The 226,544-nt window shown below is 64.9% G+C and carries 213 protein-coding genes, 3 tRNA genes and 3 pseudogenes (2 of these 219 running past the window's edge); 110 read left to right on the top strand and 109 right to left on the bottom strand.

Going from position 1 to position 226,544, the window contains the following annotated elements; genetic code table 11:
* On the top strand, positions 1 to 254 hold the final stretch of the coding sequence (locus AC0KWY_RS18585) for a DUF47 domain-containing protein (protein ID WP_474026966.1). Its footprint begins 394 nt before the window's first position; 254 of the gene's 648 nt are visible here — the last part of the coding sequence; its start codon lies off the left edge, out of view; its stop codon occupies positions 252 to 254.
* Positions 255 to 257: 3 nt separating this feature from the next.
* On the opposite strand, the gene AC0KWY_RS18580 is transcribed toward AC0KWY_RS18585, so the two are convergent.
* From AC0KWY_RS18580 to AC0KWY_RS18555, 6 genes are read right to left on the bottom strand one after another with little or no spacing between them, the layout of a single operon-like run.
* Positions 258 to 473 (bottom strand): RNA-binding S4 domain-containing protein, encoded by a 216-nt coding sequence (locus AC0KWY_RS18580; RefSeq protein WP_474026965.1) that lies wholly within the window; start codon positions 471 to 473, stop codon positions 258 to 260.
* Positions 470 to 1,120 carry a LutC/YkgG family protein gene (locus tag AC0KWY_RS18575; RefSeq protein ID WP_474026964.1) on the bottom strand — a complete coding sequence of 217 codons (651 nt, stop codon included), beginning with the start codon at positions 1,118 to 1,120 and terminating at the stop codon, positions 470 to 472. Before AC0KWY_RS18575 ends, AC0KWY_RS18580 begins: the two co-directional genes overlap by 4 nt.
* Positions 1,117 to 2,073 carry a D-2-hydroxyacid dehydrogenase gene (locus AC0KWY_RS18570; protein WP_474026963.1) on the bottom strand — a complete coding sequence of 319 codons (957 nt, stop codon included), beginning with the start codon at positions 2,071 to 2,073 and terminating at the stop codon, positions 1,117 to 1,119. Before AC0KWY_RS18570 ends, AC0KWY_RS18575 begins: the two co-directional genes overlap by 4 nt.
* Positions 2,073 to 2,768 (bottom strand): aldehyde dehydrogenase family protein, encoded by a 696-nt coding sequence (locus AC0KWY_RS18565; RefSeq protein ID WP_474026962.1) that lies wholly within the window; start codon positions 2,766 to 2,768, stop codon positions 2,073 to 2,075. The genes AC0KWY_RS18570 and AC0KWY_RS18565 overlap by 1 nt, the downstream gene beginning before the upstream one ends.
* A gap of 2 nt (positions 2,769 to 2,770) precedes the next feature.
* Complete coding sequence (locus AC0KWY_RS18560; RefSeq protein WP_474026961.1) at positions 2,771 to 4,243, bottom strand: lactate utilization protein B; 1,473 nt, start codon at positions 4,241 to 4,243, stop codon at positions 2,771 to 2,773.
* Positions 4,240 to 4,971, bottom strand: a complete 732-nt coding sequence (locus AC0KWY_RS18555; protein ID WP_474026960.1) for a (Fe-S)-binding protein — start codon at positions 4,969 to 4,971, stop codon at positions 4,240 to 4,242. The genes AC0KWY_RS18560 and AC0KWY_RS18555 overlap by 4 nt, the downstream gene beginning before the upstream one ends.
* A gap of 130 nt (positions 4,972 to 5,101) precedes the next feature.
* On the opposite strand from AC0KWY_RS18555, the gene AC0KWY_RS18550 reads away from it, so the two are divergent.
* Positions 5,102 to 5,830 carry an IclR family transcriptional regulator gene (locus AC0KWY_RS18550; RefSeq protein WP_474029754.1) on the top strand — a complete coding sequence of 243 codons (729 nt, stop codon included), beginning with the start codon at positions 5,102 to 5,104 and terminating at the stop codon, positions 5,828 to 5,830.
* 44 nt (positions 5,831 to 5,874) lie between these two features.
* Here the strand turns inward: AC0KWY_RS18550 and pbpG are convergent, their stop codons facing one another.
* Positions 5,875 to 6,804: a D-alanyl-D-alanine endopeptidase gene (gene pbpG / locus AC0KWY_RS18545; RefSeq protein ID WP_474026959.1), complete on the bottom strand. Its 930-nt coding sequence runs from the start codon at positions 6,802 to 6,804 to the stop codon at positions 5,875 to 5,877.
* A 102-nt stretch (positions 6,805 to 6,906) separates the two neighbouring features.
* The gene (locus AC0KWY_RS18540; RefSeq protein ID WP_474026958.1) at positions 6,907 to 9,186 is read right to left on the bottom strand and encodes an NADP-dependent malic enzyme; all 2,280 of its coding nucleotides are present in this window, start codon (positions 9,184 to 9,186) and stop codon (positions 6,907 to 6,909) included.
* Positions 9,187 to 9,430: 244 nt separating this feature from the next.
* On the opposite strand from AC0KWY_RS18540, the gene AC0KWY_RS18535 reads away from it, so the two are divergent.
* Both AC0KWY_RS18535 and AC0KWY_RS18530 read left to right on the top strand, forming a co-directional pair.
* Complete coding sequence (locus tag AC0KWY_RS18535) at positions 9,431 to 11,275, top strand: phosphoenolpyruvate carboxykinase (GTP) (protein ID WP_474026957.1); 1,845 nt, start codon at positions 9,431 to 9,433, stop codon at positions 11,273 to 11,275.
* Between the two features lie 182 nt (positions 11,276 to 11,457).
* Positions 11,458 to 12,618: a pyridoxal phosphate-dependent aminotransferase gene (locus AC0KWY_RS18530; protein WP_474026956.1), complete on the top strand. Its 1,161-nt coding sequence runs from the start codon at positions 11,458 to 11,460 to the stop codon at positions 12,616 to 12,618.
* Here AC0KWY_RS18530 and ampD read toward each other — a convergent pair.
* From ampD to AC0KWY_RS18495, 7 genes are all read right to left on the bottom strand, one after another.
* Complete coding sequence (gene ampD, locus AC0KWY_RS18525) at positions 12,595 to 13,161, bottom strand: 1,6-anhydro-N-acetylmuramyl-L-alanine amidase AmpD (RefSeq protein ID WP_474026955.1); 567 nt, start codon at positions 13,159 to 13,161, stop codon at positions 12,595 to 12,597. The two genes, AC0KWY_RS18530 and ampD, sit on opposite strands and share 24 nt — an antisense overlap.
* Positions 13,158 to 14,510: a sigma-54-dependent transcriptional regulator gene (locus AC0KWY_RS18520; RefSeq protein ID WP_474026954.1), complete on the bottom strand. Its 1,353-nt coding sequence runs from the start codon at positions 14,508 to 14,510 to the stop codon at positions 13,158 to 13,160. The genes ampD and AC0KWY_RS18520 overlap by 4 nt, the downstream gene beginning before the upstream one ends.
* Positions 14,468 to 16,075: a two-component system sensor histidine kinase NtrB gene (locus AC0KWY_RS18515; protein ID WP_474026953.1), complete on the bottom strand. Its 1,608-nt coding sequence runs from the start codon at positions 16,073 to 16,075 to the stop codon at positions 14,468 to 14,470. The genes AC0KWY_RS18520 and AC0KWY_RS18515 overlap by 43 nt, the downstream gene beginning before the upstream one ends.
* Position 16,076: 1 nt before the next feature.
* Positions 16,077 to 16,304, bottom strand: coding sequence for a PP0621 family protein (locus AC0KWY_RS18510; RefSeq protein ID WP_474026951.1), 228 nt, complete (start codon positions 16,302 to 16,304; stop codon positions 16,077 to 16,079).
* A 1-nt stretch (position 16,305) separates the two neighbouring features.
* A complete protein-coding gene (locus tag AC0KWY_RS18505) occupies positions 16,306 to 16,944 on the bottom strand; it encodes a nucleotide-binding protein (RefSeq protein ID WP_474026950.1) in 639 nt (212 codons plus the stop codon).
* Positions 16,941 to 18,269: a TAXI family TRAP transporter solute-binding subunit gene (locus AC0KWY_RS18500; protein ID WP_474026949.1), complete on the bottom strand. Its 1,329-nt coding sequence runs from the start codon at positions 18,267 to 18,269 to the stop codon at positions 16,941 to 16,943. Before AC0KWY_RS18500 ends, AC0KWY_RS18505 begins: the two co-directional genes overlap by 4 nt.
* Positions 18,270 to 18,358: 89 nt before the next feature.
* The gene (locus tag AC0KWY_RS18495; protein WP_474026948.1) at positions 18,359 to 20,497 is read right to left on the bottom strand and encodes a UvrD-helicase domain-containing protein; all 2,139 of its coding nucleotides are present in this window, start codon (positions 20,495 to 20,497) and stop codon (positions 18,359 to 18,361) included.
* A 243-nt stretch (positions 20,498 to 20,740) separates the two neighbouring features.
* On the opposite strand from AC0KWY_RS18495, the gene AC0KWY_RS18490 reads away from it, so the two are divergent.
* The 8 genes from AC0KWY_RS18490 (at position 20,741) to AC0KWY_RS18455 (ending at position 31,674) form a co-directional block, all read left to right on the top strand.
* Positions 20,741 to 21,091: a hypothetical protein gene (locus tag AC0KWY_RS18490; protein WP_474026947.1), complete on the top strand. Its 351-nt coding sequence runs from the start codon at positions 20,741 to 20,743 to the stop codon at positions 21,089 to 21,091.
* A gap of 173 nt (positions 21,092 to 21,264) precedes the next feature.
* Positions 21,265 to 23,874, top strand: coding sequence for a leucine--tRNA ligase (gene leuS / locus AC0KWY_RS18485; RefSeq protein WP_474026946.1), 2,610 nt, complete (start codon positions 21,265 to 21,267; stop codon positions 23,872 to 23,874).
* Between the two features lie 10 nt (positions 23,875 to 23,884).
* Complete coding sequence (locus AC0KWY_RS18480) at positions 23,885 to 24,403, top strand: LPS-assembly lipoprotein LptE (RefSeq protein WP_474026945.1); 519 nt, start codon at positions 23,885 to 23,887, stop codon at positions 24,401 to 24,403.
* Positions 24,403 to 25,434 carry a DNA polymerase III subunit delta gene (gene holA / locus AC0KWY_RS18475; protein WP_474026944.1) on the top strand — a complete coding sequence of 344 codons (1,032 nt, stop codon included), beginning with the start codon at positions 24,403 to 24,405 and terminating at the stop codon, positions 25,432 to 25,434. Before AC0KWY_RS18480 ends, holA begins: the two co-directional genes overlap by 1 nt.
* A gap of 34 nt (positions 25,435 to 25,468) precedes the next feature.
* Complete coding sequence (locus tag AC0KWY_RS18470) at positions 25,469 to 27,637, top strand: TonB-dependent receptor plug domain-containing protein (protein WP_474026943.1); 2,169 nt, start codon at positions 25,469 to 25,471, stop codon at positions 27,635 to 27,637.
* Positions 27,638 to 27,644: 7 nt separating this feature from the next.
* Entirely contained in the window at positions 27,645 to 28,178 is a 534-nt protein-coding gene (locus AC0KWY_RS18465) for a YfiR family protein (RefSeq protein ID WP_474026942.1), read from the top strand.
* On the top strand, positions 28,175 to 30,772 hold the full coding sequence (locus tag AC0KWY_RS18460; protein WP_474026941.1) for an ATP-binding protein: 2,598 nt from the start codon (positions 28,175 to 28,177) through the stop codon (positions 30,770 to 30,772). Before AC0KWY_RS18465 ends, AC0KWY_RS18460 begins: the two co-directional genes overlap by 4 nt.
* Positions 30,769 to 31,674 carry a diguanylate cyclase gene (locus tag AC0KWY_RS18455; protein WP_474026940.1) on the top strand — a complete coding sequence of 302 codons (906 nt, stop codon included), beginning with the start codon at positions 30,769 to 30,771 and terminating at the stop codon, positions 31,672 to 31,674. The genes AC0KWY_RS18460 and AC0KWY_RS18455 overlap by 4 nt, the downstream gene beginning before the upstream one ends.
* A gap of 12 nt (positions 31,675 to 31,686) precedes the next feature.
* Here the strand turns inward: AC0KWY_RS18455 and AC0KWY_RS18450 are convergent, their stop codons facing one another.
* Positions 31,687 to 31,926, bottom strand: coding sequence for a hypothetical protein (locus tag AC0KWY_RS18450; protein WP_474026939.1), 240 nt, complete (start codon positions 31,924 to 31,926; stop codon positions 31,687 to 31,689).
* 113 nt (positions 31,927 to 32,039) lie between these two features.
* Here AC0KWY_RS18450 and AC0KWY_RS18445 point away from each other — a divergent pair, with 113 nt between their 5' ends.
* Genes AC0KWY_RS18445 through AC0KWY_RS18435 form a run of 3 tightly spaced genes read left to right on the top strand, consistent with a single transcriptional unit; the run spans position 32,040 to position 34,954 of the window.
* The gene (locus AC0KWY_RS18445) at positions 32,040 to 33,296 is read left to right on the top strand and encodes a glutamate-5-semialdehyde dehydrogenase (protein ID WP_474026938.1); all 1,257 of its coding nucleotides are present in this window, start codon (positions 32,040 to 32,042) and stop codon (positions 33,294 to 33,296) included.
* Positions 33,297 to 33,326: 30 nt separating this feature from the next.
* Positions 33,327 to 33,791 (top strand): bacteriohemerythrin, encoded by a 465-nt coding sequence (locus AC0KWY_RS18440; RefSeq protein ID WP_474026937.1) that lies wholly within the window; start codon positions 33,327 to 33,329, stop codon positions 33,789 to 33,791.
* A complete protein-coding gene (locus AC0KWY_RS18435; RefSeq protein ID WP_474026936.1) occupies positions 33,788 to 34,954 on the top strand; it encodes an acyl-CoA dehydrogenase in 1,167 nt (388 codons plus the stop codon). The genes AC0KWY_RS18440 and AC0KWY_RS18435 overlap by 4 nt, the downstream gene beginning before the upstream one ends.
* Before the next feature lie 9 nt (positions 34,955 to 34,963).
* Here AC0KWY_RS18435 and AC0KWY_RS18430 read toward each other — a convergent pair whose 3' ends face one another.
* The 3 genes from AC0KWY_RS18430 to AC0KWY_RS18420 form a co-directional block, all read right to left on the bottom strand.
* Entirely contained in the window at positions 34,964 to 35,716 is a 753-nt protein-coding gene (locus tag AC0KWY_RS18430; RefSeq protein ID WP_474029753.1) for an amino acid ABC transporter ATP-binding protein, read from the bottom strand.
* Positions 35,717 to 35,726: 10 nt separating this feature from the next.
* On the bottom strand, positions 35,727 to 36,380 hold the full coding sequence (locus AC0KWY_RS18425; protein ID WP_474026935.1) for an amino acid ABC transporter permease: 654 nt from the start codon (positions 36,378 to 36,380) through the stop codon (positions 35,727 to 35,729).
* 82 nt (positions 36,381 to 36,462) lie between these two features.
* Positions 36,463 to 37,257 carry an amino acid ABC transporter substrate-binding protein gene (locus tag AC0KWY_RS18420; protein WP_474026934.1) on the bottom strand — a complete coding sequence of 265 codons (795 nt, stop codon included), beginning with the start codon at positions 37,255 to 37,257 and terminating at the stop codon, positions 36,463 to 36,465.
* A 131-nt stretch (positions 37,258 to 37,388) separates the two neighbouring features.
* Here AC0KWY_RS18420 and AC0KWY_RS18415 point away from each other — a divergent pair, with 131 nt between their 5' ends.
* The 5 genes from AC0KWY_RS18415 to AC0KWY_RS18395 all read left to right on the top strand — a co-directional run bounded on the left by AC0KWY_RS18415 (position 37,389) and on the right by AC0KWY_RS18395 (position 42,915).
* Entirely contained in the window at positions 37,389 to 37,865 is a 477-nt protein-coding gene (locus tag AC0KWY_RS18415) for a methylated-DNA--[protein]-cysteine S-methyltransferase (protein WP_474026933.1), read from the top strand.
* Positions 37,840 to 38,760 carry a site-specific tyrosine recombinase XerD gene (xerD, locus tag AC0KWY_RS18410; protein ID WP_474026932.1) on the top strand — a complete coding sequence of 307 codons (921 nt, stop codon included), beginning with the start codon at positions 37,840 to 37,842 and terminating at the stop codon, positions 38,758 to 38,760. The genes AC0KWY_RS18415 and xerD overlap by 26 nt, the downstream gene beginning before the upstream one ends.
* A 19-nt stretch (positions 38,761 to 38,779) precedes the next feature.
* Positions 38,780 to 39,583: an SIMPL domain-containing protein gene (locus AC0KWY_RS18405; RefSeq protein WP_474026931.1), complete on the top strand. Its 804-nt coding sequence runs from the start codon at positions 38,780 to 38,782 to the stop codon at positions 39,581 to 39,583.
* Between the two features lie 81 nt (positions 39,584 to 39,664).
* Positions 39,665 to 40,573 (top strand): phosphate/phosphite/phosphonate ABC transporter substrate-binding protein, encoded by a 909-nt coding sequence (locus AC0KWY_RS18400; protein ID WP_474026930.1) that lies wholly within the window; start codon positions 39,665 to 39,667, stop codon positions 40,571 to 40,573.
* On the top strand, positions 40,570 to 42,915 hold the full coding sequence (locus tag AC0KWY_RS18395; RefSeq protein WP_474026929.1) for an ATP-binding protein: 2,346 nt from the start codon (positions 40,570 to 40,572) through the stop codon (positions 42,913 to 42,915). Before AC0KWY_RS18400 ends, AC0KWY_RS18395 begins: the two co-directional genes overlap by 4 nt.
* On the opposite strand, the gene AC0KWY_RS18390 is transcribed toward AC0KWY_RS18395, so the two are convergent.
* Complete coding sequence (locus tag AC0KWY_RS18390; protein WP_474026928.1) at positions 42,906 to 43,244, bottom strand: FlxA-like family protein; 339 nt, start codon at positions 43,242 to 43,244, stop codon at positions 42,906 to 42,908. The genes AC0KWY_RS18395 and AC0KWY_RS18390 overlap by 10 nt on opposite strands.
* Before the next feature lie 142 nt (positions 43,245 to 43,386).
* On the opposite strand from AC0KWY_RS18390, the gene ybaK reads away from it, so the two are divergent.
* From ybaK to AC0KWY_RS18375, 3 genes are all read left to right on the top strand, one after another.
* Positions 43,387 to 43,878 (top strand): Cys-tRNA(Pro) deacylase, encoded by a 492-nt coding sequence (gene ybaK / locus AC0KWY_RS18385; RefSeq protein ID WP_474026927.1) that lies wholly within the window; start codon positions 43,387 to 43,389, stop codon positions 43,876 to 43,878.
* Positions 43,879 to 43,970: 92 nt separating this feature from the next.
* Positions 43,971 to 44,846 carry a ZIP family metal transporter gene (locus AC0KWY_RS18380; protein WP_474026926.1) on the top strand — a complete coding sequence of 292 codons (876 nt, stop codon included), beginning with the start codon at positions 43,971 to 43,973 and terminating at the stop codon, positions 44,844 to 44,846.
* Positions 44,847 to 44,919: 73 nt separating this feature from the next.
* A complete protein-coding gene (locus AC0KWY_RS18375) occupies positions 44,920 to 45,192 on the top strand; it encodes a hypothetical protein (RefSeq protein WP_474026925.1) in 273 nt (90 codons plus the stop codon).
* Here AC0KWY_RS18375 and AC0KWY_RS18370 read toward each other — a convergent pair.
* A complete protein-coding gene (locus AC0KWY_RS18370; RefSeq protein WP_474026924.1) occupies positions 45,189 to 45,539 on the bottom strand; it encodes a dihydroneopterin aldolase in 351 nt (116 codons plus the stop codon). The genes AC0KWY_RS18375 and AC0KWY_RS18370 overlap by 4 nt on opposite strands.
* 67 nt (positions 45,540 to 45,606) lie before the next feature.
* Between AC0KWY_RS18370 and plsY the strand changes: the two genes are divergently transcribed.
* The 3 genes from plsY (at position 45,607) to AC0KWY_RS18355 (ending at position 47,272) form a co-directional block, all read left to right on the top strand.
* On the top strand, positions 45,607 to 46,203 hold the full coding sequence (plsY, locus tag AC0KWY_RS18365; RefSeq protein ID WP_474026923.1) for a glycerol-3-phosphate 1-O-acyltransferase PlsY: 597 nt from the start codon (positions 45,607 to 45,609) through the stop codon (positions 46,201 to 46,203).
* Positions 46,204 to 46,481: 278 nt separating this feature from the next.
* Positions 46,482 to 46,982 carry a thiol peroxidase gene (gene tpx, locus AC0KWY_RS18360; RefSeq protein ID WP_474026922.1) on the top strand — a complete coding sequence of 167 codons (501 nt, stop codon included), beginning with the start codon at positions 46,482 to 46,484 and terminating at the stop codon, positions 46,980 to 46,982.
* 8 nt (positions 46,983 to 46,990) lie between these two features.
* Positions 46,991 to 47,272, top strand: a complete 282-nt coding sequence (locus AC0KWY_RS18355; RefSeq protein WP_474026921.1) for an AraC family ligand binding domain-containing protein — start codon at positions 46,991 to 46,993, stop codon at positions 47,270 to 47,272.
* Positions 47,273 to 47,437: 165 nt separating this feature from the next.
* On the opposite strand, the gene tsaD is transcribed toward AC0KWY_RS18355, so the two are convergent.
* On the bottom strand, positions 47,438 to 48,460 hold the full coding sequence (gene tsaD, locus AC0KWY_RS18350) for a tRNA (adenosine(37)-N6)-threonylcarbamoyltransferase complex transferase subunit TsaD (RefSeq protein ID WP_474026920.1): 1,023 nt from the start codon (positions 48,458 to 48,460) through the stop codon (positions 47,438 to 47,440).
* A gap of 138 nt (positions 48,461 to 48,598) precedes the next feature.
* On the opposite strand from tsaD, the gene rpsU reads away from it, so the two are divergent.
* The 8 genes and pseudogenes from rpsU (at position 48,599) to AC0KWY_RS18310 (ending at position 56,660) form a co-directional block, all read left to right on the top strand.
* Entirely contained in the window at positions 48,599 to 48,811 is a 213-nt protein-coding gene (rpsU, locus tag AC0KWY_RS18345; RefSeq protein ID WP_474026919.1) for a 30S ribosomal protein S21, read from the top strand.
* A gap of 83 nt (positions 48,812 to 48,894) precedes the next feature.
* Entirely contained in the window at positions 48,895 to 49,341 is a 447-nt protein-coding gene (locus tag AC0KWY_RS18340) for a GatB/YqeY domain-containing protein (protein ID WP_474026918.1), read from the top strand.
* A gap of 10 nt (positions 49,342 to 49,351) precedes the next feature.
* Positions 49,352 to 51,085: a DNA primase gene (gene dnaG, locus AC0KWY_RS18335; protein WP_474026917.1), complete on the top strand. Its 1,734-nt coding sequence runs from the start codon at positions 49,352 to 49,354 to the stop codon at positions 51,083 to 51,085.
* Positions 51,086 to 51,131: 46 nt separating this feature from the next.
* Positions 51,132 to 53,109 (top strand): annotated as a pseudogene (gene rpoD / locus AC0KWY_RS18330) (RNA polymerase sigma factor RpoD).
* Between the two features lie 7 nt (positions 53,110 to 53,116).
* Positions 53,117 to 53,193, top strand: a tRNA-Ile gene (locus tag AC0KWY_RS18325).
* 58 nt (positions 53,194 to 53,251) lie between these two features.
* Positions 53,252 to 54,139, top strand: coding sequence for a lysophospholipid acyltransferase family protein (locus AC0KWY_RS18320; RefSeq protein ID WP_474026916.1), 888 nt, complete (start codon positions 53,252 to 53,254; stop codon positions 54,137 to 54,139).
* 17 nt (positions 54,140 to 54,156) lie between these two features.
* A complete protein-coding gene (locus tag AC0KWY_RS18315; protein WP_474026915.1) occupies positions 54,157 to 54,819 on the top strand; it encodes a lipopolysaccharide kinase InaA family protein in 663 nt (220 codons plus the stop codon).
* 80 nt (positions 54,820 to 54,899) lie between these two features.
* Positions 54,900 to 56,660, top strand: a complete 1,761-nt coding sequence (locus AC0KWY_RS18310; RefSeq protein WP_474026914.1) for a carbamoyltransferase family protein — start codon at positions 54,900 to 54,902, stop codon at positions 56,658 to 56,660.
* Positions 56,661 to 56,785: 125 nt separating this feature from the next.
* On the opposite strand, the gene AC0KWY_RS18305 is transcribed toward AC0KWY_RS18310, so the two are convergent.
* From AC0KWY_RS18305 to AC0KWY_RS18290, 4 genes are read right to left on the bottom strand one after another with little or no spacing between them, the layout of a single operon-like run.
* Positions 56,786 to 57,766, bottom strand: a complete 981-nt coding sequence (locus AC0KWY_RS18305) for a glycosyltransferase family 4 protein (protein ID WP_474026913.1) — start codon at positions 57,764 to 57,766, stop codon at positions 56,786 to 56,788.
* Between the two features lie 5 nt (positions 57,767 to 57,771).
* Entirely contained in the window at positions 57,772 to 58,740 is a 969-nt protein-coding gene (locus AC0KWY_RS18300) for a class I SAM-dependent methyltransferase (protein ID WP_474026912.1), read from the bottom strand.
* Between the two features lie 30 nt (positions 58,741 to 58,770).
* Entirely contained in the window at positions 58,771 to 60,954 is a 2,184-nt protein-coding gene (locus AC0KWY_RS18295; protein WP_474026911.1) for a hypothetical protein, read from the bottom strand.
* Positions 60,955 to 60,962: 8 nt separating this feature from the next.
* Positions 60,963 to 61,523 (bottom strand): BUD32 family EKC/KEOPS complex subunit, encoded by a 561-nt coding sequence (locus AC0KWY_RS18290; protein ID WP_474026910.1) that lies wholly within the window; start codon positions 61,521 to 61,523, stop codon positions 60,963 to 60,965.
* 153 nt (positions 61,524 to 61,676) lie between these two features.
* Between AC0KWY_RS18290 and msbA the strand changes: the two genes are divergently transcribed.
* A complete protein-coding gene (msbA, locus tag AC0KWY_RS18285; RefSeq protein ID WP_474026909.1) occupies positions 61,677 to 63,464 on the top strand; it encodes a lipid A export permease/ATP-binding protein MsbA in 1,788 nt (595 codons plus the stop codon).
* Here msbA and AC0KWY_RS18280 read toward each other — a convergent pair.
* Genes AC0KWY_RS18280 through AC0KWY_RS18270 form a run of 3 tightly spaced genes read right to left on the bottom strand, consistent with a single transcriptional unit; the run spans position 63,461 to position 66,806 of the window.
* Positions 63,461 to 64,876, bottom strand: coding sequence for a lipopolysaccharide kinase InaA family protein (locus tag AC0KWY_RS18280; RefSeq protein WP_474026907.1), 1,416 nt, complete (start codon positions 64,874 to 64,876; stop codon positions 63,461 to 63,463). The genes msbA and AC0KWY_RS18280 overlap by 4 nt on opposite strands.
* Positions 64,876 to 65,700: a glycosyltransferase family 2 protein gene (locus AC0KWY_RS18275; protein ID WP_474026906.1), complete on the bottom strand. Its 825-nt coding sequence runs from the start codon at positions 65,698 to 65,700 to the stop codon at positions 64,876 to 64,878. The genes AC0KWY_RS18280 and AC0KWY_RS18275 overlap by 1 nt, the downstream gene beginning before the upstream one ends.
* The gene (locus AC0KWY_RS18270; protein WP_474026905.1) at positions 65,697 to 66,806 is read right to left on the bottom strand and encodes an SGNH/GDSL hydrolase family protein; all 1,110 of its coding nucleotides are present in this window, start codon (positions 66,804 to 66,806) and stop codon (positions 65,697 to 65,699) included. Before AC0KWY_RS18270 ends, AC0KWY_RS18275 begins: the two co-directional genes overlap by 4 nt.
* 105 nt (positions 66,807 to 66,911) lie before the next feature.
* Here AC0KWY_RS18270 and AC0KWY_RS18265 point away from each other — a divergent pair, with 105 nt between their 5' ends.
* The 3 genes from AC0KWY_RS18265 to AC0KWY_RS18255 are packed head-to-tail and all read left to right on the top strand — an operon-like array spanning position 66,912 to position 69,339.
* Complete coding sequence (locus AC0KWY_RS18265) at positions 66,912 to 68,750, top strand: carbamoyltransferase family protein (RefSeq protein ID WP_474026904.1); 1,839 nt, start codon at positions 66,912 to 66,914, stop codon at positions 68,748 to 68,750.
* 20 nt (positions 68,751 to 68,770) lie between these two features.
* Positions 68,771 to 69,178: an SxtJ family membrane protein gene (locus tag AC0KWY_RS18260; RefSeq protein ID WP_474026903.1), complete on the top strand. Its 408-nt coding sequence runs from the start codon at positions 68,771 to 68,773 to the stop codon at positions 69,176 to 69,178.
* Between the two features lie 8 nt (positions 69,179 to 69,186).
* Entirely contained in the window at positions 69,187 to 69,339 is a 153-nt protein-coding gene (locus tag AC0KWY_RS18255) for a DUF5989 family protein (RefSeq protein WP_416694825.1), read from the top strand.
* Between the two features lies 1 nt (position 69,340).
* Here the strand turns inward: AC0KWY_RS18255 and AC0KWY_RS18250 are convergent, their stop codons facing one another.
* From AC0KWY_RS18250 to AC0KWY_RS18225, 6 genes are all read right to left on the bottom strand, one after another.
* Positions 69,341 to 70,108 (bottom strand): lipopolysaccharide kinase InaA family protein, encoded by a 768-nt coding sequence (locus AC0KWY_RS18250; protein WP_474026902.1) that lies wholly within the window; start codon positions 70,106 to 70,108, stop codon positions 69,341 to 69,343.
* Complete coding sequence (gene rfaP, locus AC0KWY_RS18245; protein ID WP_474026901.1) at positions 70,105 to 70,929, bottom strand: lipopolysaccharide core heptose(I) kinase RfaP; 825 nt, start codon at positions 70,927 to 70,929, stop codon at positions 70,105 to 70,107. Before rfaP ends, AC0KWY_RS18250 begins: the two co-directional genes overlap by 4 nt.
* Positions 70,914 to 72,047, bottom strand: a complete 1,134-nt coding sequence (locus tag AC0KWY_RS18240; RefSeq protein ID WP_474026900.1) for a glycosyltransferase family 4 protein — start codon at positions 72,045 to 72,047, stop codon at positions 70,914 to 70,916. Before AC0KWY_RS18240 ends, rfaP begins: the two co-directional genes overlap by 16 nt.
* Positions 72,048 to 72,117: 70 nt before the next feature.
* Positions 72,118 to 73,314 carry a cyclic nucleotide-binding domain-containing protein gene (locus AC0KWY_RS18235; RefSeq protein WP_474026899.1) on the bottom strand — a complete coding sequence of 399 codons (1,197 nt, stop codon included), beginning with the start codon at positions 73,312 to 73,314 and terminating at the stop codon, positions 72,118 to 72,120.
* Between the two features lie 226 nt (positions 73,315 to 73,540).
* Positions 73,541 to 74,140 (bottom strand): adenylyl-sulfate kinase, encoded by a 600-nt coding sequence (cysC, locus tag AC0KWY_RS18230; RefSeq protein ID WP_474026898.1) that lies wholly within the window; start codon positions 74,138 to 74,140, stop codon positions 73,541 to 73,543.
* Positions 74,141 to 74,315: 175 nt separating this feature from the next.
* Positions 74,316 to 74,392, bottom strand: a tRNA-Met gene (locus AC0KWY_RS18225).
* 121 nt (positions 74,393 to 74,513) lie between these two features.
* On the opposite strand from AC0KWY_RS18225, the gene miaB reads away from it, so the two are divergent.
* Genes miaB through lnt form a run of 6 tightly spaced genes read left to right on the top strand, consistent with a single transcriptional unit; the run spans position 74,514 to position 80,610 of the window.
* A complete protein-coding gene (miaB, locus tag AC0KWY_RS18220; protein ID WP_474026897.1) occupies positions 74,514 to 75,851 on the top strand; it encodes a tRNA (N6-isopentenyl adenosine(37)-C2)-methylthiotransferase MiaB in 1,338 nt (445 codons plus the stop codon).
* Between the two features lie 13 nt (positions 75,852 to 75,864).
* Entirely contained in the window at positions 75,865 to 76,914 is a 1,050-nt protein-coding gene (locus AC0KWY_RS18215; RefSeq protein ID WP_474026896.1) for a peptidoglycan-binding protein, read from the top strand.
* 35 nt (positions 76,915 to 76,949) lie between these two features.
* On the top strand, positions 76,950 to 77,891 hold the full coding sequence (locus AC0KWY_RS18210; RefSeq protein WP_474029752.1) for a PhoH family protein: 942 nt from the start codon (positions 76,950 to 76,952) through the stop codon (positions 77,889 to 77,891).
* Positions 77,866 to 78,312 (top strand): rRNA maturation RNase YbeY, encoded by a 447-nt coding sequence (gene ybeY / locus AC0KWY_RS18205; RefSeq protein ID WP_474026895.1) that lies wholly within the window; start codon positions 77,866 to 77,868, stop codon positions 78,310 to 78,312. Before AC0KWY_RS18210 ends, ybeY begins: the two co-directional genes overlap by 26 nt.
* A gap of 5 nt (positions 78,313 to 78,317) precedes the next feature.
* Positions 78,318 to 79,166, top strand: coding sequence for an HlyC/CorC family transporter (locus AC0KWY_RS18200; protein ID WP_474026894.1), 849 nt, complete (start codon positions 78,318 to 78,320; stop codon positions 79,164 to 79,166).
* Positions 79,153 to 80,610: an apolipoprotein N-acyltransferase gene (gene lnt, locus AC0KWY_RS18195; RefSeq protein WP_474026893.1), complete on the top strand. Its 1,458-nt coding sequence runs from the start codon at positions 79,153 to 79,155 to the stop codon at positions 80,608 to 80,610. Before AC0KWY_RS18200 ends, lnt begins: the two co-directional genes overlap by 14 nt.
* A 4-nt stretch (positions 80,611 to 80,614) precedes the next feature.
* Here lnt and AC0KWY_RS18190 read toward each other — a convergent pair whose 3' ends face one another.
* A complete protein-coding gene (locus AC0KWY_RS18190; RefSeq protein WP_474026892.1) occupies positions 80,615 to 82,138 on the bottom strand; it encodes a YiiX/YebB-like N1pC/P60 family cysteine hydrolase in 1,524 nt (507 codons plus the stop codon).
* A gap of 61 nt (positions 82,139 to 82,199) precedes the next feature.
* Positions 82,200 to 82,901: a transglycosylase SLT domain-containing protein gene (locus tag AC0KWY_RS18185; RefSeq protein ID WP_474026891.1), complete on the bottom strand. Its 702-nt coding sequence runs from the start codon at positions 82,899 to 82,901 to the stop codon at positions 82,200 to 82,202.
* 372 nt (positions 82,902 to 83,273) lie between these two features.
* Between AC0KWY_RS18185 and glyQ the strand changes: the two genes are divergently transcribed.
* The 6 genes from glyQ to gloA are packed head-to-tail and all read left to right on the top strand — an operon-like array spanning position 83,274 to position 88,745.
* Positions 83,274 to 84,230, top strand: coding sequence for a glycine--tRNA ligase subunit alpha (glyQ, locus tag AC0KWY_RS18180; protein WP_474026890.1), 957 nt, complete (start codon positions 83,274 to 83,276; stop codon positions 84,228 to 84,230).
* Position 84,231: 1 nt separating this feature from the next.
* On the top strand, positions 84,232 to 86,340 hold the full coding sequence (glyS, locus tag AC0KWY_RS18175) for a glycine--tRNA ligase subunit beta (protein WP_474026889.1): 2,109 nt from the start codon (positions 84,232 to 84,234) through the stop codon (positions 86,338 to 86,340).
* 6 nt (positions 86,341 to 86,346) lie between these two features.
* Complete coding sequence (gene gmhB / locus AC0KWY_RS18170) at positions 86,347 to 86,907, top strand: D-glycero-beta-D-manno-heptose 1,7-bisphosphate 7-phosphatase (protein WP_474026888.1); 561 nt, start codon at positions 86,347 to 86,349, stop codon at positions 86,905 to 86,907.
* The gene (locus tag AC0KWY_RS18165) at positions 86,904 to 87,653 is read left to right on the top strand and encodes a lysophospholipid acyltransferase family protein (protein ID WP_474026887.1); all 750 of its coding nucleotides are present in this window, start codon (positions 86,904 to 86,906) and stop codon (positions 87,651 to 87,653) included. The genes gmhB and AC0KWY_RS18165 overlap by 4 nt, the downstream gene beginning before the upstream one ends.
* Positions 87,634 to 88,350 (top strand): M48 family metallopeptidase, encoded by a 717-nt coding sequence (locus tag AC0KWY_RS18160; RefSeq protein WP_474026886.1) that lies wholly within the window; start codon positions 87,634 to 87,636, stop codon positions 88,348 to 88,350. The genes AC0KWY_RS18165 and AC0KWY_RS18160 overlap by 20 nt, the downstream gene beginning before the upstream one ends.
* Before the next feature lie 11 nt (positions 88,351 to 88,361).
* Positions 88,362 to 88,745, top strand: a complete 384-nt coding sequence (gloA, locus tag AC0KWY_RS18155) for a lactoylglutathione lyase (RefSeq protein WP_474026885.1) — start codon at positions 88,362 to 88,364, stop codon at positions 88,743 to 88,745.
* Between the two features lie 3 nt (positions 88,746 to 88,748).
* Here gloA and AC0KWY_RS18150 read toward each other — a convergent pair whose 3' ends face one another.
* Positions 88,749 to 89,873: a glycosyltransferase family 4 protein gene (locus AC0KWY_RS18150; protein WP_474026884.1), complete on the bottom strand. Its 1,125-nt coding sequence runs from the start codon at positions 89,871 to 89,873 to the stop codon at positions 88,749 to 88,751.
* Between the two features lie 181 nt (positions 89,874 to 90,054).
* Between AC0KWY_RS18150 and AC0KWY_RS18145 the strand changes: the two genes are divergently transcribed.
* Together AC0KWY_RS18145 and AC0KWY_RS18140 are read left to right on the top strand one after the other, a co-directional pair.
* Complete coding sequence (locus AC0KWY_RS18145; protein ID WP_474026883.1) at positions 90,055 to 90,501, top strand: MaoC family dehydratase; 447 nt, start codon at positions 90,055 to 90,057, stop codon at positions 90,499 to 90,501.
* Positions 90,502 to 90,609: 108 nt separating this feature from the next.
* Entirely contained in the window at positions 90,610 to 90,984 is a 375-nt protein-coding gene (locus tag AC0KWY_RS18140) for a Crp/Fnr family transcriptional regulator (RefSeq protein WP_474026882.1), read from the top strand.
* A gap of 4 nt (positions 90,985 to 90,988) precedes the next feature.
* Here AC0KWY_RS18140 and AC0KWY_RS18135 read toward each other — a convergent pair whose 3' ends face one another.
* Together AC0KWY_RS18135 and AC0KWY_RS18130 are read right to left on the bottom strand one after the other, a co-directional pair.
* Complete coding sequence (locus AC0KWY_RS18135; protein WP_474026881.1) at positions 90,989 to 92,170, bottom strand: glycosyltransferase; 1,182 nt, start codon at positions 92,168 to 92,170, stop codon at positions 90,989 to 90,991.
* A gap of 1 nt (position 92,171) precedes the next feature.
* Complete coding sequence (locus AC0KWY_RS18130; protein ID WP_474026880.1) at positions 92,172 to 92,987, bottom strand: UDP-2,3-diacylglucosamine diphosphatase; 816 nt, start codon at positions 92,985 to 92,987, stop codon at positions 92,172 to 92,174.
* Positions 92,988 to 93,064: 77 nt separating this feature from the next.
* On the opposite strand from AC0KWY_RS18130, the gene AC0KWY_RS18125 reads away from it, so the two are divergent.
* Complete coding sequence (locus AC0KWY_RS18125; protein WP_474026879.1) at positions 93,065 to 93,310, top strand: hypothetical protein; 246 nt, start codon at positions 93,065 to 93,067, stop codon at positions 93,308 to 93,310.
* A gap of 71 nt (positions 93,311 to 93,381) precedes the next feature.
* On the top strand, positions 93,382 to 94,581 hold the full coding sequence (gene purT / locus AC0KWY_RS18120; RefSeq protein WP_474026878.1) for a formate-dependent phosphoribosylglycinamide formyltransferase: 1,200 nt from the start codon (positions 93,382 to 93,384) through the stop codon (positions 94,579 to 94,581).
* Here the strand turns inward: purT and AC0KWY_RS18115 are convergent.
* The 5 genes from AC0KWY_RS18115 to AC0KWY_RS18095 all read right to left on the bottom strand — a co-directional run bounded on the left by AC0KWY_RS18115 (position 94,571) and on the right by AC0KWY_RS18095 (position 102,542).
* Complete coding sequence (locus tag AC0KWY_RS18115; protein WP_474026877.1) at positions 94,571 to 97,675, bottom strand: DEAD/DEAH box helicase; 3,105 nt, start codon at positions 97,673 to 97,675, stop codon at positions 94,571 to 94,573. The two genes, purT and AC0KWY_RS18115, sit on opposite strands and share 11 nt — an antisense overlap.
* Before the next feature lie 4 nt (positions 97,676 to 97,679).
* On the bottom strand, positions 97,680 to 98,813 hold the full coding sequence (locus tag AC0KWY_RS18110) for a toxic anion resistance protein (protein WP_474026876.1): 1,134 nt from the start codon (positions 98,811 to 98,813) through the stop codon (positions 97,680 to 97,682).
* Between the two features lie 275 nt (positions 98,814 to 99,088).
* Entirely contained in the window at positions 99,089 to 99,280 is a 192-nt protein-coding gene (ccoS, locus tag AC0KWY_RS18105) for a cbb3-type cytochrome oxidase assembly protein CcoS (protein ID WP_474029751.1), read from the bottom strand.
* Positions 99,280 to 101,718, bottom strand: a complete 2,439-nt coding sequence (locus AC0KWY_RS18100; RefSeq protein WP_474026875.1) for a heavy metal translocating P-type ATPase — start codon at positions 101,716 to 101,718, stop codon at positions 99,280 to 99,282. Before AC0KWY_RS18100 ends, ccoS begins: the two co-directional genes overlap by 1 nt.
* 56 nt (positions 101,719 to 101,774) lie before the next feature.
* Positions 101,775 to 102,542 (bottom strand): 3-hydroxyacyl-CoA dehydrogenase, encoded by a 768-nt coding sequence (locus AC0KWY_RS18095; protein WP_474026874.1) that lies wholly within the window; start codon positions 102,540 to 102,542, stop codon positions 101,775 to 101,777.
* A 156-nt stretch (positions 102,543 to 102,698) separates the two neighbouring features.
* Here AC0KWY_RS18095 and AC0KWY_RS18090 point away from each other — a divergent pair, with 156 nt between their 5' ends.
* Positions 102,699 to 103,697, top strand: a complete 999-nt coding sequence (locus AC0KWY_RS18090; RefSeq protein WP_474026873.1) for a diguanylate cyclase domain-containing protein — start codon at positions 102,699 to 102,701, stop codon at positions 103,695 to 103,697.
* Here AC0KWY_RS18090 and AC0KWY_RS18085 read toward each other — a convergent pair.
* The 3 genes from AC0KWY_RS18085 to AC0KWY_RS18075 form a co-directional block, all read right to left on the bottom strand.
* Positions 103,690 to 104,589 (bottom strand): S8 family serine peptidase, encoded by a 900-nt coding sequence (locus AC0KWY_RS18085; RefSeq protein WP_474026872.1) that lies wholly within the window; start codon positions 104,587 to 104,589, stop codon positions 103,690 to 103,692. The genes AC0KWY_RS18090 and AC0KWY_RS18085 overlap by 8 nt on opposite strands.
* The gene (locus tag AC0KWY_RS18080) at positions 104,589 to 105,164 is read right to left on the bottom strand and encodes a hypothetical protein (protein ID WP_474026871.1); all 576 of its coding nucleotides are present in this window, start codon (positions 105,162 to 105,164) and stop codon (positions 104,589 to 104,591) included. The genes AC0KWY_RS18085 and AC0KWY_RS18080 overlap by 1 nt, the downstream gene beginning before the upstream one ends.
* Before the next feature lie 411 nt (positions 105,165 to 105,575).
* Positions 105,576 to 105,651, bottom strand: a tRNA-Thr gene (locus tag AC0KWY_RS18075).
* A gap of 230 nt (positions 105,652 to 105,881) precedes the next feature.
* On the opposite strand from AC0KWY_RS18075, the gene murJ reads away from it, so the two are divergent.
* The 11 genes and pseudogenes from murJ to AC0KWY_RS18020 all read left to right on the top strand — a co-directional run bounded on the left by murJ (position 105,882) and on the right by AC0KWY_RS18020 (position 117,111).
* Positions 105,882 to 107,432 (top strand): murein biosynthesis integral membrane protein MurJ, encoded by a 1,551-nt coding sequence (gene murJ, locus AC0KWY_RS18070; protein WP_474026870.1) that lies wholly within the window; start codon positions 105,882 to 105,884, stop codon positions 107,430 to 107,432.
* 14 nt (positions 107,433 to 107,446) lie between these two features.
* Positions 107,447 to 108,076 carry a YbhB/YbcL family Raf kinase inhibitor-like protein gene (locus AC0KWY_RS18065; protein ID WP_474026868.1) on the top strand — a complete coding sequence of 210 codons (630 nt, stop codon included), beginning with the start codon at positions 107,447 to 107,449 and terminating at the stop codon, positions 108,074 to 108,076.
* Between the two features lie 12 nt (positions 108,077 to 108,088).
* A complete protein-coding gene (locus AC0KWY_RS18060) occupies positions 108,089 to 108,751 on the top strand; it encodes a transglutaminase-like cysteine peptidase (RefSeq protein WP_474026867.1) in 663 nt (220 codons plus the stop codon).
* Positions 108,752 to 108,759: 8 nt separating this feature from the next.
* Positions 108,760 to 110,682: a bifunctional diguanylate cyclase/phosphodiesterase gene (locus AC0KWY_RS18055; protein WP_474026866.1), complete on the top strand. Its 1,923-nt coding sequence runs from the start codon at positions 108,760 to 108,762 to the stop codon at positions 110,680 to 110,682.
* A gap of 11 nt (positions 110,683 to 110,693) precedes the next feature.
* On the top strand, positions 110,694 to 111,368 hold the full coding sequence (locus AC0KWY_RS18050) for an ABC transporter ATP-binding protein (RefSeq protein WP_474026865.1): 675 nt from the start codon (positions 110,694 to 110,696) through the stop codon (positions 111,366 to 111,368).
* A complete protein-coding gene (locus AC0KWY_RS18045) occupies positions 111,365 to 112,582 on the top strand; it encodes an ABC transporter permease (RefSeq protein ID WP_474026864.1) in 1,218 nt (405 codons plus the stop codon). The genes AC0KWY_RS18050 and AC0KWY_RS18045 overlap by 4 nt, the downstream gene beginning before the upstream one ends.
* Complete coding sequence (locus tag AC0KWY_RS18040) at positions 112,575 to 113,375, top strand: outer membrane lipoprotein-sorting protein (RefSeq protein WP_474026863.1); 801 nt, start codon at positions 112,575 to 112,577, stop codon at positions 113,373 to 113,375. Before AC0KWY_RS18045 ends, AC0KWY_RS18040 begins: the two co-directional genes overlap by 8 nt.
* Entirely contained in the window at positions 113,369 to 114,598 is a 1,230-nt protein-coding gene (locus AC0KWY_RS18035) for a hypothetical protein (protein ID WP_474026862.1), read from the top strand. The genes AC0KWY_RS18040 and AC0KWY_RS18035 overlap by 7 nt, the downstream gene beginning before the upstream one ends.
* Before the next feature lie 29 nt (positions 114,599 to 114,627).
* The gene (locus AC0KWY_RS18030; RefSeq protein ID WP_474026861.1) at positions 114,628 to 116,091 is read left to right on the top strand and encodes a CYTH and CHAD domain-containing protein; all 1,464 of its coding nucleotides are present in this window, start codon (positions 114,628 to 114,630) and stop codon (positions 116,089 to 116,091) included.
* 218 nt (positions 116,092 to 116,309) lie between these two features.
* Positions 116,310 to 116,409, top strand: a pseudogene (locus tag AC0KWY_RS18025) (prepilin-type N-terminal cleavage/methylation domain-containing protein); the annotation flags it as partial.
* A gap of 360 nt (positions 116,410 to 116,769) precedes the next feature.
* Positions 116,770 to 117,111: a prepilin-type N-terminal cleavage/methylation domain-containing protein gene (locus tag AC0KWY_RS18020; protein ID WP_474026860.1), complete on the top strand. Its 342-nt coding sequence runs from the start codon at positions 116,770 to 116,772 to the stop codon at positions 117,109 to 117,111.
* Positions 117,112 to 117,168: 57 nt separating this feature from the next.
* Here AC0KWY_RS18020 and AC0KWY_RS18015 read toward each other — a convergent pair whose 3' ends face one another.
* A complete protein-coding gene (locus AC0KWY_RS18015; protein ID WP_474026859.1) occupies positions 117,169 to 118,314 on the bottom strand; it encodes a glycosyltransferase family 4 protein in 1,146 nt (381 codons plus the stop codon).
* Between the two features lie 24 nt (positions 118,315 to 118,338).
* On the bottom strand, positions 118,339 to 119,052 hold the full coding sequence (locus tag AC0KWY_RS18010; RefSeq protein WP_474026858.1) for a class I SAM-dependent methyltransferase: 714 nt from the start codon (positions 119,050 to 119,052) through the stop codon (positions 118,339 to 118,341).
* A gap of 19 nt (positions 119,053 to 119,071) precedes the next feature.
* On the opposite strand from AC0KWY_RS18010, the gene AC0KWY_RS18005 reads away from it, so the two are divergent.
* Positions 119,072 to 119,455, top strand: coding sequence for a GtrA family protein (locus tag AC0KWY_RS18005; RefSeq protein WP_474026857.1), 384 nt, complete (start codon positions 119,072 to 119,074; stop codon positions 119,453 to 119,455).
* Between the two features lie 2 nt (positions 119,456 to 119,457).
* On the opposite strand, the gene AC0KWY_RS18000 is transcribed toward AC0KWY_RS18005, so the two are convergent.
* From AC0KWY_RS18000 to AC0KWY_RS17950, 11 genes are all read right to left on the bottom strand, one after another.
* Complete coding sequence (locus tag AC0KWY_RS18000; protein ID WP_474026856.1) at positions 119,458 to 120,036, bottom strand: class I SAM-dependent methyltransferase; 579 nt, start codon at positions 120,034 to 120,036, stop codon at positions 119,458 to 119,460.
* Positions 120,033 to 120,920: a hypothetical protein gene (locus AC0KWY_RS17995; protein WP_474026855.1), complete on the bottom strand. Its 888-nt coding sequence runs from the start codon at positions 120,918 to 120,920 to the stop codon at positions 120,033 to 120,035. The genes AC0KWY_RS18000 and AC0KWY_RS17995 overlap by 4 nt, the downstream gene beginning before the upstream one ends.
* Entirely contained in the window at positions 120,908 to 121,909 is a 1,002-nt protein-coding gene (locus tag AC0KWY_RS17990) for a hypothetical protein (protein WP_474026854.1), read from the bottom strand. The genes AC0KWY_RS17995 and AC0KWY_RS17990 overlap by 13 nt, the downstream gene beginning before the upstream one ends.
* Entirely contained in the window at positions 121,899 to 123,077 is a 1,179-nt protein-coding gene (locus tag AC0KWY_RS17985; RefSeq protein ID WP_474026853.1) for a glycosyltransferase family 2 protein, read from the bottom strand. Before AC0KWY_RS17985 ends, AC0KWY_RS17990 begins: the two co-directional genes overlap by 11 nt.
* A 285-nt stretch (positions 123,078 to 123,362) precedes the next feature.
* Positions 123,363 to 124,046 (bottom strand): FHA domain-containing protein, encoded by a 684-nt coding sequence (locus AC0KWY_RS17980; RefSeq protein WP_474026852.1) that lies wholly within the window; start codon positions 124,044 to 124,046, stop codon positions 123,363 to 123,365.
* A 14-nt stretch (positions 124,047 to 124,060) separates the two neighbouring features.
* Entirely contained in the window at positions 124,061 to 124,894 is an 834-nt protein-coding gene (locus AC0KWY_RS17975; RefSeq protein ID WP_474026851.1) for a Stp1/IreP family PP2C-type Ser/Thr phosphatase, read from the bottom strand.
* Between the two features lie 68 nt (positions 124,895 to 124,962).
* On the bottom strand, positions 124,963 to 125,919 hold the full coding sequence (locus tag AC0KWY_RS17970; protein ID WP_474026850.1) for an ornithine cyclodeaminase family protein: 957 nt from the start codon (positions 125,917 to 125,919) through the stop codon (positions 124,963 to 124,965).
* A gap of 76 nt (positions 125,920 to 125,995) precedes the next feature.
* Entirely contained in the window at positions 125,996 to 126,889 is an 894-nt protein-coding gene (gene sucD, locus AC0KWY_RS17965; RefSeq protein ID WP_205201932.1) for a succinate--CoA ligase subunit alpha, read from the bottom strand.
* 11 nt (positions 126,890 to 126,900) lie between these two features.
* Positions 126,901 to 128,061 carry an ADP-forming succinate--CoA ligase subunit beta gene (sucC, locus tag AC0KWY_RS17960; RefSeq protein WP_474026849.1) on the bottom strand — a complete coding sequence of 387 codons (1,161 nt, stop codon included), beginning with the start codon at positions 128,059 to 128,061 and terminating at the stop codon, positions 126,901 to 126,903.
* 134 nt (positions 128,062 to 128,195) lie between these two features.
* Positions 128,196 to 129,542, bottom strand: coding sequence for an MATE family efflux transporter (locus tag AC0KWY_RS17955; RefSeq protein ID WP_474026848.1), 1,347 nt, complete (start codon positions 129,540 to 129,542; stop codon positions 128,196 to 128,198).
* A gap of 10 nt (positions 129,543 to 129,552) precedes the next feature.
* Complete coding sequence (locus AC0KWY_RS17950; protein WP_474026847.1) at positions 129,553 to 130,218, bottom strand: fumarylacetoacetate hydrolase family protein; 666 nt, start codon at positions 130,216 to 130,218, stop codon at positions 129,553 to 129,555.
* Between the two features lie 112 nt (positions 130,219 to 130,330).
* On the opposite strand from AC0KWY_RS17950, the gene AC0KWY_RS17945 reads away from it, so the two are divergent.
* Positions 130,331 to 131,254 carry a type IV pilus assembly protein FimV gene (locus AC0KWY_RS17945; protein ID WP_474026846.1) on the top strand — a complete coding sequence of 308 codons (924 nt, stop codon included), beginning with the start codon at positions 130,331 to 130,333 and terminating at the stop codon, positions 131,252 to 131,254.
* Here AC0KWY_RS17945 and AC0KWY_RS17940 read toward each other — a convergent pair.
* Positions 131,229 to 131,975 carry a Nif3-like dinuclear metal center hexameric protein gene (locus tag AC0KWY_RS17940; protein WP_474026845.1) on the bottom strand — a complete coding sequence of 249 codons (747 nt, stop codon included), beginning with the start codon at positions 131,973 to 131,975 and terminating at the stop codon, positions 131,229 to 131,231. The genes AC0KWY_RS17945 and AC0KWY_RS17940 overlap by 26 nt on opposite strands.
* Before the next feature lie 14 nt (positions 131,976 to 131,989).
* On the opposite strand from AC0KWY_RS17940, the gene AC0KWY_RS17935 reads away from it, so the two are divergent.
* The gene (locus AC0KWY_RS17935; protein WP_474026843.1) at positions 131,990 to 133,141 is read left to right on the top strand and encodes a Do family serine endopeptidase; all 1,152 of its coding nucleotides are present in this window, start codon (positions 131,990 to 131,992) and stop codon (positions 133,139 to 133,141) included.
* A 5-nt stretch (positions 133,142 to 133,146) separates the two neighbouring features.
* Positions 133,147 to 133,947 (top strand): class II glutamine amidotransferase, encoded by an 801-nt coding sequence (locus tag AC0KWY_RS17930; protein WP_474026842.1) that lies wholly within the window; start codon positions 133,147 to 133,149, stop codon positions 133,945 to 133,947.
* A gap of 3 nt (positions 133,948 to 133,950) precedes the next feature.
* Here the strand turns inward: AC0KWY_RS17930 and tatC are convergent, their stop codons facing one another.
* The 10 genes from tatC to hisB are packed head-to-tail and all read right to left on the bottom strand — an operon-like array spanning position 133,951 to position 139,284.
* A complete protein-coding gene (tatC, locus tag AC0KWY_RS17925) occupies positions 133,951 to 134,781 on the bottom strand; it encodes a twin-arginine translocase subunit TatC (protein ID WP_474026841.1) in 831 nt (276 codons plus the stop codon).
* On the bottom strand, positions 134,778 to 135,152 hold the full coding sequence (gene tatB, locus AC0KWY_RS17920; RefSeq protein WP_474026840.1) for a Sec-independent protein translocase protein TatB: 375 nt from the start codon (positions 135,150 to 135,152) through the stop codon (positions 134,778 to 134,780). Before tatB ends, tatC begins: the two co-directional genes overlap by 4 nt.
* 53 nt (positions 135,153 to 135,205) lie before the next feature.
* On the bottom strand, positions 135,206 to 135,436 hold the full coding sequence (tatA, locus tag AC0KWY_RS17915; RefSeq protein WP_474026839.1) for a Sec-independent protein translocase subunit TatA: 231 nt from the start codon (positions 135,434 to 135,436) through the stop codon (positions 135,206 to 135,208).
* A gap of 9 nt (positions 135,437 to 135,445) precedes the next feature.
* A complete protein-coding gene (locus AC0KWY_RS17910) occupies positions 135,446 to 135,796 on the bottom strand; it encodes a histidine triad nucleotide-binding protein (protein ID WP_474026838.1) in 351 nt (116 codons plus the stop codon).
* On the bottom strand, positions 135,793 to 136,122 hold the full coding sequence (locus AC0KWY_RS17905) for a phosphoribosyl-ATP diphosphatase (protein ID WP_298398612.1): 330 nt from the start codon (positions 136,120 to 136,122) through the stop codon (positions 135,793 to 135,795). The genes AC0KWY_RS17910 and AC0KWY_RS17905 overlap by 4 nt, the downstream gene beginning before the upstream one ends.
* Positions 136,119 to 136,517 carry a phosphoribosyl-AMP cyclohydrolase gene (gene hisI, locus AC0KWY_RS17900; RefSeq protein ID WP_474026837.1) on the bottom strand — a complete coding sequence of 133 codons (399 nt, stop codon included), beginning with the start codon at positions 136,515 to 136,517 and terminating at the stop codon, positions 136,119 to 136,121. The genes AC0KWY_RS17905 and hisI overlap by 4 nt, the downstream gene beginning before the upstream one ends.
* A complete protein-coding gene (gene hisF / locus AC0KWY_RS17895; RefSeq protein WP_474026836.1) occupies positions 136,517 to 137,275 on the bottom strand; it encodes an imidazole glycerol phosphate synthase subunit HisF in 759 nt (252 codons plus the stop codon). The genes hisI and hisF overlap by 1 nt, the downstream gene beginning before the upstream one ends.
* Entirely contained in the window at positions 137,275 to 138,015 is a 741-nt protein-coding gene (hisA, locus tag AC0KWY_RS17890) for a 1-(5-phosphoribosyl)-5-[(5-phosphoribosylamino)methylideneamino]imidazole-4-carboxamide isomerase (protein WP_474026835.1), read from the bottom strand. Before hisA ends, hisF begins: the two co-directional genes overlap by 1 nt.
* A gap of 40 nt (positions 138,016 to 138,055) precedes the next feature.
* On the bottom strand, positions 138,056 to 138,697 hold the full coding sequence (hisH, locus tag AC0KWY_RS17885) for an imidazole glycerol phosphate synthase subunit HisH (RefSeq protein WP_474026834.1): 642 nt from the start codon (positions 138,695 to 138,697) through the stop codon (positions 138,056 to 138,058).
* A complete protein-coding gene (gene hisB / locus AC0KWY_RS17880) occupies positions 138,697 to 139,284 on the bottom strand; it encodes an imidazoleglycerol-phosphate dehydratase HisB (protein WP_474026833.1) in 588 nt (195 codons plus the stop codon). Before hisB ends, hisH begins: the two co-directional genes overlap by 1 nt.
* Before the next feature lie 77 nt (positions 139,285 to 139,361).
* Between hisB and hisC the strand changes: the two genes are divergently transcribed.
* Complete coding sequence (gene hisC, locus AC0KWY_RS17875; protein WP_474026832.1) at positions 139,362 to 140,438, top strand: histidinol-phosphate transaminase; 1,077 nt, start codon at positions 139,362 to 139,364, stop codon at positions 140,436 to 140,438.
* Here the strand turns inward: hisC and AC0KWY_RS17870 are convergent.
* The 19 genes and pseudogenes from AC0KWY_RS17870 to AC0KWY_RS17780 all read right to left on the bottom strand — a co-directional run bounded on the left by AC0KWY_RS17870 (position 140,400) and on the right by AC0KWY_RS17780 (position 154,566).
* On the bottom strand, positions 140,400 to 141,296 hold the full coding sequence (locus AC0KWY_RS17870; RefSeq protein ID WP_474026831.1) for an HDOD domain-containing protein: 897 nt from the start codon (positions 141,294 to 141,296) through the stop codon (positions 140,400 to 140,402). The two genes, hisC and AC0KWY_RS17870, sit on opposite strands and share 39 nt — an antisense overlap.
* Positions 141,297 to 141,333: 37 nt before the next feature.
* Positions 141,334 to 141,852, bottom strand: a complete 519-nt coding sequence (locus tag AC0KWY_RS17865) for a chromate transporter (RefSeq protein ID WP_474026830.1) — start codon at positions 141,850 to 141,852, stop codon at positions 141,334 to 141,336.
* A complete protein-coding gene (locus AC0KWY_RS17860) occupies positions 141,849 to 142,358 on the bottom strand; it encodes a chromate transporter (protein ID WP_474026829.1) in 510 nt (169 codons plus the stop codon). The genes AC0KWY_RS17865 and AC0KWY_RS17860 overlap by 4 nt, the downstream gene beginning before the upstream one ends.
* A 72-nt stretch (positions 142,359 to 142,430) precedes the next feature.
* Complete coding sequence (gene hisD, locus AC0KWY_RS17855) at positions 142,431 to 143,735, bottom strand: histidinol dehydrogenase (protein WP_474026828.1); 1,305 nt, start codon at positions 143,733 to 143,735, stop codon at positions 142,431 to 142,433.
* Positions 143,736 to 144,380, bottom strand: a complete 645-nt coding sequence (gene hisG / locus AC0KWY_RS17850) for an ATP phosphoribosyltransferase (protein WP_474026827.1) — start codon at positions 144,378 to 144,380, stop codon at positions 143,736 to 143,738.
* Positions 144,381 to 144,470: 90 nt separating this feature from the next.
* Complete coding sequence (locus AC0KWY_RS17845; protein ID WP_474026826.1) at positions 144,471 to 145,754, bottom strand: TRAP transporter large permease; 1,284 nt, start codon at positions 145,752 to 145,754, stop codon at positions 144,471 to 144,473.
* A complete protein-coding gene (locus AC0KWY_RS17840) occupies positions 145,751 to 146,233 on the bottom strand; it encodes a TRAP transporter small permease (RefSeq protein WP_474026825.1) in 483 nt (160 codons plus the stop codon). The genes AC0KWY_RS17845 and AC0KWY_RS17840 overlap by 4 nt, the downstream gene beginning before the upstream one ends.
* 57 nt (positions 146,234 to 146,290) lie before the next feature.
* A complete protein-coding gene (locus tag AC0KWY_RS17835; protein ID WP_474026824.1) occupies positions 146,291 to 147,313 on the bottom strand; it encodes a DctP family TRAP transporter solute-binding subunit in 1,023 nt (340 codons plus the stop codon).
* Between the two features lie 124 nt (positions 147,314 to 147,437).
* Positions 147,438 to 147,644 carry a cold-shock protein gene (locus tag AC0KWY_RS17830; RefSeq protein ID WP_474026823.1) on the bottom strand — a complete coding sequence of 69 codons (207 nt, stop codon included), beginning with the start codon at positions 147,642 to 147,644 and terminating at the stop codon, positions 147,438 to 147,440.
* Between the two features lie 211 nt (positions 147,645 to 147,855).
* The gene (murA, locus tag AC0KWY_RS17825; RefSeq protein ID WP_474026822.1) at positions 147,856 to 149,112 is read right to left on the bottom strand and encodes a UDP-N-acetylglucosamine 1-carboxyvinyltransferase; all 1,257 of its coding nucleotides are present in this window, start codon (positions 149,110 to 149,112) and stop codon (positions 147,856 to 147,858) included.
* Positions 149,105 to 149,347: a BolA family protein gene (locus AC0KWY_RS17820; protein WP_474026820.1), complete on the bottom strand. Its 243-nt coding sequence runs from the start codon at positions 149,345 to 149,347 to the stop codon at positions 149,105 to 149,107. The genes murA and AC0KWY_RS17820 overlap by 8 nt, the downstream gene beginning before the upstream one ends.
* A 6-nt stretch (positions 149,348 to 149,353) precedes the next feature.
* Positions 149,354 to 150,124: an ABC transporter permease gene (locus AC0KWY_RS17815; protein WP_474026819.1), complete on the bottom strand. Its 771-nt coding sequence runs from the start codon at positions 150,122 to 150,124 to the stop codon at positions 149,354 to 149,356.
* A gap of 29 nt (positions 150,125 to 150,153) precedes the next feature.
* Positions 150,154 to 150,840 (bottom strand): annotated as a pseudogene (locus tag AC0KWY_RS17810) (ABC transporter ATP-binding protein); the annotation flags it as partial.
* Between the two features lie 11 nt (positions 150,841 to 150,851).
* The gene (locus AC0KWY_RS17805; RefSeq protein ID WP_474026818.1) at positions 150,852 to 151,130 is read right to left on the bottom strand and encodes an STAS domain-containing protein; all 279 of its coding nucleotides are present in this window, start codon (positions 151,128 to 151,130) and stop codon (positions 150,852 to 150,854) included.
* Complete coding sequence (locus AC0KWY_RS17800) at positions 151,127 to 151,756, bottom strand: MlaC/ttg2D family ABC transporter substrate-binding protein (protein ID WP_474029750.1); 630 nt, start codon at positions 151,754 to 151,756, stop codon at positions 151,127 to 151,129. Before AC0KWY_RS17800 ends, AC0KWY_RS17805 begins: the two co-directional genes overlap by 4 nt.
* 24 nt (positions 151,757 to 151,780) lie before the next feature.
* On the bottom strand, positions 151,781 to 152,503 hold the full coding sequence (locus tag AC0KWY_RS17795) for an MlaA family lipoprotein (protein WP_474026817.1): 723 nt from the start codon (positions 152,501 to 152,503) through the stop codon (positions 151,781 to 151,783).
* On the bottom strand, positions 152,500 to 152,970 hold the full coding sequence (gene mlaD, locus AC0KWY_RS17790; RefSeq protein WP_416695220.1) for an outer membrane lipid asymmetry maintenance protein MlaD: 471 nt from the start codon (positions 152,968 to 152,970) through the stop codon (positions 152,500 to 152,502). Before mlaD ends, AC0KWY_RS17795 begins: the two co-directional genes overlap by 4 nt.
* The gene (gene mlaE, locus AC0KWY_RS17785; protein ID WP_474026816.1) at positions 152,967 to 153,761 is read right to left on the bottom strand and encodes a lipid asymmetry maintenance ABC transporter permease subunit MlaE; all 795 of its coding nucleotides are present in this window, start codon (positions 153,759 to 153,761) and stop codon (positions 152,967 to 152,969) included. Before mlaE ends, mlaD begins: the two co-directional genes overlap by 4 nt.
* Positions 153,745 to 154,566, bottom strand: a complete 822-nt coding sequence (locus AC0KWY_RS17780) for an ABC transporter ATP-binding protein (RefSeq protein WP_474026815.1) — start codon at positions 154,564 to 154,566, stop codon at positions 153,745 to 153,747. Before AC0KWY_RS17780 ends, mlaE begins: the two co-directional genes overlap by 17 nt.
* A gap of 156 nt (positions 154,567 to 154,722) precedes the next feature.
* Here AC0KWY_RS17780 and AC0KWY_RS17775 point away from each other — a divergent pair, with 156 nt between their 5' ends.
* From AC0KWY_RS17775 to AC0KWY_RS17730, 10 genes are read left to right on the top strand one after another with little or no spacing between them, the layout of a single operon-like run.
* Positions 154,723 to 156,291: a type II and III secretion system protein gene (locus tag AC0KWY_RS17775; protein ID WP_474026814.1), complete on the top strand. Its 1,569-nt coding sequence runs from the start codon at positions 154,723 to 154,725 to the stop codon at positions 156,289 to 156,291.
* A complete protein-coding gene (locus AC0KWY_RS17770; RefSeq protein WP_474026813.1) occupies positions 156,288 to 156,728 on the top strand; it encodes a tetratricopeptide repeat protein in 441 nt (146 codons plus the stop codon). The genes AC0KWY_RS17775 and AC0KWY_RS17770 overlap by 4 nt, the downstream gene beginning before the upstream one ends.
* Positions 156,725 to 158,344: a GspE/PulE family protein gene (locus tag AC0KWY_RS17765; RefSeq protein WP_474026812.1), complete on the top strand. Its 1,620-nt coding sequence runs from the start codon at positions 156,725 to 156,727 to the stop codon at positions 158,342 to 158,344. Before AC0KWY_RS17770 ends, AC0KWY_RS17765 begins: the two co-directional genes overlap by 4 nt.
* On the top strand, positions 158,341 to 159,537 hold the full coding sequence (locus AC0KWY_RS17760; RefSeq protein WP_474026811.1) for a type II secretion system F family protein: 1,197 nt from the start codon (positions 158,341 to 158,343) through the stop codon (positions 159,535 to 159,537). Before AC0KWY_RS17765 ends, AC0KWY_RS17760 begins: the two co-directional genes overlap by 4 nt.
* Positions 159,534 to 160,865: a hypothetical protein gene (locus tag AC0KWY_RS17755; protein WP_474026810.1), complete on the top strand. Its 1,332-nt coding sequence runs from the start codon at positions 159,534 to 159,536 to the stop codon at positions 160,863 to 160,865. Before AC0KWY_RS17760 ends, AC0KWY_RS17755 begins: the two co-directional genes overlap by 4 nt.
* Positions 160,862 to 161,365 carry a hypothetical protein gene (locus AC0KWY_RS17750; protein WP_474026809.1) on the top strand — a complete coding sequence of 168 codons (504 nt, stop codon included), beginning with the start codon at positions 160,862 to 160,864 and terminating at the stop codon, positions 161,363 to 161,365. Before AC0KWY_RS17755 ends, AC0KWY_RS17750 begins: the two co-directional genes overlap by 4 nt.
* Positions 161,362 to 161,673, top strand: coding sequence for a hypothetical protein (locus AC0KWY_RS17745; RefSeq protein ID WP_474026808.1), 312 nt, complete (start codon positions 161,362 to 161,364; stop codon positions 161,671 to 161,673). Before AC0KWY_RS17750 ends, AC0KWY_RS17745 begins: the two co-directional genes overlap by 4 nt.
* The gene (locus AC0KWY_RS17740) at positions 161,670 to 163,583 is read left to right on the top strand and encodes a hypothetical protein (protein ID WP_474026807.1); all 1,914 of its coding nucleotides are present in this window, start codon (positions 161,670 to 161,672) and stop codon (positions 163,581 to 163,583) included. Before AC0KWY_RS17745 ends, AC0KWY_RS17740 begins: the two co-directional genes overlap by 4 nt.
* Positions 163,564 to 164,253, top strand: coding sequence for a prepilin-type N-terminal cleavage/methylation domain-containing protein (locus AC0KWY_RS17735; RefSeq protein ID WP_474026806.1), 690 nt, complete (start codon positions 163,564 to 163,566; stop codon positions 164,251 to 164,253). The genes AC0KWY_RS17740 and AC0KWY_RS17735 overlap by 20 nt, the downstream gene beginning before the upstream one ends.
* 29 nt (positions 164,254 to 164,282) lie before the next feature.
* Positions 164,283 to 164,915 (top strand): type II secretion system protein, encoded by a 633-nt coding sequence (locus AC0KWY_RS17730; protein WP_474026805.1) that lies wholly within the window; start codon positions 164,283 to 164,285, stop codon positions 164,913 to 164,915.
* A 21-nt stretch (positions 164,916 to 164,936) separates the two neighbouring features.
* On the opposite strand, the gene AC0KWY_RS17725 is transcribed toward AC0KWY_RS17730, so the two are convergent.
* A complete protein-coding gene (locus tag AC0KWY_RS17725) occupies positions 164,937 to 166,721 on the bottom strand; it encodes a GGDEF domain-containing protein (protein WP_474026804.1) in 1,785 nt (594 codons plus the stop codon).
* 175 nt (positions 166,722 to 166,896) lie between these two features.
* On the opposite strand from AC0KWY_RS17725, the gene AC0KWY_RS17720 reads away from it, so the two are divergent.
* Positions 166,897 to 167,034, top strand: a complete 138-nt coding sequence (locus AC0KWY_RS17720; protein WP_474026802.1) for a hypothetical protein — start codon at positions 166,897 to 166,899, stop codon at positions 167,032 to 167,034.
* 46 nt (positions 167,035 to 167,080) lie between these two features.
* Here the strand turns inward: AC0KWY_RS17720 and AC0KWY_RS17715 are convergent, their stop codons facing one another.
* The 4 genes from AC0KWY_RS17715 to AC0KWY_RS17700 are packed head-to-tail and all read right to left on the bottom strand — an operon-like array spanning position 167,081 to position 170,943.
* The gene (locus AC0KWY_RS17715) at positions 167,081 to 167,353 is read right to left on the bottom strand and encodes an oxidative damage protection protein (protein ID WP_474026801.1); all 273 of its coding nucleotides are present in this window, start codon (positions 167,351 to 167,353) and stop codon (positions 167,081 to 167,083) included.
* 30 nt (positions 167,354 to 167,383) lie between these two features.
* Positions 167,384 to 168,703 (bottom strand): amino-acid N-acetyltransferase, encoded by a 1,320-nt coding sequence (argA, locus tag AC0KWY_RS17710; RefSeq protein ID WP_474026800.1) that lies wholly within the window; start codon positions 168,701 to 168,703, stop codon positions 167,384 to 167,386.
* Positions 168,700 to 170,202 (bottom strand): polyphosphate:AMP phosphotransferase, encoded by a 1,503-nt coding sequence (gene pap, locus AC0KWY_RS17705; RefSeq protein WP_474026799.1) that lies wholly within the window; start codon positions 170,200 to 170,202, stop codon positions 168,700 to 168,702. The genes argA and pap overlap by 4 nt, the downstream gene beginning before the upstream one ends.
* 3 nt (positions 170,203 to 170,205) lie before the next feature.
* Entirely contained in the window at positions 170,206 to 170,943 is a 738-nt protein-coding gene (locus AC0KWY_RS17700) for a 16S rRNA (uracil(1498)-N(3))-methyltransferase (protein WP_474026798.1), read from the bottom strand.
* A 217-nt stretch (positions 170,944 to 171,160) separates the two neighbouring features.
* On the opposite strand from AC0KWY_RS17700, the gene AC0KWY_RS17695 reads away from it, so the two are divergent.
* From AC0KWY_RS17695 to AC0KWY_RS17685, 3 genes are all read left to right on the top strand, one after another.
* Positions 171,161 to 173,641: an EAL domain-containing protein gene (locus AC0KWY_RS17695; RefSeq protein ID WP_474026797.1), complete on the top strand. Its 2,481-nt coding sequence runs from the start codon at positions 171,161 to 171,163 to the stop codon at positions 173,639 to 173,641.
* 33 nt (positions 173,642 to 173,674) lie between these two features.
* Positions 173,675 to 174,688, top strand: a complete 1,014-nt coding sequence (locus tag AC0KWY_RS17690; protein WP_474026796.1) for a class 1 fructose-bisphosphatase — start codon at positions 173,675 to 173,677, stop codon at positions 174,686 to 174,688.
* 144 nt (positions 174,689 to 174,832) lie between these two features.
* The gene (locus tag AC0KWY_RS17685) at positions 174,833 to 175,972 is read left to right on the top strand and encodes a TRAP transporter substrate-binding protein (protein ID WP_474026795.1); all 1,140 of its coding nucleotides are present in this window, start codon (positions 174,833 to 174,835) and stop codon (positions 175,970 to 175,972) included.
* Between the two features lie 122 nt (positions 175,973 to 176,094).
* Here AC0KWY_RS17685 and AC0KWY_RS17680 read toward each other — a convergent pair whose 3' ends face one another.
* Positions 176,095 to 177,885, bottom strand: coding sequence for a TRAP transporter large permease (locus AC0KWY_RS17680; protein WP_474026794.1), 1,791 nt, complete (start codon positions 177,883 to 177,885; stop codon positions 176,095 to 176,097).
* Positions 177,882 to 178,484 carry a TRAP transporter small permease subunit gene (locus AC0KWY_RS17675; RefSeq protein ID WP_474026793.1) on the bottom strand — a complete coding sequence of 201 codons (603 nt, stop codon included), beginning with the start codon at positions 178,482 to 178,484 and terminating at the stop codon, positions 177,882 to 177,884. Before AC0KWY_RS17675 ends, AC0KWY_RS17680 begins: the two co-directional genes overlap by 4 nt.
* Before the next feature lie 200 nt (positions 178,485 to 178,684).
* On the opposite strand from AC0KWY_RS17675, the gene tkt (AC0KWY_RS17670) reads away from it, so the two are divergent.
* The 8 genes from tkt (AC0KWY_RS17670) to fba (AC0KWY_RS17635) all read left to right on the top strand — a co-directional run bounded on the left by tkt (AC0KWY_RS17670) (position 178,685) and on the right by fba (AC0KWY_RS17635) (position 189,723).
* The gene (gene tkt / locus AC0KWY_RS17670; RefSeq protein WP_474026792.1) at positions 178,685 to 180,688 is read left to right on the top strand and encodes a transketolase; all 2,004 of its coding nucleotides are present in this window, start codon (positions 178,685 to 178,687) and stop codon (positions 180,686 to 180,688) included.
* 35 nt (positions 180,689 to 180,723) lie between these two features.
* Positions 180,724 to 181,752, top strand: coding sequence for a type I glyceraldehyde-3-phosphate dehydrogenase (gap, locus tag AC0KWY_RS17665; RefSeq protein WP_474026791.1), 1,029 nt, complete (start codon positions 180,724 to 180,726; stop codon positions 181,750 to 181,752).
* Positions 181,753 to 181,956: 204 nt separating this feature from the next.
* Positions 181,957 to 183,585, top strand: coding sequence for a methyl-accepting chemotaxis protein (locus AC0KWY_RS17660; RefSeq protein ID WP_474026790.1), 1,629 nt, complete (start codon positions 181,957 to 181,959; stop codon positions 183,583 to 183,585).
* Between the two features lie 180 nt (positions 183,586 to 183,765).
* Complete coding sequence (locus AC0KWY_RS17655) at positions 183,766 to 184,830, top strand: type I glyceraldehyde-3-phosphate dehydrogenase (RefSeq protein WP_474026789.1); 1,065 nt, start codon at positions 183,766 to 183,768, stop codon at positions 184,828 to 184,830.
* A 16-nt stretch (positions 184,831 to 184,846) separates the two neighbouring features.
* On the top strand, positions 184,847 to 186,031 hold the full coding sequence (locus AC0KWY_RS17650; RefSeq protein WP_474026788.1) for a phosphoglycerate kinase: 1,185 nt from the start codon (positions 184,847 to 184,849) through the stop codon (positions 186,029 to 186,031).
* 5 nt (positions 186,032 to 186,036) lie between these two features.
* Positions 186,037 to 187,128: a diguanylate cyclase gene (locus AC0KWY_RS17645; protein WP_474026787.1), complete on the top strand. Its 1,092-nt coding sequence runs from the start codon at positions 186,037 to 186,039 to the stop codon at positions 187,126 to 187,128.
* Positions 187,129 to 187,173: 45 nt separating this feature from the next.
* Entirely contained in the window at positions 187,174 to 188,613 is a 1,440-nt protein-coding gene (gene pyk / locus AC0KWY_RS17640) for a pyruvate kinase (protein WP_474026786.1), read from the top strand.
* Positions 188,614 to 188,658: 45 nt separating this feature from the next.
* The gene (gene fba / locus AC0KWY_RS17635; RefSeq protein WP_474026785.1) at positions 188,659 to 189,723 is read left to right on the top strand and encodes a class II fructose-bisphosphate aldolase; all 1,065 of its coding nucleotides are present in this window, start codon (positions 188,659 to 188,661) and stop codon (positions 189,721 to 189,723) included.
* A gap of 529 nt (positions 189,724 to 190,252) precedes the next feature.
* Here fba (AC0KWY_RS17635) and AC0KWY_RS17630 read toward each other — a convergent pair.
* On the bottom strand, positions 190,253 to 190,504 hold the full coding sequence (locus tag AC0KWY_RS17630; RefSeq protein ID WP_474026784.1) for a hypothetical protein: 252 nt from the start codon (positions 190,502 to 190,504) through the stop codon (positions 190,253 to 190,255).
* 117 nt (positions 190,505 to 190,621) lie between these two features.
* On the opposite strand from AC0KWY_RS17630, the gene AC0KWY_RS17625 reads away from it, so the two are divergent.
* Both AC0KWY_RS17625 and AC0KWY_RS17620 read left to right on the top strand, forming a co-directional pair.
* On the top strand, positions 190,622 to 190,984 hold the full coding sequence (locus AC0KWY_RS17625) for a hypothetical protein (protein ID WP_474026783.1): 363 nt from the start codon (positions 190,622 to 190,624) through the stop codon (positions 190,982 to 190,984).
* A 720-nt stretch (positions 190,985 to 191,704) separates the two neighbouring features.
* Complete coding sequence (locus tag AC0KWY_RS17620; protein WP_474026782.1) at positions 191,705 to 192,019, top strand: hypothetical protein; 315 nt, start codon at positions 191,705 to 191,707, stop codon at positions 192,017 to 192,019.
* Between the two features lie 399 nt (positions 192,020 to 192,418).
* Here AC0KWY_RS17620 and AC0KWY_RS17615 read toward each other — a convergent pair whose 3' ends face one another.
* Positions 192,419 to 193,312, bottom strand: coding sequence for an IS110 family RNA-guided transposase (locus AC0KWY_RS17615; protein WP_474026781.1), 894 nt, complete (start codon positions 193,310 to 193,312; stop codon positions 192,419 to 192,421).
* A 127-nt stretch (positions 193,313 to 193,439) separates the two neighbouring features.
* Here AC0KWY_RS17615 and AC0KWY_RS17610 point away from each other — a divergent pair, with 127 nt between their 5' ends.
* The 5 genes from AC0KWY_RS17610 (at position 193,440) to AC0KWY_RS17590 (ending at position 196,774) form a co-directional block, all read left to right on the top strand.
* Positions 193,440 to 194,084: a hypothetical protein gene (locus tag AC0KWY_RS17610; RefSeq protein WP_474026780.1), complete on the top strand. Its 645-nt coding sequence runs from the start codon at positions 193,440 to 193,442 to the stop codon at positions 194,082 to 194,084.
* Between the two features lie 84 nt (positions 194,085 to 194,168).
* Positions 194,169 to 194,564 carry a hypothetical protein gene (locus tag AC0KWY_RS17605; protein WP_474026779.1) on the top strand — a complete coding sequence of 132 codons (396 nt, stop codon included), beginning with the start codon at positions 194,169 to 194,171 and terminating at the stop codon, positions 194,562 to 194,564.
* A gap of 559 nt (positions 194,565 to 195,123) precedes the next feature.
* Positions 195,124 to 195,510 carry a DUF6896 domain-containing protein gene (locus AC0KWY_RS17600; protein WP_474026778.1) on the top strand — a complete coding sequence of 129 codons (387 nt, stop codon included), beginning with the start codon at positions 195,124 to 195,126 and terminating at the stop codon, positions 195,508 to 195,510.
* Between the two features lie 119 nt (positions 195,511 to 195,629).
* Entirely contained in the window at positions 195,630 to 196,073 is a 444-nt protein-coding gene (locus tag AC0KWY_RS17595) for a hypothetical protein (protein ID WP_474026777.1), read from the top strand.
* Positions 196,070 to 196,774 (top strand): hypothetical protein, encoded by a 705-nt coding sequence (locus tag AC0KWY_RS17590; protein ID WP_474026776.1) that lies wholly within the window; start codon positions 196,070 to 196,072, stop codon positions 196,772 to 196,774. Before AC0KWY_RS17595 ends, AC0KWY_RS17590 begins: the two co-directional genes overlap by 4 nt.
* 111 nt (positions 196,775 to 196,885) lie before the next feature.
* Here the strand turns inward: AC0KWY_RS17590 and AC0KWY_RS17585 are convergent, their stop codons facing one another.
* From AC0KWY_RS17585 to AC0KWY_RS17550, 8 genes are all read right to left on the bottom strand, one after another.
* Positions 196,886 to 197,548, bottom strand: coding sequence for a phosphoglycolate phosphatase (locus AC0KWY_RS17585; RefSeq protein WP_474026775.1), 663 nt, complete (start codon positions 197,546 to 197,548; stop codon positions 196,886 to 196,888).
* Complete coding sequence (gene rpe / locus AC0KWY_RS17580; RefSeq protein WP_474026774.1) at positions 197,545 to 198,249, bottom strand: ribulose-phosphate 3-epimerase; 705 nt, start codon at positions 198,247 to 198,249, stop codon at positions 197,545 to 197,547. Before rpe ends, AC0KWY_RS17585 begins: the two co-directional genes overlap by 4 nt.
* Positions 198,250 to 198,336: 87 nt before the next feature.
* The gene (gene fba / locus AC0KWY_RS17575) at positions 198,337 to 199,374 is read right to left on the bottom strand and encodes a class II fructose-bisphosphate aldolase (RefSeq protein ID WP_474026773.1); all 1,038 of its coding nucleotides are present in this window, start codon (positions 199,372 to 199,374) and stop codon (positions 198,337 to 198,339) included.
* Positions 199,365 to 200,582: a phosphoglycerate kinase gene (locus tag AC0KWY_RS17570; RefSeq protein ID WP_474026772.1), complete on the bottom strand. Its 1,218-nt coding sequence runs from the start codon at positions 200,580 to 200,582 to the stop codon at positions 199,365 to 199,367. The genes fba (AC0KWY_RS17575) and AC0KWY_RS17570 overlap by 10 nt, the downstream gene beginning before the upstream one ends.
* A gap of 10 nt (positions 200,583 to 200,592) precedes the next feature.
* Positions 200,593 to 201,597, bottom strand: coding sequence for a type I glyceraldehyde-3-phosphate dehydrogenase (gene gap / locus AC0KWY_RS17565; protein ID WP_474026771.1), 1,005 nt, complete (start codon positions 201,595 to 201,597; stop codon positions 200,593 to 200,595).
* Between the two features lie 46 nt (positions 201,598 to 201,643).
* Positions 201,644 to 203,677: a transketolase gene (gene tkt, locus AC0KWY_RS17560; protein ID WP_474026770.1), complete on the bottom strand. Its 2,034-nt coding sequence runs from the start codon at positions 203,675 to 203,677 to the stop codon at positions 201,644 to 201,646.
* A gap of 32 nt (positions 203,678 to 203,709) precedes the next feature.
* On the bottom strand, positions 203,710 to 204,582 hold the full coding sequence (locus tag AC0KWY_RS17555) for a phosphoribulokinase (protein ID WP_474026768.1): 873 nt from the start codon (positions 204,580 to 204,582) through the stop codon (positions 203,710 to 203,712).
* A gap of 33 nt (positions 204,583 to 204,615) precedes the next feature.
* Complete coding sequence (locus AC0KWY_RS17550) at positions 204,616 to 205,677, bottom strand: class 1 fructose-bisphosphatase (RefSeq protein ID WP_474026766.1); 1,062 nt, start codon at positions 205,675 to 205,677, stop codon at positions 204,616 to 204,618.
* A 178-nt stretch (positions 205,678 to 205,855) separates the two neighbouring features.
* On the opposite strand from AC0KWY_RS17550, the gene AC0KWY_RS17545 reads away from it, so the two are divergent.
* The 6 genes from AC0KWY_RS17545 (at position 205,856) to AC0KWY_RS17520 (ending at position 213,127) form a co-directional block, all read left to right on the top strand.
* The gene (locus AC0KWY_RS17545) at positions 205,856 to 206,563 is read left to right on the top strand and encodes an HAD family hydrolase (RefSeq protein ID WP_474026764.1); all 708 of its coding nucleotides are present in this window, start codon (positions 205,856 to 205,858) and stop codon (positions 206,561 to 206,563) included.
* A 332-nt stretch (positions 206,564 to 206,895) separates the two neighbouring features.
* The gene (locus tag AC0KWY_RS17540; protein WP_474026762.1) at positions 206,896 to 208,275 is read left to right on the top strand and encodes a ribulose-bisphosphate carboxylase; all 1,380 of its coding nucleotides are present in this window, start codon (positions 206,896 to 206,898) and stop codon (positions 208,273 to 208,275) included.
* A gap of 59 nt (positions 208,276 to 208,334) precedes the next feature.
* Positions 208,335 to 209,138: an AAA family ATPase gene (locus AC0KWY_RS17535; protein WP_474026761.1), complete on the top strand. Its 804-nt coding sequence runs from the start codon at positions 208,335 to 208,337 to the stop codon at positions 209,136 to 209,138.
* 5 nt (positions 209,139 to 209,143) lie between these two features.
* Positions 209,144 to 211,435, top strand: coding sequence for a nitric oxide reductase activation protein NorD (locus AC0KWY_RS17530; protein WP_474026759.1), 2,292 nt, complete (start codon positions 209,144 to 209,146; stop codon positions 211,433 to 211,435).
* Positions 211,436 to 211,501: 66 nt separating this feature from the next.
* A complete protein-coding gene (locus AC0KWY_RS17525; RefSeq protein WP_474026758.1) occupies positions 211,502 to 212,455 on the top strand; it encodes a LysR substrate-binding domain-containing protein in 954 nt (317 codons plus the stop codon).
* A 75-nt stretch (positions 212,456 to 212,530) separates the two neighbouring features.
* Positions 212,531 to 213,127: a TlpA family protein disulfide reductase gene (locus tag AC0KWY_RS17520; protein ID WP_474026756.1), complete on the top strand. Its 597-nt coding sequence runs from the start codon at positions 212,531 to 212,533 to the stop codon at positions 213,125 to 213,127.
* 10 nt (positions 213,128 to 213,137) lie between these two features.
* Here the strand turns inward: AC0KWY_RS17520 and AC0KWY_RS17515 are convergent, their stop codons facing one another.
* Positions 213,138 to 214,433 carry an NAD(P)-binding domain-containing protein gene (locus AC0KWY_RS17515; RefSeq protein ID WP_474026754.1) on the bottom strand — a complete coding sequence of 432 codons (1,296 nt, stop codon included), beginning with the start codon at positions 214,431 to 214,433 and terminating at the stop codon, positions 213,138 to 213,140.
* A 126-nt stretch (positions 214,434 to 214,559) separates the two neighbouring features.
* Here AC0KWY_RS17515 and AC0KWY_RS17510 point away from each other — a divergent pair, with 126 nt between their 5' ends.
* The 4 genes from AC0KWY_RS17510 to AC0KWY_RS17495 all read left to right on the top strand — a co-directional run.
* Positions 214,560 to 215,459 (top strand): hypothetical protein, encoded by a 900-nt coding sequence (locus tag AC0KWY_RS17510; RefSeq protein WP_474026753.1) that lies wholly within the window; start codon positions 214,560 to 214,562, stop codon positions 215,457 to 215,459.
* Positions 215,434 to 217,263: a cytochrome c3 family protein gene (locus AC0KWY_RS17505; RefSeq protein WP_474026751.1), complete on the top strand. Its 1,830-nt coding sequence runs from the start codon at positions 215,434 to 215,436 to the stop codon at positions 217,261 to 217,263. Before AC0KWY_RS17510 ends, AC0KWY_RS17505 begins: the two co-directional genes overlap by 26 nt.
* 105 nt (positions 217,264 to 217,368) lie before the next feature.
* Positions 217,369 to 224,505 (top strand): cytochrome c3 family protein, encoded by a 7,137-nt coding sequence (locus tag AC0KWY_RS17500; protein WP_474026750.1) that lies wholly within the window; start codon positions 217,369 to 217,371, stop codon positions 224,503 to 224,505.
* 65 nt (positions 224,506 to 224,570) lie between these two features.
* Positions 224,571 to 226,544 carry the 5' portion of a tetratricopeptide repeat protein gene (locus AC0KWY_RS17495; RefSeq protein ID WP_474026748.1) on the top strand. It continues 339 nt past the right edge of the window, so the window shows 1,974 of its 2,313 coding nt (coding positions 1–1,974); its start codon is at positions 224,571 to 224,573; its stop codon lies beyond the right edge, outside the window.

Raw genomic sequence — 226,544 nt, 5'->3', positions numbered from 1 at the left:
CCGACGCCCTGCTCCAGGGCTTCACCCGGCTGGCCAAGGAGCCGGCACTGGCGGCCGACGATGCCGACCTCGCGCGCAAGGCCGAGCGCCGCGTCGAGAAGGCCTACCGGCGGGCGATCGCCGACCTCTTCCAGGGCGACGACTACATCCACATGTTCAAGCGCCGGGAAATCTACCGCCACCTCTCCAACGCCGCCGACCGCATGGCGCACTGCGCCAACACGCTGCACGACATCGTCGTCAAGATGTGCTGAGCGCTACTCGCCGGTGACGAGAACCGTCTGACCGGCGAAATCGACCTGCTGCCCGGGCCGGATCTTGGCCCGCTTGCGGGTATCGACGACGCCATCGACGCGAACCTGCCCATCGGCGATCGCCGCATGCGCGGCGCCGCCCGATTCGCAAAGACCGGTCGCCTTGAGCAACTGGTCGAGCTGGATGTGCTCGCCGCGGACGGCAAAATTGACACTCATGATTCTTCCTCGATGATGATCAGGTGCACCCGGCACGGCCCGTGGGCGCCGAGGACGATGGTTTGTTCGATGTCGCCGGTGCGCGACGGCCCGGAAACGAAGTTGGCCGCCCGCGGCAACTGCCCGCGCTCGCGGCGCAGCAGCGGGAAGGCATCTTCCATCGTCGCCACCACCCGTGCCGCCGGCACCAGCGCGATGTGGGTTTCCGGCAGCAGGCTGACCGACGCCGGCGTTGCCGGGCCGGACAGCAACAGCAAGGTGCCGGTTTCGGCGATGGCGCAGAAGCAGCCGGTGATGCCGACTGGATCGGCATCCAGCGCGCTGCCGCTGTGGCAGGCAATGCCGGCGGCGGCCCAGTCGAGGCCGGCGACGTCGAGCGCGGTCACCGCCCGCGCCGGCAGATTCTGTACCGCCAGGTAGGCGGCAACGCGCGCCGGCACCGCAGCATAGTCAACAACCCGCTCGACCGTGCTCGCCAAACTGCCCGCCTTGTCGCAAAAGCGCGCCACCAGGTCGCCGCGCAGCGTCGGCTGCGGCCCCGGCGACGCCGCCTGCAGGTAGGCCAGGGCGGCAGCGCGGCGCGCGCCGGCATCGCCTTTGGCAAGCCCGGCGCGGACGCGGGCGAGGATCTCGTCGCGCGCGCTCATGTCACGACATTCCTTGGCGCGCCGGCGACGAAGGCTTCGAGGTTATCCACCAACTGGTCGGCCAACATCTGCATCGCCGGCCGGCTCGACCACGCGACATGCGGCGTCAGCAGGAAATTGGGTTGCGCCAGCAAGGCCGGATCGAGCAGTGGCTGATCGTCCGGCGGCGGCTCGACGCTCAGCACGTCGAAGCCGGCGCCGGCGATCCAGCCTTCGCGCAGGGCGCGGAGCAGCGCCGCCTCGTCGACGATGCCGCCGCGCGCCGTGTTGATCAGCAGCGCCGAGGGTTTCATCGCCCGCAGTTCGGCCTCGCCGATCAGGTGGCGGGTGGCGTCGCTGAGCGGGCAATGCAGGCTGATCGCGTCGGCCGCCGCCAGTACCTCGGCGAAAGCGGTGTAGCCGGGGCGCACCCTGGCGGCATCCTTGCGTTCGGCACGCAGCACGCGCATGCCGAAGGCTTCGCCGAGGCGGACGACACCGTTGCCAAGGCTGCCGGCGCCGATGACGCCGAGCGTCGCGCCGTGCAGGTCGCGGATCGGGTGGTCGAACAGGCAGAACTGCTCGGCGGCCTGCCAGGCGCCGGCCTGGATTGTCGCGCGCCAGGCGAAGAGGTTGCGCGACAGCGCCAGCAGCAGCGCGAAGACATGCTCGGGCACGGTATGTTGGGCGTAGCCGCGGATGTTGCTGACGACGATGCCGCGCCGCCGACAGGCGTCGAGGTGGACGATGTTGGTGCCGGTGGCGGCAACCGCGATCATCCGCAGCTCGGGCAGCGCGTCGATCACGGCAGCCGGCAGCGGCACCTTGTTGACGATGGCGATGCTGGCGCCGCGCAGGCGTTCGACGACCTGCTGCGGTGCGGTCTGCGGGTAGTCGATCCAGTCGTGGGCGAAGGCCGGCCGGCGGAAGTCGGCGACCACCGATGCCCGGTCGAGATGGACGATGCGCTGCATCAAAGCGCGCTGACGAAAGGCGTGCCGTGCGTCGCCGCCAGCTCGCCAACCTTGGCGCCAAGCGCAGCGTCACCGCTGTAGATCAGGCAATCGACGCCGGCCGCGCACAGGCCTTCGATCGCCGGCCCGTCACCATGCACCAGGTTGAGCACCCCGGCCGGCCAGTCGCTGCGCGTTGCCAGTTCGCACAGGGCAAAGGCAGCCGCCGGCGCTTGCGGGCTCGGTTTGACGACCAGCGTCGCTCCCGCCAGCAAGGCGGGCGCCGCTGCTGCCGCCAGGCCCGCCAGCGGCTGGCCGGCGGCGACGACCAGCGCGGCGACGCCGGTTTCGCCAACGCTAGCCTCACGCAACGCGGCAACCGCCGCCGCCACTTCGGTCGCTGCCTGCGCTTCCGGAACGGCGCTCTCCTGCACCAGCAGCTTGGCGAAATGACCGGCGTACTTGTCCAGGCCGTCGGCGAGGCGAGTCAGGCATTCCTGGCGCCCGGCCAGGCCGAGCCCCGCCCAGGCGGCTTGCGCGTCGCGCGCCGCCGCCACCGCCTCGGCCGCTTCCTCGGCGCCGCACATCGGCACCCGGTGACGGGCCTGCCCGGTCGCCGGATTGACCACGTCGAAGAAGCTGTCGCCCACCGTCAGGTAAGGGCGGCCGTTGATCCAGAGGGGAATGGCCATCGAGCCTTCGGGTACGAATTCCATTGTCAGTCTCGCTTTCTTGCTGCGTATTGTTCGAAAAAGGTCTTGCCGCCAGCCGCCACCGGCAGATCGCGCGCCCTCGTCCAGCCGGGGGCGAAACCGAAGATGCGAATGCGCCCCGCGCCGTCGGCCAGCCAGTTCAGGTAGCGGGCGGCGATCCGGGTCAGCGCCCGGTACAGCGCCGGCCGGCCGGCGACCCAGGCCCAGGCGCGTAGCCCCAGGCGTTCGCCCCAGGGGCGCAGGCCGCGCCGCCACTGTTCCTGGCGCAGGCCGTGCATCAGCTCGGGCAGCGGAATGCGCACCGGACAGACGCTCGAACACTGGCGACAGCCGGTCGACGCGTGCGGCAAGTCGAGCGCGTTCTCGATGCCGGTGTAGAGCGGCGTCAGCACCGAGCCCATCGGCCCGGGATAGACCCAGCCGTAGGCGTGGCCGCCGAGTGAGAAATAGACCGGGCAGTGGTTCATGCAGGCGCCGCAGCGGATGCAGCGCAGGATGTCCTGGTAATGCGAACCGACGACATCGGCGCGGCCATTGTCGACCAGGATGAAGACGGTCTTGGTCGGCCCTTCGCTTTCGTCGTCGGCGCGCGTGCCGGTCAGCAGCGAGACGTAGTTGGAGATCGTCTGGCCGGTCGCCGAACGCGGCAGCAGGCGCATCAGCGTGGCGAAATCCTGCAGCGTCGGCACCACCTTCTCGATGCCGGTGATCACCACATGGACGCGCGGCAGCGTCGTCACCATGCGGCCGTTGCCTTCGTTGGTGACCAAGGCCGCAGTACCGGTCTCGGCGATCAGGAAATTGGCGCCGGAGATGCCCATGTCGGCCGACAGGAAGTGCTGGCGCAGCACGCCACGCGCCTCCTTGGCCAGCGCCGGGATGTCGGCGGAAGTCCGCGCTTCGAGCGGCCGTCCGTGCTTCTCGGCGAACAGCGCCTCGACTTCCTGCAAGGTCTTGTGCACCGCCGGCGCGATGATGTGCGACGGCGCCTCGCCGGCAAGCTGGATGATGTATTCGCCGAGGTCGGTCTCGACCGGCTCGATGCCGGCGGCGGCGAGCGCGTCGTTGAGCTGCGCCTCTTCGGACAGCATCGACTTCGACTTGGTGACCTTCTTCACATCGTAGCGACGGGCGACGTCGATCACCAGATCGCAGATTTCGCTGCCGTCGCGCGCCCACAATACTTCGGCACCGCGCGCGCGGGCGTTTTCCTCGAAGATTTCCAGCCACACGTCGAGGTCGTTCAGCGCCCGGTCGCGGATGCCGGCACAGGCCTCGCGCAAGGCTTCGAATTCGAGGCCGTCGTCGGGCAGCGCCGCCATGGCCTTGGCGCGCTTGCCGGAAAACAGCGGCTTGGCCTTCTGCAGCGCTTGCTGCAGCACCGGATTGCGCACCTTGTCGGCGGCGCGGGCGGTGAAATGCATCGCCTGCGAGTGCGTGGCGTTGGCCTGGGTCCGGGTGTTCGGCTGAGCGCTCACGGCTCGCCCTCGCCGGCCAGAACTTCGGCCAGGTGCAGCACCCGCGTCGTCTGGTCGCCGCGTCGGCGCAGCCGACCCTCGATGTTGAGCAGGCAGCCGAGATCGCCGCCGACCACCGCATCGGCGCCGGCAGCGGCAATCGACTCGCACTTGCGGTCGACGATGCGCGCCGAGACGTCGGCGTAGTTCTCGGCGAAGGCGCCGCCAAAACCGCAGCATTCCTCGCAGTCGGCCATTTCCTTCAGGCTCAGCCCGCGCACGCGGCCGAGCAGGGCGCGCGGCTGCGCCTTGATGCCGAGACCGCGCAGGCCCTTGCAGGAATCGTGATAGGTGACGCTGCCGGCGAACTCGCCGGGCGGCTGACAGGTCTCGCCGAGGCCGGCCAGGAAGACGCTGAGCTCTTCGGTGCGCCCGGCCAATTCGCGGGCGCGTGGTCCCCAGACGGCATCGTCAACGAACAACTTGGGATACACCGACTTGATCTGCTCGGCGCAGGAACCCGAAGGCACGACGACGACATCGTAACTTTCCAGCTCGGCAATCGCCTTGCGTGCCAGCTCCATCGCCAGCGGCCGGTTGCCGGCACTCCAGGCGGGTTGGCCGCAGCAGGTCTGGGCCGGCGGCACGACGACGTCGTTGCCGGTTGCTTCAAGCAGGCGCAAGGCAGCAAAGCCCACCGCCGGACGCATCAGGTCCACCAGGCAGGTAACGTATAAGGCGATCCGCATGTTAATATTGCGCCGCACCACAAGGCAAAGTGGCCAATGCTACTCAAACCCCGCGAATAAAGGAATCCAGTTGTCAGAAGTTGCCGACGGCGCCACCCGGACGCCTGGTTCGATCCAGGTCATCGAGCGCATGATGTCCTTGCTCGACGCGCTCGCCGAAGCCCCGGACGCCGCCAGTCTGAAACACCTGGCCGCTGTCACCGAACTGCACCCATCGACGGCCCATCGCATCCTCGCCGCGATGTGCAACGCCCGCTTCGTCGAACGCCAGGACGCCGGCAACTACCGCCTCGGCATCCGGTTGCTCGAACTCGGTAATATCGTCAAGTCGCGCATCAACCTGCGCGAAGTCGCCCTGCCCTTCATGCAAACCCTGCATGAAAAGATCGGCGAGGCGATCAACCTGGGCGCCCGCCACGACGACGATATCGTTTATCTGGAACGCACCTCGTCCGGCCGCTCGCTGGTTCGCGTCGTCTACTTGGTCGGTGGTCGCGCGCCCCTGCACCTGACCTCGCTCGGCAAGCTCTTCCTGGCCGCCGAAAGCGCCCAGAAAGTTCGCGATTACGCCCGCCGTACCGCCCTACCGGGCAAGACACCACATTCGCTGACCACCCTGGCCGCCCTTGAAAAGGAACTGGACAAGGTGCGCCGGCACGGCATCGCCTACGACGACGAGGAAGCCGAACTCGGGCTGAAATGCGTCGCGGCGCCGATCCACGATGACGAAGGCAATGTCGTCGCCGCCCTCTCGGTGTCGGCTCCGGCCGACCGCCACGACCCGGAATGGGGCCGGCAGGTCAAGGAGACCGCCGACGAGGTCTCGCGCGCCCTCGGTTACATCAAGCCGCGCCAATAAAAAAGGCGGCCAACGGCCGCCTTGCTGCATCCGGAACAGGAAACTCAGGCGCTTTCCATCCAGCGCTTGATCCGGTTGGCGTCGCCAACCCGGGTTGCCTTGCCTTGCGAATCGAGCAGGACGATGACCACCGGCTTGCCGGCGACCCAGGCCTGCATCACCAGACAACGGCCAGCTTCCGAGATGTAACCGGTCTTCGACAGGCCGATCTGCCAGTTGTCGCTACGCACCAGCGAGTTGGTATTGCCGAATTGCTGGATGCGGCCGTTCAGCTCGACCTTGGCCTCGGCGGTCGTCGAGAACATGCGGATCTGCGGATAACGAACCGCCGCCGTCACCATGCGCGCCAGATCGTGGGCGGTGGAAACGTTGTTGCTCGACAAACCGGTCGGTTCCTCGAAACGGGTGTCGAACATGCCGAGGGCGCGCGACTTGCGGTTCATCGCATCGACGAAAGCGCGCAGACCACCGGGGTAATGACGACCAAGGGCGTGCGCCGCCCGGTTCTCGGAAGACATCAGCGCCAGCAGCATCGCCGTCTCCCGGGTCATCGTCGTCCCCACCGGCAGGCGCGAACGCGTCCCCTTCAGGTCGTCGATATCCTCGGCGCCGATGCTGATCACCTCGTGCATGTCGAGGCCGGCATCGAGCACGACCATCGCCGTCATCAGCTTGGAAATCGAGGCGATCGGCAGCACGGCGTCCGGCTGCTTCTCGATCACCACGCGATTGCTGCCCTGATCGATGACCAGCGCCGCCGACGAACGGATCGCCAGCTGCGCCGGGTCCTCGTTGAGGGCGACACGCTTCACCGGTTTCGTGCTGCGCGCCGCCACCAACTTCTTCTGCGTCTTCTTAGCCGTTTTGTGCGGCACCGCCTTCTTGGTTGTCGTCTCCCGTTTCGCCGCCTCGACCGGCGACACGCCGACGATCAGGGAAAAGGACGCAAGCAGGACAAGTAATTTTCGACGCATGGAGGCACTCCCGAAGCAAGCGCCGATTTTATCCGAGTTTATGATCCAAATCCAAAATTACAATCAAAGCAGCGAGATAGCTCTGTATATTCAGGCAGTTACTCAGGAAGCGTCAACAACAGTCAGCGCCGTCATGTTGACGATGCGGCGCACCGTCGCCGTCGGCGTCAGGATGTTGACCGGCTTCGCCGCACCGAGCAGGATCGGCCCGACGGTCAGGTTGTCGCCGGCTGCCACCTTGAGCAGATTGAACGAGATGTTCGCCGCGTCCAGGGTCGGCATCACCAACAGGTTGGCCTGCCCCTTGAGCCGGGAATTCGGGAAGGCGGTCTGGCGGATCTTCTCGTCGAGCGCCGCGTCGCCGTGCATTTCGCCTTCGACCTCAAGCTCCGGCGCGCGCCGGTTGAGTTCGGCCAGCACCTCGCGCATCTTGACCGCAGTCGGCGTGTTCTCGGTACCGAAGGTGGAATGCGAGAGCAGCGCGACCTTGGGCACGATGCCGAAGTTGCGGATTTCCTCGGCCGCCATCAGCGTCATGTCGACCAGTTGTTCGGCGCTCGGGTCGTAATTGACGTAGGTGTCGGCAATGAAGACCGTCCGCCCCGGCAGCAGCAGCAGGTTCATCGCGTAATAGCGGTCATGCTCGGCACGCGTGCCGATGACGCTCTGCACGTATTCGCGATGCGTCTCGTGACGGCCGAAGGTACCGCAGATCAGGCCGTCGGCGTAACCGAGACGGACCATCAACGCGCCGTACAGCGTATTGCGGCGACGCACCTCGCGGCGCGCGTAATCGGGCGACACCCCCTTGCGCTCCATGATCCGGTGATAGGTGGTCCAGAACTCCTCGTAATGCTCGTCGAAGAAAGCACTGTTGTCTGCGTGGATGACTTCGAAATCCTCGCCTTCGCGGATGCGCAGGCCGGCCGCTTCGATCCGGCGGTTGATCTCGGCGTGCCGACCGATCAGGATCGGCCAGGCAATGCCTTCGTCGCGCACCACCTGCACCGCGCGCAGCACGCGCTCGTCCTCGCCCTCGGCGAAGACGATGCGTTTGGGCGCCAGGCGGGCCTGCGAGAACACCGGCTTCATGATCAGGCCGGAGTGGTAGACGAATTCGTTCAGCCCCTGCAGGTAGGCATCCCAATCCTCGATCGGCCGCGTCGCGACGCCCGAATCCATCCCTGCCTGCGCCACCGCCGGCGCAATCTTGACGATCAGGCGATGGTCGAAGGGCTTGGGAATCAGATATTCAGGACCGAAGCCGGAAATCTTCTCGCCGTAGGCGGAAGCGACGACTTCCGACTGCTCGGCGCGGGCCAGTTCGGCGATGGCTTTCACCGCCGCCATCTTCATTTCCTCGGTGATCGTCGTCGCGCCGACGTCGAGCGCACCGCGGAAGATGAAGGGGAAGCAGAGGACGTTGTTGACCTGGTTCGGGTAGTCCGAGCGGCCGGTGCAGATGATCGCGTCGTCGCGCACCGCCTTGACCTGCTCCGGCAGGATTTCCGGCGTCGGGTTGGCGAGCGCCATGATCAGCGGCTGCGCCGCCATCTTCGCCACCATTTCCGACTTCAGCACGCCGCCAGCGGAAAGGCCGAGGAAGACATCGGCATCGGCAATGACTTCGCCCAGCGTCCGGGCATCGGTCCGCTTCGCATAGCGCGCCTTGATCTCGTCCATTTCCTCGACCCGGCCTTCGTAGACCAGGCCCTTGATGTCGGTGACCCAGATGTTCTCCACCGGCGCGCCGAGCATGACCAGCAGGTCGAGACAGGCGAGCGCCGCGGCACCGGCGCCGGAGGTGACGATCTTGACCTTGGACATGTCCTTGCCGATCAGGTGCAGGCCATTGAGGATGGCAGCGCCGACGACAATCGCCGTACCGTGCTGATCGTCATGGAAAACCGGAATCTTCATCCGCTCGCGCAGCTTCTTCTCGATGTAGAAGCACTCGGGCGCCTTGATGTCTTCGAGGTTGATGCCGCCGAAGGTCGGCTCCAGCGAGGCAATGGTGTCGATCAGCTTGTCCGGATCGCGCTCTTCGATCTCGAGATCGAAGACATCGATATTGGCGAATTTCTTGAACAGCACACCCTTGCCTTCCATGACCGGCTTGGCGGCGAGCGGGCCGATCGGCCCGAGGCCGAGGACGGCGGTACCGTTGGTGATGACACCGACCAGGTTGGCGCGCGAGGTCAGCGTGCTGGCCTCACGCGGATCAGCAACGATTTCTTCGCAGGCGTAAGCCACGCCCGGCGAATAGGCCATCGACAGATCGTACTGGTTGGTCAGTTGCTTGATTGGCGTGACGGCGATCTTGCCGGGTTTCGGACTACGGTGATAGAACAGCGCGGCTTCGCGCAATTGCCTGGGATCCATGTCGCCTCCGTTTTATATTGTGAAAATGATTTTTGAGATGCGGAAAATTATAACATACAACACTTGACAACGATATTTCGGACATCACCTAGTCAGCAAAGTCAAGTAGATATTTCCCCCTGCCTGAGGCATAATTACGGGCTTCCCAGCCGACGGCCTCTCGCCGCGCAGATGTCTTGGTGGCAGCACCCGGCGACTGGCGTGAAAATCAGTTATTTCAGTAACTTATTAGAGAGACACCGCCATGACCGCAGCGCTGAACGCACCGGAATACGTCAAACACGAAGCCCTCAAGAAGTGGGTTGCCGAGATTGCCGAACTGACACAACCCGACCAGATCCACTGGTGTGACGGCTCGCAGGAAGAATACGACCGTCTGTGCGCGGAAATGGTTGCAGCGGGCACCTTCATCAAACTGAACGAAGCCAAGCGCCCGAATTCCTACCTCGCCTTCTCCGATCCATCCGACGTCGCCCGCGTCGAAGACCGCACCTACATCTGTTCCGAAAAGAAGGAAGACGCCGGCCCGACCAACAACTGGGAAGAACCGGCCAAGATGCGCGAAACCCTGAACGGCCTGTTCAAGGGCTGCATGAAGGGCCGCACGATGTACGTCATCCCCTTCTCGATGGGCCCGCTCGGTTCGCCGATCGCCCACATCGGTTTCGAGATCACCGACTCGGCCTACGTCGCCACCAACATGCGCACGATGACCCGCATGGGCAAGGCCGTTTTCGACGTGCTCGGCAGCGACGGCGAATTCGTCCCCTGCATCCACTCCGTCGGCGCCCCGCTCGAACCGGGCCAGCAGGATGCCAAGTGGCCGTGCAACCCGACCGTCAAGTACATCGTGCATTACCCGGAAACCCGCGAAATCTGGTCCTACGGTTCCGGCTACGGCGGCAACGCCCTGCTCGGCAAGAAGTGCTTCGCGCTGCGCATCGCCTCCAACATGGCGCGCGAACAGGGCTGGCTGGCCGAACACATGCTGATCCTCGGCGTCGAGTCGCCGGAAGGTGAAAAGACCTACGTCGCCGCCGCCTTCCCGTCGGCCTGCGGCAAGACCAACTTCGCCATGCTGATCCCGCCGAAGACCCTGGACGGCTGGAAGATCACCACCATCGGCGACGACATCGCCTGGATCAAGCCGCGCGTCGATGCCGACGGCGTCACCCGCTTCTACGCCATCAACCCGGAAGCCGGCTTCTTCGGCGTCGCCCCGGGCACCAGCGAGAAGACCAACTACAACGCGCTGGCCACCCTGAAAGAGAACATCATCTTCACCAACGTCGCGCTGACCGACGATGGCGACGTGTGGTGGGAAGGCCTGACCAAGCAAGCCCCGGATCATCTGATCGACTGGCAGGGCAAGGACTGGACGCCGGAAGACGGCAAGAACGGCCGCAAGGCTGCGCATGCCAACTCGCGCTTCACCGCCCCGGCCAACCAGTGCCCGTCGGTCGATGCCGCCTGGGAAGACCCCGCCGGCGTGCCGATCTCCGCCTTCATTTTCGGCGGCCGCCGCGCCACCACCGTGCCGCTGGTCTACCAGGCCTTCAACTGGAACTACGGCGTCTACATGGCCGCCACCCTCGGTTCCGAAACCACCGCTGCCGCCTTCGGCCAGCAAGGCGTTGTGCGTCGCGACCCGTTCGCCATGCTGCCCTTCTGCGGCTACCACATGGGCGATTACTTCAACCACTGGCTGCGCATGGGCAAGGCCGTTGATGCGACGCCGAAGATCTTCTGCGTCAACTGGTTCCGTATGGACCAGGACGGCAACTTCATGTGGCCGGGCTTCGGCGACAACATGCGCGTCCTGAAGTGGATCGTCGACCGCTGCAAGGGCAAGGTCGCCGCCAAGGAAACCGTGCTCGGCTGGATGCCGAAGTTCGAGGACATCGACTGGACCGGTCTCGACATCAAGCGCGACGACTTCGAAGCCCTGACCACGATCGACGCCGACGCCTGGAAGGCCGAACTGGCCGGCCACAAGGAATGGTTCGACAAGATGGGCGAGAAGATGCCGCGCGAACTGGTGTTGAAGCGCGAACTGTTCGAGATGGGCATCTTCAAGGACGCCGCCTGATAAAACGCTTGCCTGCCTACTGCGCACCTCAATCCCGGCGCTGCGATGCTCACCGTACGCAAGTACGGCTGTGCTTCTCACACCGGCCTTGAGGCGCTCGCTACGGCCTGCAAGCGCTTTATTCAACACTGAACAGACAGACAAGGCCACCGCCCAGGTGGCCTTTCTCTTTGGAGACCGCCATGCCCCATTCCGCCGCCCGTCTCGCCGACATCGCTCCCTTCCACGTCGTCGAACTGCTGACCCGTGCCCGCGAGCTTGAAGCGGCGGGCCGCGACATCATCCATATGGAAGTCGGCGAGCCGGATTTCGCGACGCCGGCGCCGATCGTCGATGCCGCCATCGCCGCACTGAACGGTGGAAAAACGTTGTACACGCAGGCACTCGGGCTGCCCGAGTTGCGCCAGGCGATCAGCGACTTCTACCGCCAGCGCTACGGCGTCGCCGTGCCGGCCGCGCGCATCGCCGTCACCAACGGCGCCTCCGGCGCGCTCAACCTGGCCTTCGCCTGCCTCGCCGATCCCGGCCGCGAATGGCTGCTCGCCGATCCCGGTTACCCGTGCAACCGGCACATCCTGCGCACCTACGAAGGCCGCCCGGTCGCCATCCCGGTCGGCCCGCAGAGCAACTTCCAGCCGACGCCGGCGCAAGTCGCCACGGCCTGGAACGAAAACACGGCCGGCCTCCTCGTCGCCTCGCCGGCCAACCCGACCGGCACCCTGCTGACGCTGCCGGAGATCGCCGCGCTGGCCGAGGTCTGCCGCGCCCGCGCCGGCCACTTCCTGGTCGACGAGATCTACCACGGCCTCACCTACGAGACCGACGCGCCGACCGCCTGCGCCGCCGGCGACGACATCTGGGTGATCAACAGCTTCTCCAAGTATTTCCAGATGACCGGCTGGCGGCTGGGCTGGATGGTGATTCCGGAAGCCTTCGTGCGCGACGTCGAGAAGCTGGCGCAGAACCTCGTCCTCTGTCCGTCAACGCCGGCGCAGTACGCGGCGCTCGCCGCCTTCCGGCCGGAAACCATCGCCATCCTCGAGGAACGCCGGGCCGAGTTCCGCCGCCGCCGCGACTTCCTGGCACCGGCACTGGAGGCGATCGGGCTCGCCATCGTCGCCCGCCCGGAAGGCGCCTTCTACCTGTACTGCGACTGCTCGGCGGTGGCCGCCGACAGCTTCGCACTGGCCCGCGAGTTGCTCGAAGACGCCGGTGTCGCCGCGACGCCGGGGCTGGATTTCGGCGCCAACGCGCCGGAAAAATACATCCGCTTCGCCTACACCACCGGCGTCGACCGGCTGGCCGAAGCGGTCGAGCGCCTACGCCGCCACTTCGGGCGGTAGGTCGAGGTCGGGGTAACGGGCGGCCAGCGCCGCCCAGTCGAAATGCGGTCCGGGGTCGCTCTTGCGCCCCGGCGCGATGTCGCTGTGACCGGCGACGGCAGTAATCGGATAACGCTGGCGAAAGGCGTCGAGCAAGGGCCACAAGGCCGCGTACTGGGCGTCGGTGAACGGCAGCTCGTCGCAGCCCTCGAGTTCGATGCCGACCGAGTAGTCGTTGCAGTTGTCGCGCCCGCACCAGTTCGACCGGCCGGCGTGCCAGGCGCGCCGGTCGCAGCCGACGAACTGGACGACGCGGCCGTCGCGCCTGACGTAGAAATGCGCCGACACCTGCAACCCGGCAATTTCGGCGAAATACGGGTGCGCCGTCGCATCGAGCCGATTGAGGAAAAAGTCCTCGACCCAGTCGCCGCCGAACTCGCCGGGCGGCAGGCTGATGTTATGCACGACCACCAGCGCAACCGCGGCGCCGGCCGGGCGCTCGCCGAAATTCGGCGACTCCCGCCGCTCGGCCGTGTCCAGCCAGCCATCCGCCAGCCAGGTCATTCGATACCCAGCCGTTCCAGCCGGTAGCGCAGCGAACGGAAGGTGACGCCGAGCAGGCGCGCCGCCGCCGTCCGGTTGCCCTCGGTCTTCTGCAGCGCTTCCAGGATGGCCTGGCGTTCGAGGCGGTTGAGGTAGTCGTCGAGCGTCTCGCTGCCGCGCCCCTGGAGATCGCTGCCGGCCCCCTCCTCGGGCTCGAGGTGGAGGTCGTCGGGCTCGATCAGCTCGCCGGCGCAGAGCGCGGTCGCCCGTTCGAGGATGTTCTCCAGCTCGCGCACGTTGCCGGGGAAGGAGTACAACTGCAACGCCTTGATCGCCGCCGGCGACAGACTGGGATGTGCCTCGCCGCACAGCTTGCTCAGGATGCTGTCGACCAGCGGCGCGATGTCTTCCATGCGCTCGCGCAAGGGCGGCATGCGCAGTTCGATGACGTTCAACCGGTAATAGAGATCCTGGCGGAAGCTGCCCTGATCGACCCGCTCGCGCAGGTTGCGGTGGGTGGCGCAGATGATGCGCAGGTCGACCGGCTCTTCGGTGACGCAGCCGACCTTGCGCACGCGTTTTTCCTGGATCGCCCGCAGCAGCTTGACCTGCATCGCCAGCGGCAGGTCGGCGACCTCGTCGAGGAACAGCGTGCCGCCGCTGGCGGCCTGGAAGAAGCCGTCGCGGTCGCTGTCGGCGCCGGTGAAGGCGCCCTTGCGATAGCCGAAGAACTCGCTCTCCATCAGGTTCTCGGGGATCGCCCCGCAGTTGACCGGGACGAAGGGCCCGGCGCTGCGCGCGCTGCGGGCGTGGATCAGGCGCGCCGCCAGTTCCTTGCCGGAGCCGGACTCGCCGGAGATGTAGATCGGCGCCTGGCTGCGCGCCATTTTCTCGATCATCGCCCGCACCTGCTGCATGCTCGCCGACTCGCCGGTCAGCGCACGCAGCGCGTCGTTCTCGGCGCCGTTGCCGGGCAGACGCAAGGCGGAACGGATCAGCGCCCGCAACTGTTCCAGGCCGACCGGCTTCGACAGGTAGTCGAAGGCGCCGGCCTTGAGCGCGGCGACCGCGTTCTCGGCGCTGCCCCAGGCGGTGATCACGGCGACCGGCAGGCGCGGGTGGTTCTCGGCGATGTAACGGACGATTTCCAGCCCGGCACCGTCGGGCAGGCGCATGTCAGTCAGGCATAACTGGAAATCGCCGGCCGCCAGCGCCGCCTTCGCTTCGCCGACCGAACCGGCGCACTCCGCCGCCAGGCCCATGCGGGCCAGGGTCAGGTCGATCAGTTCGCGGATGTCGGCCTCGTCGTCGACGACGAGGACACGGTTCAACTCGCCGCGCGGGCGCCGCTCGCTACGGGTAACGGACACGAATCACTCCTCCCGGAAACAATGAAATGGCCACCGCCGGCATCGGCCTTCAGGGTCAGCGCGCCGCCGTTGGCGACGCACAGCTCGCGGGCGATGAACAGGCCGAGGCCGGTACCCAGGGTATGGGTGGTGAAAAAGGGTTCGAACACCTGGTCGCGCAATTCGGCCGGTACGCCGGGACCATCGTCGATGACGTGCAATTCTACCCAGCCCTGGCCGAGGGCGGGAACTGCCCGGACGCGCACCGCCGCCGTGCCGCGCGTCGAATGGCGCAGCGCATTGCCGACCAGGTTCCACAACACCTGGTGCAGGTGCGAGCGGTCGAAGCAGATGACAAGCCCGGCCGGCACCTCAAGGGCGATGGTGGTCGGCGGCAGGTTTTCGTTGCCCAGCAGGTCGACCGCGAAATTGCCGAGGAATTCGCGCAGCGAGATCACTTCGACCTGCGCCTGCTTCTGCCGACCGAGTTCGAGCACGTCGCCGACGATGCGGTCCAGGCGCGCGGTATTGTCGCCGATGATGCGCAGCAGGCGCTCGTAGAGGTCGCCGCGCCGCTCCTCGCGCAACAGTTCCGAGGCATGGCTGATCGCCGACAGCGGATTGCGGATTTCATGGGCGATGCTCGCCGTCAGCCGGCCGAGCGCCGCCAGCTTGAGCTGCTTGGCCTGCTCCTTGATGCGGCCGACATCCTCGATGAAGACCAGCACCTCGCCGTCGGAACTGGCGGTCGATTCGAAACGCGCCCCCAGTTCGGCGTTGCCGGCCCCGGAGAGCAAAACGCTGTCGTTGCTGTTGCCGGCCAACCAGTGGCCGAGCGCCGCCCCCAGGGTCGGCGCGTGCACCGCCAGATTGCCGCCGCTTGCCGGCAGACCGAGCAGACGCACCGCCATCGGGTTGTGGCGGACAATCTCGCCATCGCGGGTGACGATCAGCACGCCGTCCTGCATCCGCTCGACAACGCGCTGGTTGATGCGAATCTGGTTGTTGAGCGCGATGCCGCGCCGACGGGCGAGGTCTTCGTTGACCATCACGCGCTGGCCGAGCAGGCGGGCGAGGATCGCCGTCGCGAAATAGCCGGCCGAGATGAAGCCGGCCTGGACCAGGCCGCTCTGGTCGAAACCGCTCAGCAAAACCCCCAGCGCCTGCGACAGCAGTGCCGCCAAGGTCGCCAGCGCCGCGTAGAGCAGGACCAGCCGCCCCTGGCCGACCAGGCTCGCCGCCGCCAGGGAAATCAGCAGGATCAGCCCGAAGCCGCTGCTGACGCCGCCGGCAATGAACATCAGCGCGGCGAGGACGACGATATCGACGACGACCTGGAAGGAAAGCTGAAAGTTGAAATGCTGCTGCCAGAAACGCGCCAACACGAGACCGACCGCCGTGCACAGCAGATGCGCGCCGACCAGCGTGAAGGTCAGGAGCGACGGCAGCATGTTGAGGCGCAGGTTCCAGTCGCCGGGGAAAAGCAGCGCCAGCAGCGCCAGGCTGCCGAGCAACAGGCGGTAGAGGACGAAATACTGGAAGGAGCGCCAGTTCGGCTCCCAGGTATCGTTCAGCCAGCCCTGCACGTCAGCCCCCGGCGCGCCGGGCGGCGTCGCGATGTGCCGCGTTGCAGTAGTGGCGGCCGCCTTCGGCGACGGCATCGCTTTCCGGCAAATGCACGCCGCAGTGGGCGCAGCGCACCATGCGCTCGACCGGTGGCGGCGCATCCGGCGGCGGCACGGCGGCATCCCGGCCCTTGCGCCAGTGCCACCAGAGAATTGCGCCAAGCGCGAGGAGCAGCAGGTATTTCAGCATCTCAGCCGGTCTGGCCCGGCTTTTCGACCCAGTCGATGATCGCCTGCCACTGCTCCAGGTCGCGCTCGGCGCGCGAACGCGGCAGGTCGAACAGGGTCAGGCCGGCGGCGGCGGCCTGGACATAGACCTGGGTGTCGCGCAGATAAGCCAGCACCGGCAGGTTGAAGCCGGCGAAGAAGCGTTCCAGTTCGGCAGCGGCACGCGTCCGGCCATCGACCCGCATGCCGATCACGGCGACGTCGGCCTTGCCCTTGCGCACCGCTTTTTCGTCGAGCAGGGCTTCCAGGAAATGGCGGGTCGCCCGCATGTCGAACAGCGACGGCTGGACCGGCACGATCACCCGCGTTGACAGCTTCAACACCTTGTCGAGCTGCTTGCCGTGCAGGCCGGCCGGGGTATCGAGGACGACGTGCGAGGTGCCCTTGGGCGGCCGGGCGATACGGTCCGGACCGATCTCCCAGGTCTCGATCGTCGGCAATGCGAAGGGGCGCGTCGCCAACCATTCGCGCGCCGACTGCTGGCGGTCGATGTCGCCGAGCATGACGTCGTGGCCGCGGCTGGCGAAATAGCCGGCGAGGTTGGTGGCCAGCGTGCTCTTGCCGGAACCGCCTTTGGGATTGGCGACGAGGAAACCCTTCATTCACGCTCCTTCTTGTCGAGGATGCTGCGCACCAGGTTGACGTGCTCGCGCAGCGTGTAGACCAGGTCGGTGAAACCGAGCGGCACGCGCAACTCGGCCGCTTCTTCGTCGAGCGCGTCGAGGCGGCTGCGATATTCCGCCAGTCGCGCCGGATCGTAGTGGTTCTTCAGGTCGTCCTCGAGGAACTTCAGCTCGCCGTAGCAACGGAACACCTTGGAGCGGACCCGCCAGCTATAGAGCGCCGGCGCCACCCGCAGCAGCGGGATGAGCAGGGCGATCACCGGCACCAGCAGGACGATCAGCCGGTCGACCAGGACCGCCAGCCAGAACGGTAGATAGCGCTGCAGGAAGGGCGGGCCGGACTTGAAGAAGCGCTCGGCCTCCGACGACAGCGGCAGCATGCCGTCCATGTAGGCCGGAAACTCGTTGGCCGTCTGGAAGAAGCCGGGCTTGCCGTGGATCTGCCGCGCCGCCTGCAGCAGCAGGTTCTGCAGCGCCGGATGCAGGTCGTCGCGCACCACCAGGCTGGCGGTCGGCGCCAGCACCCGGGTATCGACCGGCGGGATGTCGAGGACCAGGTCGGCCACCCCCTGCGGCATGGTGAGCCGGGTCAGGAAGGGATAACGCCGCTCGTAGGCGAAGGACTGCGAGAAATTCATCAGCTTGACACCCGGCGAACGCAGCAGCACCTGAACCACCGGCGCGTGCTCGGCGGCAATGATGAAGGCGGCGTCGATGCGCCCCTGCTGCAGCTCTTCGGCGGCGGCGAGGCCGGAGATCGGCAACGCGTTCTGGCGGAAATCGACATCGTTGTCTTCCAGCAGGCGCTGCGCCAGTTGCCGGATGCCGGAGCCTTCCTGGCCGATGGCGATGCGCTTGCCGCGCAATTCGCTCAGGCGCTCAATGGTTTCGCCCTGGTAGAAGACCCAGACCGGCTCGTAGAACATGCTGCCCAGCGACAGCAGGCCCCAGGTTTCCGGCTCCTCGTCGATCCGGCTTTCGTCGATCGGTTCGATGACGCCACCCTGAACAAACCCGATCTGCGCTTCGCCACTCTTGAGCCGTTCGAGATTCTGCACCGAGCCTTCCGAGGAACGCACTTCGAGCGTGATCCCTGAGCGCGCCAGGATCGCCGCGTAGCGCCTGGCGAACTGGTAGTAGGCGCCACTCTCGCTGCCGCTGGTCATCACCACGTGGTGCGGCGGCGCCGGCTCGACGAACTGGAAGGCGATGACGAAACCGATGCCGGCGATCAAAAAGATCCACCAGGCCGTCGCGAACAGGTCGCGCAGCGAGATAAGTCCAGCCTTGATTTTCGCCATCATGCGTGGTCGGGCAAACCCTGTCGTCGTCAAGAGTGCGAGGGTATCACCGCCAGCCCTTGCGATCTACCGCGCAACCGGTGCTGACGACGTCATACCGGCGTCAGTTTGGCGTATTCGAGCGCCAGCCATTTCATCCCGACACCGCCACCGAAGTTGACCTGCACCCGAGCATCGGCGCCGCGCCCATCGCTGGCGACGATGACGCCCAAACCGAACTTCGGATGTTCGACGTTCTGCCCGATACGCAAACCACCGGCCACCGGCGCGCTGCTGGCGGCGGCGTAGCCGCCCCAGGTCGGCGCCGGTGCCGAGGCCTTCTTGTTGAGCTTGAACAGCAGTTCTTCCGGGATCTCGTCGAAGAAGGACGAAGCCGTGCAATAGCGCGTCTGCCCGTGCAGCATGCGGGTCTGCGCGCAGGACAGGTAAAGCCGCTGGCGGGCGCGGGTGACCGCGACGTACATCAGCCGACGCTCCTCCTCCAGGCCGTCGCGCCCCTCGTTGACTGCGTTCTCGTGCGGGAACAGTCCCTGTTCCAGGCCGCTGATGAAGACGACGTCGAACTCCAGTCCCTTCGCCGCGTGCACCGACATCAACTGGACCGCTTCCTGGCCTTCGCCGGCCTGGTGTTCGCCGGATTCGAGCGAGGCGTGGGCGAGGAAGGAGGCGAGCGCGCCGCCTTCGCCCACCGCCCCTTCATCGTCCACGAAGCTGGCGGCGGCGTTGATCAGTTCGTCGAGGTTCTCCAGCCGCTCCTGGCCTTCCTTCTCCAGCCGGTAATGCTGGGCGAGGCCGGACTTCTCGACGACGTGCTCGATGATCTCGGGCAGCGGCAGTTTTTCGCATTCCTGGCGCAGCGTCTCGACCAACCGGATGAAGGCGCCGACGCTCTGGCCGGCCTTGCCGGTCAGCGAAGCGGCGGCGTTGTAGAGGCTGGAGTTCATCTGGTGCGCGGCGGCCTGCAGGTTTTCCAGCGAACGGGCACCGATGCCGCGGGTCGGGAAGTTCACGACGCGCAGAAACGCCGTATCGTCGTCGGGATTGCCGAGCAGGCGCAGGTAGGCGAGCGCGTGCTTGACTTCCTGGCGCTCGAAGAAGCGCAGGCCGCCATAGACCTTGTAGGGCACGCCCTTGGTGAACAACTCGTGTTCGAGCACGCGCGACTGGGCGTTCGAACGGTAAAGGATGGCGCACTGTGTCGCCGGCACGCCGTCGCGCACCAGTTCGCGGATCTCGTCGACGATGAAGCGCGCCTCGTCGATGTCCGAATAGGCTTCGAAGGCGCGGATCGGCTCGCCGTCGCCGGCGTCGGTCCACAGGTTTTTGCCCAGGCGCTCGCGGTTGTGCTTGATGATGGCGTTGGCGGCAGCCAGGATGTTGCCGTGCGAACGGTAGTTCTGCTCGAGGCGGATGATGTTGTCGGCGCAGTAGTCGCGCTCGAAGTCGCGCATGTTGCCGACCTCGGCGCCGCGGAAGCGGTAGATCGACTGATCGTCGTCGCCGACCGCGAAGAGTTTGGCGCCGCCGCCGGCCAGCAGTTGCAGCCAGGCGTACTGCAGCTTGTTGGTATCCTGGAACTCATCGACCAGGATCTGCCGGAAACGCTGCTGGTAATGCGTGCGCAAGGGCTCGTTGCGCTGCAGCAACTCGAAGCAGCGCAGCAGCAGCTCGGCGAAGTCGCAGACGCCCTCGCGGTTGCACTGGGTTTCGTACTCGGCATAAATCTCGACGCGCTTCTGCGTGTAGTGGTCGTACACCTCGGCCTGACCGGCACGCACGCCCTGCTCCTTGTGCGCGTTGATGAAATGACAGAGCTCGCGCGGCGGGTACTTCTCGTCGTCGATGTTGAGGTTCTTCAGGAGGCGCTTGACCATCGCCAGTTGGTCGGCCGAATCGAGGATCTGGAAGGTCTGCGGCAGGCCGGCCTCGCGGTAGTGCGCGCGCAGCAGCCGGTTGCACAGGCCGTGGAAGGTGCCGATCCACATCCCGCGCACATTGATCGGCACCAGCGCCGACAGGCGCGCGCTCATTTCCTTGGCTGCCTTGTTGGTGAAGGTCACCGCCATCACCCCATGCGGCCCGACCTGGCCGGTCGAGATCAGCCAGGCGATGCGCGTCGTCAGCACCCGCGTCTTGCCGCTGCCGGCGCCGGCCAGGATCAGCGCATGCACCGGCGGCAGCGTCACGGCCTGCAGTTGGGGAGGATTGAGGTTGGCGAGCAGGTCGGACATGGCGTCGGGGGATCACAGAGAGAGGCGGACAGTGTACAATGCCGGCCGCAGTTTATTGGACAAGTGGTCAAACCAATTTGTTGTAATTGTGCAACGCAGCAACACAAACCGGACAATTTGTTACATGCCGGCCGGTGTGTCAAAAGTATACTGGCGGCAAATATATTGCAGTGCACAAAACTATTTGCCCACGAGGCAGTCGAATGGAATGGGGTCACCACCGTGACCGACAAGGAGCAGCAAATGAACAACATGCAATCACCGAAAATCCTCCCCTGGATTGCCAAGCGGGCCGGCATCAGTGAAGAACTGGCGCTCAAGCTGTGGCGTCGCGCCGTCGGCGAAGCCGAAACCCTGACCGGTCAATCGTCCGGCGCCGAGTTCTCCGGCCTGGCCATCGAGCGCTTCCTGGCCATCGTCGAAGACGAAGCCGGCGCCCTGGCCACCGGCAAGCTTGCCGCCGCCCCGCAACTGGGCTGGGTCTGGCGCCACCAGACGCGGATGTCGCTGCTGTCGCTGATGGCCGCGCAAAACACCTACCAGTTCTGGCAGAACACCTGGAACGACCTGGTCGGCCAAAAAAAAGCCGCCTGACCGGACGTCGCTGACGTTCGGCCCGTCGCGCCGCCCGCCGGCGGCGTGACGGGGAACCGCCCCGCCCCGGCCGGGACCTGCGCGCGGGAATTGCTGAAAAGCGGCGCCGTTACCGGGGCTGGCAACCGCTATAATTCGCGGTTTGATCGACGCTCATTCAGCACGCAAAGCCCATGCAGGAAAAATACACCCCGGCCGACCTCGAACGCGCCGCCCAGCAACACTGGGACGAAACCGGCGCCGCCCGCGCCGTCGAGGACAACAGCAAACCCAAGTACTACTGCCTGTCGATGTTCCCGTATCCGTCCGGGAAACTGCACATGGGTCATGTGCGCAACTACACGATCGGCGACGTGCTCTCGCGCTTCCACAAGATGCAGGGCTACAACGTGCTGCAGCCGATGGGCTGGGACGCCTTCGGCATGCCGGCGGAAAACGCGGCCATGCAGAACAATGTCGCGCCGGCCGGGTGGACCTACTCGAACATCGATTACATGCGTTCGCAGCTCAAGTCGCTGGGTTACGCCATCGACTGGCAGCGCGAATTCGCCACCTGCACCCCCGAGTACTACCGCTGGGAACAATGGCTGTTCACCCGCCTCTATGAAAAGGGCCTGGTGTACAAGAAGCTCGGCACCGTGAACTGGGACCCGGTCGATCACACCGTGCTCGCCAACGAACAGGTCATCGACGGTCGCGGCTGGCGTTCCGGCGCGCTCATCGAGAAGCGCGAGATCCCGATGTACTACATGAAGATCACCGCCTACGCCGAAGAGCTGCTCGCCGAACTCGACAACCTGCCGGGCTGGCCGGAACAGGTCCGCCTGATGCAGAAGAACTGGATCGGCAAGAGCACGGGCGTACGTTTCGCCTTCCCGCTGGCGGATAACCCGGACGAAAAGCTGTGGGTCTTCACCACCCGCGCCGACACCATCATGGGCGTCACCTTCGTCGCCGTAGCCGCCGAGCATCCGCTGGCGCAGCGCGCTGCGGCGGGCAACCCGGAACTGGCCAATTTCATCGAGGAATGCAAGAAGGGCGGCGTTGCCGAAGCCGACATTGCGACGATGGAAAAGAAGGGCCTGCCGACCGGCATTTTCGTCACCCATCCGCTGACCGGCGAACAGGTCGAAGTCTGGGTCGGCAACTACGTGCTGATGAGCTATGGCGACGGTGCCGTGATGGCCGTGCCGGCGCACGACGAACGCGATTTCGCGTTTGCGCTGAAGTACAACTTGCCGATCAAGCAGGTCGTTGCCGTCGAAGGTGAATCCTTCAGCGACCAGGCCTGGGCCGAGTCCTACGCCGACAAGGTCAAGGGCAAGCTGGTCAATTCCGGCAAATACGACGGTCTCGGCTATGAAGCCGCCGTCGACACCATCGCTGCCGACCTCGCCGCCAAGGACCTCGGCGACAAGAAAGTCCAGTTCCGCCTGCGCGACTGGGGCATTTCCCGCCAGCGCTACTGGGGCTGCCCGATCCCGATCATCCACTGCAAGACCTGTGGCGACGTGCCGGTGCCGGACGCGCAACTGCCCGTCGTGCTGCCCGAAAACGTCGAGATTACCGGCGCCGGCTCGCCGCTCGCCAGGATGCCCGAGTTCTACGAGTGCAAGTGTCCGAAGTGCGGCGGCGACGCCCGCCGCGAAACCGACACCATGGATACCTTCTTCGAGTCGTCCTGGTACTTCCTGCGCTACGCCTGCCCGGACAACACCACGGCGATGGTCGACGAGCGCGTCGCCTACTGGTGCAAGGGCGGCATCGACCAGTACATCGGCGGTATCGAGCACGCCATCCTGCATTTGCTGTATTCGCGCTTCTTCACCAAGCTGATGCGCGATGTCGGCCTGATCGGCGACCTCGGCGAACCGTTCGCCAACCTGCTGACGCAGGGCATGGTCGTTGCGCCGACCTTCTACCGCGATCTTGATGGCGGCAAGAAGCAGTGGATCAACCCGGCCGACGTGGACGTCGTCACCGACGAGCGCGGTCGCCCGACCGGCGCCACGCTGAAGGCCGACGGCCTGCCGGTAGTCATCGGCGGCACCGAAAAGATGTCGAAGTCGAAGAACAACGGCGTCGATCCGCAAGCACTGATCGACCAATACGGCGCCGACACGGCGCGTCTGTTCATCATGTTCGCCTCGCCGCCCGATCAGTCGCTGGAATGGTCCGACGCCGGCGTCGAAGGCGCCTACCGCTTCCTGCGCCGTTTGTGGAAAACGACTTACGAGCACGTGCAAACCGGCCTCGTCGCCGCCTGCACCGGCAACGACGGCCTCTCTTCCGCGCAGGCCGACCTGCGGCGCAAGCTGCACCAGACCATGGGCAAGGTCGCCGACGACTACGGCCGGCGCAAGCAGTTCAACACCGCCATCGCCGCCGTCATGGAGCTGCTCAACGCCTACGACAAGTGCGATCTCGCCGACGCTGCCGGCCGCGCGCTCGCCCAGGAAGTCCTGGAAAGCGCCGTGCTGCTGCTCTTCCCCATCGTCCCGCACATCGGCCAGGCGCTCTACGCCGAACTGAAGCCGGGTGCCGACGCCGGCCTCGCCGCCTTCCCGAAGGCCGACCCGGCCGCGCTAAAGCAGGACGAGATCGAGCTGATGGTGCAGGTCAACGGCAAGCTGCGCGGTTCCATCCGCGTCGCCGCGGAAGCCGACAAGGCGAGCATCGAAGCCGCCGCGCTGGCTTGCGAGGGCGCCGTCAAATTCATGGAAGGCAAGCCGGCGAAGAAGGTCATCGTCGTCCCCGGCCGCCTGGTCAACATCGTCGCTTGAGGAAAACGCCATGCGCCTGCTGCGCCCGCTGTTCGCCCTGATTCTCGTCGCCGCCCTCGCCGGCTGCGGCTTCCATCTGCGCGGCGCGGGCGGCAACACGCTGCCCTACAAGACGATGGCCATCGCGCTGCCGGAAACCGCCGACGTCCGGATCTGGCTCGAACGTCACATCCGCGGCAGCGGCGGTACCGAAATCGTCGCCGATCCGAAGGCGGCGGAGGCGGTCTTCCAGCAGCTCGAGGACAACCGGCAGAAAACCATCCTCAGCGTCAACGCCCAGGGCCGAGTGCGCGAATACCGCCTGCAGATGACCTACCGCTTCCGGCTGATCAATGGCAAGGGCGAGGAAATCGTCGGCCCGAACGAACTCAGTCTGAGCCGAGACTTCAGCTTCGACGACTCGCAAGTGCTCGCCAAGGACATCGAAGAACGTCTGCTCTGGCGCGACCTGAGCAGCGATCTGGTGAACCAGATCATGCGTCGCCTGAGCATCGTCAAGCCCAAGGACCCGAGCCGGGAAACCGACTGATGCTGCTCAAGGCCGAACAACTGGCCGCCCATCTCGAACGCGAACTGCGCCCGCTCTACGTCCTCTACGGCGACGAGCCGCTGCTCGTGCTCGAAGCCGCCGACGCCATCCGCGCCCGGGCGCGCGGCGCCGGTTACAGCGAACGCGAAGTACTGACCGTCCTGCCGCATTTTGACTGGGGCCAGTTGCTCGCCGCCGGCGGCAACCTGTCCCTGTTCGGCGACAAGAAGCTGATCGACCTGCGCATCCCCGCCGGCAAGCCGGGCAAGGAAGGCGGCGCCGCGCTGCAGCAGTGGTGCCAGCACCTGTCGCCCGACAACCTGCTGCTGGTCACCCTGCCCGAACTCGACTGGCGCGAGGAGAAGGCGGCCTGGTTCACGACGCTGGCCAACGCCGGCGTTGCCGTCAAGCTCAACGCCCCGCCGCTTGCCGAACTGCCGGGCTGGATCGCCGGCCGGCTACGCCGGCAGCAGCAGAGTGCCGATCCGGAAAGCCTGAAATTCATCGCCGAACGCGTCGAAGGCAACCTGCTCGCCGCGCACCAGGAAATCCAGAAACTGGCCCTGCTTTACCCGGCCGGCAAACTGACCGATGCACAGGTGCGCGACGCCGTGCTCAATGTCGCCCGCTACGACATCGACGGCCTGCGCGAAGCCCTACTCGCCGGCGACGTCGGCCGCCTGGCGCGCACCCTCGACGGCCTGATGCAGGAAGGCGAGGCGCCGCCGCTGGTGCTCTGGGCGATGAGCGAGGAAATCCGCAGCCTGACGGCGATCCGCGCCGGACTCGACAACGGCCGCCCGCTCGATCTGCTGCTCAAGGAGGCCAAGGTCTGGGGCGCGCGCCAGAACGCCGTCAAACGGGCCGTGCAACGCCTGGGCAGCGCCCAGCTCGAGGCGGCGCTGCGCCACGCTGGGCGCATCGACGCGCTGATCAAGGGCATCGGCCAGGGCAACCTGTGGGAAGAATGCCTGCGCCTGGGCCTGCGTATCTGCGGCCAGGGTAAGCTCGACGCAAGGATTCCCGGTTAAGCTTCCGCGAAACAGCATGTTTCGGGGGACTTTCATGCCACACGCCACCCATGGCGCCATTGCGCTCGCCCTGTTCCTGGCGGGCAGCGCGGCCCAGGCCGACGACAACGTATTGCCGCTGCTGCCGCTGTCGCTCGACGAACTGCTGGCGACGCCGGTCACCACCGCCTCGCGCCATGCCGAAGCGCGCGAACAGACGCCCGCCCACATCATCGTCATCACCCGCGAGCAGATGCGCGACCGGCGCTACAAGAACCTCGCCGACCTGCTCGAAGACCTGCCCGGCGTCGACTTCCAGCGCGGCACGCGGTCGACGCAGTTCAACCACTTCGTCTTCCAGGGCAACGTCAGCAACAACAAGCTGCTGATCCTGCTCGACGGCGTCCGCATCGATCATCCGGCCGGCGGCAAGATTCCGGTCGCCGAGAACTTCTCGCTCTACTTCGCCCGCCAGGTCGAAATCCTCTACGGCCCCGCCGCCGCCCTCTACGGCGCCGACGCCGTCGCCGGCGTCATCAACATCATCACCAGCCGCGGCGGCGAAGCCGGCAGCAAGATCGCCGCCGGCGCCGGCAGCTACGGCTCGCTCGAGGGCAATTTCCTGGCCAGCGGCCGCTTCGGCGAAGGCATCGGCCTGACCGCCGGCGCCCACTACCAGAAAAGCGACCGCGCGCCGCTCGACGAGTATTACCGCAAGGATTTCCCGAAAGTGGCGGCCGGCACCAAGACCGCCGCCGAACGCGAGGACTACGTCGGCGACATCGGCAGCCGCAGTTTCTACGCCCGCCTCGATGTCGGCGAGCGGCTGAGCGTCGGCTACTACCAGAACCGCTTCCGCAGCCTGACCAGCACCGGCGACCGCTCCAGCGCCGTCTACTTCCTCGACGACGCCTACTGGGACACCACCATCGAAACCTGGCAGGCACGCTACAAGTTCGACCTGTCGCCAACCCTGAGCAGCGAAACCCTGGTCGACCACTCGCGCTACGAAGTCGATCCGAAAAGCCGCTACATCAACACCTTCACCAACTTCGAGGATCACGGCTACGACTACGCCTACGGCCGCCGCACCGGCATCGAGCAGAATCTTGCCTGGCGCCCGAACGACCGCCACACCGTCCTCGCCGGCCTCGGTTACCGCGACTACCGGGCGATCGAAACGCCCGACCTGCCACACCCCTACGACACCTCGAAGTCGACCGGCAACCAGGGCATGAGCTATCCCAACACCAGCCTGCCGCTGCAGATCTACGAGGCCAACTACCGCAGCTGGTCGGGCTACGTGCAGTGGCAGGCGCAATGGAACCCGGTCTTCTCGACGGTGGCCGGCCTGCGCTACGACTGGTACTCGACCTACGGCAACACCACCAATCCGCGACTCGGCGCCGTCTGGCAGGCGCTGCCCGGCCATTTCCTGAAGCTCGCCTACGGCGAGGCCTTCCGCGCGCCATCGCCGGAGGAAAGCTACAGCGCCTTCGGCAGCTTCAACAGCGCCGGCAACCCGATCGGCACCTTCCGCGCCCCCAACGCCAACCTGCTCCCGGAAAAATCGAAGACCTGGTCGCTGACCTGGGACTGGCGGCCGGGGCGGACCTTCAACCTGGTGGCCAACGCCTACCTGACCGAGGTCGACAACGTCATCCTCACCCGCCGCAACGACGTGCCGATCCAGTACATCCCCGGCGTCGTCCTCGGCGCCACGGAATCGAAGCAGAACAGCGGCAGCGACCGCTACAGCGGCTTCGATCTGGTGCCGCAATGGCAGGTGCATCTGGGCGGCGCCTGGAGCGCCGATGCCTGGGGCAGCTACAGCTACGTCGATGGCCATTTCCGGGAGACCGATGACGGTCCCAGGCTGAAGCAGATCAACATCGCGCAGCACAAGCTCAAGCTCGGCATCACCTTGCGCTACCAGGACTGGCTGACGATCACGCCGCGCCTGCAATGGATCGACGCCACGACCACCGGCGCCATCAACCGGCCGACCAGCGACCGCGTGCGCAAGACCGACGCCTACTCGGTCGCCAGCCTGCACGTCGGCATCCACAAGCTGGCCGACGAACGCCTGTCGCTCTACCTCGACATCTACAACCTGTTCGACAAGCGCTACCACGCCGCCCACACCTCGTCGTCGAGCGCGGTCATGCAGGCGGTGCCGCAGCAGCCGCGCAGCCTGATGGCGACCGTCGAATACCGCTTCTGAGCCCAGCGTGTCCGTCACCCAGCGCCGCCCCAACCCAGCCCGCCGCCCCTGGCGGGCGCTGGCGCTGGCGCTGCTGACCTCGACCGCCATCGCCCAGCCGGTCTCCGAATACGGCATGAAGGCGGTGCTCTTCTTCCGCCTCTCGCAATTCGTCTACTGGCCGGCCCAGAACGGCGTGCCGAAGCCCACCGTGTTCTGCGTCGCCGGCGAGGCCAACCCGTTCGGCGAGGCGCTCGCCCAGATCGACAAGGGCAACCCGGCGGTCGAGGTACGCACCACCGGCGGCGAACTCGCCGGCTGCCACCTGCTCTTCATCCCGCGCGCCGAGGCGGCGGCCCTGCCGGCCTGGCTGGCGAGGAGCGCGACGCGGTCCGTGCTGACGGTTTCCGACATCGCCGGCTTTGCCCGCAGCGGCGGCATGGTCGAGTTGCCGCTCGAAGGCAGCCGCATCGGCATCGTCGTCAACCGGCGCGCCGCCCTCGCCCGCGGTTTCGAATTCAACGCCCAGTTGCTGCGCCTGGCGCGGGTGGTCGAACCATGACGCGACAGTCCCTGAATCGCCTGCTGCCGGCGCCGACCATCCGCAACAAGCTGGTCGCGCTGTCCTTCGCCTTCCTGCTGTTCACCGTCGGTCTCGTCTTCCTCCTCGTCTTCACCCAGCAGCGCCAGCAACTACAGGCGCAATGGAGCGATTCGATGACCGCGCAGGCCCGCCTGCTGGCCAGCAATCTGCAGGCGGCGGTGGCCTTTGCCGACCACCGTGAGGCGAGCCGGCTGCTCGACTCGCTGGCGGTCAACCCGGCCGTCCTCGCCGCCCGCCTCGTCCTCCCCGACGGTCGGCAGCTCGGCGAATACCGGGCCGCCAACCGCGCCATCCCAGCCTTCCCGGAAATCGACGGTGGCCCCCGCTTCCTCGACGACATCCTCGTTGTGCGCACGCCGATCGAGCTCGGCGAAGACTATCGCTCGGCGGCCCAGGTCGAACTCCTGGTTTCGCTCGAGCAGTACCACCTGACGCTGCAACGGACGATCCGCGAGACTTCGCTGCTGCTCTGCGTCGCCCTGGTGCTGGCGCTGATCCTCACCCGCGTCGTCGTCGGCCGCCTGATGGCGCCGCTGGAACAACTCGACCGCCTGGCCAACCGGATTTCGCAGGACGCCCAACTCGACGAGCGCATCGCCACCCGGCGCAACGACGAGATCGGCAGCCTGAGCCAGAGTTTCGACCGCATGCTCGACTCGCTGCAGGTCCGTGACCGCGAACTGGCGCGTTACCGCGAATCGCTGGAAAGCATGGTGTCGCTGCGCACCGCCGAGTTGCAGCAGGCGATCGCCGAGGCCCGCGAGGCGAGCCGCGCCAAGTCGGATTTCCTGGCCCGCATGAGCCACGAGATCCGCACCCCGATGAACGCCATCATCGGCCTCGGCCACATGCTCAGCGAGACGGCGCTGGCACGCGAGCAGCGCGAATTCCTGGAGCAGATCGTCCAGTCGTCGGAAGCCCTGCTCGGCATCATCAACGACATCCTCGACTACTCGAAGATCGAGGCCGGCAGCCTGACGCTCGAACGGCAACCGCTGGAGATCGCCACCGTCTTCCATTCGGTCGCCGCCCTCTTTGCCCTCAAGGCGCGCGACAAGGGGCTGGCGCTGCAATTCAGCGGTGCCGAGGCGATCCCCGAACGCCTGCTCGGCGACGCGCTGCGCCTGAGCCAGATCCTGATCAACCTGATCGGCAACGCCCTCAAGTTCACCGCGCAGGGCAGTATCCGGGTCGGCGTCCGCCGGCTGGCCAGCAACGGCGAGCGGGTACGCCTGGAATTCACGGTTGCCGACAGCGGCATCGGCATCGAGCGCGAGCAGCTCGACCGCCTGTTCTCGCCCTTCACCCAGGCCGACAGCAGCATCACCCGGCGCTTCGGCGGCACCGGGCTGGGCCTCTCGATCTGCCGCCAGATGGTCACCCTGATGGGCGGCGAAATCGATGTCGACAGCACACCGGGCCAGGGCAGCGTGTTCCGCTTCACTGCCAGCCTGGAAAGCGCTCCCGCCAGCCTGCCCGCACCGCCCCCGGCGAAGCCGCGCGGCACGCCGCGCTGGCAGGGGGAGAAAATCCTGCTGGTCGAGGACATTCCCCTCAACCGCAGGATCGCCATCGCCCTGCTGCAGAAGGTCGGCCTCCAGGTCAACATCGCCGTCGACGGCCAGCAGGCGCTCGACGCCCTGGCGCGCGAGGATTACCGGCTGGTTCTGATGGACATCCAGATGCCGGTGATGGATGGCCTGACCGCGACCCGCCGGATCCGCGCCGATCCCCGCCTGCGCGACCTGCCGGTGCTGGCGATGACCGCCCACGCGACGCGCGAGGACAGCGAGCAGTCGCGCGCCGCCGGCATCAACGCCCACCTGACCAAACCGATCATCCCCGCCGTGCTGTACGAGGCGATCGCCCGCTGGCTGCCGCCTTCGGGGACGGCCGATGCGCCCGCCGAAACCGGCGGAGCGGGCCCGGCGCTGCCGGCCATTCCCGGCCTCGACACGGCGCAGGGGCTGGCCCTGCACCTGCAGCGCAACACCTTCTACCTGAAGTCGCTGCACGCTTTCCGGCAGGATTTCGCCGGCATCGACCGCCAGCTCGACGCCGCGCTGCAGGCCGGCGACCAGGCGACGGCGCGGCGCCTCGCGCACTCGCTGAAATCGGTTGCCGCGTCGCTCGGCGCCCAGGAACTGGCCAGGCTGGCGCGCGCGCTGGAGCAGACGCTGAGCGGCGAACAGCCGGCCAGCGCCACGCCGGAAAACTTCGCCGCGCTGGCCCGCGAACACCACCGACTGCTGGCGGAACTGGCCCGGCTGCCGGCACTGGCCGAAGCGCCGGCAAACCCTGAACGACTGGCGCCGGCGGCGCTGGAAGAACTCTTTTCCCGACTGCAAGTCAGCCTGAAGGCCGGCGAAGCCGACAGCCGACTCGGCTTCGACCGCCTGGCGGCGGCGCTGCCGGAGCAGTTGCCGGGACAGGACATCGACATGGCCGCCTTGCTGGAAGAAATCGGCTGGCTGATCGACGATGTGGAATACGATACGGCCTGCGCCAGGCTGCAAGGCCTGCGCGAAGCGTGGAGGAAATCGCTCGCATGACCGCACCGCAATGCGTCCTCGTCGTCGACGACGAAAAACAGAATCGCGACCTGCTCACCGAATTGCTGCACGAGGAATGTCGCGTCATCCTGGCCAAGAACGGGTTCCAGGCGCTGGAGCGCGCCTGCGAACAGCAACCGGACCTGATCCTGCTCGACGTGCTGATGCCGGAGATGAACGGCTTCGAGGTCATCCAGCGGCTGAAGAACGACGACCGCACCCGCCACATCCCGGTGATCTTCGTTTCGGCGCTCGATTCGCCGAGCGACGAGGAACGCGGGCTCGACCTCGGCGCCGTCGATTACATCGCCAAGCCCTTCCATCCGCCGATCGTCCGCAAGCGCGTGCGCAACCACCTGCTTTCGGTACATCACCGGCGCCTGCTGGAAAACCTGGCGATGATCGACAGCCTGACCGAGATCGCCAACCGGCGCCGCTACGACACGCAGCTCGAGAGCGAATGGCGGCGCTGCGCGCGCAGCGGCTCGCCGCTGTCGCTGATGATCATCGACGTCGATCATTTCAAGGCCTACAACGACAATTTCGGCCACGCCGCCGGCGATCAGATCCTGCGCAGCATCGCCCTCGCCATGAGCGGTCAGGTCGGGCGTCCCGGCGATCTGGTGGCCCGTTACGGCGGCGAGGAATTCGCCGTCCTGCTGCCGCTGACCGAGCGCCACGCGGCACGGCTGATCGCGGAAGAACTGCGCAGCCGGATCGAGGACCTGCAGATTCCCCATCCGCACTCGCCGGTGGCGCCGGTGGTCACGGTCAGTATCGGCGGCATGACCGTCGTCCCGGTCGGCGGGCAGGTCCTGCCGGAGTTGTTCAACCGGGCGGACGCCGCCCTCTACGAGGCGAAGCGCGCGGGGCGCAACCGGGTTTTCTGGCAGGAAACCTGAAGCCTCGGCCGATCAGGCCTTGTCGGCGGCCGGCGGCAGCTCGTCGGGCCCGAGGTCTTCCCAGATGCAGTCGCATTCCCGACGCACGTCGTGCAGGGCCGGCTTGTCGGTTTCCTGAACCAGGCAGTGACCCTGGCATTCATCGGCGACCACCACCAGTTTCATTTCCTCGTCCACCTGGCGTTCGCCGTCCCAGTAGCTGCAAGTCGCGCAGACCTTGACCTCGGCCGGTAGTATCAGTTTTTCGCCCATCATGTCCTCGATGGAAAGCCCCGTAATCAATGCGGGTAAGAGTTTACCCGCTTCCGGAAGTTCCCTGTGATTTGTCTGGCTATAATGGCCTTTTGCTTCGAACGAAACGCATCATGGACATCAAGGAAACCATGCAGGCGATCGGCCGCCGGGCGCGCGCCGCCTCGCGCCGCCTCGCCACCGCCAGCACCGCCGAAAAGAACGCCGCCCTGCAGGCGATCGCCGACGCCATCCGCCGGGAAAAAGCGGCACTGCTCGCCGCCAACGCCGAAGACGTCGCCGCCGCCCGCGCCGCCGGGCTGGAGCCGGCGATGCTCGACCGCCTGACACTGACCGAGAAGGGCGTCGACAACATGGCCGAAGGCGTCGAACAGGTCGCCAAGCTGCCCGACCCGATCGGCGAGATGGGCGAGTTCAAGTTCCGCCCGTCCGGCATCCAGGTCGGCAAGATGCGCGTGCCGCTCGGCGTCATCGGCATCATCTACGAGGCGCGCCCGAACGTCACCGCCGACGCCGCCGCGCTTTGCCTGAAATCCGGCAACGCGGCGATCCTGCGCGGCGGTTCGGAAGCGATCCGCTGCAACCAGGCGATTGCCGCGCTGGTCAAGGAAGGCCTTGAAGTTGCCGGGTTGCCCGGCGACTGCGTGCAGGTGATCGAGACCACCGACCGCGCCGCGGTTGGCGAGTTGATCACCATGCGCGAGTTCGTCAACGTCATCGTGCCGCGCGGCGGCAAGGGCCTGATCGCCCGCCTGCTCGCCGAATCCCGGGTGCCGATGATCCAGCACCTGGACGGCAACTGCCACGTCTACCTGGACGAGGACGCCGACCCGAACAAGGCGCTGAAGATCGTCGAGAACGCCAAGACCCAGCGCTACGGCACCTGCAACACCGCCGAATCGCTGCTCGTCGACCGCGCGGTCGCCGCCATGCTGCTGCCGCCGATCGCCCACATGCTGACCGCCAAGGGCGTCGAGATCCGCGGCTGCGCCGAAACCTGCGCCATCGTCCCGAATGCCGTGCCCGCCAGCGAAGACGACTACTACGCCGAGTTCCTGGCGCCGATCATCTCGGTCAAGGTGGTGTCCGGCATCGACGAGGCGATCGCCCACATCAACCAGTATTCGTCGAAGCACACCGAGGCCATCGTCACCGACAACCACCCGAAGGCGATGCGCTTCCTGCGCGAAGTCGATTCGGCGTCGGTCATGGTCAACGCCTCGACCCGCTTCGCCGACGGCTTCGAATATGGCCTGGGCGCCGAGATCGGCATTTCGACCGACAAGATCCACGCGCGCGGTCCGGTCGGCCTCGAAGGGCTGACCAGCCAGAAGTGGGTCGTACTCGGCGACGGCCACGTCCGCGGCTGAAAACAAACACCATCACGGGGAGTCAACAGCATGCCCATCAATTGGAGTTCGGACCTCGACACCGGCATTCCGGTCATCGACCAGCAACATCGCCGCATCGTCGATTTCATCAACGATCTCGAAGCGGCACAGGTGCTCGGCAATCAGGAGAAGATCAAGCAGGTGATCTACGACTGCATCGACTACACGCTGTCGCACTTCGCCTTCGAGGAGAGCATGCAGGAAGAAGCCGGCTACCCCTACTGCAAGCCGCACAAGAAAGTGCATGAGCTGTTCACGCGCAAGGTCGCCGAGTACCAGCAGCGGATGGAACTGGGCGACGACGTCGCCGAGGAACTGCACGGCATGCTGGCCCGCTGGCTGGTCAACCACATCAAGCGCGACGACGCCGACTACGTCGCCTCGGTACGCGCCAGCATGACGCCGGTGGCAGCGGCGGCGCCGATCGAGCAGAAAAAGGCAGGCGGCTGGCTGAGCAGGCTGTTCGGCCGATGAGCGGTTTCGCCTGGGACGATCCTTTCCGTCTCGACAGCCAGCTCGCCGCCGACGAGCGGCAGGTGCGCAACGCGGCGCAGACCTTCGCCCGCCAGGCGCTGGCGCCGCGCATCCGCGACGCCTTCCGGCAGGAGACGGTCGATCGCGCGGTGTTCCGCGAAATGGGCGAGATGGGTCTGCTCGGCGCCACGCTGCCGCCGCAGTACGGCGGCGCCGGGCTGAACTACGTTTCCTACGGCCTGATCGCCCGGGAAATCGAGGCGGTCGATTCGGCCTACCGGACGATGCTCAGCGTGCAGTCGTCGCTGGTCATGCTGCCGATCTTCGCTTTCGGCAGCGAGGCGCAGAAAGAGAAATACCTGAAGAGACTAGGACGCGGCGAACTGATCGGCTGTTTCGGGCTGACCGAGCCGGACTCCGGTTCCGACCCGGCCAGCGCCCGTAGCCGGGCGCGAGCGGTCGCCGGCGGCTGGCGGCTGTCCGGCGTCAAGCGCTGGATCAGCAACGCGCCGATCGCCGACGTCTTCGTCGTCTGGGCCAAGGACGACGACGGCGTGCTGCGCGGTTTCATCCTGGAAAAGGGTATGACCGGGCTGAGCGCGCCGACGATCGCCGGCAAGGTCGGGCTGCGCGCCTCGGTCACCGGCGACATCGTCATGGACGAGGTCTTCGTGCCGAGCGAAAACCGCCTCGACGTCGGCGGCCTGAAAGGCCCGTTCACCTGCCTGAATGCCGCCCGTTACGGCATCGCCTGGGGCGCCCTGGGCGCCGCCGAAGCCTGCTGGCACACGGCGCGGCAATACACGCTGGACAGGAAGCAATTCGACCGGCCGCTGGCTGCGAACCAGTTGGTGCAGAAGAAACTCGCCGACATGCAGACCGAGATCGCGCTGGGCATCCAGGGCGCGCTACGCCTCGGCCGGATGATGGACGACGGCAGCGCGACGCCGGAAATCGTTTCGCTGATGAAGCGCAATTCCTGCGGCAAGGCGCTCGACATCGCCCGCACGGCGCGTGACATGCTGGGCGGCAACGGCATTTCCGACGAGTTCGGCGTCATCCGTCACCTGGTCAACCTGGAAGTGGTCAACACCTACGAGGGCACGCACGACATCCACGCGCTGATCCTCGGCCGCGCCCAGACCGGCATTTCGGCGTTCTGAGCCGGCGCTTCAGAGCATGTGATCGAGGAAGGCGCGGGTGCGCGGGTGGCGCGGGTCGGCGAACATTTCGCCGGCCGGCCGCGCCTCGACGATCTCGCCGTGATCCATGAAAATGACTTCGCTGGATACGTCGCGGGCGAAGCTCATCTCGTGCGTGACGACGAGCATGGTCATGTGCTCCTCGGCCAACTGGCGCATCGTGCGCAAGACTTCGCCGGTCAGTTCGGGATCGAGCGCCGAAGTCGGTTCGTCGAACAGCATGATGTCCGGCTCCATCGCCAGCGCCCGGGCAATCGCCACCCGTTGCTTCTGCCCGCCCGACAGTTGCGACGGATAGGCGCCGCACTTGGCGAGCAGGCCGACCTTGCGCAGCAGCTCCTCGGCACGCGGCACGATGGCGTCGCGGCTCAGGCCCTTGACCGTCAGCGGCGCCTCGATGACGTTCTGCAGCACGGTCAGGTGCGGGAACAGATTGAACTGCTGGAAGACCATGCCCATCTTGCGGCAGATGCGCCGCGCCTCGGCTTCCGGCGCGTAGCGGCAGTGGCCGGCGGCGTCCGTTTCGACCAGCGTCTCGCCCTCGATGACGATGCTGCCGGCGTCGATCGTTTCCAGGTGGTTGAGGCAGCGCAGGAAGGTACTCTTGCCGGAACCGGACGGGCCGATCACGGCGATCACCTCGCCCTTGCCGATGTCGAGCGAGACGCCCTTGAGCACTTCGGTGCCGTGGAAGTGCTTGCGGATGTCGCGCGCCGCGATCATCGGCACGGCTTCAGTCTTCATAGACGGCATAGCGTTTTTCCAGGCGCATGAAGCCCCAGGTCAGGACCAGGGTCATGATCAGGTAGAAGGCGGCGGCGACGACGAAGGGCATGGTCGTGAAATCGCGCTGGACGATGCCGCGCGCCGCGCGCAGCAGGTCGTTCATGGCCAGCACGTAGATCAGCGAGGTGTCCTTGACCAGGGTGATGGTCTCGTTGCTCATCGGCGGCAGGATGCGCTTGACCACCTGCGGCAGGATGATGCGCCGCATGGTCTGGCCGTAGCTCATGCCGAGCACGCGCGCCGCCTCGTACTGGCCGCGGCCGACCGACTGGATGCCGGAGCGGAAGATCTCGGCGAAGTAGGCGGCGTAGTTGAGCGTAAAGGCGACGATCGCCGCCGGGAAATCGGGCAGGCGAATGCCGATCACCGGCACGAAGGGCAGCGCGAAGTAGATGAACAGCATCTGCAGCATCAGCGGCGTGCCGCGCATCAGCCAGATGTAGCCGCTGACCAGCCGGGCCAGGGTACGGAAATGCGAGACGCGGACCAGGGCCAGCGCCAGCCCGAGCGGCACGGCGAGGACCAGGGTGAGCAGGAAGACCTGCAGCGTCACCGCGGTGCCGTCGAGCAGCGGGCCGAGAATCTGGAATAGATAGTCCATGCTGTCAGCCCGTCAGGCGGGCGCCATGGGAGTGATGAAAGAACGGGCCGGCAAGCCGGCCCGTCAGCGGTTCACACAGGGATTACTTGACGATGTCCTTGCCGAACCATTGCGTCGAGATGCGGGCGGCAGCGCCGTCCTTCTTCATCTCGTCCATCGCCTTCTGCAGCTTGCCGAGCAACTCGGCGTCGTCCTTGCGCACGCCGACGCCATATTCCTCGGTGCCGAAGTTGTCGTCGAGAATGACGTAATCGCCCGGCTTCTTGGCCACGTAGTAGCGGCCGACAATCTCGTCGAGGACGACGGCGTCGAGGCGGCCGGTGGTCAGGTCCATCAGCGCGGCGACGTTGTCGCCGAACTTCTTCAGTTCCTTGAACGACTTGCCGACTGCATCCTTCTCGATGGCCTCGACGGCGCTGCTGCCTTCCTGGACGCCGACCACCTTGCCGGCCAGGTCGGCCTTGGCCTTGACCGGCGAATTGGCGGCAACGACGACGATCTGGTGGTTTTCCAGGTAGGGCGCGGTGAAGGCGATCTGCTCCTTGCGCTGTTCGGTGATGGTCAGGCCGTTCCACAGCACATCGACGCGCTTGCCGCTCAGTTCGGCTTCCTTGGCGTTCCAGTCGATCGGCTTGAATTCGACCTCGACGCCGAGGCGCTTGGCGGCTTCGCGGGCGAGGTCGATGTCGAAGCCGACCAGCTCGTTCTTGGCGTCGCGGAAACCCATCGGCGGGAAGTTGTCGTCGAGACCGACGACGATCTTCGTCACCGCCGCCGGTGCCGGCACGGCGGCGGACGGCGCCTCGGACTTGCCACAGGCAGCGATCAGGGTGGTCGCGGCGAGCGCCGCAAAAAGGGAGGAAAGGCGCGGATGCATGCGTAAACTCCTGGAAAAGGTAATTTTTCGAATAGCCGGCAATTATCCCCCAAAACCGCCGCCCGCTTCGCAACGACCACACCGCACGCGGCACGTTATAAACTTCGCCGACCCGCCGACCAGGAACCCGCATGTCCGACCATCAAGCCATCGTCGCCGCCCCCGGCTTCGCGCTCGGCATCCGCTGCAGCGACGACGAGATCACCGCCATCGATTTCCTCGAAGCGCGGGCGGCGCAAGCGCCGGCAACGCCACTGGCGGCCGAGGCAGCGCGCCAGCTCGAAGCCTACCTGGCCGACCCGGCCTTCGTCTTCGGTCTGCCCTTGCGCCCGGCCGGCACCGCCTTCCAGCGCCGGGTGTGGGCGCAGATCGCGGCGATCCCCGGCGGCCGCACGCAGACCTACGGCGAGCTGGCGAAAGCCCTGCACAATGCGCCGCGCGCCGTCGGCCAGGCCTGCGGCGCCAATCCCTACCCGCTGGTCGTCCCCTGCCATCGCGTCGTCGCCAGCCACGGCGGACTTGGCGGTTTCGCCCGCGAACGCGGCGGTTTCCTGCTCTCGATCAAACGCTGGCTGCTGCAGCATGAAAACGCCGGTTTTGGCCGCTAGAACGGCCGACCTCGCCGAAATCGACCAGTTCTGCGATGCGCTCTGGCTGGAAGACGGCCTGGCCAAGACGACGCTCGCCAGCTACCGCAGCGACCTCGGCCGGCTCGCCGGCTGGCTCGCCGGACACGGTCACGAGGCCCTGCTCGACCTGCGCGAGAGCACGCTGGCCAGCTTCATCGCCGAATTGTCGCGCAGCACGCGCGCCACTTCGCAGGCCCGCTACCTGTCCACGCTGCGCCGTTTCTACCGCTGGCAGGTCAGCCGCGGCCGCATCGTCGTCGATCCAACGCTGAAGCTGGCCAACCCCAGCCTGCCCGCCCGCCTGCCCAAGGTGATGTCGGAAGCCCAGGTCGGCGCCCTGCTCGCCGCCCCCGACCTCGCCACGCCGCTCGGCCGGCGCGACCGCGCCATGCTGGAAACGCTGTACGCGACCGGCCTGCGCGTCTCCGAATTGGTCGGTCTGCAACTGCATTCGGTCAGCCTCAACGACGGCGTGCTGCGCGCCTTCGGCAAGGGCAGCAAGGAACGCCTGGTGCCGCTCGGCGAGCAGGCGATCGACTGGATCGTCCGCTACCTGCGCGAGAGCCGCGCCGACATCCTCGGCCCACGGCAGAGCGACGCGCTGTTCGTCACCGCGCGCGGCGGCGCCATGACCCGCCACGCCTTCTGGCATCTGGTCAAGCGCTACGCGCTGGTGGCCGGCATCGACCCCGCCCGGCTGTCGCCGCACGTCCTGCGCCACGCCTTCGCCACCCACCTGCTCAACCACGGCGCCGACCTCCGGGTCGTCCAGTTGCTGCTCGGCCACGCCGACATCTCGACGACGCAGATCTACACCCACGTCGCCCGCGAACGCCTGAAGGCGCTACACGCCGTCCATCACCCGCGCGGCTGAAAACACGTTTGCCATTGGCATGGACGCGATCCGCCGTTACGATGCCGGCTTTCCTTCCGAGAACCTCCCCATGGACAACCGCAATTCCTGGCCACTGATCGGCCTTGGCCTCCTCCTCGCCCTTGGCCTGATCGGCGGCGCGACGGTGATGGCGAAGCATTTCAAGACGCTGGGCGCGCCCAAGCAGAGCATTTCGGTCAAGGGCCTGGCCGAGAAACCGGTCAAGGCCGACTCCGCCGAATGGAGCATCGGCATTGCCGTGCATGGCGACGATTTCGCCGCCACCCTGAAGGCGCTGCGTCAGGCGCGGCCAGTCATCGACACTTTCCTGGCCGAACAGGGCTTCGCCGCCGACAGTGCCAGCGCCGGCCCCGAATCGGTCAGCCCGCACCACGAATACGAATCCCTGCCGCAAGGCGGATCGCGCCAGGTGCAGCGCGGCTTCGACGGCAAGCAACTGTTCGTCGTCCGTTCCACTGCGCTCGATACCATCGCCAAAGCGCACACCGCCATCATCGAACTCAAGGCGCAGGGCAAACCCATCCTCTATGACGACCCGCGCTACCTGATCAACGACCTCGAAAGCATCAAGATGTCGCTGATCGGCGCGGCAACCCGCAACGCCCGGCAACGCGCCGAAGAGTTCGCCAAGGTCGGCGACGCCCGGGTCGGCGCCATGCGCTCGGCATCGCAGGGCGCTTTCTACATCCTGCCGTCCAACGGCAGCGAAGAGGAGGCCAGCGATTACGGCGGGGTCTATGACAAGACGACGGTGGACAAGAAGGCGCGCGTCGTCGTCACCATCGAGTACGCCATCGAGTAAGCGGCGCCGGGGTTTAGCCGAGCTTGCCGGGCCCGACGTTTGGCGCTACCTTGACGGGCAGAAAAACACGGAGGGAGATCGATGGGCCTGCTGCGCCTGCTGGCACTGACGCTGTGCGTGCTGCTCGCCGCCTGCGATCGCCCGCAGGACACGGCCCTGCCGTTGAACTACCGGACGACGCCGGCGGCCGACGCCACCCCGCTCTACCGTTTTGCGGTGCACCCGCTGCATAACCCGAGCAAGCTCGCCGAAGCCTACCAGCCGCTGATCGACCTGCTCAACGCCAGCATTCCGGAAGCCCGCTTCGAACTCGAGGCGTCGCGCGACTATCAGGCCTACGAGGCAAAATTCCGCGCTCGCGGCCCGGAATTCCTGCTCCCCAACCCCTGGCAATCGCTGCAGGCGATGAAGCTGGGCTACCGCGTCATCGCCATGGCCGGCGACGCCGAGGATTTTCGCGGCATCTTCATCGTCCGCCGCGACAGCGACATCCGCCAGCCCGCCGACCTCAGGGGCAAGCGCGTCGGCTATCCGTCGCCGACCGCGCTCGCCGCCTGCATCATGCCGCAGTACTACCTCCACGAGAACGGACTCGACGTCAATCGCGACATCGAAAACAGCTACGTCGGTTCCCAGGAGTCGGCGATCATGAGCGCCTATCTCGGCCACACCGCGGTCGCCGCCACCTGGCCGCCGCCGTGGCGCCTGTTCCAGCGCGATCACCCGGCGGAGGCCGCGCAGTTGCGCGTACTCTGGGAAACCACGCCGCTGCTCAACAACTCGGTGATGGTGCGCAACAACGTTCCCGACTCCCTCGTCCAGGCCGTCCGCGACACCCTGCTCAAGCTGGAGGACAGCGACAGCGGCCAACGGGTCCTGGCGGCAATGTCGACCGCCCGCTTCCACTTCGCCGACGACGCCACCTACCAGGTGGTCGACGCCTACATTCGGCGTTTCGAGCAGGAAGTCCGGCCGGTGGAGCAGCGATGACGCAGCTTCGCCATCTGCTGCTCGGCAACCTGCGTCGGCAACTGGCGGTCGGCGTCGCCGTCCTGGTTGCCCTGATCATGACCCTGTTCGTCCTCGAAACCAGCCGCCGCCAGGAGAATTTCGCGATCGAGCAACACCGCTTGCGAACCACCGCGCTGGCCCGCAGCGTCGCCGCCTCGGCGGCGCTCTGGGTGGCGGCCCGCGACTTCGCGGGCCTGCAGGAGATCGTCGACGGACTGGCCGATTATCCTGGCCTGCAGCACGCCATCATCCTCGACCTGCGCGGGCAGATCCTCGCCCACAACACCCCGGACAAGCGCGGCCTCTACCTCGACGACCTGCCGCCGCAGCCCGCCACCACCGTCCTGCGCCAGCCCCGCCTCGCCGTCGACCTGGCCACGCCGATCCTGCTCCAGGACAAGAGCGTCGGCTGGTTGCGCCTGGGCATCAGCGATCCGGCGCTGGCCGGCGAAATCGCCCGTATCCGGCGCGACGGACTGCTCTATACGCTGCTCGCCATCCTCTTCTCCAGCGCCTTCGCCGCGCTCGCCGCGCGCTACCTGACGCGCCGTCTGCATGCCATCCAGCGCGTTGCCGACGCCGTCCAGCGCGGCGCCACCGAGCGTCGCGTCGAACTCGCCGGCAACGACGAAGCCGCCCGCCTGGGCCAGGCGGTCAACGCCATGCTCGACACCCTGGCCGAGCGCAGCGAAGCCTTGCGCGCCAGCGAGACACGCCACGCAACCATCCTCGACAACGTCAGCGCCTGCATCTACCTGAAGGACAGCGCGGGCCGCTACCTCTATGCCAACCGCCCGGTCCGTGAACTGTTCCGGTGCTCGCTCGATGAACTGGTCGGCCACGACGACAGCCGCTTCTTCGATGCCGCCACCGTCGAGCAGATCAGGCATAACGACGCCCTGGCCCTGCGCGACGGCGAAACGATCCGCACCGAAGAAGACAATGTCAACCTGGTCAGCGGCCGGCACACCATCTACTGGACCGTCAAACTGCCGCTGCGCGACGAACGGGGAAACATCTACGCGCTGTGCGGCATTTCCACCGACATCAGCGAACGCAAGCAGGCGGAACTGCTGCTCGCCCGCCACAAGGACATGCTCGAAGCGGAAGTGCGACAACGCACGCTGGACCTCTCGCAGGCACGCGACGCGGCGGAAGCCGCCAGCCGCGCCAAGAGCACCTTCCTGGCCAACATGAGCCATGAGTTGCGGACGCCGATGAATGCGATCATGGGCATGACCGGCGTCCTCCTGCGGCGCAGCCACGACCCGGCGCTCAACGAGCAACTGGGCAAGATCGATCAGGCGTCGCGCCACCTGCTGCACGTCATCAACGACATCCTCGACCTCTCCAAGATCGAGGCCAACCGCCTGGAACTCGCCCACACCCCGTTCCGTCTGGGCGGCGTACTGGAGAACGTCGGCAGCCTGATCGGCCAGCGCGCCGCCAGCAAGGGGCTGCGCCTGGTCAGCGAGGCAGCGCCGGAACTGGCCCGCCGCGAGTTCCTGGGCGATGCCCTGCGCCTCGAACAGATCCTGCTCAATTTCGCCGGCAATGCCGTCAAATTCACCGAACACGGCGAAGTCCGGATCGAAGTCGAAGCACTCGCCACCCGGGACGACATGGCCAGACTGCGCTTCGCCGTCATCGACACCGGCATCGGCATCTCGCCCGAGGCCCAGCAGCGCCTGTTCACCGCCTTCGAGCAGGCCGACAACTCGACCACCCGCAAGTACGGCGGCACCGGTCTCGGTCTGGCGATCAGCAAGCGGCTGATCGAAATGATGGAAGGCCAGTTCGGCGTGGACAGCACGCCGGGCGTCGGCAGCACCTTCTGGTTCAGCGTCGACCTCGAAACGGCGGCGCCCGGCGAGGACGCCGCCCCCAAGGCGGCGCAGGCGCCGGAGGAAAGCCTGCGCCTGCGTCACCACGCCGCCCGCATCCTGCTCGCCGAGGACGAGCCGATCAACCGCGAGGTCTCGCTGGCGCTGCTCGAAGACGCCGCGCTCGCCGTCGATGTCGCCGAGGACGGCGAACAGGCGCTGGCCCTGGCCGGCAAGAACGCCTACGCGCTGATCCTGATGGATATCCAGATGCCGAAGATGAACGGCCTCGACGCCACCCGCGCCATCCGCCGCCTGCCCCAGCACACGCGGACGCCGATCCTGGCGATGACCGCCAACGCCTTCGACGAGGATCGCCAGATCTGCCTGGCGGCCGGCATGAACGACCACATCAGCAAGCCGATCGACCCCGACCGGCTGTTCGCCACGCTGCTGCGCTGGCTGCCGGAAGACGCGGAAACGCCGCCTCAGACGTAGAGATCGACCTGCGTGCCGAGAATGTCGTCGCCACTCGCCGCCGCCCCCTTTTCCGCGCTGCCCTGTTCGCTCTGCGCCTGCGCGGCTTCCCGCGCCTCCTGCGCCTGCAACTGGGCAATCTGCGCTTGCAGGGCGGCGATCTGCGCCTGCAGGATTTCGGCCTGCTTCTCGGTTTCCTCGGACGGATCCTTGAGCAACTGACTCAATTCCTTCTGCAAAGCCGACAACTGTTTCTGCAGCGCGGCAATGCGCGACGCCGAAGCATTCCCCGAACCGGCTGCGCTGGCGCTGACTGGCGTCGTGCCGCCGACCGCACTGATCGATGCCATGGTGTTCTCCCTATGTCTTTTTGCTGTCTACATTTACGGCATCGATGAGCGCGGCTTGCGCCGCTGCCGGGTAAAAGCAGGTAAAGAGCGGCGGCCCGCCGGCCGCGCTAAAATTGCGCCTCCCGACCCGAAGCGCAATCCGATGAGCAAAGCCGCCCACGCCCCCGAAACCCAGGCCACCCAGTTCCTCAAGGCGAACAAGGTGGCCTTCACGCCGCATCTCTACGCCTACGAGGAGCACGGCGGCACCCGCGTCTCGGCCCGCGAACTCGGCGTCGACGAGCACGCCGTGGTGAAGACGCTGATCTTCGAAGACGAGAACGGCAAGCCGCTGATCGTGCTGATGCACGGCGACTGCAAGGTGTCGACCAAGGAACTGGCGCGGCAGATTCCGTGCAAGAAGGTCGAGCCGTGCAAGCCTGAGGTGGCCAACCGCCACACCGGCTTCCTGGTCGGCGGCACCAGCCCCTTCGGCACCAAGAAGGCGATGCCGGTGTTCATCGAGAAGAGCATCCTCGACCTGCCGCTGATCTACATCAACGGCGGCCGCCGCGGCTTCCTGGTCGCCCTCGACCCCAAGGAAATCCTGCGCACGCTGCGCCCGAAGTGCGTCGAGGCCGCCCTCGCCGACTGATTTTTATTGACTATCAAATCGATTTAAGCAATCGATTGGAACTATCAAGGCAGCGGCCATAAAGTTCTTCCGTCAGCCACCGGAGAACTGCCATGACCCAACTCGTCGCCCGTCACCTTGCCCATCCCGGCCTCCTCCGCCGCTGGTTGGCCGGCGTCGCGCTCGCCGCCGGCGCCCTGCTGTTCGGCATCGATCAGGCCATCACCTGGTTCGCCGCCCATCCGATGGCCTGGCACGGCCTCCAGGCCAGCCTGCTGGCCGGCCTCGCCACCGGGCTCGGGGCGCTGCCCGTGCTCTTCCTGCGCCGTCCGGACGAACGGCAGATGGCGCCGATGCTCGGCCTCGCCGGCGGCATGATGCTCGCCGCCAGCCTCTTTTCGCTGCTCGTGCCGGCGGTCGAGACGGTCGCGGCGAGCGCCGCGCCGTGGCCGCTGGGTACGCTCACCGCGCTCGCCCTGCTCGCCGGCGCCGCGGTCATGCACGGTATCGACCGGCGCACCGCGCACGCCCACGTCGAGGACATCGACAGTCGCCAGGACTTGCCGCGGATCGGCCTGGTGGTCGCCGCGATCGCCCTGCACAACGTCCCGGAGGGCCTCGCCGTCGGCGTTGCCGCGGCGTCCGGCGTCGATCACGGGATGTCGCTCGGCATCGCCATCCAGAACGTGCCGGAAGGCTGGATCGTCGCCAGCGCCATACTCGCGCTTGGCGCCGGCCCCTGGCGCGCCGCGCTGACGGCGCTCGCCACCGGTCTCGTCGAGCCGGTCGGCGGCCTGTTCGGGGTGATCGCCAGCAGCCTCGCCGGCGCCACCCTGCCGCTGGCGCTTGCCGCAGCAGCCGGCGCCATGCTCTGGGTGGTCAGCCACGAGTTGATCCCGGCCTCGCACCGGGCGGGCCGCGAAGCGGCCGGTACTGCCGGCCTGCTCGCCGGTTTCGCGGTGATGACGACGCTCGCCGTCGCAATCTGATACCGACGGTAACGAACCGGGCGGCGGGCGGCCGGTCTTAACCTGCAGAGACGCCGCCCCAAGGAGAATCCGGATGCCGGTCACCTTCCTGCCAGCCCCCCCTGCCGGACGCCTGACACGCCCCGACTACCTGCGCGAACCGATGCTGCGCGGCGATCGGCCGGCCCGCGACGAGCGGATCGACCGCCCGGAAATCCAGGAGTCGTACCGGGTCAGCCTGAGCGACGAAGTCATCGTCGAAGCCGCGTCCGCGCCGCCGGAAGCGCTGCGCCGGGCGCGCGAGGAAGTCCTGTCGCCGGCCGGCGCCCGGGCACTGGCGGCCTACGCCACGGTGGCCGGGCTTTAGATCGAGCGCTCGATGACGACGCCGACGCGCTTGACGCCGGGCATCATGCCGAGCTTGGCGACCGAGACGCGGACCCACTGCGCGGCAAAGTTCTCGAGCAGGAAAGTGGCGATGTGCTCGGTCAGCTTTTCCAGCAGGTTGAAGTGGCTGGCGACGAGGTCGGCGCGCAGGCGCTCGACGACGACGGCGTAGTCCACGGTGTCGCGGATGTCGTCGCTGGCCCCGGCGGACGTGGTCAACACGCCGATCTGCAGCGAGATCTCGACCGTCTGCGCCACCGCCTTCTCGCGCGGATAGATGCCGATCCAGGTTTCGGCGCGCAGTTCTTCGATGAATATGATGTCCATTTGGCAGCCAAGCCCGGCCCGGGGTTAAAATCCGCCGCGATTGTACCCTTTGAGATCGTCCACGCCCATGCTCATCCTGTCCGCCGTCGTCGCCGCCTACCTGCTCGGCTCCGTTCCCTTCGCGATGATCGCCGCCAAGCTGTTCGGGCTGGCCGACCCGCGCACCTTCGGCTCGGGCAACCCGGGCGCGACCAACGTGCTGCGCACCGGCAACAAGAAGGCGGCGCTGTTCACACTGATCGGCGATGCGCTCAAGGGCTGGGTCGCCGTTTTCGTCGCGCAGCAGGCCGGACTTTCGCCGCTGGCGGTCGGCCTGGTCGCGCTGGCCGTATTCTTCGGCCACCTGTTTCCGGTCTTCCTCCGCTTCAAGGGCGGCAAGGGCGTCGCCACCGCCGCCGGCGTGCTGCTCGCGCTCGACCCGCTGCTCGGCCTGGCGGTGCACGCCACCTGGCTGCTGGTCGCCTACGTCTCGCGCTATTCGTCGCTGGCGGCCTTGATCGCCGCCGTTTCGGCGCCGCTTTACATGGTGCTGCTGCACGGTGCCGACGGCCACTTCGCCGTCATCATGGCCATCGCCCTGGCCCTCATCGCCAAGCACTGGCCCAACCTGCAACGCCTGATGGCCGGCCAGGAATCGAAGATCGGCAGCAAGAAGAAAGCCTGACGATAGCCAGCCCGCATCGCCGCGATCAATCTTGCCGATTGGATCGCCCGCCGGCCACCGCCTAGACTGCAGCCATCGAGCCCTGGCGGCTCAATCGCGCCTTCGGGAGGTCGTCATGATTTCGCGTTTCATCGATCGCTGGTTCGAGGAATTCGTTAGCTGGGAATCGGGCATCGACGTGCTGGCCACGCTGCCCGACAACTTCTGACGCGCTTTCGCTGAACCAATCGGCAGCGGCAGCGTCTGAACCGCTCCACAACAACACCAGGAAATCCCGCATGAGCCAGACCGTCACCCTCGCCGGCAACCCGATCACCGTTGCCGGCCACTTTCCGCAAGCCGGCGAAACCGCGCCTGCCTTCACCCTGGTCGGCGCCGATCTCGCCGACGTGCCGCTGGCGCAGTTCCAGGGCCAGCGCAAGATTCTCAACATTTTCCCGAGCATCGACACGCCGACTTGCGCCACCTCGGTCCGCCGCTTCAACGCCCAGGCATCGTCGCTGCCCAACACCGTCGTCCTCTGCATCTCGGCCGACCTGCCGTTCGCCCAGAGCCGCTTTTGCGGCGCCGAAGGCCTCGACCAGGTGAAAACGCTGTCGACGCTGCGCGGTCGTGAATTCCTCGAAGCCTACGGCGTCGCCATCGGCAGCGGCCCGCTCGCCGGTCTCGCCGCCCGCGCCGTCGTCGTCCTCGACGAGAACGACCGCGTGCTGCACGCCGAACTGGTGCCGGAGATCAAGCAGGAACCGGACTACGCCGCCGCGCTGGCGGTGCTCTGAGCGCAGCGATGCCTGCCGCCGCCGACTTCGCGCGCTTCGCCGCGGCGGCCGCCGCCGCTGGCTACGAGGAAACGTTGGTCCGCGACTGGCCGGCAGATGTGGTCGTCGATGAACACAGCCACCCGTTCGCCGTGCTGGCCCGCGTCGTCGCCGGCGAGATGTGGCTGACGGCGGACGGCAGCACGCGGCACCTGAGCCCCGGCGACGAATTCACGCTCGCCGCCGGGCAGCCGCATGCCGAACGTTACGGCACCAGCGGCGCGACCTACTGGGTCGCCCGTCGCCACTGAAGGAACAAGCATATGGGTCGGAAGGGCTGCTGCGCCAGCCGGCCGCGTTGCCGGAAATGCCCCTTGCGCGGAAAACGGAACAAGGCGCTGGAACTCGCCGACGACGAACACGACTGCCGGCAGATCGTCGCGCTCGTGCCGGAGCGCAGCACGCAGCGTTGAAACTCAGCGCTGCAAATCGCTCAACGGCCAGCGCGGCTGCACCGCGAAGCTGCCGGCCGGCTTGATGATGGCGCCGGCCTGCAGGCGCAGACAACCGGCGAGGGCGATCATGGCGCCGTTGTCGGTACAGAATTCGAGCTCCGGGTAATGGACCCGGAAACGCCGGCGCTTCGCCGCCGCGTCCAGACTCGCCCGCAACTGCCGGTTGGCGCCGACGCCGCCGGCGACGACCAGGCGCTGCAGGCCGGTCTGCTTGAGGGCGAGCAGCGATTTCTTGAGCAGGACCTCGACGATCGCTTCCTGGAAGGCACAGGCGGCATCAGCGCGGAAATTCTCGTCGGCGCTGTCGCCGTGTTCGCGGACCAGCGTCAGGACCGCCGTCTTCAGTCCGGAAAAGCTGAAATTGAGATCGCCCGAATGCAGCATCGGCCGCGGCAGCGAATAGCGTCCAGGGGTGCCCGCTTCGGCCAGTTTCGAGAGCAGCGCGCCGCCCGGATAGGGCAGGCCGAGCAGCTTGGCGCTCTTGTCGAAGGCTTCGCCGGCGGCATCGTCCAGCGTTTCGCCGAGCAGTTCGTAGTCGCCGACGGCGCTCACCCGCATCAACTGGGTGTGGCCGCCGGAAACGAGCAGGGCGACGAAGGGAAAGGTCGGCGGATCGGCGGAGAGCAACGGCGACAGCAGATGGCCTTCGAGGTGATGCACCGGCAGCGTCGGCTTGTCGAGCGCCAGCGCCAGCGCTTCGGCGAAGGCGCAGCCGACGAGCAGCGCGCCGGACAGGCCGGGGCCGCGGGTGTAGGCAACGGCGTCGATGTCGGCCAGCGCCTTGCCCGACTGTGCCAGCACCGAGCGCAACAACGGCACGACGCGCCGGATGTGGTCGCGCGAGGCCAGCTCGGGGACGACGCCGCCGTATTCGGCATGCATCGCCACCTGCGAGTGGAGGGCGTGGGCGACGAGGCCGGCCGCGCTGTCGTAGAGCGCGATGCCGGTTTCGTCGCAGGAGGATTCAATACCGAGGATCAGCATGGGAGGCGCATTTTAACACTTGATCGGGTGGGGATATCTGGCATAGAATCTCGAGCTTTCCGCAATCCGCGGATACAAATTTGCGCGCACCGCCGTTTACTTGACCTGGCGGGCGCCTGACGGGAGGGGGTGATTTTTATGCCGAGCATTCGTGTCAAGGAAAACGAACCGTTCGAGGTGGCCATTCGCCGCTTCAAGCGCACTGTCGAGAAGACGGGTCTCCTGACTGAGCTGCGCGCCCGTGAGTTCTACGAGAAGCCCACGTCCGAGCGCAAGCGCAAGGCCGCCGCCGCTGTCAAGCGTCAGAACAAGCGTCTTCGCAGCCTGACCCTGCCGCCGAAAATGTACTGATCGAGTACGCTTTCGCAGCACATACCGAGCCGCCCGCCCTCAAAAGCCGGCGGCTTTGTCCTTTTCCCGCCACAGCAACGACGATGACCCTCAAAGCACGCATCACCGAAGACATGAAATCGGCCATGAAGGCCAAGGAAACCGCCCGCCTCGGAGCGATCCGCCTGCTGCTGGCGGCGCTCAAGCAGAAGGAAGTCGATGAGCGCAGCGAGCTCGACGACAACGGCGCCATCGCCGTCATCGAGAAACTGGTCAAGCAGCGCAAGGACAGCGTCGCCCAGTACCAGGCCGCCGGCCGCCAGGACCTTGCCGATGCCGAACAAGCGGAAATCGCCATCCTCGGCGCCTACCTGCCGGAAAAGATGGGCAGCGCCGAAGTTGCCGCGGCGGTTGCCGCTGCCGTCGCCGAAACCGGCGCCGCCGGCCCGGCCGACATGGGCAAGCTGATGGCGGTGCTGAAGCCGCGCCTGGCCGGCAAGGCCGACATGGCTGAAGTCTCCCGACTGGTCAAGGCAGCCCTCGCCGGCTGATGCGCAGACCATGATCCCGGAAGACTTCATCCAGGATCTGCTGGCCCGGGTCAACATCGTCAACCTGGTCGACAGCTACGTACCGCTCAAGAAAGCCGGCGCCAATTACGCCGCCTGCTGCCCCTTCCACAACGAAAAGACGCCGTCGTTCACGGTCAGTCCGAGCAAGCAGTTCTACCACTGCTTCGGCTGCGGCGCCCACGGCACCGCCATCGGCTTCGTCATGGAATACCAGGGCATGGGCTTCGTCAACGCCGTGCGCGAACTGGCGTCACGCGCCGGCATGACCGTCCCCGACGACGGCGGCCACACCCCGCACAGCGGCGGCAACACCCGCAACCTGATCGAGGTCATGGGCCGTGCCGCCGCCTGGTACAAGGAACAGTTGCGCCAGTCGCCGCGCGCCATCGATTACTGCAAACGGCGCGGCCTGACCGGCGAGACCGCCGCCCGCTTCGGCATCGGCTACGCCCCGGACGGCTGGCAGAACCTGCAGGCGGTTTTCGCCGATTACGACAGCGACAGCCTGAGACAGGCTGGCCTGGTCATCGACAACGAGTCCGGCCGCCGCTACGACCGCTTCCGCGACCGCCTGATGATCCCCATCATCAACCCCAAGGGCGACATCATCGCCTTCGGCGGCCGCGTCATCGACCAGGGCGAACCGAAGTACCTGAACTCGCCGGAAACCCCGCTGTTCGAAAAAGGCCGCGAACTGTTCGGCCTGCCGCAGGCGCGCCAGGCCATGCGCGCCACCGACACGGCGATCGTCACCGAAGGCTACATGGACGTCATCGCCCTCTCCCAGCACGGCATCGGCAACGCGGTGGCGACGCTGGGCACGGCAACGACGCCGACCCACGTGCAGAAGCTGCTGCGCCAGGTCGACCGCATCGTCTTCGCCTTCGACGGCGACGCCGCCGGCCGCAAGGCCGCCTGGCGGGCGCTGGAAAACGCACTAGAGGCACTGGCCGACAACAAGCGGATCGGCTTCGTCTTCCTGCCGCCCGAGCACGACCCCGATAGCTTCGTCCGCGAACGCGGCCAGGCCGAATTCGAACGCCTGGTCGCCCAGGCGATGCCGCTTTCCGACTTCCTGCTGCGCGAACTGGCGCAGCGCTGCGACCTGACCAACGCCGAGGGCAAGGCGCGTCTGATCTACGAAGCCAAGCCGCTGCTGCTCAAGCTGCCGACACCGCTGCTCCGCCTGCAACTGGTCAAACGCCTGGCCGAGGCCAGCGGCTTCGCCCAGCAGGAAGTCGAGCGCCTCTGCGAACTCAAGTCCTACGCGCCACCAGCGCCGGCCCGCGCCAAGCGCAGCGCGCCGTCGCTGAGTCGCGCACTGCTGCGCATCGTCCTGCACAAGCCGCAACTGGCCGCCGAGCTGCCGATCGAACTACTGCCCGACACTCCGGAAAAGCCGGCACTGCTGAAATTGCACGAACTTTCCAGCGGCGGCGAAGGACAAAGCTACGCCGCCCTGCGCGAGCGCCTGCGTGGCCAGCCCGAAGAACAGATGATCGAGACGGCCGCCTCGGAAGCCCTCGAACTGCCGTTCGACGGGGACGACGGCGAGGCCGAGGCGGAATTTCGCGCCGCCCTGGAAAAGCTGCGCGACGCCGCGGAAATGCGCGACTTCGCCCAACTGCAGTCGAAAGCGCAGCAGTGCGGCGTCGCCGGTCTATCGGCGATGGAAAAACAGGCGTACATCCAGTTTCTCACCACCCGGGGAAAACGTATCTAAGTTGTGGTAAAATTTACGGTTTTCTCCAATTATACGGATCGTGTTCATGGCTAAGGCAAAAGACACCGCTAAGGATGCTCCCAAGGCTCGCAGCAGCAAGGCCAAGGATAAGGCTGCCGAAAAGGCGCTGCTCGAAGGCGCGCTGACGGAAACCCCGCAACCGCTGGATGCCGAAGCCCGCAAGATGCGGCTGAAGGCACTGATCAAGCTGGGCAAGGAACGCGGTTACCTGACTTACGCCGAAATCAACGACCACCTGCCGGATGACGTGGTCGACGCCGAATCGATCGAAGCCATCATCTCGACCTTCAGCGAAATGAGCATCCAGGTCTTCGACGAAGCCCCGGCTGCCGAAGACCTGCTGATGTCGGACACCGCCGCCTCGGCCACCGACGACGAGGAAGTCGAAGCGCAGGCCGAACAGGCCCTGTTCTACGGTTGACTCCGAATTCGGCCGCACCACCGACCCGGTGCGCATGTACATGCGCGAGATGGGCTCGGTCGAACTCCTCACCCGCGAAGGCGAAATCGAGATCGCCAAGCGCATCGAGGAAGGCCTCAAGCACATGATCCAGGCGATCTCCGCCTGCCCGACGACGATCGCCGACATCCTCGACATGGCGACCAAGGTCGAAGCCGACGAAATGCGCATCGACGAACTGATCGACGGCCTGATCGACCCCAACGCGGTCGAGGAAGCCCCGGCCGCCGAGGCCGCTGCCATCGACAGCGACGACGACAGCGACGCCGACGAAGATGAAGACGGCGACGAGGGTGGCGGCGCCGCCTCGGCCTCGCTGCTGCAGTTGAAGACGGAGGCCTGCGAGCGCTTCAAGACGATCCGCGCGATCCACGCCAAGATGCAGAAGACGCTCGCCAGCAAGGGTTCGCAGGACAAGGCCTACCTCAAGCTGCTGCAACAGCTCTCCGATGAGCTGATGAACATCCGCTTCACCTCGCGCAGCATCGAGCGTCTGTGCGACAGCGTGCGCGCCATGGTCGAGGAAGTCCGCGGCTGCGAACGCAAGATCCAGCAGATCTGCGTGGACCGCGTGCACATGCCGCGTCCGCATTTCATCCAGTCCTTCCCGGGCAACGAAACCAACCTCGACTGGGTCGAGGCGGAAATCGCCGCCGCACCGAAAACCTACGTCGCCATCCTGACCCGCAGCGCGCCGGACATCCAGGAAGAACAGCGCAAGCTGCTCGCCCTGCAGGAACGCATCGGCATCCCGCTCAAGGAACTCAAGGACATCAACAAGCAGATGTCCACCGGCGAAGCCAAGGCCCGCCGCGCCAAGCGCGAAATGACCGAGGCCAACCTGCGCCTGGTGATCTCGATCGCCAAGAAATACACCAACCGCGGCCTGCAGTTCCTCGACCTGATCCAGGAAGGCAACATCGGCCTGATGAAGGCGGTGGACAAGTTCGAATACCGCCGTGGCTACAAGTTCTCCACGTACGCAACGTGGTGGATCCGCCAGGCGATCACCCGCTCCATCGCCGACCAGGCGCGGACCATCCGCATCCCGGTGCACATGATCGAAACGATCAACAAGATGAACCGGATCAGCCGCCAGATCCTCCAGGAAACCGGCGCCGAGCCCGATCCGGCGACGCTGGCCAAGAAGATGGACATGCCGGAGGACAAGATCCGCAAGATCATGAAGATTTCCAAGGAGCCGATCTCCATGGAAACCCCGATCGGCGACGACGACGACTCCCACCTCGGCGATTTCATCGAAGACCAGACGACGCTGGCCCCGGCCGATGCAGCCATGTTCTCCAGCCTGCGCGGCGTCACCAAGGACATCCTGGACAGCCTGACGACGCGCGAAGCCAAGGTCCTGCGCATGCGTTTCGGCATCGAGATGAACACCGACCACACGCTGGAAGAAGTCGGCAAGCAGTTCGACGTCACCCGCGAACGGATTCGTCAGATCGAAGCCAAGGCGCTGCGCAAGCTGCGTCACCCGAGCCGCTCGGACAAGCTGCGCAGCTTCCTCGACCCGACCGGCAACTAAGTTTCACGGGACTGTAGCTCAGTCGGTTAGAGCAGAGGACTCATAATCCTTTGGTCCAGGGTTCGAGCCCCTGCGGTCCCACCAAACTCACCTCCCGGCAGCCGCCGGGAGGCTTTCCCGAACTTCGGCCACCGCCTCCGCCATGCTGACCCGACTGCCCAGCCTGTTCGCCGTCGCACTGCTCTGGCTGCTGCACCTGCTGCCGCTGCCCCTGCTCGCCCCGCTCGGACGCGCACTGGGCGGTGTGCTTTACCGCTTCGGCCGACGCCGGCGGCGGGTCGCCGACATCAACATCGACCTCTGTTTCCCCGAACTGGCGGCCGCCGAGCGGCGCCAGATCGTGCGCGAACACTTTGCCCTGCTCGGCCGCAGCATGCTCGAGCGCGGCATCCTGTGGTGGGGTAGCCGCGCCCGCATCGAACGCCTGGTCCGCGTCTGCGGCGAGGAAAAAATTCGCGCCGAACTAGCCGCCGGCCGCCCGGTGATCCTCCTTGCCCCGCATTTCCTCGGCCTCGACGCCGGCGGGGTGGCGATCACCATGCGCTTCGACATCGTCAGCATCTACTCGACGCAGACCAACCCGGTGTTCAATAAGGTCCTGCTCGCCGGCCGCAGCCGCTTCGGCAATCAGTTACTGCTCTCGCGCGAGGACGGCGTGCGGGCAACGGTCAAGGCGATGAAGGCCGGTCGGCCGTTCTACTACCTGCCCGACCTCAACCCGCGTCGCCGCGACGCGGTTTTTGTTCCCTTCTTCGGCATCCAGACCGCCACCATCACCGGCCTGCCACGCCTGGCGAAAGCGGCCGGCGCCGTCGTCCTGCCCTGCGTCACCCGCATCCTGCCGGGCAGCGCCGGCTACGAAACGACCATCGGCGACGCCTGGCCCGACTTCCCCGGCGCCGACCCGGTGGCCGACGCCGCGCGCATGAACGCCTGGATCGAAAGCGCCGTGCGCACCATGCCCAGCCAGTACTATTGGGTGCATCGCCGCTTCAAGACCCGCCCGGAAGGCGAAGCCCGCCCCTATTGACCCGCTCAGGACAATCCATGCCCGATACCCGCCCCCCTGCCGGCAACACGCCTCCCGACGACTTCGACGGCTGGTGGAACGCCCCCGGCGACTGGTTCGAGGAACCCAACGTCCGCCGCGCCGGCTGGAGCGGCATGGTCACCTGCCGTTACGGCGACACCCTGTACTTCATCAAGAAGCAGAGCAACCACCTCTGCCGCAGCCTGCTGCACCCTTTCGGCATTCCGACCACGAGCCGCGAATTCGCCAACATCAAGCGTCTGCAGCAACTCGGCATCACCGTTCCGGAACCCGTTTTCCACGGCAGCCGGAAAACCGGCGAAGGCCATCTCGGCCTGCTGGTCACCCGCGAACTGGCGGGCTTTCGCGCCATCGCCGACGTCGGCGAACCTGACGCCGCCGAGAAGCGCCAACTGGCGACCGCCGTCGGCCAAACCATCGGCCGCATGCACCGAGCCCACCTGCAGCATAGCTGCCTCTACGACAAACACGTGATGGTCCGCTGGCATGACGGCAAACCGGAGATCGCCCTGATCGACCTCGAAAAGTTACGCCGCCCCTACCTCGCCTGGCGCGCCGCCCGGCACGATCTCGATCAGTTGCGCCGCCATCAGAAACTCTGGGACGCCGACGACTGGGCCGCGCTGCTCGCCGCGCACGGCGCGGCACGCGGCACCTAAGCCGCGGCGACCGGGTATACTGCGAGCTTTCCGCCGGCAGCCCCTTGTTCCGGCAGGTTTTTCAAGAAGAGACACCCACTTTGGCACTGACCATCCTCGGCCTTTCCGGCGCCCTCACCCACGATCCTTCCGCCGCCCTCTACATCGACGGCAAGCTCGTCGCAGCCGCCGAAGAAGAACGCTTCGTCCGCGACAAGCATGCCAAGAACCGCATGCCCTACGAAGCCGCCCGTTTCTGCCTGGACTTCGCCGGCATCAAGCCGAAGGACGTCACCGCCGTCGCCATCCCCTTCGCGCCGATCAGCCTCGCCGACAAGGCGCGCTGGCACTACGCCAAACGCTACTGGTACGCCCCCGACCGCGCGCTCGACGCGCTGCTCACCGGCAACCGCCGCTTCAAGCGCTACAAAAAGCGGATCGAATGGTGCCTGGCGCAGCTCGGTTTCGACCTCGCGAAGACCGAGATCATCCCGGTCGAACACCACCTGACGCACGCTTCCTCCGCCTACCACTGCTCCGGCTTCCAGGAAAAAACGGCGATCCTCGGCATCGACGGCAAGGGCGAATACGCCACCACCTTCTTCGGCGTCGGCGAAAACGGCAAGATCCGCAAGATCAAGGAGTTCTACGACCCGGACTCGCTCGGCGGCCTGTACGGCGCGATCACCGAATACCTCGGCTTCGAGATGCTCGACGGCGAATACAAGGTGATGGGCATGGCCCCCTACGGCGACCCGAGCAAGTACGACTTCTCGCGCCTGGCCAAATTCGAGAACGGCGAACTGATCGTCAACACCGACTACGCCAACGTGATCGGCTTCCGCCGCTACAAGGAAAAGGGCAAGGGCTACTACTTCTCGCCCAAGCTGATCGAATGGCTGGGCCCGATGCGCCACGGCGACATCGCCGACGACCCCTACATCCACTACGCGGCGAGCATGCAGAAGCTGTTCGAGGACCTGGCGCTGCAGATGATGGACTACTACCTCGGCGACATCCTCAAGGAAACCGGCAAACTGGTCTTCGCCGGCGGCGGCGCCTTGAACGTCAAGCTCAACCAGAAGATCATCGCCCGCCCGGAACTGAAGGAACTCTTCGTCCAGCCGGCTTCCGGCGATGCCGGCACGGCCATTGGCGCCGCCGCCTACGTCTCGGTCGAGCGTGGCGTGCCAGTCGAGAAGATGGAGCATGTCTACCTCGGCCCGCAATACAGCAACGAGGACGTCATCGCCGCCTGCGCCCGGCATCCGGCCAAGCCGCAGTTTGAGCTCATCGCCAACGGGGACACCGCCGTGCCCGAACGCATCGCGCAGATTCTCGCCGACGGCAACCCGGTCGCCTGGTTCCAGGGACGCATGGAATTCGGCCCGCGCGCATTGGGCGGGCGCTCCATCCTCGGCTGCCCGAGCGCGCCCGGCGTCGCCGACCGGATCAACGAACAGATCAAATTCCGCGAACGCTGGCGCCCCTTCTGCCCGAGCATGCTCGACACCGTCGGCCCGCAAATGCTGGGCAGCGACCACCCGGCACCGTTCATGACCTTCACCTTCGAAGTCGCCGAGGAATGGAAGACGCGCGTGCCGGAAGTCGTCCACGAAGACGGCACCTCGCGTGCCCAGGTGCTCAAGCGCGACTACAACCCGCGCTACTACGACCTGATGAAGCAGATGGAAAAGCTGACCGGCAACGGCGTCGTGCTCAACACCTCACTGAACCGGCGCGGCGAACCGATGATCTGCTCGCCGACCGATGCGCTGAACATGTTCTACGGCTCCGACCTGCAGTATCTGATCATGCAGGACGTGCTGGTGGTCAAGCCGGGAACTCTTTCACCAGAATAAGCGGCGAAACGTACCGCTGCCTGGATTGTGCAAATCAGAGCAGGGTGCCAACAGGCTCCTTGCACAATCCCACCGCTGCCATCTGCCAAAAATCCACTGACCGCTTGCGCGTCCTACCATTGAGGTCACGCGAGCGATGCAAGCACCGATGCGAGACGCCGGCCAACCGTGGTGATCGAATAGGACTCGATTGCCGTGTTACGCCCGACCGAACCCAGTTGCGCACGCAATTCAGCGTTGCCCGCCAAGGCGCTGAGATGCTCGACCCAATCCTCCGGAGACTCGGCGAGAAACCCATTTTCACCCGCGCGCACGATGCCCGCATTGACGCCCGCCGCCGAGGAAATCACGGGCAGTCCGGCAGCCATATACTGCAGCACCTTCAAAGCACACTTGCCCCGACTCCAGTCATCATCGCGCATTGGCGCGATGCCGACATGCGCGGAACCCAGTGCTTCAGCTTCTCCCGCCTCACTCCACGGAATTGCCAGCGTTGGAAACCCGGCCTCGGGCAAATCGAAATCAGCAACAATCTTCAACCGCAATCGAGGCACATGCTGCGCGGCGAGACGCAATGCCGGCAAGATTTCAACCAGGTACTTCCGGGTTGAGCGACTGCCGATCCACACCAGATCAAACGTATCAAGCGGCTTATCGTAAGTTGCTTGATAGCGCCCGACATCGAGACAGGTGGGCAACAACGTGACCGCCGGGTTGAACCGAGCCGCCTGCTCAACAAGAAAGGGGTTGCCGGCAAGCACGTGATCGCAAGCCGAAACCATGTTGGAAAATCGGTGCATCCTGGTGGACGAGGGAGATCCATCCGTATTGCAAAAGATCGCATCATCAAAATCGAAAACCAGGCGACACGCCAGGCGACGCAAAAGCATCAATAGCGGCCACGGAAAAGTCTTGCGCAGGACGACGACGATATCGGCCTGCCGAGCCTGCCGCAACGCGGCCAAGTAGGCACCGGCACCACCGGCAGCGGTGACATGACTCGGGACGAAGCCCTGCTCGGCAAATTGCCCGAAGAATTGTCTGGCCCGATAGCGAGTGGAGGCGGAATCCTCACCTTTGGAAATGAATAGGAGGCGACGCGACATCAGCATCAACCACCAGGCTTGATGAAAGTCATCTGCATGGTATCGCCACGCCGCTGCCGACGCGCCATCCAGACATAAATCCGGGCAAGCAAGCGACGCCAGGCTACCCGCTTCGACGGTTTGCCTCGGTTACCAATGATGTAATCAAGACTGTTGAGGAATATCTTCGGGCTGCTTTCCATCAGCAGCCCCCGCCGCTCCAAGCCATGAGCCTGTCCCAGACGTTCGAGATTGTCCGGCGAAAAAAGAAGCAGGTGACGAGGAACATCATTCGCGTACCAGTAGGTATTGAACCATTGCCGGCCGAGCGCCGCGCTACTGGGCGTCTCGATGACCAACCGCCCACCAGGCTTCAGCACGCGCGACAATTCGGCCATAAAGGCATGGGAATCCGGGATATGCTCGATGACATGACGCGCAGTAATCAGGTCGAAGCTGGCGTCGGCAAAGGCTGCCGACGCTAGGTCGCCGTGATGGACGGTCAAACCACTCATTTGCGCCGCAGCAACCCCCGCCGCGCTGAACTCGACCCCCTGCACCGCCCAACCAAGCGCCCGCATGGTACTCAAGAAACGGCCATTGCCACAGCCGACATCAAGCAGGCGCCCGCCGCCCAGCCAGTCAGGCGTTGAAACTTCCCTGAAACCACCGAGCACGGCGGCGGCAAGCCGATAAGGAAGGGCGGCTGAAATATGCGCATAACCGCGCGTTCTCGCGAGTATTGCCCGACGTAGCTCGCTGATCTTTCGAATCCGGTTGTCCTGATCGTAAACCATGTAGGTTTCAGGATAAAAACCGGCGATCCGCTCCATTGACGGGACAGGATGCTGAAAAACGCAAGCGCAGGAGGGACACAGGAAATAGTCGTAGCGCTCGTGAAGTTCGTACATCAGGTCGCGGCCGCTGAATTCGTAGCGGGCTAACGTGGCGCAGATCGGACATGGTGCGCTGCTTGCGCAATCTTCGGTCGTCATGGTCAGGTATCCGGAAAAAGGATGTGCATGTCAGTTGCGGGAAAGCAAGCGCTTGATCGCCTTGCGCCCGAACCGACGCTTCAGTACAACTTTCGCGTTATAGATGGTGAACGGCAAATGCAGCCAGCCACCGAAAGCGCCACCAAGTGCATGCATGTACAGGCCCATGAAACGATCGCGACCAGACGCTGACATCTTGTTGCAGACGCGAACCAAATCTGAAAGACGCTTGCGGAGAGGCAAGGGCCCATTATGAACATGCAGACGACCGGTATCGATGAGAAGAAATTGCAATTTCCCCGTTTCTTCGGGCACGACCAGGATGTTACCCCCGGACAAGTCACGGAAATGAATCCCGCGGCCATGTAGCAGAAGCAGGAAATCACACAATTGACGCCAGGCGGTGGCTTCGTCGACACCCAGGAAAACCGCATCCCCCCGGGCGAAAACCGCAACCATTTCGCGCACAGAGAATTCACTGGCGACGAACTCGCACAGATAAAAATTCTCCGTCCTCCCGGGATCGTTGCATTTCTCGAAGTAGGCAACGGGCGGCGCCGCAGCGATACCACGCCGGCGCAACTCACAGGTACCCGTCCAACTCCGCAAAGCCTTGGCTGGTTTGAAGTAATCGAGCAAGCGCTTATGCCAGTGCATCTTGACCGGTTGCTTGGCAACCCAGCGAACCGCCGGATCGCGAGGATTCGGCAACGACCAGATGGCGTTGCGGGCATGGCGAAGGATCGCCTCGCGACTTACCTGCAAGCTGCCGGGATCAATCTCCTCAAGCAGACGAGCCGCTTCCGATGCGGTTGCGGCGGCGACGATGCCCTGCCAGCCCTCGGCGCGGAAGAAATGCAGCGCCTTGCCGCCATGGACGTCGATCGCCACGTCCGGCAGCAGCCCCGCCCCCGGCTTGAGAGCGACCGTCGTCGTCGCCGGCCAGTCGATGTAGACGGGCATCTCGGTCAGCAGCGTCGGCGCTTCATCGAGCGCCGCGCCGTCGCGGCCATGGAAGCTGGCGGCGGCCAGCGTCGCGGTATCGTACACATCGACCAGGGCGGCGGCCCGGCCGTTGATGGTCCAGGCCACATGGGTCAGGGCGTCGTCAGCGCCGGCAAAGGCATGGATCTCCAGACCGTCGCCGCCGCACAGGCAACCGAGGTAGCGCCGCCCCGGAATGCGGGCATTGAACGCGGCCAGGGCGGCCAGCGCCGGACGCGGGCGGAAGTCGGCCAGCGCCCCGTCAACTGCAGCGTAGTGGGTGATCCGCTCAAGCGCCGGATACTGCGCCACGCCGTCGTCCACCAGTCCCTCGCGGTGGCAGATCAGCGGCCCCCACCATGCCCCTTCGAGAGCCCCCGAGGCGGCGGCGAGGACCAGGTAGCGGGTCAGGTAATCGGCCTGTTTCTGCTCGGTTGCCGGCAACTGGCGGCCGATGCGCGGCAGGGTCCAGAAGGCGGCCGGCGAGAACAGCCGGGGTACGCCGAAATCGGCGCCGATGCGCTGCAGCAGGCGAGCCTTCTTGACCAGGTTCATGCGCAGCAGGCCAGCCAGCCGGGGACCGAGAACCTTCGGGTCGTCGCGTTCCGGCTCGGTCGCCCGCTCGGCGAACAGGTTGTCGGTATGGATGTCGGGCAGGCGACCGCGGGCCTGCAAGCCGGCCAGGATGCCGACACTCCACGGTGGTTCGAAGTCGGTGATGCTCGGCCCGGCGAGCAGCAGGCCGCGCTGCCGGATTTCCTGCCAGGCGATATCCCAGGCGGCGAAAAAACCGTCCGGCGTATAGCCGGCCCAGCGCCGGCGGTTGATCGTCGAACAGGCTTCGATCATCGCCACCCGCCCGCCCCAGGCATCCAGCGTAGCCCCCAGGAACTGCCGCCAGACGGCGCCGGCGGCGGCATCGGGCATCGCCCGCGCGGCATCGGCCGGCTGCAGCAGGTGGAGGACGACATGGAAACCGGCGTCGAGCAGGCGACCGAGCAGGCGCCCGGCCGGTCCGTCGGCATCGCCGTAGGTGAAGTCGAGTCGGACGTTGACGATGCCGGCCCCGCGCAGGGTGGCGATGATCCAGTCGTCAACCGCCGGGTCGGGCGAAGCGGCAACGCCGACGCCGGCGAATCGTGCCGGGACGGTGTGCCCGGCCGGCGGCCGGTGCCCCCCCGGGAAAGCGAGACGGCCGCGCAGCAGATAGGCCAGGAAAGGCCGCAGCATGGCCACGCTCATCGCCGTCCCTTGCCGAGAATGAACGGCAGGTCGATCCATTCGATCTCCGTCGCCACCTTGTACAGGCGCTGGATGTTGCGGCGGCGCAGGTAGGTGCCGAGCGACCACGGATAGATGCGCATGTCGGAAAAGTCGATCAGGCCGAGCCGGTCGTCCGGCGTGACGATGACGTTGCCGATGTGCAGCGAACGGAAATAGACCCCGTTGTCGTGCAGTAGCACCACCAGTTGGTTGAATGCGTCGCGCAGGCGACGCTTGCGCGCTTCCGGCAAGGCCTCGCCGGCAAGCTGGCGCAGGGTGACACCGGGCAGCGGACGATAGTGCACGGCGTCGCGGCCAAGTCCGGGGATACGCAGGACGTCGATCACCTCCGGCACCGGCACGCCGAGCGCCGCCAGCTTGCGAGCATTGCTGGCAAAGCGCGTTGCATAGGGGAAAATCATTGCCGAGGTGACCAGGCGCTTGCGCCGGAACAGCTTGAGGATCGTTCCGTCAGCCAGGAGCAGCACCTTGGCGCCGTGCGGGTCGGCCTCAAGTACGCGTGCGCCTTCGCTCATCGCCTGATATTCCTGCTGCGTCAGCGTTTTCAATGCCAATTACCCGGAAAAATCGGGGGATTTTAGCATCGAAGGTGCAACAGGTTCGTCATGGCGCACATGGTACACTCGCGCCCACTTTCTTTCCGCGCGTCGCCCCACGATCGCCAAGCCATGTCGCACGACAGTGACCCGTCCGCTTCCTCACTGAAAATCTACCTCCGGCTGCTCTCCTACGTCCGCCCCTTTGTCGGACACTTTGCCATCAGCCTGCTCGGCTTCGCCATTTTCGCCTCGTCGGAACCGATGCTGGCCTCGGTGCTCAAGTACTTCGTCGACGGCCTGAGCGCACCGCCGGAAACCACGCACCACGACCTGCCGCTGATCGGCAGCGTGCAACTGATGTTCGGTGTTCCGTTGCTGATGCTGCTGATCGTCGCCTGGCGCAGCGTCGGCTCCTTCCTCGGCAACTACTTCCTGGCCAAGGTTTCCTTGGGCCTGATCAACGACCTGCGGCAGGCCTTGTTCAACAGCCTCCTGCAACTGCCGAACCGCTATTTCGACGAGAACAATTCCGGCCACCTGATCTCGCGCATCACCTACAACGTCACCATGGTCACCGGCGCCGCCACCGACGCCATCAAGGTCGTCGTCCGCGAAGGCCTGACCGTGATCTTCCTGTTCGGTTACCTGCTGTGGATGAACTGGAAACTGACCGCGGTGATGATCGTCATCCTGCCCGTCATCGGCGCCATGGTCAGCCGCGCCAGCCGCAAGTTCCGCAAGCAGAGCAGAAGAATCCAGGCGACGATGGGCGAGCTGACGCATATCGCCTCGGAGACCATCCAGGGCTACCGCGCCGTCCGCAGCTTCGGCGGCGAACCTTACGAAGCCAGACGCTTCAAGGCAGCCAGCGAGGACAACATGCGCAAGCAACTGCGCATGGTGAAGACCGGCGCCACCTTCACGCCGGCGCTGCAACTGGTCTCCTTCTCGGCGATGGCGGTCCTGCTGACCCTGGTCCTCTATCTGCGCGGCGACGCGACGGCCGGCGACCTGGTCGCCTACATCACCGCCGCCGGCATGCTGCCGAAACCAATCCGCCAGTTGTCCGAAGTCAGCGCGACGATCCAGAAGGGCCTGGCCGGCGCCGAGAGCATCTTCGCCCAGCTCGACGAACTGCCGGAGGAAAACCGCGGCACCGTCGAACGCGAGAAGATCGCCGGCCGGCTCGAGGTGCGCGAGCTGAGCTTCAGCTATCCCGGCAGTGAGCAGCCGGTGTTGCGCAATATCAGCTTCGCCGCCGAACCGGGCCAGATGATCGCCCTGGTCGGCCGTTCCGGCAGCGGCAAATCGACGCTGGCCAACCTGATCCCACGCTTCTACCAGCACGGCGCCGGCGCCATCCTGCTCGACGGCGTCGATGTCGAGAACTACACGCTACGCAACCTGCGCCGCCACATCGCCCTGGTCAGCCAGCAGGTGACGCTGTTCAACGACACCGTCGCCGACAACATTGCCTACGGCGACCTCGCCGGTTGCCCGCGCGAAGACATCGTCGCCGCCGCCCGCGCCGCCTACGCCGACGAGTTCATCGCCCGCCTGCCCGACGGCTACGACACGCTGGTCGGTGAAAACGGCGTGCTGCTCTCGGGCGGCCAGCGGCAACGCCTGGCGATCGCCCGCGCCATCCTCAAGGATGCGCCCTTGCTGATCCTCGACGAAGCGACCTCGGCCCTCGACACGGAATCCGAGCGCCACATCCAGGCCGCGCTGGAAACCGCCACCGCCAACCGGACGACGCTGGTCATCGCCCACCGCCTGTCGACCATCGAACGCGCCGACCTGATCCTGGTCATGGAGCGAGGGGAGATCGTCGAACGCGGCAGCCACGCCGAACTGCTCGCACTGAACGGGCACTACGCCCGCCTGCACGCGATGCAGTTCAGCGAAACGCTCTAGGCCACCGGCAGACGCTCGTCGAGCCAGCGATACAAAGGCGAATCGACCGCCCAGTTGCGCAGGAAACGCCCCCGGTCGCGCCGCCAGGCGCGGGCGAAAGCGGTTTCCGAGCGATGCTGGCACATCGCGTCGAGGTCGATCAGGACGACCCGCCCATCTTCCCAGAGCAGATTGCTCGCCTTGAGGTCGCCGTGCGTGATGCGCAAAGCACGCAGCTCCACGAAAAGCCTCTGCAGCGCTTCGGCCACTGCCGGTGACGGTGGCTGCTGAGGATCGAGACTGTCGAGCAGGCTGCGCCCGGCGCAATGCTCGGTCACCAGGAAGGCCCGGCCGCGCAGCGGGCCGAGACGTTCCTCGAGCACCGCCAGCGGGCGTGGCGTGGCGATGCCGTAGAAACCCAGACGATGCGCTTCGCGCCACGAATGCCAGGCCCGGCTCGGTCGCCAGGCGCGCGACAGGGCGTGGCGCCAGTGCTTGAGGTTGTAACGCTTGACGACCAGGCGCCGTCCGCCCGCAGCAATTTCGGCGACCGTGCAGGTACCGCCGCTTTTCAGACGGATACCCTCATCGAGACAGGTGTCAGGGCGCGACAGGAAGCCCCGCAGAATTTCTTTAGCTTCCCGCTCCACCACGGCAAAGCGCTTCATTCCCCGCTCGACGGCGAATTGCGTGCATTCGCGGCCGATCTTGCCGAGAAATTCGCGCAGGCGCCGCGCCCGCACCACTTCGACTGCCTGCTGCAAGGCCCGCTCACCAGGCACGACGGCAGCGGCCGGCGCCGCGTAGGCGTCGATGAAAGGCTGGCGCCGGGCATCCCGGTGCGGCGGTAACTGGGCAAGAAGGATGGCCAGATTGTCGGTACGCTCGGCTAGCGTCAGCGGACGCGGCGGCTGCACGGCGCTCACTGCGTCGCCGTCGATGACGTAGCCGGTGCCGCCGGCAAAGAGAAAGTTGCCCAGGTGGAGGTCGGCCTGCCTCAGCCCGGCGGCGTGCATGCGCGCCAGCAGGGGCATCGCCGCCGCCAGCAGACGTGGCCCCCGCTCTTCCGGGTCGTCCCGCCAGACTGCGGCGAGGTCCTCGGCGCCCGGGACGAAGGCCGTCAGCAGCGCATGACCGCCGCCGATCAACGCCTGCGCCTCGACCAGCGCCGGCGTCGGCACGCCGGCGGCGAGCAGCGCCCGGATGCCGTTCAGCTCGCGGGTCCAGTGGCGCTCGCTGGCGGCTGCAATGAAGAGTTTGACCAGCACGGGCTCGCCGGCCAGCGTGCCGGCGCCAACCAGGCGCTTGCCGGGCAGTACGCGCAACAGGCGCTCGACGCACACGATCCGCCCGTCGGCCAGTGCAAGCATGCAGGGTAGCGGCGGGTTGCGGCCGGCGGCACGCAGCTCGGCGGCACGCGATACTGCGGCCATCAGCGGTCGAGACTGGCGTCGGCGAGGATCGCCTCGGCGTCGATACCGCGCAGTTTTTCCTTGAGCAGCTTGCCACCGCGCCGGATGTTGCTGGCACTGGTGCCGAGTTCGGGATTGAGGATCATCGTCGCGTGATTGAGGTGATCGACGTACTGGCCAAGTTCGACCGAATCGAGGAACTTCATCCGGTAGCCGGCTTCGACCATCTTGCGGAACATCGCGCTGCCGGCCGGTTTACGCTCGTCGGCGAAGCCGGTGTTCAGTTCGCGGATGACGTCGGTGCGGAACATCGCGCAATGGCTGCGCAGGTAGTGCAGGCTCTCGTCGAAACGTTCGGCACGGAAACTGCGCTTGCCGGTCAGCCGGAACAGGGCCAGTTTCCAGGCCTGCTCGAACAGTCGCCCCCAGCGCTGCAGCGGCGTCTTGCTCTCCAGTTTCCACGAACCGACACCGGCCAGCCGTTCGTCTTCGGCAAACGGCGCCAGCAGGACGTCGATCCACTCCGGGCGGCGAACGAAGGTGTCGGTATGGATCGACAGCACGTAGGGCGTCGTCACCCGGGCCAAGGCCAGATCGAGCGCGCGCGAGTGCGACAGCGGCGCGTTGTCGTCGGCTTCCGGCGCCCGCTCGATCAGTTCGATCCAGTCGAGCGAGCGCAGATAGTCGAGCGAGGCATCGCCGGACGCATTGTCGATGGCAATCACATGCACCTTGCTGAAATCGGTGTGACGACGCAGCAAGCGCAGGCAGATTTTCGTGATTTCCGGCGTCTTGTAGTTCGGCACTAGGATGGTGACCAGCTTGCCCTGTCCGGTGGTGCTCATTTCAGCATCCCCTCGCGCTGCAGCAGGTCGCGCAGGGCAATCGCCGTCAGTCGGTTGCCTTCGGCGTTCATGTGACCGCCAATTTCCGACGGTCGCCAAAAGGTCTTGACCTCGGGGTGTTTGGCGAGTTGCTCGACGAAAACCGGCCCCATGTCGATCACCGGCATGCCCAGGCGCTTCGCCTCGGCCATCGCGAAATCGGTGATCTCGCCGTACTTCGATTCTTCCTCGTCGAGCACATCGCGGATCGGGAAGTTGACCCAGACCGGCGTCCCGCCGTCGGCGCGGACGCTGGCGACGAAGCGTTCCATGATGCCGGTCAGCGTGCGCCGGCCAAGCGATCCCGGATCGCGGTCGCGCTTGATGCGGTCAGCCAGCGCCCGCTTGAAGACGGCCAGTGCATAGGAATAATGCCAGCCGCCGATCTGCTTGCGACCGCTGCGGTAATCGTCGATCAGCACTTCCGGCGTCGGCACCGGCACATGAGTCAGTTGCAGCGAGCCGTCGTTGCCCATCGGCACGAACAACGGCTTGGCGTAGTCGCGGAAGCTGTAGGTGTTGCGGTTGTAGTCGAGCGCATAGAAGCCGAGTACCACGACGTCCGGCTTGTACGGCTTGCCGTAGTGCTCGTACATCAGGTAGTTCTGGTCGGTGCCGGTCGCCGACACCGCGTAGTTCATCACTTCCCAGTCGGGCAGCAGCGCGGCCAGTTGGTAGGCATAGGTTTCCTCATTGCTGACGCCGTGCCCGAAGGAATAGCTGTCACCGACGATCATCAGCCGCCGCTTGCCGGCCGGCTTGTCGAGCGGGAATTCCTGATGGTTGCGCATGCCCGCCGAATTGGTGCGGATCGCCCCCATGCGGTCCGGCGTGACGTCGATGTTCGGCGCGTTGCGCCAGCCGACGTTGGCGTCGTAGGCGAAGCGCCGGTCGAAATTGACCTTGCCGTCAGCCAGGCGCGCCTTCACCCAGCGCCATTCGCGGGTCACCGAAAGATCGGCGTGCGGTGGCACGTCGTCGCCCAGTGCGTAATACAGGCGGGCGCCACCTTCGAGCAGGAGCAGGGTGACAAGAAGGTTGAGGATGATGATCTTCAGGGTTTTCATGGCGGCGATGCGGATGCGTGACCGGGCATTATAAGTCGCCTCGGCGCGCGGCTGGCGGGGTTGGTATACTCCGCAGGTTTTGATCGGCCCAAAAAAGCGAGTCCAATGAATCTGATCGGCATCTCCGCCCACTACCACGACAGCGCCGCCGCCCTCATCCGCGACGGCCGGATCGTCGCGGCCGCCCAGGAAGAGCGCTTCACGCGCAAGAAGCACGACCCCGATTTTCCCGCGCACGCCATCCGCTACTGCCTGCAGGAAGCCGGGCTGACGCTGGCCGACATCGACGGCGTCGTCTATTACGACAAGCCGCTGATCAAGTTCGAGCGCCTGCTCGAAACCTATCTCGCCTATGCGCCGAACGGTTTCGTCTCCTTCGTCAAGGCGATGCCGGTCTGGCTCAAGGACAAGCTCTACCTCAAGCAGACGCTGAAGAAGGAACTCGCCAAACTCGGCGGCTGCAAGGAAGCCGCGGTGCCGCCGCTGCTGTTCACCGAACACCATCAGGCGCATGCTGCTTCCGCCTTCTTCCCCAGCCCGTTCGAGAAAGCCGCCGTGCTGTGCATGGACGGCGTCGGCGAATGGGCGACCACCTCGGTCTGGCTCGGCGAAGGCAACCAGTTGACCCCGCAGTGGGAAATCAACTTCCCGCACTCGCTCGGCATGCTCTATTCGGCCTTTACCTACTACACCGGGTTCAAGGTCAATTCCGGCGAGTACAAGCTGATGGGGCTGGCCCCCTACGGCGAGCCGAAGTACGTCGACCTGATCCTCGACAAGCTGATCGATCTCAAGGAAGACGGCACCTTCCGCATGGACATGCAGTACTTCAACTACGCCACCGGTCTGACCATGACCAACGACCGCTTCGCCGCCCTGTTCGGCGGGCCGGCGCGGCAGCCGGAATCGCCGATCAGCCAGAAGGAGATGGACCTCGCCCGCTCGATCCAGGCGGTGACCGAGGAAATCGTCCTGCGCCTGGGGCGGACCGTGCACCGCGAACTCGGCGTCGACCACCTGTGCCTGGCTGGCGGCGTGGCGCTGAACTGCGTTTCCAACGGCCGCCTGCTGCGCGAAGGGCCGTTCAAGGAAATCTGGATTCAGCCGGCGGCGGGCGACGCCGGCGGCGCCATCGGCTGCGCGCTGGCCGCCTACTATGCGAAGAGCGGCGCCGCACGCGTCCCGGAAGCCGGCGACAGCATGCAGGGCAGCTACCTCGGCCCGCGCTTTGCGGCCGATGAGATCCGCCGCCAACTCGACGAATACGGTGCCGTCTACCGGGAACTCGACGACACCGAGTTCTTCGACCGGGTTTCCGACGTCCTCGCCGACGAGAAGGTGGTCGGCTGGTTCCAGGGCCGCATGGAGTTCGGCCCGCGCGCCCTCGGCGGCCGTTCGATCATCGGCGACCCGCGCAGCCGCAACATGCAGTCGGTGATGAACCTGAAGATCAAGTACCGCGAATCCTTCCGCCCCTTCGCCCCATCGGTGCGCGCCGAAAAGGTCGGCGAATGGTTCGAGCAGGATAGCGCCAGCCCCTACATGCTGATCGTCGCGCCGGTGCGCGAGGACAAGCGGATCGCGATGACCGCGGAAGAAGAAAAGCTGTTCGGGATCGACAAGCTGAACGTGCCGCGCTCGCAGATTCCGGCGGTCACCCACGTCGATTACTCGGCGCGCATCCAGACCATCCACCGCCAGACCAACCCGCGCTACTACCGGCTGATCGAAGCCTTCGAGGCGAAAACCGGCTGCCCGGTGCTGATCAACACCTCGTTCAACGTGCGCGGCGAACCGATCGTCTGTACGCCACAGGATGCCTACCGCTGCTTCATGCGCACCGAAATGGACACGCTGGTGATCGAGAACTTCGTCCTCGCCAAGTCCGACCAGCCCGCCTGGGAAGGCGACGAAAGCTGGAAGGACGAGTTCCAGCTCGACTGACGCGCCCCGGAGAAACGACCATGTTCCATGAAATCCCCGTCCTCGACCGCAAGGGCCTGCGCGACTTCGGCCTGCTCACCGGCGCGCTGTTCGCCGGCATCTTCGGCCTTTTCCTGCCCTGGCACTTCGGCTGGGCCTGGCCGCTCTGGCCGTGGCTGATCCTGGCCGTGCTCGGTGGCCTGGCGCTCGTCGCACCGCTGGCGCTCAACCCCTTCTACAAGCTGTGGATGCGCTTCGGCATGGTGATGGGCGCGATCATGTCGCGCCTCATTCTCGGCATCGTCTTCTTCCTCGTTGTCACGCCGCTCGGCCTGCTCATGCGAGCCACCGGCAAGGACCCGATGCACCGGCGCTTCGACCGCCAGGCCGCGAGCTACCGCGAGCTGATCGGCGCCAACAAATCCAATTCCCTCGACAAACCTTTCTAGGCGGCAACATGCTCGAACTTCTGAAAGACCTCTGGGCCTTCATGCAGGTCCGCAAGAAATACTGGCTGGCGCCGGTCATCATCGTCCTTCTGCTGCTCGGCGGCCTGCTCGTGCTGTCGCAGGGCTCGGCCATCGCCCCCTTCATCTACACGCTGTTCTGACCTACTCGCGGCCTGCGAAGAAGGCCAGGATGCGGCGCAGCCGCCGCTTGTCGGCGGCGGTCAGGCGCTGCCGCTCGACGTAGTCGAGATAGAAGCGCAGCCGCTGCGTGCGGCTCAGCGCGTACTTGGCGACCTTGTCGAGACAGGCGAGGTCCTTGACGATGCGGTAGCCGAGAAAAGGCTGCATCCAGAAACCGCCGTTCGGGCAGTCGATCAGGTAAAGCTGCGGCGTCTCGCCGCCAGTGACCAACAGGTTGCGCCACTTCAGGTCGTTGTGCACGAAGCCGTGCGCGTGCATGGCGCGCGTGCAGGCGGCAACCTGCGTCGACACGGCCGCCACCCAGGCGCGGTCGCGCAAACGCGGGTCGTCGCGTTTCGCCAGTTGCGCCAGGTCAACCGTGTCGCGCAGTTCCTCGGTGACCAGCGCGGCGCGCACGAAACGCCCGCCACGCCGTTCCTGTCCCCAGGCGACCAGCGTTGCGGTCGGCAGTCCCCAAGCGTGGAAGCGCTGCAGGTTGCGCCATTCCTTGACCGCCCGCTGCGGCCCGCAGAGGTCGCGCAGGCCGAACCAGCGCCGCGCCAGCTTGCGCCGGCCGATGGTGTAGCGCTTGACGTAGTAGAGAACGCCGTCAAGGCGCAGGCGGATCACTTCGGACTCGGGATCGACCGTCACCCGCTCGCCCTGCAGCGCGAACACCGCGTCGAGCGAGGCGAAAGCCTGGCCGGAATCGCCCGTCGCGTAGTCGGGATTGAGCTGCCAGTCGATCACGATTCGCTCCCGGACGGCACGTATTTGCGCCGGTATTTCAAGAGCAAGCGCTCACCTTCGGCATGCAGGTGGGCAAGCAGCGCCTGTTCGTCGCGCAGCACCTCGCGCAAGGGCCGGGCGAAGTAGTCGCGCAAAAAGCGCAGCCGGTCGCGTTGCGTCAGGCCGATTTCCAGCGCCGAGAAGTAGAGCCCGGCGAGGTCCTTGTCGCGCCAGCGGCGCGGGGTCTGCGCCCGGATCTGGGCGCGGTGCAGGTCGATCAGCGAGAGCTTCAGCGCGGCGGCGGTCGGCGCCGGGTCGAGGTGGAGCAGGAAGTGGCAGAGGTAGCAGTCGCGGTGATTGACGCCGCCCCGGTGCATGGCGCCGACCATGGCGGCGACGCGACGGATCAGCGCCCGCTTGAGCGCCGGGGCCGGCGGCATCTTTGGCCAGTCGCGGCAGAAATCTTCCAGGCTGACGGTCGGTGCCAGTTCCTCGGTGACGATGAAGGAGTGCTCGCGCGCCGGGTTGGCGCCGCGCCGCCCGTAGGCGACGGCGCGCATGGTGTCGACGCCAAGCTCCTCCAGGCGACGGATCGCCCGCCATTCGTTGCCGGCGCCGAGCACCGGCAAGCGCAGCGAGACGAGGTTCTTGAGAATCTCGCCCCAGCCGACGCCGCGATGAATCTTGACGAAATAGCCGCGCCCTTCGACTTCGGTGCGGAAGGTGCGGCGCCCGTCGAGCTCGCGGAACACCTCGCCTTCCAGCCGGTCGACCGCGGCAAACGCATCCTGGCCGGCCCACAGGCGGTCGAAGGGCGGCGCCAGCCTCAGTTCGTCGCGCACGGCCGCTCCTTGAGGATGATGCCGGCAGCGCGCTCGGCGTTGCTGTAGATGTCGGCGCTTTCCGCCCAGGCCAGGGCGTTGCGCTGCCAGACGGCGCGCTGCGCCTGATCAAGCAGGATTTCCTGCAGCAAACCGTCCATGGTCGCCTGCGCGAAGGGCTCCGGGATCACCCGGCCGCCCGCCGCCTCGTCGATGTAATGCGCGTAGCCGCAGACCGCCGAGCAGAGCACCGGCAGCCCGGCGACCAGCGCTTCGAGCAAGACCGTGCCGGTGTTCTCGTTGTAGGCTGGATGGACCAGCAGGTCGGCGCCGAGCAAAAAGCGCGGAATGTCGTCGCGGCCGGCCAGGATGTTGACCTGCCCGGCCAGCCCGAGGCCAGCCGCCATGCGCTGGAACTGGCTGGGCTCGTCCTGGCCGATGGCGATCAGCCGGGTGCGCCCGCGCAAATCGGCCGGCAGATGCGCCAGCGCCTGCAGCGAGCGGTCCAGCCCCTTGGTCTTGAAGCCGGAGCCGATCTGCAGGAGCAGCAGATCGTCGTCGGCAAGGCCGAATTCGGCGCGGAAGGCGGCGCGGATCGCCGGCGCCTCCGGCGGCGCCCGGCGGTCGCGGGCGATACCCGGCGGCAGCAGGTGGAAACGCGACTTCGGCGTGGCGTAGTGCTTTTCGAAAAAGGGCTGCTGCACCTGCGAGATCATCAGGATTTCGGTCCGGCTCTCGGGCGCGAACACCGCCCGCTCATACGCTGCGAAATGCCGGTAGCGGCCCGAGAAGCGGTAGAGCGGGTTGCGCAGCGTCTGCGCCTTCTCTTCGTAGCAGGGGTCGGCGGCGAAATAGACGTCGAGCCCCGGCATCTTGTTGAAGCCGACGACGCGCTCTGCCGGCCGCTGCGCCAGGTCGCGCGCGACCCAGGCGGAGAATTTTTCGTAGCGGCGGGCATTGGTCAGCGCCCGCACCGGAACCGTGACCACTTCGAAGCCGGCCGGCACTTCACCCTGCCAGGACAGCGTATAGACGCGGATGGCGTGGCCGCGCGCCTGGCAAGCCAGAGCGATGCGCAGGAAATCGCGCTGCAGACCACCAAACGGAAAGTATTTGTAGAGGCAGAAAGCCAGTTGCATGGGCGCCGAAGCCGCATAAGTCAGGCGGCGGATTTTACTGGCAAACCCGCCCGCCGGTCACGCCGGACGGTCAGCTACGGCGGGCCAGCATCTTCTCCTGGATCGCCTTGATGATGCCTTCGCCGATCAACCGCACTTCGATTTCGTCGACGCGGTCAAACTTTTCGCTCTCGATCTCGGCGCGCTTGGTGCGCGGCAGGTTGCCGAGAATGCGGTCGCGCACCGCATCTTCCTCAACGAGGTGGAGCAACTTGCCGAGGTCGTAGGAATCGACCCGAGACAAGACGGCCTGGATCGAATTGGCATCGGCGAACTCGATGTCGCTGATGTCGCAGAACTCTTCCGGCGCCTTGACCCGCCGCTCCTGGAAGAACTTCTTGCCCTTCTCGTCAAGCAGGCGAATCACCTCCGACTTGCGGAAGGTGAACAGGTCCTCGGTCAGCTCATTGCGCGCCAGTTTCTGAAGGACACGATTGCGGTCGAGATCGACCATCGCCGCGAAATCATCGACGCTGATGTACTCATACTCCAGCTTGCCGTTGTCGGGATCGGCCTCACCCGCCTTGCGCGCCTTGGCGACGATGTCGCCGGGCGAGAAAACGACGCACTTGGCACCGTCGCGATCCTCGTCGAGCTGAATCAGGTGCAGCATCAGCAGCTTGCCCAGGATGTGCCGGATATGCACGTCGGAGTGCCCGAGCAGTTGCCGCGCCTGGGCAAAGACGGTAGCCAGCGCCGGCCGTGCGATGACCGGCTGCGAGGTGGCCCGGGCATCCGCCTTGCGCGCTGGTGCCGGCAATTGCGCGGCGCCGACCAGGCTGAGCAATTGCGCGTAAGTGACGATCTCCGGCTGGAAATTGACCCGCGATGCGATCACCTCGCTCGCCCGCGACGCCCGCATCGCCAGGGTTTTCAGGATGCCGCGCAGCAGCTTCGGGGTCGCCTCCAGGACCGACTCCAGACCTTCGGCATCGACCAGGTAGAACTCGCAATAGGTCTTCGCCACCGCGTTGTCGGTACGCCGACCATTGAGCAGTTGCGGCGTCGCGCCAAACACATGACCGCGCGACAGGGTGTCGATCACCACCCGTTTTTCCTCGCGCACCATGTACAGATCGACTTCGCCTTCCTTGATCACGTACAGATGACTGCTCGGCATGCCCTCCGTGTATAGCACATCGCCCGCGTAGGCACGTAGCTGGGTGGCGGGCAGATCGTCATCGATGGGCAAATCGGCAATCTGCAGGGGGGTAGCATGGGTACGCATGAGCAACTCCGGAAGTTGACATTCACCAGATTAATATTTTATTACATTTTGTGTTTTTTGCAAAAATAGCATATTACTTACTGCGAATTGACTTTTGTCAGACTGACTCAGTTTGTAACCAAGGCTCGATTTCTCGCATACCCTGCACCTCCACTCTCTCCCGAACTTGAGCACCGGAGTCGGACTGACCAAAACGTAAGCGGACCATCTTTTCCCGTCCTCAGTCTCAGTAAGCGCTGGTAATGCCTCGATGCTGCAATAAAGCAAGAACTGCCGAAACCGATTGTTCCACGGTTTCCCATCCGGTATCCACAGCGAGCTCGGGCGTAGCTGGCATCTGGTAAGACGAAGAAATCCCTGTGAACTCTGGGACAAGCCCTTGTCGTGCCTTCTTGTACAACCCCTTCACGTCGCGGGCTTCACAGACTTCGACAGGCGCGTTACAGTAAATTTCAAGAAAATCCCCCGCTGCAAACAAAGCACGAACTCGCTGGCGGTCTTCTGCAAATGGAGAGATGAAGGCAGCCAATGTAATCACTCCGGCTTCCAGAAACAGCTTAGCCACTTCTCCAACGCGGCGAATGTTTTCGTGGCGATCGCTCGCGGAAAAGCCGAGGTCACGACACAGACCAAGCCGGACGTTATCGCCATCCAAAACGAAAGTGCGGCAACCACGTAAGTGTAATTTTTCTTCGATGGCGTGAGCCAACGTGGATTTTCCCGAACCAGACAACCCGGTAAACCAGATGACTACACCACGATGCCCCTGCCGCTCTTCGCGCATGACGCGGGAAACAGCAAAGCCTGGCGATGTCAAATTCATCATGTCAATCCACGTTTTTCACATGCACAGTACTTTACCCGAGCTGCCATGCGATTTTCGACACAGACGCGCGAAGAGCAGGCGACATCAATGAAACACGACAATCAACCCGCCGACACTCTTTATCGCCGCAGAAACGCCCAGGGCCAGCATTAGCTGGCCCTGGGCGTTGGATCTTTGGTGGTGATGGGCAGAATCGAACTGCCGACCTGTGGGTTATGAATCCACCGCTCTAACCGTCTGAGCTACATCACCACGCTTGGAGGGCGCGAATTATAGTTGGCCGGCGGCGGCGCGGTCAACCGCGTTATAATGCGCAACTTTTGCGCGCCCAGCTTGCCGAAGCAGCGCCCCTGATTTTAAAAAGATTTCCCCCATGCCCAAGAAACTATTCATCCGCACTTTCGGGTGCCAGATGAACGAGTACGACTCGGACAAGATGGCCGATGTGCTCAACGCCGCCGAAGGTATCGTCAAGACCGACAACCCCGAGGAAGCCGACATCATCCTGTTCAACACCTGCTCGGTGCGCGAGAAGGCGCAGGAAAAGGTGTTTCACGATCTCGGCCGGGTCCGCCACCTGAAACAGAAGAATCCCGACCTGGTGATCGGCGTCGGCGGTTGCGTCGCCAGCCAGGAAGGCGACGCCATCGTCGCCCGCGCGCCCTACGTCGATGTCGTGTTCGGCCCACAGACGCTGCACCGGCTGCCGCAACTGATCGCCGAGCGCAAGGCGAAGGGCAAGGCGGCGGTTGACGTCTCCTTCCCGGAAATCGAAAAATTCGACGCGATGCCGCCTGCCGAGGTCAAGGGCGCCAGCGCCTTCGTCTCGATCATGGAAGGCTGCTCCAAGTTCTGCACCTTCTGCATCGTCCCCTACACCCGCGGCGGCGAAGTATCGCGGCCGTTTACCGACATCCTCACCGAAGTTGCCGACCTCGCCGCGCACGGGGTCGGGGAAGTCACGCTGCTCGGCCAGAACGTCAATGCCTACCGCGGCGACATGGAAGGCACCGACGAGAAGGCCGACCTCGCGCTGCTCATCGAGTACATCGCCGAGGTGCCGGGGATCGAGCGCATCCGCTACACCACCTCGCATCCGCGCGAGATGAGTCAGCGGCTGATCGACACCTACCTCAAGGTACCGAAGCTGGTCTCGCACCTGCACCTGCCGGTGCAGTCCGGTTCCGACCGCGTGCTGGCGGCGATGAAGCGCGGCTACACGGCACTCGAATACAAGTCGGTCGTGCGCAAGCTGCGCGCCGCCCGCCCCGACATCTCGCTGTCGTCCGACTTCATCGTCGGCTTCCCGGGCGAGACCGACGAGGATTTCGAGAAGACGATGAAGCTGATCGACGAGCTCGCCTTCGACGCTTCCTTCTCCTTCATCTACAGCCCGCGCCCGGGCACGCCGGCGCTGGAACTGGAAGACAGCACGCCGGCCGAGGTCAAGTCGGCGCGCCTGTCCCGGTTGCAGAAGCGGATCGACGAACTGGCGCAGGCGGTCAGCCAGAGCATGGTCGGCAGCGTCCAGCGCGTGCTGGTTGAAGGCCCGTCGAAAAAGGACCCGAACGAACTGGCCGGGCGCACCGACAACAACCGGATCGTCAATTTCCGGGGCAGCCCGCGATTGGTCAATCAATTCGTCGATGTTAGGATTTTGCAGTCGTTGTCACACAGCCTGCGGGGCGAAATCATCATCAAGGAAGACTGATCCGGGGGGATCCATGCAGATCATTCAAAGAACCACCATCAAGGCCGCGCCGGCCTTTGTCATCGCCGCCCTGCTGGCGGCCCCGGTCGGCGCCCAGCCGTCCGGCTACAAGCTGGGCGGCGGCGACGTGCCGGTCGGCGGATCGGCCAGCACCGAAGGCGCCAGCGGCGAAGCAATGCAGCTGGAGAAATGCAGCGCGCCGATCGGCGCGCTGGCCGTCGCCGAACCGCAGGAATACGTCGGCAAGGCGCTCAACGAGGTCGGCCTGGCCTCGCCGACCGGCCTGATCCGGCTGATGATCCAGCAGTCGAACTGCTTCGTCGTCGTCGAACGCGGCGTCGCCATGCAGAACCTGATGCAGGAGCGCCAACTGGCGCAGAGCGGCATGCTGCAGGGCGGCAACAACATGGGCGGCGGCCAGATGCTGACCGCCGACTACGTGCTGACGCCTGACGTCGTCTTCTCGCAGAGCGATGCTGGCGGCGTCGGCGGCGCGCTGGGTGGCATCGGCGGCGTCTTCGGGGTCGGCGGCATGATCGCCGGCGCCATCGTCGGCGGCGTCAAGTTCAAGCAGGCGCAGACCTCGATGCTGGTCGCCGACGCCCGAAGCGGCGTGCAGATCACCGCCGCTTCGGGCAGCGCCGAGAAGTCCGATTTCGGCCTCGGCTTCCTCGGTGCCGGCGGCGGCGGTTTCGGCGCCCTCGGCGGTTACGCCAACACGGCGCAGGGCAAGGTCGTCGCCACCTCCTTCCTCGACAATTACAACAAGATCGTCATCGCCATGCGCGACAACCCGGCGCTCAAGCGCACGGCGACGACCACCGCGCAACAGGCCGGCAACGTCCGCCAGGCCGGCGCCGTCTTTGCCGCCGGCGACGTCGTGTTGCCGAAGATCGGCGGCATCAAGCTGTACGCCGCCCCGACAGGCCAGGGCAAGCCGCTGAAGACGCTGACCAAGACCGACGAGATGATCGCGCTGGGCGAAGAACAGGAAAAATTCATCAAGGTGCAGGGCGCCAACTTCGAGGGCTGGATCGACAAGACCATGCTGCGCAAACAGTGAACACCCGGCGCCCGCGCCCCGGTTGACCGGTCGAGATTGCCCTCGCGCCGGTCGACAACGCCCAGCTCGCCAACCTGTGCGGGCCGCTCGACGAAAACATCCGGCAGATCGAGACCGGCTTCGACGTCGTCATCCGCCGCCGCAACGAGCGCTTCTCGATCACCGGCGACCAGGCCCAGCTCACCGCCGATGCGCTGCGCCATTTCTACGCACTGGCCCGCGAGCCGCTGTCGGTCGATGAGATCCAGCTCGGCCTGATCGAACTGACCAACGCCCCGGTACGTCGCATCGGCGCCGCCGAAACGGCGCACGACGGCCCACAACTGATCACCCGCAAGACCGAACTGCACGGCCGCACGCCACGCCAGGTCGCCTACCTGAAGGCAATCCAGGAACACGACATCACCTTCGGCATCGGCCCCGCCGGCACCGGCAAGACCTATCTCGCCGTCGCTTCCGCCGTCAACGCCTTCGAGCGCGATCTGGTGCAGCGCATCATCCTGACCCGGCCGGCGGTCGAAGCCGGCGAACGGCTCGGCTTCCTGCCCGGCGACCTGACGCAGAAGATCGACCCCTACCTGCGGCCGCTCTACGACGCGCTCTACGACCTGATGGGGCACGACCGCGTCGCCAAGCTCTACGAGAAGCACGCCATCGAGATCGCGCCGCTCGCCTTCATGCGCGGGCGCACGCTCAACCACGCCTTCATCATCCTCGACGAGGCGCAGAACACGACGCCGGAACAGATGAAGATGTTCCTGACCCGCATCGGCATCGGCGCCAAGGCCGTGGTCACCGGCGACGTCACCCAGATCGACCTGCCACGCGGGCACAAGAGCGGCCTCAAGGAAGCCGTCAACGTGCTGCACGACGTGCGCGGCATCGCCTTCACCGAATTCAGAAAGGAAGACGTCGTGCGCCACCCGCTGGTCGCCCGCATCGTCGAAGCCTATGAAAACCGCCAGCAAACGACTTAACCTCTCCGTGCAATACGCCTGTAACCGCGACGGCCTACCCTTGCGGGCGGATTTCGTGCGCTGGGCAAGGGCGGCGCTGGACGGCGGCGGCGAGGTGACGATCCGCCTGGTCGAGCCCGACGAAGGACAGGCGCTGAACGCCGAATATCGCGGCAAGGATTACGCGACCAACGTGCTGTCCTTTCCCTACGAGACGGAACCAGTGGTCATGGGCGACCTCGTCATCTGTCCCGCTGTCGTCGCCCGCGAGGCCGCCGAGCAGGGCAAGCCGACGGCGGCGCATTACGCCCACCTGACGGTGCATGGTATGCTGCATTTGCAGGGCTGGGACCACGAGGACGACGCGGAAGCCCGCGCCATGGAAGACGAAGAGAGGAAAATACTTGCCGCGCTGGGTCATGCCGACCCGTATGCGGATTGATCATCATGGACAGTGACAGTAAACCCGGTTTCATCGAACGCCTGACTTCCCTGCTGCTGCGCGAACCTGAAGACCGCGCGCAGCTCATGCAGACCCTCCACGCCGCCTACGAGCGCAACCTGATGGACGCCGACGCGCTGACCATCATCGAAGGTGCGCTGGCCGCCTCGGAAACCCGCGTCGCCGACGTGATGGTGCCGCGGGCCCAGATGGACGTCATCAACATCGACGATCCGCTGCTCGAAACCCTGCCCGAAATCATCGAAGCCGCCCACTCGCGCTTCCCGGTCATCGACGGCGACCGCGACAACATCCTCGGCATCCTGCTCGCCAAGGACCTGCTGCGCCTGCATACCGAAGAACACTTCGAACTGCGCGACTGGCTACGGCCGGCCGTCTTCATCCCGGAATCGAAACGCCTCAACGTGCTGCTGCGCGAATTCCGCGTCTCGCGCAACCACATGGCGATCGTCGTCAACGAATACGGCGGCGTCGCCGGCCTGGTCACCATCGAAGACGTGCTCGAGCAGATCGTCGGCGACATCGAGGACGAATACGACTTCGACGAGGCGCACGACAACATCCGCCTCGATTCCGCCGGCCGCTACCGGGTCAAGGCGCGCACCGAGATCGAGGACTTCAACGCCGCCTTCTCGACCACTTTCTCCGATCAGGAGTTCGATACCGTCGGCGGCCTCGTCCTGCGCCACCTCGGGCGCGTCCCCAAGCGCAACGAGACGCTGGAGATCGACGGCGTCCGCTTCCAGGTGCTGCGCGCCGACAGCCGCCGCCTGTACACCCTGCTCATCGACCTGCCGAAGCCCGGCCCCGTCACCGACGATGCCGCTGGCTGAGCCGTTCCGCCGCCACCTGGCGGCGCTGCTGGCGGGTGCCGGCGGCGTCCTCTGCTTTGCCCCGTTCGGGCTGTTCTGGCTGGCGCCGCTGCCCTGGCTCGCCTTCTTCCTGCTGCTGCGCCGCGCCGCCGGTCCGCGCCAGGCGGCGCTGAGCGGCTTCCTGTTCGGGCTCGGCTTCTTCCTCGCCGGCGTCTCCTGGGTGTACGTCAGCCTCTCGGTCTTCGGCGGCATGCCGTGGTGGCTGGCCGGACCGGCGACCCTGCTCTACTGCGCCGCGCTGGCCGCCTACCCGGCCGCCGCCGGCTGGGCCTTCCGACGCTGGCAACCGGCCGCCTTCTGGCGCCAGGTACTGTGGTTCGCCGTTCTCGTCGCCGCCGCCGACTGGCTGCGCGGCTGGCTGTTCACCGGTTTTCCCTGGCTGGCGCTCGGCTACAGCCAGGCCCCGCCCAGCCCGCTGGCCGGCTTCGCGCCGCTGCTCGGCGTTTATGGCCTGTCGCTGATCGTCGCCCTGATCGCCGCCAGCCTCGCCCGCTGGCGTAGCGGCCTCGTACTGCTGGCGGTCTTTACCGTCGCCGGCTTCGGGCTGCGCCAGGTGGCGTGGACGACGCCGGTCGGCGAGCCGGTCAGCGTCGCTCTGATCCAGGGCAACATCCCGCAGGACATGAAGTTCAGGCCGGAATCCTTCTTCCGCACGCTGACCCTGTACCGCGACCTGATCGCCGCCCATCCGGCGCAACTGACCCTGCTCCCGGAAACCGCGCTGCCGACCTTCGTCGACCGGCTGCCGGCGGAATACGTCGACGAACTGAAGACACTGGCCGCCCGCGGCGGTGGCGACCTGATCGTCGGCACCCTGACCGGCGACGTCGACGGCGCCTACTTCAACAGCGCCGTCAGCCTCGGCGCCTCGCCGCTACAGGTTTACAGCAAGCAGCACCTGGTGCCCTTCGGCGAATTCATCCCGCCCGGCTTCGCCTGGTTCATGGCCCAGGCCAACATCCCGATGTCGTCGTTCAGTGCCGGCCCGGCGCGCCAGGCGCCGCTCAAGGTCGCCGGCCGCGCAGTGGCGATCAACATCTGCTACGAAGACGTTTTCGGCGAGGAGATCATCGGCGCCCTGCCCGCCGCCGGGATTCTCGCCAACCTGTCGAATACCGCCTGGTTCGGCCGTTCGCTGGCGCAGCCGCAGCACCTGCAGATCGCCCGCCTGCGCGCCGTCGAAACCGGCCGCCCGATGCTGCGCGCAACCAATACCGGGATGACCGCGATCATCGCCGCCGACGGCAGCCTGAGCGGCGTGCTGGAGCCCTTCACCAGCGGCGTCCTCGAAGGCGAAGTGCGGGCGCATCAAGGCGCCACGCCCTACAGCCGGTGGGGCAACCTGGGCGCCCTCGGCCTCGTCGCCCTGCTCGCGCTCGTCGCCCGCCCGCGCCGGCGCGACTGAATTCTCAGCGGGCGCCGTCGCCGCCGCGCGCCATCCTGACGACGTCGGACTTCAGCAAACCGCGCACGAATTCGCCGCGCTCGGCGGTCTGCTCCTTGCCGTCGTGGTAGAGCAGTTCGACGGCGAAGGCGCCGTTGCCAGTGGCTTCGGCGGCGACGTTGTCGGGGCTGATGGTGACCCGGCCGAGCTGACGCTTGGTCGGCCAGCGCACATCGCCGTAGGCGTGATAGACCAGTTCCGAGCAGACGATGCGATCGGTCGATTCGACGTCGAAATTGAAGTCATAGGCCTTGCCGACCTGGCGCAGGGTCTGCAGCACGGCCTCGGCGCGCGCCGCGTCTTCCATCCGGCGCGGGCGCAGGACGGCAAGATCGTCGATGTTGAGGAAATGCTGCAGGGTGTTCATCTTGACCCCCGAGCGCAGTGCCTCGACGACGCCGCGGCCGGCCCGGATGTTGGCCTGGTAGGGACGCACCACCGGGTGCTCCCAGATGCCGAGGCGGCGCAGTTCCGCCTCGTTGCCGACCCAGACCGCGACGTGGCCGTAGTGGCCGGGAATGAAGGTATCGGTGAGACGGAAGGGGGTCTTTTCAAGCAGCACGTCGCCGGCCTGCACCGTTCCCGCCAGTTTCTCGAGCACCGGCGCCTGGCCGTCGAGCTTGCCGCGCCGCGTCTCGACCAGCCCGGCAGCGTTGCCGAACAGCAGACTGGAGAGATTGACGCCTTCCTTCTTCAGGCGGTTCAGCGTATCGATCGAGAAGGCGCTGAAGAAATTGAGCATGCTGCCGACGTAACCGAGCGGCTGCACCTGGCGCACCATCTGGTAGGACGGGCTCTGCTCGATCAGCGCCGCCAGGTAGCGCTCGCCGTCGACCGGCGAATTCGCCAGCAGGCGGCCATGCGCTTCGTACCATTCGAGGGCGCGCCGGGTGCGGGCGCGATTGACCGCCGAGTTGAAGGACAGCGAGATGCGGTTCAACGCCCCGCTCGGAATCGCGAAGCCGCTGTCGCGGCTGTTCAGGTGCTGGCGCAGGAAAGGATTAGCGCGGTAGAGACCGACCGCCGACAGGTAGTTGTCGTAGAGCATCAGCGCCGCCGACAGCGACATCGCCACCCCGGCCGCCAGCACTCGCGCCCGCGCCGGATCGGCCGGAATCGGCTGGTCGAGCCAGCACTCGCGCTCGGTGGCCACCGTCAGCAGGCGCCGGCGCTGGTCGAGCAGTGCCGCCGCCCCCTCGTTGAGGCGCCGCAGGTCGGCGCCGGACAGGGCTTCGCCGCGCGCATCGCGGGCCTTCAGGACCTCCAGGTAATCGATCGCCCGCGCCCGCAGGCTCAGCACTTCCTCGGTCAGCGCCTGATACTCGGCGATCCGGCTCGCCATCTCGAACGGCGCATCGAGCGCCAGCGGCGCGCCACACTGCGGCAGCGGCGTCAGGCCGACACCAAGACCGTCTTCGGCGTGGGCCGGCGCCCCGGCCAGCACGCCGCAACATAGCGCCGCGGCAACAGCAAGCGAAACAGATTTCATCGTCACCCCCGGGAAGAGGGCTCAGATATTACATTGAAATACGCCCGCCCGGCAGCGCCGCTCAGGCGCTCTGCTGCGTTCCCTGGCGGAGCGCAGCCTCGAGCCGCCGGCGCTCGCCGAGCACCTTGCTCGCGTAACGCTGCGCCGGATCGTCAACCGCCCCGCCGAACTGCTGCAGGCCGGGAACCAGGCCGCCATTGCGAGCGATCGACTCGCGCAGGATGCGGGTACCGACCTGGACGTTGGTCACCGGGTCGAAGAAAGGCAGCTCACCGGCGTCCTGCGGCAGCTTGTCGGCGTGAAAGCGCGGCATCACCTGCATCAGGCCCTGGGCACCGACGACGCTCTGCGAGAACGGGTTGAAGCCCGATTCAACGCCGATCACCGCCACCACCAGCAGCGGATCGAGCCCCTGCTCGCGGGCGCTATCCTGGGCAGCCAGGAAGATCGGCAGCAAGGCTTCGCGCGACACCCGGTAACGGCGGGCGACGTCGTTCAAGGCCTTCAGCATCGACGGCACCAGGCGTCCCGCCTCGACTTGCGCCACCGACTGCACGGCCGCCGCCGCGGCAGGCTCGCTGGCACTGACCCCGGCCGGGAACATCGCCTGCAAACCCTGCAGGAAACCGGCCTGGCCCTGGAAGGAGCCGGCCAGGCCGAGCACGAAAACCAGCCCGGCCAACATCAGAAACTTGCGGACGACGTGCGAGACGGCCGCGACTACCCGCTGAACTGCGGGGGAAAGGAACTGCGAAGCGAACATGCGCCCTCCTTCACTGTGCCACCGACCAAAAACATCGGCGAACGGTTACGGGGGGTACGACACCGGGCCATTCCTCCGTGGGAGGAAGCAAGGTTTCCACCAGGCCGAGTCTGGCCGGAGACGGAGGAAACACCGGTGTTGCACCGCAACAAACTTTGCGCATTCTATTGATTTATTTGAACAAGTCAACAAACCCCCGGCAACGCGCCGGGATCGACCCTGGCAGCGACAGCATATTTAAGACAAGGACATCCCGCCCGAACGCCCCCGTTCCGGCGCCAAAGCCCGGCCTGCCCGGCGACTGGCCAGCAGGCTGCCGGGGCAGGCAAAAGCCTGTAAAATCGTCGCTTTCCGTCTTACCGAGTGCGTCCGATGACGACCAGCAACACATCCGCCAAAAAGCCGACCTTCCAGGAAATCATCCTGCGTCTGCAGCAATACTGGAGCGCCCAGGGCTGCGCCCTGCTCCAGCCGTACGACATGGAAGTCGGCGCCGGCACCAGCCACACCGCCACCTTCCTCCGTGCCATCGGCCCGGAACCGTGGAAAGCCGCCTACGTGCAACCGTCGCGCCGCCCGAAGGACGGCCGCTACGGCGAGAACCCGAACCGCATGCAGCACTACTACCAGTATCAGGTGGTGTTGAAGCCGGCGCCGGACAACATTCTTGAGCTCTATCTCGGCTCGCTGGAAGCGCTCGGTTTCGACCTCAAGAAGAACGACGTTCGCTTCGTCGAGGACGACTGGGAAAACCCGACGCTCGGCGCCTGGGGCCTGGGCTGGGAAGTCTGGATGAACGGCATGGAAGTCACGCAATTCACCTATTTCCAGCAGGTCGGCGGCATCGACTGCAAGCCGATCACCGGCGAAATCACCTACGGCATCGAACGCCTGGCGATGTACCTGCAGGGTGTCGAAAACGTCTTCGAACTGACCTGGACCGACGGCCTGACCTACGGCGACGTCTATCACCAGAACGAAGTCGAGCAATCGACCTACAACTTCGAACACTCCGACGTCGATTTCCTGTTCCACGCCTTCGCCGCCCACGAAAAGCAGGCGCAGCACCTGATGGGCGCGCAACTGGCGCTGCCGGCCTACGAACAGGTGCTGAAGGCCGCCCATACCTTCAACCTGCTCGACGCGCGCGGCGCCATCTCGGTCACCGAGCGCGCCGCCTACATCGGCCGCATCCGCAACCTGGCCCGCGCCGTCGCCCAGGCCTACCTCGAATCGCGCGCCCGCCTCGGCTTCCCGATGGCGCCGCGCGACTGGGCCAACGAAGTGCTGGCCAAGCTCGAAGAACAGAACGCCAAGAAAGCCGCCTGAGATGACTGCCAAGAACCTCCTCGTTGAACTGTTCGTTGAAGAACTGCCGCCCAAGGCGCTGAAAAAACTCGGTGAAACTTTCGCCGCCGCGCTCGCCGCTTCGCTGAAGAAGGACGGCCTGGCTGCCGAAGGCGCCACCGTCACCGCTTACGCCTCGCCGCGCCGCCTGGCCGCGCACCTCACCGCCGTTGCAGCGGTCGCCGCTGACAAGCCGGTGGTGCAGAAGCTGATGCCGGCTTCGGTCGGTCTCGACGCCGCCGGCAACGCGACGCCGGCACTGCTGAAGAAGCTCGCCGCGCTCGGCGCTGATGAAAGCGCCGTCGCCAGCCTGCGCCGCGAAAGCGACGGCAAGGCCGAAATCCTTTTCTACGACAGCCTGGCCAAGGGCGCGACGCTGGCCGACGGCTTGCAGAAGGCCATCGAAGCCGCACTCGCCGCGCTGCCGATTCCCAAGGTGATGAGCTACCAGCTGGCCGACGGCTGGAGCAGCGTCAATTTCGTGCGCCCGGCGCATGCCCTGGTCGCCCTGCACGGCAGCGACGTGGTGCCGGTTTCCGTGCTCGGCCTGCAATCGGGCAAGGCCACCAAGGGCCACCGCTTCGAAGCAGCCGTCGATCCGGTGGTGATCGCCGATGCCGACAGCTACGCCGCAACGCTGCTCAAGGACGGCTCGGTCATCGCTTCCTTCGCCGAGCGCCGCGCCGAGATCGCCCGCCAGCTCGCCGCCGCTGCCGCCCAGGCGGGCGGCAAGCCGATTGACGACGACGCCCTGCTCGACGAAGTCACCGCGCTGGTCGAACGCCCGAACGTGCTGATCGGCCAGTTCGAGGAAGAATTCCTCGCCGTGCCGCAGGAATGCCTGATCCTGACCATGAAGGCCAACCAGAAGTACTTCCCGCTGCTCGACGCGGCGGGCAAGCTGACCAACAAGTTCCTCGTCGTCAGCAACATTTCGCCGGCCGACCCGAGCGCGGTGATCGGCGGCAACGAGCGCGTGGTGCGCCCGCGCCTGGCCGACGCCAAGTTCTTCTTCGACCAGGACCGCAAGAAGTCGCTGGCCGACCGCCTCCCAGGCCTGTCAAAAGTCGTCTATCACAACAAACTGGGCACGATGGGAGAACGCGTACAGCGTGTTGCAGCAATAGCACGAATGATCGGCGAACAACTCGGCGGCGAGGCTCTCGGCAAGCAAGCAGACCAAGCTGCCATGCTGTCCAAGGCTGATCTACTTACAGACATGGTCGGTGAATTCCCTGAACTACAGGGCATCATGGGCAGCTATTACGCTATTTTTGATGGCTACACAGCCGAATTCGCAAGCGTAATGGAAGACCATTACAAACCGCGATTTGCTGGCGATGCGCTACCCCGCTATCTAGTCGGCACGGTCGTCGCGCTGGCCGACAAGCTGGAAACCCTGGTCGGCATGTTCGGCATCGGCCAGATCCCGACCGGCGACCGCGACCCGTTCGCGCTGCGCCGCCACGCGCTGGGCGTCATCCGCATGCTCGCCGAGGGCGACCTCAACCTCGCCGTCGACAGCCTGCTCAACGGCGTTTTCGCCCAGTTCAACGGCATCGAGGGCTTCGCCCCGAACCCGCAGGCACTGGCCGACTTCATCTACGACCGCCTCGCCGGCAGCCTGCGCGAGCAGGGCTACACGGCGCAGGAAGTCGACGCCGTGGTCAGCCAGCGGCCACAGCGCCTGGGCGACATCGTCAAGCGTCTGGCCGCCGTGCGCGCCTTCTCGGCGCTGCCCGAAGCCGCCGCGCTGGCCGCCGCCAACAAGCGGGTCGGCAACATCCTGAAGAAGGCCGACGGCGCTGTCGAAGCCCGCGTCGACGCGGCACTGCTGCGCGAAGCCGCCGAAAGCGCGCTGCACGCGGCGCTGGTCGACGTCGTGCCGCAGGCCGACGCCGCCTTCCTCACCGGCGACTACAGCGAATCGCTACTCGCCCTGGCGGCGCTGCGCGCACCGGTCGATGCCTTCTTCGACGGCGTCATGGTCAATGCCGACGATCCGGCGCTCAAGGCCAACCGGCTCGGCCTGCTCGCCATGCTGCACGCGGCGATGAACCGCGTCGCCGACCTCTCCCGGCTTTCGGCGTAAATGGCGATGGCGGCCAAGCTCGTCATCCTCGACCGCGACGGGGTGATCAATTTCGACTCCGCGCAGTTCATCAAGAGCCCCGAGGAATGGAAGCCGATCCCCGGCAGCCTGGAGGCGATCGCCCGCCTCAAGCAGCACGGCTACCGGGTGGTCGTCGCCACCAACCAGTCGGGCGTCGGTCGCGGCCTGTTCGACATGGATACGCTCAACCGCATCCATCGCAAGATGCACAAGGCCGCCTGCGAACTCGGCGGACGCATCGACGCCATCTTCTATTGCCCGCACACCGCCGATTCGAAATGCGACTGCCGCAAGCCGAAGCCGGGCATGTTCCGGCGCATCGCCGACACCCTCAACACCGACCTCAAGGGCGTCGCCGCCATCGGCGATTCGCTGCGTGACCTGCAGGCTGGCGCCGCCGCCGGCTGCCAGCCGATCCTGGTGCTCACCGGCAAAGGCGAAAAAACCCGCGACGACGGCGATCTGCCCGCCGGCACGCTGATTTTCGCCAACCTCGCCGCGGCGACCGATCACCTGCTGGCCCAGGAAAGCAAGGAAAAGAAATGAGCGCAGTCCGTTCCACCCTGTTCATGGCCTACGCCATCGTCTGGTCGGTGCTCAGCGCGCCGCTGGTCGTCATCGCCGGACCGCTGCTCGGCGGCATCTGGGCCTACCGCTGCGGCCGCATCTGGCGCCTCGGCACGCAATGGGGCGTCGAGAACCTGCTCGGCATCCGGGCGCGCATCATCGGCCGCGAGAACATGCCGGCCGAACCCTGCGTCATCATGGCCAAGCACCAGTCGGCCTGGGAAACGATGACCCTGCAGGACTGCGTGCCGGACGGTGCCTACTGCGTCTTCGTGCTGAAGAAGGAACTGCTCAAGCTGCCTTTCGTCGGCTGGGGCCTGGCGGCGATGAAGATGATCTCGATCGACCGCGCCGCCGGCAAGAACGCCCTCGACCAGGTCGTCACCCAGGGCCGCGAGCGGCTCAAGCAAGGTTTCTACGTCATCATCTTCCCCGAAGGCACACGCGTGCCGCCGGGCGAAAAGCGCCGCTACAAGCCGGGCGGCGCCTACCTGGCGACGCACGTCGGTTGCCAGGTGGTGCCGGTCGCCCACGACGCCGGCGAACTGTGGCCGCGCCAGGCTTTCCTGAAGCGCGCCGGCACCGCGACCATCAGCATCGGCCCGGCCTTCGACGCCAGCGGCATGAGCGATGCGGAGGTCAATCAGCGCGTCGAGGACTGGATCGAAGCCGAGATGCGCCGCCTCTCGCCGCACCGTTACCCGGATGCCGGCAAAGCCGACTGAGACGCCACGGCGCATCGTCGTCGCCGGCCAGACGCTCGACTACACGCTGCGCCGCAGCGCCCGGCGCAGCATCGGCCTGAGCATCGACCAGCGCGGCCTGCGCGTCGGCGCCCCGCAAGGCGCCGCGCTGCGTGATATCGAGGCGCTGATCCGCCAGCACGGCGACTGGGTTCTCGACAAGCTCGCTAGCTGGCGCGAGCGCCCGGCGGCAACCCGCTTCGCCGTCGTCGACGGCGCCGTGCTCGACCTCCTGGGCAGCCCGACCCGCCTGCGCATCGCGCCGGCAAAGCGCGCCAGCGCCTGTTTCGCCGCCGACGAAATCCGCCTCGCCGTGCCGGACAGCGCCGACCCCGCCCGGGTGCTCGAAGCTGCGCTGCGCGAAAAGGCCCGCGCGCTGTTTGGCGAACGCCTCGCCCACTTCGCGCCCTTTCTCGGCGTCGCCGCGCCGCCGTTGCGCCTGTCGTCGGCGCGCACGCGCTGGGGCAGTTGCAGCGCGCGCGGCAACATCGCGCTGAACTGGCGGCTGCTCCTGCTGCCGCCGGCCATCGTCGATTACGTCGTCTGCCACGAACTGGCGCACCTGAAGGAAATGAACCACAGCCCGCGTTTCTGGTCTGTCGTCGCACAACTCTGCCCGGACTGGAAGGCGCTGCGCAACGAACTGCGCCGCCTTGGCCGGCAACTGCCGCAATTCTGAAAGGACACCCCATGCGCATCCTGCACACCATGCTCCGCGTCGTCGATCTCGACCGCTCGATCGCCTTCTACACCGAAATCCTCGGCATGCAGTTGCTGCGCCGCAACGACTACCCGGAAGGCCGCTTCACGCTGGCCTTCGTCGGCTACGGCAGCGAGGATAGCGAAGCCGTGCTCGAACTGACGCACAACTGGGACACCGCCAGCTACGAGCTGGGCAACGCCTACGGCCACATCGCGCTCGCCGTTCCCGACGCCGCTGCCGCCTGCGCCGCGATCAAGGCGCGCGGCGGCAAGGTGGTGCGCGAAGCCGGGCCGATGAAGCACGGCAGCACGATCATCGCCTTCGTCGAGGACCCTGACGGTTACAAGGTCGAATTGATCGAGCGCCAGTAGCGCTCAGCCAGCCAGCGCCTCGCGCACCGCCCGTTCGAAGCTGGCGACGACGGCGGGCCAGCCGCGCGCCAGCATGGCCTGGCGCGCCCGTTCGCCGATCCGCTGCCGGCGCGCGCCGTCTTCGAGCACCCACAGCGCCGCCTCGACGAAGGCCTTCTCGTCGCCGGGCGCCACCACGCGACCGTTGTCGCCATCGACCACCAGTTCCGCCGCCGCCGCGCTGCGGTAGGCAACCACCGGCACGCCGCTGGCCATTGCCTCGGCCACGACGTTGCCGTAGGTTTCGCTGAGACTGGGAAAGAGGAAGAGGTCGGCACTCGCGTAATGCTCCGCCAGATCCTCGCCGATCCGGGTGCCGGCGAAATATTGATCCGGGTGATCGTGCGCCAGCTTGCGCGCCGACGGCCCGTCGCCGACCCATACCAGGCGCGCCGCCGGATGCCAGACCTGGAGCGCGGCGAAGCATTTCTCGACCAGCACCAGGTTCTTTTCCGGCGCCAGCCGGCCGACATAGAGGCAGACCGGCCCGACGCCATCCGCGCCCCAGCGCGTGCGCAGTTCGGCACTGCGCCGAGCGGGATCGAAGAGTGCGATATCGACGCCGCGGCCGACGACGCGCACGCCGGGCACGCCTTCGCCAGCCAGTTCGGCGGCGAGCGCCGCGGTCGGCACCAGCGTCGCCCGCGTCCGCCGGTGCAGCATGCGCAGGTAGGCGGCGACCGCCGGGCGCAGCCAGCCCATGCCGTAATGCACGCTGTAACGGTCGAAATTGGTGTGGAAGCCGGAAGTCACCGGAATCCCCAGGCGGCGCGCGGCGGCCACCGCCGACCAGCCGAGCGGCCCTTCGGTGACCACGTGCACCAGGTCCGGCCGCCGTTGCCGCCAGCGCCGGCGCAAAGCGCCGCCCGCCGGCAGGCCGAACTGCAGGCCAGGATAACCGGGCAGCCCGACGCCGGCGAACGCTACCTCGTGCTCGCCCCCGACATCGGCCCGGCCCTGGCGCGGCCGCAACACCTCGACCCGGTGGCCGCGCTGGCGCAGCCCATCGACCAGGCGACCGACGGTCATCGCCACGCCGTTGACCTCGGGCGGATAAGTTTCGGTGACGAAGGCAATCTCGAGATTCATGGCTTCTCCAGCGGGACGGGCACGACGATCCGGCGCCGGCGGCCGACGCGCATCGCCGCTTCCCGGAAATGCGGTCAAGGTAGTCGGCCTGCGCTAAGCTTTGATGACAGCCGCCGCCACGCGTGGCAAACCGGCGCAAAGCGGGCGATACTGGCCCCGTCCCGCCCCCGGAGCCCCGACCATGCATACCCGCTACCTCGACGACCTCAGCGTCGGCCAGACCTTCAACACCGCCGGCATCACGCTGAGCGAAGGCGAAATCATCGGCTTCGCCCTGCAATACGATCCGCAGCCCTTCCACCTCGACGCCGTCGAAGCCGCCCGCTCGCCCTACGGCGGGCTGATCGCCAGCGGTTTCCAGACGCTCGCCCTGTGTTTCCGCCTGTTCGTGCAGAGCGGCATCTTCCAGGCGTCGAGCCTGGGCTCGCCTGGCATCGACGAACTGCGCTGGCTGGCGCCGGTGCGTCCCGGCGACACCCTGCGCACCGAGGTCGAGGTGCTTGAGCTGCGCCCGTCGAAATCGCGGGCCGACCGCGGCATCGCCCGCCTCAAGTTCCAGGCCAGGAACCAGCACGGCGACGCGGTGATCGCCTTCATCGTCAATCTCCTGCTGAAACGCCGTACCTGACGGCCCCTGCGCCGAAGCAGGCGAAGCGATGCGCGTAACATCCCTGAAATAACCGGGTTATGACCTTCGTGCTAAAAACCCTCTGACCTCAACCCACCGGAAAGCACCATGGTTTTCTTCGAACTGTTCGCGCACAACCCGACCATCCTCCGCGTTCCCGCCGGCCAGACGCTGTTCGACGAGGGCGACGAGGGCGGTCTGATGTATGTCCTGAGCACCGGCAACGCCGACATCGTCGTCGGCAACCGGGTCGTCGAACACCTGCAGCACGGCAGCATCGTCGGCGAGATGGGCCTGGTTTCGCCCGGCCCGCGCTCGGCAACGGTGCTGGCGACCAGCGATTGCGAGTTCGTCGCCATCGACGAGGCGCGCTTCCAGTTCCTGATCCAGAACACGCCCTTCTTCGCCATGCAGGTGATGCGGGTGATGGCCGAGCGCCTGCGGGCGACCGACCGGCTGATGCCGGCGATCGAGGAAATTTGAGTTCTCAGGTATCCGCCGCCAGCGGCACGGCAAGCGGCTGGCGGGCCCCGGCGAGCTGCCGGTAGAGTCCGGCCAGGCGACCGGCCAGCGCGCTGTCGGACCAGGCTTCGGCGGCGCGCCGGGCTTCCGTACTGAGGTAACCCCAGGCTTCACGATGGGCCAGGACGTGGCCGAGCACTTCGCCGAAGGCCTGTGCGTCGTCCGGCGGCGTGAAGCAGCCGGCGGTGTTTTCGAGGATATCGGCAGTGCCCATCGCCGACAGCGCAACCACCGGCAGGCCGGCGGCCATCGCTTCGAGCAGCACCAGCCCCTGGGTTTCGGTACGCGAGGCGAAGGCGAAAACGTCGGCGGCGGCGTAGCAATCGGGCAGCTCCCGGCGGCGGTCGAGGTAGCCGATGAAACGGACCGCGCCGGCGACACCGAGCGCTGCGGCGCGGGCACGCAACTCGACCATCGCCGGCCCTTCGCCGGCGACCACCAGGAGGATCTCCGGGCAACGGCGCAGCGCCTCGCGCAGCGCGTGGAAGAGGAACTCGATGTTCTTCTCGTGGGCGACCCGGCCGACGAAGAGCGCCACCGGTCGGTGCGCCGCGATACCGTGGGCGGCGCGGAAGGCGGCGCCATCGCCAGCGGTGAACTGGTCGAGCGGGATACCGGTCGGCAGCACGTGCAGCGGCACCGTCACCCGGTAGTCGGCAAGCCGCTGGCGCATCGCCGTCGATGGCACGACGACGGCGTCGAGCGCGTTGCACTGGCGCCGCGAAAAGCCCCGCGCCGCGGCGCGCAACCAGCCGCCGGGCAGCCAAGGCGCGTAGTGTTCGAGGTATTCCTCGAACAGCGTGTGGTAGGTGCTGACCACCGGCAGGCCGCGCAGGCGGGCGGCCTTGAGGCCGGCGTAGTGGGCAACGAACGGGGTCTGGACGTGGATCAGGTCGCAATCGGCGGCGGCGTCGAACACCGCGCGGTGCATCGCCCGCCAGCCGACCAGCCGGTCTTCCGGGTCGCCCGGCACCGGCCGCCCGCCGACCCGGACGATGCCGGGCTGCTCGGCTTCGTCGCCGTAGCGCGGGACGAGCAGGCGGACCTCGACGCCATGCGCGGCGAGGCCACGGCGGAAGGTCTCGATCGAGGTGGAAACACCGTTGATGCGCGGAAAATAGACATCGGACACCATCAGGACGCGCATTTCAGACCTCCGCCGTTTCGTTTGCTGCCATTTCCTTCGCCAGCGCCTCAGGCGGCGCGGCCAGTTGCGGCAGGATTTGCGGCGACTCGGCCCAGCTGACCAGCTCCAGGCGACCGTCGAGATGCTCGACGATGGCGGTGCAGGAATCGACCCAGTCGCCGCAGTTGATGTAGTCGAGACCGTCGATCTGGCGCATCGTCGCCCAGTGGATGTGGCCGCAGATGACGCCGTCGAGGCCACGCTCGCGGGCGTGATGGACAGCCGAGACCTCGAAGTCGAAGATGAAGTTGAGCGCCGTCTTGACCCGCCGCTTGGCGTAACCGGCGAGCGACCAGTAGCCGGCTAGGCCGAGCTTGCGGCGGACCCAGGACAGCCAGTGATTGAGCCGGACCAGCAGGTCGTAGGCCTTGTCGCCGAGCACCGCCACCCAGCGGTGGTGGCGCGTCACCTGGTCGAACTGATCGCCGTGGATGAGCAGGTAGCGGCGGCCGTCGGCGGTCTCGTGAACCAGCTCGTCGGCGACTTCGATGTCGCCGAAGACGATGCCGCAATATTCGCGCAGCACCTCGTCGTGGTTGCCGGGAATGAACACCACACGGTCGCCGGAGCGTGCCCGGCGCAACAGTTTCTGGACCACGGTGTTCTGCGCCCGGGTCCAGCAGATGCTGCGGCTCATGGCCCAGAAATCGACGATGTCGCCGATCAGGAAAGTGTTGTCGGCCGGGTATTCGCGCAGGAAATCGAGGAGTCGTTCCGCCTGGCACGCCCGGGTGCCGAGGTGGATGTCCGATAAAAACAGGCTTCTGACTTTTGGCATGGGCGCATCATCGCCGCGCCGCATGAAGGCCTGGTGACCGCGGCGTGACAGCCGGATGACAAGCGACGGGCAACGCGATGGGCGACATCGAGCGCTCGGCGCGCGAAGTGATCGAGACCGTCGGCAAGATCGCCGCGCAGGTCGGCGTCGGCCATGCGTCGAGCCGGCAGATCGTCCGCCAGGTGGACGCCATCGAGCAACTGATGAGCCACGCCAACGTCACCGCCGGCCACACGCGCAGCTTCGCCGACGGCGTGCGCCAGCTCTCCGAACACATGGCGAGCATCGTCAGCCGCTTCCGCATCGAGGCACCGCGCGTCTGAGCCGGCACTTGCAATTCCGCCGGCCGCCGCCTACATTCGCCCGGTTTCCACTACCGCCCGCGAGCCCCCCCATGCAGATCGGCACCCCGCTTTCCCCTTCCGCCACCCGCGTCATGCTGCTCGGCGCCGGCGAACTCGGCAAGGAAGTCGTCATCGCGCTGCAGCGCCTGGGCGTCGAGGTGATCGCCGTCGACCGCTACGAAAACGCCCCCGGCCAGCAGGTCGCCCACCGCGCCCACGTCATCGCGATGACCGACGGCGCCGCGCTGCGCCGTCTGGTCGAACTGGAAAAGCCGCAACTGATCGTCCCCGAGATCGAGGCCATCGCCACCGACACCCTGGTCGAACTGGAAGCGGAAGGCCTGGCCGAAGTCATCCCGACCGCCCGCGCCGCCCGCCTGACCATGAACCGCGAAGGCATCCGCCGTCTGGCCGCCGAGGAACTGGGGCTGCCCACCTCGCCCTATCGTTTCGCCGACTCGCTCGCCGAACTGCAGGCAGCGATCGACGGCGGCATCGGCTACCCGTGCATCGTCAAGCCGGTGATGTCGTCGTCGGGCAAGGGCCAGTCGCTGCTGCGCGGCCCGGACGACGTGCACAAGGCCTGGGACTACGCGGCGAGCGGCGGCCGGGTCAATCAAGGCCGGGTGATCGTCGAGGGCTTCATCGATTTCGATTACGAGATCACGCTGCTCACGGTGCGCGCCCGCGACGCCAGCGGCGAAGTGGTCACCCGCTTCTGCGAGCCGATCGGCCACATCCAGGTCTCCGGCGACTACGTCGAATCCTGGCAGCCGCAGGTCATGAGCCCGGCGGCGCTGGCCCGGGCGCAGGAAATCGCCGGCGCGGTGACCGGCAACCTCGGCGGTCGCGGCCTGTTCGGCGTCGAACTCTTCGTCAAGGGCGACATGGTCTGGTTCTCGGAAGTCAGCCCGCGGCCGCACGACACCGGGCTGGTGACGCTGTGTTCGCAGCGTTTCTCGGAGTTCGAACTGCACGCCCGCGCCATCCTCGGCCTGCCGGTCGACACCGCGCTACGCGAGCCGGGCGCCTCGGCGGTGATCTACGGCGGCATGGAAGAAAAGGGCATCGCCTTCGCCGGCCTCGCCGAAGCGCTCGCCGTACCGCGCAGCGACCTGCGCCTGTTCGGCAAACCGGAAGCCTTCAGCAAGCGGCGCATGGGCGTCGCCGTCGCCAACGGCGCCGATACCGACGAAGCACGCAGCCGCGCCAAGCTGGCGGCGAGCCGGGTGCGGCCGCTCAAGGCGTAGGCTTGAGACTGCCGCGATAGGCGGCGAGGCGTTTCTCCAGACCGGCCATTTCCTCCAGCGCCGCATCGAGCGCCCCCGCCTGCGGCGTCTCGGCAAGCGCCAGTTGACGCGCCAGCGCGGCAAGCGCTGCCACCGCCGCCCGGGCCCGTTCGAGATCGGCGGCGCTGCGCTGTGCCAGTTCGCCGTCGTCGATGTCCAGCGCCCGCCCCTCTTCAAGCAGCAGGCAGAGTCCGCCGAGTTCGCCGAGCACGCTGTCCACGAGCTGCTCGACCGCCGCCGCGTAGCGCTGGTGACTCAACTCGCCCACCGTGAAGCGGCGCGCCAGCCAGCGCCCGGCCTGGCCGGCGGCTTCGCCCAGGGTGTCGAGCAGGGCGGCGGCAGCGGCGTTGCCGAGTTTCTCGAAGCGCCAGCGCAAGGCATCGATCCGCCGCTGCCAGGCGAGCTCCGGCGCCGCTTCGGGAGTCCCCAGCAGGTTGACGATACGGGCCATCACCGCTTCCCGACGCCAGCGCCACTCGCCGAGCGCGAGCGGCAGCAGCGGCAGGCCGGCCCGTTCCAGCAGGGCATAGCGCCCGGCCGTCCACGCCGCGTCGCCGTTCGTCACCAGGTCGATCGCCAGGACGCGGGTTTCGCGCTGCACCAGGAGATCGACCGCCTGCCCGGCAACGGCGAAATCGATCCAGCAGCGGCAACCAAGCGCCTCCAGCGCCGCCACCAGATCCTGGCGCAAGCTGCCGAAGGTCGGCGCCACCGCCGGCGTTGCCGCCGCTGCGGGGGCATGCTGCAGGTAGGCGACGAGCAGGCTGCCGGCCGGCGCATCGTCGAGCCTTTCCGGCACATGCACCAACTGGCGCCGCCGGGCCCGGGTGACGGCAACGTTGAAGACCTCGGGACGTTCGAGGTAGGTCCAGGCGGCGCGCGAGCGGCCGGGGAAGACGCCACTGGCGAGCAGGATGACGTCGCGCTCGGCGCCCTGAAAACCGTAAGGCGTGGCGACCAGCAGATCGTGGCGGGTCAGGGTGGCGAGGTCGAACTCGGCCATCACCCGTTTCTGCAAGGCCTGCGCCAGCGCCGAAAACATCGCCAGCACGCCGATGCTCGGGCAATCGTCCGGCGGCAGCCCGCGGCTCTGTTCGACCAGGCGGCGCAGGCTGGCGAGCACGGCGTCGATCTCGCCGCGATTGAGGTCGCCATCGACCGTCACCGGGCAACGCACCACCTGCAACGGCGGGGCTTCGGTCAGGCGCCGCGTGTCGGTGACGATGCGCAGCCGGCCTTCGTAGAAATGGCGATTGCTGAAATCGATCAGGTCCGGATGGCTGCGAAAGTGCTCGTCCAGCCAGACCTGCGCCGCCGGCCGGGCGAGCGCGTTGATCGCGTAGTCGAGCAGCGACTGCTGCCGATAGTCGAGGCTGACCGGCAGATGAGCCACGCCGTGTTCGAGCGCCAACTGTTCCTGGCGAGCCACCGCCAGGAAGGAAAAATGGCGCAACTGGCGCGGATCGCCGACGATCACCGCGCGCCGCGCCCGCTGCAGCGCCGGCAGGGCGAGCGCCAGGTTGCACTGGGTCGCCTCGTCGATCACCAGCAGGTCGAACAGGCCGCAACTGAGCGGCAAGGCGCGATCGAGCGCCGGCGCCGCCACCACCCAGACCGGGAAGGCGCTGGTCAGCGTCGGCCAGTCGATGGCTTCCAGACGATCGCTGCGGTGACCGGAACTGCGCGAGCGCAAAGCGACGGCGAGCGCCGCCAGTTGTCGCCGGTGACTGGCCAGCAGGCGAGCATGCCCATCCTGCGCGGCGAGTGCCAGACGGCGCCGGGCCAGCACCTGATGCGCCTGCAACTCCTGCTGGTAGGCGGCCCAGACCTCGCCGAGCAGCGGCTGGCGTCGGCTGCGCCAGGCCAGCCAGCGCAGGCGCAACGTCGACCACAGGCCGGCGGAGGTGCTGGCCAGCGCCCGGCCTTGGCGCTCGGCCCGCTGCAGGCCGCGCCGAAACCCGGCGGCGCTCCGCCGCTGCCGCCGCACCGCCCGCTGCAGGGCACGTCCGGCCTGCGCCGCGGATTCCTCCGGGCGCGCCGCGCCGGCGGCGAGCAGCCCGTCGAGCTGTTGCAACAGGCGCTGCCGGTAACCGCCGGCGCCGGCCCGCACCACCTGCCGCGCGGCGTCGGCGAAAGCGGCCGCCAGCTTGTCGTGGACGACGTCGGCGGCGTGTTCGTTGGCGCAGACGACGAGGACCTTTTCGCCGCGCAGCACGCGGTCGGCGACGATGCCGGCGATGGTGAAGGTCTTGCCCGTCCCCGGCGCGCCGTGGATGACGCTCAGCGTTTCGCTGGCGGCGTTGTGCAAGGCTTTCTCCTGCGCCACGCTGAGCCGGCTGGGCAGCGCTTCCGGCACCGGCGGTGGCCCCTCACCGGCCCGCGCGGCACCGCCCAGCAGCTGCGTCAGACAGGGGGAGAACGTCCCGCCAGCGGCGATCGCTTCCAGTTCGAAGGCGGTCGTCGCCGCCGTCCGGCTGCGTTCGCTGAGCCAGAGCACCGCCGTGTCGGCGCGCCGGGCGGCGTCGCCGCGCAGGCTGGGAAAGTCGGCGACGGCGACGAAAGGCGGCAACGGCGGCAAGGCCTCGACCCGCGTCAGTATCTCGGCCAGCCGGGCATCGTCGGCGCCGATGTTCAGCCAGTCGCGCGGCAGGTCCAGGGCGCTCAGGATCGCCGGGTTGAGGCGCAGGCTGTCGCGCTCGGGGCTGGCGTAGAAAACGCCGGCGCGCTGTTCGAGGCGGGCCTCGGCGAGGAACAGCGGCGCCCGCAGCCAGCGCTTGCCCTCGTTCGGCGCACGGGCGCAGACGATGCGCGCGCCAAACAGCAATTGCCGTTCCTGGCGCTGAATCTGCACCAGACCGGCGAGGCGCCGACCGACCGCCTCGGGCAGGACGATCTCCGCCGGCAGACCATCCGCCGTATCGGCCAGCGGCGTCAGCCAGTGTTCCTTCTCGCCGCTGGCCAGGAAGTCGTCGAGTTCGCGCCCGCCGCCGTCGGCCAGCAGGCAGTCGCGAAAATAGCAGAGCAGCCCGGCGATGCCTTCGCTGGCCGATGCCACTGCCTCAGGCCGTCCCGCCATCGGCCGGCAGACGCTGCACCAACGCCGCCGCGTCGGCGGTCAACTGATCGAGTGTCTCGATGCTGCGCGCCATTTCCGGCAGCGCATTGCGCCGGAAACCGGCGACTTCGTCGATGGTCGCCCGGATATCGGCGAAAGCCTGGCGCAGGACGCCGATATCGAGCTGGGCCGAGGCCGCCTGGCGATGAATCGCCGCCCCCTGGGCACGCAACTGGCGCGCGCTGTCGGCGATGATCTTCTCGGTGCTGCGATTGACCGCCTCGACCTTGTCGAGAACGATGCGCTGGTTGGCCAAAGCCAGCGCCAGCGTGACAGCGACGCCGAGCGCATTGACCGTCACCGTCAGGGCACGGTTCACGCCGCGGATCAGTTCGTCGTTGTTGCGCACGATCAGCGCACTGGTCAGCACGCCCTGCTGCGACACCAGCAACTGCTGCTGGATGTCCTGGATGCGCTGGCGCAGCGCGAACAGCAGTTCGTCGCGGATGATCGCGGCGCGCGGGTCGTCGTCCGGGATTTCCTCGGCCAGCCGCTGGCTGAGGCGGCCGTCGATTGCCTGGGCGTAGGCCAGCGCACCGTTCAGTTCGTCGACCAGCGCCTGCAGTTCGGCCTGGTCGGCGCGCAGGCTGATGTTGTCGCGTTTGAGCGTCTCGCGGCCCTTTTCCAGCGATTTGACGATGGCGTCGAGGGTCGCCGACGCCGATTCGAAACGCGAGAAATAACGTTTGGCCGGCGTCCCGACAAACGGCAGGTAGCCGAGCAGGCGGGAGAACCAGCCGGGCTGGAAATCGACGCCGGCCGGATCGAGCGCTTCGATCTGCACCTTGAGGTCGACCAGCGTCGCCGCCACGCCCGAACCCTCGCCGCTCTGCGCCGCCATCTGGCGCAAGGGCTGCTTGAGCAGCGCGCTCTGGCGTGCCGCCTTGAATTGCAGCTTTTCGCCAAAACCGCGCAGGCTTGCCTCGGCTTCACCGCGCGCCACGCCATCGCCGCCCGCCAACAGGAGCAACTGGTCGGCCAGCTGCACGGCATCGTCGCTTCCCGGCTCGCCCAGACGATCGAGCAAGGGCGAAGGAAAAAACTGCCGTAACGAAGACACCTCGATTGTTGCCGTCATGAACCCCTGCCCCCGACACTTATGCCAAAGGCGTCATTCTAGCCGCTCAGGCGCGCCGGGAGAGAGCACACCGGTTCGTGCAGACGACCGGCGTCGCAGAACCAATTGCCGAAGGGGTTGGCAGGAGGCTGACGAATACGCCGGGACTTGGCGGATTCTCAAAAAAAAGGGTGCGTCGCAACGCACCCCAACCCCAACAGAGAATCAACGCAAGGCCACATGCCTTGCATGGATACTATGTTGCCCGCTTCATCAGCGTGTCACATTGATGCAGGTCAAATCTTCTCCGCTTTTTCTTCCTGTTCTGCGAGCTTCCCTTTGGGGGCCTCATCATCTTCCATCAGCACTTTGAAACCCGGGCCCTCAAGGTCGTCGAACTGGCCGCTTCTGACCGACCACCAGAATGCTCCGGCAATCCCGAAGACCAGGATGACCGAAACCGGAACCAGCAAATAAACGCTTTCCATCATTCATACTCCTTACGCTGGATGCGCAATGAATTGAGGACCACCAGCAGCGAACTCAGCGACATGCCGATCCCCGCCAGCCACGGCGTCACATAACCTGCGATGGCGGCCGGCAAGGCGACAAGGTTGTAGGCAAACGACCACCAGAGGTTCTGCCGGATCACGTGCAAACTAAAACCGGCACGCTTCAGGCCCCGGTTCAGGTGTTGAAGATTTTCCGAGAGCAGGATCAGATCCGACTGCGTCCGCGCCAGCTGCGCGCCGCCGCCCATGGCGATCGAAACCTGCGCCTGGGCCAGCACCGGCGCATCGTTGACCCCATCCCCCACCATCGCGACGACGGCGCCTTCCGCTTGCAGGGAGCTGACGCACTGATGTTTGCCGGCGGGTGTCACGCCCGCCCTGACGTCCTTGATCCCGAGGAAATCGGCTACGCGCTTGGCAACGGACGGGGCATCGCCGGTCAACAATGTGACACGCCGCCCGGCTTTGTGCAGGTCGTCGACCAATCGCCTCGCCTCGGGGCGAACTTCGTCGCCGATACGGAACAAGGCCAGACAAGCCGTGGCATCTGCCAGCAGGACGATGGTATCGCCGCAATCCAGCCAGCTTGCCGCGCCGTCCGGCAAGGCAAGACCACCGAGCCCTAGGGCGTAGTCAGGACGACCGATGCGATAGCGACGCCCGTCGACGACGGCTTCAACCCCCTGCCCGGGCTCGCTGAGCGAATCCGCTGCCTGATATCCCGTGGCTGGCACCGCATGCCGCAGGGCCAGCGCCAACGGATGCTCCGAAGCCTGCTCCAGGGCGGCGGCCAGTTCCAGACAATGTTCCCGATCGAGGCCGCCGAGCGGCACGACATCGAGGAGATGCATGCGGCCGCTGGTCAATGTCCCGGTTTTATCGAATACAAAATGGGTTGCCCGCGCCAGGGTTTCGATCGCGTGCCCGCGGGTTACCAGCAGACCATCCTTGGCCAGGGCGCCGGAGGCCACGGTCAGGGCGATCGGCGTCGCCAGGGAAAGCGCGCAGGGACAGGTGACCACCAGCACGGAAACAGTGATCCACAATGCTTGCGACGGATCCACCAGATACCACCCCACGGCGGTCAGCAACGCCACCACGAGCAAGGTGCCGACAAAATAGCTGGCGATGCGGTCGGCGATTTCGACGATCCTGGGCTTTTCCAGCGACGCCCGCTCCATCAGTTCAATGATCGCCGACAAGCGCGTGCCTTCGCCAACCTGTTCGACCTGCACGACGAGCGGACTTTCGGCATTGATCGAACCGCCGGTGACGGTGTCGTCCGGATGCTTGGCAACCGGCAGGCTTTCGCCGGTCAGCAGGGCTTCGTTGGCGTAACTGACCCCTTCGACCACCTTGCCATCGGCTGGAATGATGTCTCCCGGACGAACCAGGACGTAGTCGCCTACCGCCAGATCGGCAACCACCACCTGCTCGGTATCACGATCTGCCGGAAAATTCGGCATTTTTTGGGCGAAGGCCGGCAACAGTTTGGTCAGCGCTTCGGTCACGCTCAGGGCTTTCTGGCGCGCATTCATTTCCAGATAACGACCGCCGAGCAGGAAAAAGACGAACATGGTCACGGAGTCGAAATAGACTTCGCCCGCCTGAATCAGTGTCGCCCAGCAACTGGCAAGGAAAGCGACACCGACGCCCAGCGCCACCGGCACGTCCATGCCGACACGGCGCAGCCGGAGATCGCGCCAGGCGTTGCGAAAGAATGGGGCGGACGAGTAGAAAACCACGGGCATCGTCAGGATCAGGCTGGCCCAGCGCATCAGCGTCTCGATGTCGGCCGACATGTCGCCATTGGCAATGTAGACCGGGTAGGCATACATCATCACCTGCATCATGCCGAATCCGGCAACCCACAGGCGCCACATGGCATCGCGCCTTTCGTTGCGGGAAATTTCCTCGTTCTTCGCGGCATCGTAGGGGAAAGCGCGATAACCGATGGCAGCGACCGCCAGCAGGATATCCGACAGCTTGATGCGGCTGTCGTCCCAACGTACGCGCGCCCGCCGCGACGCGTAATTGATGTTGATGGCGATCACCCCGGGCAGCTTGCCGATGTGCTGCTCGTTCAACCAGATGCAGGCGGCACAGGTGATGCCTTCGAGCATCAGGGAAGCTTCGCGCTCGTTCTCGCCGAGTTCCTTGACGAAACTTTTCTGGAATTCCACGTGATCGAACAAGGCGATCTGCTCGAGAATCGCCGGCATCGCCTCGCGTGGCGATTCGGGCAGCGCATCTCGGCTACGGTAGTAGTCGTCGAGTCCGTTATCGACAATGGACTGGGCCACCGCCTGACATCCATAACAACACATTGCCCGCGGCTCGCCGTTGATCGTAACCGACAGCACGAGATCGTCGGGAATGGGCAGACCGCAGTGATAGCAGGAAGCTTGGGACATGCAACAAAAAAGGCACCGAAGTGCCTTTGCGGATCAGGACGGGGACCTAGTATAGTTTATTTGGTCCCCATCCGGATCGCACCATCCAGACGAATGACTTCACCGTTGAGATAGGCATTTTCGGCGATATGCCGCACCAGCGCGGCGTACTCGGCCGGCTTGCCCATGCGGGTCGGGAAGGGCACCATCTTGTTCAGCGAATCCTGGACTTCCGGCGGCATGCCGAGCAGCATCGGCGTTTCCATGATCCCCGGCGCGATCGTCATGCAGCGGATACCGCTGCGCGCCAACTCCCGGGCGACGGGCAGAGTCAGTGCCACAATCCCGCCTTTCGAGGCGGCGTAGGCGGCTTGCCCCAGTTGCCCCTCGTAGGCCGCCACCGAAGCGGTGTTGATGATGATGCCGCGTTCGCCACCGGCATCCGGCTCGTTCTTCATCATGGCCTCGGCGGCCAGGCGCAGCATGTTGAAGGTCCCGACCAGATTGATATTGATCACTCTGGCAAAGCTTTCCAGGCGATGCGGCCCCTCCTTGCCCAGGACCTTTTCGGCCGGCGCGACGCCGGCACAGTTGACCAGGCCATGGACTGCGCCAAAAGCGGAGATCGCCGCCTGTACCGCATCGCGCGCCGAAGCCTCGCTCGTGACGTCGGTTTCGACGAAGCGGGCAGTTGCCCCCAGCTCGGCCGCCAGCGCCTGGCCGGCCTCGCGATTCACGTCGACCAGGACGACCCGCGCTCCCGTCTCGACCAGCCCCCGCGCGGTTGCGGCGCCCAGGCCCGAACCACCACCGGTGACGATGAAAACCTTGTCGTTCAATTGCATGTGCTTTCTCCTTGATTTGTTATATCGCGTCCACTCCAGACGGTAGCGTATGGAGCGGTGACAGATATTACCTCGCCCCCGCCCGACGAAAAAGTGGGCGGCAAGCCCATAGCGGCCGATGGTATGATTTGCCCTCATCATTTTCTGCCAGCCCCGATGCCTGCCGGAAAGTACGAAATCCTCGTCGTCGACGGTTCCGCTGCGAACCGAGCACTGCTGGGCGAATGCCTCTGCCAGCTGGGCGATGTCGAGGTCGCCTTCGCCCACGACGGCGGCGAGGCCATTCAACAGATTGCCGAGCGTTCCCCCAGCCTGGTGCTGGTCGACATGCATCTGCGCGACGGCAATGCGATCGAGCTGGTCAGGCGCATTCGCAATCGCGAAATCCTGAAGGATGAGGCGGAATTCGCACTATGGATGCCGGTAATTTTCCTGTCGCCGCTGATCGACGACGATATGGTCGCCCGCGGCATCATTGCCGGCGGCGACGATTTCCTGCACAAACCGGTATCCGAAGTGATCCTGCTGGCCAAGGTCCGTGCCATGCTGCGCATTGTCGGCATGCAACGCGACATCCACGCCGCCCATCGGCGCCTCAAGCAGATATCCACACTCGACGGTCTGACCTGCATCCCCAACCGCCGCTACTTCGACGACACCCTGAGCGCCGAGTGGAAGCGCTGCCAGCGCGCCGGCGCACCACTGAGCCTGATCCTCTGCGACGTGGACTATTTCAAGCAGTTCAACGACATCTACGGCCATCAAGCGGGCGACCTTTGCCTCAAGGCCGTCGCCAACGCCCTCAGTGAATCGCTGTTCCGCGTCGAGGACAGTGTTGCCCGCTACGGCGGCGAAGAATTTGCCGTAATCCTGCCCGGCACCGACCAGCGCGGCGCAAACGCGGTCGGCGAACGCATGCGGACCGCCGTCCGTGAACTGCGCATACCGCACACGCAAGGAATCGAAGCTTTCGTCTCCTGCAGTTTCGGCATTGCCGCGTGCCGAAACCTCGGCGACTTTGCAGCGGAACAACTGCTCAAAGCCGCCGACCAGTGCCTCTATCAGGCCAAGAATCGGGGGCGCAACCGCGTCGAAACGCTCGCCCCCGCCCCATTGGCGCGTACTCAAGAAAGCCGGATCGCCAACCTCACCTGATGCTCACAGGCGCCAGCGCCCGCGACAGACTCGCTTCTCCGCGACCATAAACACTGGCTCGGTAATTGCGCAGCGTATCGGTACGCGCCGTCGCCAACAACTGATTGGCAATTTGCGTCGGCGTCGCAGCGGTGAACTTGCTGCCGATCACGGCGGCGTAACCACTGATGATTGGCGCCGCAAACGAAGTCCCGTACAAGCCGGTCGTATCGCCCTTCACCCCCACAACCAGAAAGCTTTTCTGGATCGTGCTATCGCTGCCGGCGTAATTCGAATAAGAAGCCAGGCTGGCCTTCGCCGTAGGCGTCCCGTTGCTGCTCAATGCACCAACGAAAATCGCCGAGGGCGCCCCCTTCAATGCCAGATTCAGATAATCAACATTGCCGCTCCGATTGGCCCGCCCCACGGCAACCGCGTCATTTCCAGCCGCCTTGGCGATCACCGCGGCACCGGCCTTGGCGTAATCGATGAGGGATTGCTCCTGCCCCGACCAGGAGATGCGGTTCACGCCATAGCCGGAACGCGCATACATGCCGTAGCTCATATTCAGGACATTCAAACGCCCCTGCGCCAGCGATACCGCCTCCGAACTCCAGTTGCGCTGCACCACCGCCGCCTCCGGCGCGATCATCGAGGCCTGTAGCGACGTCCAGTCGCCATGCCCCTGATACTTTTCGCCGGTGCCGAAATTGCCGGAAAACGGAGAATCGCCGGAGAAATCATCGACCACCGTGATCGTCGCCCCCTGCCCCTTGTAGCCAAGATTCCACGCCTTGCCAACCTCCGGACTCATCCACGAATAGCTGCTTTGCGCCTGCGCGGCAAACGCTACCGATAGCAAACCGACAATCACGGAAAGCTTCCGGCGATAGTGTGAATTGACTGGCTTCATCAGAATTCCTTTCTATACTCGATTGAAATGAAATTACGGTCCAAAGGCTTGTCGTTGAAGTTGTAACGCAGCGTTTCTTCGGGGGTCATCAGCGAAGCCGCCAGGCGGCAGTTCACCTCGCGCACGCCACCGATCTCGCCATAATCCGCGGTGCAGCTCCGTTCCTTGAGCTCTCCCGCAAACACGTGGTAGGCCTTGACGGCAAGACGCCCCTTGCCCCATGCCGGTACGCTGTAGAGCAAACCCAGCTTGAAACTGGGGGCAATCGCGTACTTCTCCCCCTTTTCCCCGGTACTCAGTCCCCAGATAACGCCGATGTCCCGATTGAGCTGGGTCAAGAAACTGACCTGAACGTCAACCCAACGCGTGGCGTACCATCTGCCGACGGCGACTGTCGAACCGTAGGCCGATTCATAGCTGTAGTTGCGCAAACCGCCGACCTTCCCCGACAGCGACGACCCCTGGCGCAAATCGATCAGATGCGTCGATTCAAGAAAGTCAAAGGCACGGGCCGGCGCGCTGCCCCCGAACAGCAGCGAGAAGACGCAGAAAGCAAATACGGTGCGGTAACGCATGGCAACGATCACGAGCCCATGGAAAGCAACGGAAAATACTTTCGGCATAATATATGACTTTAGCAACAACATCCCCGAGAAATTGCCAAACAACTCAGACCGCGTTTCAGGATGCGCACAAGAGCGACCAGGAAGGCATGGCGTCTGCCGTTCCGGCGACTGCCTGACGGATCGTTGCAACGGACAAGCTGACGGAGAAACCGTCGCCAATTCCGGCCGGGGGCAAGGCCATGTCACGCTGCAGCAGCGCCACCCGCGCCTCTGCGCGAGCACGGACGTAACCTTGCGAAACCACATGGACGTCGCCGCATTCCGGGCGAACCGAGGTCATTCGCCGCCGGCCAAGTGCGCCCAGTCCGGCGCGCCACAGCAAAAAGGCCACCCGGTTAGGGGTGGCCTTCTCACATCAAGTGGTGCCGCTTGCCGGAATCGAACTGGCGACCTTTTCATTACGAATGAACTGCTCTACCGACTGAGCTAAAGCGGCTTGAACCAAAACTTGTTTAAATCGTGTCTGAACTGCCTGGCCATCAGACGGCTGGCGGCCCGAAAGCCTTGCACTGCTTGCCTTCGAGGCCCGGCATCATAGCATGACTGATCCGCTTACGAATCGCCAACCCGACAACCGCGTCACAAAGGCATCACTCACCCTGGCGGAGAGCACAGCGTAGAATTATAGCTTTCCCTCCTGCCTTCAGGCAACAAGGCTGAACACACATGAATCTGCTGCGCACGCTGGCCACGGTCAGCGGCATGACCCTGCTTTCCCGCATCCTCGGCTTCGTCCGGGATTTCGTCATCGCCCGAGCCTTTGGCGCGGGCCTGGCCAGCGACGCCTTCTTCATCGCCTTCAAGCTCCCCAACCTGCTCCGGCGCATGTTTGCCGAGGGGGCCTTCTCGCAGGCCTTCGTACCGATTCTCGGCGAGTATCGCAACCAGCGCAGCGCGGACGAAACCCGACTCCTGGTTGACCATGTGGCCAGCATCCTGATGCTGATCCTGTTCGTGGTCACGGCCCTCGGTATTGCCGCCGCTCCCTGGCTGGTCTGGATATCGGCACCGGGTTTCGCCGCGACGCCCGACAAGTTCGAACTGACGGTGACGCTGACGCGAATCACCTTTCCCTACATCCTGTTCATGTCGCTGGTAGCGCTCGCCGGCGGCATCCTCAATTCCTGGAGCCGCTTTGCGCTGCCGGCGTTCACGCCAGTGCTGCTGAACTTGTCGTTCATCGCGATGGCCCTGTTCGCCGCCCCCTATTTCGACCCGCCGGTGCTGGCACTGGGCTGGGCGGTCTTCATTGGCGGCCTCCTGCAACTGCTGATCCAGTTTCCGGCCTTGCGCAGAATCTCGATGTTGCCGCGCCCAACCCTGCGCTGGCGCGAAGCCTGGAGCGATCCCGGCGTCCGCCGCATCACCCGCCTGATGCTGCCGGCTCTGCTCGGCGTTTCCGTGGCGCAGATCAGCCTGCTGCTGAACACCATCTTCGCTTCGTTCCTGCAGACCGGCAGCGTGTCCTGGCTGTATTACGCCGACCGTCTGATGGAATTCCCCTCCGGCATGCTGGGCGCCGCGCTGGGGACCATACTTCTGCCTTCGCTGTCGCGTTCGCACGCCCGTCGGGATTCGGCCGAATATTCGCGACTGCTCGACTGGGGCTTGCGCCTGACTTTCCTGCTCGCCGCGCCGGCCGCGCTGGCGCTGGCGATCCTGGCGGTACCGCTGGTGGCCACCTTGTTCTACCACGGCGCATTCACCCCCGACGACGTCGAACAGACGCGCCGGGCGCTGGTCGCGTACTCGGTCGGCCTGACCGGACTGATCCTGGTCAAGGTGCTCGCCCCGGGCTTCTATGCGCAACAGAACGTACGCACACCGGTGAAGATCGCCCTGATCTCGCTCGTCGCAACGCAGGCGATGAACCTCGCCTTCATCGGCTGGATTGCCCATGCCGGACTGGCGCTGTCGATCGGGCTGGCCGCCTGCCTGAATGCCGGCCTGCTGTTCCGCGGCCTGCGCCAGCGCGCCATCTATACACCCCAGGCGGGTTGGCCGGTTTTCTTCATCCGCTTGGCGGTCGCCCTGGCGCTCATGGGAACGGCCCTGTGGCTGAGCATGGGACCAGATGAAGCCTGGCTGAGCATGACCCTGGGAGCGCGGGTCCTGTACCTGGCGATGCTGGTAGTTGTTGGCGCAACAACATATTTCGCTACACTATGGATTCTCGGTTTCCGCCTGGGCGACTTCAAGCGCCGGGCCGCCGAATGACTGGAGACAAGCTCATGAAACTGACCAGCACAAGTTTTGCGGACGGCCAGCGCATCCCCGGCGACCATGCCTTTTGCATGCCCGATCCGGCCCACCATGTTTGCCTCGGCCGCAACCGCAACCCGCAACTGAGCTGGCCGGATGCACCGCCCGCCACTCGCGCCTTTGCCCTCATCTGCCATGACCCCGACGTTCCCAGCCGGGGCGACGATGTGAACCAGGAAGGGCGGACGATTCCCGCCGCCCTGCCGCGCGTCGATTTCTTCCACTGGGTGCTGGTCGATCTGCCGGCGACGCTGACCGCCGTCGAAGAAGGCGAGTTCAGCCACGCCGTGACGCCGCGCGGCAAACCCGGTCCGCAGGCCGCGCACGGCGCGCGCCAGGGGATCAACAACTACACCGACTGGTTTGCCGGCGACCACGACATGAACGGCGACTACTACGGTTATGACGGCCCCTGCCCGCCGTGGAACGACGAAATCGTCCATCGCTACGTTTTCACCGTATATGCGCTGGATATCGAAAAACTGCCGCTGCAAGGCCGCTTCGGCGGACCGGAAGTGCTCGCCGCAATACAGGGACACATTCTGGCCGAAGCCTCGCTCACCGGCACCTACACCCTGAATCCGAGCCTGTCGGGATAGCCCGCGAGCACCATGACCCGCCCGCCGCTGCGCCTGCCGATATTGCTCCTGCTGGCCTGGATCGGGGCGGGCTCGGCGCTCGGCCTCAACCTGGAGCGCATCCAGCAGTCCTTCTCGGCGCGCTTTGGCCAGATTTCCGACATCGTCTTCGGCGAATGGCGGCAGATGCTGTCCAGTGCCAGCCGCGGCGGCGAGCGCGACAAGGTGGAACAGGTCAACGATTTCTTCAACCGGCGCATCGCTTTCGACGACGACTTTTCTCTCTGGGGCCAGCGCGACTACTGGGCGACGCCGCTCGAGACGATGGCGCAGGGACGTGGCGACTGCGAGGATTTCTCGATCGCCAAGTATTTCTCCCTGCTCGAACTCGGTGTCCCGGTGAACAAGCTGCGCCTGGTCTATGTCCGCGCCACGCAGGAAATCGCCGGCGGCGGCGGCTCGATCCAGCAGGCCCACATGGTGCTCGCCTACTACCCGAAGCCGAATGCCGACCCGCTCGTTCTCGACAACCTGAACAAGCGCATCCTGCCGGCGTCGCAGCGCTACGATCTTTCCCCGGTTTTCAGTTTCAACAGTGCAGGCCTCTGGCAAGGCACCGGCAACCAGACCAGCGGGAGCAATCTCTCCCGCTGGCAGGATCTGCTGGCGCGCGCCCGGGCCGAAGGTTTCCAGTGAGGTAACGCATGTCCCTGTTCCGACAACTCTGGCTGGCGGTCATCGCCATCACCATCCTGGCCTTTGCCGGCAGCTTCGTCGTCAGCATGGTGACAGCCCGCGACTATCTCGAGCAGCAACTGGCGATCAAGAACAACGACAACGCCGCCACGCTCGCCCTTTCAATGTCGCAAATGGAAAAGGACCCGGTCACCGTCGAACTGCAGGTCGCCGCGGTTTTCGACAGCGGCCAGTACGCACTGGTCCGGGTGCGCGACCCGGAGGGCAAGACGATGATCGAAAAGACCAGCCCGCCCAGCGTCGGCGAAGTTCCCACCTGGTTCGTCAGCCTCTTCCCGATCCATTCGCCACCCGGCCAGGCCCAGGTGTCGTCCGGCTGGAGCCAGTTCGGCACCATCGAACTGGTCAGCCACAGCCGCTTTGCTTACCGCGAATTGTGGCAGGGCGCCTTCCGCCTGCTGCTCTGGTTCGGCTTCGGCGGCGTCGCCGCCGGTCTCCTCGGCACCCAGATCCTGCGCCGCATCAAGCGCCCGCTCGACGCCGTGGTCGGCCAGGCGCAAGCGATCGGCGAACGTCGCTTCGTCCGCATCGCCGAACCGGCGACGCCGGAGCTGAAGAGCCTGGCCCGGGCGATGAACTCGATGGTGATGCGGGTCAAGGCGATGTTCGAGGAAGAAGCCGCCCGCCTTGAGCAAGTCCGCCGCGAAGCGACGCAGGACCCGCTCACCGGCCTGGCCAACCGGGGCTATTTCATGAACCAGCTCGCTGCCGCGCTGAGCGACGACGACGCGCCGGCCCAAGGCAGCCTGGTCATGCTGCGCCTGGCCGACCTTACCGGCCTCAACCGGCGCGCCGGCCGGCAGACGGCCGATGAGGTGCTGCGGCAGATCGGCAGCGCCCTGAGCACCTTGAGTGAAGGACATCCGCGGGCGGCTGCGGCACGTCTCAACGGTTCCGACTTTGCCCTCCTGCTGCCCGGCGACAGCGACCCGACCGCGGCCAGTAACCACCTGCTCGAACTGCTGCGCAACCTGGTTGCCTGCGGCCTGCTCGACGGACAACAGGTGGGGCATCTGGGCAACGGCGTGTACCACCACGGCGAAAACCTGCCCGGCCTGCTCTCCCGGATCGATGCGGCAATCGCCGCGGCCGAGGGCGAAGGCGGCATCGCCTGTCGCTGCGCCGAAGGAGAAGCCGTGCAATGCGCCCACAACAGCGCCGACTGGCGCAAGCTGCTGGAAAGCGCGATCGAATCCCACCGCCTGCGCCTGGTCGATTTCCCGGTCAACCAGAGCACCGGCGACCTGCTGCATCTCGAATGCCCGCTGCGCCTGCAGACCACCGAAAACGGCGAGTGGCTAGCCGCCGGCAGCTTCATGCCGGTCGCTTCCCGACTGGCGATGACCTGCGAGCTCGACCTGGCCGCCGTCAGCCTTGCCCTCGACCGCCTGGCCGCAGGCACCAGCGCCGTCGCGGTGAATCTGTCGGGCGAATCGGTGCTCGACGCCAGCTTCCGGCAACGGCTGCAGAAATTGATCGCCAGCCGCAGCGAACTGGCTTCCCGGCTCTGGCTGGAGGTCGCTGAGAATGGCGCCTTCCAGCACTTCGACGCCTTCGTCGCCTTCACCCGGGAACTGCGACCGCTCGGCTGCCGCCTCGGCATCGAGCATTTCGGTCGGCAATTCAGTCAGGTCGGCCGCCTGCACGACATTGGCCTGGACTACCTCAAGGTCGATGGCAGCTTCATTCGCGGCATCGACACCCAGGCGGGCAATCAATCCTTCCTCAAGGGCGTCTGCAATATCGCGCACAATATCGGCCTCACCGTCATCGCCGAAGGTGTAACGACGGCGGAAGAACTCGCCGCCCTGCCGGCGCTCGGCTTCGACGGCGCCACCGGCCCGGCGATCCCGCGCCACAGCCAGCCTTGAACCGGAGCAGCATGGAACACCCCGTCATTGAACTGAATCAGGTCGTCAAACACTATCGCATCGGCGACAACCAGATTTCCGCGCTGCGCGGCGTCGATCTGCAACTCCAGACCCGCGATTTTGCCGCCATCCGCGGCCCCTCGGGCAGCGGCAAGAGCACGCTGCTCAACATCTGCGGCCTGATCGACCGCATCGACGGCGGCAGCTACCGGCTGGCCGGCGAGGACATCAGCGAACTGGACGAGGCGGCATGTACTGAAATCCGGCGCAAACGCATGGGCTTCATCTTCCAGAACTACAATCTGGTGCCGGTGATGAGCGTCTTCGATAACGTCGAATACCCGCTGCTGCTCAACAACGTCCCGAAAGCCGAAAGGCGGGCGCTGGTTTCTGATATCCTCGACAAGGTCGGCCTGAGCGGTTTCGCCGATCGCAAACCCGACCAGCTTTCCGGCGGCCAGCGGCAACGCGTCGCCATTGCCCGGGCGCTGGTCAAGGCGCCGCTCTTGGTCATCGCCGACGAACCGACCGCCAACCTCGATACCGACACCGCCGAACACATCGTCGAACTGATGAAAAGCCTTGGCCACCGACTCGGCACTTCCTTCCTGATCGCCACCCACGACGACCGCATGACCCGACATTGCGACAAGGTGTTCAGCATGCAGGACGGCGTGATCGCATGAATCACATCCTGCTGGCCTGGAAGAACGTCCTGCGCAACCGGCGCCGCTCGTTCGTCACCATCTTCATCGCCGCCGTCGGCTGCGCTTCGATCCTGATCGCCGGCGGCTTTGCGTTGTGGACCTACGACATCCTGATCGAAGGCGCTTCCCGCGAATTCGGCCACATCACGGTCGCCGACAAGTCCTTCTTCGCCAAGGAAGAAGAAACGCCGATGCAGTTCGGCATGCTGCAGGACAATCGCGTCGCGGAATATCTTGAAAAGAACCCGGAGGTTGCCACGCTGTTGCCGCGGATCAATTATTCCGGCCTGATCTCGAACGGCGACAAATCGCTGATCTTCCTCGGCACCGGCGCCGAACTCGCCCGCGAGGCAGCCGTCCGCAAGTATTTCCTGGTCGTCCGCGACGGCGCCATTCCGCAGGGCGAACCCCACCAACTGCCGCAAATCCTGCTCGGCGTCGCCCTCGCCCGCAATCTCGGCGCCAAGGTCGGCTCGCAACTGACGCTGATTGGCACGACGGCCGCCACCGGCGGCATCAACGCGGTGGACGTCGAAGTTGCGGCGCTGGTTTCCACCGGCTGGAGCGAGGTCGATAAACGCCTCGTCTTCTCCGACATCCAGACCGCCCAGAATCTCCTGATGACCGACAAGATCAGCACCCTGTCGGTGTTCATGCACCGTCTCGACAAGGTCCCCGCCATGCTCGAGACGCTGGCCGCCTACGACGGCGAGCATGCCTACATGCCCTGGTGGGAACAGGCCCAGTACTATCACTCGGTACGGGCACTGTACAACCGGATTTTCGGCCTGCTCGGCATGATCATCATCGCCCTCGTCCTCTTCTCGGTGATCAACACCCTGGCCATGGCGGTGGTCGAGCGGACCCGCGAAATCGGCACCCTGCGCGCGCTGGGCGCCCACCCGCGCGAAATCATCGCCCAATTCGTCCGCGAGGGCGGCATCATCGGTCTGGCCGGCGTGATGATCGGCAACCTGGTAGCCGCCGCCGTGATCTGGACCTTGCCGTACCTCCACCTGCAGATGCCGCCGCCGCCCGGCCGCTCGGAAGGCTACCCGCTGCTGGTCGCCGGTTCGCCGACCCTGACGCTGGTTACCAACACACTGATCATCCTGCTGTGCATGGCAGCAGCCTGGACGGTAAGCCGGCGCGCAGCCAACAAACCCATCGTGGATGCCCTCGGCCATGTCTGAACGCCACCCACCGTCTCTCCTTCTTCAAGCCACGCTCGCGCTGTTCCTCGGCGCAACGGCAGGCAGCGCCACCGCCGGCGATATCGACACGCTGCTGCGCAAGGCCGACAGCTATCGGCTGCCGGCTGCTTCGGCGCGCGTCGAGACCCGGGTCGAACAATACCGGCGCGGCGAACTCGACAAGGAGCGCGACTACACCGTCTACATCAAGCCCGGGCGACGCTCGCTGATCCTGATGAAAACAGCCTCCGAACTCGGCCAGAAGGTACTGATGCTGGGTGACAACTTCTGGCTTTTCGTCCCCGACAGCCAGCGCCCACTGCGTATCACCGCCAACCAGAAGCTGCTTGGCGAAGCATCGACCGGCGACATCGCCGAGATGTCCTGGCATGAGGATTACGACGGCAGCGTCGGCGAAGAAGCCGACTGCCCCAAACCCCCGGAAATTGCCGACGTCCCCGGTCGCGTTGCTGCCGGCACCTGCCTGCACCTTCAATTGCAGGCGCTGCGCAGTGGCGTCACCTATGCCAAAATCGAGTTGTTCCTGGAAAAGAACAGCAAGTTTCCGGTCAAGGCCGACCTGATCATGGGCTCCGGCAAGAAGGCCAAGGAAGCCTGGTACTTCGAACAGCCGGTTCAAGGGCGGCGTCAGGTAGGCGCAATGCTGCTCTTCGATCACATCCAGACCACCCGCCACACCGTCGTTCATTACCGGAAGCTCACTGCCCGTGAAGCACCGGACGAACTTTTCAACCCAGCCGCCCTCGTTCGCAACTCGCTCGCCGAATGGTAACCAAGCCCCTTTCCCTGCTCGCCGCGCTCTCGCTCGGCATGACACCGGCCCTGGCCGACGAGTTCAACGCCACCTTGCGGGTCACCCCCGAATACCACGAGGCCGATCGCGGCAGCCCCTATTTCGCAGCCGGCCGCCCGGAAATGCCCGGCGGCTGGAACTCCAACCAGGAAGTCGCCCTGCGTTACCGAGGCCGGGGCTTTTCCGGCGATGCAACGCTGCGCTGGGAAACCCGCCAGGGACAAGCCGACCGACTGCGCGCCGACCTCAACCAGTTTTACTTTGACAGCGCGCTCGGCGATGGACTGGCCTGGACCATCGGCAAGAAGGTCCTCACCTGGGGCATCGGCTTTGCCTTCCGTCCGCTCGACGTCGTCCAGCGCGAGAACCGGCGTAGCGTCACCGACCCGATACTGGTCGGCATTCCGCTGCTGGCCATCGAAAAATTCACCGCCGACCAGGCCTGGACCGCAGTCTGGACCCAGCCCGGCCAGGGCGGCGACAAGCGCGACCGCGACGACGAAGCGCTCGCCTTCCGCTGGTACAAGGTTGACGACAAGGACGACCTGCATGCCGTCGCCCGCTTCTCGCGGACGCGCAAGTTCGAAGCCGGCTTCGGCGCCAACCGCGTGATCGGCGACGAATGGTCGATCTACGGCGCCACCCTGTACAGCCACCGCTATCTCAAAACGATCAACACGCTCGGTGAAACCGGCGGCACCTTCGCGCTGACCTCGCCCCTCGTCCGGCAAGCCGGCGACCATGCCAACAAGAGCGTGGTTGGCGCCCAGTGGACCGGCGTTTCCGGCTGGAGCGCGCTGCTCGAACTCTTCCACGACGGCGAAGCCTACCGCAAGTCCGACTGGCGCCGGCTCGACGCCCTGGTCGCCCGTCAGCACCTGAACGCGGCACTGGCCCCGGCACCACTCTTCAACGCCAACCTGGCCTGGTCGGCCAATGCCTACACCCAGGTCAACGTCCATCGCGACAACGCGCTGTTCCGTGTCGCCTACGACAACGGCGACGGCTTCAAGCCCTATCTCGAACTCCTCAACACGCCGACCGACGGCGGCCTGGTCACCACGCTGGGCGGCAGTTACGAAGGCAATCGCTTCAAGATCAGCGGCGGCGTCCGCCACCTCGGCGGAGCCAGCGACTCGGTCTATGCCCGGGCGCCGGAGCGCTACATGGCGTGGGTCCAGTTGTCCTGTCCCATCTGGTAAAGCGCTGACCGCATTCCCTGAGAGCAACCATGGCGACTGAAATTGAACTCAAGCTGCGACTGGAAGCCAGACATGTCCGCAAACTTCTGGCCCACCCACGCCTGAAAGGACTTGGCAGCCAGAAACTGGACTTGCTCAACACCTACTACGACACACCTGAACTAACGCTGCGCCAGCGCCGCATCGCCCTACGCTTACGCAAGAAGGGCTGGGAATGGCTGCAGACGGTGAAATCCGCCGAGCCCGCCAGTGGCGGACTGGCCATCCGCAACGAATGGGAGATTCCGGCCACGCCGGGCCAGTTCGACTTCGCCCATGTCGACAACGCGGAATTGCGCAGCCTGCTCGACGATGCCCGCGACCGTCTGGAACCTGTCTTCACCACCGACTTCCGGCGCCAGGCCTGGCAAATTGCCTGCGGCGACTCGCTGATCGAAATGGCGCTGGACCGTGGCAGGATTTCCGCCAAAGAACGCAGCACCGGCATCTGCGAAGTCGAGCTCGAACTGATCTCCGGGCGCGTCGAGGACATCTTCGAACTGACCCGGCAACTGCAGCAGCATGTCACGCTTCACCCCGATGTGGCCAGCAAGGCAGAGCGGGGATACCGGCTGTTCCGCAACGAACCCGAACAGCCCTTCCGCGCCAAACCGCTACCCATCCATGCCGAGCAGACCCCGGTCGAAGCCTTCCGCACCATCGCCCTCGGTTGCCTGGAACATTTCCAGCGCAACGAAGCCGGCCTGCTCGCCGGCGGCGAACCGGAGTTCATTCACCAGGCCCGCGTCGCCCTGCGCCGCCTGCGTTCAGCAATCAAGCTCTTCGCCCCGGTCCTGCCGGAAAACTTCGTCGCCGCCTATGGCCAGAGCTGGCAGACGCTGGCCGGGGCGCTGGGCGAAGCACGCAACTGGGATGTCTTCCTGGAAGAGACCCTACCGCCGATCGCCGCTGCCTTTCCGCACCACCCCGATGTCCATCGTCTGCACAACGAAGCCCGCCGCCGCGTCAAAGCAGCACGCCGAGCCATCACCAGCCTGCTCAGCGTCAAGGAATACCCGCGCCTGATGGTCGAATTCACGGCTGCCGTGCATGCACTGAGCGACACGGTGGACACCCCGCTCAAGCGCTTCGCCAGCGAACGCATCGCCGCCCATACCCGCAGCGTCCGCAAGATGGCCGAGCGCTACGACGAACTCGACGACACCCAACGCCACATCATGCGCCTGCGCTTCAAGAAACTGCGTTATGCGCTGGAATTCATGACGCCGCTGTTGCCGAGCCGACAGATGAAGCGCTACCTGGAAACGCTGAGCCGACTACAGGAAGCGCTGGGACTGATCAATGATCAGGTGACTGCGCAACTATTGACAGACGACGCTTTTGGGAAAAAAAACGTTACCGTTGTCCATGGCTGGGTTGCTGGCCGACAAGAAATTCTCGTTGCCAATATCCCAGCAATGCTGCGAGCTTGGCTCAGGAACTCCGAACGATAGGCGCCAAAAGCACATTGACCGGCCATTCCGAATGACTTTTTTCAGCAACACCGACTGACGAAATTCGTCACAAAAAAACCTCTCAGCACCACCGATAGCCGTCAAAAAAAAACAATAGCCAAGAAATCAATCAATTACCCAAAAATCCCACTCCTGGCACAAAAAACGCTTTAGTTCAAACAACGGGCTTTCCGTTTAATCACACCCAGGAGAATGAAATGAAAGCACAAAAAGGTTTCACACTGATTGAACTGATGATCGTTGTGGCAATCATCGGCATTCTTGCCGCCATCGCTTTGCCGCAGTATCAGGACTACACGAAGAAGGCTGCCAATAACGCCTGCCTTGCGGAAGCGAAGGCTTATTCCGGCGCCATCTTGGTGTGGGTGTCAGAAGGCTCCGTTTCTGCAAGCAAACCAACTGTAACCGCTAAAGCATGTAACGCACTGACCTCCGCCACTCCCGATTTTACTGTTGGGGCAAAAGCGCCTGGTGACAAGACCATTACTTGCACCGCCAGCGCCTCCTGTTCTTACTAAGCAAAGCCAAGGACAAAAAACAGAGGGTGAACACCCCCCTCTGGTCCCTCACAAAGCCTCAGCTTAGCTTGCTGGGGCTTTGTTTTTTCCCAGCACCGAACCTATTTATTTTTTGGCCTCAGGATAGAGGAGAATTCTTATGACAAAAACCCAGTCCGGCTTCACCCTGATTGAGTTGATGATTGTCGTAGCCATCATTGGCATCCTGGCCGCGATTGCCGTACCGCAATACAACGACTACGTCGACAAAGCCAAAAAAAATTCTTGCCTGGCGGAAGCAACACACGTAATGCGCAGCGCTATAGCCGCAACAGCAAGCGCTAGCATCGACATGATGCCTGCTTACACCCCTGCAACCTGCGCCAGCACCAGCTACGTTTCCAACACTTTTTTATCTGCGGGAAACACAACATTTACCGCGAAAGACTCGGGAGGCACGATATTTCAGTGCAGCAATCAAAGCGGCAACTGCACATTCTAAACAAACAAGTACTGCCCTTGCCAGACATTAGCCCTCGTACAGGATGGCGGACAGCACTTACTTTATGAGGCTTTTCAACATATTTCCGTATTGGACAGCAAGCGAATCCCAACCCCAAGAATATCTGTCTACCACCGCCGTCCGCCGCCAAAAATTAGCCGCACCACTCTCAAGCAAGCAATCAATCGCAGCCAACCAGGCAGCGACATCTGGCTTACCAGGATCGAGGGGTATTGACGTGATACCACCAGGAATCTCTGGGCCTCCCGCAGCGGTCTCTTCGGAGATGAGCACAGGAGTTCCACTAGCCAGCGCCTCCTGAACCACAAGAGGAAACCCCTCTCCATAACTCGGCAAAATCAATAGGTCTGCCATTTGATAGAGGCCGGCAAGCTCCTCAGCTTGAAGACTGTGCCAAACCCGCACCTGAGGAATCCCCCAAGCCTCAGGATCAAGAGCCCCCCAGCCAGCGAAACACCACTGCCATTCCGGCCTGCTCCTTGCCATACTCTCCAGCAAGCCAAGCCCTTTTCGCTCGACAAATCTTCCAACAAACAGAATCAGCGGCTTCTCTAGGTCCAAGTCATATCGCTTTCGCAGCAAAAGACGAGCCTCGTCGTCAACCGGAAAAAATGTTCGATTATCGACGCCGTTTGCCCAATATAAAGGCACGCGTGAGAAATCGACGAACTTTTCGAACTCTCGCTTTACGCGCGGACTGATAAATACTACCTGGGTCGCAGAAGCCAGCGCCCAGCGCCCGAAGGTCCGGTTAACAGCCTTCAAAAGCCAGCGCAGCCCGCGATTCCGGTAGGCAATCTCCCCGATATGCTGCGTCAGAAGCACCGGCTTACCTTGCCTTGAAGCCAGAAAAATCGCCACAAGATGGGAGGGATAAATGAAATCATGGACATGGAGAACGTCGCTAGCCCGGATCGCAGCACTTAGATTTTTCCAGCCTTGCCAAAACCAAAGCGGCCATGGCAACCCATACCTTTCCAGGTCATTCCAGGCACGCTGGGGCTGGCAGCGGAGCCCCACGATTTTTGGTGGAGAATCACAATCGGCAGCCAGCCAGCTTATCGAAAAGTCATCGACAAGACGCGCAGCAAGCTGCCCGGCAACAATCTCGACCCCGCCCCTGTGCGCAGGAAAATAATGCGTCAAAAGCAACAATCTAGGCTTTTGGGAAAGAGGATTCATATCAAGGAAAGTATTTTCAGCTTCCTAGCCGGCTACGCGCGCCAGTACCAAATAAGTCGATGCATTATTTCGCTTTATACTTTCCGGGGTAATGCAGTCTTCAAAACTCATTCTTAGATACATGAACAAGCAAAGCAAAGCAGAAAGCAACTTTCCCGGCCACCCGAGATAGCCCAACAGATTGTGATACCCCAGGGTTCGAAATTGTGTCGTCCAAGCCAACGGGCCAACGATCGACCAAGTGCTGACGACAGAAAATCCACGACTCGACAACTCCCGCTGCAGCCCATCCAAAGTCCAGCGACGAAAATCCGTGGGGTGCGGATGATATAGCCAACTCCCGTGAGTTGAGAGAATCAGGAGACCGTCATCAGAAAGCAAGCGGCGACACTCGCCCAAATAGGCATCAATATCCCAGACATGTTCCAACACCTGAAACGAGGTAACACATGGCACCGAGTTCGCGTCGAGAGGTACGACACCACCATCCTCCAACAAGACATCGGCATGAGGACCGGGGGATATGTCACAGCCGATATATTTGGCCCCACTCTCGGTCAACATCTGCTTGTATGGCGCATCCCCGCAGCCCAAGTCAACAATAATGCTCCCCGCCTGAAGATATCCTAATTGCTTGGCTTGCCGGATACACTTGGCGATAGCGCTGCTCAACTTCCGTAAGCTGTAGGCATCATGACGCCAGAACGGTGGATCAGCCCGATGAGTGTGATATTGCATTATTCCCGGATAAACTGAAATGACGAACAAACGGTTTACGCGATTCGCTCTTGTCGGAGGCCTCTGTTTTTCAAGTAATTTACTCACCCTATACTTGGGAACAGAGATTTTCGGATGGCATTATCTTGTTTCGATGTGCCTGTCAATTATTATTGCAAACTCACTTGGCTGGAGGCTGAACAGAAGTTGGACATTCGGCTCGCGAGAAAAACTTTGGTGGCTTGAATACAGCAGATACATAGTCGTCTCTTTCTCGAGCATTATTTTTAGCCTTGGACTCATGTATGTTTGCGTAGATATTCTCGGCATAAACTACCTACTATCCAGCGCAGCTATAGCGATATTAATGTTGGCAATAAACTATTTTGCACACGGAAAACTAAGCTTCAAATCCTCCCGGTGAGCCTACTTATTGTATTCATAAAGAGAAACATACTGAAGGTGATTTGTCACCGCACCAAGCAACCCGGAATGAGACTCACACGGCCAAGTCAACCTACGCTGCTGCCAGCCGTTTTTCTCGAGAGTCCTCCCCCATTGCCAGCCACGCTGATAATTCCCCGGCGACGGAATGCCAAAGCGCCGATTACCCAATTCATCAAGCACAAACAGCATCAAAAAATCTAATCGATTCCTGCAAATGTGGTCTTTGATCAGTATGTAACGACGAGAGACCCGCATCAACTCTTGCAAATAGAACTCGGGAGAATGGCAATGATGCAAAACATCGATAGCATACGACAGATCGAACGAATTATCCGCGAACGGTAGCGGATCTTTCGGCTTATAAATGACCGGAGTTAACAGAGCATTTTTTCTAGCTACGACATCAACAGCAACAACACCGGACTCCGGGAGAAGGCTTTTCACTTGCCCTGCAAACCACCCATCGCCAGCACCGAAATCGAGGATATCACTCGGAGAATCTACCTCGCGTAGTAGTGCAGAAATATGCGACCAAGTTCGGATACGATAGGGATTCATTCCGGGTTAATCTCAGGGCAGGTCGCCAGCAATCGTTCCCCCTTGGAGTTTTCCAAGCGAACAACAGCGTTACTCTTGAAACCCGTCAACGCAATGAGTTCGGAATTTTTTTCAGAAATAACAAAATCGCTAGATGGATAGAAGCGGACACGGTTTCTCGCCGTCTGTGTGCTCCACTGACCGGGGGGGGAAAATACCCTTGGACATTTTTTTTCCCAATAATCGATACGCTGATCTATCAACTTTCGCTTAAAGCGCTCAGCATCTTCCAGCGGCGGGGCTGTCTCGACACCGCAACTAACTAATTCCAGACCATATTCTGACGTTTTTATCATCTGGCAGTCACTCTCCTTGACACGATAGCCATAATCGGACAAACGAGCATTTTGTTCATCAATAGCATAAGCAAGACCTTCTCTTGTTAAAACCCGCAGGGTACGAATCTCCAAACCATTAGACTCAGCAAGAGTTTGAACTGAACGAAATACTTTGCCATCGGGGGAGAACCCTTCCAAATGAAAAAAACGGGATTCGGGAGGAAAAAACAAGGCAAAACTCCCATAAGAAAGCCGTTGCAGCGACAAATAATAAGCCGGCTTTTGATTCAAAGGCGGCAGCACCGAAAAACTGATCCAAGGATTATCCCAGCCCCACCGATCAGTTTCAGCCAAATTTGGCGTATTTAGATTGGATGCCAGGGCCCCTTGAGCAACAATCGGTAGCAGCAATACAACCATGGGAAAAAAAGGACGTCGAGTCTCCAACTTCATCACCAACAGGGAAATAGCCGGGCCTAACAAAAGCAGAAATGGCACTGCATAGCGAATGTTATTGCTGCTGTACGCCCAAAGGGGAGCGAATAACAGAAAAACTATCCAAAACATGCGTTGAACGGAAGGAGCCCCCCCCCTCCGAGTTGCCCAGAAATATGTCGCCAGAACTTCCAAGCAATTAGCACCATCACCAAGCCAACTAGCCACATTGGCCGGATATCTACCGTCATCGACTCAAACCCGGCACGCTGTGAGCTATCCGCCATGTTAAGCGGAAGCAGTAGAAAATCGCGCCAACTATCAGCGCGAAATCTCTCAGAAACGATGTTGACCGGGAAAAACCAGTCAGAGGAAAAATACCCATTGAATAATGGGAAGACTGGATTAGAAAAAGCATCCCAGAGCATCCACGCATGCCCGCCCCCAACTAGCACAGCACCAACAATTGCCGACAAAACTGCTTGCCAAGCGAAAGATAACCTATTTTCGCGAAGCACAAAAAGCGTTGCCAAAAAAACAGCAATGCAAAACATCAAGGAAGACGGCTTCAGCCCCATCGAAATACCACTCAGGAGACCAGCCCAATAAACGAGTTTTCGGTCAGAATCTCTCTCCTCGTTTTTCAAAAACAGCAGTAGGATTGCCAAAGAACCTAGCGCAGGCATGGATGTAATAATATCCGCATAGCTCCCTCCGACCTCAAACAAGAATCCTGGACTCAAAAAACCTAGCACAACGGCGCAAAAAACAGCCAATCGCGCAAGCCTAGTATTCGGCGTAACAAGCTGGCAGGAAATGAAATGCAACAACCACAAATTTATACTATGAAGACAAGCCATCAGTAGCGAAACTAAAAACGTACTAGCTCCGGTGAGATAGGCAAAATAAAATGGAAGGTGGGGAAAAGGATTAAGATAGCTTTGAGCACCAGCGGCAAAAAGCTCCTCTGGAAGACGCTCCTGCCACCAAGCATGAGCCACATACAAATGGTAGTGGTAATAATCCCAAGTAAACCCAATTCCGACCTTAGCAATCCATACCATGCAAAGCACTGTATAAATCACACAGGAAGTATAATGAAAATTTCTGTTATCGTTCATGCTCAGCTTTTTGAGAAAACTGCAAAAACGTTAACAAGAAGCTAGTTGAAAGTATCTCCACGCCGGAAATAGCCAACATAGCTGCTGGAATTGCGCGGCGCATAGTTTCACGCGGGTCGAGTGCTGAAAACCCGACTATTTCCCAACCAGCAAATGTTTGCCACGCAAGCCCCCCACTTGCAACCAGAAATGCAAATGCAAACATAAGCCCGAATTCCAAGCGAAACCTCTCAAGCATCCAAGAGGTCATTGGCGAACTTGGCAAAATTCCAAGGCGAACTCCCGAGCACCGTGCAAGAAGGCCAAAAAAAACCAACTGCATGCCGACCAAGGCAATTGCAGAAAAATAGAGAAGCGAATGGATATCAAAGCCAATACCTGTTACAACACGCATTTCTGGCAGCACCCAAAAACTCCCCAACATACCCACTAAAAAAAGAAATATGCCAGGATATACAAACAACCATCTTGGAGAATGCAACAGCATGAAGCGCAAGTGTCGCCACCCGTCACGCCAACTTCGTAAATGCGGCGGACGACTACGACCATCGGGCTTGAGCGTAGTTGGTACCTCGCAAATATTTAAACCAGCCATCGAAGATTTAATGACCATTTCACTTGCGAACTCCATACCACTGGTTTTCAACTTTAAATTCAAAATCGCATCGCGCTGAAAACCTCTTAGCCCGCAATGAAAATCGCCAATAGAGATACGAAATAAAAGACGCCCAATAAAGCTCAATACAGGATTTCCTAGATATCGATGCAACGGGGGCATGGCTCCGGGAGATATACCACCGCGAAAGCGATTTCCCATCACCAATTGTTTCCCATTTCTGAGCTTATTGTAAAAATCCTCTAACGCGTCAAATGCGTAACTATCATCCGCGTCACCCATGATAATATATTTACCTGATGCAGCGAAAATTCCGGCCCGCAAAGCAGATCCATAACCGCGCTCTTTCACCTGGATTACCCGAGCGCCAAGCGAACGCGCAATATCCTGTGAGCCATCTGTTGAACCATTATCGGCCACCAAAATTTCTGCGCAAACACCCAATCTTACAATGCTGTCCTGTGCCTTTTTAATACATGCACCAAGAGTTTCTGCCTCGTTAAGGCAGGGCATCAGGATAGTAAGACAGCACTCAGTTTCAGAATCAATCATCTAGTTTTTGACGGACTGAAATTCATAATATACATAATACGGGGACTAATTAACCCCAATACATAACCTAAAATACCAAAAGGAATAGTAGCTCTTTACCCACCGCTCGAGAAAAGTGATGGCAATATATTGTGGCGCGCTGAAAAATGGCATTTTTCAATCTCCACACGCAGGCACCTGATAGAGCTAGAAACCCAGCCCCCAAGCACTGAATAAAAAGATGTTTGGCGAAAAAAAATAGTTAGCAACAGAGCCGCCCCACCTTTAAAAGCGGCATCAAAATATTCAAGCCTTGAAAAAAAACTCCATCTTGGTCCCCGCAATTTCGATCACATCGTGATCGCCCAGCGGATGCGCCTGGGTGTCGAGCGTCTCGCCGTTGAGGATGGGGAAGACGGTGCCTTCGACGTGGGTAATGAAGTAGCCATGCGGCCGACGGGCGATGACGGCGACCTGGGTGCCCGGCTTGCCGAGAGTGGTGAGGGTTTTCTGCAGCATCAGTTCCTTGCCGGCATTGGGCCCGTTGAGTAACTGAATGGCCGCTGGCGGCAGCGCCGTTGGGCGGGAAGTGGTGCCGATATTGGATCGCGTCGGCTCGCCACTCGGCGCCAGCGCCAGTTCCGCGGGTGTCTTCGGTGGCGCGACACGGCCAGGAATTGCACTTTCCGTCGGCTGCGCCTGGGCATCGGTGAGGTACTTGAGACGGTACTTGCCGAGCTCGATGACGTCGTGGTTGCGCAGGAAGTGCTTCTTCACTGCCTGCCCGTTGACCAGAGTGCCGTTGGTGCTGTTGAGGTCCTCGAGGAAGGAATCTTCGAGGATGGTGACGACGACGGCGTGCTCACCGGAAATGGCCAGGTTGTCGATCTGGATGTCATTGTGTGGCTTGCGGCCGATCGTCAGACGCTCCTTGTCCAGCAGGATTTCCTTGAGTACCAGACCGTCCATGGAAAGGATCAGTTTCGCCATCTTCTTCCCCTCGCTTACTTGAGTTTTGCCAGCAGCCTGTGCCACCAGCCGCCCGTTGCCACGCCGATACCGGGCATGCGGACCAGTATGACCGAAACATTATCGCGCCCGCCAGCGTCGTTGGCCCGCTCGATCAGACACTCGGCCGCAGTTGCCAGACAATCGGCATGCTGATCCAGGATTTCGGCGATCTCGTCATCGCTGAGCATGTCGTTCAAGCCATCCGAGCAGAGCAATAGCAGATCGCCTTCGACAAATTCGTGGACGGCGATGTCGACCTCGACTTCCGGTTCGATGCCGAGCGCCCGGGTCACCAGGTTGCGGTTGGCGGAGTAACGCGCCTCCTCCAGGCTGATCGTACCGCTGTCGATCTGCTCCTGGAGCAGCGAGTGATCCTTAGTCAGGCGCAGCAGGTCCTGATTGCGCCACCGGTAAGCGCGGGAGTCGCCAACATGGGCGAGATAGAGTCGCTGCCCCAGGAACCACGCAAAAACCAGGGTGGTTCCCATGCCCGAATACTGCGGTTCGTTTTGCGAGGCATTGAAGATGGCGGCGTTGGTGCCACAGATTTCATCATGGATCAGTTGTTCGGGGCGGCGGAGCAATTCGGGATCGGCGCCTGGGCCGACCAACAGCCGGGAAAAACTGTTGGCCAGCAGGGTCGTCGCCATGCCGCTCGCCACCTCGCCGGCCTTGTAGCCGCCCATGCCATCGGCAAGAACGGCAAGACCGAGCTCGGCATCGACGAACACCGCGTCCTCGTTATGCGAACGCACCATGCCGGGATCGCTGCGCATTGCCACATCCAGCACTTCGTGCTGCATCGTCCGTTCGTCGGGCGTCTGCATTTCCTTTTCGTTCCTTCCCTTCGCCTCATGCCGGCGTATTATCAGGATTGCCTCGTCACCGGTCAAACTCACTGTAGCGGCAATTCCCGGCCCAGGCCCGCTGCCAGCGCGGCATCCAGCACCCGGCGGGCGAGCGCCAGGTCCTGAATGGCCATTCCTTGCGACTCGAACAGGGTCAATTGATCCGCGTCGCGACGCCCGGGATGGCGGCCGACGATGATGTCGCCCAATTCAATGAGTTGCCGGGGATGCAGGCGCCCCTTTTCCAGCAGGGGCAGCAGATCGCCAGCTTCGGCCAGCGCCGTCGGCACGGCGTCGACGACGATCAGCTCGCAGCGGCGAACGGCTGCCTCGGACAGTTCCTGGCGAATCAGCGCGTTCGAACCGGCGGCGTTGACGTGGGTTCCCGGTCGCAGCCAGTCGGCTTCGAACAGCGGCCGCGCAGCGCTGCTGACGGTACCGAGCAGGTCGCTGTCGCGCACGGCGTCTTCCGCATCGGCGGCGGGGACGACCCGCCGGCCGGTCGCCTCGCTCATGCGGGCGCAGAAATCCCGGAGCTTGTCTGGCTGACGCCCGCACACCTTGACCAGTTCGATCGGCAAGGCGGCGCAGATCGCTCTGACATGCCCCTCAGCCTGCCAGCCACTACCGAAGACGCCGGCCACCGTCGCGTCGGGTCGCGCCAGCCAGCGCGCCGCAACACCGCTGGCGGCGCCGGTGCGCATCATGCCGAGATAGTCGGCCTCGATGATCGCCAGCAGGACACCGCTCGCCGCATCGAACAGATGGACGAGGAAACGGTTACCGGAGCGGTTGCTGGTATAGGCCTTGTAACCGATCACGCCTTGCGCCGGCAGCGCGCCCTGCAGGATGTGCAACACGGTCTGCGGCAGCCGGCTGCGCTGGCGCGGAGTATCGAGCGCCTGACCGAGCGAGAGGTCGCGGTGCGCCGATTCGACGGCGGCCAGCGCCATGTCCACGGTCAGCACCTGCCTGACATCATGTTCCGAAAGAAATACTGCCACGCTTGTTTTCTCCAGCGATCGGGCAAAAAAAAGGCGGGCACGCGGCCCGCCTTTCCGGTTGAGCTTGCGGCGTATTTTACAGCATCGCTTTCAGCAGCTTGGCCATTTCAGACGGGTTGCGCGTCACCTTGAAGCCGCACTCTTCCATGATGGCGAGCTTGGCATCGGCGGTATCGGCACCGCCGGAGATCAACGCACCAGCGTGACCCATGCGCTTGCCGGCCGGCGCGGTGACACCAGCGATGAAGCCGACGATCGGCTTCTTCATGTTGGCCTTGCACCACTGGGCGGCTTCGGCTTCGTCCGGACCGCCGATTTCGCCGATCATGATGACGGCGTCGGTATCCGGATCGTCGTTGAACATCTTCATGACGTCGATGTGCTTCAGACCGTTGATCGGGTCACCACCGATACCGACGGCGGACGACTGGCCGAGGCCCAGTTCGGTCAGTTGACCGACGGCTTCGTAGGTCAGCGTGCCGGAACGGGAAACCACGCCGATACGACCCTTGCGGTGGATGTGACCCGGCATGATGCCGATCTTCACTTCGTCCGGGGTGATCAGGCCAGGGCAGTTCGGGCCGAGCAGCAGGGTCTTCTTGCCGCCCTTGGCTTCCTTTTCCTTCATCTTGTTGCGCACCATCAGCATGTCGCGGACGGGGATGCCTTCGGTGATGCAGATCGCCAGATCGAGGTCGGCTTCGACGGCTTCCCAGATCGCGGCGGCAGCACCGGCGGGCGGCACGTAGATGACGGAGACGGTGGCGCCGGTTTCAGCGGCAGCCTCCTTGACCGAAGCGTAGATGGGGATGTTGAAGATCGACTCGCCGGCCTTCTTCGGGTTCACGCCGGCAACGAAGCATTCCTTGCCGTTTGCATACTCCTGGCACTTTTCCGTATGGAACTGACCGGTCTTGCCGGTGATGCCCTGGGTGATGATCTTGGTGTTCTTGTTGATCAGGATAGACATTCGCTAGCTCCTTACTTGACCGCGGCAACGATCTGGGTGGCGGCCTCGGCCATGGAATCGGCAGAGATGATGGGCAGGCCGGAATCCTTGAGGATCTTCTTGCCCAGGTCTTCGTTGGTGCCCTTCATGCGGACGACCAGCGGCACCGACAGATTGACTTCCTTGGCCGCGGCGACGACGCCGGTGGCGATGGTGTCGCACTTCATGATGCCGCCGAAGATGTTGACCAGGATGCCCTTGACCTTGGTGTTCTTGAGCATGATCTTGAACGCTTCGGTGACCTTCTCGGTCGTCGCACCGCCGCCGACGTCGAGGAAGTTGGCCGGCTCGGCGCCGAACAGCTTGATCGTGTCCATGGTGGCCATGGCCAGGCCGGCACCGTTCACCAGGCAACCGATGTTGCCGTCGAGCGAGATGTAGGCGAGGTCGAACTTGGAAGCTTCGATTTCGTCGGCGTCTTCTTCGTCCAGGTCGCGCATGGCGACGATTTCCTGCTGGCGGTAGAGGGCGTTCGAATCGAAGTTGAACTTGGCGTCGAGCGCCTTGACGGTGCCGTCGCCTTCGTGGATCAGCGGGTTGATTTCGGCCAGCGAAGCGTCGGTTTCCATGTAGCAGGTATACAGCTTCTTCAGCGTATCGACGCACTGCGGGATCGAGGCTTCATTCATGCCCATGCCCTTGGCGAGTTCCAGGGCTTGCTCGTCGGTCAGGCCGACCAGCGGGTTGATGAAGACCTTGACGATCTTTTCCGGGGTCTTGTGGGCGACTTCCTCGATGTCCATGCCGCCTTCGTAGGAGGCCATCATCGCCACCGACTGGGTAGCGCGATCGGTCAACGCGGCAACGTAGTACTCGTGCTTGATGTCGGCGCCTTCTTCGATCAGCAGGTGACGGACCTTCTGGCCTTCCGGGCCGGTCTGGTGCGTGATCAGCTGCATGCCGAGAATCTGGCTGGCGTATTCGCGCACTTTTTCCAGAGACGTCGCGACCTTGACGCCGCCGCCCTTGCCACGGCCGCCAGCGTGAATCTGCGCCTTGACGACCCAGACCTTGCCGCCCAGGGTTTCGGCTGCCTTGACCGCGTCGTCAACGGTTGTGCAGTGAATCCCGCGCGGAACCGTAACGCCGAATTTCTTCAGGATTTGCTTGCCCTGATATTCGTGAATTTTCATGCGCTTTCCTTGCGTTGAGTTGAGTTGTGAGGTTTGGACGACGTCAACATCCCCCCTGCGCCGTCCGTTTCTACTTCTTTGAACCGAAAATGTTACCACAGCCGCAATAAATTATTGCGCGCCGAAATTCATAATTACGAAACCTCTTCCGCCCAGCGCATCACACGCCAGAGCAGGGGCAGCAACAGGGCCGCTGCCGCCACCAGGCTGACCACCGCCGCCAGCCAGAAGCCGGCAACGCCGAGCGGCGTCGGCGCCCGATAACAGAGCCAGGCACCACCGCCCAGAGCAATCCCCCAGAAGCAGAAGGTCTGGATCAGCATCGGTACGAAGGTCACCCGGTAGGCACGCAGGACATGTCCGGCAATCGTCTGCAAGGCATCGAAAAACTGGTAGACCGCGACATAACCGATCAGACCCAAAGCGACCGCCCGCACTGCCGCATCGTCGGTGTAGGCAGCGACCAGCGGAAAGGCGGCGAGCCACAGCAAAAGCCCGACGGCTAGCGAGCCGATCGCCGCCATCGCCATCCCCGCCCGCACCAGCGCGCGAACGCCCGGAAAATCTCGCGCTCCTAGGGCCTGCCCAACCGCCGCCATGCACGCAATCGCCAACGACAACGGCAGCATGTAGGTCAGTGCCGACAAATTGGCGACGATGCGATGCCCGGCGACGACCGTCGCCCCCAACCCGGCGACAAACAGGCTGACCAGGGTGAACGCCGTGATTTCGACCAGATTGGAGAAACCCATCGGCAAACCGATGCGCAGCAGTTCCCGCCAGGTTTTCCAGCGAGGCGCCTGCCAGCCGGCGAACGGCCGGTAGCGCCGCCCCAGTTCGCCGAAATGCAGCCAGGCCGCGGCCCCCAGGCAAGCCAGCCAGCCGACGGTCACATTCGACACGGCGCAACCGGCAACCCCGAGCGGCCTGCCGGCCCAACCGGCCAGTGCCAACCCCCAGGCCAGCATGGCATGCAGGGCAAGCGCGACAAGGCCGATCCCCATCAACACCCGGGGCCGCCCCAGCGCATTGCAGAAGGCATAGAAGGTCCGGTAGAGCAAGGCCGCCGGCAGACTCCAGGCAAGCCAGCCGAGATACTCGCGAACCTTGTCAGCCACTTCGACATCCATGGCGAAAGGCGCCAGCGCGAAGTCGGGAGCGCGCAAAAAGACGATCCCCGGCAGAGAGAGCAGCAGCGCCAGCCAGAAACCCTGCTGCAAGATACCAGCCACCTCGCCATCCCGGCGCGCACCATGCAAGTGCGCAACCACTGGCGCCACCGCCTGCACTATGCCGACCAGGCCGAACACCAGCGATACGTGAATGCCGCCGCCGATCGCCACCGCCGCCAGGTCGGCGGAAGACACATGACCGAGGATCGCCGTATCGACCACCATCATGCCGATCGACGCCAGTTGGGCGACGAGGATGGGCAAGGCATGCGCTGCCAGGCTGCGCATTGCGCTCAGCATCGACGACATTCAGCGCGTTTCAGACGATGCGCGCGCGCAATCCCGGCAGTCCGTCCACGCCGCCCTCCAGGCAATCGCCACGCTGCAACGGGCCGACACCGGCCGGCGTTCCGCTGTAGATCAGGTCGCCGGCCTCCAGGCGCACCAGTGTAGACAGATTGGCGACGATCGCGGCGACCTGCCAGCCCATCTGCGCCAGATCGCCCCGTTGCCGGAACTCGCCGTTGACCTTGAGCCAGATCGCGCCGCTTGCCGGATGCCCGACCTGCGCGACCGGCGCCAGCGGACCGCACACCGCGGACTGGTCGAAACCCTTGCCCATATCCCAGGGATATCCCTTTTCCTTGGCCTGCGCCTGCAAATCGCGGCGCGTCAGGTCGAGCCCGACGCCATAGCCAAACACCAGGCCGGGCGCCGCCGCGACGTCGATATTGCTCCCCCCGGCCCCCAGCGCCACCACCAACTCGACTTCGTGATGCAGATTCCGGGTCATGGGCGGATAGGCCACCGCCAGTTCGCCTTCGCCACCGACCAACGCATCGCCCGGTTTGCTAAAGAAGAAAGGCGGCTCAAGCCCTGCGGCCTGGGCCAGCGCCCCCATTTCACGGGCGTGATCGGCATAGTTGCGCCCAACGCAAAAAATCCGCCGGACCGGAAACCGCCGATCGCTACCGATGACCGGCAAGCTCGGTTGAGAATGAGGAGGAAAGAAAAAAGGCATAAATGATCCCGTCATCTAGCGGCAAATGTGCAATACTTTCGCCATCACAGCTTGCCATGTTAGCCCGTTTCGCCCAGTGAAGCCCAGCCAGACCCTGCTCCTCAGCCTGCTCATGCTTCCCCTGCCCGGCTTTGCCACCGGACTCGGAGAACTGACAGTGCACTCCCAGCTCGGCGAACCGCTACGCGCCGAGATTCCGATCAGCGCGGGCCCCGACGACAAGCTAGACAGCAACTGTTTCCGCCTGGAAACCATCCGCGATGCCGAACTGCCGGTCATCCAGCGCGCCCGGCTGCTGCTGGAAAAACGCCGCGACGGCCTGCTCCTCCATATCGCCGGCGACGGCGTATTGAAAGAACCGCTGGCCATGCTGCGGATTCGCGCCGAGTGCGGCACGGAACTGCAGCGTGACTATTTCGTCATGCCCCAACTGCCGGCCAGCCGGATGTCAGACGACACCGACCGCCAGGATCCGGCGACGACCACGTACCGGGAAAACACCGCTGGCGCGCCCGCCAAGAAACAGCGCGTAGCCACGGCTGACAAGAAAGGCCGCCCGAGCACCAGCAACCCGGCCGCCGCCAGTCCGCTGAAACGACTGGCCGAGGAACACCAGCGGCAAGTCGACCGACTGGTAGTCAGTGATCAACTGGCAAGCCTGCCCGGCGACAGCGTTGCCGCAGCCACCGAAGACCGCCTGCTACGCATGGAAACCAGCCTGGCGCGACTCAACGACAGCCTACAGGCGCTCGACCAGGCCATCGAACTGCAAACCGAGGCCCAGAACGCCCGCCACGAACTGCAACTGGCCATGGTCCTCACCGATCCCCCAGCCGCCGGCCCGCTCGGCGCCATGGCCGGCGAACAACTGGCCAGGACGGAAACGCCGTTCTGGCGACAGTGGCTGGAGCTGATCGTCGGCACCTTGATCGGCGGCGCCTTGAGCGCCTTGCTGCTGCAGCGCATCGGCCGGCTCATGCCGGGTTATCAAGATCGATGAACTCGCATTCGAGTCCCAGCGCCTGCGTCAGGTGCGCAGCCAGGGCTTGCACACCGTAACGTTCGCTGGCGTGATGCCCGGCCCCCAGGTAGGCGACGCCGCTCTCCTCGGCCAGATGCAGGGTTGGTTCGGAAACTTCCCCGGACAGATAAAGATCGACCCCGAGAGCGATCGCCTGCTCGAAATAACCCTGAGCACCACCGGAACACCAGGCCACCCGCCTGACGCTGCGTGCCGGATCCCCCAGCAGCAAAGGCGGACGACCAAGCGCCGCCGCCACCCCGGCCGCCACCTCGGCCAGCGAAGCCGGCGCTGGCAGGCTGCCGTACCAGCCGATCTCCTGCTCGCCAAAACGCCCTTCCGGCAGCCAGCCGAAGCGGGCAGCCAGTTGCGCGTTGTTGCCCAGTTCCGGATGCGCGTCGAGCGGCAGGTGGTAGGCCAACAGGCTGATATCGTGTTTGAGCAGGGTCGCGAGCCGGCGGCGCCGCAGGCCGGTGACGCGGGCATCCTCGCCTTTCCAGAAGTACCCGTGGTGAACGAGTACCGCGTCGGCGCCGCGCTCGACGGCAAGGTCGAGCAGCTTCTGACTGGCGGTGACGCCGGCGACGATGCGCCGCACGTCGCCCCGACCTTCCACTTGCAGGCCGTTTGGGCAATAATCCCGGAACTTCGCGGCCTGCAACAACTCATCCAGATACCGCGCCAACTCTTCGAGTCTCATCGTCTCGCACTCTCATGCACAGGTTGTGGCTGATTTTTGCACAAACCGTCACCGTTGCGGTGGCCGTCCTCTTCACGCTGTCGACGCTGAAGCCTGAGTGGTTGCCCAACCGTGGACAACGGGTGGTCGCCCTGCAGACGGCGCAACCCAGCGAAGACGGACAGCCGGCACCGGCCGGCTCCTACCGAGATGCGGCGCGCGCCGCGCTGCCCTCGGTGGTCCATATCTACACGACACAGCAGGTCCGCCAGCAGCGTCATCCGCTGTTCGACGATCCGATCTTCCGCCACTTCTTCGGCGACCGCCCGGACGGCGAGACCCAACGCAACTCCGGCCTCGGCTCCGGCGTCATCGTCAGCCAGAACGGCTACATCCTGACCAATTTCCACGTCATCGATGCCGCCGACGACATCCAGGTCTCGCTCAACGATGGCAAGACGTACCGCGCGCGCAGCGTCGGCAGCGACCCTGAATCCGATCTCGCGGTCCTGCGTATCGACGCCAAGGAACTGCCGGCGATCACCTTCGGCCAGGTCGACAACCTGCGCGTCGGCGACGTCGTGCTCGCCATCGGCAACCCCTTCGGCGTCGGCCAGACGGTGACGATGGGCATCGTCTCGGCGCTCGGCCGCTCCCACCTGGGCATCAACACCTTCGAGAACTTCATCCAGACCGATGCCGCGATCAACCCCGGCAATTCCGGCGGAGCGCTGGTCGATGCCGCCGGCAACCTGGTCGGCATCAACACCGCGATCTACTCCCGTACCGGCGGCAACCACGGTATCGGCTTCGCGATTCCTGCCTCCAGTGCCCGCAGCATCATGGAACAGATCATCGAGAACGGCTCGGTGACGCGCGGCTGGATCGGCGTCGAAGCCCAGGAAATCACCGAGGAACTGGCCGAATCCTTCGGTCTGCCCGGCACCGAGGGCTCGCTGGTCGCCGGCGTTGTGCGCGGCAGCCCGGCCGACAAGGCCGGCATCCGTCCCGGCGACGTCCTGCTGTCGATCGAGGGCAAACCGGTCAGCGACCCGCAGGTGATGCTCGACCTGATCGCCGAACTCAAGCCGGACAGCAGCGCCGCCTTCCGCCTGCGCCGCGACAAGAACATCCTCGAACTGCAGGTCGGCATCGGCAAGCGTCCGCCGCTGCGCAACGCGGAGTAGGAAAAATGTGCCAGCTGCTCGGCATGAACTGCAACGTGCCGACCGACATCTGCTTCTCCTTTTCCGGTTTCCAGGCACGCGGCGGCGCCACCGACGTACACAGCGACGGCTGGGGCATCGCCTTCTTCGAAAACCGGGGCGCCCGGCTTTTCCTCGACCCGCAACCTTCGGCCAGCTCACCGGTGGCGGAACTGGTCAGCCACTACCCGATCCGCTCGCAGAACGTCATCGCCCACATCCGCAAGGCGACCCAGGGCTCGGTCCGCCTGGAGAACACGCATCCCTTCATGCGGGAATTGTGGGGACGCTACTGGATCTTCGCCCACAACGGCAACCTGCTCGGGTTTGCGCCAACACTGGACGGCAGTTTCCTGCCGGTCGGCGACACCGACAGCGAACGCGCCTTCTGCTGGCTGCTGCAGGAGTTCCGCCGCAGCTTCGGCGGTCTTGCGCCAGCACCAGAGGAACTGTTCGGCAAACTGCGCGAACTGACCCTGCTTCTGGCCGAATACGGCGAATGCAATTTCCTGCTGTCCAACGGCGACTGCCTGTTCGCCCATGCCTCGACTCGGCTCAGCTACATCGTGCGCCAGGCGCCGTTTGCCGAAGCCCATTTGAAGGATCAGGACATCACCGTCGATTTTCGCGAAGTGACGACGGAGAAGGACCGTGTCGCGGTAATCGCCACGCTGCCACTGACCGACAATGAAGCCTGGACGGAAATGCCGCCCGGCAGCCTGTGGCGCTTTCACGACGGCGCGGCGGTCGAACACTGTCCGACCCGGCCCGGGCCGCCGCGTCGCTGACGCTTACTTGTCGGTCAGTTTGCGGAATTCCGCTTCGGCTTGCGCCATTTCGGCGTCGAGCTCGGCTTCGGCATTTGCCGCCGCAGTATCGGTGGCGTTTTCCGGCGCCGGCTTCGAGACCAGACGCGCCGCCAGCAGACCCAATTCGTAGAGCAGGCACATCGGGATCGCCAGCGCCAGTTGCGACACGACATCCGGCGGCGTGACCACGGCGGCGACGATGAAAGCGCCGACGATGAAATAGGAGCGCCACTCCTTCAGCTTCGCAACGCTGACCACGCGCAGCTTGACCAGGACGACCAGCGCCACCGGCACTTCGAAAGCGAGGCCGAAAGCCAGGAACATGGTCATCACGAAGGACAGGTAGGCTTCGATATCCGGCGCCGGCGTGATGCTCTTTGGCGCGAAGCTGTTGATGAAGTGAAAGACCTGGCCGAAGACGAAGAAGTAGCAGAAAGCCATGCCGAGCAGGAAAAGTAGCGTGCTCGAAACGATCAGCGGAATGCCGAGCCGGCGCTCATGCGCATACAGCCCGGGCGAGACGAACCCCCAGGCCTGGAAAAGGATGTACGGCAGCGCGATGACGAAAGCCACCATGGCGGTGACCTTGAGCGGCACCATGAACGGCGTGACAACGCCGATCGCCACCATCTTGGTGCCCTCCGGCAGGGCGCTGGTCAACGGCGCGGCGAGAAAGTCGTAGATGGCGCCAGGGCCGGGATAGAGGGCCAGCGCCCCCATCACGACGGCGATCGCGATCAGGCTGCGCAACAAGCGGTCGCGCAGCTCGACCAGGTGCGAGATGAAGGATTCTTCCTGCAGGGTTTCGCTCATGCTGCCTTGTCGCTCCTGTCGCCAGCCGTTGCCGGCGCTGCGACGGCCTGCTCCAGATTGCCGGCTCCGGCCTGCAGATCGTCGAGCGCCGCCTCCACCGGCGTCGACACGCTACGTTCGACGGCGTCAAATTCCTGGCGCACCGAGCTTTCCAGTGAGCGCGCCGATTCGCTGACCTGCGCCTGCAGCTTGCGCAACTCGTCGAGCTGCATTTCGCGGTTGATGTCCGACTTGACGTCGTTGACGTAACGCTGGGCACGGCCGAGCAGATGCCCGAGCGTGCGCGCGACCTTGGGCAGGCGTTCCGGACCGATGACCAGCAAGGCCACGATCCCGATCACCATCAATTCGGAAAAGCCGATATCGAACATAAAGGAAGAGGAGCCAGACGACGCCGGTTGCATCCCGGCCGCCGTTTGCCCGCTTAGCTCCGGGTCTTTTCCTTGACTTCGACGTCGATCGTCTGGCCGCCGACCTGTTGCGTCGGCTGCGCGCCTTCCGTCGGTTTGTCGGCATTGGCTTCCTTCATGCCGTCCTTGAAGCCCTTGACCGCGCCGCCGAGATCCTGGCCGACGTTGCGCAGTTTCTTGGTACCGAAAACGAGCATGACGATGACCAGGACGATCAGCCAGTGCCAGATGGAAAAGCTACCCATAGTTGTCTCCTAGATTCGCTTGAGCATGGGGCCTACCGGGTCGGGCCCGCCCACGATGTGCATGTGCAGATGGGGCACTTCCTGCTGCCCGATCTCGCCGGTGTTGATGATGACACGGAAGCCGCCGGGACTGCCTTCGGCAACCGCAATTTCGTTGGCCTTGACCAGCATCCGACCGAGGATTTCCGCATCGGTCGGCGCCGCTGTCGCCAGCGAAGTAATGTGCTTCTTCGGGATGACGAGAATGTGAACCGGGCGCTGCGGATGGATGTCGCGGAAGGCGAGCACCAGTTCGTCCTCGTACACCTTCTGCGCCGGAATCTGCCCGGCGACGATCTTGCAGAACAGGCAATCGCTCACTTGCCGGCGCTCCGCGAGGCCTTTTCGTCGATCCCGGAAATCCCTTCGCGACGGCGCATCTCCTGCGACACGTCCTCGATCGACAGGCCGTAGAAAGCGAGCAGGACGAGGATGTGATAAACGACATCGGTCGATTCGCGGACGATGTTCAGGCGCTTGCCGTCCTTGCCGGCCATGATCAGTTCGGCGCATTCCTCGCCGATCTTCTTCAGGATCGAGTCCGGGCCTTCCGAGAACAACTTGGCCGTGTAGGACTTCTCCGGATCGGCGTGGCGCCGCGAAGCCAGGGTCTCGGACAGGCGATGCAGGATGTCGTGCGTGCTCATTGGTAAATGTCCTTCGGGTCTTTCAAAACCGGATCGACGGGAACCCAGCGTTCCCCTTGCAACTCGTTGAAAAAACAGCTTTCCCGACCAGTGTGGCAGGCGATGCCGCCAACCTGCTCGATTTCGAGCAACAGTACGTCGCCGTCGCAGTCGGTACGGAGCGAGCGGATCTTCTGCCAGTGCCCGGATTCCTCACCTTTGCGCCACAGACGCTTTCTCGAACGCGACCAGTATACCGCGTTGCCGCAGCGCACCGTTTCAAGCAGCGACTCGCGGTTCATGTACGCGAACATCACGACGCGCCCGGAAGCGTCCTGGGCGATCGCCGGGATCATCCCGTCGGCGTCCCACTTGAGGGCGTCGAGCCAGGGCAGCGCGGGGTCGAGATCGGCCATTACAGTCGCACTTCGATACCGCGCGCGGCCATGTATTCCTTGGCCTGGCGCACCGTGTATTCGCCGAAGTGGAAGATGGAGGCGGCGAGCACCGCGTCGGCGCGCCCTTCGGAAACGCCGTCGGCAAGGTGCTGCAGGTTGCCGACCCCGCCCGAGGCAATGACCGGAATCCCGACCGCGTCGGAGACGCCGCGTGTCAGCGGCAAGTCGAAGCCGTTCTTGGTGCCGTCGCGGTCCATGCTGGTCAGCAGGATTTCGCCGGCGCCGAGCGCCTCGACCTTCTTCGCCCATTCGATGGCATCGAGCCCGGTGTCGTTGCGGCCGCCATGCGTGAACACGTGCCACTGGCCGGGTGCCACCTGCTTGGCGTCGATGGCGACGACGATGCACTGCGAACCGACCTTGCTCGACGCATCGAAGACCAGATCCGGGTTCTGCACCGCGGCGGTGTTCATCGACACCTTGTCGGCGCCGGCGTTGAGCAGACGGCGCACGTCCTCGACCTTGCGCACGCCGCCGCCGACGGTGAGCGGAATGAAGACCTGCTCGGCGCAGGCTTCGACGATGTGCAGGATGATGTCGCGTTGGTCGCTGGACGCCGTGATGTCGAGGAAGGTGACTTCGTCGGCACCCTGCTCGTTGTAGCGGCGGGCGATCTCGATCGGATCGCCGGCATCGCGCAGACCGACGAAGTTGGTGCCCTTGACGACCCGGCCGGCGGTGACGTCGAGACAGGGAATGATGCGTTTGGCGAGCATCAGGCGCCCAACTCGTCGGCGAGGTCCTGCGCTGCCTTGAAGTCGAGCGAACCGTCGTAGACGGCGCGACCGGCGATGGTGCCGACAACACCCTCGCCTTCGACCGCGCACAGCTTGCGGATGTCGTCGAGGTTGGACAGGCCGCCCGAGGCGATCACCGGGATCGTCAGCGCCTGCGCCAGGCGCACGGTGGCTTCGATATTGATGCCGGAGAGCATGCCGTCGCGACCGATGTCGGTGTAGATGATCGATTCGACGCCGTAGTCCTCATACTTCTTGCCCAGGTCGACGACATCGTGGCCGGTCAGTTTCGACCAGCCGTCGGTCGCCACCTTGCCGTCCTTGGCGTCGAGGCCGACGATGATGTGGCCGGGAAAGGCGGTGCAGGCGTCGTGCAGGAAACCGGGGTTCTTGACCGCGGCGGTACCGATGATCACGTAGGACAGGCCGCCGTCGAGACAGGCTTCGATGGTGTCGAGGTCACGGATGCCGCCGCCGAGCTGGACCGGAATTTCGTCGCCGACTTCGGCCAGGATCGCCTTGATCGCCGCGGCGTTCTTCGGCTTGCCGGCAAAGGCGCCATTGAGATCGACCAGATGCAGGCGACGGGCGCCCTGCTCCAGCCAGTGCCGCGCCTGTTCGGCGGGACTCTCGGAGAAGACGGTGGCCTGTTCCATCAGGCCTTGTTTGAGGCGGACACATTGTCCGTCCTTGAGATCGATTGCGGGGATGATCAGCATGGGAAAAAGTCTGCGAGGGGGAATTTCCGGGTGGCGCCGCTCAGGGACGCCATTCGACGAAGTTCTTCAGGAGTTGCAGGCCGTCGCGGGCGCTTTTCTCGGGATGGAACTGGACCGCGAAGATATTATCCCGCGCTACCGCACAGGTAAAGGGCAGACCGTAGTCGGTGGTGCCGACGGTCAGCGCCGGGTCGATGTCCTGCACGCAGTAACTGTGCACGAAGTAGAAGCGGGCGCCGTCGGCGATCCCCGCCCACAGCGCGTGCGACCGCTGCTGCACTTCGTTCCAGCCCATGTGCGGCACCTTCAGGCGCTGGCCCTGGGCGTCCACCATGCGGGCCTCGGGAAAACGCCGGACGACGCCGGGAAAGATGCCGAGACCGGCGACATTGCCTTCCTCGCTACGCTCGAACAGCATCTGTTCGCCGACGCAGATGCCGAGGAAAGGCTTTTCTCGTGCCGCCTGCAGCACCGCCTCGCGCAGGCCGCGGGCGTCGAGCTCGCGCATGCAGTCGGGCATCGCCCCCTGGCCGGGGAAGACGACACGCTCGGCGGCGGCGACCACCGCCGGATCGGCGGTGACGACGACAGTGGCGCCGTCGGCGACGTGCTCGACCGCCTTGGCGGCCGAGCGCAGGTTGCCCATGCCGTAGTCGATGACGGCGATCGTCCGGCCGGCCATCACAGCGTACCCTTGGTCGACGGCATGCAGCCGGCCATCCGCGGGTCGGCCGTCACCGCCATGCGCAGCGCCCGGCCGAAGGCCTTGAACACGGTTTCCGCCTGGTGGTGCGCGTTCTTGCCGCGCAGGTTGTCGATGTGCAGCGTCATGCCGGCGTGGTTGACCAGGCCATGGAAGAATTCGGCCACCAGGTTGACGTCGAACTGGCCGATCACGGCACGCGTGAAATCGACGTTGAATTCGAGCCCCGGACGGCCGGAGAGGTCGATGACGACACGCGACAGCGCCTCGTCGAGCGGCACGTAGCTGTGCCCGTAGCGGGTCAGCCCCTTCTTGTCGCCCCAGGCCTTGGCCAGCGCCTGGCCGAGCGTGATGCCGATGTCCTCGACCGTGTGGTGCGCGTCGATGTGCAGGTCGCCCTTGGCGTCGATGTCGAGGTCGATCAACCCGTGGCGGGCGATCTGGTCGAGCATGTGATCGAGAAAGGGAACGCCGGTGGCGAACTTGCCCTGGCCGCTGCCGTCGAGGTTGAGCTTGACGGTGATCTGCGTTTCCAGGGTATTGCGAGTGACTTCGGCTTGCCGCATGGACTTGGCTAAAAATCGTTGGAACGGAGGGGCATGATACCATTTCGCCTCATTTTTACGCCTTCCGTGAATAGCCGATGAGCCGCTTCTGGAGCCAGGTCGCCCGCGACCTCACCCCCTACGTCCCGGGCGAACAGCCCAAGATCGCCAACCTGATCAAGCTCAACACCAACGAGCATCCCTGCCCGCCGTCGCCGCGGGTGGTCGAGGCGATCCGTGCCGAACTCGGCGACGACGGCGCCCGCCTGCGCCTCTACCCGGACCCCAACGCCGACCTGCTCAAGCAGGCGATCGCCGCCCGTCACGGCGTGACGACACGCGAAGTCTTCGTCGGCAACGGTTCCGACGAGGTGCTGGCGCACGCTTTCCAGGCGCTGCTCAAGCATGACGCGCCGCTCCTCTTCCCGGACATCACCTACAGCTTCTACCCGGTGTATTGCGGGCTCTATGGCGTCGATCACGTCGCCGTGCCGCTCGCCGCCGACTTCTCGATCGACCCGGCCGACTATATCGATCGCGACGTGCAACCCGGCGGCATCATCTTCCCCAATCCGAATGCGCCGACCGGCCGCCTGCTGGCGCTCGACGCCGTCGAGCGCATCGTTGCCGGCAATCCGGACAGTGTCGTCGTCGTCGACGAAGCCTACATCGATTTCGGCGGCGCAACCGCCATTCCGCTGACGCAGAAACACGACAACCTGCTGGTCATCCACACCTTGTCGAAGTCGCGCTCGCTGGCCGGCCTGCGCGTCGGCTTCGCGGTCGGCCACCCGGACCTGATCGAGGCGCTGGAGCGGGTCAAGAACAGCTTCAACTCCTACCCGCTCGACCGCCTGGCGATCGTCGGCGCCGTCGCCGCGATCGAGGACGAGGCCTACTTTCGGCAGTGCTGCGCGGGGGTCGTCGCCAGCCGCGAGTCGCTGGTCGGCCAGTTGGCCGAACTCGGTTTCGACGTCCTGCCGTCCGCCGCCAATTTCATCTTCGCCCGCCACCCGCAACGCGACGCCGGCGAGCTGGCGCAAGCGCTGCGCGCCGAGAGCATCATCGTCCGTCACTTCCGGCTGCCGCGCATCGACCAGTTCCTGCGTATCACCGTCGGCAGCGACGAGCAGTGTTCAAGCCTGGTTGCCGCCCTGCGCCGGCTGCTCGCCTGACGCGGCGGCCTTGACGGCGGCAATCGCCGCCTGCAAGGCAGTGCGCGGCTCATCGGCAAGCGGCAGCGGCTCGGCAATTGCCAGCAGATCGACCGCCGGCAGCAAGGCGCCGACCTCCTGTAGCAGCGCCAGCAGTTCCGGGGTGGTGGCTTCGCCGATCACCGCCTTGGCCGCCTCGTGGCCGAGCCGGGCAAGATTGGCGCGCGGACTGTCGACGCCCTTGATCAGGGCGACGATCAGCGTCGGTAGCCCCCAGGACTGAGCCAGCGCCATGGTCAGCTGGCGGAAGGTGAAATCCATCTCCGAAGTACGCTGCTGGAGCGCCCAGTAGCGCTCGTTCCACTGGTAGATGGCAACTTCCTTGTCGGTCATCTCCGGTGCGAAATGCCACAGCAGCAGTTCGCCGATTTCCGCCAGCAACGCCGCCATCGCCACCTCGTCGGGTAGCACGTCCACCCGGCGCGTCGCCCAGGCCCGCGCCAGGATGGCGGCGAGGACCGCGCGCTGCTCGCAGGCGTGGCAACCGGGCAAGAGACCGACCGAGACCTTGCTGTTGGCGACCAGCGCCTGCAACTCGTCGTAACCGGTTTGCAGGACGGCCGCCAGCGGCGTCGTCGTGTCGTGCCCCAGTTGCCGGGTGCGCCGCTCCTCGGCCCGGCGCAGCAGCTTCAGCGCCAAATAGGGATCGCCATAGACGATATCGACCAGATCCCGCGCCGAGAGGCTTTCCCGCGCCGCCTCGCCGGCCTCGCGCAAAGCCGCGAGGCGCGCCGCGGTGCCCGGCAGCACCGGCAATTCCTTGTCGCGCAGGTATTCCACCCACTGGTTGATGCCCCAGGTCCATTGATGCGCCTGCATCACCATCTCGCCCAAGCCCTCCTGCAAACGCCGGCCGTCACAGCCAGCCGGACAAACCGAGAAGCGCGCCGGCGGCAATGAACCACAACGGATGCCAGCGCGTACGCAGATTCAACACCATGATCGCCACCACCAGCAAGCCGCCGCGCCAACCCAGCCCGGCCGCCTGGGCGATCAGCGTCGCCCCGGAAAAGATCAGGCCAACCGCCAGCGGCGCCACGCCGAGGCTGACCGCCTGCTGCCAGCGGCGGCCGGCGAAGCTTTCCCAGCGGTCGATCAACAGGTAGATCAGCACGCTCATCGGCAGGCACATCGCCAGCGTCGTCGCCAGCGCTCCGGCCAGCCCGGCGACCTCCCAGCCGATCAGCGTCACCACCAGCACGTTCGGCCCCGGCGCCGCCTGGGCGATGGCGTAGAGATGGGTGAAGGTGGTGGCATCGAGCCAGTGCAGCTGGTCGACGACGACCCGGTGCATTTCCGGCAGCAGCGCGGTGGCGCCGCCAAAGGCGACGAAGGAAAGCAGCGTGAATTCGAGGAAGAGCTGGACGACGATCATGGCCGCCCCAATCGCCACCAGGCCACCGCGCCGGCGGCCGCCAGCCCGCCCAGCATCACCATCGGCAACGGCCAGCGCAGCCAGGCGATGGCGGCCACGGTCAACACGGTGAATGGCAGGAACAGCGCCTTGTCGCGCAGCGCCGTACCCATCCGCCAGGCCATCGCGAAGAGCAGGCCGCAACCGGCGGCGGCGATACCGCGCAGCATCTCCTGGGCGAGCGGCAGTTGCCCCCAGCGGTCGTAAGCCATGCCGAGCAGCAGGACGATCAGCATCGGCGCCAGCAACATGCCGAGCGGCGCGACGACGGCGCCGCGCCAGCCGTGGAAACGCTTGCCGACGACGATCGACAGGTTCACCACGTTCGGCCCGGGCAGAAACTGGCAGAGGCCAAGCTGGGCGTTGAATTCCTCGGCGCTCAGCCAGCGCCGCTGTTCGACCAGCATGCGCCGAGCGAACGGCAGCACGCCGCCGAAGCCGGACAGGCCGACCGCGGCGAAGGCCAAAAAAAGCGCCCGGAGGTCCGGGCGCTGGGGATTTTGCGGGTGATCCACGGTCGGCCGCAGAATCGACGCGAATCAGTCGGCGAGCCGGAACTCGGCCGACTTGGCATGCGCCGGCAAACCTTCGCCGTGCGCCAGCGTGGACGCGATGCGGCCCAGGGTCTGCGCGCCGGCCTGCGACACCTTGATCAGGCTGGTCCGCTTCTGGAAATCGTACACGCCGAGCGGCGACGAGAAACGCGCCGAGCCGGAAGTCGGCAGCACATGGTTCGGCCCGGCGCAGTAATCACCGAGCGATTCCGAGGTGTAGTGGCCGATGAAGATGGCGCCGGCGTGGTGGATCTTCTCGACCCACGGGTCCGGGTTGTCGAGCGCCAGTTCGAGGTGTTCCGGCGCGACGCGGTTGGCGATGGCAATCGCCTCGTCCATGTCGCGCACCAGGATGAAGGCGCCGCGATTGGTCAGCGAGGTGCGGATCACTTCCTGGCGCGGCATGGTCGGCAGCAGCTTGTCGATACTCGCCTGGACGCGCCCGATGAAGGCGACGTCGGTACAGATCAGGATCGATTGCGCCAGTTCGTCGTGCTCGGCCTGCGAGAACAGGTCCATCGCCACCCAGTCGGGATTGCCGGAACCGTCCGAGACGACCAGGATTTCCGACGGGCCGGCGACCATGTCGATGCCGACGATGCCGAACACCCGACGCTTGGCCGTCGCCACGTAGGCATTGCCCGGACCGACGATCTTGTCCACCTGCGGCACGCTCTCGGTGCCATAGGCGAGCGCGCCGACCGCCTGCGCACCGCCGATGGTGAACACGCGATCGACGCCGGCCAGGCAGGCCGCCGCCAGCACCAGCTGGTTGTGCTCGCCACCCGGCGTCGGCACGACCATGATCAGTTCCTTGACCCCGGCCACCTTGGCCGGAATCGCGTTCATCAGCACCGACGACGGATAGGCCGCCTTGCCGCCCGGTACGTAGAGGCCGACGCGGTCGAGCGGGGTGATCATCTGGCCGAGCAGGGTGCCGTCGGCCTCGGTGTAGGACCAGCCGTCGAGCTTCTGCTTCTCGTGGTAGGCACGCACCCGGCAGGCGGCCGCTTCGAGCGCGGCACGGCGGTCGGCAGGCAGGCCGGCGAGCGCCTTTTCCAGTTCGTCGCGCGACAGTTCGAGGTCGGCCATCGAGCTTGCAGTCAGGCGGTCGAAGCGGTTGCTGTAGTCGACCACGGCGGCGTCGCCGCGTGTCTTGACGTCGGCCAGGATGGCGGCGACGGTGCGCTCGATGTTGTCGTCGGCGGCCGCTTCGAAGGCGAGCAGCGTCTTCAATTGCGCCGGAAAATCGGCGTCCACCGTGGACAAACGCTGGATGGCTATCGTCATTTACTTCTCCACCGCCTGCGCGAAGGCGTCGATGATCGGCTGCAGGATTTCGCGCTTGACCTTGAGCGCCGCCTGGTTGACCACCAGGCGCGATGAAATGTCGAGGATGTGCTCGACGGCGACCAGCTTGTTGGCCTTCAGCGTGCCGCCGGTCGACACCAGGTTGACGATGGCGTCGGCCAGCCCGGCCAGCGGCGCCAGCTCCATCGAACCGTAGAGCTTGATCAAATCAACGTGCACGCCCTTGGCGGCGAAGTGCTCGCGCGCCGTCTTGATGTATTTCGAGGCCACCTTGAGGCGGGCGCCCTGGCGCACCGCATTGGCGTAGTCGAAACCCTCCGGCACGGCGACCATCATCCGGCACTTGGCGATGTTCAGGTCGAGCGGCGCATAGAGGCCGTCGCCGCCGTGCTCGATCAGCACGTCCTTGCCGGCGACACCGATGTCGGCCGCGCCATACTGGACGTAGGTCGGCACGTCGGTGGCGCGGACGATGACGACGCGCACGTGCGGCTGGTTGGTCTCGATGATCAGCTTGCGGGAGGTCTCCGGATTCTCGGCCGGGACGATCCCCGCCGCCGCCAGCAGGGGCAGGGTTTCGTCGAAGATGCGGCCCTTCGAGAGGGCGATGGTGATGGTCGTCACGGGGGTTCAGCCTGAAGACAAAGAGTGCATTTTACCGCAAGCGCCCGCCGCCCCGGCCGCGACGCGCGCTATCGGGACGATAAAGCGCGCCTACAGGTAACCGAGGTGGCGCGGCAGCCACAGCGCCAGTTCCGGTACGAAGGTGACGAGCAGCACCGTCGATCCCATCGCCAGCACCATCCACAGCACCCAGCGCACCGTGCTGTCCATGCCGATGCCGGCCATCCGGCAGGTAACCATCAGGTTCACGCCCATCGGCGGCGTGAACTGGCCGAGCGCCAGGTTCATCGTGATGATCAGGCCGAACCACACCAGGTCCCACTGGAAGTGCATGGCGATCGGCACCAGCAACGGCAGGAAGATGAAGTAGATCGAGATGGCGTCGAGGAACATGCCGGCGACCAGCAGCAGGCCCTGGATCATCAGCAGCATGCCGGTTTCGCTCAGCCCGCTGCCGAGCACCGTCTGCGCCAGCCGGTCGAAGGTGCTCAGCGTCGAACTGGCCCAGGCGAAGACGCTGGCCAGGGCGATGATGATCATGATCACCGAGGAAATCTCGGCGGCTTCGACGAAGACCTTCCAGATGTCGTTCCAGCCGAGCTGGCGATTGATCACCGTGCCGACGAAGATGCCATAGAAGACGGCGACGACGGCCGCTTCGGTCGGCGTGAACAGGCCGCTGCGCATGCCGCCGAGGATGATCACCGGCGCCGCCAGCCCCCACGCCGCCTCGCGCAGGCTCTGCCAGAACGGCGGCCGCAGCGCGCTGACGTCAGCCTCGAAACCGTTGCGTACCGACAACCACCAGGCCATCAGGATCAGCGCCAGGCCGACCAGGATGCCGGGAATGATGCCGGCCGCGAACAGCGCCGGCACCGACGCCGCCGGCACCAGCAGGCTGTAGATGATCAGCGCGATCGACGGCGGGATCAGAATTCCGGTCGAACCGGCGGAAGCAATCACCGAGGCGGTAAAGGCACGCGGGTAGCCAGCCTTGATCATCGACGGCAGCATCACCGCCCCGACTGCCGCCGAATCGGCCGGCCCGGAGCCGGAAATGCCACCCATGATCATCGCCACCAGGATGGCGACGATCGCCAGGCTACCGCGGCGCTGGCCGACAATGGCCGAAACGAAGCGGACGATGCCGGCAGCGACGCCAGCGCGTTCGAAGATCAGCCCGGCGATGACGAAAACCGGGATGGCCATCAGCGGATACTTGGCGATCCCGGTATAGACGTTGGTCGGCAACGACAGCATGCCGAAATCGGCAACCGCGACGACGGCGACACCGGCCAGGCCCATGGCGACGGCGATCGGCACGCCGGCCAGCATCAGCGCCAGGAACAACCCGAAGAGCAGCCAGTCCATCATTTTTCACCCCGCAGCAGCAGGACCAGCACGCGCAGCGCGATCAGCGCCGAGAGCAAGGGCAGCCAGACCGTATACCACCACTGCGGCACGCCGAGCGACGGCGAGGTGACTTCGAAGCTGTAATCGTCCCAGGTCATCAGCGCGCCATACCAGGCGAGCAGGCCGAACATCAGCAGGCTGCAGGCCAACGAGAAGCGGTAGGCGAAGGCCTTCAGGCGCGGCCCGCGGACGACCAGGTAGTCGATGGCGATGTGATGGCCGGTCTGGAAGGCGTGCGAAGCGCCGACCAGGGTCATCACCACGAGCAGCGCGACCGATACTTCCTCGGTGAAAGCGAACGAGAAATCGGTGAAATAGCGAACGACGACATTGGCCATCGTCAGCAGACAGAGCAAGGCCATCGAAGCGCCCATCAGGAAGCGCTCGACGCGCCCGAGCGTCAGCTTGCCGCGCGCGGCGGCGGATTCGGATTGGGGCATGGGTAGCGGCGAAGAAGCCACGCCGGACGCAGCCGGCGTGGCTGGTGCATCAGGGAATCAGCGTTTGGCGATGGCGGTTTCGGCCTTCTTGACCAGGTCGGCGCCGATCGTCTTCGCCCATTTCTGGTAAACCGGCCGCGTCGCCTGGACGAAGGCATCGCGTTGCGCCGGCGTCAGGTGGGTGACGCTGACGCCGGAAGCCTCGATCTGCCTGAGCACCGCGTTGTCGCTGCCGGCGATGCCCTTGCGCGCTTTCTCGACGTTCTCGCGCCCGGCCTGCAGCGCCGCCTGGCGAACCGCCTCGCGGTCGGCCGGCGTCCAGCTGTTCCAGACCTGCTTGTTGACGACGAAGATCAGCGGATCGGCAACGTAATGCCACAAGGTCAGATGCTTCTGGCCGACATTGGTCAGTTTGGCGGCGACGAACACCGAAAGCGGGTTTTCCTGGCCGTCGACGGCACCGGACGCCAGTGCCGGCTGGGCATCGGCCCAGCTCATCTGGGTCGGGTTGGCACCGAGCGCGGTGAAGGTCTCGTTGTACAAGGGCGACCCGACAACGCGGAATTTCATGCCCTTCATGTCGGCCGGCGAGGTGATCGCCCGCTTCGAGTTCGACATCTCGCGGAAGCCGTTTTCACCCCAGGCCAGCGGCACGACGTCGCCGCGCTTGTCGAGGATGGCGAACAGGTCCTTGCCGACTTCGCCCTGGGTCAGCGCATCCATCGCCTTGTAATCGGGCATCAGGAAGGGCAGCGAGAACAGGTTGAGTTCCTTGATCTGCGGCGACCAGTTGATCGTCGACCCGATCGACATGTCGATGACGCCCTGGCGGATCGCCGTGAACTCGCGGGTCTGCTCGCCACCGACCAGCGAATTGCCGGCATAGAGCTTGATGTTGATGCGGCCCTGGGTTTTTTCGCGGACCAGCTCGATCCAACGCTCGCCGGCCTGCCCCCAGGTAAAGGCTGGACCGAGGGTGGTGGACAGCCGATACTCGGCGCGATAAGTCTGGGCCTGGCCAGCCCCGCTGGCCAGCAAACCTGCGGCAACTGCCGCCGCGATGAAGGTTCTGCGCAACATCGATCTCTCCCTTTGCCTGTTGGATGAGCTGCCGATTATCGACCCAGCCCGGAGACCACGCAACCGCCCGTAGACGCAAAAAAGCCCGGAATCCCGGGCTTTTCATTCAGGTTACCGAGAGAACTCAGTCGACCTTGTTGATGTTGGCTGCCTGCTTGCCCTTCGGACCGGTGACGATGTCGAAGGAAACGCGCTGGTTTTCAGCCAGGGTCTTGAAACCATTGCCTTGAATGGCGGAGAAATGTGCGAAGAGGTCTTCACCGCCGCCTTCCGGCGTAATGAAACCAAAACCCTTGGAGTCGTTAAACCACTTTACGGTACCAATTGCCATGTTGAAGCTTCCTAGGAAAAAATGAATATGAGCCGAGAATCAAGACCGAGGAGCTGACAAACCGAAAACGGCGCAGGAACAACACACTGCCTGGAAATCCCGTGCCTGCGAGTATGCTGCAGAGTACGAAGAATGCAAAGCCTTTTTACAGATTTTTTTCACCGCCCTGCCAAAAAGCCCGAAATTCAGCAGGGAAGCGACATTCCGCCGATCAGCGCCGACGTTCGACACGCGCCCCCAGGGCCGAGAGTTTCTGCTCGATCCGCTCATAGCCGCGGTCGAGATGATAGATGCGGTCGATCAGCGTTTCCCCCTGGGCCACCAGGCCGGCGATGATCAGCGACGCCGAGGCGCGCAGGTCGGTGGCCATCACGGTCGCCCCCTGCAACTGGCCTACACCGCGGACGACGGCGTTGTTGCCTTCGATCTGGATGTTGGCGCCCAGGCGCATCAGTTCGTTCACATGCATGAAGCGGTTTTCGAAAATCGTCTCGCGGATCGTCGCCACGCCATCGGCAACACAGTTCATGGCCATGAACTGTGCCTGCATGTCGGTAGGAAAGGCCGGATAAGGCGCCGTCCGCAAGCTGACCGACCTGAGTTTGGGCGGTGCCGAAAGCTGGATCGCGTCGCGCTCGATGACGATCTCGCAACCCGCGTCGAGCAGCTTGTCCACGACGGAATCGAGATAGGCTGCCGAGGTCCGGGTCAGGCGCACCTTACCGCCGGTCACCGCAGCCGCACACAGGTAGGTGCCGGTCTCGATGCGGTCGGGCATGATCGCGTGGCGGGCACCGTGCAGCTTCTCGACGCCCTGGATGCGAACGATGTCGGTACCGGCGCCGGAAATGCGAGCCCCCATTGCCACCAGACAATTGGCCAGATCGACCACTTCGGGTTCGCGGGCGGCGTTTTCGATCACCGTCTCGCCATCGGCCAGGCAAGCGGCCATCATCAGGTTCTCGGTACCGGTGACGGTAACCATGTCGGTACAGATGCGCGCGCCCTTGAGGCGGCTCGCCCGGGCATGCACATAGCCCTGCTCGACCGACACCTCGGCGCCCATCGCCTGCAGCCCCTTGATGTGCTGATCGACCGGCCGGGCACCGATGGCGCAACCGCCAGGCAGCGACACCTTCGCCTCGCCGCAGCGGGCAAGCAGCGGCCCGAGCACGAGGATGGAAGCGCGCATGGTTTTCACCATCTCGTAGGAGGCGAGCGGATTGTTCAAGGTGCTGCCGTCGAGGCTCACCACCCCATCGTCACCGTCCCGATCGATCGCCACCCCCATATCGCCGAGCAGGCGCAGCATGGTCGAAATATCGTTGAGCTGCGGAACATTGGAGAATTCCAGCGGCTCGGACGTCAGCAACGAGGCACAGAGGATCGGCAAGGCCGCATTCTTGGCGCCGGACATGGCGATCTCGCCGTTGAGGGCATGACCGCCCCGGATCACTAACTTATCCACGCTGGGCACTCCATTCTTCGGGGGTCAGGGTCTTGAACGACAGAGCGTGCAGCTCACCAGTCGCCAGTTTTTCCTGCAAGGTCCGGTAAACCCGCTGCTGCCGCTGCACGCGGTTGAGGCCAACAAACTCGGCGCTGACCACCAAGGCCTGGAAATGCTGACCATCGCCGTCAAGTTCCAGGAATTCGCAGCTCATGCCGGCAAGGATGTATTGCTTGATCTGATCGGGGTGCATGTTCTTTCAGTTTCTCAGTTTCCAGCCCTGCCTGAGCAGCGTCAGCGTGATCGCCGACACCGCCAGCAAACAGACGGCAACGACCGCCAGGCTGAGTTCCGGCGCGACGTCCGAAACGCCGAAAAAGCCGTAGCGGAAGCCGTCGATCATGTAAAAGACGGGATTGTAATGGGACAAGCCCTGCCAGAACTGCGGCAGGCTGTGGATCGAATAGAAAACGCCGGAGAGCATGGTCAGCGGCATGATCAGGAAGTTCTGGAAAGCGGCGAGCTGGTCGAATTTTTCCACCCAGATTCCCGCCACCATGCCCAGCGCGCCGAACAGGGCGCCGCTCAGGAGCGCGAACAGGCAGATCCAGAGCGGCGCCGCCACCTGCAGATCAACGAAGGCGACGGTCGCCAGCAGCACGCCGACGCCGACCATCAGGCCGCGCAACAGGGCCGCCAGCACGTAGGCAGCGAAGAACGCCCCATAGGGAATCGGCGGCAGCAGGACAAAAACGATGGAGCCGGTGATCTTGGCCTGGATCAGGCTCGACGAGGAATTGGCAAAAGCGTTCTGCAGCACCTGCATCATCACCAGCCCAGGGATCAGGAAGCTGGTGTAGCCGATGCCATGCACCCGGACATGGTCTTCCAGCACGTGACCGAAGATCATCAGATAGAGCATTGCCGTCAGCACCGGCGCGGCAACGGTCTGGAAGGCCACCTTCCAGAAGCGCAGGACTTCCTTGTAGAACAGGGTCCAGAAGCCGACCAGCAGCTCACTGCCGGTCATTTGCGCATCGTCCGCATGAAAACCTCTTCCAGAGAAGCGCCGGGATGCGCCGCCATCAGGTTGGCCGTGCTGTCCAGCGCGATCAGTTGCCCCTGCTTCATCAGGGCGATGCGGTTGCACAGGGCTTCGGCTTCCTCGAGGTAATGCGTGGTCAGGATGATGGTATGGCCCTCGTTGTTGAGCCGCCGGACGAACTGCCACAAGCCCTGGCGCAACTCGACATCGACCCCGGCGGTAGGCTCGTCGAGGACGATCACCGGCGGCTTGTGCACCAGCGCCTGGGCGACCAGGACGCGCCGTTTCATGCCACCCGACAGGCGCCGCATGTTGGCGTCGGCCTTGTTGGAAAGGTCGAGGTGGTGGAGGATTTCATCGATCCAGTCATCGTTGTTGCGGATGCCGAAATAGCCCGACTGGATACGCAGGGTCTCACGAACGCTGAAGAAGGGATCGAATACCAGTTCCTGCGGCACCACGCCGAGCAGGCGCCGCGCCTGACGGAAGTCGCGTACGACGTCGTGGCCGAGCACGCTGATCGAACCGCTGTCGGGCCGGGTCAGCCCGGCCAGGCAGGAAATCAGCGTCGTCTTGCCGGCGCCGTTGGGGCCAAGGAGGCCGAAGAATTCGCCGGGCTCAATGGTCAGGGAGATCCCAGCCAAGGCTTTGACGGAGGCAAAGGACTTGACGACATCGACAACGGAAACGGCAGCTGGCATGGACAGGCCGCTCAGGCCAGGGGCAACAGGTCGGAAATGCCGTAGAGCTCGGCCAGGGAGAGCACGCCAGCGGGAACGCCGACAAAGGAAAGACGCTTGTTGCCGGCCTGGGCATGGCGCAACCAGCCCAACATCACCGCCAGCGCCGAGGAGTCGGCCGCTTCGACAGCGGACAGATCGACGACCGAATCGGCGCCGATCTCGGCACACCCCGCCGCCAGCAAGGCCCTGGCATTCGTCATCACCATGGCGCCGCGAACGGCGAGAGCCCCGTTGGAACGTTCGATCATTTCTTGCCGGTTTTAGCCGCTGCAGCAACTTCCAGCGACTTGTTCTTGGCCGCGAGGCTGGCGATCAGGCCGTCGATGCCACCGGCCCGCACTTCGCTGGCGAACTGTTCGCGGTAATTGGTGACCAGGCTGATGCCAGCGACGACGACGTCGTAAACCTTCCAGTTGTCGCCAGCCTGCTCCAGCCAGTAATCGATCTGCACCGGCTGCGAGCCGGGCTGTGTCACTTCGGAGCGCACCAGCACTTCCGTCTCGCCGCTCTTCATCTTGAACGGCTTGAAGACGATACGCTGATTGCTGTAACTGGTCAGGGCGTTGGCGTAGGTGCGCACCAGCAGGTTCTTGAACTCCTCGGCCAGGCGATTCTTCTGTGCCGGATTGGCGCTGCGCCAGTCACGACCGACCGCCAGCGCGGTCATGCGCTGGAAATTGAAATAGGGCAGCACCTTGGCGTCAACCAGCGCACTGATCTTCTGGATATCCCCGTTGCGGATCTCCTTGTCCTGGCGAACGATTTCCAGCACTTCATCGGAAACGCGCCTGATCAACGCATCCGGTGCCTCGGCGGCAAGCAGCGGGGAGGCGAGAAAAAAAGCCAGACAAACAGCGAAAAAACGCTTCATCATCAAAGACATCAAAGAACCCTCAACTCAATCGTCCAGGCGCGGCGGGCGGCCATCGTAAATCAGGTTGCGGCGACGCTGCAGGTAGGCATCGCGCACGTAAGCATACTTGTCGAGTGCAGCTTCCTCGACCACCTTGTCGGCCGGCAGCAGGCCGGCACGGATATCGACGAAGCGCAACGCAGCCGTACCGATGCGTACCGCTTCCGGCTGAATGGTGGACACCGGATCGACATAGGTGTCGACAGCCCAACCCATCAGATCGCGCGACGTGCGCGGACCGATCACCGGCAGGAACACGTAGGGGCCGTTGCCGACCCCCCAGACCGCCATCGTCTGACCGAAATCTTCGTTGTAACGCTCGAAGCCGAGTTCGCTGGCGACGTCGAACAGCCCGAGGATACCGACAGTCGAGTTGATCAGGAAACGGGTCAGCCCCAGGCCGGCATTGGACGGCTTGCCCTGCAGCGCGCTGTTGGCACCGCCCCAGACTTCGCCGACATTGCCGAAGAAATTGCCGACACTGGCCTTGAGCGGCAGGGGAACGGCGGCATCGTAGGCCTGGGCGACCGGGCGGGCAGCGTACTTGTCCAGAGCTTCATTCACCGAGAACATCGAACGATTGAAGCCTTCGTAAGGGTCGCGCTGACCTTCCTGAGCAGTGGCATGAGCGGTCGAAACCACCAGCGCACCGCCGAAAGCCAGCAGGCGAACCAGTCGCCGAACCGAAAATCCTGCCTTCAATGTCATTTGCTATCCTGTCCTTCAGCCGCCTTGCCGAAAAGGAACTGGCTGATCAGTTTTTCCAAGACTACCGCCGACTGGGTCATTTTCACCGTGTCGCCCGGCTGCAGCATCTTCTCGTCGCCACCGACGTCGAAACCGATGTACTGCTCGCCCAGCAGACCCGCCGTATAAATCGAAGCGAAGGTATCCCGCGGAAAACGGTAACGCCCGTCGATATTCATCGTCACCACCGCCTGGTAGCTTTCGGGATCGAAGCGAATATCCGCGATCCTGCCCACCAGAACGCCGGCGCTGCGAACCGGACCGCGCACCTTCAGGCCGCCGATGTTATCAAACTTGGCTTGCAGCACATAGGTCTCGGACAAGTGGGCCGCCGAAAGATTGCCCACCTTGAGTGCCAAAAACAACACCGCAGCAATGCCCAAAGCAACGAAGAAGCCGACCCAGAGGTCGATAACGGTACGGTTCATGATGTTCCCCGAAACATGAACGAAGTCAGAATGAAATCCAGCGCCAGAATGGTCATCGCCGAAGTCACGACGGTACGGGTAATCGCTCGCGACACACCCTCCGCCGTCGGGACCGCGTCGTACCCCTCGAACACTGCAATCAGCGAAACAGCAAAACCGAAGACGACACTCTTGATGATGCCGTTGAGAATGTCGTAGCGGAAATCGACGCTCGACTGCATCTGTGACCAGAAGGCGCCGTCATCGACACCGATGAACACAACGCCGATCAACCATCCGCCGAACACGCCCATCGCCGAAAACATCGCCGCCAGCAACGGCATCGAGATCACTCCGCCCCAGAAACGCGGCGCCACGACGCGCGCCAGCGGATTGACCGCCATCATGTCCATCGCCTTCAACTGCTCGGTCGTCTTCATCAGGCCGATCTCGGCGGTGATCGACGAACCGGCTCGCGAGGCGAATAGCAGGCCGGCAACGACCGGCCCCAGCTCGCGCACCAGCGACAGCGCGACAAGAATCCCCAGGGCTTCGGTCGAACCATAGCGCTGCAGGGTTTCATAGCCCTGAAGGCCGAGCACCAGACCGACGAACAACCCGGAGACCAGGATGATCAGCAGCGACAGCACGCCGCTGAAGTAGATTTCGCGCAAGGTCAGCGGCAGGCGGCGAAACGCCGTTCCCGAATGGGTCAGGATGGCGAAGAAAAAACGGGCCGCGAAGCCGAGGCGCCAGATCCGGTTGACGGTCGGCGCGCCGACCTTGCGCAGCAGGTCAAGCGGCCCCGGCATGCTCGCCCCCCAGGAAAAAATCCGCCTGCATCGATGCTGCCGGATAATCGAAATGGACCGGCCCATCCGGCTCGGCATGCACGAACTGATGCACGAAAGGGTCGCGCGAGGCGCGGATTTCGTCCGGCGTTCCTTCCGCAACCACCCGGCCGCCGTTCAGGAAATAGATGTAATCGACGATCAGCAGCGACTCCTGCACATCATGCGTGACCATGATCGAGGTAGCGCCCAGCGCATCATTCAGGGTCCGGATCAGGCGACCGATGACGCCGAGCGCAATCGGATCGAGACCGGTGAAGGGCTCGTCGTACATGACCAGCATCGGGTCCAGGGCGATCGCCCTGGCCAGTGCCACCCGCCGCGCCATGCCACCGGACAGCGAACCCGGCATCAGCGCCTGGGCACCGCGCAGGCCGACAGCCTCCAGCTTCATCAGCACGAGGTCGCGAATCATCTGGTCGGAGAGATCGGTGTGCTCGCGCAACGGAAAGGCCACGTTCTCGAAAACCGTGAGATCGGTGAACAGCGCGCCGAACTGGAACAACATGCCCATGCGCCGACGCAGGCGATAGAGTTCGGCTTCCGACATCTTGCTGACCACGGCGTCGGCCAGGCGCACCGTGCCGCCGCTGGGCCGCAGTTGACCGCCGATGCAGCGCAGCAAGGTAGTCTTGCCACAGCCGGAACCGCCCATGATGGCCACCACCTTGCCGCGTGGGATACGCATATTGATCCCCTGCAGCACCGGCCGCCCGTCATAGGTGAAATGGAGGTCTTCGATATCGACCAGGATGTTTTCCGACAACGCCTGCTTCCCCGCTAAAGATAGGCGGCATTCTAGCAGAACTCGCTATCGTCATTTCCCTGAAACACAGGCGAACAATCAAAAACATGATGACATATAAATAAAACCCATCTAGCATAGAGCAATCAACCCGCCCGGACTGCCATGCTAAAACTCATGTCGCTCCTGTTCGTCATGGTTCCGCTGCTCTCCGCCTGCAGCGCGCCCGTTCCCCGGCAAGCGCTGGCCGGGCATCTGCATGCGCGCCCGGGCCCCGGTACCGAGGATATCCCTCCCATCGTCGAACAGATGAGCCCGGCACCGGCAAGCAGCAAGCCCGCGGCACGGCCCGCCCACTACAGCGTGACGATCGACCGTATCCCGGTACGTGATCTGCTTTTTGCACTGGCCCGCGACGCCCGCATCGACATTGACGTTGCCCCGGAAATCGAAGGTCGGGTCACGCTCAACGCCCTGGACCAACCGCTGGAAGTGATCCTCGACCGGATCGCCCGCCAGATTCCGCTCAATTTCGAGTTTTCCGGCGACAGCCTGTTGATCCTGCCGGACAAACCCTACCTTGCGCATTACCCGGTGGACTACGTGAATCTGGAGCGCAGCGTCACGACGTCCGTCGCCAACAACATGCAGATTGGCGCCTCCACCGGCAGCACCAATGCCGGCAACCTGTCGGCCACACGCATCGAAAACGTCACCCGTCATCACTTCTGGGAAAACCTGAAAGCCGGCCTCGAACAGTTGCTTGACCAGGCCACGCCGGGCAACGGCAAGCCGGCCGGTTCCCACCGACTGGTCGTCAATGCCGAGGCCGGACTGGTCTCGGCAATCGCCACCCGCCGCCAGCACCGGCAGATTCGCAGCTACATCGATCAGTTGAGCAACGCCGTACGCCGACAGGTGTTGATCGAGGCGACCATCGTCGAGGTCGCCCTCAACGAGGGGCACGAACAGGGCATCGACTGGAGTTCACTGGTCAGCGGCGGCATCTTCGAACTGGCCGGCAATCCGCTGAAGACCGGCATCAACCTGCGCTACGACCGCAACGGCAACCCGAAGGCGCTGATCAGCCTGCTCGACCGCTTCGGCGACAGCCGGGTGCTGTCCAGCCCCCGCCTCTCGGTCCTCAACAACCAGACCGCCCTGCTCAAGGTCGTCGAAAACTACGTCTATTTCACCGTCAAGGCCGACACCACCACCACCGCCAACGTCGGCACCAGCGTCACCTACACGACGACACCGCAGACGGTTTCGGTCGGTCTGGTGATGGGCGTCACCCCACAGGTGGCAGCCGACGATTCGGTCATCCTCAACATCCGCCCGACCATCACCAGCGTCGGCCGGGAAATCCCGGACCCCAATCCCGACCTGCGACGCAACGGCATCGAAAACCTGGTACCGGTGATCCGAACCCGCGAGATCGAATCGGTGATGCGCGTCGCCAACGGCCAGATCGCCGTTCTCGGCGGCCTGATGGAAGACGGCATCGATCACCGCAACCAGCGCATTCCGCTACTCGGCGAGATTCCCGGTGCCGGAGAAATCTTCAGCAACCGAGACAACCGGGCGCACAAGACGGAACTGGTCATTTTCCTGCGCCCGATCGTCATCCGGGAAGCCAGCCTGAGCGGCGATTACTCCCGGCAAGCCGGGGCGTTGCCGGACACCGGTTTCTTCCCGGCCCAACGGCCACCAACACCGGGACCGGGACCGGGGGCGATCCAGTGAAACTCCGCCTACTCCCCTTCGTCACGCTACTCTCATTGCACAGCGCCTGCGCCGGCGAACCGATTCACCAGGGCTTCGTCGAACACGGCAATCGGCAACTGGCCCAACTCCCCCTGAGCGAACGCGAAAGCCATCTGCGCTCGATGATCGCCGAATTTCCGGGCGATGCCAGTCTGCATTTCCAGCTCGGCAACCTCCTGGCCGAGCAGCGGCGCTGGCCGGAAGCCCGCTTCGCCTATACCCAGGCAAACCGGCTCGACCCCGGGCACCCGGACATCCACCACAACCTGGCGATAGCGCTGGACCATCTCGAACAGTTCGTCGCCGCCAGTCGCCACTACCGCGCCGCGCTCGACGCCGCCGCCCGCGGCGAGCATCGGTTCCGCCTCGCCCCGTTGCAACAGCGCCTGCAAAAACTGGAGGCGCGCCGACCATGACAGCCCAGCCGATCGGCAAGCACCTGCTCAAAGCCGGCCTGATCAACGAGGATCAGTTGCGCATCGCCCTCCTCGAGCAACGGAAAAGCGGCTGCCGCCTGGGCAAGCAACTGGCCACGCTGGGATTCGCCGCCGACAACGACATTCACGACGTCCTGGCACGCCAGCTCGGAATCGAACGTTACGACCCTGCTCGGCACATGATCAGCCGCGAAGCGATTCTTCTCGTCCCCTCCGAAACGGCGAGGCAGCAGCGCCTGTTGCCGATCGCCGTCGAACCTGAACACCGACGCTGGCGTCTGGCGCTGGCTTCGCCGCAGGACCCCGGAGCGCTCGACAGCGTACGCCGCCACACACCGGCCGGCCTCGCGGCGGAAATCCTGCTGGCCAGCGAAGGCGAAATCGAAGCCGCCATCGACCGGCATTATGGCCACGCGCTGAGTATCGAAAACATCCTCGGCGAATTCGAAGGCAGCGGCAAGATCGCCTCCCTGCATGGCGATTCGCCGGCGGTCCGGCTGGTCGACGCGCTGCTCGGCGATGCCGTCCGGCGACATGCGTCGGACCTCCACTTCGCCCCGGAAAAAGCCTGCCTGCGCATACGCTACCGCATCGACGGCATCCTGCAGACGATCCGCATCCTGCACAAATCGATCTACCCCCCGCTGGCCAGCCGCCTGAAGATCCTCGCCGGGATGAACATCGCGGAAAGCCGCGCGCCGCAGGACGGACACTTCTGCCGGCCGATCGGCGGTCGGGAAATCGACTTCCGGGCTGCCACCCAACCGACCATCCACGGCGAAAACATCGTTCTGCGCATCCTCGACCGGCAAAAGGGCATCGTGCCGCTCGAATCGCTCGGCATCGGCGATGCGCAACGACAACTCATCGAATCGATGCTGGCCCGCCCGGAAGGGCTGCTCCTGGTCACCGGCCCGACCGGCAGCGGCAAGACGACCACGCTCTACTCGCTGATCAACCGGCTCAATCACGACGGCGTCAATATCATGACGCTCGAGGATCCGGTCGAATACCCCTTACCCCTGCTGCGCCAGACCTCGCTTTCCGACAACATCAAGCTGGATTTTGCCGGCGGCATCCGCGCCATGCTCCGCCAGGACCCGGACATCGTCCTGATCGGCGAAATCCGCGATGCCGAAACCGCCGCCATGGCGCTACGCGCCACCCTGACTGGCCACCGGGTCTTCGCCACGCTCCACGCCGGCAGTGCGATTTCAGCCCTTTCCCGCCTGCGCGAGCTGGGCATCGATCCCCGCCAACTGCACGGCAACCTTTCCGGCATCGTCGCCCAGCGCCTGCTTCGCCGCTGCTGCCCGACCTGCAGACAGCACTCGCCGGCGGCAGCCCCGGAGGAAAACTGCCCCCGTTGCAACGGCACTGGCTACAGCGGCCGCCTCGCCCTCCTGGAGATCCTTCGCATTGACGCCGCGCTCGACCTGCTGCTCGCCGACGCCGCAAGCCCGGCGCAACTGCTGAGCACGGCCCGGCAGCGGGGTTTTTCGACGCTCGCCGAAAACGGCCTGCAACTGGTCGGCGCCGGTGTCACGACGCGCGCGGAAGTGGCCCGGGTCGTCAACTTGAGCGAGCATCCATGACCCGCACCTACCGCTTCCAGGCGCTCGACGCCCGCCAGCAACTGGTGAATGGCCAGATGAGCGCCAGCAACCCCGCCGAATTGGCGCTGCTCCTGCGTCAGCATGACCTGGACCTGCTCAGTGCCCGGTGGATTCCACGCCTGAGCCAGCGCAGGCTGGCGCGCCGCGAACTGATCGATTTCTGCTTCCATCTCGAACAGTTGCTGAGCGCGGGCATCCCCCTGCTCGACGCCCTCGACGATCTGGCCGACGGCGGGTCGAGCAAGGCGTTGCGCCCCGTCTACCGGAGAATGGCCGAGGAACTGCGCAGCGGCAAAGCTTTTTCCGCCGCCCTCCCGCCGGAAATCACCCGCTGCGATCCAGCTTTCGCCGGCATCGTCCGCGCTGGCGAACTCAGTGGCCGGCTCAGCGAAACGCTCGGCCGCCTCGGCCACAGCCTGCGCCAAGCCGAAGCCCTGGCCAGCGCCAGCCGCAGGCTCCTCACCTACCCGCTGCTGGCCGCCACGCTCGTCCTTGCCGCCAGCCTCTTCCTGATGTTCTTCCTGGTGCCGCAGATCCGCAGCTTCCTCGGCAATGCCGTCGCCGATCTCCCCTGGTACACCCGCCTGCTGTTCGCGCTGTCGACATTGCTGCAGGAACACTGGATGAGCCTGCTCGCAACGCCCGCGGTCGTCGTCCTCGGCGGTGCCATCGCCATCCGGCAACGCCCCGCCTGGCGCGAAGCCTGGCACCGCCTGCTGCTGCGCCTGCCCGTACTGGGTGACATCCAGCGCAAGCTGCTGGTCGCCCACCTCGCCGATCTGCTGGCCATGCTCTACGCCAGCGGCATTCCCCTCCTCGACGCACTCGAACTGCTCCCCCGGACGATCGGCAATCGTGCCGCCGCCCGGGCGGTAACGCAGGTCCATCGCCAGGTCGAGCAAGGCGAGCCGCTATCCGGCGCCTTTTCCCGACAGGCAATCTTCCCTGCCCTGCTGACCCGGATGCTCGCCACCGGCGAGCGCACCGGCCGTCTCGACGCTTCGCTGAGTAATCTCGCCGGCATCTACGAACAGGAAGCCCGTGCCGCGATCGGCACCCTGCAGGCGCTGATCGAACCGGCACTGACGCTGAGCATTGGCATCCTCCTCGGCTGGATGATGCTGGCCACACTGCAGCCGATCTACGACATCGTCGAACAGGTGGCACGGTGAAACCCATCCTCCGGCTCTGCCTCGGCGCTGGCGCGCTGTCCGCCTGGTCGGTACAGGCTGGAAAACCGTGCCAGATCGGCAGCTTCCCGGAAACGCCATCCGGCGTTGACGATTTTTCCCGTTTCCTGACCCGCCAGCCGGCGGCCGGCCATCTCCTGCTGCTCGACCACGCCGAACCGCGCCTGCTCGCTGAAACTCTCCCGGCCACCGGTTTCCTCGCCTATCGCCGGATGCTCGACCTGCGTCTTGGCCGCCTTTACCCCGACACCCGCTGGCGCTGCGCGCTCCCCTTGCCGGCGCCGCCCGTCGGTGGCCGTTCCGTCGCCTTCCTCGCCCTGCCGGAAAGCCCGGCTCTGCAAGGCTGGCTGAATTGCCTCGCCGCCGCCCCGATCAGGCTGCTCGGAGTCCACTGCGCACCGCTGCTGCTGGCGCCGTTCCTCGCCCGCCAGCAACGCCTGCCCCCTCGCCTGGTGGTGGTCAGTCAGCACGAACGTGCAACCCGGCTCAGCCTCCTGCAACGCGGCCGCCTCGCGGCACTCGCCCAGGAAGCACAAACACCGGCCGAGGAAATTCCGGAAGCGATCGCTCACTTCAGTCGCTGCAACCCAGCCACCGAGGCCGCCCCCGATGCCCTCTGCCTGCTCGGCACTGCCGACTGGCAAAGCCGCATCGAAGTGCCGGGCAAAGCGCTCAGGATCGTCACCCGACACCCCGACAGCAACATCGACCTGCTGGCCCTGCCGGCCTGGCGCTGGCCGCGCCCCCGAATTCCGACACCCTCGCTGCCGCATCAAGATCACCGGCGAATCGGTCGCGCCCTGTGGCTGGCCGGCACCGCCGCCGGCCTCGGCGGCCTGGCGGTAACGCTCGCTGCGCAATCGACGCAGAACACGCTGAACGCCGACCTTGAACGCACCCGCTCCCGCCTGCTGTCGCTCGAACGGGAAATCCGGGAGCAGGAGGCCAGCGCCACCAAGCTCGGCCTGACGACGGACCAGCTACCGCAACTGGCGGGCGACCGCCATGTCCTAGCCGCCCGGCGCGACGCCTGCGCCGGCAGCCTCCGGCAACTCGCCGCGGCGCTCGACGAAACGCCCGGGATCGATCTCGACGCACTCGAATGGACAAGCCAGGCCGATGGGGCAGCAACGGGCGAAGACTGGCAGATGCAACTCGGCGGGCGCTTGTCGCCAGACGCGGCGGCAGCGCCGACAAGCTTGCTGCAGCAGTTGAACGAGCGCTTGCGCAGCCGCGGCATGCGGGCGGAAGGCAACACCGCCCCCGGTACCGGCATCTTCTCGTTGCGCCTGACGGCGGATCGGAAGTGAAGCGCTGGCTCGCAACGGCCTTCGCCCACCGCCTGCCGCTGCTCTTCTGCGGCGGAGCGCTGCTGGCCGGCGGCACTGCCGTGCTTTACGCCGAACAACAGCTTGGCGCCACCGAAACAGAGCTTGCCGCGCTCCAGCAACAGGCCGCCCGAACGGCGCAACGCCTTGCCGAGTTGCGCCACGCTGCAGCCGCGCTCGACGGGCTGCTGGTCGCCGCCCCGGCACCGGGCGACGCCCTGACCGGCATCGCTGCAGCCGGGGGACTGACAGTCGAAGCCGGCCCCGAGCGGAAAACCGCAGCCGAACGCTGGCGTGCCAGTGAATTTCACCTGCACGGCGCGCTGTTGCACGAAGAAATCCTGCTCGACATCCTTGATCGCTGGAGCACGCTGTCGGCGTTCCAGCATCAGGTTCGCCATTGCGCACTGCGTCGGCAAGCGGCAGAACTGCTTGCCGATTGCCAGCTCGCGCTGCTCCTGCCGGCCGGCCCAAACCCGTGAGCAAGCCGCTTTGCCTGCTCCTGCTGGGGGTCGCCCTGGGCAGCCGGGCCGAGCCGCTGGGACGGCTGTTCTTCACGCCCGAACAACGCCGCCAGCTGGAACAGGCGCCGACGGTGGCAACACCGCAGACGCCGGGCCGCCTCGACGGCGTCGTCGTCAGCAGCGCGGGACTGCGCCTGCGCTGGGTCGACGGCCAACTCGAAAGCGGCACGAGCATCGACCAAAAGGTCGGCGACAGCACACAGCAGCCCCTGCTTCCTCCGGGCAACCTGCACGTCGGCAGCAGACCGGGGAGAGACGAAGAATGAAACGCCAATCCGGTTTCGCGCTCTTTGCCCCCTTGCTGCTGGGCGCCTTTACCGCAACAAGCTGGCTGCAGCACAAACCGCCGCTGCGGCTGACCGACCAGGCTCGCCAGGCCCGCGCCCTGGCCGCCGCGCGCGAGGCCCTGATCGCCCGCGCCGCGAACGACGCCAACCGTCCCGGCAGCCTCCCCTGCCCCGACCAGAACACCGACAGCGCCGGCTTTGCCAATCACCCGGGCGACGGCAAGGCCGACATGCTGGTCGGCAATCACTGCCCGAGCTACCTCGGGCGCCTGCCCTGGGTCACGCTCGACATACCGCCACCGCGCGACCGGGCGCTGGAAACGCTCTGGTACGTCGCCGCTCCGGGGCTGCGCGACGACGACAGCGCCGAACCGGTCAACAGTGCCACCGCCACCGGGCTGAACCACGCCGGGCACACCGAAGTCGCCGCCCTGCTGATCGCGGCGGGCAGTCCGCTGACACAGCAACGGCGCCCTTCGCACACGGCAGGCGACTACCTCGAAGGCTGGCTCGACAATGCGGTGCCGCGGACCTATTGGGCGACCACCACCCCGACCAACGATCAGATCCTCGTCATTCACCGCGACGAGTTGATGGCGCTGGTCATGACTCGGGTCGCCCAGGCGGTCCGCCACTGCCTGCAGCGTCACGCCGCCAGCAGCGGGCGCTTTCCCTGGCCGGCACCGCTCGCCGCCGCCAGCGGCCAGGGCTGGGCGGGCGCGCGTTTCGGACGCATCCCGCACAGCCAGCCGGAAGACAGTGCGGAAAAGCGCTTCGCTGAAATACGGGCGCGCCACCGGGACGCCATCGCGACGCTCGCCGCTGCCGGCGACACGGCGAGCCGCCAGGAGGCGCTGCTCGAACTGGCGGCGGCGAGCCTCTGGGTCGCCAACCGCTTGAGCAGCCACCAGCAGGTCGGAAAAATGCTGAGCGACCAGGGCAAGAGCGCCAGCGCGCCGCTGACCGAACTCGCCCAAAAGATCAGCAATGCGCTGGCCGCCGGCAAGCTTCCCGCCAGCGACGGCGCGGCGATCCGCCAGGCGAGCACGCAAGCCCTGCCCCCCCTCGCCACGCTGGGCGAAGCGCTCCCCCGCTACGGACTCGACGCCCTTGCCTGGAACGCGCAGCGCACGGGGGGCATGCCTTCGCCGGAATCCACGGCGCCAGCGCTGGCCGACGCAATGACCGCCCTGCAGGCGCGCACAGCCGAATTCGCCGCGCTCGACACCGCCCAACCCCGCTCCCCCACGGAACAACTGCTCGCCTCAGCCGGGGCCATCCTACTGGCCGTTACTGCCAGCCTCGACCTCGCCAGCCTGATCGATGCGCAGGGGCGCGCCCTGAGCGACGAAGCCATCGCCATCGACGCCAAACTCGGCGCCCCGGGCCGCCAAAGCATCGCCGAAACGACCAGGATTCTGGCGACATTCCGGGCGCTGCCGACGACGAAGAACCGGCAAGCCGCCGAACAGTCGCTCGCCGACACGATCACCCAGGCCCGGCAACTGGCGGCCAGCCTCGACGGCGTGACGAGCCTGAGCGGCGCCCAGGCGGCCACGGCCTGGCCGATGGTCTGGGCCGCCGACGAATGCGCTTTCCTGGCCGACGAAACCGGTTGGTGGAAGCAGAACGCCTGGCACGACACGCTTTTCTACCAGGTGACCGATCCCTCCGCCCCGCAAGCCGGAAACCTGAGCATCGACGAGAGGCGCGGCCTGGCGCTCGCGGTGATCGCCGCCGGCCGCCCGCTGGCCGGGCAGAATCGGCCCAGCGCACGGATCGAGGACTACCTTGAAGGGGGCAATGCCGCCAGCGGCCGCAACGGTGAGGCGCTGGCACCTTCTCCCGCCTTTTCGACTGGCCAGGGCAATGACCGGATCGCCTACTGAACGCCTGCCCCAGGCCGGGTTTTCGCTGATCGAACTGAGCATCGTCCTGATCGTTTTCGGCCTGCTCGCCAGCGGCATGGTCGGCTCGCTGAGCGGACAACGCCGCCTCGCCGACGAGCGCAAGGCGCAACAGCAGCTCGAACTGGCGCTCGACGCCCTTTACGGCTTCGCCATCGCCAACGGCCGCCTGCCCTGTCCGGCCGAAGCGACGCTGGCCAGCAGCGAGGCCATCGCCGGGCAGGAAGCCTGCCCGCTCGAACACGGCGTCCTCCCCTGGCGAACCTTGGGCCTCGCCGAGCTCGACCCCTGGGGGCAGCGCCTGAGCTATTACGCCGCCAGCACCTTCACCGCCACCGTGCCGAGCGGCGCCCGCGCCGCCTTCACCCTGGAAAGCAAAGGCAACGCCAGCATCCACCTCAGCCACGGCACCAGCGCCTCGCTGGCCAACGAGCTGCCGGCCGTCGTCATCAGCCACGGCGCCAATGGCCACCTCGGCTATCGCAGCACCGGCAGCAAACTTGCCGGCGGCTCGGCCGACGAAGCGGAAAACGCCGATAACAACAGCGAATTCGTCGATCACCTGCCGGACGCCGACTATGACGACCTGGTGCGCTGGCTGCCCCCCGCCATCCTGGCCACGCGGATGCTCGCCGCCGGTCGCCTGCCCTGAGTTCTCAACCCACCACCAAGGAAACCAGCATGAAAACCTCGCAGAAAGGCTTCACCCTGATCGAAATCGCCATCGTCCTCGTCATCATCGGCCTCCTGCTCGGCGGCGTCATGAAGGGGCAGGAACTGATCACGCAAAGCAAGATCCGCAGCGTCGAGAAGGAGTTCGACGGCGTCACCGTCGCCGTCCTCGGCTACCGCGAGCGCTACAAGGCGCTGCCCGGCGACGATGCGCAGACCCAGGCACGCTGGGTCAGCTCGGCCAAGGGGGATGGCGACGGCCGGATCGGCGGCGACTTCAATTCCGCCACCGCCACCGACGAGAGCCGCCTGCTCTGGCAACACTTGCGCGCCGCCGGGCTGATCACCGGCCACACCGTGCCGACACAGCAGCCGAGCAACGCTGCCGGCGGCATCATCGGCCTCCAGACGGATATCAGCAGCGGCACGACGAAGCTGCTCGAGGGCACGGTGGTGTGTACCACCAATCTGTCTGCGCCGCTGGCCAATGCCATCGACGCGGCCCAGGACGAAGGCCTGCCGGACAAGGGCAGCGTGCGCGGTTTCAAGCAAAGCGCCAGCAATACCCCGGACTACAGCAGCGACATCACGGCTTACGCCGACGACGGCAAGACTTTGTACACCCTGTGCAAGCAGATTTGACCGTAGCGCATCCGGCGCCCCTCAATTGAGCTGATTCGCCGCCAGTTCGGCAGCGCCGCGTCGCTCGACGAAAACATTCCCGCCGCCGGGCGTGCCCGGTTCGCGGGCACGCTTCTTGGCCTGTTTCTTCGCCACCGAAGCGGCCGCGGCAACCTCGCGATGCGATTCGAAACCGCCGGCCCGGATCCTCACCGCGCCAACCGACAGCGTCGGCAGCGCATGAAAGACCATCTCGCCGCGCCGGTTCTCGGCCAGGTAACCCTGTCGCCCCGGCTCGTCCGGACCGATCATCGCGTCAACGCGCTCGGCAAAACTGGCGACCAGTTGCCAGCTTCGCATTTCCCAATCCGGACTCTGGAAGACCACGAAGAAATCATCGCCGCCGATATGGCCGACGAAATCCTGACGCGTCTCGACCACTTCGCCGATCAGCCGGCCGAGCATCTGGATCACGTCGTCGCCGCGGCGGTAGCCGAAGTTGTCGTTGAAGGGCTTGAAATTGTCGATGTCGATGTAGGCGGCAACGAAATCGATCCCGGCCAGCAGCATGCGGTCGATGTGCTCGTTGATCGGTACGTTGCCCGGCAACTGGGTCAGCGGATTGGCGTAACGCGCCGCGCTGATCTGCATCTCGGTGATCTTCGCCATCAGGTCCTGGCTGTTGCCGACGCCCAGGTAACGCCCCTCGCCGGTGACGATGAAGCCATCGTACAGGTAATGCTTCGGCGCCAGCGCCAACATCATCGCCAGCTCCTGGATGCTCGCCGCCTGGTCGACGATCAGCGGCGCATGGTCCATGAACATCTCGCAGCTCTTGCTGCCGTAAAGTTCGCGCCGGAACGGCCGGGCGAAGCGGTCGATCAGGCTGTGCCGGTTGATCATGCCGACCGGGTGCACGCCATTGACCACCGGCAGCACATACAGCTCGGGGTCAGCCTCGAAACGGGCAATCGCCAGGTCATTGGTGGCACCGCAAGGCAGGGGCTCGATCACCCGCAACAGGGTACGCGCGCTTTGCGGCCGGACCGTGCCGGCCAGCGCCGGCACCAGGGAAATCTGCTGCCGGTCGAGTGCCTGCACCACCGCTTGCGGCAGGTAGCGCGGCGGTTCGACCGCCGGCCGGGCGATGAAATAGCCCTGGCCGCAGGCGATGCCCATGTCGCGGATGCAGTCGAAATCCTCGCGCCGCTCGATGCCTTCGGCAACCAGCGAGGCATTGCAGATTTCCGCCAGGTCCTGCATCGCCCGTACGAAGTGGTACTTGATGCGGTCGTCGGCAATGCCGTGCACGAAATGCTTGTCGATCTTGACGAACTCCGGACGCAACTCCGACCACATGCGCAGGTTGGCGAAGCCCTCGCCGAGGTCGTCGATGGCGATCTGGAAGCCGCGCCCGCGATAATGCTGCAAGGCCTCGTGGATGCCCGGCAGGTTGGTCACCCGCTGGTTTTCCGTCAGCTCCAGCACCAGGCGGTTGGCCGGCAGGCCCAGTTCGCGCAGCAGCGACTGGGTCTGCCCGTTCATCAGTTGCGGATCGAGCAGGCAGCTCGGCGTGACGTTGAGGAACAGCCGGCCGACCAGGCCGAGCCCGGCAAAACTGCGCAAGCTCGTTTCCCGGCAGGCGCGTTCCAGCTCCAGCGCCAGCCCGGCCGCCTTGGCCGCGGCGAACAGGCGGTCCGGCAGATGCAACTCACTGTCGCGCGGGCCGCGGATCAGCGCTTCGTAGCCGAGGATCGCCCGCGCCCGCAAATCGACAATCGGCTGAAAGACGGGCAGCAGCAGGCCATCGTTCAGGACTCGCCTCAATTCGGATACTTCGTCGTCGGTCACGGGCAGCATAAACGGGCTAGCGGTAGTCGGGGCAGCCAGTCTAGGGGGCGCGTGTTGCAGTTCGGTGAAACGATGTGGCGTCGTTTTGCGTCATCCGCCTGTAATCAACGCTGGGCATGCTCGCCGCAACGCCCACCGAGGAACGCGAACCATGAACCGCCCCGCCGACATCGCCAGTTTTCCCCCGTTGTTCGACGAACTGGAAGCTTTCTGCACGGAGCAACTGACCCGGGTCCGCTGGCTGGCCGGCGTGGCCGCCGCCCTGGCGATCGCCTTCGTCCTGTTCTAGGCGACAAAAAACCCCGCCGCGGCGGGGTTGGTCCATGGATGGCGACTCAGGCCGGAGGTGGCACGTAGCCCTGGATCTGGTCGGCACCGTCACCGAAGAAGTGCTTCTCGACCTGCTCCGACAGATACTTGCGGTGCCGCGCGTCGACCAGATTGAGACGGTTTTCGTTGATGATCATCGTCTGCAGCCGAATCCACTGCTGCCAGGCTTCCTTCGAGACATGCTCGAAAATCCGCTTGCCCAGCTCGCCCGGGTAGGGCGGCATATCGAGGCCTTCGGCTTCGCGACCGAGTTTGATGCAATTGACCATCCTTGCCATGCGCTTCTCCTTGGGGATTGATGCTGCGGATTATAAGGTCTTGAACAGGACCTTCGAACGCCGCTGGTAGTTGTACATTTCCTTTTTTGCCGCCGGCAGGTCGTTGACCGTGCCCAGCTTGAAGCCGCGCTCGACGAACCAGTGCTCGGTGCGCGTGGTCAGCACGAACAGCCGCTTGACGCCGGCCTTCTTCGCCCGCCGCTCGATGCGCTGCATCAGTTGTTCGCCGTAGCCCCACTCGCGGTGTTCCGGGCTGACCGCCAGGCAGGCCAGCTCGGCCTCGTCCTCGGAATGCGGGTAGAGCGCCGCGCAGCCGACGATGATGCCGTCGTGGAGCATGATCGAGAAGCGCTCGATCTCGCGTTCGAGCAGTTCGCGCGGCCGGTGCACCAGGATGCCTTCCTGCTCCATCGGCTCGATCAGCGCGATCAGCGCGGCGATGTCGTCGGGCTTGGCCTCGCGGATGTTTTCCAACGATTCGCGGGTGATCACGGTGCCGACGCCGTCGTGGGTGAACAGCTCGCGCAGCAGCGCGCCGTCCTGCTGGTAGCCGATCAGGTGCACCCGGCCGACGCCGGCGCGGCTGGCGCGCACCGCGCACGGCAGGTAGCGGACCATGTCGCTGGTCAGCCAGTCGGCGTCGCGCAGCAGTTGCGAGGCCTCGTCGGCGGTCATCGCGTCGAGCAGTTCGCCGGACTGGTCGGTGACGCCGCGGCTGTCGGTGAGGTAGACCAGCTTGTCGGCCTTGATCGCCGTCGCCACGGCCTCGGCCGCTTCTTCCATCTGCAGGTTGAAGATCTCGCCGGTCGGCGACGGCCCTTCGCAGTTGAGCAGCACGATGTTGCCGAGGCCAAGCTGGGCGTTGATGCCCTCGCTATCGACCTTGCGCACCTTGCCGGCGTAGTGCATGTCGATGCCGTCGAGCACGCCGATCGGCTGGCCGGTGATGAAGTTGCCGCCAATGACGCGGATCCGGCTGTTGGCCATCGGCGTGTTCGGCAAGCCCTGCGACAGCATCGCCTCGATTTCCAGGTAGACGCTGCCCACGGCGTCGAGCACGCAGTCGAGCGCCGCCGCGTCGGTGACGCGATAGCCGCGGTGGTACTTCGATTCGAGCTTCTTCTCGGCCAGCTCTTCCTCGATCTGCGGCCGCGCGCCATGCACCAGGACCAGGCGGATGCCCAGGCTGACCAGCAGGTTCACGTCGTAGGCCAGGGTCTTGGCGAACTCGCTCTGCACCGCCTTGCCGCCGAAGGCAATGACGAAGGTGCGGCCGCGGAAGGCGTTGATGTAGGGCGTGACGGCCCGGAACCAGGAGACGAAGTTCTCGTCGTAGGCGGTGTCGCTCATCTTGTTTCGGTTTTCCCTTCACCCTTGAGGGCGGTTTCGATGCGCTCGCAGACGGTCTTCAGGACCTTGACGCGGGCAAAGTTCTTGTCGTTGGCCTCGACCAGCGTCCACGGCGCCAGCCCGGTCGAGGTCCGATCAACCATGTCGCAGACCGCCGCCACGTAGGCGTCCCATTTTTCCCGGTTGCGCCAGTCCTCGTCGGTGATCTTGAAGCGCTTGAACTCGGTGTCTTGACGCTCCTTGAAGCGGCGCAACTGCTCCTCGGCGGAAATCTGCAGCCAGAACTTGATGACGATGGTTCCCGAGCCCACCAACTGGTGCTCGAAATCGTTGATTTCGGCGTAGGCGCGCAGCCAGTCTGCCTCGCTGCAGAAGCCTTCGACCCGCTCGACCAGCACCCGCCCGTACCAGGAACGGTCGAAGATGGTGGCCCGGCCGGTGCGCGGCAGGTGGCGCCAGAAGCGCCAGAGATAGGGCTGGGCGCGCTCTTCCTCGGTCGGCGCGGCAATCGGCACGATCTGGTACTGGCGGGCATCCATCGCCGCGCCGACGCGGCGGATGCTGCCGCCCTTGCCGGCCGCGTCGGAGCCTTCGAAAACCAGCAGCAACGAATGTTTGGCGATGAAACGCGGATCGCGCACCAGCTCGGACAGCCGCGACTGGTACTTGGCGAGCTGGTTCTCGTAGTCCTTCTTGCCCAGCTTCTGCGTCAGGTCGAGCGTGGACAGCACGTTCTTCTGGTCGATCGGGTGGACGATCGGCGGCGCCACCGGCACCTGCTGCAACGGCTGCTGCAGGCGGCGGCGCATGGCGTCGAGGACGATGCGACCGACGGTCAGCGAGCGATAGGCGTCGTCGGTCCCTTCGACGATGATCCACGGCGCCTTGGCGGTGTTGGTCACGCGCAGCACGTGGCCGGCGACTTCCTGCAGCTTGTCGTAGGTCTTCAGGCGATCGTAGCTCTCCGGGGTCACCCGCCAGGCGGTGCGCGGGTCCTTTTCCAGCGCCTTCAGCCGCTTCTTCTGGGCATCCTTGGACAGATGGAACCAGAACTTGAGGACCAGCGCCCCCTCGTTGACCAGCATCGCCTCGAAGCGGTTGATGTCGTCGAGGCGCTCGTCGAGCTCGGCGCGCCGCATCTCGCCGGTGATGCGGTCGGTGATCGGCTGCGAATACCACGAGCCGGCGAAGATGCCGACCTTGCCCTTGGCCGGCAGCGCGCGCCAGTAGCGCCACATGTACGGCCGCGCCGCTTCCTCGTCGCTCGGCGCGGAGAAGGCCAGCGTCGAGATGTGGCGCGGGTCCATCCACGAGTAGAGCAGGTTGATGGTTTCGCCCTTGCCGCTGCCGTCGACCCCGGAAATCAGGATGACGACCGGAAACTCCTTCTTCTGCAGCACGTCGTACTGGACGTCGAGCAACTCCGCGCGCAGCTTCGGCACTTCCTGTTTAAAGCTTTCCTTGTCGATCTTGTGACCGAGTTCCGCCGATTCGAACATCGCCTACCCCTCCCTGAAATCCCCCCAAAGGGCCTGCAGCGCAGCCAGCGCCGCCAACCCTGCCGTTTCCGTGCGCAACACCCGCGGCCCCAGGCGTACCGCCTGGAAACCCGCCTGGCGCGCAGCGATCTCTTCCTGCGGATCGAGCCCCCCTTCGGCACCGATCAGCAACTGCACCTGTTTCGCCGGCGCCAGCCCGGCCAGCGTCGTTTCGGCATCGGGCGCCAGCATCAGACGCAACGCGCCGTCGGCCGGACGCGCCAGCCACTGGTCGAGGCGCTCCAGCGGCGCGACGATCGGCACCTGGTTGCGCCCGCACTGCTCGCACGCCGAGGCGGCAACGCCCTGCCAGTGGGCGACGCGCTTGGCGGCACGCTCGCCGGACAGTTTCAGCACGCTGCGCCGGCTGTCGACCGGGACGATGGCGCTGACGCCGAGCTCGACCGCCTTCTGGATCGTGAAATCCATCTTGTCGCCGGCCTGCAAGGCCTGCACCAGCGTCAACTGCAGCGCCGATTCGCGCTCGATGTCGGTCCACGAAGCCAGTTCGGCAACCACCCGGTCGCGCTCGATGCGCTGGATATGGGCCAGATATTCGCCGCCGCGGCCGTCGAACAGCACCATCGGTGCCCCCGGCGGCAGGCGCAGGACGCGCACGGCATGGCGGGCCACCGGCTCGGGCAGATCGACGTGGGCGCCCGGCGACAGGGCCTCCCGGCAATAAAAACGGGGCAGATTCATCGCTGCTATTATGCGGCGAAACCCGTCTTCGAAGGGAGCATCATGGCCGCAACCGATCCGTCGGCCTGCGAATTCGGCCAGCCCGTCATCGCTTTGCCGCTGCCGGTTGGTACCGCCCCGGCGCTGACGGCAACCGGCATGATCGGGCAAAAGCAGGCGTAACCGGGGCAAGGCATGGGGTATCATCCGGCAATACTGTGCAGCTCCCGCCCACGCCTTGAACATCGATACCCCGACCGCTTCCGCCGAAGACTCACGGCTGCGCCTCGCCTACCTGCAGGCGGTGGTTTCCAGCCTGCCGCAAGGCATCAGCGTCTTCGACGAGCGCCTGCAGTTGCGCGTCTGGAATCAGGGCTTCATCGATCTGCTCGCCTTGCCGCCGGGCATCGTCAAGGAAGGCGCGCATTTCTCCGACATCATCCGCATTCCCGCCCAGCGCGGCGAGTACGGCCCCGGCGACGCCGAAGAACATGTAAAACGGATCACCGAGCAAGCCAGCCAGTTCAACCCGCACCGTTTCGAACGGACCCGTCCGGACGGCCGCACCCGCCTGGTCGATAGCGAACCGCTGCTGATCAACGGCAAGCTGGCCGGCATCATCACCACTTACACCGACATCACCGAGCGCAAACAGGCCGAGGAAGAACTGCGGCATCAGCACGCGTTGCTGGAGACCGTCGTCGAGGCAATCCCCAGCGCCGTCACGATGTTCGACAGGAACCTCAACCTGCTGCTGCACAACCGGGAATTCCTGCGCCTGCTCGAACTGCCGGACAGCCTGTTCGCCGAACAGCCGGTACCGATCGAACGCATCTACCGCTTCAACGCCGAACGCGGCGAATACGGCCCGGGCGAACCGGAATCGATCGTCCGCGCGCTGATGGCGCGCGCCCGCCACCCGGTGCCGCATCATTTCGAGCGCACCCGACCGAACGGCACGACCATCGACGTGCGCGGCGTGCCGCTCGAGGACGGCAGCTTCGTCACCGTCTATGCCGACGTCAGCGAGCGGCTCGCTTCCGCCGAGCGGGAAAAACTGGCGCAGGTGGTGTTCGACCACACGCCGGCCGGCATCGCCGTCACCGACGAGGAACACCGCCTGCTCTCGGTCAACCCGGCGGTCTCGGCGATGACCGGGCTGCCCCCGGCCGCCTTGCTCGAAACCAGCGTCTTCGACCTGATCCGCGCCGACGACAGTTGGTCGCGCGAACAACTGCTCGCCAGCCTTGGCCTGCACGGCGCCTGGCGCGGCGAGGTCTCGGTGCGGCGCGGCGAGCAGGGCAGTTTCCCGGCCAGCCTGCGCATCAACCGGGTCGAGGAAAACACCGGCAACCTGCCCTGCCACTACATCTGGATCTTTGCCGACATCACCGAACGCAAGGAAGCCGAAGCGCGCATGCGCCACATCGCCCAGCACGATTCGCTGACCGGCCTGCCCAACCGCCTGTCGCTGCTCATGCGGCTCGGCCAGTTGCTGCCGGAAGCGCGCCGCCACTGCTGGAAGGTCGGCATGATGTTCATCGACCTCGACCGCTTCAAGATCATCAACGACACGCTCGGCCATCAGGTCGGCGACGAAATGCTGCGCGAAGTCGCCTGCCGCCTGTCCAACGTCGTCCGCGAGACCGATTTCGTCGCCCGCCTGGGCGGCGACGAGTTCGTCGTCATCCTGCCCGGCATCAACTCGCCGGCCGACGCGGCGCTGGTCGCCAGCAAGATCGTCAATGCGCTGGCCACGCCGATCGAGGCCGAAGGCCACGAACTGCACACCAGTCCGTCGATCGGCATCAGCCTCTTCCCGGACGACGGGCCGGACGGCGACGCCATCCTGAAGAACGCCGATACCGCGATGTACCACGCCAAATCGGCCGGCCGCAACAACTACCAGTTCTTCGCCGCCAACATGAACCAGCAGGCGACCGAGCGCCTGGACATCGAACGCAAGCTGCGTCACGCCATCGGCCGCAACGAACTGGCCCTGGTCTACCAGCCGCAGTTCGGCGCCAACAACCGGGCAACCGGCGTCGAAGCCCTGCTCCGCTGGCACCACCCGGTCGATGGCATGATCTCGCCCGACCGCTTCATCCCGATCGCCGAGGAAACCGGCATGATCGTCGAGATCGGCGACTGGGTCATGCTCACCGCCTGCCGCGACATGAAGCACTGGATCGACAGCGGCCTCGCCCCCTTGCGCGTCGCCGTCAACGTCTCGGCCCGCCAGTTGCGCCGGCGCGACTTCTGCGAGACGGTCGCCGGCGCGCTCGCCGAATCCGGGCTGCCGGCCGAATTGCTGGAACTGGAAATCACCGAAAGCTCGGTGATGGAAAACCCGCAGGAAGCCATCCACATCCTCGAACGCCTCGGCCGCATGGGCGTCAGCCTGGCGATCGACGATTTCGGCACCGGCTACTCCTCGCTCGCCTACCTCAAGCTGTTCCCGATCGACCACCTGAAGATCGACCGCTCCTTCGTCCGCGACATCGAACACGATCTCAACGACCGGGCGATCGCCTTCGGCACCATCGCGCTCGCCCATTCGCTCGGCCTCAACGTCATCGCCGAAGGCGTCGAAACCGAAGACCAGCTCGAACTGCTGCGCAGCAACGGCTGCGACGAGGTGCAGGGCTTCCTGTTCAGCAAGCCGCTTTCAAGCGCCGCCGCCTTCGCCTTCCTGCACGCGATGGACCGCCAGGCGTAAAATCCGGGTTTTTCCTTTTTCCCGGAATTTTCCATGGCCCAGCGCACCCTTTCCCGCTACCTGACCGAAGAACACCGTAACAAGGGCCTTATCCCGGCCAACCTCAAGTCCCTGATCGAGGTCGTCGCCCGCGCCTGCCAGGCCATTTCGATCGCCATCGGCAAGGGCGGTCTCGGCGGCGTCCTCGGCGAAGCCGGCAGCGACAACATCCAGGGCGAGGCGCAGAAGAAGCTCGACGTGCTGTCCAACGAGATCCTGCTCGAAGCCAACGAGTGGGGCGGCCACCTCGCCGCCATGGCCTCCGAGGAAATGGACCTGCCGCACCTGGTGCCGCATCGCTTCCCGAAGGGCGAATACCTGCTCACCTTCGACCCGCTCGACGGCTCGTCGAACATCGACGTCAATGTCTCGATCGGCACCATCTTCTCGGTCCTCAAGTGCCCGGAAGGCGCCGACCTGTCCACCCCGGAAGCCGCCCAGGCCGCCTTCCTGCAACCCGGCACGGCGCAGGTCGCCGCCGGCTACGCGGTCTATGGCCCGACGACCCTGCTGGTGCTGAGCGTCGGTGACGGCGTCGTCGTGTTCACCCTCGACCGCGAGCAGGGACAGTTCGTGCTGACCCAGGAAAAAGTGCGCATCCCCGAAGACACCAAGGAATTCGCCATCAACATGTCGAACCGCCGCTTCTGGGAGGCGCCGGTGCAGCGCTACGTCGAGGAAATGACCGCCGGCCGCGAAGGCCCGCTCGGCAAGGACTACAACATGCGCTGGGTGGCCTCGATGGTGGCCGACGTGCATCGCATCATGACGCGCGGCGGCATCTTCATGTACCCGCTCGACGAAAAGGTCCGCAGCAAGGGCGGCAAACTGCGCCTGATGTACGAAGCCAACCCGATGGCCTTCCTCGTCGAGCAGGCCGGCGGTGCCGCCACCACCGGCCGCCAGCGTATCCTCGACGTCGCGCCGGACGGCCTGCACCAGCGCGTGCCGGTGATCCTCGGCTCGAAGAACGAAGTCGACCGCGTCACCGCCTACCACGCTGCCTGAAACGGCGAACGGCGGCCGATTAGGGATTCTCCTAATTCGGCATTGCGGCGAATCGGCAGACCATGACGGCTATCGACCCCGAATAGATCGATAGTGCATCCATCCGCCCCGCTTCGGCGGGGCACCAAAACGAGGAGACCATTCATGGAAAGACGCAAGTTTCTGACCACCGCTTCGCTGGGCGCCGCCGCCGGCGCCGGCATGTTGCTGAGCGCCTGCGGCAAGAAGGAAGAAGCCGCTCCGCAAACCGCCGCGCCGGCCGCCCCCGCCGTCGTCACCGGTGGCGAGACCATCCGCTGGCGCCTCGCCTCCAGTTTCCCGAAAGCGCTCGACACCATCTATGGTGCTGCCGAAACCTTCTCGGCCAAGGTCAAGGAACTGTCCGGCGGCAAGTTCGAAATCTCCGTCCACCCGGGCGGCGAACTGGTTCCCCCGTTCGGCGTGCTCGATGCCGTGCAGCAGGGCACCGTCGAATGCGCGCACACCGCCCCGTATTACTTCTTCGGCAAGGACGAGAGCTTCGCGATGGACTGCACCATCCCGTTCGGCCTCAACTCCCGCCAGACCACCGCCTGGATGTTCCAGGGCAACGGCTTGAAGCTACTGCGCGAACTCTACGCCCAGTACAACATCGTCAATTTCCCGATGGGCAACACCGGCGCCCAGATGGGCGGCTGGTACCGCAAGGAAATCAAGTCGCTGGCCGACATGAACGGCCTGAAGATGCGCATCGGCGGCTTCGGCGGTCGCATCCTGGCCGGCATCGGCGGCGTGCCGCAGAACATTCCGGCCGGTGAAATTTACCAGTCGCTGGAAAAGGGCACGATCGACGCCACCGAATGGATCGGTCCCTACGACGACCAGAAGCTCGGCCTCAACAAGGTCGCCGGCTACTACGCCTACCCGGCGTGGTGGGAAGGCGGCCCGCAACTGACCCTGTACGTCAGCGACAAGGCCTACAACGGTCTGTCCAAGGAATACAAGGCGATCATCGAGTGCGCCTCGGCCTTCGCCCACGTCGACATGCAGGCCAAGTACGACGCCCGCAATCCGACCGCGCTGAAGGAACTGGTCGCCGGCGGCACCAAGCTGTTCCGCCTGCCGAAGGACGTCATGGACGCGGCTTTCAAGTTCTCGCAGGAACACTACGCCGAACTGTCGGCGAAGAACCCGAACTGGAAGAAGATCTACGCCGACTACGAAGTCTTCCGCCGCGAACAGCACCAGTGGTTCCGCTTCGCCGAAGCCGGTTTCGACAGCTACATGCAGTCGCAGAAGCTGTAAGCCCGCTTCCCGAGCGACCGAAACCCGCGGCCCGCGCCGCGGGTTTTTCTTTGCCCGAGCGATCGCGCCCAAGAAAAATGCCGCCCGCGGGCGGCATTCGTTTTACCGGGCGCGCCGCCCGGTCAGCGCTTGGCTTCGTTGCGCTTGGCGTCGTTGCGCATTTCTTCGAGCAACGCCTTCGCCGGATCGATTTCCGCCGCTGCCGGGTCGGCAGCCGGCGCCGGCACGGCCGGATCGGCGGTGCCCCAGGCGTTGTCGTTGCCCCAGGCGGTGTTGCTGCCGGCATCGAGTTCGATGCTCTGCACATCCACCGCCTTCTTTTGATCCAGGCTGCCGATCACCAGTTGCGGATTGACGATCAGCAGGGCGACGATGATCAGTTGCAGACCGATGAAAACGAATGCCCCCTTGTAGATCTGCGGCGTCGTCAGCGGCTCGATCTGCTTGCGCGTCACCGGATCGGCATAGGGCGTCCGGGCCGCTACGCTGCGCAGGTAGAACAGCGCGAAGCCGAAAGGCGGCGTCAGGAAGGAAGTCTGCAGGTTCATCGCGATCAGCACGCCGAACCAGATCAGGTTGATATCCATCTTCTCGGCCACTGGGGCGAGCAGCGGCAACACGATGAAGGCAATCTCGAAGAAGTCGATGAACATGCCGAGGATGAAGACCAGCAGGTTGACGACGATCAGGAAACCGAGCTGGCCGCCGGGCAGTTTGTCGAACAGGTGCTCGACCCAGATGTGGCCGTCGGCGGCGTTGAAGGTGAAGGAGAACACCGTCGAGCCGATCAGGATGAAGAGCACGAAACTCGACAGCTTGGCGGTGTTGTCGAGCGCCTGGCGCAGCAGCTTGATGCCCAGCCGGCGCCGCGCCAGCGCCATGAGCAGGGCCCCCACCGCCCCCATCGCGCCGCCTTCGGTGGGCGTCGCGACACCGAGGAAGATCGTCCCGAGCACCAGGAAGATCAGCACAAGCGGCGGAATCAGCACGAAGGTGACGCGCTCGCTCAGTCGCGACAGCAGCCCCAGGCGCAGCCCCTTGTTGAGCAGGGCAACGAACAGGGCAAAGAAGGAACACACGGTCAGCGTCATGACCACGACTTCGTCGGTCGGCGCCGCCACGGTCCGCTCCAGCAGCGGATTGATCACGAGATCATGGACCCTGGTCCAGGCATAGCCGGCCAGCGCGGTCAGCACCAGCAAGGCGAGCAGCGAGCGATGGCCGCTGCTGCCGTTGCGCTCGCGGTAGATGCGCGCCTCGGCCGGCAGCGCCGGCATCCAGTCCGGCTTGACGAAGGCCAGGATGACGATGAACGCCACGTAAAGGCCGATCAGCAGCGCCGCCGGGATCATCGCCCCGGCGTACATGTCGCCGACCGAGCGGCCGAGCTGGTCGGCCATGACGATCAGCACCAGCGACGGCGGCACCGCCTGCGCCAGCGTGCCGGCGGCGGTAATGGTGCCGGCGGCGATCGAGCGGTTGTAGCCGTAGCGCAGCATGATCGGCAGCGAGATCAGCCCCATCGCCATCACCGAGGCGGCGACGACGCCGGTGGTCGCCGCCAGCAGGCCGCCGACCAGGATCACCGCCAGCGCCAGACCGCCGCGCAGCGGACCGAAGACCTGGGCGATGGTCTCCAGCAGGTCCTCCGCCATGCCGCTGCGTTCGAGGATGATGCCCATCAGCGTGAAGAAGGGGATCGCCAGCAGCGTGTCGTTCTGCATGATGCCGAACAGGCGCAGCGGCAAGGCCTGGAACAGCGTCGGCGGAAACATCCCGGCCTCCATGCCGAGCGTGCCGAACATCAGGCCGGTGGCCGCCAGCGCGAAAGCGACCGGAAAGCCCGACATCAGGAAGCAGATCAGGCCAATGAACATCAGCGGCACGAAATTTTCGACGAAGAAGGCGATCATCTCAGTTCCTCACGGGCATGGGCGGCGTGCTCCTCGATTTCGTAGGTAACGCCGTTTTCGTTGTCGCCGTGGGCGGAATGGGCAATCGGATCGGGAATCAGACCGGCCAGGAAAGCAAAGCGCTTGATCAGTTCGGAGCCAGCCTGCAGCAGCAGCAGGCCGAAACCGAGCGGCATCAGCAGGTAGGCCGGCCAGCGCACCAGTCCGCCGGCGTTCTGCGACATCTCGCCGCTGACCCAGGCGTTGTGGAAAAGCGGCCAGGAAAGGTCGATGAACATGATGCACAGCGGCACCAGGAAAAGGAGCATGCCGACGATGTCGATCCAGTTGCGCAGCTTCGGTGACAGCCGGTTGGCGATGAAGTCGATCCGCACATGCGCGTTCTTCAGGAAAACGTACCCCGCCCCCAGCAGGAACACCGCCGAAAACAGGTACCACTGGACCTCGAGCAACGAATTCGAGCCCATCTTGAAGGCTTTGCGGACAATCGCGTTGCCGGCGGAAATCAATACGGCAGCCAACACCAGCCAGTAGATGAAACCGCCCAAACGTTCGCTGAACGCGTCGATCAGCCGCGACAGCCTGAGTAAGCCCTGCATTGTCATCCTCCTCGGCCGCACGATTGGCAGCACTTTGAGTCAGTGTAGCCAAGCCCGGAACATCGCCCCATTAGGGATTGCCCTGATCGCCGCGTGCCGCCGGGCGGCGGCGCCAAACCGTGCCGAAGGCGGGCCAAGCCTATCCAAAACGGGGCTTTTCGCCGATAATCACGGCTTTTCAGCAGGCTGGATTCCGGATCATGAGCGTGAGCATTCCTCCCAAGTTCAACCCCTTGACCGGCGCCATCCGCGCCCTCGCCATGGATGCCGTGCAACAGGCCAACTCCGGTCATCCGGGCGCGCCGATGGGCATGGCTGAAATCGCCGAGGTTCTGTGGCGTCGCCACCTGCGCCACAACCCGGCCAATCCGGCGTGGCCCGACCGCGACCGCTTCGTGCTCTCGAACGGCCATGGCTCGATGCTGGTGTACGCGCTGCTGCACCTGACCGGCTACGACCTCAGCATCGACGACCTGAAGAACTTCCGCCAGTTGCACGCCAAGACCCCGGGCCACCCGGAATACGGCTACACACCGGGCGTCGAGACGACCACCGGGCCGCTCGGCCAGGGCATCACCAACGCCGTCGGCTTCGCGCTGGCCGAGAAGGTGCTGGCCGCCGAGTTCAACCGCCCCGGCCACGAAATCGTCAATCACCACACCTACGCCTTCCTCGGCGACGGCTGCCTGATGGAAGGCATCTCGCACGAAGCCTGCTCGCTCGCCGGCACGCTCGGTCTGGGCAAGCTGATCGCCTTCTGGGACGACAACGGCATCTCGATCGACGGCCATGTCGAAGGCTGGTTCACCGACGACACGCCGAAGCGCTTCGAAGCCTACGGCTGGCACGTCGTCGCGCATGTTGACGGGCACGACCCGGAAGCCATCGAACGCGCCCTGCTCGCCGCCAAGGCGGTGACCGACAAGCCGAGCCTGATCTGCTGCCGCACCGTGATCGGCGCCGGCTCGCCGAACAAGCAGGGCAGCCACGACTGCCACGGCGCGCCGCTCGGCAAGGACGAGATCGCCGCCGCCCGCGCCTACATCGGCTGGAACTTCCCGCCCTTCGAAATCCCCGGCGACGTGTACGCCGCCTGGAACGGCAAGGTGCGCGGCGCCGTCTTCGAGGAAAACTGGCAGCGGCGTTTTGCCAACTACCAGGCCGCATTCCCGGAACTCGCCGCCGAGTTCGAACGGCGCGTCATGCAGCGCCAGTTGCCGGCCACCTGGGAAGCAACCAAGGCCGCCTACCTGCAGTCCTGCCGCGACAAGGCCGAGAACATCGCCACCCGCAAGGCCAGCCAGAACGCCATCGCCGCGCTGGTCCCGGCGGTGCCGGAAATCTTCGGCGGCTCGGCCGACCTGGCCGGCTCCAACCTGACCTTCGTCAAGGGAAGCAAGGGCGTCACCAAGACTGCAGGCGGCAACTACTGCTACTACGGCGTCCGTGAATTCGGCATGACGGCGATTGCCAACGGCCTCGCCCTGCACGGCGGCCTGATTCCCTACACCGCGACCTTCCTGGTCTTCTCGGACTACGCGCGCAACGCGATCCGCATGGCGGCGCTGATGAAGCAGCGCCAGATCATGGTCTATACCCATGACTCCATCGGCCTCGGCGAAGACGGCCCGACCCACCAGCCGGTCGAGCACATCCCGTCGATGCGCATCATCCCGAATCTGGATGTCTGGCGCCCGGCCGACGCCACCGAAACGGCCATCGCCTGGACTTCCGGCGTCGAACGCACGGACGGCCCGACCCTGCTCGCCCTGTCGCGCCAGAACCTGCCGACGGTGACGCAGAAAATCGCCGACGCCGACATCGCCAGGGGCGGCTACGTGCTGGCCGAAAACGCCGACGCGCAGATCACGCTGATCGCCACCGGCTCCGAAGTCAAGCTGGCGCTCGACGCCCAGGCCGCGCTGGCCGGCGAAGGCATCGCCGCGCGCGTCGTCTCGATGCCCTGCAGCAACGTCTTCGACCGCCAGGACGCCGACTACAAGGCTAGCGTGCTCGGCACCTGCAAGAAGCGCATCGCCATCGAAGCGGCGCACCCGGATTTCTGGCGCAAGTACGTCGGCCTGCACGGCGCCGTGATCGGCATCGACCGCTTCGGCGAATCGGCGCCGGCCGGCCAGTTGTTCGAAATGTTCGGCTTCACCGTCGGCAATGTCGTCGCCACGGCGAAAAGCCTGTTGTCCTGATTTCAAAAACGTCATCGCAGAGAGGAAATAGATCCATGGCTATCAAGGTTGCAATCAACGGTTTCGGTCGTATCGGTCGCTGCACGCTGCGCGCCATTTACGAACAGGGATTGCAGAACGAATTCGACGTCGTCGCCATCAACGCCTCCGGCGACCTGGCGACCAACGCCCACCTGCTGAAGTACGACACGACGCACGGCCGCTTCGGCACCAGCGTCGAAACCGAAGGTGAAAACTGCATCATCATCGACGGCAAGAAAATCGCCTTCTACTCGACCAAGAACCCCAAGGACATCAACTGGGCCGACCACGGCGTCGACGTCCTGCTCGAATGCACCGGCGCCTACACCTCCAAGGCCAAGGCTCAGGCGCTGCTCGAACAGGGCGCCAAGCGCGTGCTGATCTCCGCCCCGGGCGGCGACGACGTCGACGGCACCATCGTCATGGGCGTCAACGAAGGCATCCTGACCCAGGCGATGACGGTTGTCTCCAACGCCTCGTGCACGACCAACTGCCTGGCCCCGGTGGCCAAGGTGCTGTCCGACGCCATCGGCATCAAGTCCGGCCTGATGACCACGGTGCACGCCTACACCAACGACCAGGTGACCGTCGACGTCCGCCACAAGGACCTGCGCCGCGCCCGCGCCGCCGCCGCCAACATCATCCCGACCAAGACCGGCGCCGCCAAGGCCGTCGGCCTGGTGCTGCCGCAACTGGTCGGCAAGTTCGATGGTTTCGCGCTGCGTGTGCCGACGATCAACGTCTCGCTGGTTGACCTCACCTTCACCGCCGAGCGCGCCACCACCAAGGACGAAATCAACGCGCTGATGACCGCCGCCGCCAACGGCCCGCTGAAGGGCATCATGGCGGTCAACACCGAGCCGCTGGTGTCGTCCGACTTCAACCACACCACCGTCTCGTCGACCTTCGATGCGACCCAGACCCGCGTCCTCAAGGCCGAAGACGGCTCGACCCTGGTCAAGGTGCTGGCCTGGTACGACAACGAGTGGGGCTACTCCTGCCGCATGCTCGACGCCGCCCGCGCCTGGATGGCCGCCAAGTAAGCGAGACAGGCCCAAGGAAACCGCCGGCAAGCCGGCGGTTTTTTTTCGCGCATGGAATGCCATCTGCTTATAATCCCCTTCAGCAAGCTTTAATCCGTTCGCTGCAGAATTAAGCTGCAATCGCATCATTCCCACGCATTGCCAAAAAAACAAAGCATTCGCAATGCTGCAGCCAGACAAAAATTTGAAACATCAGGAGGATTCATGAGCTGGTTCGACAATCTGTCACTTCGCTACAAGCTGTTGATCAATTTTCTCGCCAGCGGTGGCATCCTGATCGCTGCCATCGTCTTTTCCGTCGTCGAATTGCGTTCAGCGAGCGAAGACATGGCCGAGGTTGCCGGCAACAGCCTGCCCTCGATCCAGGCCATCGGCGAAATCAGCCAGCTCCGCCTGCGTTACCGGGTGCGCAGCCTTGAATACATGCTGCCCGACACCCCCGAAGCCAAGGCCAAGCTGGCCAAGGACATGGAAAAGCTCGACGACAAGCTGCGCGACGCCTTCGCCAGATACGAAAAACTGATTTCCAGCGACAAGGAAAGGGAGGTCTACAAGGCTGCTATTGCCGCTGCCGACGACTACAAGGCCAGCGTCGAGAAGGCGGTGGCGCTGACCTTGGCGGGCGATGAAGCCGGCGCCCAGCAACTACGCAAGACGGAATGGGTCAAGAACGCCAACAAGCTACGCGACCGTACCGACGAACTGACCGAGATCAACCGCCAGGTGGCCGATGCGCTGTCCGAACAGACCCAGAAAGATCTTGCCAGCGGGCTCACCGGGGGCATCACCGCATTGATCGGCGGCACCCTGATGGCGCTCCTCGTTTCCTATGTTGTGGCGCACCGCATGGGCGGACAGCTTGACCAGGCCGTTGCCGCGACCGAACGCATTGCCGATGGCAACCTGACCGGCGAGGTGCCGGACGGCGGCGCCGACGAAATCGGCAAGCTGCTGCGGGCAGTTGCCAACATGCAGCAATCGTTGCGCACCGCCATTGGCGAATCCTTGCGGGGTGCGACCAAGGTTCTCGAAGCCTCAAAAATCCTCAATCATTCGGTGCAGATGATCGACGAATCGGCCTCCATCCAGAGCTCCGCGGCCTCGGCCATCGCCGCCAACGTCGAGGAACTGACGGTCTCGATCAACCATGTTTCCGACAGCACAGGGGAAGCTGCCCGCCTCGCCGGAGAATCGGACAACCAGGCCAACCAGGGACGCAATGCCATCGACGCGCTGGTCGGACGCATCAACCAGGTTGCCGATGTCGTGCGCACTGCATCCGGGCAGATCACCAACCTCAAGAGCGAATCCGAGAAAATTTCCAGCATCGTCTCGGTGATCCGCGACATTGCCGACCAGACCAACCTGCTTGCCCTGAACGCCGCCATCGAAGCCGCCCGGGCGGGTGAAAGCGGCCGCGGTTTTGCCGTCGTCGCCGACGAAGTGCGCAAGCTTGCCGAACGCACTTCGGTATCCACCGGCGAAATCGGCAAGATGGTCAATGCCATCCAGCAATCGACGGGGCAGGTGGTCAGCGGCGTTGCCCAGGGCGTCCAGCTTGCCGACAGCAGTGTCGAACTGGCGCAGCAGGCAGGCACCGCAATCGCCCAGATGCGCGTGATGGCACAACAGGTCGCCGAGGTCATCCGCGAGGTCGACAACGGGTTGCGCGAGCAATCGACGGCTTCCACCGACGTTGCGGTCAGGATCGAACAGATCGCCACCCAGTCGGAAGAAGCCAGCGCCATCGCGCACGAAACGTCGCAGGCCTCCGAAACGCTCGACAACACAGCCCGCCAGATGCAGGCGGCGGTATCCCGCTTCCGGATCTGATACGCAGGCGGATCGGACGACGGCATAACCCGGCCCGGGCTGATTGAAGAACCGGGACGGGTTGGCCGCAGGCCTCAGCGGAAGTACACGCCGGATTCAGACATCCTGACCGTTTAACGATGTTCAGCCCGTCGGCATCGCGGTAAAATCGAGGCTTTATTCCTGCGCCACAACCGGCCCGTGCCTGCGCCCTTTCCCGCGACCTCCCCGCCCTTGCGTCTCGCCATCAACGGCTACGGCCGTATCGGTCGCTGCTTTCTGCGTGCGCTGCACGAATCGACCGCCAACCGGCGTTTCGAAGTGGTCGCCATCAACGAGCCGGCCAACCTCGACAGCATCGCCTACCTGACCCGCTACGACTCGACGCACGGCCGTTTCCCGGCCGAAATCGGGCTCGGCGAAGCGCGCCTGTTCATCGACGGCCAGCCGATCGCCGTCAGCCATGCGCGCACGCCGGAGGCAGTCGACTGGGGCGAGCACGGCATCGACCTGCTGGTCGAATGTTCCGGCGCCTACGGCCGGCGCGACGAGCTGACGCGCTTCCTCGCCGCCGGCTGTCCGCGCCTGCTCCTCTCGCACCCCGGCCACAGCGCCGACGATGTCGATGCCACCATCGTCGCCGGCATCAACCAGCACACGCTGGACGGCGGCCAGCGCCTGGTTTCCGCCGCCTCGTGCACGACCAACGCGATCGTTCCGGTGCTCGACCTGCTCGACCGCGAAATCGGCATCGAACAAACGCTGCTCACCACGCTGCACTCGGTGATGAACGACCAGCCGTTGATCGACGGCTACCACCACGACGACCTGCGCCGCACGCGTTCGGCGATGCAGTCGATCATACCGGTATCGACCGGCCTGGCGCGCGGCATCGAGCGCCTGCTGCCGCAACTGGCCGGCCGCGTACACGCCAAGGCGATCCGGGTGCCGACGCTGAACGTCTCGGCGATCGACCTCACCGTGCACACCCGCCAGGCGGTTTCGGCAAAGACGATCAACCGGCTGCTCGCCGACGCCGCCGCCGGCCCGCTCAAGCGGCGGCTGGCCTGGTCCGACCAGGCGCACGCGTCGATCGACTTCAACCACGACCCGCACTCGGCCATCGTCGACGGCAGCCAGACGCGCACCGCCGGCAGCCACCTGCTGAATCTCTTCGTCTGGTTCGACAACGAATGGGGATTCGCCAACCGCATGCTCGAAGTGGCCGACCACTGGTCGCGCCACTGGACCGATCACCAACAATAACCCCTTGGAGAAGACCATGAACGTCATCAAGCTGACCGACCTCGATGTTTCCGGCAAGCGCGTATTCATCCGCGCCGACCTCAACGTGCCGCAGGACGAAGCCGGCAACATCACCGAGGACACCCGCATCCGTGCCTCGCTGCCGTCGATCCGCTACTGCCTGGAAAAGGGCGCCGCGGTCATGGTCACCTCGCACCTCGGTCGCCCGACCGAAGGCCAACTCACCCCGGAAGACAGCCTGATGCCGGTCGCCGTGCGTCTCGGCCAGATGCTGCATCTGCCGGTGCGCCTGGTCGCCGATTGGGTCGATGGCGGTTTCGAGGTCAAGCCGGGCGAGGTCGTGCTGCTCGAAAACTGCCGCGTCAACAAGGGCGAGAAGAAGAACAACGACGAGCTGGCGCAGAAGATGGCCAAGCTCTGCGACATCTACGTCAATGACGCCTTCGGCACCGCCCACCGCGCCGAAGCCACCACCCACGGCATGGCCAAGTACGCGCCGGTTGCCTGCGCCGGCGTGCTGATGGGCGCCGAGATCGACGCCCTGTCCAAGGCGCTGCATGAACCGAAGCGCCCGCTGGTGGCGATCGTCGGCGGCTCCAAGGTGTCCTCCAAGCTGACCATCCTGCGTTCGCTGGCCGACAAGGTCGACCAGCTGATCGTCGGCGGCGGCATCGCCAACACCTTCCTGCTCGCCTCCGGCAAGCGCATCGGCGAATCGCTGGCCGAGCCCGACCTGGTCAAGGAAGCGCACGCCATCATGGACATCATGAAGGAACGCGGCGCCGAAGTGCCGCTGCCGACCGACGTCGTCGTCGCCGACGAAGTCTCCGCCCTGGCCCGTGCCAACAAGATCTGCATCGACGACGTCAGCGCCCACGACCGCATCCTCGACGTCGGCCCGAAGAGTGCCGTCAAGCTCGCCGAGATCGTCGCCAACGCCGGCACCATCGTCTGGAACGGCCCGGTCGGCGTCTTCGAACTGCCGCAGTTCGCCGGCGGCACCAAGATGCTGGCCTCGGCCATCGCCCACTCGGAAGCCTTCTCGATCGCCGGCGGCGGCGATACGCTGGCCGCCATCGCCAAGTTCAACATCGCCGACGACGTCGGCTACATCTCGACCGGCGGCGGCGCCTTCCTCGAATTCCTCGAAGGCAAGACGCTGCCGGCGATTGCCGTCCTCGAACAACGCGCCGCCGGCTGAGCGCGATGAACGATAAACGCCGCATCCTGATCGCCGATCCCTCGCGGGTTGCCAGGACGGCTCTCGTCAAACTCCTGCGCGAGGATTTCGACATCCGCGAGGAAGGCGACGGCGAATCGGCCTGGCAGACCCTGGTGCTCGACGCCTCGATCGTCGCCGTCGTCTCCAGCATCAGCCTGCCGCGCCTGAGCGGTTACGAGCTGCTGTCGCGCCTGCGCCAGAACCGCCTGCGCCGGCTCGCCGACCTGCCCTTCTTCCTCCTCATCTCGCAGGACGAAACCGCGCCCAACCGCGAAGAAGCGAAGGAGCGCGGCGTCAGCGATTTCATCGTGCGCGGCGATAACGCCGACGAGATCCGGCGCCGCATCGGCCGCCTGGTCAACTGGGACATCGACGCCGATCCCGACGACGCCGAACACCTGGCTGCGTTCGGCAACCGCACCCTGGCCTGCCGCCACCTGTGCAACCAGATGGCGGAAATCACCGAACCCGACACCTGGTCGGCGAGCGTGCTGGCTTTCGGGCTGGAAAGCGAATCGGCGATCAGCGAGCGCTTCGGGGCGGCGGTCATGCACGACATCGGCCAGCGTTTCGCGCGGGTGATCCGCGCCAAGCTGGGCCACCGCGACCTGATCGCCCACCTCGACGGCTCGACCTACGTCGTCGCCTCGCCCGGCACCAGCCCGGCGACGGCGATCGCTTTCGCCCAGCGCGTGTGCAGCGCCCTCGGCGAAAGCAGCATCCGGATCGGCGACGCGACGATGAAGGTCGCCGTCAGCGCCGGACTCGCCGCGCTGCCGACGGAGCGCGGCAAGTCGGCAGCGCAGTTGATCGAAATGGCGGTCAACCGCCTCGAACTCGCCCGCCAGACGCCGGGCGGCCAGGTGGTCAGCAGCGACCCGCCGACCGACGACCCCTTCGCCCGCATCCAGGCCTTGCTGCGCCAGGAAAACAACCGCGAGCAACTGGGCGAAACCGGCCAGCAGTTGCTGCCCATCCTGCGCCTGCTCGAACAGCAGTTCCACTTCGGCCTGCCGCTGGCGCAGATGGAGGAACAGCTCCGGAAATACACCACCCCGCCGCCCGACCGGGAATGAAGCGGCGCCGCACCGCAAAATAAGCATCCACAGACAGGAAGAGACATGACCCGCCATACCAAGATCGTCGCCACCCTCGGCCCCGCCTCGTCGTCTCCGGAAGTTCTGGAACGCATGGTGCAGGCCGGCATCGACGTCGTCCGCATGAATTTCTCGCACGGCACCGCCGCCGACCACAAGGCGCGCGCCGAAGGCATCCGTGCCGCCGCCGCCAAGCACGGCCGCGTCGTCGGCATCCTCGGCGACCTGCAAGGGCCGAAGATCCGTGTCGGAAAATTCGAGAGCAGCCCGATCACGCTGGTCGCCGATGCCCATTTCATCCTCGACGCCGCCTGCCCGCTCGGCAATCAGGAGCGGGTCGGCCTCGACTACAAGGACCTGCCGAAGGACGTCGTCCCCGGCGACATCCTGCTGCTCGACGACGGCCGTCTCAAGCTCACGGTCGAAGCCGTGCGCGGCACCGAAATCCACACCCGCGTGCTGGTCGGCGGCGAACTGTCGAACAACAAGGGGATCAACCGCCAGGGCGGCGGCCTGACGGCGCCGGCGCTGACCGCCAAGGACATGGACGACATCAAGACCGCCGCCGAGATCGGCGTCGATTTCGTCGCCGTCTCCTTTCCCAAGAGCGCCGCCGACATGTACATGGCGCGCCAGTTGCTGCGCGCCGCCGGCAGCGAGGCGGTACTGATCGCCAAGATCGAACGCGTCGAAGCGGTCACCAACATGGCCGAGATCCTCGATGCCTCCGACGGCGTCATGGTCGCCCGCGGCGACCTCGCGGTCGAAGTCGGCGACGCCGCCGTGCCGGCGCTGCAGAAGAAGATGATCCGCATGGCGCGCGACAAGAACAAGCTGGCGATCACCGCGACGCAGATGATGGAATCGATGATCCATTCGCCGGTGCCGACCCGCGCCGAAGTCTCCGACGTCGCCAACGCCGTCCTCGACGGTACCGACGCCGTGATGCTGTCGGCCGAAACCGCCGCCGGCAAGTACCCGGTCGAAACCGTCGAATCGATGGCGCGCATCTGCGTCGAAGCCGAACGCTCGGCCGAAGTCACGCTCGACCGCGAATTCCTCGACCGCGTGTTCACCCGCATCGACCAGTCGATCGCCATGGCCGCCATCTGGACCGCCCATCACCTCAAGGTCAAGGCGATTGCCGCGCTGACCCAGTCCGGGTTGACCGCGCTGTGGATGAGCCGGCTCAACTGCGGCGTGCCGATCTATGCGCTGACCCCGGATGCCGCCGCGATCGGCCGCATGGCCCTGTACCGCGAAGTCCGCCCGCTGCTCATGCAGCAGCAGCACACCGAGCGCGACCAGTTGCTGGCCGAAGCCGAAGCCCTGCTCATCGAACGCGGCATCGTCGACCGCGGCGACCTGATCGTGCTCACCATCGGCGAACCGATCGGCAGCATCGGCGGCACCAACACGCTGAAGATCGTGCGCGTCGGCGAGCATCTGCCGACCCGTCCGTAATAAAATAGCCGGCTAATTCAGCGACCCAACTTTCCAGGAGTTCCCATGCCGCTCGTCTCCCTGCGCCAATTGCTCGACCACGCCGCCGAACACGACTACGGTCTGCCCGCCTTCAACGTCAATAACATGGAGCAGGTCTGGGCCATCATGGAAGCCGCCAGCCAGCTCGACGCGCCGGTCATCATGCAGGCCTCGGCCGGCGCCCGCAAATACGCCGGCGAACCCTTCCTGCGCCACCAGATCCTCGCCGCCCTCGAAGCCTATCCGCACATCCCCATCGTCATGCACCAGGACCACGGCCAGAGCCCGGCGGTATGCATGGGCGCGATCAGGTCCGGCTTCTCGTCGGTGATGATGGACGGCTCGCTGGAAGCCGACGGCAAGACCGTCGCCAGCTTCGAATACAACGTCGAAGTGACCCGCAAGGTCACCGAGCTGGCGCACAGCATCGGTGTCTCGGTCGAAGGCGAACTGGGCGTGCTCGGCTCGCTCGAAACCATGAAGGGCGACAAGGAAGACGGCCACGGCGCCGAAGGCACGATGACCCGCGAGCAACTGCTGACCGACGTCGAGCAAGCCGCCGACTTCGTCCGCCAGACCAACTGCGACGCGCTCGCCATCGCCATCGGCACCAGCCACGGCGCCTACAAGTTCACCAAGAAGCCGACCGGCGACATCCTCGCCATCGACCGCATCGCCGAAATCCACGCCCGCATCCCGAACACCCACCTGGTGATGCACGGCTCCTCCAGCGTGCCGCAGGAACTGCTCGCCGAAATCCGCGAATTCGGCGGCGACATGAAGGAAACCTACGGCGTGCCGGTCGAGGAAATCGTCAAGGGCATCAAGCACGGCGTGCGCAAGGTCAACATCGACACCGACATCCGCCTCGCGATGACCGGCGCCATCCGCCGCTACATGGCCGAAAACCCGGGCAAGTTCGACCCGCGCGACTACCTCAAGCCGGCCCGCGAAGCCGCCAAGAAAATCTGCCTCGCCCGCTTCGAAGCCTTCGGCTGCGCCGGCCAGGCAAGCAAGATCAAGCCGCTGGCGCTGGACAAGATGGCCGAACGCTACGCCAAGGGCGAGCTGAACCAGATCGTCAAGTAAGCCGGATTTTCAGGCCCCACGACAAACAGCCACCTTCGGGTGGCTGTTTTGTTTGGTCGCTGGACGCCGGAACCGACTTAACTGCGTCACGCTGCCCGATCATGGCAAAGTCTCAGCCCGGCCAGCAGCGGGCCTTCAAGAAAACACGTGCATAGCCGACGTTGGCTGCGTCCATATGATCAGTCATTGATAAGGAGCCCCACTCGAGATAATCTTCATGTCATTCAAAAACCCAGAGGCCGTTCAGAGGCGTCCGTACCATTCTCAATCGCCCGAATCTTTTTGCCTCTGCATGCAACCAGCCACAGAAGGAATGAAAGGCAGAAATTCATGCTCGGCGTGTTGGGGTTCCGTATCGGATTGGATATCAACTGCCCGCATGGCGGCTATTCATCAAGTTACTGCCGAAGACGGTGGACGCGAACGATCCAAGGCGCTCTTGAGGCGCCCCCCTAAAATCTGCCAAGTAGTTGAAACAACATGAATCTGGTTTTTTATGCAGCCTATAAGACGGATTGTTTTCCGTTGGTTAGGTTCCACATTTAACGTTCGGCGTCACCGGCGCTGCTGCTATTGCCGCGCCAATCGCGGTTTCGTAGCCCCAGTCTCCGGGCGACCCGAAGGCTTTTGCCAGCGGCTTGCCATCCACCACATGTGCCAGCACGCGCAGTAGGGCGGCCGCATCGCGCAGCGTCTGGTCCTCTTCGGCCGTGGTGGCGTTCACGTTGCGCACCTCGGCGGCTTTGTTGCGCAGAGCGGATGCAAGTTGTCCTGTTTCCATCGTTTTCTCCTTTGTCAGTGAGCGCCGAACACAGCGCTCGTTCGGACCTGCGCGAAAAGCCGCGCAGGCCGCACAGCTAAGCGTTAGACCTCTCTATCAACTCGAACCGGGAACGCTATGGCTGAGAAACCCAAAAACTTTACGATCAAGCCGGATGGAACTATGTCAATGAAGATCGCCCCGGACGGATCAATCACCGCTTCGTCAGATAAACCAGTCACTCTGGACTTGGGAACGATCAAATCGGTTAGCGTAGAAAATCTCATTGATGTCGAGGCTCATGAAATTAACAGGGTCTTTAATTCCACGTCTCATTACATCAAGTTTTTTGGAGGGGGAGAGGTCCGTTTCTCCTACAACTCCAAGGGACAATTAATTGAGTTATCCGGCAAAGAGGTTCTAACAACTATTATTAACGGTGACCAAGTAGTGTTCAGCCGCAGGACCATGTCTGAGTCGTCTAGCAGTGGGAAGCCATGACTTCGAATAGTGGTCGCTGTAGTCAGCGTTCGAGGTCTCTCAAGAAACACCTCTTAAGTGATTGATTTTTATATTAGTCAATTTTCACTATGACGTTTAAACCACGTGGGGAAATGCTGTTTCTTCGGGGCGATTTGCGGCTTCGGCCCGATTACTTCGCTAACTTTGCAGTCGAGCGGACCTGCGCAAAAAGCCGCGCAGGCCGCTCACTTTCACGTTGGGCCTCTTAGGAAATCGTCCCTTGCTCCGTCCGAATACAAGAGTCATCCTTCGCAGCTTCAACGGCACATTGCTGCCTCCGTCAGCCTGCATTCCGGACGAGAACTATTGGCGGCTTATTGATGAGAGCGGAACTGTGATTGAGACAGCGAATGCCAGAAATCGTGTACTCGTCCAGTTCGATAAGTCGATTAGTGGTCGCGGACTCATTTGCCACAATCCTGTCCCGAATTCCCTATACATCTTGGCAACTGATCTTGAGGCGCTTACATGAAAGCCTCCTTCGTCCCTTTGGCTTCCGGCAGTGGAGCACTCTTGGAAACGCCTGTGCAGTCGCTGTTCTTAGGTGGCCTTGTCCGCGCAAAGTCGCAGCCTGTCGCACCGTTCCGCCGAGGCCCAACCCATCATTCCACTGGACCTGCGCGAAAAGCCGCGCAGGCCGGTGAATTCAGACGTTATGCGTCTCTCTCCACGGCGCTCTCCTAACCTCGCGACGTCCAAGTGCTAGAGCTGCTGGAATCTCTGTCGTTTGTTTCGGGCGCATTCTTTATTGCGGTGCTTTCCGTAGTCATCGCCCTGTTTTCCGGGCGGCTCGAAAATCGCTTTGCCCGCTGGGCGGCGGCTATCGCAGTGCCGGTCCTGCTCGCTTACTTGCTCTACTGGTCGCCTGTTTGGCTGGGCGCTGACGCATCGGAATACTCTGCTTGGTCCCTCGCGTTCATCGTTCCGTGGGGTCTGGTTGGTGCCCTTGCATCTATTGCTGCGGTCATCGCAGTGAGACAATATGCCAATGCCAAGAGAAGCCGAGACGCATAACCTTTCAGTCGAGCGGACCTGCGCGAAAAGCCGCGCAGGCCGCTCACTTCCTACAAGGGCTTCCCCGTTTTCCGCAAGCGGCATTCTGAATTTTTATCGTTTCATTCCTGATCCTGTTTTCCTGCGATTCATCCATTCCTGCCGTGTCGGTGCGAGAAGGTGAAGGACTGCGGTACTACAACCGGTCATCTTGGGCTTTTGCCCGGACCCTGATGAAAGACGCGCGCGGGGGCCTCATTCGTTAGCCGAGAGTGACTTCCTCTCCTGGAGGTAATCAGGCTCTCCCCGCGCGGGTCCAACCCGCTTCACATCAACGCTGGCAGTGCTTCGCTGGTCTTGGGCTGCCAGCGATCAGCCGGTGATTCCTTTCCTGTTTTTCCCTACAGACGATTTTGTGGTTCAGGCAGTCTCTTCGATGCGTCGGAAATCGTCGCCGTAGTGCAATACCGCCCAGGCGAGCCGCAGGTTCTTGGCGGCAATGGCAACCGCCGCTTTCCAGTAACCCCGTCGTTCGACCAGGTTTCTGGCCCAGCGACTGAAGCGATCGTGCTTGTCGCCCAGTCCGGCGAGAACGGCGCGGGCGCCCATGACGAGCAGACTGCGCAGGTAGGCGTCGCCCGCCTTGGTGATCCTGCCCAAGCGGGCCTTGCCGCCACTGCTGCATTGGCCGGGAACGAGCCCGGCCCAGGCGGCGAGTTGCCGACCGTTCTTGAAGTCGTGGCCGCCGCCCAGGCTGGCGACCAGGGCGCTGGCCGTGGTCGGGCCGATGCCGGGGAGTTGCATGAGTTGTCGGCTTCTGGCGTCCTGGCGGGCGGCCTGGGCAATGGCTTTGTCGTATTCCTCGATGCGTTCGTTGAGCCGGTCGGCGTGTGCCAGCAGGTCGCCGACACAGCGATTGGCCCAACCGGGAAGTGCTTCGAGATGGGCGCCGATTTCCCGGCGCAGGCGTTCGACTTTCTGCGGCAGGACGATGCCGAATTCACTGATCAGGCCGCGCAAGCGGTTGTAGAGCGCGGTGCGTTCTTCGACAAAGCCTTGCCGGGTACGGTGCAGGCAGAGGATGGCTTGTTGATCGACATCCTTGACCGGCACGAAGCGCATGTTGGGCCGGGTAACGGCTTCGCAGATGGCGGCAGCGTCGGCCACATCGTTCTTGCCGCGTTTGCCGCTCATGCCCAGCAACTGGCTGCGAGCCACCTTGGGCTTGATGAAAACCGCTTTGCCGCTCTGGTCAACGCCATGCAAAGCGAATACATTCTTGGCGAGATCAATGCCGACGGTGACAATATCCATGGACTTCCCCTTTCGAGCGAATGATTTGGTGTGGAAACTCAATCATGGCAGCTACCGCTGCCGGCGGCTTCCGCCGCTACCTCGGGACGGGGAAGTCCCTTTCATTCGTTAGCGATCAAAAAGCACCATGTCCTCACTAATCTTCTACTCGGACGCAGATCAGGTTTTAGTTGCCACCGACACCCTTGCGGTTTCGGCTGACGGGGCACCCTTTATGTTTGTGACGAAAGCCAGCTACATCCCGCATCTGAGAACAATAGTGGCGGGAACCGGCGCTGGTGGGTTCGCTAATGGCTGGGCGCTACAGGCCAGCACGCGGATGATTGCGCGAGGAATACATAATCTTAATTTCCATACTCCCGACGCCCTCAGAGATAGCTGGAATTCTTACAAGGGCGAGTACTCGTTAAGCGCCGACTTCACAACTACGGTTTACCAATTCGGCATAAGTGAAGAGACAGACCAAGTAGTTGGCTTCGCGTACCGATCCACAAACAATTTCGTGTCGGAGGCGCTTGGATATGGTGTTGGGGTAAAGCCAGAGTGCAGTGTCCCCGAAGGCAACCTCATGGAACTCATCCCGTCGATGATGAACGAGCAACGCGATATTCAAAGCAAGGCAACAAGCGGCAAGAAAATACATATCGGTGGGGAAATCTATGCACTGCATCTTACGCGCCAAGGTTGCACATCGTTCAAGATGGCAGAGTTCTCTGACTTCAAAAACCACGAGGCCGCAATTTTCGAGAGTCACGAAAAGAGCAAGCGCTAACCATCGCTTCCAGCCGACGTCCCGGCCTCCGCGGCTTTGCCGCTCTAGCTGGGCCGCGGCTGAAGCGGGGCGTTGGGCGCCTTGATGGTAATTCGCAACTTGAAGCTCCAGCAGCTATTTGCATTCGTAGGGATCGTGCTGTTTTCCGCCCTCGGTTTTTTGGTTGCCTTGGCGCTGAACGGCCTTGCCTATCTACCTTGGGGTAATTGGCATGCAGTCTTCAATATCGCTCTCCTATTCTTGGTCCTTGGTGCCTATTACGGTGCAGTTCTTGGCCTAGATTCTCGAGCCGGCGTTTCAAAGCTAGAGCACCCTGTTCTTCGTGCTACGCTCTGCGGTGTATTAGCTTCTACGGCTGTACTGTTGGTGCAATCGTGGCCTCCGCATACATTCAACATAGCGGGGCCTGTTACTGGTTTTTTTATTGGAGCCGTGCTTGGTTGGTTCGGCTGGTCATGGGCAAAGTTCATCGACTTTTAATGGTTTTCACAACCCCCAACAGTCCGCGCCACCAGACCGTCGGCCAGCTTCGCTGCCCGCCGTCCGGTGAGCTTCAACGTTGGGCGTCATAAGTCTCGCGCTCATGCTCGACCTTCTCCTAGATCTCAGCGACCTTTCACGAGCAGCCGTCGTAAAGCTACTTCGAGGCCTTTGGTGGCTCGGCTGGGACTTCTGCGTTCGCACCGTAGGCTGGTCGATTGGCTGGGTCTTTCTCCGAGCAATCACCCTTGGCCGATTTCCCAAAGAAGAAATCAATCAGTTGGATAATGCTCCTTGGTTTCTGGGTGTGCTGGTGGAGATATTGGGGCTAGTGCTGCTCGCCACCTGCATATTCGCGGTATCGCATGCTTGGCCACGCCTATGACCACTCAAGAGACTCTTTGCTCAATTCCGCAACCGGGTACTTTCAGGTCGTACATGTTCGCAGTTTCCAGTCCTGTGGCATCGTCACCGCTCCTGACGCCCAACCCTACGCTCGAGGGGACCGCCGGCAAGCATAGCTTGCCGGCGGTCCCCGTCCGCTACGACGTTATGCATCATGAGTCCCTCGCGCATTGAACTCGTCCGCCGTGCAATTCCTCTTTGGTACGCCAACTTAGCGTGGGCGAAGGAACTCCTGGTCCACGCATTCAAGTTGGCGACGGCAGAAGACATTCTCTCGCCCACTCACCGGCACACGCAGCAAATTCCTAATACCTGCTGGTTCATCCGTCCTCACGGTATTGGCGTCGATGTATTCAAGACACCGGAAGTCGGTGGGATCGATTTCGACTTCGACAAACCACATCCAGACGCGTGGCGGTTGTCTCTCTTTATCATCCGCCAAGTAAATGATGGGCAGCTTCCCTATGATCTCTATCGAGAGCTAGTTAACGATGAAGAGCTCTTGAAGCAAGCGGTGAAAGAGGCGTTAAGTGGTGCATAACCCTGCAGTCAAGCGGACCTGCCGAACACACGCGTTGGCTTTCCTGTTACCGCGTCGCACTGCAGTCCGCTTACCTCCTACAAGGGCTTCCGTTGGGCCCCATAGCGTCGAGACTTCGAATGCACATCGAGAAGAAGAAACTCCCCAAAGGCCTAAGCTATCCTCTTCGCGCGTCTGCTGTGGAGGCAGCTCTGTCCGGTTTGGCTATCGCTGCCGATGCACATCTCATTCAGGGTAGTGGGGGCAAATTGTTTGAGTGTTTCTTCTGGCCACCTAACCAAAATGTGCCCTATGAGCGGCTGTACATTCGCACAGCCGCCGTCCCCGAGGCGAGCGCGAACGAAGCTCGTCTTTTCGTCGAAAAATCGGTTATTCCTGAGTTTTCCGCATGGCTTAAAGGCATCCTGGCCTTAGCGCCCAATTCCACAATTCGCCGCGAGGAGCAGTATTTGAGCTTTCTCTTCCGTAGCTATTTGAGGCCCAACCCGGCAGTCGCGCGGACCTCCGCAAAATGCCGCGCAGTCCACTCATTTCAACGCTGCCCGCCGGGAAAATCAGTGTGAACCATTTGCTGAAATTGGCTTTACTGGCAGGCACTCTGGCTTTCACCTCCTTGTCCTCGCTGGCCAGGACAGCGGTCGCGACCGTGGCCAAGCTTGCCGACATGTACCACATCAAGATCGTCACGGTTGAACAGAGCCTTATCCCATTGCATCCCGACAAGGGATTCTTTCCAAAGATTCGTCGCGAGGTTGAGTTCATCACCACCGGCCCAGGAGAGAAGATCACCGTTGCAGGCCGTGAATATCAACGCTTTGTCATCAATCGTGATGTTGTCACGGTCTTGGACAATTGCATCTATTCCGAGGGAGAGGTTCGGCTTTCCGAGAAGTTTGGCGAATTGATCGTCGAAGGCAAGCTTTCGGCCAAGCACTCCCATTACACCAATCATTCCGGACACTACAAAGACGTGCAGTTCTTGCATCCGGCAATCGTCGCGCTGGACAAGAATGTCGTTCTGAGTTCAATTCCGGATTCATACGTGACCGCAACAGGGACCTTTCCTTCCGGTCAACGAGCGTTTGTTTCAAATGGCGTAACTTACGAGGCAGTTGATTTGTGCGCCCCCAGGGACGACGCGCCGACAGACATTGTGGCGCAGGTCATCGTTCCAACGGGCGAGCCGCGCAAGCCATTTCTCTACGTTCTTCGCAAGACGGGGGAAGCGAGGAAGAGCCGTTGGTGTGGGCCGTGTGGGTCATAGTGGCGCTTTCCCAAGTCGCCAATTTCCGCCTCGGGTCGGACTGAGGCGTTCGTCCTCCGACCAGCCCTGACTGCGATCAATCACGAAATGGGCACTCTTTTCGCGTGAGCCTCAAGCGCTGTGCGCCAGCCGCAGCGCCACCAGCAGATCGGCGACCAGCGCGTCGCAGTCGGCGGCGCGCAGCGGCTCGCCCTCGTTGTAGCCGTAGGGCACGCAGTACACCGCACAGCCGGCGTTGCGGGCGGTTTCGATGTCGTGCTTCGAATCGCCGATGTGCAGGTTGCTCGCCGGCGCGCAGCCGAGCGCCGCGCAGGCATGGAGCAGCGGCGCCGGGTGCGGCTTGCGCTGCGGCGTCGTGTCGCCGGAGACGACGGCGGTGAAATAGTGGGCGATGCCGGTGCGTTCGAGCAGGACTTCGGTGAACGCCGCCGGCTTGTTGGTCACCACGGCCAGCGGCAGGCCGGTGGCGTGCCAGGCGGCGAGGCCTTCGCGGACGCCGGGAAAGAACTGCGCCTGGCGCCCGTTGACCGCCGCGTAGTGGCGCTGGAAGGCGGCAATGCCCTGCGCCTGCAGCGCCGGATCGGGTGCTGCTTCCCAGGTCAGGCAGCGTTCGACCAGCACCGCCATGCCACGCCCGACGAAACGCCGGATTTCATCTTCGCTGCGCGGCGGCTGGCCAAGTTCGGCGAGCATCAGGCGACAGGCTTCGGCGAGGTCGGCAACGGTGTCGAGCAGGGTGCCGTCGAGGTCGAAGGTGATCGAGCGGAATTTCATGGGCGGTCCTTGAGCGCCGCGCGCAGCGCGGCAATGATCGTATCGTAGCGGTGCGGGTCGTCGTCGCGACCGGCGCCGAATACCGCCGAACCGGCGACGAAGGCATCGACGCCGGCGCAGGCGATCTGCGCAATATTACCCGGATTGACCCCGCCGTCGATTTCGAGGCGGATGCGCCGGCCGCTGTCGCGCTCGTAGGCATCGAGCTTGGCCCTGGCCTGGCGCGCCTTGGCCAGCGTGCCGGGGATGAACTTCTGGCCGCCGAAGCCGGGGTTGACGCTCATCAGCAGGACGACGTCGATCTTGTCGAGGACGTAGTCGAGATGGTCGAGCGGCGTCGCCGGGTTGAACACCAGGCCGGCCTGGCAACCGCCATCGCGGATCAGCGCCAGCGTGCGGTCGATGTGCTCGGAGGCTTCCGGGTGGAAGGTGATGAGGTTGGCGCCAGCCTTCACGAAATCGGGGACGATGCGGTCGACCGGCTTGACCATCAGGTGCACGTCGATCGGCGCCGTCGTGCACGGCCGGATCGCCTCGCAGACCAGCGGGCCGATGGTCAGGTTGGGGACGTAGTGGTTGTCCATCACGTCGAAGTGGATCCAGTCGGCGCCGGCGGCGATGACGTTGGCCACTTCCTCGCCCAGTTTGGCGAAGTTGGCGGAGAGGATGCTCGGGGCGATGATGAAATCACGGGCGGACATGGTTGCGCTCCAGAAAAAAGGGAAAAAAAGACCCCGACGAGCGGGGTCGAAACGACGCAAGGGCCGTGCAGAGTTCGGTAATGCGGTTCAGCGATAGGCGGCGGCCATCCTTTCCAGCGACAGCGGCTTGATCTTGCTCGCCTGCCCGGACGAACCGAAGGCTTCGAAACGCAAGCGACAGATGTCGCGGGCGGCCACGACGGCAGCCTTGAGGAAGGCGCGCGGGTCGAATTCTTCCGGTCTTTCGGCCATCGCCTGGCGCATCGCACCGGTCATCGCCAGGCGGATGTCGGTGTCGATATTGACCTTGCGCACACCATGGCGGATGCCCTCGACGATTTCCTCGACCGGCACGCCGTAGGTTTCCTTGATCGCCCCGCCGTAGCGGCGAATCACCGCCAGCCATTCCTGCGGCACGCTGCTCGATCCGTGCATCACCAGGTGGGTATTGGGAATGCGCGCGTGGATCGCCTTGATGCGGTCGATGGCGAGGATTTCGCCGGTCGGCGGCCGGGTGAACTTGTAGGCGCCGTGGCTGGTGCCGATGGCGATGGCCAGCGCATCGACGCCGGTTTTGGCGACGAAGTCGGCGGCTTCGTCGGGATCGGTCAGCAGTTGCGCGTGGTCGAGCTTGCCGGCGGCGCCGATGCCGTCTTCCTCGCCGGCCTCGCCGGTTTCCAGCGAACCCAGGCAACCGAGTTCGCCTTCGACCGAGACGCCGATCGCGTGCGCCATCTCGACCACCTTGCGCGTGGTGTCGACGTTGTAGGCGTAGCTGGTCGGCGTCTTGCCGTCCTCGCCCAGCGAGCCGTCCATCATCACGCTCGAGAAGCCGCTGCGCATCGACTGCTGGCAGACCGCCGGCGAGGTGCCGTGGTCCTGGTGCAGGCAGACCGGAATCTCCGGATACTGCTCGATCGCCGCTTCGACCAGCTTCCTCAGGAAAGGCTCGCCGGCATATTTGCGGGCGCCGGCCGAAGCCTGCAGGATCACCGGGCTGTCGCAGGCCGCCGCCGCCTGCATGATGGCGTGGATCTGCTCCATGTTGTTGACGTTGAAGGCGGGCAGGCCGTAATCGTGCTCGGCGGCGTGGTCGAGCAACTGGCGCAGCGAGATCAGAGCCATGCGTTTTCCTTTCGCGGATGCTGGCGGGTCGCCGCCGCCACGAGCGCGGCGACGGCGGGCAGCGGCTTGCCTTCGAGGAATTCGAGGAAGGCGCCACCGCCGGTGGAGATGTAGTCGATGCGTTCGCCGACGCCGAACTGGCCGATCGCGGCCAGCGTGTCGCCGCCGCCGGCCACCGAGAAGGCCGGCGAATCGGCGATGGCGCGGGCCAGCGCCGCGGTGCCGGCAGCGAATTGCGGGAACTCGAAGACGCCGAGCGGCCCGTTCCAGACGATGGTGCCGGCACCCTGCAGGATGCCGGCAATCTCACGCGCGCTGCGCGGGCCGACGTCGAAGATCATCTCGTCGGCACCGACCGCGTCGACCGGGCACAAGCGGGCCTCGGCGTTCGCCGAGAACGCCCGGGCGACGACGACGTCCTCGGGCAGCGGAACGGACGCGCCGCGCGCCGCCATCATGGCCATGATCGCCCGCGCCTCATCGACCAGGTCGGGCTCGGCCAGCGACTTGCCGATCGGCTTGCCGGCGGCGAGCAGGAAGGTGTTGGCGATGCCGCCGCCGACGATCAGGCGATCGACGCGGGCGGCGAGCGAACGCAGGATGGACAGCTTGGTGGACACCTTGGAACCGCCGACGATCGCCACCAGCGGCCGGCGCGGCGCTTCGAAGGCCTGGCCGAGAGCATCGAGTTCGGCGGCCAGCAGTGGGCCGGCGCAGGCCAGCGGCGCGTAGCGGGCGACGCCTTGGGTAGTCGCCTCGGCGCGGTGGGCGGCGCCGAAGGCGTCGTTGACATAGACGTCGCAGAGCGCGGCGATGCGTTCGGCGAGCGCTGGATCGTCGGCCTTCTCGCCGACGTTGCCGCGGCAGTTCTCGAGCAGGACGATCTGCCCGGGCTTGACGCTCCAGCCGTCGGCCAGCCAGTTCTTGAGCAGCGGCACCGGCCGGCCGAGCGCTTCGGCCAGGCGTTCGGCGACCGGCGCCAGGGTGTCGCCCGGTTGCAGCGCGCCCTCCTTCGGACGGCCGAAATGCGAGGTCACCATCACCGCCGCGCCGGCGTCGAGCGCCAGCCGCATCGCCGCCAGCGAGGCGACGATGCGCGTCTCGTCGGTGATCCGCCCGGCGTCGTCGGTCGGCACGTTGAGGTCGGCGCGGATCAGTACCCGCTTGCCGGCAAGCTCGACCTCGGTCATGCGCAGGAAAGTCGTCATCGCCGCCCCCTCAGTGCGCGACATGGCGCGCCAGGCGCAACATGTTGCAGGTGTAGCCGTACTCGTTGTCGTACCACGAGACGACCTTGACGAAGCTGGGATCGAGCGCGATGCCGGCCTCGGCGTCGAAGATCGACGGTTGCGGACAGCCGCGGAAATCGGTCGATACCACCGCCTGGTCGGTGTAGGCGAGGACGCCCTTGAGCGGTCCGGCGGCGGCTTCGCGCATGGCCGCGCAGATCTCGGCATACGACGCGCTGTGCTCCAGTTCGACGGTCAGGTTGACCACCGAGACGTCCGGCGTCGGCACCCGGAAGGCCATCCCGGTCAGGCGCCCGGCCAGCGCCGGAATCACCTTGCCGACGGCCTTGGCGGCGCCGGTCGAGGACGGGATGATGTTGTCCAGGATGCCGCGCCCGCCGCGCCAGTCCTTGCCGGACGGGCCGTCGACCGTCTTCTGGGTGGCGGTCGCCGCGTGCACCGTGCTCATCAGCCCGCGCTTGATGCCGAAGCGGTCGTTGAGCACCTTGGCCACCGGCGCCAGGCAGTTGGTCGTGCACGACGCTGCCGAGAGAATCGCCTGGCCGGCGTAGCTGTCGTGATTGACACCATAGACGAACATCGGCGTGTCGTCCTTCGACGGCGCCGACTGCACGACCTTGCGCGCCCCGGCGGCAATATGCGCCTGGCAGCTTTCCTGAGTGAGGAAGAAGCCGGTCGCCTCGATCACCAGATCGACGCCGAGTTCGCCCCAGTTCAGCCGGGCCGGGTCACGTTCGGCGCTGAGCCGGATGCGCCGGCCATCGACCAGCAAGTCCTTGCCATCGACGACGACCTCGCCACCGAAGCGGCCATGCACCGAGTCGTGTTTGAGCAGATAGGCGAGGTAATCGGCATCGAGCAGGTCGTTGATGCCGACCACCTCGAGACCGGAAAACTCGTCTTCCTGGGCGATGGCGCGCAAGGCCATGCGTCCGATACGGCCGAAGCCGTTGATTGCCACCCGTATTGGCATGGGTTGTCTCCTGATTTTGAATGGAAATCGGTGGCTGCCGGGGCGCTCAGAAGTCGCCGTCGCTGCCGCTCTCGCGGGCGATGGTTTCGACGACGACGCTCGCCAGATGGGCGGCGGTCAGCTTGAAATGTTCGTAGAGGACGGGCGCCGGAGCGGAGGCGCCGAAGCTGTCGATGCCGACCACTTCGCCGACCAGGCCGACGTACTTGCGCCACGGATCGGGATGCGCCGCCTCGATGGCGATGCGCACCACGTCCGGCGGCAGCACCGCCTTCTTCCACGCCGTCTTCTGGCGGTCGAAGCGTTCGCAGCAAGGCATCGAGACGACGCGCACGGCGACACCGTGGGCGGCCAGTTCGCGCTGCGCGGCCAGCGCGATGCCGACTTCCGAGCCGGTGGCGAGGATCACCGCCTGCAAGGGGCCGTCCGCCTCGCGCAGGACGTAACCGCCGCAGGCAATCTCTGCCGCCCGGCCGGGGCGGTCGCCGCATTGTTCGAGATTCTGCCGCGACAGGAACAGGGCGCTCGGCCCGTCGCGGCGTTCCAGCGCCTCGGCCCAGGCGACCGCCGTTTCCAGTTCGTCGCAGGGACGCCAGACATCGAGGCCGGGGATCAGGCGCAGGCTGCCGACGTGCTCGATCGGCTGGTGCGTCGGGCCGTCCTCGCCGAGACCGATCGAATCGTGGGTCAGGACATGGACGACGCGCTGCTGCATCAGCGCGCTCATGCGGATGGCGTTGCGCGAGTAGTCGGAGAAGACGGCGAAGGTGCCACCGTAGGGAATCAGCCCGCCGTGCAGGGCGACGCCGTTCATGATCGCCGCCATGCCGAATTCGCGCACGCCGTAGGACAGGTAGTTCGGCGTCTTGTCGCCGGCCGCGTGCCAGGCGACGCTGCCTTTGCCGGCGGTCAGGTTGGAGCCGGTGAGGTCGGCCGAGCCGCCGAGCAGTTCGGGAACGCGGTCGATCAGGAAATCGAGGCAGTTCTGCGACGACTTGCGGCTGGCGATGCCGCCACTCTTCGCTGCCGCCTGGGCGAGCAGTTCGCCGCGGATTTCCGGCCAGGCTTCCGGCAGGCCGCCGGCCTGGGTGCGCTCGAATTCGGCGGCCACTTCCGGATAGGCGGCGCGGTAGGCGGCGAAGCGCTGCCGCCATTCATCTTCCGCCGCCGCGCCGCTGGCGCGCGCGTCCCAGGCGGCGCGCAGCGCCTCGGGAATTTCGAACGGCGCGTGCGGCCAGCCGAGCGCGGCGCGGGTGGCGGCGATTTCCGCGGCGCCGAGCGGCGCGCCATGCACGTCGTGGCTGCCGGCCTTGTTCGGCGAACCCCAGCCGATCTGCGTGCGGCAAACGATCAGCGTCGGCCGGCCGCGCGACTGGCGGGCCTCGGCCGTCGCCGCGGCGATGGCAATCGGATCGTGGCCGTCGAGCGGGCCAATGACGTCCCAGCCGTAGGCTCGGAAACGGGCGACGGTGTCGTCGCGGAACCAGCCTTCGACGTGGCCGTCGATGGAAATCCCGTTGTCGTCGTAGAAAGCGACCAGCTTGTCCAGCCCCCAGACACCGGCCAGGGCGCAGGCTTCGTGGCTGATCCCTTCCATCAGGCAACCGTCGCCAAGGAAGACCCAGGTGCGGTGATCGACGATGGCGTGCCCGGGGCGGTTGTAGCGCTGGGCGAGCAGCTTCTCGGCGAGCGCCATGCCGACCGCGTTGCTGATGCCCTGGCCGAGCGGCCCGGTGGTCGTCTCGACGCCCGGCGTGTGGTGGACTTCCGGATGGCCGGCGGTCTTGCTGCCGAACTGGCGGAAACGCTTGAGTTCATCGAGCGGCAGGTCGTAGCCGCTCAGGTGGAGCAAGGCGTAGAGCAGCATCGAGCCGTGGCCGTTCGACAGCACGAAGCGGTCGCGGTCGGCCCACTGCGGGTTGGCGGGGTTGTGGCGCAGATGGTCGCGCCACAGGACTTCGGCGATGTCGGCCATGCCCATCGGCGCGCCAGGGTGGCCGGATTTGGCTTGCTCGACGGCGTCGATGGCGAGGAAACGCAGGGCGTTCGCCAGGTCGCGGCGGAAGGTGGTGGTCGTCATGTCTCTCTCCATGGCTGAAATATCCGTCCGTCTCAGGCGCGCCGCTTCTGGTCCATCAGACGCAGGATCATCGGCGTGAAGATCATCTGCATCGCCAGCCCCATCTTGCCGCCGGGCACGACCAGCGTGTTCGGGCGGGTCATCATCGAGCCGTGCAGCATGTTGATCAGGTACTGGAAGTCGATCCCTTTCGGGTTGGCGAAGCGGATCACCACCATGCTTTCGTCGGCCGACGGGATGTCGCGGGCGATGAAGGGGTTGGAGGTATCGACGATCGGCACGCGCTGGAAATTGACGTGGGTGCGGCCGAACTGCGAGCAGATGTGGTTCACGTAGTCGGGCATCCTGCGCAGGATGGTGTCGACCACGGCTTCCTGCGAGTAGCCGCGCATCTTCTGGTCGCGGTGCAGTTTCTGGATCCACTCCAGGTTGATGATCGGCACGACGCCGACGCAGAGATCGACCTGGGCGGCGATGTCGATGCCGTCGCCACTCCAGGCGCCGTGCAGTCCTTCGTAGAACATCAGGTCGGTAGCGGCCGGGATGTCCTGCCAGGGCGTGAAGGTGCCGGGCTCCTGCTGCCAGGGCGCGGCCTCGGCGGCGTCGTGCAGGTACTTGCGCACCTTGCCGCGGCCGTCCCTGCCGTAGCTCCTGAAGAGGTCCTGCAGTTCTTCGAGCAGGTTGGCTTCCGGGCCGAAGTGGCTGAAATTGACGTTGCCCTGTTCCCCCTGCGCCTTCATCTCGGCGCGCATCGACAGCCGGTCGTAGCGATGGAAGGAATCGCCCTCGACGATCTGGGCGTTGATCTTCTCGCGCCGGAAGATGTGCTGGAAACTCTGCATCACCGTGCTGGTGCCGGCGCCGGACGAACCGGTGATGGCGATGATCGGATGTTTGACGGACATGGCGGGAACTCCGGGGATAGGAAATGCGGTGGGCTAGTCGCGGAACAGCGAGCGTTCGGCGAACAGCGGCGAGGCGTAGGGGCGGTCGGTACCGGCGTCGAACTCCTGGTGGTAGCGTTCGAGCCGTTCGACTTCCTCGCGCGAACCGAGGATCACCGGCACGCGCTGGTGCAGCGCTTCCGGCGCGACGTCGAGGATGCGCCCGCGGCCGGTGCTGGCGGCGCCGCCGGCCTGCTCGATCAGCATCGCCATCGGGTTGGCTTCGTAGAGCAGGCGCAGGCGCCCGGGCTTGCCCGGGTCCTTGCTGTCCTTGGGATACATGAAGATGCCGCCGCGCATCAGGATGCGATGCACTTCGGCAACCATCGAGGCGATCCAGCGCATGTTGAAATCGGCGCCGCGGTCGCCGGTCTTGCCCGCCTTGCACTCGGCGACGTAACGCTGCACCGGCGGTTCCCAGAAGCGCTCGTTGGAGGTGTTGATGGCGAACTCGCGGGTCGCTGCCGGCACCCGGATGTCGGCATGGGTGAGGATGAAGTTGCCGCTCTCGCGGTCCAGCGTGAAGGCGTGGGTACCGGTGCCGACGCTCAGCACCAGCATGGTCGCCGGCCCGTAGATGGCGTAGCCGGCGGCAACCTGTTCGGCGCCCGGGCGCAGGAAGTCGGCGCTCGTCGCGTCACCGGCCTGCGGCCGCTGCAGGATCGAGAAAATGGTGCCAACCGAAACGTTCACGTCGCTGTTCGACGAGCCGTCGAGCGGGTCGAAGACCAGCAGGTAGCGGCCGCGCGGGTAGGCGTCGGGGATAGTGTAGGGTTCGTCCATCTCCTCCGACGCCATGCCGGCAAGCTGGCCGCCCCATTCGCAGTGGCGCAGGATGGCCTCGTTGGCCAGGACGTCGATCTTCTTCTGCTCTTCGCCCTGCACGTTGGTCGACGCGGCGGAACCGGAAAAGCCGGACAGCGCCCCCTTGCCGACCAGCGCCGAGATGCCCTTGACCGCCGCTGCAACGTCGATCAGCAGGGCGCCCATGTCGCTGTGCTGGCCGCGGGTGTGCTCGATGACGAACTTCGACAGCGTGGTGCGTCCGAATAGCATGATGTCTCCAGTCATTGGTTTGTTACCGTGTTGGAGCTCAAGATAAGTTACTTGTGAATTAAGGCCTAGTCAGTATTTTTTAATTTATTCATAAATCATTGCTGATTAAACAACCCTGAGCCCAGGGTTCAGGATTCCTGACTGGCGATCGCGCGGCCGCCGCACTATCTTGGCGAGCATGCAAACCGCGCCCGCCCTGATCTTCGATGTCGATGGCACGCTCGCCGAAACCGAGCGCGACGGCCACCTGCCGGCGTTCAACGCTGCCTTTGCCGAATTCGGCCTGCCCTGGGTCTGGGACGCCCGCCTCTATGGCGAACTGCTGGCTGTCACCGGCGGCAAGGAACGCATCCGGCATTTCGCCGGACGTTACGATCCGCGGCGGGCGGCCGCGGCGGATTTCGGGGAACTGGTGCAGCAACTGCACCGGGTGAAGACCGCGCACTATGTGCGGCGCGTCGCCGCCGGCGCCATTCCGTTGCGCCCCGGCGTCGCCGAACTGATCGGTGCGGCGCGGGCCGCCGGCTGGCGGCTGGCGATCGCGACGACGACCGCGCCGGAGAATGTACACGCGCTGTTGCGCGCCAGTCTGGCGCCGGATGCTGCCGGCTGGTTCGCGGTGATCGGCGCCGGCGACGTCGTGCCGGCCAAGAAGCCGGCGCCCGACATCTACGACTGGGTGCGCGAGCGCCTGGGCCTGCCGGCCGCCGCCTGTCTCGCCATCGAGGATTCGGCCAACGGCCTGGACGCGGCGTACGCTGCCGGCCTGCGCTGCCTGGTCTGCCGTGGCGAATACTCGCGCGACCAGGACTTCAGCGCTGCCTGGCGGGTGGTCGATAGCCTGCAAGGCATCGCCCCGAAGGACCTGTTTCCCCCTGCACCATGAAAAACGCCGGGAAATCCCGGCGCCGGCAGATCAGTGATACGCCTTCTTCGAGGCCAGCTTCAAAGCCATGAAGCAGGCCAGGCCGAAGATGGCGACGGCAAAGCCGACACCGATGAGGGACAGTTGGTCCATGTGATACCCCGCAGTAGGTAATTTGATCGGAGCGTTTTTGTTTCCCGTCACGCCGAAAAGTTCCCTGGGCTCATCGACCTGATCGTAAATTTTTGCTGAACACCCCGGTAAAAATACGTGACTGTTATTTATCTTTCGCTCTTCCTAATATTCGCTCCATCGCCGCAGCAGACCGCACAACCACACACGGAGACAAGACGATGGACCAATCGAACCGCTACGCCGACCTCAGCCTCAGGGAAGACGACCTGATCGCCGGCGGCCGCCACATCCTCTGCGCCTACAAGATGAAGCCGAAGGCCGGTTACGGTTACCTGGAGGCTGCCGCGCACTTCGCTGCCGAGTCGTCGACCGGCACCAACGTCGAGGTGTGCACCACCGACGAATTCACCAAGGGCGTCGATGCGCTGGTCTATCACATCGACGAGGCCGGCGAGGAGATGCGCATCGCCTATCCGCTCGACCTCTTCGACCGCAACGTGGTCGATGGCCGGATGATGATCGTCTCCTTCCTGACGCTGACCATCGGCAACAACCAGGGCATGGGCGACATCGAATACGCCAAGATGTACGACTTCTACGTGCCGCGCCGCGCCATCGAGCTGTTCGACGGCCCGGCCAAGGACATCGCCGACCTCTGGCGCGTCCTCGGCCGGCCGGTTGTCGATGGCGGTTACATCGCCGGCACCATCATCAAGCCCAAGCTCGGCCTGCGCCCCGAACCCTTCGCCGCCGCCGCCTACCAGTTCTGGCTCGGCGGCGACTTCATCAAGAACGACGAACCGCAGGGCAACCAGGTGTTCGCGCCGGTGAAGAAGGTCATGCCCCTGGTGTACGACGCGATGAAGCGGGCGATGGACGAAACCGGCGAGGCCAAGATCTTCTCCGCCAACATCACCGCCGACTACCACGGCGAAATGATCGCGCGCGGCGAATACATCCTCGAAACCTTCGGCCCGGATGCCGACAAGGTCGCCTTCCTGGTCGACGGTTACGTCGGCGGCCCGGGCATGGTCACCACCGCCCGCCGCTACTTCCCCAACCAGTACCTGCATTACCACCGCGCCGGCCACGGCGCCGTCACCAGCCCGCAGAGCAAGCGCGGCTACACCGCCTACGTGCTGGCCAAGATGAGCCGCCTGCAGGGCGCTTCCGGCATCCACGTCGGCACCATGGGCTACGGCAAGATGGAAGGCGACAAGGACGACCGCGCCATCGCCTACATCATCGAGCGCGACAGCTACAGCGGCCCGGCCTACCACCAGGAGTGGTACGGCATGAAACCGACGACGCCGATCATCTCTGGCGGCATGAACGCGCTGCGCCTGCCCGGCTTCTTCGAAAACCTCGGCCACGGCAACGTGATCAACACGGCGGGCGGCGGCGCCTACGGCCACATCGACAGCCCGGCCGCCGGCGCCAAGTCGCTGCGCCAGGCTTACGAATGCTGGAAGGCCAAGGCCGACCCGATCGAATGGGCGAAGGAACACCCGGAATTCGCCCGCGCCTTCGTCTCCTTCCCGAACGATGCCGACAAGATCTATCCCGGCTGGCGGGAAAAGCTCGGCGTCCATAAGTAAGCATTCACCAACCCCGCTTTGGCGGGGTTTTTTCACCCCAGCCGCAAAGGAAGCCCGCCATGCCCACCGCCGACGACTTCCGGGTTCGCCAGGAACCCTTCTACCAGCCGCAAGGCAAGGAAATCGAACTGTACGAAGCGGCCTACGCCGCCCGCCTGCCGGTCATGCTGAAGGGGCCGACCGGCTGCGGCAAGTCGCGCTTCGTCGAGCACATGGCCTGGAAGCTGGGCAAGCCGTTGATCACGGTGGCCTGCAACGAAGACATGACGGCCGCCGACCTGGTCGGCCGCTTCCTGCTCGACGCCGGCGGCACCCGCTGGCAGGACGGCCCGCTGACGCTGGCGGCGCGCCTCGGCGCCATCTGCTACCTCGACGAGATCGTCGAGGCGCGCCAGGACACGCTGGTCGTCATCCACCCGCTGACCGATCACCGGCGCACGCTGCCGCTCGACAAGAAGGGCGAGCTGGTGGCGGCACACCCCGACTTCCAGCTGGTGATTTCCTACAACCCGGGCTACCAGAGCCTGGTGAAGGACCTCAAGCAATCGACCAAGCAGCGCTTTGCCGCCTTCCAGTTCGACTATCCGGAGAGCGCGCTGGAAACCGCCATCGTCTGCCGCGAGACCGGCATTGCCGCCGACCTCGCCGGGCGTCTCGTCGAACTCGCCCAGGTCGGCCGGCGGCTGAAGGGGCACGGCCTCGACGAAGGCATCTCGACCCGCCTGATCGTCTATGCGGCCAGCCTGATCGGCCAGGGCACCGCGCCGGCCGACGCCTGCCGGATGGCGATGGTGCGGCCGATCACCGACGATCCGGACATCATCGACAGTCTCGACCACGCCATCGCCGCGATTTTCGGCTGAGCATCATGGCCGTCCCCGGCATCCGCCAAGTGGCCGACGCCCGCCAGCGGCTGATGGCCAACCCCGAAGCACAAGCGGCCTGGGCCACGCTCGACTGCGGATTTGCTAGCGTCGCCGACGTCTTCGACGACTGCTACGCGGCGGCGAAGCAAGCGCTCACCGACGACGAACTCCCTGCCTTTCTTGAAACCGCCCGCCTGCTCGGCAAACTGGGCCGGGGTACCGAACCGCCGCTGGCCTTTCTCGAAGGCTGGCCGCGCGTGGTGGCGACGATCCCCCAGGACGAGGCGTTGCCGCTGCTCCTCGAGACCATCGGCGAGTTGCAGAAATCGCCCAACGGCCCAGCCCTGACGCCGCTGCTGCAAACCCTGGGCGGCGTCGCCGAACGCCTGCGCAGCGCGCTGGCGCTCGGCCACTACCTGCGCCTGGTGCGCGATCTGGCGGCACGCACCTCGGGCTCGATCCACGGCCGCCAGGTCACCCAGGCCAGCCCGGCACTGCCCGAATTCCTGCGCGTCGCACCGCAGCTCCTCGCCCTGGTTTCGCTGGCCGGCGTCCGGCGCTGGCTGGAAGACGGCATCCGCCTGAGCGGCGAGCACCCGGAGCGCCTGCGCGAGTATTTCGCGCTGCGCTCGCCGGAAAGCCGCGCCCTGCTCCAGCAACAGCGCGCCGGCACCTTGTTCGCCGACGTCGAGCGCCGCCTCGTCCTCAGCCAGCAGGGTCTGTGGCAGGACGACAGCCTGCTCGTTCCGTACTCGACCGCCTTCATCGAGGCACGCCAGCAGCCCTACCTGGCCGCCGACGGCATGCGCCTGCCGGACGTCCTCGACGAGCGTGCCGGGGTTTCCGGCAGCGACCGCTACCGGGCGATGCTCGCCCACCTGAGCGGCCACCGCCGCTGGAGCACGCCGCTCGTCGCCGACAACTGGAGCCCGCTGCAGCGCCTGAGCGTCGAAGCTTTCGAGGATGCCCGCATCGACGCGTTGATCGTCCATCGCTATCCCGGGCTGCGCCGGATTCTGCTGGCGCTGCACCCGAAGCCGGCCGCCGACGCCTGCGACCCGGCCCGCGAAAATACCTTGCGCCACCGCCTGACCCGGCTGTCGCGCGCCTGCATCGACCGCGATTACCGCGACCCGGACCCGCTGATCGACGAGTTCGCCGACCGTTTCGCCGCGCAACTGGCGGCCGGCGCCGCCTCGACCCGGGCGATGGCCGAACTGGCGCTCGCCTATGCCAGCCGCAGCCGGCTGCCCAGCGACCAGTTCGCCCAGGTGCATTTCGCCGACACCGAGGTCGATTACCGCGACGACAACCGCCATCTGTGGACCTTCATCGAGGCCGGCGACGAGGAGGAATCCTTCACCCCGCCGCCGCGCGCCGCCGCCCCCGAAGCGAACGGCCTGCCGCCGCGTCACTACCCGGAATGGGACGCCGCCAGCCAGAGCTACCTGCCGGACTGGGCGGCGGTCTACGAAGCCCTGCACCCGGCCGGACGCGCCGCCGACATCGACGCGCTGCTTGCCCGCCACGCCGTACTCGCCCGCCGCCTCAAGCGCCTGCTCGACCTGGTCAAGCCGCAGGCCAGGGTGCGCGAGCGCTACCGCGAAAACGGCAGCGAACTCGACCTTGACGTCGCCATCGACGCCCTCGTCGACTGGCAGAGCGGGCGGCTGCCCGAAGCCCGCATCGAAATCAGCCAGCGCACCGCCGGCCGCGACATCAGCGTGCTGCTGCTGCTCGACCTCTCGCAATCGCTCAACGCCACGCTGCCGGGCAGCGGGCAGCGCGTGCTCGACACCGCGCGCGAGGCGGTCGCCCTGCTCGCCTGGGCCATCGACCAGCTTGGCGACGCCTGCGCCATCGCCGGCTTCCACTCGAACACCCGGCACGAGGTCCGCTACCACCACCTCAAGGGCTTCTCGGAAAGCTGGGACGACGCGGTCAAGGCACGCCTGGCGGCCGTCGAAGCCGGCTGGTCCACGCGCCTGGGGGCGGCGCTCCGGCACGGCGGCCGCCAGCTCGCCGCCCGCCGCAGCGAGAGGCGTCTGCTGCTCGTGCTGACCGACGGCGAACCGGCCGACATCGACGTCAGCGACCCCGACTACCTGCTCGCCGACAGCCGCCAGGCGGTCTCCGAACTGGCGGCGAGCGGCATCGACTGCTTCTGCCTCAGCCTCGACCCCAAGGCCGACGCCTACGTGGCGCAAATCTTCGGCCGGCGCTGGCGTGTCCTCGACCGGATCGAGCAGTTGCCCGAGCAGTTGCCGCTGATCTACCTGAATCTGACCCGTTGACGCTGGCCGATGCGACGCCTAGAGTTAAGCGATTCCGAATTTTTCATCGCTCCAGTTCAGAAAAACATGAACTTCGTTCGCAACCTGACCCTGCGCCAGCTCCAGATCTTCGTCGTCGCCGCCCGCCACCTCAGCTACGCCCGCGCCGCCGAGGAGCTGCACCTGACGCCGCCGGCGGTGTCGATGCAACTCAAGCAGCTCGAAGACAACGTCGGCCTGCCGCTGTTCGAGCGCATGGGGCGCGGTGTCGCGCTGACCGGCGCCGGTGAGTTGCTGGTCCATCACGCGCTGCGCATCCTGGGCGAGATCAAGGACGCGGAAGCCAGCCTGCAGGCGCTGAACGGCGCCGAAAGCGGCCAGATTTCGGTCGGTCTGGTCAGCACCGCCAAGTATTTCATGCCGCGCCTGCTCGCCAAGTTCGCCCAGCAGCACCCCGGGGTCGATGTCCAGTTCAGCGTCGGCAACCGCCAGGCGCTCTTGCAGAAGCTGCAGGACAACGCCATCGACCTGGCGATCATGGGCCGCATTCCGCAGGAAATCGACGCGCACGGCGAGCCGATGGCCTGCCACCCCTACGTCCTGATCGCCCCGGCCGACCATCCGCTGCGCGACGCCCGCCGCTTCGAGATGCACGAACTGCGGCACGAGACCTTCCTGCTGCGCGAGGAAGGCTCGGGCTCGCGGCGCGTCGCCGAGGAAATGTTCAAGAACCACCTGTTCACCCCGGCCCGGACGATCAGCATGGGCAGCAACGAAACCATCAAGCAGGCGGTAATGGCCGGCATGGGCGTCAGCCTGCTGTCGCTGCACACCTTGCCGCTGGAACTCAAGACCCACGCCCTGTGCCTGCTCGACGTGGTGGGCACGCCGATCGAGCGCACCTGGTACGTGGTCAACATGAGCGCCAAGCGCCTGATGCCCGCCGCCGCCAAGTTCCGCGCCTTCCTGCTCGATGAAACGGCGCCCGCCCTGATCCAGGAATTCGACCGCCACCTGCTGAATCCTGCGCCGCCAAAATAGTTTTCACCGCCCCACTTCCCGCCAGACGATGGCCCCAGGCCGAGCCCGCTCCCTTCACGCATCAGACAAGTCCGCATGACCTCCCGCATTTGGCCCTTTCACACCGCCGCCCGCGCCGGGCACCCCGCCGTTCGGCCCCGCCTTGCGCCAGCAGGGGAACGCTGGCTGCGCCGGGTGATTTTCCCGATCTGCCTGCTCGCGCAGTGCGCGCTGGTCGCCGCCGCAACTCCCGGCGAGGTGGCGATCGGCGAGCAACTGCGCGACCTCGAGATGCGTGGCCTGTCGGGCGCCAATGCGCGGCTCGCGTCATTCCGCGGGAAGCCCTTGCTGATCAACGTCTGGGCCAGCTGGTGCGGGCCATGCCGCCAGGAGATGGCCTCCCTCGACCGCCTGGCGCAGCGTTACGACGGCAAGGCGTTCAACCTGATCGGCATCTCCACGGACGACGAGCGTGGCGCCGCCGCCGACTTCCTGCGCCGTTCCGGCAGCCGTTTCCGACACTACATCGACAGCGGCCTGCAACTGGAAAACATGCTCGGCGCCGATCGCCTGCCGATGACCCTCCTGGTCTCAGCGGAGGGTCGGGTCATCAAGAGGATCGCCGGTGCCCGCGAATGGGACAGCCCGGAGTCGATCAACCTGATCGTGCACGCCTTCCGGCTGGCGCAGTGAGGCGGCGCGTCTACTCGCCGTAGTGCGTGTTGACCTGGATGCCGAGCTTGCGCAGCATGGCGCCGGGCAGCTCGCCGCCGGCGCAGACGATGACCGCGTCGTTGGGCAGTTCGAGCTGGCGTTCCTGCAACTGCAAGGTCACGCTGTGGCGCTCGATGCGCAGCGTCTGGCTGGCCAGCAGCTGATCGATCCGCCGGTTGGCGACGGCCTCGGCCAGGCGCTCGCGGTTCTTCGGCTTGACCCGGTCGAAGGCCTGGCCGCGATAACTCAGCGTGACCCGGGTTCCTGGTTCGGCGGCCAGATCAAGCGCGGCCTCCAGCGCGCTGTCGCCACCGCCGACGACGAGCACCCGCTGGCCACGGTACTGTGAGGCATCGATCAGGCGATAGACGACTTTCGCCTGCTCCTCGCCCGGCACGCCGAGCTTGCGCGGCGTGCCGCGGCGGCCGATGGCGAGCAGGATGTTGGCCGTGCGATAAGTGCCGCGGGCCGTTCGTAGTTCGAAGGCCTCGCCGGCGCGGCTGATCTCTTCCATGCGCTCGCTGAAACGGATGTTCGGCCTGGCTTTGTCGAGCACGCCCTGCCAGATCGTCATCAACTCCTCCTTGGTGATTTCGCGGACCTTGATTTCACCGATCAGCGGCAGGTTCATCGGCACCGTCATCACCAGCTTGTTGCGCGGATAGTGGTAAGTCGTGCCGCCCAGGGAATCCTCCTGTTCGAGCGTCACATAACGCAGGCCGGCCCGCTCGGCGGCGAGCGAGGCCGCAATGCCGGCCGGCCCGGCGCCGACGATGACGAGATCGAGCTCGGCAGCGCCGCGCGGGCGCCGGGTGATGCTCTCGACCGCCTGTACCCCCTGGCGCGTCGCATTGCGGATCAGCCCCATGCCGCCCAGTTCGCCGGCGATGAAGATCCCGGGAACATTGGTCGCGAAATCCGGCCCGACTTCCGGGATATCCACCCCGCGTTTGGCGGTACCGAACACCAGCTTGATCGCACCGACCGGGCAGGCGGCGGCACAGGCGCCGTGGCCGATGCAGTGGCTGGGATTGATCAGCACGCCCTTGCCGTCGATGACCCCCAGGGCCCGCTCCGGACAGGCGGCGACGCAGGCGCCTGAGCCCATGCAGACCGACAGGTCGAGCACTGGGTGCAGCGACGGTGGCTCGGTCAGACCCGCCGCCGCCGCTTCCTGCAAGACGGCCTGATGGCAGGCCGAGCGACGTGTCTGACGGTGCACGTGCCAGAACAGCGGAAGCAGAACGAGCAGCGCGGGCGGCAGGTAGTAATAGATATTTGACATAAATTCAGGCTACCAGGATCGAAACGTGTTCGCTCCGAGGAATTTTGTTATCCTATATGCGTGTGAAATTTTACCGCGTAAATTCGACCATGGCGAATCAGCTGGGCGAACGGGGCAGGGGATCGTGTGAAGCGAGAGGATCAAGTCATTAACCGCATGCTGCAGGAAGCGCCGCTCGGCACGGGACAGCGCCGGCTGCTTCTCGGCTTGTGGTTTGCGCTGGGAGCGGCGCTGGGCGCCCTCGGCAAATGGGTGCATGACCGCGAGATCTATACGGCAGATTCGGATTTCGGCTATTACCTGGGCCTGGTCGGCGGTCTGCTGATGCTGTCTCTGCTGCTTTACCCCTTGCGCAAGCGCCAGGTGCTTTTCGGCGAGCGTTGCGGCCGGATGCAGCACTGGTTCCGCTTCCATGTCTGCGCCGGCATCTGCGGGCCACTGCTGGTGCTTTTCCATTCGACCTTCCGCACCGGCTCATTGAATGCCACTGCCGCCCTTTACGCTATGCTGCTGGTCGTCGTGAGCGGGATCATCGGCCGTTTCATTTACCGCCATGTCAGCGCCGGCCTGCATGGCCGGCGCCTGCAACTCTCCGAGCTGACGCAGGAGCTGGATGCAACCGCCCAGGAAATGGGGGCGGTTTATGTCGAGTGCCCGGCGTGCGAACAGCAACTGGAGGCTTTCCGCGCCCATGCGCTGGCCCGCGAGGCATCGCTGGCGGCTCGCGCCTGGAAATTCGCGTCCCTGCGGCTTCAGGGCCGACGGCTCGCCCGGCGCCTGTGCGCCGAAACCCGGCAAGCTTCGCAACAACGGCTGGCCGAGTCCGGAACGCCCCCCTCGGTGGCGGCACTCGGCCTGCAGCTGGCCCAGTTCAGGATCGAGCGCCATATCCGCCTGGTGATCGCCGTAAGCCAATTGGCCCGTTGGGAACGCCTGTTTTCGCTCTGGCATGTCGTGCATCTGCCTTTCCTCTACCTGCTGGCGTTCAGCGGAATCGTCCATGTCATCGCCGTACACATGTATTAGGCAGTTCGGCCGCTGGCTTTGCCTCGCGGCCGGTCTGCTACTGGCGTTCGGCGCGTACGGGCAGTCGGTCGAAAAGGCCCTGATGCCGGGCGAGGTGATCCAGGGACACGCCAAGTACGAGCAGCAGTGCGAGCAGTGCCACCGGCGCTTCGACAAGAAAGCACAGAACCAACTCTGTCTCGACTGCCACAAGGAGATCGCCGGCGACGTCAAAAACCGCCGGCGACTGCACGGCAAGTCCAGCGAAAAGACCTGCCACAACTGCCACACGGAGCACAAGGGACGCGGCGCCCGCATCGCCGTCGTCGACAAGAAGAAGTTCGACCACGGACAGACCGACTTCGACCTGCGCGGCGCACACCGCGAGGCGCGCTGCGACAGTTGCCACCGGGCCGGCACCCGCTACCGCGAGACAGCGCATGCCTGCATCGACTGCCACAAGAAGGACGACCAGGAAAAGGGGCACCAGGGCCATCTCGGCAGCAAGTGCGAGTCCTGTCACGGCGAGAAGAACTGGACGGAAACCCGCTTCGACCACGAAAAGACCAAGTTTCCGCTGCGCGGCGGCAAGCACCAGGACGTCAAGTGCAAGTCTTGTCACGAAGACAAGACCTACCGCAACACGCCGCTGACCTGCAACGGCTGCCACGAGAAAATCGATCAGGAAAAGGGACACCGCGGGCGCTATGGCACCAAGTGCGAGTCCTGCCATGACGACCGGAGCTGGAAGGAAAGCATCTTCGAGCACGATCAGGATACCGATTACCCGCTACGCGGCAAGCATCGGCAGGCCAAGTGCAATACCTGCCACCTGCCCGAGAAGGGCCCCATCTACAAGGTCAAGCTGCCGACCCGCTGTTATTCCTGCCACAAGGCCGACGATCAGAAGAAGGGGCACCGCGGCGAACTGGGTGAAAAGTGCGAGAACTGCCACAACGAACGCGGCTGGAAAACCACCGCCTTCGATCACGAGACCAGCAAGTTTCCGCTGCGCGACAAACACAAGGATGCCAAGTGCGAGTCCTGTCACAAGCTCAGCGCCGGCGCCGGGCCGCGCCAGTACAAGGTGGACACGGCCTGCATCAGTTGCCACCGCAAGAACGACGAGGAAAAGGGGCACCGCGGGCGCTACGGCGAAAAATGCGGCAGCTGCCATTCGGCGCGCGACTGGAAAAGCAGCAGCTACGACCATGATCGGGAAACGCGCTATCCGCTGAAGGGCAAGCACCGCGAAACCCGTTGCGACAACTGCCATTTGCCCGAGAAGGGCAATATCTTCCGCAGCAAGCTGGAGAGCCAGTGCATTGCCTGCCACCGCAAGGACGACAAGCACAAGGGGCAACTCGGCAGCAAATGCGAGTCCTGCCACGATGAAAAGAAATGGAAGGACACGCCCTTCGATCACCGCTTGTCGCGTTTTCCGCTGACCGGCAGTCACGTCCGCGTCGAATGCCGGAAATGCCACGAGACGCCGGCCTTCAAGGATGCACCGACGGCGTGCAACGCCTGCCACGACAAGGACGACAAGCACAAGGGCGGCTTTGGCAGGAAATGCGAGACCTGCCACTACACGGGAACCTGGAAAAGCTGGGATTTCGATCACAGCACGACGCGCTTTCCGCTGACCGGCGGTCACCGCCGCATCGACTGCCGCGACTGCCACAAAGGAGGCGCCGGGCGGCCGGAAAAACCGGTCCGCGCCTGCGTCGCCTGCCACATCGCCGACGACGTCCATCACGGCGGATTCGGTGCCCAGTGCGAACACTGCCATGTCGATAGCAACTGGCGACAGGTAAAACACTAGCCCCTACAAACTGTGTGTGATAAATTCCCACAAAATCGGCGCTCAGTTCATGGCGTCGCCCCTTCTGATTGTGGATACGCCTGACTGAATCAACGGTTTAACGCCTTGCGACGCTTCCTGCGCCAAATCCTCCTCCTTCTCGCCGTCGCCTGGAGCTTGCTCGGGCAGCAGCCGGCCGCGCTCGGCCAGGAGGGGCACACGTTGCGCTTCGACCACGCCACCACCGGTTTTCTGCTCGACAATACCCACCGGAGTGTCGCCTGCGAGTCCTGCCACACCAACGGCGTCCTGCGCGGCACGCCACGCGCCTGCGTCAACTGCCATGCCGGACCGGGCGCGCGGGCGCCGGGCAAGCCGGCCAGCCACATTCCGACGACGGCGGCCTGTGACAGCTGCCACCGCTCAGGTGCGACATCCTGGGCCGACAAACCGAGTGGTTTCGTCCAGGCGGGCGGCGGGCACGGCATCCGGCCGGAAGTCGGCGTCACTGCGAGCAACTGCCAGAGCTGCCACAGCGGCGGACACCTGGGCGCCAATGCGCAGGCCAAACCGGCGACCCACATCCAGACGACAGCGAGCTGCGGAAGCTGCCACGGCACGACCGCCTGGTTGCCGGCGGCCAATCCGCACGCCGGCGTCCAGCCGGGAACCTGTACCAACTGTCACGACGGAGGCAAGGCCACCGGCAAGAAAGTCGACCACGTGCCGACGGCGGCGGCCTGCGATACCTGTCACCAAGGATTTACCGCCTTCTCCCCGGCGCGGATGAATCACGCCGGGCTCAACGGACAATGCGCCTCCTGTCACAGCGGCCGCTACACCACTCAGGGAGCGCAAAGCAAACCGGCGACACACATCCCGACGCCAGCGGGGGCGCAATGCGATAGCTGCCACCATTCGACGACGTCCTGGGCGACGGTCAGCTTCGATCATGCCAACCCGGCCTTGCGCCCGCCCGGCAAACCCTGCGCCGACTGCCACAACGGTACGACCAGCGGACTCGGCAAACCGCCGTCGCATGTCCCGACCAGTGCCGCCTGCGATTCCTGCCACAGCAACTTCACCAGCTTCCGGCCGGCCCGGATGAATCACGCCGGGACCCAGGGGCAATGCCTGTCCTGTCACAACGGCGCCTTCCAGTCGGTGAATGCCCAGGGGCGCTCGGGACGGCATATTCCGACCAATCTCCAGTGCGACTCCTGCCATACCGGCGGCTTCCTCTCCTGGAGCCCGGCCCGGATGAATCATGGCGGGCTCGACCGGCAGTGTTCGAGCTGCCACAGCGGCGGTTACCTGGCCCAGAATGCCCAGGTCAAACCGGCGACGCATATCGCCACCTCGGCCCAGTGCGATACCTGCCATGCCTCGACCAGCACCTGGGCGACCGCCGTCTTCAACCATGCCGCGGCGAGCACGCCGGTCAGCGGGCGTTGCTCGACCTGTCACGACGGCAGCCAGGCACTCGGCAAGCCGACCAACCATGTCCCGACCAGCGCCCAGTGCGACAGCTGCCACAAGACGTTTGCCGGCTTCGCCAGCGTCACGATGAACCATGCTGGCAGCGCCGGCAATTGCGCCAGCTGCCACAACGGCAATTTCGCTTTCGCCAATGCCCAGGCCAAACCGGCGACGCACATCCCGACCACCCGCCAGTGCGACAGCTGTCACACCGGCGGCTATGCCACCTGGTCGCCAGCCGCAATGAACCACGAGGGGCTGGCCGGACAGTGCGCCACCTGCCACAACGGCGGCTATGTCTCCCAGAACGCACAGCAGAAGCCGGCAAGCCACGTCAGCACGACGCGGCAATGCGATAGCTGCCACCAGTCCACGAAATCCTGGGCGACCGTCAGTTTCGCCCACGACAGCAGCGCCGCCGGTCGCTGCGATAGCTGTCACGGCAGCCGGGCCCTGGGCAAGCCGACCAATCACATCCCGACCACGGCACAGTGCGACAGCTGCCACAAGAATTTCTCGTCCTTCCAGCCGGCCGCGATGAATCATGCGGCGACGGCGAGCGTCGCCTGTGCCACCTGCCACGGCGGCGCCTATGTCGCGCAGAACGCGCTGGCCAAACCGGCGACCCACATCCAGACCAGCCAGTCCTGCGACACCTGTCACGGCAACGGCTACCAGAGCTGGGCCACGGTCAGCTTCGCGCATACGCCCCAGGTTCTGCAGGGCAAGACCTGCGCCGACTGCCACAACGGTGTCAGCGCCCTCGGCAAGCCGGCCGCCCACATTCCGACCAGCGCCAGTTGCGACAGCTGTCACGGCACCAGCTTCACCGCCTTCAAGCCGGCCCGCATGAATCATGCGACGAGCGCCGGCGTCGCCTGTGCCAGCTGCCACAGCGGCGCCTACACCAGCCTGGGCGCACAAGCCAAGTCGGCGGCGCATATCCCGAGCAGCGCCGCCTGCGACAGCTGCCACAAGGATGCCAGCTACACCACCTGGTCGCCGGCGCAGATGAATCACAGCGGTCTCAGCCAGTGCTCGACCTGCCACAGCGGCGGCTACCTGGCCCAGAACGCCCAGCAAAAACCGGCGACCCACATTGCGACGAGCGCCGAATGCTCGAGCTGCCACAAATCGACCACCAGCTGGGCGACGCAGACTTTCGACCATGCCTCGGTACCGGTCCGCATCGGCAGCGGCAACTGCGCCAGCAACTGCCACAACGGCACCGCCGGGCGCGGCCTGACCAAACCGGCAACGCACATTCCGACCAGCGCGGCCTGCGATAGCTGCCATACCAATTTCACCGCCTTCGCGCCCGCCGCGATGAACCACGCCGGCCTTGCCGGGCAGTGCCAGAGCTGTCACGGCGGCGCATATACCGCGGTCAATGCGCGGGCCAAGCCGGCCAGCCACGTGACGACGACCGCCCAGTGCGATACCTGCCATGCCTCGACCAGCAGTTGGGCGACGGTCGCCTACGTCCACGACAGCACGGCCTGGGGACGTTGTGCCAGCTGCCACAATGGATCGACCGCGCTTGGCATGCCTGGCGGCCACATTCCAACGGCGGGCCAGGCCTGCTCGGACTGCCACAAGAACTTCAGCAGTTTCAAGCCGGCCCAGATGAACCACACGGCGACTGCCGGCCAGTGTTCGACCTGCCACAACGCGAGCTATGCGGCGAAGAACGCGCAACCCATGCCGAGCAGCCACATCCGGGTCAGCGAGCAGTGCGACAGCTGCCACAAGAGCGGCTACGTCAACTGGTCGCCGGCGACGATGGACCACAACCTGGCGTCGGTGAAGGCGCAAAGCTGCGCCACCTGCCACAGCGGTGCCTATCTTGCCCAGAATGCCCAGCAGAAGCCGCCCAGCCACGTCAGCACGAGCCAGTCCTGCGACACCTGCCACCGCTCGACGACGTCGTGGTCCACCGCCGTCAACTATGTCCATCCCAACAGTGTCGTGATCGGCAAGGGCGGCTGCGCCAGCTGCCATAACGGCGGCAGCGCGCTCGGCAAGCCGGCCGGACACATTCCGACGAACGCTCAGTGCGACAGTTGCCATGCCACGTTCACCGCTTTCGCGCCGGCCGCCATGAACCACGCCGGCACGGCCGGACAATGCGCGACCTGCCACAACGGCACCTACAACGTCGTCAATGCGCAGGCCAAGCCGGCCACCCACATCACGACCACCCAATCCTGCGACACCTGCCACACGACCACCGCCTGGAAACCGACCGCCTTCGCCCACCAGGGGGTCAGCGCCGGCAGTTGCAGCAACTGTCACAACGGCAGCAACGCACGCGGCAAGAATGCCGGGCATATCCCGACCACCGCCGCCTGCGACAGTTGCCACAAGAATTACGCCGCCTTCGCTCCCGCCCAGATGAACCATGCCGGACTCGCCGGGCAATGCGCGACCTGCCACGCCGGCGGCTACCTCGCGGTGAACGCCCAGGTCAAACCGGCAACGCACGTCGCGACGACGGCGCAGTGCGACACCTGCCACGGCTCGACGACCAGCTGGGCGACGGTCAGCTACGCGCACCCGGCGAGCGCGGCCGGCAGCTGCGACAGCTGCCACGGCAAGACGGCGCTCGGCAAGCCGACCAACCACGTTCCGACCAGCGCGCAATGCGACAGCTGCCACAGCAATTTCACCGCCTTCAAGCCGGCCCGGATGAATCACGCCGGGACCGCGAGCAAATGTTCGTGGTGCCACAGCGGCAACTACACTTTTGCCAACGCCCAGGCCAAGCCGGCGGCGCACATTCCGGTCAGCGAGCAGTGCGATAGCTGCCACCGCAACGGTTTCGTCGCCTGGTCGCCGTCGCTGATGGACCACAGCCTGAGCAGCGTCAAGGCCCAGGGCTGCTCAACCTGCCATGGCGGCGCCTATCTCTCGCAAAACGCGCAGAGCAAGCCGGTGACCCATATCGCGACCAGCGAGCAGTGCTCGACCTGCCATCAGTCGACGACCTCCTGGTCGACCAACGTCAGTTACCGGCACGCGGCAAACGTCACCATCGGCGGTGGCGGCTGCGCCACCTGCCACAACGGGACGACCGCGCTCGGCAAATCGACCAACCACCTGCCGACCAGCGCCCAGTGCGACAGCTGCCACCAGAATTTCACCGCCTTCGCCCCGGCGCGGATGAATCACGCCGGCACCGCCAACAACTGCGCGAGTTGCCATGGTGGCGCCTACACTACGCTGGGCGCACGCGCCAAACCGGCGACCCACGTTCCCAGCACCCAGTCCTGCGACACCTGCCACACGACCACCGCCTGGAAGCCGACCAGCTTCACCCACAGCGGCGTCACCGGCGGCAGTTGCGCCACCTGCCACAACGGCAGCAACGCAACAGGCAAGAGCACGACGCATATTCCCACCTCGGCGGCCTGCGACAGCTGTCACAAAAATTACGTCGCCTTCGCCCCGGCCCAGATGAACCACACCGGCCTCGCCGGCCAGTGCGCCAGTTGTCATGGCGGCGCCTATGTCGCGGTGAATGCGCAAAGCAAGCCGGCCAGCCACGTCAGCACCAACGCGCAGTGCGATACCTGCCACAGCTCGACGACGAGCTGGGCAACGGCGAGCTTCGTCCACGCCAGCCCGCCGGGCGTCTGCGCCAACTGCCACAACGGCACGACGGCGCTGGGCAAACCGACGACGCATATTCCGACCAGCGCCGCCTGCGATAGCTGCCACAAGAACCAGCAGTCCTTCAAGCCGGCCACGATGAACCACACCGGTCTCGCCGGCCAGTGTTCGACCTGCCATGGCGGCGCCTACGTCGCGGTCAATGCGCTGGCCAAGCCGACCACGCACATTCCAGTGACGGCGCAGTGCGATACCTGCCACACCCGCGGCTTCACCGCCTGGTCGCCGGCGACGATGGTGCATGGCGCGGCGACCGCCGGCCAGTGCTCGACCTGCCACAGTGGCGCCTACCTCAGTCAGAACGCCCAGAGCAAGCCGGCAACGCATACGCCGACCAGCGCCCAGTGCGACAGCTGCCACAAATCGACGACCTCGTGGTCCACCAACATGAACTACACGCACGCGCCGTCGATCAGCATCGGCAACGGTGGCTGCTCGACCTGCCACGGCGTCAGCGCGCTCGGCAAATCGACCAACCACGTGCCGACCAGCGGTCAGTGCGATAGCTGCCACAAGAACTTCACGGCCTTTGCGCCGGCCGCGATGAACCATGCCGGAACTGCCGGCGCCTGCGCCACCTGCCACAGCGGCAGCTATACCTCGCTGAATGCCCAGGCCAAGCCGGCAAGCCACCTGCCAACCAGCCAGTCCTGCGACGCCTGTCACGGCACGACCGCCTGGAAGCCGGCAAGCTACTCGCACACCGGCGTTACCGCCGGCAGTTGCGCCGGCTGTCACAACGGCAGCACCGCCCTCGGCAAGCCGGCCAGCCACATTCCCACCAGCGCCGCCTGCGACAGTTGCCACAAGAACTACGTCGCCTTCGCCCCGGCCCAGATGAACCACGCGGGCAGCGCCGGCAAGTGCAGCAGTTGCCACGGCGGCGCCTATGTCGCGGTCAATGCCCAGAGCAAGCCGGCCAGCCACGTCGCAACCAGCGCGCAATGCGACACCTGCCATGCGTCGACCACCACCTGGAGCACCCCCAACTTCACGCACCCGGCGAGCGCCGCCGGCACCTGCGCCAACTGCCACAACGGCACGGTCCGCGGCGCCCTGGCCAAGCCGGCGACGCACATTCCGACGACGGCGCAATGCGACACCTGCCACCAGAACTACAGCGCCTTCGCGCCGACCCGGATGAGCCATGCCGGCAGCGCCGGCAACTGCGCGAGCTGCCATGGCGGCAGCTACGTCGCGCAGCATGCGCTGGCCAAGCCGACGGCACACATTCCGACGACTGCGCAATGCGATAGCTGCCACAAGAACTTCACGGCTTTCGCGCCGGCCACCATGAACCACGCGGGGAGCAGCGGCCAGTGCGGCAACTGCCACAACGGCGCCTTCACCGCTCAGAATGCCCAGGCCAAGCCGGCAAGCCACATCCAGACGACGCAGTCCTGCGACAGCTGTCACACGACGACGGCCTGGTCGCCGACCAGCTTCGCGCACACGGCAGCCCAGCTCGCCGGCAAGACCTGCGCCAACTGCCATAACGGGACGACGGCAAGCGGCAAACCTGCCCTCCACATCCCGACCAGCCAGTCCTGCGAGGTCTGCCATCGCACGGGCGGCGCCTGGTTGCCGACGATCACGCCGTACGCGCACACCGGGGTTGCCGCGGGTAGCTGCGCGACCTGCCACACCGCCAGTTATCCCGGAATGGACTTCAAACCCGCTTCGCATCTGCCGACCACGGCCGCCTGCGACGCCTGCCACAACCGCAACGCGTGGACGCCGGTAGCCAGCTTCACCCACGCTGGGGTGGCGGCCGGGACCTGCGCGACCTGCCACGACACCCGCTTTGTCGGCGTCGTCGCCAAGCCGAGCAACCATATTCCGACGACGCTGAGCGGCCTGCCCGGCAACGAGTGCTCCAATTGCCACACCAGCACCGCTTCGTTTGCCACGGTCCGCATGAATCACGGCGCGGCGGCACCGAGCGGACTGATTTGCAAGACCTGCCACCTGAGCGGCACCAGCTTCCTCGGCGGCATGGAGAAGAAATCGCTGACCCACGAGAGCCGGACGACCAAGGCGACCGACTGTTCGGCTGCCGGCTGCCACAAACCGCTGGGTTCCAAAGGCAAGCTCTTTACGGCATGGGATTAAGCGTGAGTGAAGGAATGATCTGGAGAAACCTTCTCCGAGTTGCGCTGCGCGCTTGCCGGAATAGCGTGTTTCTGGCCCTGGCGTTGTGCGCCCAGGCCAGCGCCAGCGTGATCGACGGGGTCGAAGTCACCCCGCTCGGCAGCCAGGCACAGATCACCATCCGTTTCGCAACCGAAATCCAGTACCTGCGCCATGCGCCCGACCGCGAAGGCCGGCAGCTGCGCATATTTTTCCGTGTCACAAAGCCGGGCTTCGCCGAAAGCGACCTCATGCAGGAGGTTCGCAGCTCGCCAAAAACCAACCTCGCTCCGTCGTTTACACTGATCTACCCGGAACTGGTCAATGCCATGCTGGTTTCCTTTGCCCGATCGACCAGCTTCACGGTGCGCCCCGGCAACGACAGCCGCAGCATCGTGATTCTGGTGCCGCAGACGGCGGGCAGCCAGACAGCAGCAGCCGCGCCGGCAACGCTGCAGTTGGCAGAGGCACTCCCGCAGGAGCTCGCCGCCCCCGCCGTGGCCCCCTCCCCGCCAGCGGAAAAGGCGGAGGCGAGTGCGCTCTTGCTGCAAGGTAGCTCCTCGCTGCAGAACACCCCCGCCCCCGAAAAAGAAGGGGCCACTGTCCCGGATACCCCGGAGCGGGTCGAGGAACGCGCCGCAACTTTCCTGCGCGAAGGCCGGGAGGCGCTGGCCCAGAGCGATTACCCGCGGGCGATCAACCGCTTGAACCGGGTGCTCGGCCTGCCGGCCAATGCCCAGACCATCGCAGCGCAAGCCCTGCTGGGCGAAGCCCGGGAGAAGAATGGCGAGATCGCCAAGGCGAAAGCGGAGTACGAGCTTTTCCTGAAGCTTTATCCGGAGGCCGCCGCTGCCCCCGCAATCCGGACCCGGCTCGCCGCGCTGCCAGCCGAAGACGTCAGCCGCCGAGCAACGGCGCGGGCACCGGTTCGCGACGATCGCCCTGCCGAATGGACGGTCAACGGCAGCGTTTCATCCTATCTGTTCACCGGCCGTTCCGCCTTCGATGGCGGCCGCATGCAACGCGACCAGGAATCCGCCATCTCGTCGGTCGGAGTCAATGCCCGCCTGCGCGACGGCGCCAGCGACACGAGGATCGTCTTCCGCGACACCGATAGCCGGAACTTCATGCAACCGTCGCGCAACTACAACCGTATCTACACAGCCTACGTCGAGCGTTCCGACCGCGATATCGGGTACTCGGTCCGCCTCGGCCGCCAGAATCCGAACGGCGCCGGCGTCCTCGAACGTTTCGACGGCATCAGCGGCAGCTACAGCATGAACGGGACCTGGAAGCTGGGCGGGGTCTATGGCTCGGCTGTCGAGTTCGGTTCGCACTTCCGGAAGACATTCTACGGGGCCAGCGTCGAATTACTGCCGCAACTGGCGCGTCCGGGCGTCAGTCTCTACGCGATCGAGCAAAATCTCGACGGCTACCTCAACCGACGCGCGCTGGGCTCCGAAGTACGCTATTTCGACGGGCAGCTGACCGGCTACGGCATGCTCGATTACGATCTGCTCTACCAGGGCATCAACATCGGCATGATGCAGGCCAACTACCTCGACAACGCCGGCAACAACTACTTCCTCTCTTACGATTACCGCCAGACGCCTTCCTACAGCCTGACCAACGCCCTGGCCACGGCGGGCTATACGACAGTCAACGAAATGATCGACAACCTCGGCATCAGGCGTAGCCGGCAACTGGCGAAGGAGACGACCGCCTTGTCCGAAATGTTCGCTGCCGGCATGACAATGCCGATCGGCGAGCGCTGGCAGCTCGGTCTCGATTACCGGAGAGCGGAAATATCCGGGACCAATGCACAGATCCCGCTCTCCCAGATGTGCAAGGAATTGCAGGATGACGCCAACCCGAGCGATCCGCTCTGCGTCGATGGGCCGCGCGGCACGCTGCGCATCTCGGAAATGGGACTCTGCGTCGCCGATTCCTACGACATGATCACGAAAACCTGCCAGGCCAGTTCCGCCGCATCGGGCAGGACGCACATGGTGTCGGCCCAG

The organism is Azonexus sp. MM2026_4 (assembly GCF_055901855.1).
The sequence above is the reverse complement of the archived record's forward strand: the minus strand, read 5'-3'. Positions and strand labels throughout refer to the sequence as shown.

Coding starts and splice junctions, on each gene's coding strand:
- AC0KWY_RS18580 (WP_474026965.1), bottom strand. CDS start 473: ATGAGTGTCAATTTTGCCGTCCGCGGCGAGCACATCCAGCTCGACCAG.
- AC0KWY_RS18575 (WP_474026964.1), bottom strand. CDS start 1,120: ATGAGCGCGCGCGACGAGATCCTCGCCCGCGTCCGCGCCGGGCTTGCC.
- AC0KWY_RS18570 (WP_474026963.1), bottom strand. CDS start 2,073: ATGCAGCGCATCGTCCATCTCGACCGGGCATCGGTGGTCGCCGACTTC.
- AC0KWY_RS18565 (WP_474026962.1), bottom strand. CDS start 2,768: ATGGAATTCGTACCCGAAGGCTCGATGGCCATTCCCCTCTGGATCAAC.
- AC0KWY_RS18555 (WP_474026960.1), bottom strand. CDS start 4,971: ATGCGGATCGCCTTATACGTTACCTGCCTGGTGGACCTGATGCGTCCG.
- AC0KWY_RS18550 (WP_474029754.1), top strand. CDS start 5,102: ATGATGTCCTTGCTCGACGCGCTCGCCGAAGCCCCGGACGCCGCCAGT.
- pbpG (WP_474026959.1), bottom strand. CDS start 6,804: ATGCGTCGAAAATTACTTGTCCTGCTTGCGTCCTTTTCCCTGATCGTC.
- AC0KWY_RS18540 (WP_474026958.1), bottom strand. CDS start 9,186: ATGGATCCCAGGCAATTGCGCGAAGCCGCGCTGTTCTATCACCGTAGT.
- AC0KWY_RS18535 (WP_474026957.1), top strand. CDS start 9,431: ATGACCGCAGCGCTGAACGCACCGGAATACGTCAAACACGAAGCCCTC.
- AC0KWY_RS18530 (WP_474026956.1), top strand. CDS start 11,458: ATGCCCCATTCCGCCGCCCGTCTCGCCGACATCGCTCCCTTCCACGTC.
- ampD (WP_474026955.1), bottom strand. CDS start 13,161: ATGACCTGGCTGGCGGATGGCTGGCTGGACACGGCCGAGCGGCGGGAG.
- AC0KWY_RS18510 (WP_474026951.1), bottom strand. CDS start 16,304: ATGCTGAAATACCTGCTGCTCCTCGCGCTTGGCGCAATTCTCTGGTGG.
- AC0KWY_RS18505 (WP_474026950.1), bottom strand. CDS start 16,944: ATGAAGGGTTTCCTCGTCGCCAATCCCAAAGGCGGTTCCGGCAAGAGC.
- AC0KWY_RS18500 (WP_474026949.1), bottom strand. CDS start 18,269: ATGATGGCGAAAATCAAGGCTGGACTTATCTCGCTGCGCGACCTGTTC.
- AC0KWY_RS18495 (WP_474026948.1), bottom strand. CDS start 20,497: ATGTCCGACCTGCTCGCCAACCTCAATCCTCCCCAACTGCAGGCCGTG.
- AC0KWY_RS18490 (WP_474026947.1), top strand. CDS start 20,741: ATGAACAACATGCAATCACCGAAAATCCTCCCCTGGATTGCCAAGCGG.
- leuS (WP_474026946.1), top strand. CDS start 21,265: ATGCAGGAAAAATACACCCCGGCCGACCTCGAACGCGCCGCCCAGCAA.
- AC0KWY_RS18480 (WP_474026945.1), top strand. CDS start 23,885: ATGCGCCTGCTGCGCCCGCTGTTCGCCCTGATTCTCGTCGCCGCCCTC.
- holA (WP_474026944.1), top strand. CDS start 24,403: ATGCTGCTCAAGGCCGAACAACTGGCCGCCCATCTCGAACGCGAACTG.
- AC0KWY_RS18470 (WP_474026943.1), top strand. CDS start 25,469: ATGCCACACGCCACCCATGGCGCCATTGCGCTCGCCCTGTTCCTGGCG.
- AC0KWY_RS18460 (WP_474026941.1), top strand. CDS start 28,175: ATGACGCGACAGTCCCTGAATCGCCTGCTGCCGGCGCCGACCATCCGC.
- AC0KWY_RS18455 (WP_474026940.1), top strand. CDS start 30,769: ATGACCGCACCGCAATGCGTCCTCGTCGTCGACGACGAAAAACAGAAT.
- AC0KWY_RS18450 (WP_474026939.1), bottom strand. CDS start 31,926: ATGGGCGAAAAACTGATACTACCGGCCGAGGTCAAGGTCTGCGCGACT.
- AC0KWY_RS18445 (WP_474026938.1), top strand. CDS start 32,040: ATGGACATCAAGGAAACCATGCAGGCGATCGGCCGCCGGGCGCGCGCC.
- AC0KWY_RS18440 (WP_474026937.1), top strand. CDS start 33,327: ATGCCCATCAATTGGAGTTCGGACCTCGACACCGGCATTCCGGTCATC.
- AC0KWY_RS18435 (WP_474026936.1), top strand. CDS start 33,788: ATGAGCGGTTTCGCCTGGGACGATCCTTTCCGTCTCGACAGCCAGCTC.
- AC0KWY_RS18430 (WP_474029753.1), bottom strand. CDS start 35,716: ATGATCGCGGCGCGCGACATCCGCAAGCACTTCCACGGCACCGAAGTG.
- AC0KWY_RS18425 (WP_474026935.1), bottom strand. CDS start 36,380: ATGGACTATCTATTCCAGATTCTCGGCCCGCTGCTCGACGGCACCGCG.
- AC0KWY_RS18420 (WP_474026934.1), bottom strand. CDS start 37,257: ATGCATCCGCGCCTTTCCTCCCTTTTTGCGGCGCTCGCCGCGACCACC.
- AC0KWY_RS18415 (WP_474026933.1), top strand. CDS start 37,389: ATGTCCGACCATCAAGCCATCGTCGCCGCCCCCGGCTTCGCGCTCGGC.
- xerD (WP_474026932.1), top strand. CDS start 37,840: ATGAAAACGCCGGTTTTGGCCGCTAGAACGGCCGACCTCGCCGAAATC.
- AC0KWY_RS18405 (WP_474026931.1), top strand. CDS start 38,780: ATGGACGCGATCCGCCGTTACGATGCCGGCTTTCCTTCCGAGAACCTC.
- AC0KWY_RS18400 (WP_474026930.1), top strand. CDS start 39,665: ATGGGCCTGCTGCGCCTGCTGGCACTGACGCTGTGCGTGCTGCTCGCC.
- AC0KWY_RS18395 (WP_474026929.1), top strand. CDS start 40,570: ATGACGCAGCTTCGCCATCTGCTGCTCGGCAACCTGCGTCGGCAACTG.
- AC0KWY_RS18390 (WP_474026928.1), bottom strand. CDS start 43,244: ATGGCATCGATCAGTGCGGTCGGCGGCACGACGCCAGTCAGCGCCAGC.
- ybaK (WP_474026927.1), top strand. CDS start 43,387: ATGAGCAAAGCCGCCCACGCCCCCGAAACCCAGGCCACCCAGTTCCTC.
- AC0KWY_RS18380 (WP_474026926.1), top strand. CDS start 43,971: ATGACCCAACTCGTCGCCCGTCACCTTGCCCATCCCGGCCTCCTCCGC.
- AC0KWY_RS18375 (WP_474026925.1), top strand. CDS start 44,920: ATGCCGGTCACCTTCCTGCCAGCCCCCCCTGCCGGACGCCTGACACGC.
- AC0KWY_RS18370 (WP_474026924.1), bottom strand. CDS start 45,539: ATGGACATCATATTCATCGAAGAACTGCGCGCCGAAACCTGGATCGGC.
- plsY (WP_474026923.1), top strand. CDS start 45,607: ATGCTCATCCTGTCCGCCGTCGTCGCCGCCTACCTGCTCGGCTCCGTT.
- tpx (WP_474026922.1), top strand. CDS start 46,482: ATGAGCCAGACCGTCACCCTCGCCGGCAACCCGATCACCGTTGCCGGC.
- AC0KWY_RS18355 (WP_474026921.1), top strand. CDS start 46,991: ATGCCTGCCGCCGCCGACTTCGCGCGCTTCGCCGCGGCGGCCGCCGCC.
- tsaD (WP_474026920.1), bottom strand. CDS start 48,460: ATGCTGATCCTCGGTATTGAATCCTCCTGCGACGAAACCGGCATCGCG.
- rpsU (WP_474026919.1), top strand. CDS start 48,599: ATGCCGAGCATTCGTGTCAAGGAAAACGAACCGTTCGAGGTGGCCATT.
- AC0KWY_RS18340 (WP_474026918.1), top strand. CDS start 48,895: ATGACCCTCAAAGCACGCATCACCGAAGACATGAAATCGGCCATGAAG.
- dnaG (WP_474026917.1), top strand. CDS start 49,352: ATGATCCCGGAAGACTTCATCCAGGATCTGCTGGCCCGGGTCAACATC.
- AC0KWY_RS18320 (WP_474026916.1), top strand. CDS start 53,252: ATGCTGACCCGACTGCCCAGCCTGTTCGCCGTCGCACTGCTCTGGCTG.
- AC0KWY_RS18315 (WP_474026915.1), top strand. CDS start 54,157: ATGCCCGATACCCGCCCCCCTGCCGGCAACACGCCTCCCGACGACTTC.
- AC0KWY_RS18305 (WP_474026913.1), bottom strand. CDS start 57,766: ATGTCGCGTCGCCTCCTATTCATTTCCAAAGGTGAGGATTCCGCCTCC.
- AC0KWY_RS18300 (WP_474026912.1), bottom strand. CDS start 58,740: ATGACGACCGAAGATTGCGCAAGCAGCGCACCATGTCCGATCTGCGCC.
- AC0KWY_RS18295 (WP_474026911.1), bottom strand. CDS start 60,954: ATGCTGCGGCCTTTCCTGGCCTATCTGCTGCGCGGCCGTCTCGCTTTC.
- AC0KWY_RS18290 (WP_474026910.1), bottom strand. CDS start 61,523: ATGAGCGAAGGCGCACGCGTACTTGAGGCCGACCCGCACGGCGCCAAG.
- msbA (WP_474026909.1), top strand. CDS start 61,677: ATGTCGCACGACAGTGACCCGTCCGCTTCCTCACTGAAAATCTACCTC.
- AC0KWY_RS18280 (WP_474026907.1), bottom strand. CDS start 64,876: ATGGCCGCAGTATCGCGTGCCGCCGAGCTGCGTGCCGCCGGCCGCAAC.
- AC0KWY_RS18275 (WP_474026906.1), bottom strand. CDS start 65,700: ATGAGCACCACCGGACAGGGCAAGCTGGTCACCATCCTAGTGCCGAAC.
- AC0KWY_RS18270 (WP_474026905.1), bottom strand. CDS start 66,806: ATGAAAACCCTGAAGATCATCATCCTCAACCTTCTTGTCACCCTGCTC.
- AC0KWY_RS18265 (WP_474026904.1), top strand. CDS start 66,912: ATGAATCTGATCGGCATCTCCGCCCACTACCACGACAGCGCCGCCGCC.
- AC0KWY_RS18260 (WP_474026903.1), top strand. CDS start 68,771: ATGTTCCATGAAATCCCCGTCCTCGACCGCAAGGGCCTGCGCGACTTC.
- AC0KWY_RS18255 (WP_416694825.1), top strand. CDS start 69,187: ATGCTCGAACTTCTGAAAGACCTCTGGGCCTTCATGCAGGTCCGCAAG.
- AC0KWY_RS18240 (WP_474026900.1), bottom strand. CDS start 72,047: ATGCAACTGGCTTTCTGCCTCTACAAATACTTTCCGTTTGGTGGTCTG.
- AC0KWY_RS18235 (WP_474026899.1), bottom strand. CDS start 73,314: ATGCGTACCCATGCTACCCCCCTGCAGATTGCCGATTTGCCCATCGAT.
- cysC (WP_474026898.1), bottom strand. CDS start 74,140: ATGATGAATTTGACATCGCCAGGCTTTGCTGTTTCCCGCGTCATGCGC.
- miaB (WP_474026897.1), top strand. CDS start 74,514: ATGCCCAAGAAACTATTCATCCGCACTTTCGGGTGCCAGATGAACGAG.
- AC0KWY_RS18215 (WP_474026896.1), top strand. CDS start 75,865: ATGCAGATCATTCAAAGAACCACCATCAAGGCCGCGCCGGCCTTTGTC.
- ybeY (WP_474026895.1), top strand. CDS start 77,866: ATGAAAACCGCCAGCAAACGACTTAACCTCTCCGTGCAATACGCCTGT.
- AC0KWY_RS18200 (WP_474026894.1), top strand. CDS start 78,318: ATGGACAGTGACAGTAAACCCGGTTTCATCGAACGCCTGACTTCCCTG.
- lnt (WP_474026893.1), top strand. CDS start 79,153: ATGCCGCTGGCTGAGCCGTTCCGCCGCCACCTGGCGGCGCTGCTGGCG.
- AC0KWY_RS18190 (WP_474026892.1), bottom strand. CDS start 82,138: ATGAAATCTGTTTCGCTTGCTGTTGCCGCGGCGCTATGTTGCGGCGTG.
- AC0KWY_RS18185 (WP_474026891.1), bottom strand. CDS start 82,901: ATGTTCGCTTCGCAGTTCCTTTCCCCCGCAGTTCAGCGGGTAGTCGCG.
- glyQ (WP_474026890.1), top strand. CDS start 83,274: ATGACGACCAGCAACACATCCGCCAAAAAGCCGACCTTCCAGGAAATC.
- glyS (WP_474026889.1), top strand. CDS start 84,232: ATGACTGCCAAGAACCTCCTCGTTGAACTGTTCGTTGAAGAACTGCCG.
- gmhB (WP_474026888.1), top strand. CDS start 86,347: ATGGCGGCCAAGCTCGTCATCCTCGACCGCGACGGGGTGATCAATTTC.
- AC0KWY_RS18165 (WP_474026887.1), top strand. CDS start 86,904: ATGAGCGCAGTCCGTTCCACCCTGTTCATGGCCTACGCCATCGTCTGG.
- AC0KWY_RS18160 (WP_474026886.1), top strand. CDS start 87,634: ATGCCGGCAAAGCCGACTGAGACGCCACGGCGCATCGTCGTCGCCGGC.
- gloA (WP_474026885.1), top strand. CDS start 88,362: ATGCGCATCCTGCACACCATGCTCCGCGTCGTCGATCTCGACCGCTCG.
- AC0KWY_RS18150 (WP_474026884.1), bottom strand. CDS start 89,873: ATGAATCTCGAGATTGCCTTCGTCACCGAAACTTATCCGCCCGAGGTC.
- AC0KWY_RS18145 (WP_474026883.1), top strand. CDS start 90,055: ATGCATACCCGCTACCTCGACGACCTCAGCGTCGGCCAGACCTTCAAC.
- AC0KWY_RS18140 (WP_474026882.1), top strand. CDS start 90,610: ATGGTTTTCTTCGAACTGTTCGCGCACAACCCGACCATCCTCCGCGTT.
- AC0KWY_RS18135 (WP_474026881.1), bottom strand. CDS start 92,170: ATGCGCGTCCTGATGGTGTCCGATGTCTATTTTCCGCGCATCAACGGT.
- AC0KWY_RS18130 (WP_474026880.1), bottom strand. CDS start 92,987: ATGCCAAAAGTCAGAAGCCTGTTTTTATCGGACATCCACCTCGGCACC.
- AC0KWY_RS18125 (WP_474026879.1), top strand. CDS start 93,065: ATGGGCGACATCGAGCGCTCGGCGCGCGAAGTGATCGAGACCGTCGGC.
- purT (WP_474026878.1), top strand. CDS start 93,382: ATGCAGATCGGCACCCCGCTTTCCCCTTCCGCCACCCGCGTCATGCTG.
- AC0KWY_RS18110 (WP_474026876.1), bottom strand. CDS start 98,813: ATGACGGCAACAATCGAGGTGTCTTCGTTACGGCAGTTTTTTCCTTCG.
- ccoS (WP_474029751.1), bottom strand. CDS start 99,280: ATGGAAAGCGTTTATTTGCTGGTTCCGGTTTCGGTCATCCTGGTCTTC.
- AC0KWY_RS18100 (WP_474026875.1), bottom strand. CDS start 101,718: ATGTCCCAAGCTTCCTGCTATCACTGCGGTCTGCCCATTCCCGACGAT.
- AC0KWY_RS18095 (WP_474026874.1), bottom strand. CDS start 102,542: ATGCAATTGAACGACAAGGTTTTCATCGTCACCGGTGGTGGTTCGGGC.
- AC0KWY_RS18090 (WP_474026873.1), top strand. CDS start 102,699: ATGCCTGCCGGAAAGTACGAAATCCTCGTCGTCGACGGTTCCGCTGCG.
- AC0KWY_RS18085 (WP_474026872.1), bottom strand. CDS start 104,589: ATGAAGCCAGTCAATTCACACTATCGCCGGAAGCTTTCCGTGATTGTC.
- AC0KWY_RS18080 (WP_474026871.1), bottom strand. CDS start 105,164: ATGCGTTACCGCACCGTATTTGCTTTCTGCGTCTTCTCGCTGCTGTTC.
- murJ (WP_474026870.1), top strand. CDS start 105,882: ATGAATCTGCTGCGCACGCTGGCCACGGTCAGCGGCATGACCCTGCTT.
- AC0KWY_RS18065 (WP_474026868.1), top strand. CDS start 107,447: ATGAAACTGACCAGCACAAGTTTTGCGGACGGCCAGCGCATCCCCGGC.
- AC0KWY_RS18060 (WP_474026867.1), top strand. CDS start 108,089: ATGACCCGCCCGCCGCTGCGCCTGCCGATATTGCTCCTGCTGGCCTGG.
- AC0KWY_RS18055 (WP_474026866.1), top strand. CDS start 108,760: ATGTCCCTGTTCCGACAACTCTGGCTGGCGGTCATCGCCATCACCATC.
- AC0KWY_RS18050 (WP_474026865.1), top strand. CDS start 110,694: ATGGAACACCCCGTCATTGAACTGAATCAGGTCGTCAAACACTATCGC.
- AC0KWY_RS18045 (WP_474026864.1), top strand. CDS start 111,365: ATGAATCACATCCTGCTGGCCTGGAAGAACGTCCTGCGCAACCGGCGC.
- AC0KWY_RS18040 (WP_474026863.1), top strand. CDS start 112,575: ATGTCTGAACGCCACCCACCGTCTCTCCTTCTTCAAGCCACGCTCGCG.
- AC0KWY_RS18035 (WP_474026862.1), top strand. CDS start 113,369: ATGGTAACCAAGCCCCTTTCCCTGCTCGCCGCGCTCTCGCTCGGCATG.
- AC0KWY_RS18030 (WP_474026861.1), top strand. CDS start 114,628: ATGGCGACTGAAATTGAACTCAAGCTGCGACTGGAAGCCAGACATGTC.
- AC0KWY_RS18020 (WP_474026860.1), top strand. CDS start 116,770: ATGACAAAAACCCAGTCCGGCTTCACCCTGATTGAGTTGATGATTGTC.
- AC0KWY_RS18015 (WP_474026859.1), bottom strand. CDS start 118,314: ATGAATCCTCTTTCCCAAAAGCCTAGATTGTTGCTTTTGACGCATTAT.
- AC0KWY_RS18010 (WP_474026858.1), bottom strand. CDS start 119,052: ATGCAATATCACACTCATCGGGCTGATCCACCGTTCTGGCGTCATGAT.
- AC0KWY_RS18005 (WP_474026857.1), top strand. CDS start 119,072: ATGACGAACAAACGGTTTACGCGATTCGCTCTTGTCGGAGGCCTCTGT.
- AC0KWY_RS18000 (WP_474026856.1), bottom strand. CDS start 120,036: ATGAATCCCTATCGTATCCGAACTTGGTCGCATATTTCTGCACTACTA.
- AC0KWY_RS17995 (WP_474026855.1), bottom strand. CDS start 120,920: ATGTTTTGGATAGTTTTTCTGTTATTCGCTCCCCTTTGGGCGTACAGC.
- AC0KWY_RS17990 (WP_474026854.1), bottom strand. CDS start 121,909: ATGAACGATAACAGAAATTTTCATTATACTTCCTGTGTGATTTATACA.
- AC0KWY_RS17985 (WP_474026853.1), bottom strand. CDS start 123,077: ATGATTGATTCTGAAACTGAGTGCTGTCTTACTATCCTGATGCCCTGC.
- AC0KWY_RS17980 (WP_474026852.1), bottom strand. CDS start 124,046: ATGGCGAAACTGATCCTTTCCATGGACGGTCTGGTACTCAAGGAAATC.
- AC0KWY_RS17975 (WP_474026851.1), bottom strand. CDS start 124,894: ATGCAGACGCCCGACGAACGGACGATGCAGCACGAAGTGCTGGATGTG.
- sucD (WP_205201932.1), bottom strand. CDS start 126,889: ATGTCTATCCTGATCAACAAGAACACCAAGATCATCACCCAGGGCATC.
- sucC (WP_474026849.1), bottom strand. CDS start 128,061: ATGAAAATTCACGAATATCAGGGCAAGCAAATCCTGAAGAAATTCGGC.
- AC0KWY_RS17955 (WP_474026848.1), bottom strand. CDS start 129,542: ATGTCGTCGATGCTGAGCGCAATGCGCAGCCTGGCAGCGCATGCCTTG.
- AC0KWY_RS17940 (WP_474026845.1), bottom strand. CDS start 131,975: ATGAGACTCGAAGAGTTGGCGCGGTATCTGGATGAGTTGTTGCAGGCC.
- AC0KWY_RS17935 (WP_474026843.1), top strand. CDS start 131,990: ATGCACAGGTTGTGGCTGATTTTTGCACAAACCGTCACCGTTGCGGTG.
- AC0KWY_RS17930 (WP_474026842.1), top strand. CDS start 133,147: ATGTGCCAGCTGCTCGGCATGAACTGCAACGTGCCGACCGACATCTGC.
- tatC (WP_474026841.1), bottom strand. CDS start 134,781: ATGAGCGAAACCCTGCAGGAAGAATCCTTCATCTCGCACCTGGTCGAG.
- tatB (WP_474026840.1), bottom strand. CDS start 135,152: ATGTTCGATATCGGCTTTTCCGAATTGATGGTGATCGGGATCGTGGCC.
- tatA (WP_474026839.1), bottom strand. CDS start 135,436: ATGGGTAGCTTTTCCATCTGGCACTGGCTGATCGTCCTGGTCATCGTC.
- AC0KWY_RS17905 (WP_298398612.1), bottom strand. CDS start 136,122: ATGAGCACGCACGACATCCTGCATCGCCTGTCCGAGACCCTGGCTTCG.
- hisI (WP_474026837.1), bottom strand. CDS start 136,517: ATGGCCGATCTCGACCCCGCGCTGCCCTGGCTCGACGCCCTCAAGTGG.
- hisF (WP_474026836.1), bottom strand. CDS start 137,275: ATGCTCGCCAAACGCATCATTCCCTGTCTCGACGTCACCGCCGGCCGG.
- hisA (WP_474026835.1), bottom strand. CDS start 138,015: ATGCTGATCATCCCCGCAATCGATCTCAAGGACGGACAATGTGTCCGC.
- hisH (WP_474026834.1), bottom strand. CDS start 138,697: ATGGCCGGCCGGACGATCGCCGTCATCGACTACGGCATGGGCAACCTG.
- hisB (WP_474026833.1), bottom strand. CDS start 139,284: ATGCGGCAAGCCGAAGTCACTCGCAATACCCTGGAAACGCAGATCACC.
- hisC (WP_474026832.1), top strand. CDS start 139,362: ATGAGCCGCTTCTGGAGCCAGGTCGCCCGCGACCTCACCCCCTACGTC.
- AC0KWY_RS17870 (WP_474026831.1), bottom strand. CDS start 141,296: ATGCAGGCGCATCAATGGACCTGGGGCATCAACCAGTGGGTGGAATAC.
- AC0KWY_RS17865 (WP_474026830.1), bottom strand. CDS start 141,852: ATGATCGTCGTCCAGCTCTTCCTCGAATTCACGCTGCTTTCCTTCGTC.
- hisD (WP_474026828.1), bottom strand. CDS start 143,735: ATGACGATAGCCATCCAGCGTTTGTCCACGGTGGACGCCGATTTTCCG.
- AC0KWY_RS17845 (WP_474026826.1), bottom strand. CDS start 145,754: ATGATGGACTGGCTGCTCTTCGGGTTGTTCCTGGCGCTGATGCTGGCC.
- AC0KWY_RS17840 (WP_474026825.1), bottom strand. CDS start 146,233: ATGCCCCAATCCGAATCCGCCGCCGCGCGCGGCAAGCTGACGCTCGGG.
- AC0KWY_RS17835 (WP_474026824.1), bottom strand. CDS start 147,313: ATGTTGCGCAGAACCTTCATCGCGGCGGCAGTTGCCGCAGGTTTGCTG.
- AC0KWY_RS17830 (WP_474026823.1), bottom strand. CDS start 147,644: ATGGCAATTGGTACCGTAAAGTGGTTTAACGACTCCAAGGGTTTTGGT.
- AC0KWY_RS17820 (WP_474026820.1), bottom strand. CDS start 149,347: ATGCACCCCGATCAGATCAAGCAATACATCCTTGCCGGCATGAGCTGC.
- AC0KWY_RS17815 (WP_474026819.1), bottom strand. CDS start 150,124: ATGACCGGCAGTGAGCTGCTGGTCGGCTTCTGGACCCTGTTCTACAAG.
- AC0KWY_RS17805 (WP_474026818.1), bottom strand. CDS start 151,130: ATGATCGAACGTTCCAACGGGGCTCTCGCCGTTCGCGGCGCCATGGTG.
- AC0KWY_RS17800 (WP_474029750.1), bottom strand. CDS start 151,756: ATGATGAAGCGTTTTTTCGCTGTTTGTCTGGCTTTTTTTCTCGCCTCC.
- AC0KWY_RS17795 (WP_474026817.1), bottom strand. CDS start 152,503: ATGACATTGAAGGCAGGATTTTCGGTTCGGCGACTGGTTCGCCTGCTG.
- mlaD (WP_416695220.1), bottom strand. CDS start 152,970: ATGAACCGTACCGTTATCGACCTCTGGGTCGGCTTCTTCGTTGCTTTG.
- mlaE (WP_474026816.1), bottom strand. CDS start 153,761: ATGCCGGGGCCGCTTGACCTGCTGCGCAAGGTCGGCGCGCCGACCGTC.
- AC0KWY_RS17775 (WP_474026814.1), top strand. CDS start 154,723: ATGTCGCTCCTGTTCGTCATGGTTCCGCTGCTCTCCGCCTGCAGCGCG.
- AC0KWY_RS17765 (WP_474026812.1), top strand. CDS start 156,725: ATGACAGCCCAGCCGATCGGCAAGCACCTGCTCAAAGCCGGCCTGATC.
- AC0KWY_RS17760 (WP_474026811.1), top strand. CDS start 158,341: ATGACCCGCACCTACCGCTTCCAGGCGCTCGACGCCCGCCAGCAACTG.
- AC0KWY_RS17740 (WP_474026807.1), top strand. CDS start 161,670: ATGAAACGCCAATCCGGTTTCGCGCTCTTTGCCCCCTTGCTGCTGGGC.
- AC0KWY_RS17735 (WP_474026806.1), top strand. CDS start 163,564: ATGACCGGATCGCCTACTGAACGCCTGCCCCAGGCCGGGTTTTCGCTG.
- AC0KWY_RS17730 (WP_474026805.1), top strand. CDS start 164,283: ATGAAAACCTCGCAGAAAGGCTTCACCCTGATCGAAATCGCCATCGTC.
- AC0KWY_RS17720 (WP_474026802.1), top strand. CDS start 166,897: ATGAACCGCCCCGCCGACATCGCCAGTTTTCCCCCGTTGTTCGACGAA.
- AC0KWY_RS17715 (WP_474026801.1), bottom strand. CDS start 167,353: ATGGCAAGGATGGTCAATTGCATCAAACTCGGTCGCGAAGCCGAAGGC.
- argA (WP_474026800.1), bottom strand. CDS start 168,703: ATGAGCGACACCGCCTACGACGAGAACTTCGTCTCCTGGTTCCGGGCC.
- pap (WP_474026799.1), bottom strand. CDS start 170,202: ATGTTCGAATCGGCGGAACTCGGTCACAAGATCGACAAGGAAAGCTTT.
- AC0KWY_RS17700 (WP_474026798.1), bottom strand. CDS start 170,943: ATGAATCTGCCCCGTTTTTATTGCCGGGAGGCCCTGTCGCCGGGCGCC.
- AC0KWY_RS17690 (WP_474026796.1), top strand. CDS start 173,675: ATGGCCCAGCGCACCCTTTCCCGCTACCTGACCGAAGAACACCGTAAC.
- AC0KWY_RS17685 (WP_474026795.1), top strand. CDS start 174,833: ATGGAAAGACGCAAGTTTCTGACCACCGCTTCGCTGGGCGCCGCCGCC.
- AC0KWY_RS17680 (WP_474026794.1), bottom strand. CDS start 177,885: ATGATCGCCTTCTTCGTCGAAAATTTCGTGCCGCTGATGTTCATTGGC.
- AC0KWY_RS17675 (WP_474026793.1), bottom strand. CDS start 178,484: ATGCAGGGCTTACTCAGGCTGTCGCGGCTGATCGACGCGTTCAGCGAA.
- tkt (WP_474026792.1), top strand. CDS start 178,685: ATGAGCGTGAGCATTCCTCCCAAGTTCAACCCCTTGACCGGCGCCATC.
- gap (WP_474026791.1), top strand. CDS start 180,724: ATGGCTATCAAGGTTGCAATCAACGGTTTCGGTCGTATCGGTCGCTGC.
- AC0KWY_RS17660 (WP_474026790.1), top strand. CDS start 181,957: ATGAGCTGGTTCGACAATCTGTCACTTCGCTACAAGCTGTTGATCAAT.
- AC0KWY_RS17650 (WP_474026788.1), top strand. CDS start 184,847: ATGAACGTCATCAAGCTGACCGACCTCGATGTTTCCGGCAAGCGCGTA.
- AC0KWY_RS17645 (WP_474026787.1), top strand. CDS start 186,037: ATGAACGATAAACGCCGCATCCTGATCGCCGATCCCTCGCGGGTTGCC.
- pyk (WP_474026786.1), top strand. CDS start 187,174: ATGACCCGCCATACCAAGATCGTCGCCACCCTCGGCCCCGCCTCGTCG.
- fba (WP_474026785.1), top strand. CDS start 188,659: ATGCCGCTCGTCTCCCTGCGCCAATTGCTCGACCACGCCGCCGAACAC.
- AC0KWY_RS17630 (WP_474026784.1), bottom strand. CDS start 190,504: ATGGAAACAGGACAACTTGCATCCGCTCTGCGCAACAAAGCCGCCGAG.
- AC0KWY_RS17625 (WP_474026783.1), top strand. CDS start 190,622: ATGGCTGAGAAACCCAAAAACTTTACGATCAAGCCGGATGGAACTATG.
- AC0KWY_RS17615 (WP_474026781.1), bottom strand. CDS start 193,312: ATGGATATTGTCACCGTCGGCATTGATCTCGCCAAGAATGTATTCGCT.
- AC0KWY_RS17610 (WP_474026780.1), top strand. CDS start 193,440: ATGTCCTCACTAATCTTCTACTCGGACGCAGATCAGGTTTTAGTTGCC.
- AC0KWY_RS17605 (WP_474026779.1), top strand. CDS start 194,169: ATGGTAATTCGCAACTTGAAGCTCCAGCAGCTATTTGCATTCGTAGGG.
- AC0KWY_RS17600 (WP_474026778.1), top strand. CDS start 195,124: ATGAGTCCCTCGCGCATTGAACTCGTCCGCCGTGCAATTCCTCTTTGG.
- AC0KWY_RS17595 (WP_474026777.1), top strand. CDS start 195,630: ATGCACATCGAGAAGAAGAAACTCCCCAAAGGCCTAAGCTATCCTCTT.
- AC0KWY_RS17585 (WP_474026775.1), bottom strand. CDS start 197,548: ATGAAATTCCGCTCGATCACCTTCGACCTCGACGGCACCCTGCTCGAC.
- rpe (WP_474026774.1), bottom strand. CDS start 198,249: ATGTCCGCCCGTGATTTCATCATCGCCCCGAGCATCCTCTCCGCCAAC.
- fba (WP_474026773.1), bottom strand. CDS start 199,374: ATGGCTCTGATCTCGCTGCGCCAGTTGCTCGACCACGCCGCCGAGCAC.
- AC0KWY_RS17570 (WP_474026772.1), bottom strand. CDS start 200,582: ATGACGACTTTCCTGCGCATGACCGAGGTCGAGCTTGCCGGCAAGCGG.
- gap (WP_474026771.1), bottom strand. CDS start 201,597: ATGCCAATACGGGTGGCAATCAACGGCTTCGGCCGTATCGGACGCATG.
- tkt (WP_474026770.1), bottom strand. CDS start 203,677: ATGACGACCACCACCTTCCGCCGCGACCTGGCGAACGCCCTGCGTTTC.
- AC0KWY_RS17555 (WP_474026768.1), bottom strand. CDS start 204,582: ATGTCCGTCAAACATCCGATCATCGCCATCACCGGTTCGTCCGGCGCC.
- AC0KWY_RS17550 (WP_474026766.1), bottom strand. CDS start 205,677: ATGCTATTCGGACGCACCACGCTGTCGAAGTTCGTCATCGAGCACACC.
- AC0KWY_RS17545 (WP_474026764.1), top strand. CDS start 205,856: ATGCAAACCGCGCCCGCCCTGATCTTCGATGTCGATGGCACGCTCGCC.
- AC0KWY_RS17540 (WP_474026762.1), top strand. CDS start 206,896: ATGGACCAATCGAACCGCTACGCCGACCTCAGCCTCAGGGAAGACGAC.
- AC0KWY_RS17535 (WP_474026761.1), top strand. CDS start 208,335: ATGCCCACCGCCGACGACTTCCGGGTTCGCCAGGAACCCTTCTACCAG.
- AC0KWY_RS17530 (WP_474026759.1), top strand. CDS start 209,144: ATGGCCGTCCCCGGCATCCGCCAAGTGGCCGACGCCCGCCAGCGGCTG.
- AC0KWY_RS17525 (WP_474026758.1), top strand. CDS start 211,502: ATGAACTTCGTTCGCAACCTGACCCTGCGCCAGCTCCAGATCTTCGTC.
- AC0KWY_RS17520 (WP_474026756.1), top strand. CDS start 212,531: ATGACCTCCCGCATTTGGCCCTTTCACACCGCCGCCCGCGCCGGGCAC.
- AC0KWY_RS17515 (WP_474026754.1), bottom strand. CDS start 214,433: ATGTCAAATATCTATTACTACCTGCCGCCCGCGCTGCTCGTTCTGCTT.
- AC0KWY_RS17505 (WP_474026751.1), top strand. CDS start 215,434: ATGTCATCGCCGTACACATGTATTAGGCAGTTCGGCCGCTGGCTTTGC.